215 protein-coding genes, 5 pseudogenes and 1 riboswitch (2 of these 221 running past the window's edge) are annotated in these 226266 nt (G+C 69.8%); of the genes and pseudogenes, 111 read left to right on the plus strand and 109 right to left on the minus strand.

Annotated elements, in window-relative coordinates:
- The 5 genes from AB0L53_RS14060 to AB0L53_RS14080 form a co-directional block, all read left to right on the plus strand.
- Positions 1–658, plus strand: partial view of an NAD(P)/FAD-dependent oxidoreductase gene (locus tag AB0L53_RS14060; RefSeq protein ID WP_363993249.1) — the 3' portion only. Its footprint begins 593 nt before the window's first position; the window shows 658 of its 1251 coding nt (coding positions 594–1251); the start codon falls outside the window, past its left edge; its stop codon occupies positions 656–658.
- 8 nt (positions 659–666) lie between these two features.
- Positions 667–6492, plus strand: a complete 5826-nt coding sequence (locus AB0L53_RS14065; RefSeq protein ID WP_363993250.1) for a type I polyketide synthase — start codon at positions 667–669, stop codon at positions 6490–6492.
- Positions 6489–6932 carry an acyl-CoA thioesterase gene (locus tag AB0L53_RS14070; RefSeq protein ID WP_357940874.1) on the plus strand — a complete coding sequence of 148 codons (444 nt, stop codon included), beginning with the start codon at positions 6489–6491 and terminating at the stop codon, positions 6930–6932. The genes AB0L53_RS14065 and AB0L53_RS14070 overlap by 4 nt, the downstream gene beginning before the upstream one ends.
- Positions 6933–6957: 25 nt before the next feature.
- Positions 6958–7767: an SAM-dependent methyltransferase gene (locus AB0L53_RS14075; RefSeq protein ID WP_363993251.1), complete on the plus strand. Its 810-nt coding sequence runs from the start codon at positions 6958–6960 to the stop codon at positions 7765–7767.
- Positions 7768–8031: 264 nt separating this feature from the next.
- The gene (locus AB0L53_RS14080) at positions 8032–8898 is read left to right on the plus strand and encodes a serine protease (RefSeq protein WP_363993252.1); all 867 of its coding nucleotides are present in this window, start codon (positions 8032–8034) and stop codon (positions 8896–8898) included.
- Here the strand turns inward: AB0L53_RS14080 and AB0L53_RS14085 are convergent.
- From AB0L53_RS14085 to AB0L53_RS14095, 3 genes and pseudogenes are all read right to left on the minus strand, one after another.
- Positions 8838–9314 carry a hypothetical protein gene (locus tag AB0L53_RS14085; RefSeq protein WP_363993253.1) on the minus strand — a complete coding sequence of 159 codons (477 nt, stop codon included), beginning with the start codon at positions 9312–9314 and terminating at the stop codon, positions 8838–8840. The genes AB0L53_RS14080 and AB0L53_RS14085 overlap by 61 nt on opposite strands.
- Positions 9315–9563: 249 nt before the next feature.
- Positions 9564–9707, minus strand: a pseudogene (locus tag AB0L53_RS14090) (MerR family transcriptional regulator); the annotation flags it as partial.
- A 119-nt stretch (positions 9708–9826) separates the two neighbouring features.
- A complete protein-coding gene (locus AB0L53_RS14095) occupies positions 9827–10045 on the minus strand; it encodes a hypothetical protein (RefSeq protein ID WP_363993254.1) in 219 nt (72 codons plus the stop codon).
- Between the two features lie 263 nt (positions 10046–10308).
- On the opposite strand from AB0L53_RS14095, the gene AB0L53_RS14100 reads away from it, so the two are divergent.
- On the plus strand, positions 10309–10725 hold the full coding sequence (locus tag AB0L53_RS14100) for a hypothetical protein (RefSeq protein ID WP_363993255.1): 417 nt from the start codon (positions 10309–10311) through the stop codon (positions 10723–10725).
- A gap of 66 nt (positions 10726–10791) precedes the next feature.
- Here AB0L53_RS14100 and AB0L53_RS14105 read toward each other — a convergent pair whose 3' ends face one another.
- Complete coding sequence (locus AB0L53_RS14105) at positions 10792–12135, minus strand: helix-turn-helix transcriptional regulator (protein WP_363993256.1); 1344 nt, start codon at positions 12133–12135, stop codon at positions 10792–10794.
- A gap of 222 nt (positions 12136–12357) precedes the next feature.
- Here AB0L53_RS14105 and AB0L53_RS14110 point away from each other — a divergent pair, with 222 nt between their 5' ends.
- Together AB0L53_RS14110 and AB0L53_RS14115 are read left to right on the plus strand one after the other, a co-directional pair.
- Positions 12358–12792: an ATP-binding protein gene (locus AB0L53_RS14110; RefSeq protein ID WP_363993257.1), complete on the plus strand. Its 435-nt coding sequence runs from the start codon at positions 12358–12360 to the stop codon at positions 12790–12792.
- Between the two features lie 520 nt (positions 12793–13312).
- A complete protein-coding gene (locus AB0L53_RS14115) occupies positions 13313–14365 on the plus strand; it encodes a LacI family DNA-binding transcriptional regulator (protein ID WP_363993258.1) in 1053 nt (350 codons plus the stop codon).
- A gap of 45 nt (positions 14366–14410) precedes the next feature.
- On the opposite strand, the gene AB0L53_RS14120 is transcribed toward AB0L53_RS14115, so the two are convergent.
- Complete coding sequence (locus AB0L53_RS14120; protein WP_363993259.1) at positions 14411–15673, minus strand: MFS transporter; 1263 nt, start codon at positions 15671–15673, stop codon at positions 14411–14413.
- Between the two features lie 128 nt (positions 15674–15801).
- Here AB0L53_RS14120 and AB0L53_RS14125 point away from each other — a divergent pair, with 128 nt between their 5' ends.
- The 4 genes from AB0L53_RS14125 to AB0L53_RS14140 are packed head-to-tail and all read left to right on the plus strand — an operon-like array spanning position 15802 to position 19155.
- The gene (locus AB0L53_RS14125; protein ID WP_363993260.1) at positions 15802–16836 is read left to right on the plus strand and encodes a Gfo/Idh/MocA family oxidoreductase; all 1035 of its coding nucleotides are present in this window, start codon (positions 15802–15804) and stop codon (positions 16834–16836) included.
- Positions 16837–16853: 17 nt separating this feature from the next.
- Entirely contained in the window at positions 16854–17324 is a 471-nt protein-coding gene (locus AB0L53_RS14130; protein WP_363993261.1) for a heme-degrading domain-containing protein, read from the plus strand.
- Positions 17321–18256, plus strand: coding sequence for a hypothetical protein (locus tag AB0L53_RS14135; protein WP_363993262.1), 936 nt, complete (start codon positions 17321–17323; stop codon positions 18254–18256). The genes AB0L53_RS14130 and AB0L53_RS14135 overlap by 4 nt, the downstream gene beginning before the upstream one ends.
- Positions 18253–19155 (plus strand): sugar phosphate isomerase/epimerase, encoded by a 903-nt coding sequence (locus tag AB0L53_RS14140; protein WP_363993263.1) that lies wholly within the window; start codon positions 18253–18255, stop codon positions 19153–19155. Before AB0L53_RS14135 ends, AB0L53_RS14140 begins: the two co-directional genes overlap by 4 nt.
- A 110-nt stretch (positions 19156–19265) precedes the next feature.
- On the opposite strand, the gene AB0L53_RS14145 is transcribed toward AB0L53_RS14140, so the two are convergent.
- From AB0L53_RS14145 to AB0L53_RS14165, 5 genes are all read right to left on the minus strand, one after another.
- Positions 19266–20396 (minus strand): hypothetical protein, encoded by a 1131-nt coding sequence (locus AB0L53_RS14145; protein ID WP_363993264.1) that lies wholly within the window; start codon positions 20394–20396, stop codon positions 19266–19268.
- Positions 20397–20460: 64 nt separating this feature from the next.
- On the minus strand, positions 20461–21753 hold the full coding sequence (locus tag AB0L53_RS14150) for an MFS transporter (protein WP_363993265.1): 1293 nt from the start codon (positions 21751–21753) through the stop codon (positions 20461–20463).
- Between the two features lie 56 nt (positions 21754–21809).
- On the minus strand, positions 21810–22694 hold the full coding sequence (locus AB0L53_RS14155) for an alpha/beta hydrolase (protein ID WP_363993266.1): 885 nt from the start codon (positions 22692–22694) through the stop codon (positions 21810–21812).
- An 81-nt stretch (positions 22695–22775) separates the two neighbouring features.
- On the minus strand, positions 22776–23309 hold the full coding sequence (locus AB0L53_RS14160) for a DUF1707 domain-containing protein (RefSeq protein ID WP_363993267.1): 534 nt from the start codon (positions 23307–23309) through the stop codon (positions 22776–22778).
- Between the two features lie 3 nt (positions 23310–23312).
- On the minus strand, positions 23313–24041 hold the full coding sequence (locus tag AB0L53_RS14165) for a PadR family transcriptional regulator (RefSeq protein WP_363993268.1): 729 nt from the start codon (positions 24039–24041) through the stop codon (positions 23313–23315).
- A 363-nt stretch (positions 24042–24404) separates the two neighbouring features.
- On the opposite strand from AB0L53_RS14165, the gene AB0L53_RS14170 reads away from it, so the two are divergent.
- A complete protein-coding gene (locus AB0L53_RS14170; RefSeq protein WP_363993269.1) occupies positions 24405–25133 on the plus strand; it encodes a metal-dependent hydrolase in 729 nt (242 codons plus the stop codon).
- Positions 25134–25279: 146 nt separating this feature from the next.
- Positions 25280–28024: an aconitate hydratase AcnA gene (gene acnA / locus AB0L53_RS14175; RefSeq protein WP_363993270.1), complete on the plus strand. Its 2745-nt coding sequence runs from the start codon at positions 25280–25282 to the stop codon at positions 28022–28024.
- Between the two features lie 491 nt (positions 28025–28515).
- On the opposite strand, the gene AB0L53_RS14180 is transcribed toward acnA, so the two are convergent.
- Both AB0L53_RS14180 and AB0L53_RS14185 read right to left on the minus strand, forming a co-directional pair.
- Positions 28516–29352, minus strand: coding sequence for an ABC transporter permease (locus tag AB0L53_RS14180; RefSeq protein WP_363993271.1), 837 nt, complete (start codon positions 29350–29352; stop codon positions 28516–28518).
- Between the two features lie 129 nt (positions 29353–29481).
- Positions 29482–30405: an ATP-binding cassette domain-containing protein gene (locus AB0L53_RS14185; RefSeq protein ID WP_363993272.1), complete on the minus strand. Its 924-nt coding sequence runs from the start codon at positions 30403–30405 to the stop codon at positions 29482–29484.
- A 70-nt stretch (positions 30406–30475) separates the two neighbouring features.
- Here AB0L53_RS14185 and AB0L53_RS14190 point away from each other — a divergent pair, with 70 nt between their 5' ends.
- A complete protein-coding gene (locus AB0L53_RS14190; protein ID WP_363993273.1) occupies positions 30476–31111 on the plus strand; it encodes a TetR/AcrR family transcriptional regulator C-terminal domain-containing protein in 636 nt (211 codons plus the stop codon).
- 122 nt (positions 31112–31233) lie between these two features.
- On the opposite strand, the gene AB0L53_RS14195 is transcribed toward AB0L53_RS14190, so the two are convergent.
- Both AB0L53_RS14195 and AB0L53_RS14200 read right to left on the minus strand, forming a co-directional pair.
- Positions 31234–31566, minus strand: a complete 333-nt coding sequence (locus tag AB0L53_RS14195) for a type II toxin-antitoxin system PemK/MazF family toxin (RefSeq protein ID WP_358175236.1) — start codon at positions 31564–31566, stop codon at positions 31234–31236.
- A complete protein-coding gene (locus tag AB0L53_RS14200) occupies positions 31547–31867 on the minus strand; it encodes a hypothetical protein (RefSeq protein WP_363993274.1) in 321 nt (106 codons plus the stop codon). The genes AB0L53_RS14195 and AB0L53_RS14200 overlap by 20 nt, the downstream gene beginning before the upstream one ends.
- A gap of 136 nt (positions 31868–32003) precedes the next feature.
- Here AB0L53_RS14200 and AB0L53_RS14205 point away from each other — a divergent pair, with 136 nt between their 5' ends.
- The 8 genes from AB0L53_RS14205 to AB0L53_RS14240 all read left to right on the plus strand — a co-directional run bounded on the left by AB0L53_RS14205 (position 32004) and on the right by AB0L53_RS14240 (position 40456).
- Positions 32004–32693, plus strand: a complete 690-nt coding sequence (locus tag AB0L53_RS14205) for a sulfite exporter TauE/SafE family protein (protein ID WP_363993275.1) — start codon at positions 32004–32006, stop codon at positions 32691–32693.
- Between the two features lie 147 nt (positions 32694–32840).
- Positions 32841–33359: a SigE family RNA polymerase sigma factor gene (locus AB0L53_RS14210; RefSeq protein WP_363993276.1), complete on the plus strand. Its 519-nt coding sequence runs from the start codon at positions 32841–32843 to the stop codon at positions 33357–33359.
- Positions 33356–34471, plus strand: a complete 1116-nt coding sequence (locus AB0L53_RS14215) for a hypothetical protein (RefSeq protein ID WP_363993277.1) — start codon at positions 33356–33358, stop codon at positions 34469–34471. Before AB0L53_RS14210 ends, AB0L53_RS14215 begins: the two co-directional genes overlap by 4 nt.
- Positions 34472–34679: 208 nt before the next feature.
- The gene (locus AB0L53_RS14220) at positions 34680–35381 is read left to right on the plus strand and encodes a DUF6333 family protein (RefSeq protein ID WP_363993278.1); all 702 of its coding nucleotides are present in this window, start codon (positions 34680–34682) and stop codon (positions 35379–35381) included.
- Positions 35382–36014: 633 nt separating this feature from the next.
- On the plus strand, positions 36015–37130 hold the full coding sequence (locus tag AB0L53_RS14225; RefSeq protein ID WP_357642521.1) for a substrate-binding domain-containing protein: 1116 nt from the start codon (positions 36015–36017) through the stop codon (positions 37128–37130).
- Between the two features lie 73 nt (positions 37131–37203).
- Complete coding sequence (locus AB0L53_RS14230) at positions 37204–37956, plus strand: ATP-binding cassette domain-containing protein (protein WP_363993279.1); 753 nt, start codon at positions 37204–37206, stop codon at positions 37954–37956.
- Positions 37953–39215 carry an ABC transporter permease gene (locus tag AB0L53_RS14235; protein WP_363993280.1) on the plus strand — a complete coding sequence of 421 codons (1263 nt, stop codon included), beginning with the start codon at positions 37953–37955 and terminating at the stop codon, positions 39213–39215. The genes AB0L53_RS14230 and AB0L53_RS14235 overlap by 4 nt, the downstream gene beginning before the upstream one ends.
- Positions 39216–39250: 35 nt before the next feature.
- Entirely contained in the window at positions 39251–40456 is a 1206-nt protein-coding gene (locus tag AB0L53_RS14240; protein WP_357940946.1) for an ROK family transcriptional regulator, read from the plus strand.
- Here AB0L53_RS14240 and AB0L53_RS14245 read toward each other — a convergent pair.
- Both AB0L53_RS14245 and AB0L53_RS14250 read right to left on the minus strand, forming a co-directional pair.
- A complete protein-coding gene (locus AB0L53_RS14245) occupies positions 40453–41232 on the minus strand; it encodes a neutral zinc metallopeptidase (RefSeq protein WP_363993281.1) in 780 nt (259 codons plus the stop codon). The genes AB0L53_RS14240 and AB0L53_RS14245 overlap by 4 nt on opposite strands.
- Before the next feature lie 142 nt (positions 41233–41374).
- Complete coding sequence (locus tag AB0L53_RS14250; RefSeq protein WP_363993282.1) at positions 41375–42226, minus strand: neutral zinc metallopeptidase; 852 nt, start codon at positions 42224–42226, stop codon at positions 41375–41377.
- A gap of 142 nt (positions 42227–42368) precedes the next feature.
- Here AB0L53_RS14250 and dxs point away from each other — a divergent pair, with 142 nt between their 5' ends.
- Positions 42369–44249 carry a 1-deoxy-D-xylulose-5-phosphate synthase gene (gene dxs, locus AB0L53_RS14255; protein WP_363993652.1) on the plus strand — a complete coding sequence of 627 codons (1881 nt, stop codon included), beginning with the start codon at positions 42369–42371 and terminating at the stop codon, positions 44247–44249.
- 89 nt (positions 44250–44338) lie between these two features.
- A complete protein-coding gene (locus AB0L53_RS14260) occupies positions 44339–45805 on the plus strand; it encodes an amino acid permease (RefSeq protein WP_363993283.1) in 1467 nt (488 codons plus the stop codon).
- Between the two features lie 27 nt (positions 45806–45832).
- On the opposite strand, the gene AB0L53_RS14265 is transcribed toward AB0L53_RS14260, so the two are convergent.
- The 4 genes from AB0L53_RS14265 to AB0L53_RS14280 form a co-directional block, all read right to left on the minus strand.
- Positions 45833–46225, minus strand: coding sequence for an SSI family serine proteinase inhibitor (locus AB0L53_RS14265; RefSeq protein WP_363993284.1), 393 nt, complete (start codon positions 46223–46225; stop codon positions 45833–45835).
- A gap of 105 nt (positions 46226–46330) precedes the next feature.
- On the minus strand, positions 46331–48439 hold the full coding sequence (locus AB0L53_RS14270) for a 3-hydroxyacyl-CoA dehydrogenase NAD-binding domain-containing protein (RefSeq protein ID WP_363993285.1): 2109 nt from the start codon (positions 48437–48439) through the stop codon (positions 46331–46333).
- Positions 48436–49620 carry a thiolase family protein gene (locus AB0L53_RS14275; protein ID WP_357940958.1) on the minus strand — a complete coding sequence of 395 codons (1185 nt, stop codon included), beginning with the start codon at positions 49618–49620 and terminating at the stop codon, positions 48436–48438. The genes AB0L53_RS14270 and AB0L53_RS14275 overlap by 4 nt, the downstream gene beginning before the upstream one ends.
- Positions 49621–49659: 39 nt before the next feature.
- Positions 49660–49791 carry a hypothetical protein gene (locus AB0L53_RS14280; RefSeq protein ID WP_363993286.1) on the minus strand — a complete coding sequence of 44 codons (132 nt, stop codon included), beginning with the start codon at positions 49789–49791 and terminating at the stop codon, positions 49660–49662.
- On the opposite strand from AB0L53_RS14280, the gene AB0L53_RS14285 reads away from it, so the two are divergent.
- The 6 genes from AB0L53_RS14285 (at position 49785) to AB0L53_RS14310 (ending at position 57724) form a co-directional block, all read left to right on the plus strand.
- The gene (locus AB0L53_RS14285) at positions 49785–50222 is read left to right on the plus strand and encodes a hypothetical protein (protein ID WP_363993287.1); all 438 of its coding nucleotides are present in this window, start codon (positions 49785–49787) and stop codon (positions 50220–50222) included. The genes AB0L53_RS14280 and AB0L53_RS14285 overlap by 7 nt on opposite strands.
- A 309-nt stretch (positions 50223–50531) precedes the next feature.
- The gene (locus AB0L53_RS14290; protein WP_363993288.1) at positions 50532–51734 is read left to right on the plus strand and encodes a hypothetical protein; all 1203 of its coding nucleotides are present in this window, start codon (positions 50532–50534) and stop codon (positions 51732–51734) included.
- Positions 51735–51838: 104 nt separating this feature from the next.
- On the plus strand, positions 51839–52831 hold the full coding sequence (locus AB0L53_RS14295; RefSeq protein ID WP_358549061.1) for a LacI family DNA-binding transcriptional regulator: 993 nt from the start codon (positions 51839–51841) through the stop codon (positions 52829–52831).
- A 137-nt stretch (positions 52832–52968) separates the two neighbouring features.
- Positions 52969–53745, plus strand: a complete 777-nt coding sequence (locus tag AB0L53_RS14300) for a sugar phosphate isomerase/epimerase family protein (RefSeq protein ID WP_363993289.1) — start codon at positions 52969–52971, stop codon at positions 53743–53745.
- Between the two features lie 89 nt (positions 53746–53834).
- A complete protein-coding gene (locus tag AB0L53_RS14305) occupies positions 53835–54962 on the plus strand; it encodes an alkaline phosphatase family protein (RefSeq protein ID WP_363993290.1) in 1128 nt (375 codons plus the stop codon).
- Between the two features lie 86 nt (positions 54963–55048).
- Positions 55049–57724: a PEP/pyruvate-binding domain-containing protein gene (locus tag AB0L53_RS14310; RefSeq protein WP_363993291.1), complete on the plus strand. Its 2676-nt coding sequence runs from the start codon at positions 55049–55051 to the stop codon at positions 57722–57724.
- Positions 57725–57778: 54 nt separating this feature from the next.
- Here the strand turns inward: AB0L53_RS14310 and AB0L53_RS14315 are convergent, their stop codons facing one another.
- The 5 genes from AB0L53_RS14315 to AB0L53_RS14335 form a co-directional block, all read right to left on the minus strand.
- Complete coding sequence (locus AB0L53_RS14315; RefSeq protein WP_363993292.1) at positions 57779–58708, minus strand: sugar phosphate isomerase/epimerase; 930 nt, start codon at positions 58706–58708, stop codon at positions 57779–57781.
- Entirely contained in the window at positions 58705–59865 is a 1161-nt protein-coding gene (locus AB0L53_RS14320; RefSeq protein WP_363993293.1) for a dihydrodipicolinate synthase family protein, read from the minus strand. The genes AB0L53_RS14315 and AB0L53_RS14320 overlap by 4 nt, the downstream gene beginning before the upstream one ends.
- Positions 59862–61007, minus strand: coding sequence for a Gfo/Idh/MocA family oxidoreductase (locus AB0L53_RS14325; protein ID WP_363993294.1), 1146 nt, complete (start codon positions 61005–61007; stop codon positions 59862–59864). The genes AB0L53_RS14320 and AB0L53_RS14325 overlap by 4 nt, the downstream gene beginning before the upstream one ends.
- A gap of 72 nt (positions 61008–61079) precedes the next feature.
- Complete coding sequence (locus tag AB0L53_RS14330) at positions 61080–62306, minus strand: ribonuclease D (RefSeq protein ID WP_363993295.1); 1227 nt, start codon at positions 62304–62306, stop codon at positions 61080–61082.
- A 45-nt stretch (positions 62307–62351) separates the two neighbouring features.
- Positions 62352–62948, minus strand: coding sequence for a DUF3000 domain-containing protein (locus AB0L53_RS14335; RefSeq protein WP_225289305.1), 597 nt, complete (start codon positions 62946–62948; stop codon positions 62352–62354).
- Positions 62949–63600: 652 nt separating this feature from the next.
- On the opposite strand from AB0L53_RS14335, the gene hemE reads away from it, so the two are divergent.
- Entirely contained in the window at positions 63601–64551 is a 951-nt protein-coding gene (hemE, locus tag AB0L53_RS14340; RefSeq protein ID WP_363993653.1) for a uroporphyrinogen decarboxylase, read from the plus strand.
- Here hemE and AB0L53_RS14345 read toward each other — a convergent pair.
- Entirely contained in the window at positions 64539–65483 is a 945-nt protein-coding gene (locus AB0L53_RS14345; protein WP_363993296.1) for a DUF4349 domain-containing protein, read from the minus strand. The genes hemE and AB0L53_RS14345 overlap by 13 nt on opposite strands.
- Before the next feature lie 135 nt (positions 65484–65618).
- Here AB0L53_RS14345 and hemG point away from each other — a divergent pair, with 135 nt between their 5' ends.
- The 4 genes from hemG (at position 65619) to AB0L53_RS14365 (ending at position 70233) form a co-directional block, all read left to right on the plus strand.
- Positions 65619–67034, plus strand: coding sequence for a protoporphyrinogen oxidase (gene hemG, locus AB0L53_RS14350; RefSeq protein ID WP_363993297.1), 1416 nt, complete (start codon positions 65619–65621; stop codon positions 67032–67034).
- Positions 67027–67728 carry a hydrogen peroxide-dependent heme synthase gene (gene hemQ / locus AB0L53_RS14355; protein ID WP_358549034.1) on the plus strand — a complete coding sequence of 234 codons (702 nt, stop codon included), beginning with the start codon at positions 67027–67029 and terminating at the stop codon, positions 67726–67728. The genes hemG and hemQ overlap by 8 nt, the downstream gene beginning before the upstream one ends.
- Positions 67729–68291: 563 nt before the next feature.
- On the plus strand, positions 68292–69062 hold the full coding sequence (locus AB0L53_RS14360) for a hypothetical protein (protein ID WP_363993298.1): 771 nt from the start codon (positions 68292–68294) through the stop codon (positions 69060–69062).
- A gap of 346 nt (positions 69063–69408) precedes the next feature.
- Positions 69409–70233 (plus strand): patatin-like phospholipase family protein, encoded by an 825-nt coding sequence (locus tag AB0L53_RS14365; RefSeq protein ID WP_363993299.1) that lies wholly within the window; start codon positions 69409–69411, stop codon positions 70231–70233.
- A 289-nt stretch (positions 70234–70522) separates the two neighbouring features.
- Here the strand turns inward: AB0L53_RS14365 and msrB are convergent, their stop codons facing one another.
- Positions 70523–70924: a peptide-methionine (R)-S-oxide reductase MsrB gene (gene msrB / locus AB0L53_RS14370; RefSeq protein ID WP_225289313.1), complete on the minus strand. Its 402-nt coding sequence runs from the start codon at positions 70922–70924 to the stop codon at positions 70523–70525.
- A 528-nt stretch (positions 70925–71452) separates the two neighbouring features.
- Positions 71453–72322: a dihydropteroate synthase gene (gene folP / locus AB0L53_RS14375; RefSeq protein ID WP_363993300.1), complete on the minus strand. Its 870-nt coding sequence runs from the start codon at positions 72320–72322 to the stop codon at positions 71453–71455.
- Positions 72323–72657: 335 nt separating this feature from the next.
- Here folP and AB0L53_RS14380 point away from each other — a divergent pair, with 335 nt between their 5' ends.
- The 3 genes from AB0L53_RS14380 (at position 72658) to ligD (ending at position 75332) form a co-directional block, all read left to right on the plus strand.
- Positions 72658–73161 carry a polymorphic toxin-type HINT domain-containing protein gene (locus AB0L53_RS14380; protein WP_363993301.1) on the plus strand — a complete coding sequence of 168 codons (504 nt, stop codon included), beginning with the start codon at positions 72658–72660 and terminating at the stop codon, positions 73159–73161.
- 325 nt (positions 73162–73486) lie between these two features.
- Entirely contained in the window at positions 73487–74092 is a 606-nt protein-coding gene (locus AB0L53_RS14385; RefSeq protein ID WP_363993302.1) for a DUF6193 family natural product biosynthesis protein, read from the plus strand.
- Positions 74093–74324: 232 nt separating this feature from the next.
- On the plus strand, positions 74325–75332 hold the full coding sequence (gene ligD, locus AB0L53_RS14390) for a non-homologous end-joining DNA ligase (RefSeq protein WP_363993303.1): 1008 nt from the start codon (positions 74325–74327) through the stop codon (positions 75330–75332).
- 31 nt (positions 75333–75363) lie between these two features.
- On the opposite strand, the gene AB0L53_RS14395 is transcribed toward ligD, so the two are convergent.
- The 3 genes from AB0L53_RS14395 to AB0L53_RS14405 all read right to left on the minus strand — a co-directional run bounded on the left by AB0L53_RS14395 (position 75364) and on the right by AB0L53_RS14405 (position 78136).
- The gene (locus tag AB0L53_RS14395; protein ID WP_363993304.1) at positions 75364–76203 is read right to left on the minus strand and encodes an alpha/beta hydrolase; all 840 of its coding nucleotides are present in this window, start codon (positions 76201–76203) and stop codon (positions 75364–75366) included.
- Positions 76190–76654 (minus strand): hypothetical protein, encoded by a 465-nt coding sequence (locus tag AB0L53_RS14400; RefSeq protein ID WP_363993305.1) that lies wholly within the window; start codon positions 76652–76654, stop codon positions 76190–76192. The genes AB0L53_RS14395 and AB0L53_RS14400 overlap by 14 nt, the downstream gene beginning before the upstream one ends.
- Before the next feature lie 252 nt (positions 76655–76906).
- Positions 76907–78136, minus strand: a complete 1230-nt coding sequence (locus AB0L53_RS14405; protein WP_363993306.1) for a transposase — start codon at positions 78134–78136, stop codon at positions 76907–76909.
- 138 nt (positions 78137–78274) lie between these two features.
- Here AB0L53_RS14405 and AB0L53_RS14410 point away from each other — a divergent pair, with 138 nt between their 5' ends.
- Both AB0L53_RS14410 and AB0L53_RS14415 read left to right on the plus strand, forming a co-directional pair.
- The gene (locus tag AB0L53_RS14410; protein WP_363993307.1) at positions 78275–78772 is read left to right on the plus strand and encodes a hypothetical protein; all 498 of its coding nucleotides are present in this window, start codon (positions 78275–78277) and stop codon (positions 78770–78772) included.
- 77 nt (positions 78773–78849) lie between these two features.
- Positions 78850–79524 carry a class F sortase gene (locus AB0L53_RS14415; RefSeq protein ID WP_363993308.1) on the plus strand — a complete coding sequence of 225 codons (675 nt, stop codon included), beginning with the start codon at positions 78850–78852 and terminating at the stop codon, positions 79522–79524.
- On the opposite strand, the gene AB0L53_RS14420 is transcribed toward AB0L53_RS14415, so the two are convergent.
- The 3 genes from AB0L53_RS14420 to AB0L53_RS14430 all read right to left on the minus strand — a co-directional run bounded on the left by AB0L53_RS14420 (position 79521) and on the right by AB0L53_RS14430 (position 82490).
- Entirely contained in the window at positions 79521–81626 is a 2106-nt protein-coding gene (locus AB0L53_RS14420) for an acyl-CoA dehydrogenase (protein ID WP_363993309.1), read from the minus strand. The two genes, AB0L53_RS14415 and AB0L53_RS14420, sit on opposite strands and share 4 nt — an antisense overlap.
- A 120-nt stretch (positions 81627–81746) precedes the next feature.
- A complete protein-coding gene (locus AB0L53_RS14425) occupies positions 81747–82121 on the minus strand; it encodes a hypothetical protein (protein ID WP_363993310.1) in 375 nt (124 codons plus the stop codon).
- Positions 82122–82220: 99 nt separating this feature from the next.
- Entirely contained in the window at positions 82221–82490 is a 270-nt protein-coding gene (locus tag AB0L53_RS14430) for a hypothetical protein (protein WP_363993311.1), read from the minus strand.
- Positions 82491–82621: 131 nt separating this feature from the next.
- Between AB0L53_RS14430 and AB0L53_RS14435 the strand changes: the two are divergent.
- The 3 genes and pseudogenes from AB0L53_RS14435 to AB0L53_RS14445 form a co-directional block, all read left to right on the plus strand.
- A pseudogene (locus AB0L53_RS14435) lies at positions 82622–82801 on the plus strand (hypothetical protein); the annotation flags it as partial.
- A 386-nt stretch (positions 82802–83187) separates the two neighbouring features.
- A complete protein-coding gene (locus AB0L53_RS14440; RefSeq protein WP_363993312.1) occupies positions 83188–83760 on the plus strand; it encodes a hypothetical protein in 573 nt (190 codons plus the stop codon).
- A 239-nt stretch (positions 83761–83999) separates the two neighbouring features.
- A complete protein-coding gene (locus AB0L53_RS14445; protein ID WP_363993313.1) occupies positions 84000–84407 on the plus strand; it encodes a hypothetical protein in 408 nt (135 codons plus the stop codon).
- A gap of 28 nt (positions 84408–84435) precedes the next feature.
- Here AB0L53_RS14445 and AB0L53_RS14450 read toward each other — a convergent pair whose 3' ends face one another.
- The 3 genes from AB0L53_RS14450 to AB0L53_RS14460 all read right to left on the minus strand — a co-directional run bounded on the left by AB0L53_RS14450 (position 84436) and on the right by AB0L53_RS14460 (position 87285).
- On the minus strand, positions 84436–84579 hold the full coding sequence (locus tag AB0L53_RS14450; protein WP_363993314.1) for a hypothetical protein: 144 nt from the start codon (positions 84577–84579) through the stop codon (positions 84436–84438).
- A 225-nt stretch (positions 84580–84804) separates the two neighbouring features.
- Positions 84805–85587, minus strand: a complete 783-nt coding sequence (locus AB0L53_RS14455; RefSeq protein WP_363993315.1) for a MerR family transcriptional regulator — start codon at positions 85585–85587, stop codon at positions 84805–84807.
- A gap of 132 nt (positions 85588–85719) precedes the next feature.
- Positions 85720–87285: a serine hydrolase domain-containing protein gene (locus AB0L53_RS14460; RefSeq protein ID WP_363993316.1), complete on the minus strand. Its 1566-nt coding sequence runs from the start codon at positions 87283–87285 to the stop codon at positions 85720–85722.
- A 392-nt stretch (positions 87286–87677) separates the two neighbouring features.
- On the opposite strand from AB0L53_RS14460, the gene AB0L53_RS14465 reads away from it, so the two are divergent.
- A complete protein-coding gene (locus tag AB0L53_RS14465) occupies positions 87678–88154 on the plus strand; it encodes a hypothetical protein (RefSeq protein ID WP_363993317.1) in 477 nt (158 codons plus the stop codon).
- A 91-nt stretch (positions 88155–88245) separates the two neighbouring features.
- On the opposite strand, the gene AB0L53_RS14470 is transcribed toward AB0L53_RS14465, so the two are convergent.
- A complete protein-coding gene (locus tag AB0L53_RS14470; RefSeq protein ID WP_363993318.1) occupies positions 88246–89034 on the minus strand; it encodes a type II CAAX endopeptidase family protein in 789 nt (262 codons plus the stop codon).
- Between the two features lie 126 nt (positions 89035–89160).
- Between AB0L53_RS14470 and AB0L53_RS14475 the strand changes: the two genes are divergently transcribed.
- Together AB0L53_RS14475 and AB0L53_RS14480 are read left to right on the plus strand one after the other, a co-directional pair.
- Complete coding sequence (locus tag AB0L53_RS14475) at positions 89161–90300, plus strand: sensor histidine kinase (protein ID WP_363993655.1); 1140 nt, start codon at positions 89161–89163, stop codon at positions 90298–90300.
- Positions 90297–90929, plus strand: coding sequence for a response regulator transcription factor (locus AB0L53_RS14480; protein ID WP_363993319.1), 633 nt, complete (start codon positions 90297–90299; stop codon positions 90927–90929). The genes AB0L53_RS14475 and AB0L53_RS14480 overlap by 4 nt, the downstream gene beginning before the upstream one ends.
- An 8-nt stretch (positions 90930–90937) precedes the next feature.
- On the opposite strand, the gene AB0L53_RS14485 is transcribed toward AB0L53_RS14480, so the two are convergent.
- The 6 genes from AB0L53_RS14485 to AB0L53_RS14510 all read right to left on the minus strand — a co-directional run bounded on the left by AB0L53_RS14485 (position 90938) and on the right by AB0L53_RS14510 (position 95877).
- Complete coding sequence (locus AB0L53_RS14485) at positions 90938–91816, minus strand: tetratricopeptide repeat protein (RefSeq protein WP_363993320.1); 879 nt, start codon at positions 91814–91816, stop codon at positions 90938–90940.
- A gap of 17 nt (positions 91817–91833) precedes the next feature.
- Positions 91834–93273: an aldehyde dehydrogenase family protein gene (locus tag AB0L53_RS14490; protein ID WP_363993321.1), complete on the minus strand. Its 1440-nt coding sequence runs from the start codon at positions 93271–93273 to the stop codon at positions 91834–91836.
- Between the two features lie 96 nt (positions 93274–93369).
- Entirely contained in the window at positions 93370–94305 is a 936-nt protein-coding gene (locus AB0L53_RS14495) for a hypothetical protein (protein ID WP_363993322.1), read from the minus strand.
- Positions 94302–94706, minus strand: a complete 405-nt coding sequence (locus tag AB0L53_RS14500; protein WP_363993323.1) for a MaoC/PaaZ C-terminal domain-containing protein — start codon at positions 94704–94706, stop codon at positions 94302–94304. The genes AB0L53_RS14495 and AB0L53_RS14500 overlap by 4 nt, the downstream gene beginning before the upstream one ends.
- Positions 94707–94715: 9 nt before the next feature.
- Complete coding sequence (locus tag AB0L53_RS14505) at positions 94716–95123, minus strand: MaoC family dehydratase N-terminal domain-containing protein (RefSeq protein ID WP_363993324.1); 408 nt, start codon at positions 95121–95123, stop codon at positions 94716–94718.
- The gene (locus AB0L53_RS14510; protein WP_363993325.1) at positions 95116–95877 is read right to left on the minus strand and encodes a GntR family transcriptional regulator; all 762 of its coding nucleotides are present in this window, start codon (positions 95875–95877) and stop codon (positions 95116–95118) included. The genes AB0L53_RS14505 and AB0L53_RS14510 overlap by 8 nt, the downstream gene beginning before the upstream one ends.
- A 118-nt stretch (positions 95878–95995) precedes the next feature.
- Between AB0L53_RS14510 and AB0L53_RS14515 the strand changes: the two genes are divergently transcribed.
- Genes AB0L53_RS14515 through pgeF form a run of 7 tightly spaced genes read left to right on the plus strand, consistent with a single transcriptional unit; the run spans position 95996 to position 102044 of the window.
- Positions 95996–97210, plus strand: a complete 1215-nt coding sequence (locus AB0L53_RS14515; protein ID WP_363993326.1) for a CaiB/BaiF CoA-transferase family protein — start codon at positions 95996–95998, stop codon at positions 97208–97210.
- Positions 97207–97593, plus strand: coding sequence for a thioesterase family protein (locus AB0L53_RS14520; protein ID WP_363993327.1), 387 nt, complete (start codon positions 97207–97209; stop codon positions 97591–97593). The genes AB0L53_RS14515 and AB0L53_RS14520 overlap by 4 nt, the downstream gene beginning before the upstream one ends.
- A complete protein-coding gene (locus AB0L53_RS14525; protein ID WP_363993328.1) occupies positions 97590–98564 on the plus strand; it encodes a tripartite tricarboxylate transporter substrate binding protein in 975 nt (324 codons plus the stop codon). Before AB0L53_RS14520 ends, AB0L53_RS14525 begins: the two co-directional genes overlap by 4 nt.
- Positions 98561–99040: a tripartite tricarboxylate transporter TctB family protein gene (locus AB0L53_RS14530; RefSeq protein ID WP_363993329.1), complete on the plus strand. Its 480-nt coding sequence runs from the start codon at positions 98561–98563 to the stop codon at positions 99038–99040. Before AB0L53_RS14525 ends, AB0L53_RS14530 begins: the two co-directional genes overlap by 4 nt.
- Positions 99041–100534 carry a tripartite tricarboxylate transporter permease gene (locus tag AB0L53_RS14535; protein ID WP_363993330.1) on the plus strand — a complete coding sequence of 498 codons (1494 nt, stop codon included), beginning with the start codon at positions 99041–99043 and terminating at the stop codon, positions 100532–100534.
- Positions 100531–101301 carry an enoyl-CoA hydratase/isomerase family protein gene (locus AB0L53_RS14540; RefSeq protein WP_363993331.1) on the plus strand — a complete coding sequence of 257 codons (771 nt, stop codon included), beginning with the start codon at positions 100531–100533 and terminating at the stop codon, positions 101299–101301. The genes AB0L53_RS14535 and AB0L53_RS14540 overlap by 4 nt, the downstream gene beginning before the upstream one ends.
- A 35-nt stretch (positions 101302–101336) precedes the next feature.
- Complete coding sequence (pgeF, locus tag AB0L53_RS14545; RefSeq protein ID WP_363993332.1) at positions 101337–102044, plus strand: peptidoglycan editing factor PgeF; 708 nt, start codon at positions 101337–101339, stop codon at positions 102042–102044.
- Between the two features lie 160 nt (positions 102045–102204).
- On the opposite strand, the gene AB0L53_RS14550 is transcribed toward pgeF, so the two are convergent.
- Genes AB0L53_RS14550 through AB0L53_RS14560 form a run of 3 tightly spaced genes read right to left on the minus strand, consistent with a single transcriptional unit; the run spans position 102205 to position 104506 of the window.
- Complete coding sequence (locus tag AB0L53_RS14550) at positions 102205–102552, minus strand: hypothetical protein (protein ID WP_357941060.1); 348 nt, start codon at positions 102550–102552, stop codon at positions 102205–102207.
- 26 nt (positions 102553–102578) lie between these two features.
- The gene (locus AB0L53_RS14555; RefSeq protein ID WP_363993333.1) at positions 102579–103787 is read right to left on the minus strand and encodes an ATP-dependent DNA ligase; all 1209 of its coding nucleotides are present in this window, start codon (positions 103785–103787) and stop codon (positions 102579–102581) included.
- Complete coding sequence (locus tag AB0L53_RS14560) at positions 103784–104506, minus strand: pyrimidine reductase family protein (protein ID WP_363993334.1); 723 nt, start codon at positions 104504–104506, stop codon at positions 103784–103786. Before AB0L53_RS14560 ends, AB0L53_RS14555 begins: the two co-directional genes overlap by 4 nt.
- Positions 104507–104697: 191 nt before the next feature.
- On the opposite strand from AB0L53_RS14560, the gene AB0L53_RS14565 reads away from it, so the two are divergent.
- On the plus strand, positions 104698–105102 hold the full coding sequence (locus AB0L53_RS14565) for a hypothetical protein (RefSeq protein WP_363993335.1): 405 nt from the start codon (positions 104698–104700) through the stop codon (positions 105100–105102).
- A gap of 104 nt (positions 105103–105206) precedes the next feature.
- Here AB0L53_RS14565 and glgX read toward each other — a convergent pair whose 3' ends face one another.
- The gene (gene glgX, locus AB0L53_RS14570; RefSeq protein ID WP_363993336.1) at positions 105207–107312 is read right to left on the minus strand and encodes a glycogen debranching protein GlgX; all 2106 of its coding nucleotides are present in this window, start codon (positions 107310–107312) and stop codon (positions 105207–105209) included.
- A gap of 33 nt (positions 107313–107345) precedes the next feature.
- On the minus strand, positions 107346–107771 hold the full coding sequence (locus AB0L53_RS14575; protein WP_357642571.1) for an OsmC family protein: 426 nt from the start codon (positions 107769–107771) through the stop codon (positions 107346–107348).
- A gap of 152 nt (positions 107772–107923) precedes the next feature.
- Here AB0L53_RS14575 and AB0L53_RS14580 point away from each other — a divergent pair, with 152 nt between their 5' ends.
- Positions 107924–108481, plus strand: coding sequence for a sigma-70 family RNA polymerase sigma factor (locus tag AB0L53_RS14580; protein WP_363993337.1), 558 nt, complete (start codon positions 107924–107926; stop codon positions 108479–108481).
- The gene (locus AB0L53_RS14585) at positions 108481–109377 is read left to right on the plus strand and encodes a maleylpyruvate isomerase family mycothiol-dependent enzyme (RefSeq protein ID WP_363993338.1); all 897 of its coding nucleotides are present in this window, start codon (positions 108481–108483) and stop codon (positions 109375–109377) included. Before AB0L53_RS14580 ends, AB0L53_RS14585 begins: the two co-directional genes overlap by 1 nt.
- Positions 109378–109465: 88 nt before the next feature.
- Here the strand turns inward: AB0L53_RS14585 and AB0L53_RS14590 are convergent, their stop codons facing one another.
- Complete coding sequence (locus AB0L53_RS14590; RefSeq protein WP_363993339.1) at positions 109466–110812, minus strand: ankyrin repeat domain-containing protein; 1347 nt, start codon at positions 110810–110812, stop codon at positions 109466–109468.
- Positions 110813–111005: 193 nt separating this feature from the next.
- On the opposite strand from AB0L53_RS14590, the gene AB0L53_RS14595 reads away from it, so the two are divergent.
- Both AB0L53_RS14595 and AB0L53_RS14600 read left to right on the plus strand, forming a co-directional pair.
- Positions 111006–111710, plus strand: a complete 705-nt coding sequence (locus AB0L53_RS14595) for a DUF1707 domain-containing protein (protein WP_363993340.1) — start codon at positions 111006–111008, stop codon at positions 111708–111710.
- Between the two features lie 85 nt (positions 111711–111795).
- Positions 111796–112032, plus strand: a complete 237-nt coding sequence (locus AB0L53_RS14600) for a hypothetical protein (RefSeq protein ID WP_363993341.1) — start codon at positions 111796–111798, stop codon at positions 112030–112032.
- Positions 112033–112035: 3 nt separating this feature from the next.
- On the opposite strand, the gene AB0L53_RS14605 is transcribed toward AB0L53_RS14600, so the two are convergent.
- The 5 genes from AB0L53_RS14605 to AB0L53_RS14625 form a co-directional block, all read right to left on the minus strand.
- The gene (locus tag AB0L53_RS14605; RefSeq protein ID WP_363993342.1) at positions 112036–112830 is read right to left on the minus strand and encodes a sirohydrochlorin chelatase; all 795 of its coding nucleotides are present in this window, start codon (positions 112828–112830) and stop codon (positions 112036–112038) included.
- A gap of 23 nt (positions 112831–112853) precedes the next feature.
- Positions 112854–113582 (minus strand): phosphoadenylyl-sulfate reductase, encoded by a 729-nt coding sequence (locus tag AB0L53_RS14610; RefSeq protein WP_225289346.1) that lies wholly within the window; start codon positions 113580–113582, stop codon positions 112854–112856.
- Positions 113579–113749 (minus strand): Insertion element protein, encoded by a 171-nt coding sequence (locus tag AB0L53_RS14615; RefSeq protein ID WP_357941086.1) that lies wholly within the window; start codon positions 113747–113749, stop codon positions 113579–113581. The genes AB0L53_RS14610 and AB0L53_RS14615 overlap by 4 nt, the downstream gene beginning before the upstream one ends.
- Positions 113746–115419, minus strand: coding sequence for a nitrite/sulfite reductase (locus AB0L53_RS14620; protein WP_363993343.1), 1674 nt, complete (start codon positions 115417–115419; stop codon positions 113746–113748). Before AB0L53_RS14620 ends, AB0L53_RS14615 begins: the two co-directional genes overlap by 4 nt.
- A gap of 108 nt (positions 115420–115527) precedes the next feature.
- Positions 115528–115611 (minus strand): putative leader peptide, encoded by an 84-nt coding sequence (locus AB0L53_RS14625; protein WP_311132608.1) that lies wholly within the window; start codon positions 115609–115611, stop codon positions 115528–115530.
- 241 nt (positions 115612–115852) lie between these two features.
- On the opposite strand from AB0L53_RS14625, the gene AB0L53_RS14630 reads away from it, so the two are divergent.
- The 5 genes from AB0L53_RS14630 (at position 115853) to glyA (ending at position 120016) form a co-directional block, all read left to right on the plus strand.
- Positions 115853–116629 (plus strand): TIGR03084 family metal-binding protein, encoded by a 777-nt coding sequence (locus AB0L53_RS14630; protein ID WP_363993657.1) that lies wholly within the window; start codon positions 115853–115855, stop codon positions 116627–116629.
- A gap of 33 nt (positions 116630–116662) precedes the next feature.
- A complete protein-coding gene (locus AB0L53_RS14635; RefSeq protein ID WP_358548915.1) occupies positions 116663–117037 on the plus strand; it encodes a YccF domain-containing protein in 375 nt (124 codons plus the stop codon).
- Positions 117038–117097: 60 nt separating this feature from the next.
- Entirely contained in the window at positions 117098–118033 is a 936-nt protein-coding gene (locus AB0L53_RS14640) for a YihY/virulence factor BrkB family protein (protein ID WP_357642581.1), read from the plus strand.
- Between the two features lie 229 nt (positions 118034–118262).
- Positions 118263–118610, plus strand: a complete 348-nt coding sequence (locus AB0L53_RS14645; protein ID WP_363993344.1) for a hypothetical protein — start codon at positions 118263–118265, stop codon at positions 118608–118610.
- Positions 118611–118655: 45 nt separating this feature from the next.
- A riboswitch (ZMP/ZTP riboswitch) is annotated at positions 118656–118737 on the plus strand.
- 25 nt (positions 118738–118762) lie between these two features.
- The gene (glyA, locus tag AB0L53_RS14650) at positions 118763–120016 is read left to right on the plus strand and encodes a serine hydroxymethyltransferase (protein WP_225289353.1); all 1254 of its coding nucleotides are present in this window, start codon (positions 118763–118765) and stop codon (positions 120014–120016) included.
- 95 nt (positions 120017–120111) lie between these two features.
- Here glyA and AB0L53_RS14655 read toward each other — a convergent pair whose 3' ends face one another.
- The 6 genes from AB0L53_RS14655 to AB0L53_RS14680 form a co-directional block, all read right to left on the minus strand.
- Entirely contained in the window at positions 120112–121314 is a 1203-nt protein-coding gene (locus AB0L53_RS14655; protein ID WP_363993345.1) for an amidohydrolase/deacetylase family metallohydrolase, read from the minus strand.
- Entirely contained in the window at positions 121311–122315 is a 1005-nt protein-coding gene (locus AB0L53_RS14660) for a serine hydrolase domain-containing protein (RefSeq protein ID WP_363993346.1), read from the minus strand. Before AB0L53_RS14660 ends, AB0L53_RS14655 begins: the two co-directional genes overlap by 4 nt.
- Positions 122312–122584 carry an IclR family transcriptional regulator C-terminal domain-containing protein gene (locus tag AB0L53_RS14665; protein ID WP_363993347.1) on the minus strand — a complete coding sequence of 91 codons (273 nt, stop codon included), beginning with the start codon at positions 122582–122584 and terminating at the stop codon, positions 122312–122314. Before AB0L53_RS14665 ends, AB0L53_RS14660 begins: the two co-directional genes overlap by 4 nt.
- A 189-nt stretch (positions 122585–122773) precedes the next feature.
- Entirely contained in the window at positions 122774–124075 is a 1302-nt protein-coding gene (locus AB0L53_RS14670) for a CHRD domain-containing protein (RefSeq protein ID WP_363993348.1), read from the minus strand.
- A 169-nt stretch (positions 124076–124244) separates the two neighbouring features.
- Positions 124245–124967, minus strand: coding sequence for a zf-HC2 domain-containing protein (locus AB0L53_RS14675; protein WP_357941096.1), 723 nt, complete (start codon positions 124965–124967; stop codon positions 124245–124247).
- On the minus strand, positions 124964–125512 hold the full coding sequence (locus tag AB0L53_RS14680) for a sigma-70 family RNA polymerase sigma factor (protein WP_357941099.1): 549 nt from the start codon (positions 125510–125512) through the stop codon (positions 124964–124966). The genes AB0L53_RS14675 and AB0L53_RS14680 overlap by 4 nt, the downstream gene beginning before the upstream one ends.
- A 294-nt stretch (positions 125513–125806) precedes the next feature.
- Between AB0L53_RS14680 and rsgA the strand changes: the two genes are divergently transcribed.
- Complete coding sequence (rsgA, locus tag AB0L53_RS14685; RefSeq protein WP_363993349.1) at positions 125807–126904, plus strand: ribosome small subunit-dependent GTPase A; 1098 nt, start codon at positions 125807–125809, stop codon at positions 126902–126904.
- 17 nt (positions 126905–126921) lie between these two features.
- Positions 126922–127551 (plus strand): phosphoribosyltransferase family protein, encoded by a 630-nt coding sequence (locus tag AB0L53_RS14690; RefSeq protein ID WP_363993350.1) that lies wholly within the window; start codon positions 126922–126924, stop codon positions 127549–127551.
- A 178-nt stretch (positions 127552–127729) separates the two neighbouring features.
- Here AB0L53_RS14690 and AB0L53_RS14695 read toward each other — a convergent pair whose 3' ends face one another.
- Positions 127730–128206 (minus strand): ATP-binding protein, encoded by a 477-nt coding sequence (locus AB0L53_RS14695; RefSeq protein ID WP_363993351.1) that lies wholly within the window; start codon positions 128204–128206, stop codon positions 127730–127732.
- Positions 128207–128337: 131 nt separating this feature from the next.
- Between AB0L53_RS14695 and AB0L53_RS14700 the strand changes: the two genes are divergently transcribed.
- Together AB0L53_RS14700 and AB0L53_RS14705 are read left to right on the plus strand one after the other, a co-directional pair.
- Positions 128338–129225, plus strand: a complete 888-nt coding sequence (locus AB0L53_RS14700; protein ID WP_363993352.1) for a helix-turn-helix transcriptional regulator — start codon at positions 128338–128340, stop codon at positions 129223–129225.
- Positions 129226–129341: 116 nt separating this feature from the next.
- Entirely contained in the window at positions 129342–129575 is a 234-nt protein-coding gene (locus AB0L53_RS14705; protein ID WP_225289364.1) for a DUF397 domain-containing protein, read from the plus strand.
- A 267-nt stretch (positions 129576–129842) separates the two neighbouring features.
- Here AB0L53_RS14705 and AB0L53_RS14710 read toward each other — a convergent pair whose 3' ends face one another.
- From AB0L53_RS14710 to AB0L53_RS14725, 4 genes are all read right to left on the minus strand, one after another.
- Positions 129843–130154, minus strand: a complete 312-nt coding sequence (locus AB0L53_RS14710; RefSeq protein ID WP_080036407.1) for a WhiB family transcriptional regulator — start codon at positions 130152–130154, stop codon at positions 129843–129845.
- 101 nt (positions 130155–130255) lie between these two features.
- A complete protein-coding gene (locus tag AB0L53_RS14715) occupies positions 130256–131125 on the minus strand; it encodes a sucrase ferredoxin (RefSeq protein ID WP_363993353.1) in 870 nt (289 codons plus the stop codon).
- 109 nt (positions 131126–131234) lie between these two features.
- Entirely contained in the window at positions 131235–132764 is a 1530-nt protein-coding gene (locus AB0L53_RS14720) for a glycerol-3-phosphate dehydrogenase/oxidase (protein ID WP_363993354.1), read from the minus strand.
- Between the two features lie 22 nt (positions 132765–132786).
- Entirely contained in the window at positions 132787–133296 is a 510-nt protein-coding gene (locus tag AB0L53_RS14725; RefSeq protein WP_357941113.1) for a helix-turn-helix domain-containing protein, read from the minus strand.
- Positions 133297–133327: 31 nt separating this feature from the next.
- Here AB0L53_RS14725 and AB0L53_RS14730 point away from each other — a divergent pair, with 31 nt between their 5' ends.
- Positions 133328–134968 (plus strand): FAD-binding oxidoreductase, encoded by a 1641-nt coding sequence (locus tag AB0L53_RS14730; RefSeq protein WP_363993659.1) that lies wholly within the window; start codon positions 133328–133330, stop codon positions 134966–134968.
- A gap of 105 nt (positions 134969–135073) precedes the next feature.
- Here the strand turns inward: AB0L53_RS14730 and AB0L53_RS14735 are convergent, their stop codons facing one another.
- Positions 135074–135484, minus strand: a complete 411-nt coding sequence (locus AB0L53_RS14735) for a hypothetical protein (protein WP_363993355.1) — start codon at positions 135482–135484, stop codon at positions 135074–135076.
- A gap of 147 nt (positions 135485–135631) precedes the next feature.
- On the opposite strand from AB0L53_RS14735, the gene AB0L53_RS14740 reads away from it, so the two are divergent.
- Both AB0L53_RS14740 and AB0L53_RS14745 read left to right on the plus strand, forming a co-directional pair.
- The gene (locus AB0L53_RS14740; RefSeq protein ID WP_363993356.1) at positions 135632–137119 is read left to right on the plus strand and encodes a metallophosphoesterase; all 1488 of its coding nucleotides are present in this window, start codon (positions 135632–135634) and stop codon (positions 137117–137119) included.
- Between the two features lie 21 nt (positions 137120–137140).
- Positions 137141–138706 (plus strand): bifunctional 3'-5' exonuclease/DNA polymerase, encoded by a 1566-nt coding sequence (locus tag AB0L53_RS14745; protein ID WP_363993357.1) that lies wholly within the window; start codon positions 137141–137143, stop codon positions 138704–138706.
- An 11-nt stretch (positions 138707–138717) separates the two neighbouring features.
- Here the strand turns inward: AB0L53_RS14745 and AB0L53_RS14750 are convergent, their stop codons facing one another.
- A complete protein-coding gene (locus AB0L53_RS14750) occupies positions 138718–140007 on the minus strand; it encodes an MFS transporter (RefSeq protein ID WP_363993358.1) in 1290 nt (429 codons plus the stop codon).
- A gap of 160 nt (positions 140008–140167) precedes the next feature.
- The gene (locus AB0L53_RS14755; protein WP_363993359.1) at positions 140168–140983 is read right to left on the minus strand and encodes an MOSC N-terminal beta barrel domain-containing protein; all 816 of its coding nucleotides are present in this window, start codon (positions 140981–140983) and stop codon (positions 140168–140170) included.
- A gap of 122 nt (positions 140984–141105) precedes the next feature.
- Here AB0L53_RS14755 and AB0L53_RS14760 point away from each other — a divergent pair, with 122 nt between their 5' ends.
- Positions 141106–141888, plus strand: a complete 783-nt coding sequence (locus tag AB0L53_RS14760) for an alpha/beta fold hydrolase (RefSeq protein ID WP_363993360.1) — start codon at positions 141106–141108, stop codon at positions 141886–141888.
- Positions 141889–141953: 65 nt separating this feature from the next.
- Here the strand turns inward: AB0L53_RS14760 and AB0L53_RS14765 are convergent, their stop codons facing one another.
- The 4 genes from AB0L53_RS14765 to AB0L53_RS14780 all read right to left on the minus strand — a co-directional run bounded on the left by AB0L53_RS14765 (position 141954) and on the right by AB0L53_RS14780 (position 148219).
- Positions 141954–144350 carry a protein kinase gene (locus AB0L53_RS14765; protein ID WP_363993361.1) on the minus strand — a complete coding sequence of 799 codons (2397 nt, stop codon included), beginning with the start codon at positions 144348–144350 and terminating at the stop codon, positions 141954–141956.
- A 226-nt stretch (positions 144351–144576) separates the two neighbouring features.
- Entirely contained in the window at positions 144577–145959 is a 1383-nt protein-coding gene (locus AB0L53_RS14770) for a DUF1116 domain-containing protein (protein WP_363993362.1), read from the minus strand.
- A complete protein-coding gene (locus AB0L53_RS14775) occupies positions 145956–147305 on the minus strand; it encodes an FdrA family protein (protein ID WP_363993363.1) in 1350 nt (449 codons plus the stop codon). Before AB0L53_RS14775 ends, AB0L53_RS14770 begins: the two co-directional genes overlap by 4 nt.
- The gene (locus AB0L53_RS14780) at positions 147302–148219 is read right to left on the minus strand and encodes a DUF2877 domain-containing protein (protein WP_363993364.1); all 918 of its coding nucleotides are present in this window, start codon (positions 148217–148219) and stop codon (positions 147302–147304) included. Before AB0L53_RS14780 ends, AB0L53_RS14775 begins: the two co-directional genes overlap by 4 nt.
- A 131-nt stretch (positions 148220–148350) precedes the next feature.
- Here AB0L53_RS14780 and AB0L53_RS14785 point away from each other — a divergent pair, with 131 nt between their 5' ends.
- The 8 genes from AB0L53_RS14785 to AB0L53_RS14820 all read left to right on the plus strand — a co-directional run bounded on the left by AB0L53_RS14785 (position 148351) and on the right by AB0L53_RS14820 (position 157314).
- Entirely contained in the window at positions 148351–149991 is a 1641-nt protein-coding gene (locus tag AB0L53_RS14785) for a PucR family transcriptional regulator ligand-binding domain-containing protein (RefSeq protein ID WP_363993365.1), read from the plus strand.
- 11 nt (positions 149992–150002) lie between these two features.
- Positions 150003–150206: an RNA-binding S4 domain-containing protein gene (locus tag AB0L53_RS14790; protein WP_357941136.1), complete on the plus strand. Its 204-nt coding sequence runs from the start codon at positions 150003–150005 to the stop codon at positions 150204–150206.
- 203 nt (positions 150207–150409) lie between these two features.
- Positions 150410–151792: a solute carrier family 23 protein gene (locus AB0L53_RS14795; protein WP_363993366.1), complete on the plus strand. Its 1383-nt coding sequence runs from the start codon at positions 150410–150412 to the stop codon at positions 151790–151792.
- The gene (locus AB0L53_RS14800; RefSeq protein ID WP_363993367.1) at positions 151789–152712 is read left to right on the plus strand and encodes an FAD binding domain-containing protein; all 924 of its coding nucleotides are present in this window, start codon (positions 151789–151791) and stop codon (positions 152710–152712) included. The genes AB0L53_RS14795 and AB0L53_RS14800 overlap by 4 nt, the downstream gene beginning before the upstream one ends.
- Positions 152713–152723: 11 nt before the next feature.
- Complete coding sequence (locus tag AB0L53_RS14805) at positions 152724–153206, plus strand: (2Fe-2S)-binding protein (RefSeq protein ID WP_357941142.1); 483 nt, start codon at positions 152724–152726, stop codon at positions 153204–153206.
- Between the two features lie 2 nt (positions 153207–153208).
- Positions 153209–155587: an aerobic carbon-monoxide dehydrogenase large subunit gene (cutA, locus tag AB0L53_RS14810; RefSeq protein ID WP_363993368.1), complete on the plus strand. Its 2379-nt coding sequence runs from the start codon at positions 153209–153211 to the stop codon at positions 155585–155587.
- 87 nt (positions 155588–155674) lie between these two features.
- Positions 155675–156727, plus strand: a complete 1053-nt coding sequence (locus tag AB0L53_RS14815; protein WP_363993369.1) for a hypothetical protein — start codon at positions 155675–155677, stop codon at positions 156725–156727.
- 131 nt (positions 156728–156858) lie between these two features.
- Entirely contained in the window at positions 156859–157314 is a 456-nt protein-coding gene (locus AB0L53_RS14820) for a hypothetical protein (protein ID WP_357941147.1), read from the plus strand.
- 44 nt (positions 157315–157358) lie between these two features.
- On the opposite strand, the gene AB0L53_RS14825 is transcribed toward AB0L53_RS14820, so the two are convergent.
- The 6 genes from AB0L53_RS14825 to AB0L53_RS14850 all read right to left on the minus strand — a co-directional run bounded on the left by AB0L53_RS14825 (position 157359) and on the right by AB0L53_RS14850 (position 163306).
- The gene (locus AB0L53_RS14825; RefSeq protein WP_363993370.1) at positions 157359–158297 is read right to left on the minus strand and encodes a hypothetical protein; all 939 of its coding nucleotides are present in this window, start codon (positions 158295–158297) and stop codon (positions 157359–157361) included.
- Complete coding sequence (locus AB0L53_RS14830) at positions 158294–159748, minus strand: PQQ-dependent sugar dehydrogenase (protein WP_363993371.1); 1455 nt, start codon at positions 159746–159748, stop codon at positions 158294–158296. The genes AB0L53_RS14825 and AB0L53_RS14830 overlap by 4 nt, the downstream gene beginning before the upstream one ends.
- Positions 159749–159868: 120 nt before the next feature.
- Entirely contained in the window at positions 159869–160603 is a 735-nt protein-coding gene (locus tag AB0L53_RS14835) for a hypothetical protein (RefSeq protein ID WP_363993372.1), read from the minus strand.
- 39 nt (positions 160604–160642) lie between these two features.
- Positions 160643–161425: an ABC transporter ATP-binding protein gene (locus AB0L53_RS14840; protein ID WP_357941155.1), complete on the minus strand. Its 783-nt coding sequence runs from the start codon at positions 161423–161425 to the stop codon at positions 160643–160645.
- A 2-nt stretch (positions 161426–161427) separates the two neighbouring features.
- The gene (locus tag AB0L53_RS14845; RefSeq protein WP_363993373.1) at positions 161428–162450 is read right to left on the minus strand and encodes an ABC transporter substrate-binding protein; all 1023 of its coding nucleotides are present in this window, start codon (positions 162448–162450) and stop codon (positions 161428–161430) included.
- A gap of 40 nt (positions 162451–162490) precedes the next feature.
- The gene (locus AB0L53_RS14850) at positions 162491–163306 is read right to left on the minus strand and encodes an ABC transporter permease (protein WP_358537631.1); all 816 of its coding nucleotides are present in this window, start codon (positions 163304–163306) and stop codon (positions 162491–162493) included.
- Between the two features lie 160 nt (positions 163307–163466).
- Here AB0L53_RS14850 and AB0L53_RS14855 point away from each other — a divergent pair, with 160 nt between their 5' ends.
- Positions 163467–164492, plus strand: coding sequence for a LacI family DNA-binding transcriptional regulator (locus AB0L53_RS14855; RefSeq protein ID WP_363993374.1), 1026 nt, complete (start codon positions 163467–163469; stop codon positions 164490–164492).
- A gap of 562 nt (positions 164493–165054) precedes the next feature.
- On the opposite strand, the gene AB0L53_RS14860 is transcribed toward AB0L53_RS14855, so the two are convergent.
- Positions 165055–165420, minus strand: coding sequence for an ACT domain-containing protein (locus AB0L53_RS14860; protein WP_363993375.1), 366 nt, complete (start codon positions 165418–165420; stop codon positions 165055–165057).
- Between the two features lie 402 nt (positions 165421–165822).
- Here AB0L53_RS14860 and AB0L53_RS14865 point away from each other — a divergent pair, with 402 nt between their 5' ends.
- On the plus strand, positions 165823–166428 hold the full coding sequence (locus tag AB0L53_RS14865; protein ID WP_363993376.1) for a hypothetical protein: 606 nt from the start codon (positions 165823–165825) through the stop codon (positions 166426–166428).
- Between the two features lie 573 nt (positions 166429–167001).
- On the opposite strand, the gene AB0L53_RS14870 is transcribed toward AB0L53_RS14865, so the two are convergent.
- The 6 genes from AB0L53_RS14870 to AB0L53_RS14895 all read right to left on the minus strand — a co-directional run bounded on the left by AB0L53_RS14870 (position 167002) and on the right by AB0L53_RS14895 (position 173414).
- Positions 167002–168036 (minus strand): Gfo/Idh/MocA family oxidoreductase, encoded by a 1035-nt coding sequence (locus AB0L53_RS14870; protein WP_363993377.1) that lies wholly within the window; start codon positions 168034–168036, stop codon positions 167002–167004.
- Between the two features lie 147 nt (positions 168037–168183).
- The gene (locus AB0L53_RS14875; RefSeq protein WP_363993378.1) at positions 168184–169149 is read right to left on the minus strand and encodes an aldo/keto reductase; all 966 of its coding nucleotides are present in this window, start codon (positions 169147–169149) and stop codon (positions 168184–168186) included.
- Positions 169150–169201: 52 nt separating this feature from the next.
- On the minus strand, positions 169202–170407 hold the full coding sequence (locus AB0L53_RS14880; RefSeq protein WP_363993379.1) for a mandelate racemase/muconate lactonizing enzyme family protein: 1206 nt from the start codon (positions 170405–170407) through the stop codon (positions 169202–169204).
- 42 nt (positions 170408–170449) lie between these two features.
- On the minus strand, positions 170450–171292 hold the full coding sequence (locus AB0L53_RS14885; protein WP_363993380.1) for a carbohydrate ABC transporter permease: 843 nt from the start codon (positions 171290–171292) through the stop codon (positions 170450–170452).
- On the minus strand, positions 171289–172170 hold the full coding sequence (locus tag AB0L53_RS14890) for a sugar ABC transporter permease (RefSeq protein WP_363993381.1): 882 nt from the start codon (positions 172168–172170) through the stop codon (positions 171289–171291). The genes AB0L53_RS14885 and AB0L53_RS14890 overlap by 4 nt, the downstream gene beginning before the upstream one ends.
- Positions 172170–173414 carry a sugar ABC transporter substrate-binding protein gene (locus tag AB0L53_RS14895; protein ID WP_363993382.1) on the minus strand — a complete coding sequence of 415 codons (1245 nt, stop codon included), beginning with the start codon at positions 173412–173414 and terminating at the stop codon, positions 172170–172172. Before AB0L53_RS14895 ends, AB0L53_RS14890 begins: the two co-directional genes overlap by 1 nt.
- A 279-nt stretch (positions 173415–173693) precedes the next feature.
- On the opposite strand from AB0L53_RS14895, the gene AB0L53_RS14900 reads away from it, so the two are divergent.
- Positions 173694–174455, plus strand: a complete 762-nt coding sequence (locus AB0L53_RS14900) for a GntR family transcriptional regulator (protein ID WP_358449628.1) — start codon at positions 173694–173696, stop codon at positions 174453–174455.
- Positions 174456–174541: 86 nt separating this feature from the next.
- Here AB0L53_RS14900 and AB0L53_RS14905 read toward each other — a convergent pair whose 3' ends face one another.
- The 6 genes from AB0L53_RS14905 to AB0L53_RS14930 form a co-directional block, all read right to left on the minus strand.
- A complete protein-coding gene (locus AB0L53_RS14905; RefSeq protein ID WP_363993383.1) occupies positions 174542–175111 on the minus strand; it encodes a hypothetical protein in 570 nt (189 codons plus the stop codon).
- Between the two features lie 347 nt (positions 175112–175458).
- On the minus strand, positions 175459–175812 hold the full coding sequence (locus AB0L53_RS14910; protein ID WP_363993384.1) for a hypothetical protein: 354 nt from the start codon (positions 175810–175812) through the stop codon (positions 175459–175461).
- Positions 175809–176282: a hypothetical protein gene (locus tag AB0L53_RS14915; RefSeq protein WP_363993385.1), complete on the minus strand. Its 474-nt coding sequence runs from the start codon at positions 176280–176282 to the stop codon at positions 175809–175811. Before AB0L53_RS14915 ends, AB0L53_RS14910 begins: the two co-directional genes overlap by 4 nt.
- Before the next feature lie 117 nt (positions 176283–176399).
- Entirely contained in the window at positions 176400–177287 is an 888-nt protein-coding gene (gene cydB / locus AB0L53_RS14920) for a cytochrome d ubiquinol oxidase subunit II (protein WP_363993386.1), read from the minus strand.
- 1 nt (position 177288) lies between these two features.
- Positions 177289–178632, minus strand: a complete 1344-nt coding sequence (locus tag AB0L53_RS14925) for a cytochrome ubiquinol oxidase subunit I (RefSeq protein ID WP_363993387.1) — start codon at positions 178630–178632, stop codon at positions 177289–177291.
- 134 nt (positions 178633–178766) lie between these two features.
- Positions 178767–179705: a polysaccharide deacetylase family protein gene (locus AB0L53_RS14930; RefSeq protein WP_363993388.1), complete on the minus strand. Its 939-nt coding sequence runs from the start codon at positions 179703–179705 to the stop codon at positions 178767–178769.
- A 172-nt stretch (positions 179706–179877) separates the two neighbouring features.
- On the opposite strand from AB0L53_RS14930, the pseudogene AB0L53_RS14935 reads away from it, so the two are divergent.
- The 5 genes and pseudogenes from AB0L53_RS14935 to AB0L53_RS14955 all read left to right on the plus strand — a co-directional run.
- Positions 179878–180015: pseudogene (locus AB0L53_RS14935) on the plus strand (transposase); the annotation flags it as partial.
- Positions 180010–180408 (plus strand): zinc ribbon domain-containing protein, encoded by a 399-nt coding sequence (locus AB0L53_RS14940; RefSeq protein WP_363993661.1) that lies wholly within the window; start codon positions 180010–180012, stop codon positions 180406–180408. The pseudogene AB0L53_RS14935 and the gene AB0L53_RS14940, both read left to right, overlap by 6 nt.
- 9 nt (positions 180409–180417) lie before the next feature.
- Positions 180418–181125, plus strand: a complete 708-nt coding sequence (locus tag AB0L53_RS14945; protein WP_363993389.1) for a carbon monoxide dehydrogenase subunit G — start codon at positions 180418–180420, stop codon at positions 181123–181125.
- A gap of 181 nt (positions 181126–181306) precedes the next feature.
- Complete coding sequence (locus AB0L53_RS14950) at positions 181307–182203, plus strand: hypothetical protein (protein ID WP_363993390.1); 897 nt, start codon at positions 181307–181309, stop codon at positions 182201–182203.
- A gap of 106 nt (positions 182204–182309) precedes the next feature.
- Positions 182310–182981 (plus strand): DsbA family oxidoreductase, encoded by a 672-nt coding sequence (locus AB0L53_RS14955; protein WP_363993391.1) that lies wholly within the window; start codon positions 182310–182312, stop codon positions 182979–182981.
- Positions 182982–183024: 43 nt separating this feature from the next.
- Here AB0L53_RS14955 and AB0L53_RS14960 read toward each other — a convergent pair whose 3' ends face one another.
- Positions 183025–183894: an LLM class flavin-dependent oxidoreductase gene (locus AB0L53_RS14960; protein WP_363993392.1), complete on the minus strand. Its 870-nt coding sequence runs from the start codon at positions 183892–183894 to the stop codon at positions 183025–183027.
- A 59-nt stretch (positions 183895–183953) separates the two neighbouring features.
- Here AB0L53_RS14960 and AB0L53_RS14965 point away from each other — a divergent pair, with 59 nt between their 5' ends.
- Positions 183954–184358: a MarR family transcriptional regulator gene (locus AB0L53_RS14965; RefSeq protein ID WP_363993393.1), complete on the plus strand. Its 405-nt coding sequence runs from the start codon at positions 183954–183956 to the stop codon at positions 184356–184358.
- A 13-nt stretch (positions 184359–184371) separates the two neighbouring features.
- Here AB0L53_RS14965 and AB0L53_RS14970 read toward each other — a convergent pair whose 3' ends face one another.
- Complete coding sequence (locus tag AB0L53_RS14970; protein ID WP_363993394.1) at positions 184372–185004, minus strand: thymidine kinase; 633 nt, start codon at positions 185002–185004, stop codon at positions 184372–184374.
- Between the two features lie 76 nt (positions 185005–185080).
- Here AB0L53_RS14970 and AB0L53_RS14975 point away from each other — a divergent pair, with 76 nt between their 5' ends.
- From AB0L53_RS14975 to AB0L53_RS15000, 6 genes are all read left to right on the plus strand, one after another.
- Positions 185081–185452, plus strand: coding sequence for a hypothetical protein (locus tag AB0L53_RS14975; RefSeq protein WP_357642639.1), 372 nt, complete (start codon positions 185081–185083; stop codon positions 185450–185452).
- 6 nt (positions 185453–185458) lie between these two features.
- Positions 185459–187465, plus strand: a complete 2007-nt coding sequence (locus tag AB0L53_RS14980; RefSeq protein WP_363993395.1) for a hydantoinase/oxoprolinase family protein — start codon at positions 185459–185461, stop codon at positions 187463–187465.
- The gene (locus AB0L53_RS14985; RefSeq protein WP_363993396.1) at positions 187458–189266 is read left to right on the plus strand and encodes a hydantoinase B/oxoprolinase family protein; all 1809 of its coding nucleotides are present in this window, start codon (positions 187458–187460) and stop codon (positions 189264–189266) included. The genes AB0L53_RS14980 and AB0L53_RS14985 overlap by 8 nt, the downstream gene beginning before the upstream one ends.
- 52 nt (positions 189267–189318) lie before the next feature.
- A complete protein-coding gene (locus AB0L53_RS14990) occupies positions 189319–190206 on the plus strand; it encodes a Gfo/Idh/MocA family oxidoreductase (RefSeq protein WP_363993397.1) in 888 nt (295 codons plus the stop codon).
- A 155-nt stretch (positions 190207–190361) separates the two neighbouring features.
- Entirely contained in the window at positions 190362–191366 is a 1005-nt protein-coding gene (locus tag AB0L53_RS14995) for an NAD(P)-dependent oxidoreductase (RefSeq protein WP_363993398.1), read from the plus strand.
- Between the two features lie 37 nt (positions 191367–191403).
- Positions 191404–192459 carry a dihydrodipicolinate synthase family protein gene (locus AB0L53_RS15000; RefSeq protein ID WP_363993399.1) on the plus strand — a complete coding sequence of 352 codons (1056 nt, stop codon included), beginning with the start codon at positions 191404–191406 and terminating at the stop codon, positions 192457–192459.
- 44 nt (positions 192460–192503) lie between these two features.
- Here the strand turns inward: AB0L53_RS15000 and AB0L53_RS15005 are convergent, their stop codons facing one another.
- Positions 192504–193739 (minus strand): hypothetical protein, encoded by a 1236-nt coding sequence (locus tag AB0L53_RS15005; protein ID WP_363993400.1) that lies wholly within the window; start codon positions 193737–193739, stop codon positions 192504–192506.
- A 30-nt stretch (positions 193740–193769) separates the two neighbouring features.
- Between AB0L53_RS15005 and AB0L53_RS15010 the strand changes: the two genes are divergently transcribed.
- The 7 genes and pseudogenes from AB0L53_RS15010 (at position 193770) to tnpB (ending at position 200911) form a co-directional block, all read left to right on the plus strand.
- The gene (locus AB0L53_RS15010; protein ID WP_363993401.1) at positions 193770–194918 is read left to right on the plus strand and encodes a DegT/DnrJ/EryC1/StrS family aminotransferase; all 1149 of its coding nucleotides are present in this window, start codon (positions 193770–193772) and stop codon (positions 194916–194918) included.
- Between the two features lie 102 nt (positions 194919–195020).
- Positions 195021–196262 (plus strand): sugar ABC transporter substrate-binding protein, encoded by a 1242-nt coding sequence (locus tag AB0L53_RS15015; RefSeq protein WP_363993402.1) that lies wholly within the window; start codon positions 195021–195023, stop codon positions 196260–196262.
- A gap of 2 nt (positions 196263–196264) precedes the next feature.
- Positions 196265–197131 carry a sugar ABC transporter permease gene (locus AB0L53_RS15020; protein ID WP_358537686.1) on the plus strand — a complete coding sequence of 289 codons (867 nt, stop codon included), beginning with the start codon at positions 196265–196267 and terminating at the stop codon, positions 197129–197131.
- A gap of 5 nt (positions 197132–197136) precedes the next feature.
- Positions 197137–197937 carry a carbohydrate ABC transporter permease gene (locus AB0L53_RS15025; protein ID WP_363993403.1) on the plus strand — a complete coding sequence of 267 codons (801 nt, stop codon included), beginning with the start codon at positions 197137–197139 and terminating at the stop codon, positions 197935–197937.
- A gap of 10 nt (positions 197938–197947) precedes the next feature.
- Complete coding sequence (locus tag AB0L53_RS15030; RefSeq protein ID WP_363993404.1) at positions 197948–198895, plus strand: dihydrodipicolinate synthase family protein; 948 nt, start codon at positions 197948–197950, stop codon at positions 198893–198895.
- A 48-nt stretch (positions 198896–198943) separates the two neighbouring features.
- Positions 198944–199463 (plus strand): annotated as a pseudogene (locus AB0L53_RS15035) (recombinase family protein).
- On the plus strand, positions 199460–200911 hold the full coding sequence (gene tnpB, locus AB0L53_RS15040) for an IS607 family element RNA-guided endonuclease TnpB (RefSeq protein WP_363993405.1): 1452 nt from the start codon (positions 199460–199462) through the stop codon (positions 200909–200911). Before AB0L53_RS15035 ends, tnpB begins: the two are co-directional and overlap by 4 nt.
- Before the next feature lie 67 nt (positions 200912–200978).
- On the opposite strand, the gene AB0L53_RS15045 is transcribed toward tnpB, so the two are convergent.
- Complete coding sequence (locus AB0L53_RS15045; RefSeq protein ID WP_363993663.1) at positions 200979–204968, minus strand: S8 family serine peptidase; 3990 nt, start codon at positions 204966–204968, stop codon at positions 200979–200981.
- Between the two features lie 137 nt (positions 204969–205105).
- On the opposite strand from AB0L53_RS15045, the gene AB0L53_RS15050 reads away from it, so the two are divergent.
- Complete coding sequence (locus AB0L53_RS15050) at positions 205106–206074, plus strand: helix-turn-helix domain-containing protein (protein WP_363993406.1); 969 nt, start codon at positions 205106–205108, stop codon at positions 206072–206074.
- Between the two features lie 15 nt (positions 206075–206089).
- Here the strand turns inward: AB0L53_RS15050 and AB0L53_RS15055 are convergent, their stop codons facing one another.
- From AB0L53_RS15055 to AB0L53_RS15065, 3 genes are all read right to left on the minus strand, one after another.
- Positions 206090–208060 (minus strand): hypothetical protein, encoded by a 1971-nt coding sequence (locus tag AB0L53_RS15055; RefSeq protein WP_363993407.1) that lies wholly within the window; start codon positions 208058–208060, stop codon positions 206090–206092.
- Positions 208061–208126: 66 nt separating this feature from the next.
- Complete coding sequence (locus tag AB0L53_RS15060; protein ID WP_363993408.1) at positions 208127–208936, minus strand: amidohydrolase family protein; 810 nt, start codon at positions 208934–208936, stop codon at positions 208127–208129.
- The gene (locus AB0L53_RS15065) at positions 208933–209748 is read right to left on the minus strand and encodes an amidohydrolase family protein (protein WP_363993409.1); all 816 of its coding nucleotides are present in this window, start codon (positions 209746–209748) and stop codon (positions 208933–208935) included. Before AB0L53_RS15065 ends, AB0L53_RS15060 begins: the two co-directional genes overlap by 4 nt.
- Before the next feature lie 83 nt (positions 209749–209831).
- On the opposite strand from AB0L53_RS15065, the gene AB0L53_RS15070 reads away from it, so the two are divergent.
- The 5 genes from AB0L53_RS15070 to AB0L53_RS15090 all read left to right on the plus strand — a co-directional run bounded on the left by AB0L53_RS15070 (position 209832) and on the right by AB0L53_RS15090 (position 215358).
- Positions 209832–211808: a hypothetical protein gene (locus AB0L53_RS15070; protein ID WP_363993410.1), complete on the plus strand. Its 1977-nt coding sequence runs from the start codon at positions 209832–209834 to the stop codon at positions 211806–211808.
- 10 nt (positions 211809–211818) lie between these two features.
- Complete coding sequence (locus AB0L53_RS15075) at positions 211819–212517, plus strand: amidohydrolase family protein (RefSeq protein WP_363993411.1); 699 nt, start codon at positions 211819–211821, stop codon at positions 212515–212517.
- Positions 212514–213257, plus strand: a complete 744-nt coding sequence (locus AB0L53_RS15080; RefSeq protein WP_363993412.1) for an amidohydrolase family protein — start codon at positions 212514–212516, stop codon at positions 213255–213257. The genes AB0L53_RS15075 and AB0L53_RS15080 overlap by 4 nt, the downstream gene beginning before the upstream one ends.
- A gap of 173 nt (positions 213258–213430) precedes the next feature.
- Positions 213431–214648 (plus strand): DegT/DnrJ/EryC1/StrS family aminotransferase, encoded by a 1218-nt coding sequence (locus tag AB0L53_RS15085; protein WP_363993413.1) that lies wholly within the window; start codon positions 213431–213433, stop codon positions 214646–214648.
- 35 nt (positions 214649–214683) lie between these two features.
- Positions 214684–215358: a histidine phosphatase family protein gene (locus AB0L53_RS15090; protein ID WP_363993414.1), complete on the plus strand. Its 675-nt coding sequence runs from the start codon at positions 214684–214686 to the stop codon at positions 215356–215358.
- 5 nt (positions 215359–215363) lie between these two features.
- On the opposite strand, the gene AB0L53_RS15095 is transcribed toward AB0L53_RS15090, so the two are convergent.
- A complete protein-coding gene (locus AB0L53_RS15095; protein ID WP_363993415.1) occupies positions 215364–215894 on the minus strand; it encodes an AAA family ATPase in 531 nt (176 codons plus the stop codon).
- Between the two features lie 78 nt (positions 215895–215972).
- On the opposite strand from AB0L53_RS15095, the gene AB0L53_RS15100 reads away from it, so the two are divergent.
- The gene (locus AB0L53_RS15100; RefSeq protein WP_363993416.1) at positions 215973–217145 is read left to right on the plus strand and encodes a CoA transferase; all 1173 of its coding nucleotides are present in this window, start codon (positions 215973–215975) and stop codon (positions 217143–217145) included.
- A gap of 70 nt (positions 217146–217215) precedes the next feature.
- The gene (locus AB0L53_RS15105; RefSeq protein WP_357941260.1) at positions 217216–218706 is read left to right on the plus strand and encodes a carboxyl transferase domain-containing protein; all 1491 of its coding nucleotides are present in this window, start codon (positions 217216–217218) and stop codon (positions 218704–218706) included.
- A 31-nt stretch (positions 218707–218737) separates the two neighbouring features.
- Here the strand turns inward: AB0L53_RS15105 and AB0L53_RS15110 are convergent, their stop codons facing one another.
- The 6 genes and pseudogenes from AB0L53_RS15110 to tnpA form a co-directional block, all read right to left on the minus strand.
- On the minus strand, positions 218738–220738 hold the full coding sequence (locus AB0L53_RS15110; protein WP_363993417.1) for a hypothetical protein: 2001 nt from the start codon (positions 220736–220738) through the stop codon (positions 218738–218740).
- A complete protein-coding gene (locus AB0L53_RS15115) occupies positions 220735–221214 on the minus strand; it encodes a SigE family RNA polymerase sigma factor (RefSeq protein WP_363993418.1) in 480 nt (159 codons plus the stop codon). Before AB0L53_RS15115 ends, AB0L53_RS15110 begins: the two co-directional genes overlap by 4 nt.
- Positions 221215–221265: 51 nt before the next feature.
- Positions 221266–221661 (minus strand): hypothetical protein, encoded by a 396-nt coding sequence (locus tag AB0L53_RS15120; protein WP_357642666.1) that lies wholly within the window; start codon positions 221659–221661, stop codon positions 221266–221268.
- Positions 221658–222104, minus strand: a complete 447-nt coding sequence (locus tag AB0L53_RS15125) for a hypothetical protein (RefSeq protein WP_363993419.1) — start codon at positions 222102–222104, stop codon at positions 221658–221660. Before AB0L53_RS15125 ends, AB0L53_RS15120 begins: the two co-directional genes overlap by 4 nt.
- Before the next feature lie 239 nt (positions 222105–222343).
- Positions 222344–222667, minus strand: a pseudogene (locus AB0L53_RS15130) (transposase); the annotation flags it as partial.
- A 198-nt stretch (positions 222668–222865) separates the two neighbouring features.
- Positions 222866–223282 carry an IS200/IS605 family transposase gene (gene tnpA, locus AB0L53_RS15135; protein WP_363993420.1) on the minus strand — a complete coding sequence of 139 codons (417 nt, stop codon included), beginning with the start codon at positions 223280–223282 and terminating at the stop codon, positions 222866–222868.
- 68 nt (positions 223283–223350) lie between these two features.
- Here tnpA and AB0L53_RS15140 point away from each other — a divergent pair, with 68 nt between their 5' ends.
- On the plus strand, positions 223351–224601 hold the full coding sequence (locus AB0L53_RS15140; protein ID WP_363993421.1) for a transposase: 1251 nt from the start codon (positions 223351–223353) through the stop codon (positions 224599–224601).
- On the opposite strand, the gene AB0L53_RS15145 is transcribed toward AB0L53_RS15140, so the two are convergent.
- The 3 genes in view from AB0L53_RS15145 to AB0L53_RS15155 are tightly spaced (each overlapping or abutting the next) and all read right to left on the minus strand, a layout consistent with a single transcriptional unit that may run on beyond the window.
- Positions 224508–225299 (minus strand): carbon-nitrogen hydrolase family protein, encoded by a 792-nt coding sequence (locus tag AB0L53_RS15145; RefSeq protein ID WP_363993422.1) that lies wholly within the window; start codon positions 225297–225299, stop codon positions 224508–224510. The two genes, AB0L53_RS15140 and AB0L53_RS15145, sit on opposite strands and share 94 nt — an antisense overlap.
- Positions 225259–226191: a DUF418 domain-containing protein gene (locus tag AB0L53_RS15150; RefSeq protein ID WP_363993423.1), complete on the minus strand. Its 933-nt coding sequence runs from the start codon at positions 226189–226191 to the stop codon at positions 225259–225261. Before AB0L53_RS15150 ends, AB0L53_RS15145 begins: the two co-directional genes overlap by 41 nt.
- Positions 226188–226266, minus strand: the 3' portion of a protein-coding gene (locus AB0L53_RS15155; protein ID WP_363993424.1) for an alpha/beta hydrolase. 1640 nt of this gene lie beyond the right edge of the window; 79 of the gene's 1719 nt are visible here — the last part of the coding sequence; the start codon falls outside the window, past its right edge; the stop codon is at positions 226188–226190. Before AB0L53_RS15155 ends, AB0L53_RS15150 begins: the two co-directional genes overlap by 4 nt.

Here is a 226266-nt window from a genome sequence, read left to right on the forward strand (position 1 = left end):
GCCGAGCCGGGTATGGTTCCTCGACCCGGACACCGCCTTCGCCTTCCCCAACGACGACGGCGTCACCGTGATCTCCTGCTCGCCCAGCAAGGAACAGCACAGCTCCGCCTTCCGCGCCGACCTCGAAGGCAGCTTCGAACGGTTCGTCCGCGCCCTGCCCGACGCGCCCCGCATCGACGAGGCCGAACGCGTCTCCAAGATCGTCGGGACGCTCGACCTGCCCAACATCTACCGCAAGCCGTACGGACCAGGGCTCGCCCTGGTCGGCGACGCGGCCCTGGCCACCGACCCGCTGTGGGGAGTCGGGTGCGGCTGGGCGTTCCAGTCCGCGCAGTGGCTGGTGGACGCGGTCGGGGGCGCCGTGGCGAGCCAGGGCGACGTGTTGCCGGGCCTGGCGGAATACGGCAAAACGCACCGCGCGGCGCTGGACAGCCATCACAAGCTGATGGAGGATTATTCGGCCGTACGGCCGTTCAACGTCTTCGAGCGGCTGCTGCTTTCCGCGGCGGCCCGCGACGCCGGAGCGGCCAGGCATTATTACGACTTCGCCTCCCGGCTCATCGACGTCAAACAGTTCGCGTCACCGGGCTCGCTGCTGCGCGCGGCGCGGGTCAACGCATTTCACCGCCTCCGCAACGGCAACACGAATTCGATTTGAGGATGCCCGTGACTTCTCGTATCGCCGTAGTAGGAATGGCATGCCGTTTTCCCGACGCCGCCACCGCCGGTGAGCTGTGGGACAACGCGCTGGCGGGTCGCAGGTCGTTCCGGCGGCTGCCCCCGGAACGCATCCGGCTGTCCGACTACTGGTCCGCGGACCGTACGGCGCCCGACCACTTCTACACGACCGAGGCGGCGCTGTTACGCGACTGGGAGTTCGACCGGCTGCGCTTCAAGGTGGCCGGTACGACCTTCCGCAACACCGACATGGTGCACTGGCTCGCCCTGGAGGTGGCCGCCGAGGCGCTCGCCGACGCCGGGTTCCCCGACGGCAAGGGCGCGCCGCACGAGACCACCGGAGTGGTCATCGGCAACTCGCTCACCGGCGAGGGCCAGCGCGCGGCCGGGATCAGGCTGCGCTGGCCGTACGTACGCCGCATCGTCGCCAACGCCCTGGAGGGCAAGCTGGACACCGAGCAGCTCACCGAGCTGCTCGGCCGGATGGAGCACGACTACAAGGCGCCCTTCCCGGTGCCCGACGGCGACTACCTGGCCGGCGGCCTGTCCAACACGATCGCCGGACGCATCTGCAACCACTTCGACCTCAACGGCGGCGGCTACGCCGTCGACGGAGCCTGCGCCTCGTCGCTGCTGGCGCTCACCACCTCCTGCAACGCGCTGGTCTCCGGCGACCTCGACGTCGCGGTGGCCGGCGGGGTGGACATCAGCATCGACCCGAACGAACTGATCGGCTTCTCCAGGGCCGGCGCGCTCGCCGTCGACGAGATGCGCGTCTACGACCAGCGCTCCGCCGGCTTCTGGCCCGGTGAGGGCTCCGGCATGGTCGTGCTGATGCGCGAGGAGGACGCCGTCGCGAGAGGCCACCGCGTCCACGCCCTCATCGCCGGCTGGGGCGTCTCCTCCGACGGCGCGGGCGGGATCACCCGGCCGGAGTCCGACGGCCAGCGGCTCTGCCTCGACCGCGCCTACGAGCGCGCCGGGTTCGGCATCGAGGAGGTGTCGTACTTCGAAGGGCACGGCACCGGCACCGCCGTCGGCGACGCCGCCGAGCTGGAGACGATCACCGAGGCTCGAAGGGCGGCCGCTCCGGCCGCGCGGCCCGCCGTCATCGGCTCGATCAAGGCGAACATCGGCCACACGAAGGCGGCCGCCGGGATGGCCGGCCTGATCAAGGCGGTCATGGCGGTCAACAGCGCGGTGCTCCCGCCGACCACCGGCTGCGAACGGCCCCACAAGATCCTCTCCGGCGACTCCCCGGCCCTGCGCACCCTCCGCAAGGCCGAACCGTGGCCGCAGGACGCGCCGCTGCGCGCGGGCGTCAGCGCCATGGGCTTCGGCGGCATCAACACGCACGTGGTGATCGAGTCTCCGCGCCGGCGCCGCCCCCGCCTGGACGGGCGGACCCGGACGCTCATGAACTCCCCTCAGGACGTGGAACTGTTCTGCCTGGACGCCGACTCGCCGGCCGACCTGCGGCAGGAGGCGGAGCGCCTCGCCGAGATCGCGGTCGGCCTGTCCCGGTCCGAGCTGCCCGACCTCGCCGCGTACCTGGCCAGGAAGATCGGCCGCCGGGCGCGCCGCGCCGCGGTGGTCGCCGGCACGCCCGCCGCGCTCGCCGAGCGGCTGCGGCAGGTCGCCGAGTTGGCCGGGCAGGCCACGGAACGCCACCTCGACAGCGCGGCCGGGATCTTCCTCGGCACGCTCGGCGAGCTGCCGCGCATCGTGCTGATGTTCCCCGGCCAGGGCTCCGGCACCCGCGCCGACGGGGGCGCGCTGCGCCGCCGCTTCGACTCGGTCGACGAGCTCTACGAGATGGCGGCCCTGCCCACCGGCGGCGACCAGGTCGAGACCGCCGTCGCTCAGCCGCGCATCGTGACCGCCTCGGTGGCCGGGCTGCGGGTGCTGTCCGAGCTGGGCGTCGAAGCCGGTACCGCCGTCGGGCACAGCCTCGGCGAGCTCGTCGCGCTGCACTGGGCCGGCTCGTTCGACGAGGCCGCGGCGCTGCGGATCGCCACCGCCCGGGGACGGGCGATGAGCGAGCTGTCGGAGAGCGGCGGCGCGATGGCCAGCGTCACCGCTGACCACGACACCGTGGCCGCGCTGCTCGGCGACGATCCCGTGGTCGTCGCCGGCCTGAACTCCCCGCGCCAGACCGTGGTGTCGGGCCCCGCCGAGGCGGTGACCCGGGTCGTCGAGCGGGCCACCCGCCAGGGCCTGTCGGCGGTCAGGCTCCCCGTCTCGCACGCCTTCCACTCGCGGCTGGTCGCCCCGGCCGCCGACGTCTTCGCGGGCCGGCTGGCCGAAGAGCGGCCGGAGCCCGTCGGCCGGCACGTCATCTCGACCGTGACCGGAGCACCGGTCGTGGGCGAGCCCCTCGAACTGCTGCGCGAGCAGATCACCGCCCCGGTCCGCTTCATCGAGGCGCTCACGGTGGCGGCCAAGGACGCGGACCTGCTCATCGAGGTAGGCCCCGGCCTCGTCCTGACCCAGCTGGCGCGCGACATCGTCGACGTCCCCGCCGTCGCCACGCGTACGGACGACGACTCCCTGGCCGGCATCCTGCAGACGCTGGGCGCGGCGTTCGCCGTCGGCGCCGGGGTGAAGGTCGGCGAGCTGTTCGAGGATCGCTTCACCCGCGCCTTCGACCCGGCCGCCACCCCGACCTTCATCACCAACCTGTGCGAGGTCGTCCCGGAGATCGACTCCGCCCTGCTGGTCAGCGCCGCCGCTCCCTCGTCGGCCTCCTCTTCCCTGGACGAGCCCACCGGAGATCCGCTCCTCCTGCTGCGCCGGCTGGTCGCCGAGCACGCCGAGTTCCCGCTGGAGGCGGTGCAGGCGGACAGCAAGTTCCTGGACGACCTGCACCTCAGCTCGATCGTGGTGGGCGAGCTCGTCGGCGAGGCCATGCGCCGGCTCGGGCTGTCCGAGCCCGCCGCGCCCACCGGGTACGCCACCGCGACCCTGGGCCAGGTCGCCGAGACGCTGGAACAGCTGGTCGCGACCGGCGAGGCCCCGGCCGAGGACGCCGAGACGGCGGCGGCCCGCATCGTGCCGCCCGGCATCGCGCCGTGGGTGCACAGCTTCGCCGTCGGGAGACGCGAGAGCACCCCGTCGGGGCGTACAACGCCGCGCACCCAGGGCACCTGGCAGGTCATCGGTGAGCATCCCGCCGCCGACGCCGTCCGAACCGCGCTCGAAGCGGCGGCCACCGGCACCGGCGTCCTGGTGGTCCTCCCCTCGGGCCCGCGTGCCGAGCGGCTGGCGGTGCTGCGCGCCGCCGCCGAGGCGGTGCTCGCGGGTAAGGAGGTGACCCGCTGCGCGATCGTCCAGGAGGAGCCCGGCGGGGCCGGTTTCGCCAAGAGCCTGCACCTGGAGGCGCCCTGGGTCGCCACCACCGTCGTGACCCTCCCGCTCGACGCGGCCGAGGCGCCCGCGTGGATCAGCGCGGAGGTCACCGCGACCGACCGCTTCAAGGAGGTCTTCTACGACGCCGACGGCATCGGTACGGAGCCTGTCCTGACGCCGGTGGAGCTCGGCGGCACCGAGCTGCCGCTCGGCCCCGACGACGTGCTGCTCGTCACCGGCGGCGGCAAGGGCATCACCGCTGAATGCGCGCTGAGCCTGGCCAAGGAGACGGGCACCCGGTTGGCCCTGCTCGGCCGATCCGATCCGGAAGAAGACAGCGAACTGGCCGCCAACCTGGAGCGGATGGCGGCCACCGGAGTGACCGCCCGCTACGTGCGCGCCGACGTCACCGACGGGGCGCAGGTGGCCGAAGCCGTCGCCGCGATCGAACGGCACCTCGGCAAGGTCACCGGCGTCCTGCACGGAGCCGGTGGCAACGTGCCCAAGCTGCTCGGGGAACTCACCGACGCCGACTACGCGGCCACCATCGACCCCAAGGTCGGCGGGCTCGAAGCGGTACTCGCGGCCGTCGGCACGGACGCGCTGAAGCTGCTGGTCACGTTCGGCAGCATCACCGGGCGGGCCGGGCTGCGGGGTGAGGCCCACTACGCCATAGCCAACGAGTGGCAGAGCGACCTCGTCGAACGGCTGGCGCGCGAGCTGCCGCACTGCCGGTGCCGGGCCGTGGAGTGGTCCCTGTGGTCGGGAGTCGGCATGGGGGAGCGACTCGGCTCGGTGGAGAACCTCGCCCGCGTGGGCGTCACCACCATCACGCCCGACCAGGGGGTGGCCATGCTGCGGGAGCTGATCGCCGACCCCGGCGCGCCCGTCGTCACCGTGGTCACCGGCCGGTTCGGCGAAATGCCGACCGTGACCTTCAGCGCCGGTTCGGACGGGAGCGAGGAGCTGCCGCTGCTCCGCTTCCTGGAGCAGCCGCGCGTCTACTACCCCGGCATCGAGCTGGTCGCCGACTCCGAGGTCAGCTGGGCCAGCGATCCCTACCTCGCCGAGCACGTCTTCGGCGGCGGGGAAGGGGCGGTCGTGCCGGGCACGGTGGGCATGGAGATCATGACTCAGGCCGCGGCCGGCCTGCTCGGCACGGACACCGTGCCGGTCCTGGAGGACGTCGAATTCCTCCGGGCCATCGTCGTGACCGAGGACGCTCCGGTGACGGTACGGGTGGCGGCGCTGCGTACCGGGCCGGGCCGGGTCGTCACGGCGGTTCGTACGAGTACGACCAAATTCCAGATCGACCACTTCCGAGCGGTCTGCGACTACTCCGGCGCCCAGCCGGAACCACTCGGGCGCACCGGCGACTACTCCGGCGTCAAGCCCGAGACCCTCGGGCTGACCCGGCCCGGCGACGTGGCGCTGCCGCCGCTGGCCTTCGACCCCGCGACGGACCTCTACGGGCCGATGCTCTTCCACGGCCCGCGCTTCAAGCTCGTCGAGAGCGTCCACCGCACCGGCGCCCAGCACGTCACGGGACGGCTCATGGCCGGCACCGGCTCCTCCTGGTTCGGGCGGTATCTCCCCGACCGGCTGCTGCTCGGCGACCCGGCCGCCCGGGACGCCTACATGCAGCCGATGCAGACCTGCGGGCCGACCGTACTGGCCATCCCCGCGGGAGTGGAGCGCATCGTGCCGGGCCCGTCGACCGGCGCGCAGCCGACCGACGTCTACATCCGGCACCGCTTCGACGACAAGTGCTGGGACATCGAGGTCACCGACCGCGACGGCGACGTCATCGAGACCTGGCAGGGCTTCCGGACACAGCTGGTCAGCAAGTACGAGGTACCTCGCGAGTGGGTCCCCATGCTGCTGGGCTCGTACCTGGAACACGTGCTCATCGAGCAGAACCTGGCCGGCCGCGTCCTGTTCGACACCGACGGCGACGGACTGGGGCGGCGGCAGGCCAGCCGGCTGGCCGTCCAGCGGCTGTTCGGAGCCGAGGCCGAGGTCGTCTGGCGCCCGGACGGCAAGCCGGAGGTACTGGGCGGACAGACCGTGTCGATCGCGCACTCGGCGGGCGTCACCATGGCGACGACCACTCCGGGGTGCGATCTGGAGACGGTCACGCCCCGGAGCAGGCAGACCTGGTCGACGCTGCTCGGCGCCGACCGGCTCGCGCTGGCCGAGGCCGTCGCGGACGAGACCGGGGAGGACTTCGACACCGCGGCCACGCGGATCTGGACGGCCGCCGAGTGCCTGGTGAAGGCGGGCCGGCCGGTCGACGCCGCGGTCACGTTCGACTCGGCGCGGGAAGGCGGCTGGGTGGGGCTCGTCGCCGGTGATGACCGGATCCTGACGATGTCCACCAGGCTGCGGGGTGTGGCCGCCCCCGTCATACTCGCGATCCTGGCCGCGACCGACCCGAACGCCGGCAAGGCGGGGGAGCTCCGATGACCGGGGACGCGTACGAGTACCGGCACGTCGTCGGCATCGAGGACACCGACCTGCTCGGCAACGTCAACTACGTCAACTACATCCGCTGGCAGGGCCGCGCCCGGGAGATGTTCCTGCGGGACTTCGTCCCCGACGTGGTGGCCGGGTTCGCCGACGGGGTGCGCCTGCTGACCGTGAGCTGCCACTGCGACTACCTGCGAGAGCTGGCGGTCTTCGACGAGGTGGTCATCAGAATGCGTCAGGGAGAGCTGGGCCAGACCCAGTCGGTGATGACCTACGAGTACTGGCGTCAGCTCCCGGACGGAGGAGAGGAACTGGTCGCCACCGGGGAGCAGCGGATCGCCTGCGTACGTCCCGACGAGAACGGCCACCTGGTTCCGGCCCGGATCCCGGAGCAGATGCGGCGCCTGCTCGAACAGGTACGCAGCCCTCGCCGTTGATCTTCGTCATGTCGAAGGAGTGCCGATGCACGCTGTTTCCGCCACCGCCCGCTGGACGGCGGCCGCCAGGGCGAAGGAGTCGCGGCGCGAAGACGCGATCTTCACCGACCGGCTGGCCGAGGAACTCGCAGGGGAGGAGGGCGCGACCCTCTTCGCCCGCTACGACAACCCGGGCGTCGGCGAGTTCATCGCCATCCGGACCCGCTACCTGGACGACGTGATCTCCGTACGCTCCGGCCTCGGACAGGTCGTGCTGCTGGCGGCCGGCCTGGACACGCGCTCCGTACGACTGCCGTGGCCTCCGGAGACCGTGCTGTACGAGATCGACCAGGCCGACCTGCTGGAGGAGAAGGACAAACGGCTCGCCGAACTCGGCGCCCAGCACCGCTGCGCTCGCCGGGCCGTCGGCGCCGACCTGACCGGCGACTGGCCGCAGGCGCTCAGGGAGGCCGGCTGGGATCCGGCGGCGCCGACCCTGTGGGTGGTCGAGGGGCTGCTGTTCTACATGCCGGAGCCCGACGCCCGCCGGCTGGTGGAGCGGGTCGCGGAGATCACGGCTTCCGGGAGCGTGCTCGCCGGGGATCTGCTCAGCCACCAGTCGATGATCAGCGAGTTCTCGCGAGAGGGACTGCGCAGGCTGACGGAGGACGGCTGCCCGTGGCTGTTCGGCACCGACGAGCCGGAGGAGTTCCTGTCCGGGTGCGGCTGGCGGGTCACGGAGCTGAAGACCCCCGGGGAGGAGGGCGCCTCGTACGGCCGGTGGCCGTGGGATCCGCCGCTGCCCCGGGACGTCATGGGTTTCCCCCGGAACTTCCTGTTCATCGCGGACCATTGACGTACGCGCTCATCGCGGACGCTGACGTAAATGCTCATCGCGGACCGCTGACCAGCATGGTCGCGCGGTGATCGTGGAGTGATCGTTTGATCACGTTCGGTACCGGCCATTTGCACCCGCAGGTAGCCTTGGCCTGTGGCAGGTGCCTCTGACCAGCCACGTAACACCCCTTCCCCCTCAGATCACGGGCCGGTGCGGCTGCCATCACGTTGAGTTCGCAGCGTTCAAAGTGTCTCCTCAGCCGCCCCAACTGATAGGAGACTTGTGTTCAAGGCAATCAGCAGGCGATCAATGGCGCTGGCCACCCTCATGGCTCTAGGGCTCGCACTGATCACCACCGCCACGGCCGCTGCGGGCGTGAACCACGCCGCCATCATCGGAGGTAGGGACGCGACGGAGACCTACTCGTTCATGGCGTCCTTCCGGCTGAGCGAAGTGCCCAACCACCACTGTGGCGGCGCCCTCATCGCCGCCGACTGGGTCGTCACCGCCGCCCACTGCAAGGGCCTCATGAAACCCGGCGAGACCCGCGTACGCATCGGCTCCCTCGACCGGGACAAGGGCGGAGTCGTCGCCCGCGTGAAGCGGATCGTCACCCATCCCGACTGGAGCGGCCGCGACTCGGACGGGGAACGCAAGGGCGACCTGGAGCTGATCCAGCTGGACCGCCGAGTGAACCTTGCGCCCATCCGCATCGCCGACGCCCCTGGCCGAGTGGGCGACCCGAGCCGGGTCATCGGCTGGGGCATGACCTGCGAGAGCATGGCGAGATGTGAGAACGGTTCCGAGAAGCTGCAGGAACTCGACACCGTACGCGTACCCGACAACCGTTGCGTCGACCTCAACAGCGGCACCGAACTGTGCACCAGCGACAGCGCCGGGCGCGCGGCCAGCGCCTGCCACGGTGACTCCGGCGGCCCGCAGATCCGCAAGGTCGCCGGCCGGTGGGAGCTGATCGGAGCCACCTCGCGCGACGGTGACGACGTGGACGAGCGGATGGGCGGCGGCGCCGGCTGCTCCACCAATCCTGATGGCGGGCCAGGGGTCGGCGTCTGGACGGACGTGACCCACTACCGCTCGTGGATCACTCGCACCATTGGGGAGCGCGCTCCCGCGGAGCCTCGCTCCTGAGTGTCGGTACGGTCACCCCGGAAATCGGCCACGCGCGTCCATAGGCTCACCACCGGGTTGGGCATCCCGCCGGCCCGTACGTCCAGGAGCACGCGGGAGCGCAGACCCAGCGTCTCGGTCTCCTCCGGGGTCCAGCGGTAGCCGACGGCGCGTTCGACGTGGCCGCCGGGCGCGGTGTCGGCGCCCAGGTAGGCGACTCGCGCGGCCGCCCGGGCGATGTCGTACGCCTCCCGTAGGGCGCAGGCCGTCTCCAGCAGGGGTATCAGGGCGAGGTGGCCCGGCGGCAGGCCGTGCTCGCGTTCGCACCGGCCGAGCAGCCGGTCCGCCGGCCGTGGCCTCGCTGGTGGCCGAGGTGCGGCCCAAGGGGCTGGCAGTACTGGGTATTTCGTGTTTCGTACGGCTTTCGCAGTACCCAAGGCGTCGATCGGACTGCAGGAGGCGAAGATCGGCGAGACGCCGGTGTGCTGGAGGGCCGACTGACGAGTATGACCGGGGCTGCGCAGCGCGCTTACCAGGCACGTGACCAGGCTCTGCGAGGGTGACGGGAGGCCGCCATTTGATCAGGCTCGTCGTGGTCGCCCGGCCGGTCCATTCGGTCACCCATGAGGTAAACCTGGGGAATCGCCACCAGGTCTTTCTCATCTATGAACGATCAGCGAAATACCGCGCAGGGCTTGCGCGTGCGGCGGCGTATAGGTGCTATAGCCGTGGACGGTGCTTTCGGCGGTGGGCAGGATGCCGGCATCCTCGTAGTTCCTGATCGCCTGCGTGGACAGACCGTGTGCGCACGCTAGGTCCACCGGCCTCATGGATGATCACCGATTGAAGGTGCGTCGAGATGAGAGCGGGCATTTTCCCGGCGCTGCCGGGCAGGCAATGCGAAACGCCGCCCCAGGTGTCTGAGGCGGCGTTCAGCCGTGCTGGGAACTTAGTGGGCCAGAGCGTAGCGCTTGGGGTTGCTGATTGTGGTGCAGTAGTACCCGCTCGGCGCCAGCTTGAGGTCGATCTCGCAATTCCGGTGGCCCGCTGTGGTGTAGGGATAAGTCTTGACGACCGTCTGTGCGGATGCCGTGCCCGCGCCAAGGGCGAGGCCAATGGCGGCCGTCGCGACGACAAGGGACAGCCCCTTGGACATGCTGCGGAACATGGAAACTCCTGACTTTAGGCTCAGAAAGACGCCCTCCACGATACACGATTATGGAGCACGTGCTCTGTTATCGCTCTAATGAGCGTCGCGCTCCTGCTGCGGCACTGTCTTCTGCCCCGTATGGCGTCTACTTCAAGAGCGTGACCGGACATGACCCACTACCGCGGCGTGATCCACTAGGGCGGTGATCCCCCTCTTTGGGGGGCGGTCTCCCCCGAGCAGGGGAGTCTCGGCGGCTCTCGTGGCTGGCAGAGTCGTCGCCCATGAGGATGATGGGTTACGCGGCCATGGGCTGGACCGGGCTCTATGTGGTGTCGAAGGTGTTCTTCGCCTTGGAGGGACGGCTGGGGGTCACGGGCGGCCCGCACGTCGCCCCCGAGAGCTACCAGGGTTACGAGCCAGGCGAGGTGGCATCGGCTCAGTGGGCCAACGCCGGGAGCGGGCTGTTGATCATCATGTTCCTGCTTGCCGCCCAGGTACGGTTCGACAGGCGCTGGCCGCGCGTGGTCCTGCTCGTACTGCTATGGCTGTGCACCGCCATGGCGGCGGTGGGGGCGGTCGGCATGCTGGGCGGCGCGCTGCTCACCGATCGCGGCGGTGCGGTCTTCGGCGGTTACTTCACCCTGTGTAGATGCGGTGACCAGTGCAAACTGACTCCCCTGATGCGACTCTTGGCGTAGGGCGGGGCTCGGCTGCGCAGCCGAGCAGTTTCTCGCTCTTAGCAGCCGTTCAATCGCAGGGAGCGGTCAAATGCTGAGCAAGGTGCGGGCGCGGTCCAGGAAGCTGCGAGCCGCTGGCTCCGTCCTGTAAGGGGCCAGCAGTTCAACGAAGCCGCGAATGTGGTCGGTACTGCGCGTGGAGCTGATGTGCTCCGTCAAGCTCAGGGCCTGACCGGCGGAGTCGCAGGCCCGGTCGAGGTCTTTCTGCTGCAGTTGGGCTGTGGCCATCCGGGTGAGGTAGAGAGAGTGGTCGCGTACGTAGCCTGGGCCGTATCCGGCGGCAGCTTCGGTGAATTTCTGCTGTGCTCTGACAGGGTCGCCCAGGTCGAGCATGCACGAGCCCGTCAGCATGTCCACTTCAGCGCGATCGACCCAGTATGCCCAAGGTGGGTCGTCGTCGCTGGTGCCTTCGTTCAGGCAGTCAGCGGCCTGGTTCAGAGCGTGGTAACAGCGGCGGGCATCGCCCGTCTTGGCTAGCGCTCTGGCTTGGCGGGCGTGCAGCATCGCATCGACGGTCGGGGTGCTGCGTCCACGTACTGCGGCTTGAGCCGTGCGGACCATGCTGTCGGCCTCGTGAGGGTTGCCCACGGAGTACTGCTGGATGGCGGCGAAGGCGAGGATGTTCGCGCCCAGCAGACGGTCACCGCTGGTGTGAGCGGAGCGCAGGGCGGCGTGGAAGTAGCGTTGCGCGGCGGCGTGCTGGCCGGCGTCGAAGCGCATCCAGCCGGCCATTCGTGCCAAGTCGGCTGCTTGGGTGTTGAGGCGGATGCCTTGGGCCTCGGTGTAGGAGCTCTCGCTCAGCAAGCGGGTGACCAGCGACAGGTGGGCCTCGGCTTCACCGATCAGGTCGCCGCCGCCCAGAGTGTCATCGGCGCGTTGCAGGTCGGCGATGCGTTCATCAATGCGGCCGATCATCGCGGTGCTGACGCGGCGGCCGGACCCGGTAACGGCGTGGACAATCTCGGGTTCGGTGATCAGCCAGTCGTGGAGAAGCGTGGTCAGGGTGACGCCGGACAAGATGACGAAGCCGCGACGGTCCATACGTCCGCTCCTCAGCGAATCAGCTAGGACCTCCACCGTACCTCTGGGGGTCCAGGGATAGTACAGCTCGGGAATGTCGGGAGCGGGTAGCCACAGCGGCCACGGAGCCAGCAGGTGTTCGCCTTCGGGGAGATTGAACACCTTGACGAGAAGTTCCTGGGTGACGACATCGGGGACTTGGCCGTGCTCCCAGCGCGAGACCGTCTTCTTGCTGGTCGCCACGTTCACGTGCTCGCGACCGCCTGCATCGAGCACCTGCTCGGCGAGGTCCTTTTGCGACCAGCCGCGTAGCTGCCGAGCCTGCGTCAGGCGGTGATGTGCGACGTCCACAGCGCCTCCTGGAAGACCTGGCCGGGCCCTGGCGCCATGATAACGCTCGGTTGGGCAATGGTCAGCAGAACGTCACCATGGCGGCGACCTTCAGGGAGCAGCAGGGGACCGGAGGGGACTTGACACGGCCGTGTGTCCACGCTGAGCGGTCTTCCACAGCAGGCTGGTCGGGAGTTTCCTATGGGAGGTGAACGCGCCCGATCGAATCGTGGAGGTTGCCCAATGAGTGGGCTGTTCCTGGCCGAGATCATATTGCCAGGGGTGACGCGTTCGGTGTCGGTGGCTCGCCGGTGTGTGGGGGAGGTGCTGATGGTCGCCGGGCATGAGGACGTGGACGATGTCCAACTGGTGGTGAGTGAGCTGCTCACGAACGCCGTGTCGCACACCGCATCCGGCGAGCCTGGCGGGTTCGTCACGGTGGAGGTTACCTCCCTGGATGCCGCGACGGCCTACATCGAGGTCATCGACGAAGGGGCGGCGGTGACCGTTCCCGAGGTACGTAACGCCGACGCCGGCGAGTGTGGCGGGCGGGGGTTGTGGCTGGTAGAGGCGGTTGCGGTCGGTTGGGGCGTGCGCGATGGGGGCTGCCGACGGCAGGTGGTGTGGGTGGAGATGTCCACCAAGAGCGGCATGTCCGCCGGTGCGGCGAGAACGTGAGGGCGTGAAATGAGGTGCACCGGAGTGTCCTGGACTATTGATCAAGCGTGGTTTCCTCCTCACTGCATCAGCCCGCACCCGTCCCCCGCCCAATCGCAGGCCGAGCGACTGACGTGGAACGCGCCGCGTGACCACGGCCGAGACGTGCGCGTCGTCGCGTGGACCTGCGAGTGCAGCAGCCCCTTCTACGAACTGTGCCAGGCGGGCGGCCAGCGATTTATCAGACGCACCCGAAACGAGCCGAACATGCGGATCGTCGACGAAAGCGACCGATGGAATGCCCGGCAGGCGAACGCGCGGTGGAACGCCTCACTCCTCGGCCTTCTCCTCTGAGGAGACGAGGCGGCCGGATTGGTCGCATCTCGAGGGACTGCGGATTCGTGGTGGCCCCGCATCACCACTATCGCTGACACCGATCATCACTCTGATCGACAGCGTTACGAAAGACAGGTGGGTCCGGCCGCACCGGCCGGTTCGCTTGCGACACGCGACCCGATTAGCACGTGCAAGACTGGTACGTATGACGACCGGCGTGGATGGTGCGCGGACGCCGCGGAAGCACAAAGGTTCCGGCCGGCTGCCGACGATGCAGGACATCGCTGACCATGTGGGTGTGTCGCGTCAGCTGGTCTCGCTGGTGATGCGGGATGTTCCCGGGCCGAGCGCGGAGTCGAAGGAGCGGATCCTCGCCGCGGCGAGTGAGCTCGGGTATCGGCCGAATGCCTCGGCGCGGCTGCTGCGCCAGAATCGTACGCGCCTGATCGGAGCGGTGTTCGAGATCCGCCATCCGTTTCAGGTGCGTTTCGTGGAGCGGCTGTTCGTCCGGGCGGCGGAAGAGGGCTTCGGGTTGGCGCTGGGGCCGAGGACGGTTGAGCGGTCGACGGATGTCGTTGTCGCCGAGCTGATGGAGCAACGGGTGGAGGCGCTGGTCGCGTTCAATCCGGATCCGGCGTCGAGTGCCCTGGCGGAGGCTTGTGATCTTGTGCCCGTGGTGTGGCTCGGGGAGTGGGTGCGGAGGCCCGACATCGACAACGTCCACGTGGACGAGGTCGAGGGTCTTCGTCTCGCGATCGAGCACCTCGTGGGGCTTGGGCATCGTGACATCGTCTACGTCGGCGGGCTCGGGGGGAACGTAGGCCGGGATCGGGCCGATGCCTACCGCGGGGCGATGGCCGCGTTCGGGCTGGAGGATCGGATCGAGGTGCTCTCCAGCGGCTTCTCCGAGGAGAACGGCGCGAGCGCGGCACGCGAGATCCTGGGGCGCGAGCGGCGTCCGACTGCTTTGGTGTGCTGCGGCGACCAGTGCGCGGTGGGTGTGCTGGCGGTGCTCGCGCAGGCGAATGTGCCGGTGCCCGGCGAGATCTCCGTGGTCGGGTTCGACGACAGCTACCTGGCGTCGCTGTCGTACCACCGGCTGACGTCGGTTCGGCAGGATGTCGAGGCCACCGTCGAGGCGACCTTGACGTCGGTGCTGGAGCGGCTCGAATGCGGTGACAAGCCGCGACGAGTGAGTGCGACGCGGACGGAATTGGTGGTTCGCGAGTCGACAGGCCCCGCCCGTACCGGGTCGTGACGTGTGGATGGCACGGCCACGGCCCGGCTGCGGCGACGGGCTGGGTCAGCGGACGCCGCGGATGGGGATGATGAGCGCGGCGCCGATGGCGGTGATGATGCCCGCGCCCCAGAGCAACGCCGGGTAGTTGTCGCCACCGCCGATACCCAGCAGCATGAGCCCGAGCGCGGGAGCGAGAGACTGGGGCAGGGAGTTGGCGATGTTCATGACGCCGAGGTCCTTGCCCGGCTTGTCGGGGTCCGGCAGGACATCGATGACCAGAGCCGTGTCGACGGCCGCGTAGATGCCGAAGGCGAGTCCCATGATGATCTCGGCGAGGTAGAACACGCTCACGCTGTCGGCGAAGGCGAGGATGACCAGCCCGATGCCGAACACGAGTGAAGAGCCGGCGACGAAGATCTTTCGGCGACGGAGCTTGTCGGACAGCCAGCCGGCGACGGCAGTGCCGATGAACAGGGTGATCGTGTACAAGAGCACGCCGTTGGCGACCACCGCGACCGCGTCGGTCGCGCTGAGGCTCAGGTGGCCCTGCATGTAGAGCAGCCGATAGGTGGTGAACATGAAGGCCCCGAGGACCATGCAGAACCGCGACCACCAGGCCAGGCCGAAGTCGGGGTACTTGATGGGGTTCGTCCAGAAGGTGCCGAGGATCCGGGCGAAGGAGAACGGCTGGACTGGTGTGTCCGGGAGGCGATCGGGAGTGACGAGGACGTAGACGACGATGCAGGCGACGCCGATGACGCCGGGCGCGACGAACAGGATGGGCAGGTTCTTCACGAGCAGGACGGCGCCGTAGCTGCCGGCGAGGATCGACACGTTCTGCGCGAGAGCGAGGACGCTGGACGCGCGGCCGCGCTGTGTTTCGGGGACGTTGTCGGCGAAGCTCGCGACCAGCGCCGCGGATGCCGCGTTCGACGCGAGCTGGCAGACCAGCCAGGCGATGGTCAGCGTGAGCACGTTCGTGCTCGCGGAGACCCAGACGAGGCCGGCCAGCAGCGCCACGACGCCGCCGAGGAGCCAGGGCCGGCGACGCCCCCACCGCGTCTTCGTCGCATCGCTCAATGCTCCGAAGAGTGGGTTCCCGACCAGGGCGCCGAGCGCGCCGATGGGCAGCACGGTGCCGATGATGGATGCGGGGTTGTCCGGGTTCAGCTCCTGCGCCTTGAGCTGCATGCTGACGATCACTGGCGACAGGATCGCCACGAAGATTCCGAACTGCGCTATCCCGAGGGCAGCGAGGTACCAGTTACGGACTGGCTGGAGGGGGAGGGGGGGTGTGTGCGAGCGCGCCGGCAGTTCTGTCGACATCGACGCCTCCTTTAGTTCGTATCCGAACGCCAGAAACTCGGCCAACACAATTTGGCTCGTGCTAACCTGCGCGTAACTTTAGCTCGTGCTAAGTGAGTTTTCTAGAACGTCGATGACATGGAGTGAACATGCTGCCTACTCATCTCCCCGACCCCGACCTCTACCTGCCAGGCACGGGGGAGCCGTCGCTCCGGTGGGGCCTCGTAGGACCGGGATGGATCGCGGGTGAGTTCGCCAAAGCGCTGCGCGCCCACACCGCGCAGCGCGTCGTCGCGGTCTCGTCCCGCTCGGCCGATCGGGCGGCCGCGTTCGCCGCTGAGCACGGCATCAAGGTCGCGCTCGGCTCCACGGAACAGCTGGTGACGCACCCAGAGGTGGATGTCGTCTACATCGCGACGCCGCAGAGCGAGCACCTGTCGATCGGGCTGGCGGCGATCGCCGCGGGCAAGCACGTACTGATCGAGAAGCCGATCACGGTGAGCGCGGCCGAGGCGCGAACGCTGGCCGATGCGGCACGTGCCGCGGGGGTGCTGGTGATGGAGGCGATGTGGAGCCGCTACCTGCCCCAGACGTCGGTCATCCGCAAGCTGCTCGCCGATGGCGTACTCGGGGAGGTTCGTGTCGTACTCGCCGATCACGGGCAGGCGATCACGGCGGATCCGCAGCATCGCCTCTACCGGCCTGAGCTCGGCGGCGGCGCGCTGCTGGATCTGGGCATCTATCCGGTGCAGTTCTCCTCGATGGTGCTCGGCGCCCCGACCCGGGTCGTCGCTGTGGGCGGCATGACGAAGACGGGCGTGGACGCCTACTCGACGCTCGTGCTCACCCATGAGGGCGACGCGCAGTCCACGCTGTACTCGTCGATCCTGGCTCGAACGTCGATGACCGCCGTGATCGCCGGATCGGCGGCGACGATCAGCGTCGACGGCAGCTTCTACACCCCCACGTCCTTCACGCTCGCGGACAGCAACCCGTTCGCCCCCGTGCTCACCTGGAGCGACCCGACAGACCTGAAGCTCTTCGCCGGGCTCTCGTGGGAGGCCACGGCGCTGGCCCGGTTCGTCGGCGAAGGCCGTACCGAGTCGCCCGTGCACACGCTGGACGAGACCGTCTCGATCCTCGACACCATCGACCAGGCGCGAGCCCAGCTCGCCGCCTGCTGACTCGAAGGAGAGCCATCATGACCGATCTCGTCACCACGCTGGAACGTCAGGAGCAGGAACTGGTCTTCGACGCGTTCGACCACGCGGACGCCTGGCGACTGGGCACCCGGATCACCGCGATCGCGCAGGAAGCCGGCCACAAGGTGGGTATCGACATCCGCCGGCCCGGTCTGATCCTCTTCCGCGCCGCCCTGCCGGGGATCACCCCCGACCAGGACACCTGGATCGCCCGCAAGGCCGCCGTCGTCCTGCGCATGGAGGCCAGCAGCGCGCTGGTGGACGCCCGCCTGTCCGCCATGGGAGTGAATCCGGTCGCGGCCGGATGGCTGGGCGCCGAGTACGCGGTGACCGGCGGATCGTTCCCCATCCGGGTACGAGGAGCCGGGGTCGTCGCGGCGGCGACCGCCTCCGGGCTGTCCTCGCAGGAGGACCATGACCTCATCGTCGAAGGCATTCGCGCCTACCTGGCCGAAGGAGCCGGTAAGTGAGCGACCAGCGAGAGAGCGGCCAGCAGAAGGTGCCGCAACGGCGGTTGCGGCCCGGGCAGCGCGCCCGGATCCGTGTCTGGGATCGCCGCAGCGGATCCGTGCGTACGGTGTCCGAGTCGCGTGATCGCCTCTACGAGGCGCCGAACTGGACGCCCGACGGCCGGCTGCTGATCAACGGCGACGGGAAACTCTGGCTCCTGCCCGTCGACGGTTCCGAGCCGCCCCGGGAGGTCCCCGCGGAAGGGCTGCCGGACGTCAACAATGACCACGTCCTCGCCCCCGACGGGGAGACCGTGTTCGCCTCGGCGAACGACTGGCACATCTGGCAGGTCCCCCTCACCGGAGGCCCGGCGCGTCGCGTCACCACCGATGACGGCGGGATGCACTTCCTGCACGGCGTCAGCCCCGACGGGCAGCGGCTCGGCTACGTCCGCTTGACCCCGGAAGGGGACAACTGGTGGGCGTCGGCGACCATCCACACTGTCGGCGTCGACGGGCGGGGAGATGTCGCCGTCACGACCGACCCGGGCCCCGCGGACGGATGCGAGTGGACGCCGGACGGCGAGTGGATCGTGTTCAACACCGAACAGTTCTCCACCACGCCCGGACACGCCCAACTCGCCCGCGTACGGCCGGACGGGACCGAGCTGGCGCAGCTGACCTTCGACGAGCGCGTGAACTGGTTCCCGCATGTCGCTCCGACCGGCGACGTCGCGGTCTACCTCAGCTACCCGCCGGGCACCACCGGGCACCCCGCCGACCTGCCGGTCGAGCTGCGGCTGGTGTCGGTCGGCGCCTGGCAGGAGCCGACCACGCTGGTCGCGCTCGACGGCGGGCAGGGCACGATCAACGTGCCCAACTGGGCGCCGGACGGATCGGCGTTCGCCTTCGTGGACTACCCCTTCGACCAGCCTGCGAGGAGACTCCCATGACCCTGGTGCGCCGCACCGCGATCAACCCGCTGCCGTGGATCCTCGGCGAGGGCGGCTACCGGCTCGACCGGGCCGTCCTGAAGGAGGCGATGACCGCGCTGTCGGAGGTGGGGTTCACACATCTGACGATCGAGCTGCCTCCGGAGATGACCCCGAAGGAGTACGGTGCGCTGCTGGCGGAGCATTCGTTCGCGGCCGCGCCTGGCTACTTCTCCGCGCCGTTCCATGACCGGGATCGCCACGGCGAGGCCGTCGAGGCGATCAAGCGGCACGCGCGGGCGCACCTGGAGCTCGGCGTGGACAGCGCCTTCATCGCCACCGACCTGCTGATGGACCGTATCGCGCACCCTGCCGTCGGCACCGGATACGACGCGGACCGGACGCTCGTGGTGGCCGACGGGCTCGCGGCAACTGCCGAAGCGGCCGCCGCCGAGGGAGTGCGGTACGGGCTGCACCCCCACGTCGGCTCCGCCGTGGAGGTCGAGCCGGAGGTACGCGCCGTACTGGATGCCACCGCGGGCAGCGCACTGTGGTTCGGCCCCGACACCGGCCACCTGCGCTGGGCCGGCGCCGTGCCGGAGAAGGTCATCGCCGACTACGCCGACCGGGTGCTCAACGTTCACCTGAAGGACGTCGACGCCGCGGCCGCGGACGCCGCACGGGAACGTGACGAGGACTACATGGCGGCCACGGGCGGCTCGAAGGTCTGGATCGAGCCGGGACGCGGGGCGATCGACTTCGATGCCGTCCTCGCCGCTCTCCCCGGGGGGTTCGACGGCTGGTTCGTCATCGAGGTGGACGTGCCCAACCTGCCCACTCCGACGGAGAGCAGCGCCGCGTCGCTGGCGTTCCTGCGGCAGCACCCGTACTTCACCACGCCAGTCGGAGGCGATGCCTGATCGCCACCCGCGCATGTCGTGCGTCCCCGAACATGGCGTCGTTGCCGTGGGCCAGGTCGGGCTGGACCACTGTCAGGACACGGCCCAGCTGTGCGAGCGCGTACGACCCGCTACTGGACCCGCTCGAAGGGCGCCGGGGCCTTGCCGGTCCAGCGGTGGAGCTGGGCGAGTCCGGTCTGCTTGGTCACCCCGTCTTCCACGACCGTGCCCTGCTGGGCGACGTAGTAGCGGCCGTCGTCCAGCGAGGCCAGGCCGTACTGGCCGCCGAATTCCCAGCCCCAGATGCCTGTCGTCTGGTCATGGAGACCCCGCTCGACCAAAGACAGCGTCTTGCCGCGCTCGGGCTGCGGCTGGCCTTCGATGGGCTTGATCACGGCGGGCTTGGCGCCGTCGATCATGAAGAAGGAGTAGTTCGGGAACTGCGGCTTGATGCCCTTGTACGCCGCCATGAACCAGTTGCCGGTGTGGCCGTCGTACTCCAGGTTCTGCACGCCGTAGGTGGTGTTGCCGGTGCGGACGAAGTACTTGCCGTCGGACTTGTCGGGGCCCGAGGTGTGCGGGGCGGTCTGGGTGAGGGGGCGTTCGTACTGGCGCCACTGCTTGATGTCGTACTGCAGGATGACCTGGTAGTCGTTGTCCTGGCGGTCGGCGTTGGCGTAGATGCCGTACGCGACCGTCAGCTTGTCGCCGCCGCCGCGCTTGCCGAACGCGGGGCCGAAGGCGACGCCGTCGATGCCGCTGCAGCCGTAGCGGTGGTCCGGCGTCTTGGCCGTGTCGCCGTCGAAGACGCCGTCGTCGTTCATGTCGGCGCTGTAGTCGTCCACCACGTCCTTGAGGTAGACGGCCGTGACCACATCGGAGGTCTCGGCGTTCATGTCGAGGCTGGTGATGCGGTCCACGTCGAAGATGGCGATGTAGAAGGACTTGGCGGCCTTGTACTCCAGGGAGCCGTAGACACGGCCGTCACGGCTGTTGAAGTCCAGGTCGCCCAGGTGGCCGGTGAAGCCGGTGACGGAGCCGACCGGCTTGCCGGCGAGGTCGGTCTTGACCAGGAGGTTGGTGAAGGAGAAGTACATAAACCCCTTCTTCTGGTCGATCGCGATCCCCTGTACGTGGCCCGACGGCCAGGCCCCGCCGTTCACCTCCGCCGGCAGTCGCGACGGCCGGTCGGCCGCCTGGGCTGGGAGGGCGAGCAGGGCCGACGCTGTCAGCGTCGCGAGCAGTAGTTGAGCGACCCGCATGTTCTTCCGCGTACCTTTCCGTGGATCAATGCTGATCCACACCATAAAGGGACACACGGGGACTTTACTGACTGTTGTTTGACTCTTTTGTGGCCTCTTGTTGAACGCCAGAAACCGGAGTCGATGTCATCGCCGCTCGGATGCCGCGCTGGAGCAGGGCGGGCAGGCACAGTACGGTGCCCAGCGCGCCGATCCACACCGCGGCGGCGAGCCCACCCAGAGCGGTCGCCGCGGCGGCCAGCAGACTGCCCAGCGCGATGGCACCCCATAGGAGGAATCGCTGCACCGAACCGACCCGGCCCAACAGGGCCGCCGGGGTGAGGACCTGGCGCATCGTGATCGATGTGGGGCTGAAGGCGCCCTCGCCGACACAGTGCACGATGCTCCCCGCGACCAGCCCGATCGCGCCGGGTGTCCCGCCCAGGGAGCCGAGCGCGGGCATGGCGACGATGCCCAGGACGGACACCGACGCGGCCAGGACGAGGGTGCGGGGCGAGCCGAGACGGCGGATCAGCCGGGTCGACAGGAGGTTCCCAATCGGGTACCCCGCCGCGGCGGCGCCGATCACCACGCCGATCCAGCCGGGGGACAGGCCCAGGACGTTGCGGCAGTACAGCACCAGGCTCGTCTCGACCATGGACAGTGCCAGGACATAGACCGTGCCGCACGCCAGGACGGGCCGGAGGACCGGGTGCCGGAGCGCGAACCGCAGCCCCTCGGCGATGTCGCGCCGCATCCAGCCGGGCTCACGTCCGGAGCCCAGCTCGGCGGTGCCCTTCTCGCGGTGGCGGATCAGCGCCAGCGAGGTGAGTGACGCCGCGAAGCTGACCATGTTGGCGGCGATCGCCCCGACCAGGCCGAGCACCGCGATGACCGGCCCGGCCGCCATCGGCCCCAGCGCCTTGGCCGCCGACTCCGACAGGGCCAGCCGCGTGTTGCCGCGATGCAGCGCGTCCGCCTCGTCGTACAGGCTGGGCAGGTAGGAGGTGTACGCGACCTGGAAGAACACCACCGCGCATCCGCTCACCAGGATCAGCGCGAACAGCAGCGGAAACGTCAGCCCGCCCAGGGCGGCCAGCACCCAGATCGCGCCGAACGCCAGCACCTGCACCCCGTCGCAGACCAGCATGACGGTACGGCGGGGCAGCCGATCGACGATGGCCCCGGCCGGCAGGCCGAGCGGGAGGAAGGGGACGAACAGCGCGAACGGCAGCAACGCCGCCTGAGCTGGGGAAGCGCCCAGGATGGTCACGGCCAGCAGTGGCAGCGTCAGCGTCATGAACTGGTCGCCGAACAGCGACAACGACTGCCCGGCCCAGAGCAGACCGAAGTCACGGTCTGCCGTCCGGCGTGTCACCTGTGCCACCGGAGAGCGCGGCGGTTCATCAGTGGTCGCGGAGCTTGGAGGATTCGTCATGAGGCCCGCCAGAACTCACGCAGCAGGCCCAGCACGGTCCCAGGCTCTTCGACATGGCCGAAGGAGCCGCTGCGTTCCAGCATCTCGAAGCGCGCCTGCGGGGCGAACCGCTGGAAGTCGAGCTGCAACGCCGGATACAACGCCCGGTCGTACCGCCCCGCCACCACCATCAGCGGGACGGCGAGTTCCTTGAGCCGCGGCCGGAAGTCCGGAATCGCCGCCACCTGACCACCGATCACGAAATCGACGTCGTCACCGCAGAAGAGCGGATAAAGCTCCTCGTTGCGGGCGCCCGGCTCGGTGGCCAGGAGGGCGGCGTTGGCGGGATCGTAGAACCTGATCAGCGGCGCCGCCGCGGCGAACTCCGCGCGCATGGGCGCGGACGTGGACCGCAGGCCGGAGCGCCGCAGTGCCTGGATGCGCTCCCAGGTCTCCGGGAGCTGGGCGGCCAGTTCGCGGTTGATGTTGGCGTGGTTGAGCTGCCACATCTCCGGGCTGTGCAGGGAATTGGCCAGAGTGAGGGTCGTGACGAGGTGCGGGTGGTCCAGGGCGACGGCCTGGGCGATCAGGCCGCCGTAGGAGAAGCCGTACAGGTGCGCGGGGCCGAGTTCGCCGAGCAGGGCCGTGACGTCGGCCACGTCGCCGGCGAAGGTGATCTCGCCCAGGTCGGCCGGGCGGTCGGAGCGGCCGCGGCCGTGGAGGTCGACGTAGATCACCCGATGGTCGGCGGCCAGCGCGTCGAAGTGCGGGTGGAAGACCACGTGCGAACCGGCCGGGCCGAGCCCGGCCAGCAGGACGACCGGGGGGCCCGCGCCGTCCTGCTCCACCCAGAGGCGGTGGCCGCGGATCTCGTGGTGGCGGCCGTTCGGATGTTGGAACATGCCGCGAATTGTGCCGATCGCCGCCCGTCGAGTGACGGCGGCGATCGGACCTATATATGCCTTTAAAAGGGGATAAGGGGGTCAGCGGCGGTGGGAGTGCCGGTGGATCATCTTGAAGACCATGGCTCCGATGAACACGAAGAACAGCACCTTCGCGATGCCGAACCCCCCGAACACGAGCCCCACCATCAGCAACACGAACAGGATCGGCAGGAACGGCCCCGGCCCATGGTGCGGCCGTCCCCAGCCAGGTCGCATGTCGCGCCGCTCGTGACGCATCGACTGCATCTGGTGCCGGTGCGCCTTCATCGCCGCCCGCCAGGCGTCCTTGTCGAACGCCTGGGGAGGCAGGCCCTGCGGGTCGCGGTAGTCGTACTGCCGCCGCTGTCCCGGAAGGTCAGCGGTGATCTGCGCGAGGTCTCGCGCGGTGCGTGCGCCGAGCGTCCGGTCGAGGCGCTGGTCCAGCTCCTCGCGGTCGAGGCGGCCCTGCGCGAAGTGCTCGCGCAGGTCGGCCATCGTCTGTTCGCGCTCGGCGTCGCCGATGCGGAGATCGTTGGGGTCCATGGCTGGTTCCTCGCTCTCCCCGTACCGGCCTTCCAGGGTGGCGCCGGTCATGCGTTACTCCTCGCCCGGGTCGCCGTCGGCCAGAATCTGGTAGAGCTTGCGCCGGGTCTCTACAAGAGTCTTACGCGCTTCGCGGATTTGTGCGTCGCTCCCGGTCTGCAAAACCTGCATCATCGCGAATGCCGACTGGCGCGCGATGTCCCACAGGTCCGCGGTGTTGTCGTCGATGTCGGGGCGCATCTCGTCCCACGGGGCGCGGATCTCGTCCGCGTGCGCCTCGATGTAGGCGAGCCCGGTCTCGGTGAGGCGGAAGGTCTTGCGGCCCTCGTTCTCCTCGGCGACGACCAGCCCCTCGTCGGTGAGCTGCTGGAGTGCCGGGTAGACGGCGCCGGGGCTGGGCTTCCAGCCGCCTTCGCTGCGCTCGGCGATCTCCTGGATGATCTGGTAGCCGTTGCGCGGCTCCTCGGACAGGAGCGCCAGGATCGCGGCGCGTACGTCGCCCCGCTTGGCCTTCCGGCCACCCCGGCCTCCCCAGCCGCCCCGGTGCCCGAACGGGCCCGGTCCGCCTGGACCCCATCCCCAGGGGCCGCGCCCGAACTCGGGCGGGAATCCACGCCGGCCGCGTTGCCGCTCCTCGTGCGGACCGCCGCCGCCGCGGTGGTGGTGATGGTGGTGCCCGCCCTGTTCCCACGCCTCGGCCACGGCCTTGAGCGCTTCACGGGCGGCACGCTTGAACTCGCGGGGCTCGGGCCACGGACGCCCTGCTGCTTGTGCGGAAGTCATGTCAAACTCTCCTTCTTGTGAATGCTTGTGAATGTTCTCGATGCTTCAAAGATATATCGCCAATATGTCGTTCGCAAGCGGATGGGCAGAGTGAGACAGATCACGAAAAAGTTGCGGAATCCGGGAACAGGAGACGGGGGGGTGTCGTTGTTCAGAGCAGACGAGGTCGTTCCGCGTCGGCAGGGCTGGGGGGTGCTGTCGCCGCGGAGACGACCTCGTCTGCGTTTCCGGACATTTCCCGGATGGGCCTCGATGGCCGGCGATGGTCTGCGGCCGGCAAAGTCCGTAGCGCCGAGGTGAGGGTGATGGCGCCCCAGGCGGGTCTCCGCGCGTAAAGAACGGCTTTGCCGTACAGTTTCGATCATGATGGGGCATTCGCATGCGATGACCGGGGCCATCGCTTGGCTAGGACTCGCACCCGGGCTCGCCGCGCTCCCGATGCTGAGCGAGTCCTCCAGGTTCATCGAGACCGGGATCATGGCGAACGCCCTCACCCCGGCCGAGTTCATCGCCGGCGCCATCATCTGCGCTGGGGCGGCCATGCTGCCCGACCTCGACCATCCGAGCGCGACGATCGCGCAGACGTTCGGGCCGGTCACCTGGGTGCTGAGCAAGGCCGTCAACTGGCTGAGCGGCGGACATCGGGGGGCGACGCATTCGCTGGTGTTCGCGGTGGTGCTCGGGTTCGCGGCGCACTGGCTGGCCAACACCTATCCGATCGGCCGCGACATCATGGTCGTGCTGCTCATCGGGCTGGCGCTGCGCGCGATCGGCATCGGCATCCCGGGCAACAAGCTCGGCTCAGCGATGATCAACGTCGGCCTGACCGCCGGGCTCTACGCCGTCTTCCTGTCACAGGGGGTCGGCTACGCCTGGCTGGGCCTGGCCGTGGCGATCGGCTGCCTCGTGCACGTCGTCGGCGACTGCATGACCGAGCGGGGCTGTCCGGTGCTGTGGCCGGTGTCGGTCCGGTTCGTGCTGCCGTGGAAGATCGGGATCAAGACCGGGAAGACGTTCGAGCAGAAGATCCTGGCTCCCGTGCTGTCCATCGCCATCATCGGCCTGCTGTTCTGGCGGCTGGCGCCAGTTTAACTTGATGTCGAGATACTTTTAGAGATATCTTGACATCAAGACATCCGCCGCGCGGCCCTGCGGGTTAGGTTCACCTAACGTTCTTACTGCTCCCGGGGTGCGGCAGGATTCAACTGAGCAAATGTCTATGGAGGAGGCGAATCATCGTGTCCGCGAACAGCTTCGGCAGCCGTGACACGCTACGCGTAGGCGACGCGTCTTACGAGATTTTCCGGCTGGACGCCGTCGAAGGCGCAGCCCGCCTCCCGTTCAGCCTGAAGATCCTGCTGGAGAACCTCCTCCGCACCGAGGACGGCGCGAACATCACCGCCGACCACATCCGCGCGCTGGGCGGCTGGGATCCCAAGGCGGCGCCGAGCGTGGAGATCCAGTTCACCCCGGCCCGCGTCATCATGCAGGACTTCACCGGCGTGCCGTGCGTGGTCGACCTGGCCACCATGCGTGAGGCCGTACGCGACCTGGGCGGCGACCCGGCCCGCATCAACCCGCTGGCCCCCGCCGAGATGGTCATCGACCACTCGGTCATCGTCGACTACTTCGGTCACCCCGACGCCTTCCAGCGCAACGTCGAGCGCGAATACGAGCGCAACCACGAGCGCTACCAGTTCCTGCGCTGGGGCCAGACGGCGTTCGACGAGTTCAAGGTCGTCCCGCCCGGCACCGGCATCGTCCACCAGGTCAACATCGAGCACCTCGCCCGCGTGGTCATGATCCGCGACGGCAAGGCCTACCCCGACACCTGCGTGGGCACCGACTCGCACACCACGATGGAGAACGGCATCGGCGTCCTCGGCTGGGGCGTCGGCGGCATCGAGGCCGAGGCCGCGATGCTCGGCCAGCCGATCTCCATGCTGATCCCGCGCGTGGTCGGCTTCAAGCTCAACGGCAAGCTGCCCGCCGGCGCCACGGCCACCGACCTGGTGCTGACGGTGACCGAGATCCTGCGCAAGCACGGCGTGGTCGGCAAGTTCGTCGAGTTCTACGGCGACGGCGTCTCGTCCGTGCCGCTGGCCGACCGGGCCACGATCGGCAACATGAGCCCCGAGTTCGGCTCCACCTGCGCGATCTTCCCGATCGACGGCCAGACGGTCGACTACCTGCGCCTGACCGGCCGCTCCGAGGAGCAGATCGCGCTCGTCGAGGCGTACGCCAAGGCTCAGGGCCTCTGGCTCGACCCGTCGGCGCCCGAGCCGGTCTTCTCCGAGTACATCGAGCTCGACCTCGGCACGGTCGTCCCGTCCATCGCCGGCCCGAAGCGCCCGCAGGACCGCATCGCCCTGTCGGCCGCCAAGGACACCTGGCGCCGCGACGTACGCAACTACGTCACCGACTTCGACGGCGACGGCGTCGACGAGGCCGTGGAAGAGAGCTTCCCCGCCTCCGACGCGCCCGCCTCCAACTCCCGCGCCAACGGCTCCCGCCCGCACAAGACGGTCGCGGTGACGCTGGAGGACGGCACCTCGTTCGAGATCGACCACGGCATCGTCTCCATCGCCGCGATCACCTCGTGCACCAACACCTCCAACCCGTACGTCATGCTCGGCGCGGCCCTGCTGGCCCGCAACGCCGTGGAGAAGGGCCTGACCCGCAAGCCGTGGGTCAAGACCTCCCTGGCTCCCGGCTCGCAGGTCGTCACCGGCTACTTCGAGCGTTCGGGGCTCCAGCCGTACCTCGACAAGATCGGCTTCAACCTCGTCGGCTACGGCTGCACCACCTGCATCGGCAACTCCGGGCCGCTGCTCCCGGAGATCTCCGACGCGATCCAGGCCAACGACCTCGCCGTCACGGCCGTGCTGTCGGGCAACCGCAACTTCGAGGGCCGGATCAACCCCGACGTCAAGATGAACTACCTGGCCTCGCCGCCGCTCGTGGTGGCGTACGCGCTGGCCGGGACCATGGACCTCGACCTCGACACCGAGCCGCTGGGCATCGGCGCCGACGGCACGGCGGTCTTCCTGCGCGACATCTGGCCCTCGCCCGAGGAGATCACGGCCGTGGTCAACTCCTCGATCGGGCGCGACATGTTCGAGCGGGACTACGCCGACGTGTTCAAGGGCGACGAGCACTGGACGTCGCTGCCGATCCCGACGGGCAACACCTTCGAGTGGGACCCTTCCTCCACGTACGTGCGCAAGGCTCCCTACTTCGAGGGCATGCCCTCGACTCCTGACCCCGTTACCGACATTTCCGGCGCTCGCGTGCTGGTGAAGGTCGGCGACTCGGTCACCACCGACCACATCTCGCCCGCCGGCTCCATCAAGGTCGGCACGCCCGCCGCCCAATACCTGCAGGCGCACGAGGTCGCGGTCAAGGACTTCAACTCCTACGGCTCGCGGCGCGGCAACCACGAGGTCATGATCAGGGGTACGTTCGCCAACATCCGCCTGCGCAACCAGATCGCGCCCGGCACCGAGGGCGGCTACACCCGCGACTTCACCCAGGACGAGGGGCCGGTGTCGTTCATCTACGACGCCTCGGTCAACTACGCCTCGGCCGGGACTCCGCTGGTGGTGCTCGCGGGCAAGGAGTACGGCTCGGGCTCGTCGCGCGACTGGGCGGCCAAGGGCACGGCGCTCCTGGGCGTCCGCGCCGTCGTCGCGGAGTCGTACGAGCGCATCCACCGCTCCAACCTGATCGGGATGGGCGTGCTGCCGCTGCAGTACCCGGAGGGCGTCTCGGCCGCCTCGCTGGGGCTGACCGGCGAGGAGACGTTCGACATCACCGGGGTGGAGGAGCTCAACAAGGGCGGCATCCCGGCGACCGTGCACGTCAAGGCGGGCGAGGTGGAGTTCGACGCGGTGGTCCGCATCGACACGCCCGGCGAGGCCGACTACTACCGGCACGGGGGCATCATGCAGTACGTCCTGCGCTCCCTCCTCGCCAAGTCCTGATCCGGCGTCAGATCTGATCTGACGCCGGTCGTAACCCCTCGCGAGGGTTCGAGTCCTCAGCTTCACTGAGGGTCCTTCGCGAGGGTGCTGAGACCTCCCGCGCCGCCGCCTCGGCCACCAGCTGAGCGGAGGCCGCCGGGATCCCGCGCCGCACTTCCCGCGGCCGGGCGGGCGCGACCTCACGCGCCCACATCGGGGGTGAACCACCCGACCACGAAGCGCCGCCCGGCACCACACCGCCGGGCGGCGCTTTGCCGCCTTCCTGCAGACATCTGCTTTCGAGCCGCCCGCCGTCCGTGGCCGGGCCCCGTTCAGAGGCGCGCTCCTCCCTACCTGCTTTACGGGCACTTTCCTTTACGGCAGGCACGGTGGGCCCCACCCGCCGTCCATGGCCGGGCCCTGTCCAGGGGAACGCTCCTGCGGTTCACGGGGCTGGGCGCCGTGACGTGCGCGTTCTTGGCCGCCTGCTTCGGCTCGCGTCACCCGGTGGATCAGCGGGATATGCGGCGATAGGCGCGGACTGCCAACGGGAAGAAGACGACGATGATCGCCCCGGACCACAGCAGGCTCGCCGCGATCGGGTGCTGGAGCGGCCAGGCGGGGGAGTGCGACGTCGGGTTGCCGAAGAGCAGGCGGGCGGCGGCGACCACGGCGCTCATCGGGTTCCAGTCGGCGATCGGCTTGATCCAGGCGGGAAGCCCCTCCGTCGGGACGAACGTGTTGGCCAGGAACGTCATCGGGAACAGCCACCCGAACGTCGCCGCGTCCGCCTGGGCGCCACTCTTGACGAACAGCCCGATGTACGTGCCCACCCAGATCATCGCGAAGCCGAACAGGGCCAGCAGGCCGAACGCCGCCGCCGTCTGCCCGAAGGTGCCGTGCGCCCGCCACCCCGCCAGCAGCATCGCCGCCACCACCATCGAGGCCAGCGACAGCAGGTGCATGGACAGGTCGGCGACGCTGCGGCCGATGAGCACGGCGCCGCGGGCGATCGGCTGGGCGCGAAACCGGTCGATGACGCCGCGTTCCATATCCTCACCGACCGCCGTGGCCGCGGCGGCCGCGGTCATCGCCATGACCTGCATGAAGATGCCGGGCATCAGGTAACTGCGGTAGTCGCCCCCACCGGGGAGGGTGATCGCGCTGCCGAAGACATAGCCAAACAGGATGGTCATGACAACGGGGAACACCAGGTATCCCGCTATTTCCCCTGGCTGCGCCATCAGCCTGAAGTAGGTGCGGCGCGCGATGGTCAGGGAGTCGGAGATCGTCCAGCGGAGGCGCTCACCGAGCGTCTTCGGTGGAGCGGGTACGTGGACAAGAGCCATGCGGCATCACCTCGTGGGAATCGGCCGGAACATGCCGGAAGGCGGGTCGAGTAGCGATCAGGGCGGCCTGCTCGGGCGGCCTGCTCGGGCGGCCTGGTCGGGTCGCGGTCAGCGGCTGTGGTCGGGTGGTCAGGTGGTGGTCAGGTGGAGGAAGACCTCGTCCAGGGTCGGGCGGCGGAGGGACAGGTCTTCGACCGGGATCATGGCCGTGTCCAGCGCGCCGGCGATGCGGATGAGCGACTGCGCCCCCTGCTCGACCGCCACTGTCACCCGCCGCTCGTCCACGACCTCCACCTGCCGTTCATCGGCCGCGCGCCGTACCAGGTCGAGGGCTTGGGGGACGTCGGCGGCCGCGCGGAGGACGACCTGCACCCGGTCGCCGCCGATCCGCTGCTTCAGCTCCGCGGGTGAGCCGGAGGCGGCGACCCGCCCCTGGTCGAGCAGGACGATCTGGTCGGCGAGACGGTCTGCCTCGTCCAGGTACTGGGTGGTGAGCAGCAGCGTGGTCCCTTCGGCGACCAGGTCGCGCAGCAGCTCCCACAGCCCGAGGCGGCTGCGCGGGTCGAGACCGGTCGTGGGCTCGTCCATGAACAGCACGGGCGGCGCGACGATCAGGCTGGCGGCCACGTCGAGGCGGCGGCGCATGCCCCCCGAGTACGTCTTGACCCGCCGGTTCGCGGCGTCGGTAAGGTCGAACCGCTCAAGCAGTTCGTCGGCCCGTCGCCGGGCCGCCGCCTTGGGCAGGTGGTACAGGCGGCCGAACATCTCCAGGTTGCGCCGCCCGGTGAGCAACTCGTCGACCGCCGCGTGCTGCCCGGCGAGCCCGAACATGAAGCGCAGCCGCGCCGCGTCCCGCACCACGTCCAGCCCGGCCACCTCCGCGTGACCGGAGTCGGGGCGGAGGAGCGTGGTGAGGATGCGTACGGCGGTGGTCTTGCCCGCCCCGTTGGGCCCAAGGAGCCCGCAGACCGTGCCCGCAGGCACGGACAGGTCGATGCCCGCCAGCGCGTCCTTGGACCGGTAACTCTTCCGGAGCCCTTCCGCATGGATCACGACGAACCTCCTTAACACCGTTAAATCTAACGCTGTTAAGGATGCATTGAACGTTGTTAAACTGTCAACCGTGGCACTCGAAAAAGGCACCATCGTGGCGACGGGGCTGCGCTTGCTCGACGAGGTGGGCCTCGACGGCCTCACCTTGCGGCGGCTGGCGGCGGAGCTCGGCGTGCAGGCGCCGGCGCTCTACTGGCACTTCAAGAACAAGCAGCAGTTGCTCGACGCGATGGCGGTGGCCATGGAGGCGCCGCATGTGACGCGGCCGGTGTTCACGGACCCGTCGCAGTGGCGGGAGTGGGTGGCCGACTACGCCCGCGGCAGCCGGTCGATACTCAACTCCCACCGCGACGGGGCTCGGCTGGCGGCCGGGACGCGGTCGTCGCCCGAGATGTTCGCGATGGTGGAGCGGGCGGTGGAGGCGCTGGAACTGGCGGGCTTCACGGTGGCGGACGCGGCGCGGGGGCTGTTCGCGGTGAGCAACTACGTGGCCGGGTTCGTGCTGGAGGAGCAGGCCGACCGGACGCGGCCGGACACGGACGAGTCAGGGCCCGACATGGCGGAGTTTCAGGCACGCTACCCCCGGATCATGGCGGCCCTGCTGGAGGAGGGCGACCCGCAGGGCGACAGCTCGTTCGAGGCGGGGCTGGCCCTCATCCTGGACGGCATGCGGCTGCGACTGTCCAGCGGGGGTGCTGCCGATTGAGGTGCTTGGCGGACTGCGGATCGTGGTATCTGGCACCATGTGAGTGGCGACCGCCCGGCGAAACTCCACTTCGCCGGGCGGCGCCGATCATGGCATCCGGATGAGCGTCCTGAGGGTGTCGATCACAGCATCCGTTTGAGCACGTTGACCGTGTTGGCGAGCACCTCGTCCGAGACGGCGCCGACGTAGAAGTCGAAGCGCTCCGGGGAGATGGCACGAAGCTGCTCGACCATCGCCCAACTGGTCTTGGCCAGGCCCGTTCCCTTCGGGGTGATTTGGACGTGCGTGAGATAGCCGCGATTTCGCGTCGTCAGCGGGACGGCGAAGACCAGTCCCAATCTCGACTGGTTGAGACTGTCGTTGCTGATGATCAGAGCGGGCCGGGGGAAGCCCTGCTCGCGGCCGGCTGGGTCACCGAAGTTGGTGAACCAGATCTCACCTTGGGTTATCTTCATCGGTCTCCTCGGGGAATGTGATCAGCCCCTCCCACTCGGGTGCGATCCGGCGAGAGCGCGAGGGCGGACCCAAGATGAGCTCTCGTTCGGCGAGGTAGTCGGCCCAGGCGGCGGGATCCTCCTTCTGGGTCCGCTTGATCTGGTCGTTGACCCTTTCCCAGAACACCTTCTGCTCGTAGTCGTGGATGGCGTCGATCAGCACTTCGGTCATGCTCCGGCCCTCCTGTCGGGCGATTCGGGCGATGCGATCTCTGGTCTCGACGCTGACGCGCATCGTCGTGGCCTTCTGCTTCATGCGCACACTCCGGAGGCTACGTCGGCGTCTGAGAGGAATCTACATGTCCTTGGTTACGCAAAGGGCTGGAACGGCAACTTAGAGTAAAGATGATTGACTCTCCTTCGTGGCTCAGATGGCATTAGTGCTGATTGTTGGCGGTTTGGCGGTCTTCGTTGGGGCGGTTGTCCAGGGCAGCGTGGGGTTCGGGCTGGGGTTGGTGGCCGCGCCGGTGCTCACCATGCTCGACCACTCCCTGATGCCCACCGCAATCCAGGTGGTCAACGTCACGTTGCCGCTGTTCACGCTGGCCGCGGAGTGGCGGAAGGTGGACTGGCGCGGGGTGGTTTTCGCGGTGCTGGGGCGGCTGCCCGGTGCGGCCATCGGTGGAGTCGTCCTGGTCTACATATCCGTCTACACGCGAGGCGTCTTCGTGGGGGTCATGGTGCTCATCGCAGTGGGGCTCACGGCGTGGGCGGTCAGCGTGCCGCGCAACGATGCGACCATCGCGGGGGCCGGGTTCTTCTCGGGCATCACCGGCACCGCGACCGGCGTCGGGGGGCCGCCGATCGCGCTGGTCTACCAGCACGCCAAGGGGCCGCAGATCCGGGCGACGCTGGCGATGGTCTTCTTCCTGGGCGCCGCGCAGTCGCTGGCCATCCTGGGCATCGTGGGGGAGTTCTCCGGCCGGGCGGCCATCACGGGGGCGGTGCTGATCGTGCCGATGGTGCTCGGGTTCCTGGTGTCGGGGCCGCTGCGGCGCTACCTGGACGGCGGGAAGGTGCGGACCGCGGTGCTGGTGGTCGCCGCCGTCTCGGCCGCCGCCCTCATCGCCCAGAGCCTGGCCACCTGACCCAGGCCCCCTGATCGCCTTAGCCCCCTGACCGCTCAACCTCTCCGAGCGCCCGAGCCCCTGAACGTGCTCCTGTGATTGGGGATGCGAGCGGTACAACCTTTCGTCACACAGGTCGCGTTGGCAACGGGGGAGAGGAGATCAACATTGGACCATCACGACGGCTTCCGTGAGTTCGTGCTCGCCCGCCAGCAAGCCCTGATGCGGACCGCGTACCTGCTCACGGGAGACCCGCACCTGGCCGAGGACCTGCTGCAGAGCGTCCTGATCAATGTCGTGGGCCACTGGTCCAAGCTGGTCAAGGGCGGCAACCCGGAGGCGTACACCCGCAAGGCCATGGTCAACCAGTACATCTCCTGGAAACGCAGATTACGTCCCGAGGTGCCGAGCGGTGATCCGCCCGAGCGGGGCGCGTACTCCGACGGAGCCGTGCTCGACCGGATCGTGTTGCGTCAGGCGCTGGCCAAGCTGGGGCGCAGGCAGCGGGCCGTGATCGTGCTGCGTTTCTGGGAGGACCTGACCGAGGCGCAGACGGCCGAGGTGCTGGGCTGTGCGGTCGGCACCGTCAAGAGCCAGACCCATCACGCGCTGGCCCGCCTGCGCGAGGTCGCGCCGGAGCTGGTGCATCTGCTGGATGATCCCGAGATCGTGGAGGTGGCACGATGACGAGACTGCGCGAGGCGTTGGGCGACATCGCCGAGGAGGCTCCGCTGGTGAACCTCGCCGACGTGGCCATCGCGGGCCACCGGCACAGGCGGCGGACCGTGCTGACGGCATCCGCCGTCGCGATGCTGTGCGTGACGGCGGCGGTGGCAGTGGTGGTGGCCGTGCCGTGGCCGCGTGGCGCCCAGACGGCCACGCGGCAGGGCCAAGAGGCCGTGCCCGACCTGCCCCAGGGCAAGGTGGGGGCGATCAGTCGCGCGTACAAGACATCCTGCAAGTTCGTCGAGCGTGAGGCTGACTGCTCCGCGGTCGAGTGGCGGGTGGTCACCCGCGCCGGCAAGACCTACCGCGTGCCGCAGGCGCTCGCCGAGACCGCCAAGGGCGAGTGGGTGCCCGTCGCGATCAGCCGGGACGGCCGCATGCTCGCCTACTACAGTCGCGAGGCTCAGGCACACGTGGTGCGCGACCTGGTGGGCGGCTCCGAGGCGACGTCGCCGGTCACCGTCAAGGAGGAGCAGATCGGCGTGGGTTCCATGCTCGTGCTCTCCGACGACGGCCGGTACATCGCCTTCGACCCGCGCGAGGGCAGCAAGTATCCCGGCATGCTGGTCGACGTGCGCACCGGCAGGACGACACCCATCAACGGCAAGTACGAGCCGGTCAGCATCAAGGGCGGCGTCGCCGAGCTGGTCCGGTACCGCAAGACCGACCTGTGGCTCATGCCCGTCGCGGGAGGCGGCAAGCCGGTGCGCTTCAAGGGCGTGTTCATCATGTTCAGCGAAGTAGCGCCCGACGGCCGTACGGTGGTCGCCTTCGAGTTCCCGAAGGTCGGCAAGCGCGAGCCCCTGATGCTCGAAAAGAGCATGCTGACCCTGCTCGACGCCAAGACCGGCAAGACCCTGCGCAAGGTGCCCATCAACGGCCTGCCGGACGACCGCGGCGGCGTCGACGGCACCACGATCTGGCAGAGCGCATCCGAGGTCACGCTGCTGTACGGGGGCAAGGAAGGCGAGCGCTCGTACGCGGTCGACGTCAACACCGGGCGGGCTCGGCTCCTGGACCGTCAATCGGGCAGGGCCATGGACCGGGCCTATCCCGGAGCCGCGGGCGGCTGACCGCCGTCCAAGAGGCGCCGCCCAAGAGGCGCCCAAGAGACGCCGCACCGGCCGGTGCGGCGTCTCGGCTGTCCGTGTCAGGTGACATCCAATCTGGCCATTGATCATGGCATGACACCGCGTTGGCGAGTTCGCCTGTCACGGACCGCGAGTTGGTTGTGTCATTTAAGTGGCCATTTTCCGGCAGATGCCCGGCTAGGGTCGAATCATGATCCATTCCCCCCTCGACCATGACGAGTACGACCAATTGTCGGACTCCGACGGCGTGATCCGAGTCCGCGACAGCCGGACCGAACTCACGATCGTCGCCCCGGGTGCCGATCTCGCGGCAGTGATCGCAGGGACCGCAGCCCACGACCCCGCACAAGCCCTGCGGATCGTCACGACGCTGGACTCGGTCGCGGAGGTCGCCGAGGTCTTGGAGCCGCTGCCGCTGAGCGACTGCACGCTGATGCCGTACGAGCCCGCCGACCTCGACCTGGTCGTGGTGGGCTGCTGGGGCGGGGTGATCTATGTGAGCGAGCCGGGCCTGGCCGGCGATCTCACAGACTTCGCCGAGCTCGAGGTTTTGAACCAGCGGCGACTCCACCCGGAGGCTCGCATCGTGAGCAGCGTGTTCCTCGACATGGTCGCCGACCTCGCGGAGGTGATCATCGCGCTGCCCGGGGTGGAACCCGTGCGAGAGTTCAACGATTCGGAAGAGATCCGCGTCGAGGGCGATCTGTCTGCGCTGCTGCACGCGCTCGGCTGCGGCGAAGCGTCCGACCTGGACTTCGAGGATTTCAGACGGCGCGCGCTCGGGTTCGCCTCCCATGACGCCGGGCCGGAAAGGCTCCTGGCGTCCACCTTTCGCGTGCGCCGCCCCGAGGACATCGTCTGGGGGATGGAGGACGTCTGGATCCGCCAGTGACGCGTCCTCATTGCGAGAGGCCAGTGCCCTGTGCTTGGACGTCCTGTTCAGCTCGTGTTACCGCGACGACCTTCGCTCCGCGCGAGCCCCAGAGATCAGCGCACGGCGGTCGAGGCGGGCGACGAATCCAGGAAGTGCCGTCGTGTCGTGGGCGACGCCGTGGCTCACGGAGATGGCATCTCCCCACCTCTCGGCGAACAGTTCCTCCACCCATGGGAGATCATCAGCGATGAGCGGCCGACTGGCAGGTGGCGCATCGTTTCGTGATCAAGAGGTGCCATAACCTGCCAAGCCAATCTTGCAGCGAGCTTCTCCGCGCCCTCGGCGGCGGCGTTGGTCACCTGGAACTCGCTGATCACATTCTGTGACCCAGTGCTCACGAATGACATCGTGACCACTTCGGCTGACGCTGGCCAACTCGTTGGCCAGATTGCCTGTCACGCGGCCGGTTCCCGTGTCACCTGACAGTCCGGCGGCATGCGTACGGTGAACCTCCGATGTCAGGCGCGTTTCTAGATTGTTATCCGGAACAACAAACTCCCCCCTCCGCAGGTCTTCCAAAGCAGGCCGTCCCGGAATACGTTGCCGCAAACAACATTCATCCGGGCCCTCCGGAAGAAAGGACCCTGCACTATGCGCAAGGGGATCCTCAGCCTGACCGCCGCGGCCGCCGTTCTAGCCCTCGGTCTCACCGCCTGCGGGGGCAACAGCGGTCCGACCTCGTCCACGTCTTCCGCGCAGAGCACGCAGAGCTCGCAGAAGGCCGGCAAGATCGGCGTCATCCTGCCCGACAGCAAGTCCTCGGCCCGCTGGGAGACGGCGGATCGCAAGTACCTGGAAGAGGCGTTCAAGGCCGCCGGGGTGGCCTACGACATCCAGAACGCCCAGAACGACAAGACAGCCTTCCAGACCATCGCCGACCAGATGATCACCAACGGTGCCACCGTGCTGATGATCGTCAACCTCGACAGCGGCACCGGCAAGACGGTCATCGACAAGGCCAAGTCCCAGGGCGTGGCGACCATCGACTACGACCGGCTGACGCTGGGTGGCGGCGCCGCCTACTACGTGAGTTTCGACAACACCAAGGTCGGCACCCTGCAGGGCGAGGGCCTGGTCAAGTGCCTGACCGACAAGAAGGCCAGCAAGCCGATCATCGCCGAGCTCAACGGCTCGCCGACCGACAACAACGCCACCCTCTTCAAGGCCGGGTACGACGGCGTCCTCAAGCCCAAGTACGACTCGGGCGACTACGTCAAGGGCCCCGACCAGTCCGTGCCCGACTGGGACAACGCCCAGGCCGGCACCATCTTCGAGCAGATGCTGACCAGCGCGCCGAAGATCGCCGGCGTGCTGGCCGCCAACGACGGTCTCGGCAACGCCGCCATCACGGTGCTGAAGAAGAACAACCTCAACGGCAAGGTCCCGGTGACCGGCCAGGACGCCACGGTCCAGGGTCTGCAGAACATCCTGGTCGGCGACCAGTGCATGACCGTCTACAAGGCCGTCAAGAAGGAGGCCGACGCGGCGGCCAAGCTCGCGGTCGCGCTGGCCAAGGGAGAGAAGCCCACGGCGAGCGGCAGCGTCAAGGACCCGCAGAGCAACCAGGACGTGCCGTCCGAGCTGCTCGACCCGCAGCCGATCTACCTCGACAACGTCAAGGACGTCGTGGCGGACGGTTACGTGACCAAGGAGGAGCTGTGCACCGGCGACTTCGCCGCCAAGTGCACCTCGGCCGGCATTCAGTAGGAAAGTAAGAAAGCAGAACCGGGTACGGCCGCGACCTACAGAGGGCGGCCGTACCCCTCCCCAAGGGAGCCTCATGACCCCCCTGCTCGAAGTGCGCGGGATAGACAAGAGCTTCGGCCCGGTACAGGTCCTGCATGACGTCACCTTCGCCGCCAACCCCGGCGAGGTGACGGCCCTGGTCGGCGACAACGGCGCGGGCAAGTCGACGCTGGTCAAGTGCATCGGCGGCATCTACCCGATCGACGGGGGCGACATCCTCTTCGACGGCCGCCCCGTCCAGGTGCACGGCCCGCGTGACGCCGGTGAGCTGGGCATCGAGATCGTCTACCAGGATCTCGCCCTCTGCGACAACCTCGACATCGTCCAGAACATGTTCCTCGGCAGGGAACGCCGCAGCGGGCTCGTGCTCGACGAGGCGTCGATGGAGGAACTGGCCACACAGACGCTCGACGGACTGTCCGTCCGTACGGTGAAGTCCATCAGGCAGCAGGTGTCCAGCCTGTCCGGCGGTCAGCGCCAGACGGTGGCCATCGCCAAGGCCGTCCTGTGGAACAGCAAAGTCGTCATCCTCGACGAGCCGACGGCCGCCCTCGGCGTCGCCCAGACCGCGCAGGTGCTGGAGCTGGTCCGCCGGCTCGCCGACACCGGCCTGGCCGTCGTCCTCATCTCGCACAACCTGAACGACGTCTTCGCCGTCTCCGACCAGATCGCGGCGCTCTACCTCGGCAGAATGGCCGCGCAGGTCAGGACCGCCGACGTGACGCACGCGCAGGTTGTTGAACTGATCACATCCGGCCGGAGCGGAGACCTGGGGATCGCGCCATGAACAAGGTCAAGGAACTCCCCGGCGACGCGATCGTCACCGCGAAGCAGTCGCCGTCGATCGGGCACAGCGTCACCGCCTACATTGAGCGGGTACGCGGCGGCGACATGGGCGCGCTGCCGGCCGTACTCGGCCTGCTGGTGCTCTGCACCGTCTTCGCCATCGCACGTCCCGCCTTCCTCACGGCGATCAACGTCGCGAACCTGTTCACCCAGGGCGCCGCGGTCACGGTGATCGCGATGGGCCTGGTGTTCGTGCTGCTGCTCGGCGAGATCGACCTGTCGGCCGGCTTCGCCAGCGGCGTGTGCGCGGCGGTGCTCGCGGTGACGCTGACCAACATGGGCCTGCCCTGGTACGTCTGCGTGGGGGCGGCGATACTTACCGGCGTCGTCATCGGCACCGTGCTCGGCACGCTGGTTGCCAAGGTGGGCATACCATCCTTCGTGGTGACGCTGGCCGCCTTCCTCGCCTTCCAGGGGCTGGTCCTGGTGCTGGTCGACGAGGGGACGAACATCTCGATCCGGGATTCCGTCATCGTCGCCATCGCCAACAAGAACCTGCCGGTCTGGCTCGGCTGGGCGCTCTTCGCAGCCTGCGTGGCGAGCTACGCCGCCCTCCAGCTCGTCAGGGCCGGCAGGCGGTCCAAGCGCGGGCTGGTGGCCGACCCGATCTCGCTGATCGCCGCCCGCGTGGGCGCGCTGACGATCATCGGGGGCGTCGTCGTCTACGTGCTCAACCTCGAGCGCTCCCGCAACCCGGCCATCAGCTCGCTCATGGGCGTGCCGATCGTGGTGCCGGTGATCCTCGTGCTGCTGGTCGTGTGGACGTTCGTGCTCCGCCGTACCGCGTTCGGCCGGCACATCTACGCGGTCGGCGGGAACGCGGAGGCGTCCCGCAGAGCCGGTATCAGCGTCGACCGGATCAGGATCAGCGCGTTCGTGATCTGCTCCGCGATGGCCGCCGTCGGCGGCATAGTCGCCGCCTCCCGGGCCAGCTCGGTCGACCCGAACACCGGCGGCAGCTCCGTGCTGCTGTACGCGGTCGGCGCCGCGGTGATCGGCGGCACCAGTCTGTTCGGTGGGAAGGGGCGGGTCCTCGACGCGGTGCTCGGCGGCGCCGTGGTCGCGGTGATCGAGAACGGCATGGGCCTGATGGGGTACGGTGCGAGTGTGAAATACCTGGTCACGGGGTTCGTTCTGCTCCTGGCCGCGGGTGTCGACGCTCTGGCGCGCAAGCGGGCGGCAGCCGCTGGTCTAAGGTGATCAGCGACTCTCACCCCTTTAAGGAAGCCCAGACGATGCGTGCCGGTCCCTCGCAGGAGGACATCAGGCGTCACAACCTCGGCGCCCTGTTGCGGCACGTCCATCTGGGCGGGCCGACCTCCCGCGCCGAGCTGACGTCGAAGATGGGCCTCAACCGCAGCACGATCATGGCGCTCACCTCCGACCTCACCGCGGCCGGGCTGGTGCGCGAGGAGCTGCCGCGCGAGACCGGCCGCGCGGGCCGCCCCTCGCTCGTGGTGCGTCCCGAGTCGGCGCGGGTCTACGTGTTCGCCTTCGACGTGGGCCCGGACCGGCTGGCCGTCGCGCGGGTCGGGCTGGGCGGGGTGATCCTCGACCGCAGGGAGGCCGTACGCCTGCGCGGCCCGTTCGAGCTGGAGGAGCTGGCCGGGATCCTGGCCGGCTTCGCCCGGCAGATGCGGCGCAAGACCAGGGCCGACACGGTCTGCGTCGGCGCGGCCGCGGCGGTCGCCGGCGGGGTGCGCAAGGGCGACGGCATGATCAGGTTCGGCCCGAACCTCGGCACCGAGGAGGTGCCGTTCGGTGAGGAGCTGGGCCGCAGGCTGGGCCTGGGCCTGCCCGTGAGCGTGGGCAACGACGCCAACCTGGCCGCGCTGGCCGAGCACAGCCGCGGCGTCGGGGCCGCCGTCCGGGACCTGATCTACCTGCACGGAGACGTCGGCATCGGCGGCGGGATCATCGCGGGCGGTCACCTGCTGGGCGGTCACGACGGCTACGGCGGCGAGGTCGGCCACATGGTCGTCAACCCCGGCGGGCGGGCCTGCGGCTGCGGTTCGCACGGTTGCCTGGAGGCCGAGGTGGGGGAGCGGGCCCTGCTGGAGACGGCCGGCCGGCTGGCCGGCGAGCAGCACGGCAGGGACGCGGTGCGCGCCGTGGTCGACGCCGCCGACCGGGGCGACATCGTGGCCCAGGAGGCGCTCAAGAAGGTCGGCGACTGGCTCGGCCTGGGCGTCGCCAACCTGGTCAACATCTTCAACCCGGAGATGGTCATCTTCGGCGGTATGCTGCGGGAGATCTATCTCGGCGCGGCCGCTCAGGTACGCACCAGGCTGACGCTGCACGCGATGGCGCCGCAGCGAGAGAAGCTGCGGCTGCGCACCTCGGCCCTGGCCGACGACGCGACGCTCGTGGGCGCGGCCGAGCTGGCCTTCGCCCACGTGCTCGCGGACCCGCTGGAAGTGCTGGCCAGGGCCAACGCTTAGGAGACCCGGCTCTTGGGCGCGGTCCAGGTGTTGCAGTATCGGGCCGATCCGCCGCTGTAGCCGCGGTCCTGCCAGTAGGCGAGGTTGGCCGGCTTGCCGTGGACCTTGCTCTCGCCTGCCCTGCTCACGGCGTCGGTCCACTCGTCCCAGGTGATGCCCGGGTCGATGGAGTCGAGCGTGGAGCTGTAGAAGACGCCGGCGAAGCACTCGGCCTGCATCTCCAGACGGTGGCTGAGTATCGTGCGCGCGCTTCCTCCGGCTCTCCAGTAGAGCCTGTTCTGCTCGTCCAGCATGCCGCTGAGCTGCTGCACGTGGTGGCCCCACTCGTGGGCGACGGAGTGCGCGATGTTCATCCGGAACGGGTCCTGCAGGTCCCGCTTCATGATCCGGATGGCGATCGTCCGCTGCGCCGGGCAGTACTGGGCGCCGTTGCTGGTGATCTTGCCGCAGACCGACCCGCTGCCGGTCGTGATGGCGATCTTCGGAGGGCTGTAACGCAGCCCGGCGGCCTTGAACCTGGTGGCCCAGAAGGTGTTGGCGCACCTGGCCATGGCCCGGTGGAAGGTCTTGAGTGAGGCGGCGCTGCCCTTGCGGATCCCGGGGATCGCGCACGACTGCGGCGACGGGGTGCCGGACCGATAGATCTTGTTCTTGGCCAGTACGGCGGGCGGCGCGATCTGCGCGACCTGCGGGGCCGTGGTCTCCGCGCTGGCCGTGCCAGATAGGGCCAAACCCACGACCATGCCGACAGATGCGGCGATAAGGGGTATACGCACGATCGCGGATACTAGACCACTAGGTGCGGCCCTGTTCGCGAGACCTGTGCTTTGTCCGGAAAGCGCAATGCGGCCGCGCCGTAGGGCGCGGCCGCATCACAGCGGGAGAACGTTCAGAGTGGAGAACGTTCAGAGTGGAGAACTAGGCGACGGTACGCGACGACGCGGCCCAGGTGTTGCAGGAGCCGGGGGACGCCGAGCCGTAGCCGCGGTTCATCCAGTACGCCTGCGACGGGCCCCGGCCGTGGTCGTTCTGCGGCCAGCCCTTGGCGCCGTTCTTGCGGAACCAGTTGACGGTGTAGTCCCACTCACCCGAGTCGACGGGCAGCGTGCCCTCGACCGTGCGCATGAAGACCGAGGAGAAGCACTCCGCCTGCAACTCCGAGCGGCGCGAGAGCGCGAGCTGGCCGGACCTGCCGCTGGAGTTCCTGGCGGCCCAGTAGTAGTTCCAGATGCCCGACATGTTCTGCACGTGGTGGCCGTACTCGTGGGCCATCAGCCGGGTGATGCCCAGCGCGAACGGCTGGCGCAGCTGAGTCTTGGTGATCAGCATGTACATCGTGCGGTCGGTCGAGCAGTAGATGCCGTCGGCACCCGCGCTCCACGGGCCGCAAGGCGTGCGGACCTTCTTAGTGATGATGCGCAGCCGCGGCTTGCTGAAGGAGAGGCCGGCCTTGCGGAACTGGGAGGCCCAGGAGCGGTTCAGGCAGTTCGTCACGGTCGAGAGGAAGCGCTTGTAAGCCGTCGTGCTGCCCTTGGGCAGGTTGCCGGGCGAACAGTTGGAGCTGGCGAGCCGTCCCGTCCGGTACAGCGGGCTGGCCGTCGCGGCGGCCTTGCCGCGAGGGGGAGCCGCCTGCTGGGCGGCTGGCGGAACGACCTGCTGACCTGCGGAGACTGGCTTGACATCGGCTGTCGCCGTTCCCGCGCCGGCCAGCGCGATAACCGCGCCTGTGGCCACAAGGGACGACAGCTTCTTCATGGGGAGAGTGTTCATAGTGAAGGAAAGACTAGGTCAAGATCGGACATATGTGGGTGGATTTGACTCTATGGAGCTCGATGGAGTCAGCAAGGCAGGCACGAACTAGACTCGATCGGGTTAGCGCACAGGAGCAGAGGGGATCGCATCCGTGAGCGGGTTGCTGGGCTCGGTAAAGGGACCACACGACGTCAAACGCCTGGATGCAGAGGAGCTGCCGCAGCTAGCGGCGGAGATCCGTGACCTGCTCGTCGACTGCTGCGCCCGCTTCGGCGGCCATCTCGGCCCCAACCTCGGTGTGGTGGAGCTCACCATCGCGCTGCACCGCGTCTTCGACTCGCCGAACGACCCGATCGTCTGGGACACCGGGCATCAGTCGTATGTTCATAAATTGCTCACCGGCCGGGCCGCGGGCTTCGGCGCGCTGAAGCAGGAGGGCGGCCTGTCCGGCTACCCGAGCCAGGCCGAGTCCGAGCACGACTTCGTCGAGAACTCCCATGCCTCCACCGCGCTTTCCTACGCCGACGGCCTGGCCAAGGCGTTCAAGCTGCGCGGCGAGCACGACCGCACGGCCATCGCGGTGATCGGCGACGGCGCGCTGACCGGCGGCATGGCCTGGGAGGCGCTCAACAACATCGCGGCGGGCAAGGACCTGAGGCTGGTCATCGTCGTCAACGACAACGGCCGCTCCTACTCGCCGACGATCGGCGGCCTGGCCTCCCACCTGTCCTCGCTGCGGGTCAACCGCCGCTATGAGGACATGCTCGAATACGTCAAAGACAAGATCGGGAACGTTCCCGTGCTCTACGACGCGCTCCACGGCATCAAGAAGGGCGTCAAGGACGTCCTGGCCCCGCAGGTCATGTTCGAGGACCTCGGCCTGAAATACGTCGGGCCGATCGACGGCCACGACGAGCAGGCCATGGAGGCGGCGCTGCGCAAGGCCCGCGACTTCCGCGGCCCGGTCATCGTGCACGCCCTGACCCAGAAGGGCCGCGGCTACTCACCGGCCGAGAACCACGACGAGGACCAGTTCCACTCGCCCGGCGCCTTCGACCGGGCCACCGGCGCGGAGAAGCCCAAGGGCCGCATCTGGACCAACGTGTTCAGCGAGGAGCTGGTCAGGCTCGGCAAGGACCGCGAGGACCTGGTCGCCATCACCGCCGCGATGCTCCACCCGACCGGCCTGGCCGCCTTCGCCGAGGCCTACCCCGAGCGCATCTACGACGTCGGCATCGCCGAGCAGCACGCCCTGACCAGCGCGGCCGGGCTGGCGCTGGGCGGCATGCACCCGGTCGTGGCCGTCTACGCGACCTTCCTCAACCGGGCCTTCGACCAGCTGCTCATGGACGTGGCCCTGCACCGGCTGCCCGTCACCGTGGTGCTCGACCGGGCGGGCGTCACCGGCGACGACGGCGCCAGTCACAACGGCATGTGGGACCTGTCGATCCTCCAGGTCGTCCCCGGCCTGAAGATCGCCGTGCCGCGCGACGGCGAGCGGCTGACCGAGCTGCTCGGCGAGGCCGTGGAGGTCTCCGACGGCCCGACCATGCTGCGCTTCCCCAAGGGCCCGGTCGCCGAGCCGATCGAGGCCGTCGGCAAGCTGGGCACGATGGACGTGCTGCGCGCGGGCGAGCCCGACGTGCTGCTGGTGGGCGTCGGCCCGATGGCGCGGATCTGCATGGACGCCGCCCTCCTGCTCGACGCGCAGGGCATCTCGGCGACCGTGGTCGACCCGCGCTGGGTCAAGCCGCTCGACGAGGCGCTCGTGGCCGCCGCGAGCGCCCACAAGCTGGTCGCGGTCGTCGAGGACAACGGCCGCGTGGGCGGCGTCGGCGACGCGGTGTCCCGCCTGCTGCGCGACGCCGACGTGGATGTGCCCGTACGCGGCTACGGCATCCCGCAGCGCTTCCTCGACCACGCCAAGCGGGCCGCGATCCTCGGCCAGATCGGGCTGACCGGCCAGGACCTGGCGCGCGAGATCACCGAGGCGATCGCCAAGCGGAGCAGCCCGCTCGAAAGCCAGTCCGCGCCGCGCTGATCGCGTGGGTCAGACCCCCGCCGCGCTGATCGCCCTGGTCACCCCCCCGGACAGGAATGATCACCCGGGGCGGGGGAACACCGCTGGGTGTGGACATCTTTCGCACCAAGAGCGTCGAGCAGTCGATCCTCGACACCGAAGCCCCCGAGCATCGGCTGCGAAAGCGACTGACCGCAGTCGACCTCACGGTCTTCGGCATCGGCGTCATCGTCGGCACCGGCATCTTCGTTCTCACCGGCCGCGTGGCCAAGGAGACGGCCGGTCCGGCGGTGGCGCTCTCCTTCATCGTGGCCGCCGTCGTCTGCGGTCTGGCGGCACTGTGCTACGCGGAGTTCGCCTCGTCGATCCCCGTGGCCGGGTCCGCCTACACCTTCTCGCTGGCCACGCTGGGCGAGTTCCCGGCCTGGGTCATCGGCTGGGACCTGATGCTGGAGATGGCGCTGGCCGGGGCGGTGGTGGCGGTCGGCTGGTCGGGCTACTTCGCGTCGCTGATGTCCTCGGTGGGCCTCGAGCTGCCCGCGTGGATGGCGGGGGAGAGCCCCGTGGTCAACCTGCCCGCGATGGTCATCGTGCTGATCCTCACCTGCGTCCTGACCGCCGGGATCAAGCTGTCGTCGCGGGTCAACCTGGTCATCGTCACCATCAAGGTGGCGGTGATCCTGCTCGTCATCGTGGCCGGGCTGTTCTTCATCAACTCGGCCAACTACTCGCCGTTCATCCCGCCGCCGGTGTCCACGCCGGGGGTCGAGGGGTTGAAGGCGCCGCTGATCCAGGTGCTGTTCGGCATCACGCCCGTCGCCTTCGGCGTGATCGGCATCTTCTCGGCCGCCGCGATCGTGTTCTTCGCCTTCATCGGCTTCGACATCGTCGCCACCGCAGCTGAGGAGACCATCAGGCCGCAGCGCGACCTGCCGCGCGGCATCATCGGCTCCCTGGCCATCTGCACCGTCCTGTACGTCGCGGTGTCGCTGGTCGTGGTCGGCATGCAGCGCTACGACAAGCTGAGCGAGAAGGCGCCGCTCGCCGACGCCTTCACCGCGGTCGGGCAGTCCTGGGCGGCCACGCTGATCAGCATCGGCGCGATCGCCGGCCTGACCACCGTGGTGATGATCCTCATGCTGGGTCAGAGCCGGGTGCTGTTCGCCATGTGCCGCGACGGGCTGCTGCCGCGCGCGCTGGCGAAGGTCCACCCCAGGTTCGGCACGCCGGCCCGGCTGACGATCATCATCGGGCTGGTCACCACGGCGCTGTCCGGGTTCATCTCGCTCGGCGCGCTGGCCGAGCTGGTGAACATCGGGACGCTCTTCGCGTTCGTGGTGGTCTCGGCCGGTGTGATCGTGCTCCGTCGTACACAGCCGGACCTGCACCGGGCCTTCCGTACGCCGATGGTGCCGCTGCTGCCGATCCTGTCGGTGCTGGCCTGCCTCTACCTGATGCTCAACCTGCCGGTCGAGACGTGGCTGCGATTCCTGGTGTGGCTGATCATCGGTGCCGTGCTCTACTTCGCCTACGGCTACCGCCACAGCCGGGTCCAGGTGACCGGCCCGAAGGGGTAGGCGCCCGGGGCGCCCACCCCTCGGCGGTCAGGCGGCCGGCGGTCTGACGGTGAAGACCGCTCCGCCGGCCGCCTTCATCCGGCAGGAGTTGGAGAAGACGTAAGTCCATCGCAGCGATGTTCCGCGCCACTTGCCCACCACCACGACGGTGTGCGGCTGGTACTCGTCGGTGCACGCTGGATTGGGCACCACGTTCAGCTTGCTCGGGTCGCCCTTGACCTTCCGCAGCAGGTCGCAGGCCGCGGCGGGGGTGGGGTGGCTGCCGCCGTCGGGGTCACAGGTGAGGGTGGCCCCCTTCGGCAGGTCGTCCACCACGACAACGATCTTCAGCGTCGACTTGGGGGCCGTTTCGGCGAGTGCGGGGGTCGCCGTCGCCAGGGCGACTCCGCACAACGCGATCGTGCCGACTGCTCTCATCATGGATCTTCTCCGTTCGTAGCGCGGCGAACACACTACGTGACGGATGGTCAGACCTTGGGAGGCCCGCCGGACGGGCCTCCCAAGATTCGGTCAAGCCGGCCCGTCTCAGGCGGGCACGGAGGCGGTGCCGGGCGGGAGGAAGCGCGGCTGGGCCAGACCCGACCTGTCCAGGTACGGGGTGATCCCGCCCAGATGGAACGGCCAGCCCGCGCCGAGGATCATGCACAGGTCGATGTCCTGCGCCGCCGCGACCACGCCTTCGTCCAGCATGATCTGGATCTCCTCGGCCAATGCCCGCAGCACGCGCAGCCGTACCTCGGCGGCGGTGGACGGTGCCGAGCCGCCCGCGAACAGCGCCACCGCCTCGGGGTCGAGCGAGAAGTCGGGCAGATAGACGCCCGGCTTGCCGGAGGCGACCAGCTTGGCCATGTTCGCCGAGACGCCGAAGCGCTCGGGGAAGGCCGCGTGCAGCGTCTCGGCCACGTGCAGGCCGACGGCCGGCCCCACGAGCTGGAGCAGCGCGAACGGCGTCATCGGCAGCCCGAGGTCGTCGAGCGAGTGCTCGGCGACCTCCAGCGCCGTGCCCTCGTCGACCGCGGCGATCACCTCGCCCATGAACCGGGTGAGCAGCCGGTTCACCACGAACGCCGGAGCGTCCTTCACCAGCACCGACGACTTCTTCAGCGTCCGGCCCACGGCGAAGGCGGTGGCCAGCGTCGCGTCGTCGGTCGCGGGCGCCTTGACGATCTCCAGCAGCGGCATCACCGCGACCGGGTTGAAGAAGTGGAAGCCGACCAGCCGCTCCGGACGCTCCAGCGCGGCGCCCATCTCGGCCAGCGAGAGCGAGGAGGTGTTGGTCGCGAGCACGCAGTCGGCCGAGACCACCGCCTCCACCTCCGCGAACACCTGCCGCTTGACCGACATCTCCTCGAAGACCGCCTCGATGACGAAGTCGGCGTCGGCGAAGGCGTCCTTGGTCAGCGAGCCGGTCACCAGCCCCTTGAGCCGGTTGGCCTGGTCGGCCGAGACGCGGCCCTTGGCGAGCAGCTTGTCGACCTCGGCGTGCACGTGCCCCACGCCCTTGCCGAGCCTGTTCTCATCGAGGTCGGTCAGCACGACCGGCACCTCCAGACGGCGGGCGAACAGCAGCGCCATCTGCGAGGCCATCAGCCCCGCGCCCACTACGCCGACCTTGGTCACCTTGCGGGCCAGCGCGGCGTCGGGGGCGCCCGCCGGGCGCTTGGCCCGCCGCTGCACCAGGTCGAAGGCGTAGAGCCCGGCCCGCAGCTCGTCACCCATCAGCAAGTCGGTCAGCGCCTCGTCCTCGGCGGCGAAGCCCTCGTCGCGCGCGGCCGTACGGGCCAGGGCGACCAGGTCGAGCGCCCGGTAGGGCGCGGGGGAGGCGCCGCGCAGCTTCATGTCGACCAGGAAGCGCGCGTCGGCGACCGCCTTGTCCCAGTCATCCTTGTCCCAGACGTCGTCGGCGTACGAGTCGCGCGCCACGACGGTGTCGCCAGTGAGCACTCGGGCGGCCCAGCGCAGCGACTCCTCCAGGAAGTCGGCCGGCTCGAACATCGCGTCGGCGACGCCCAGTTCGAACGCCTGGGCGCCCTTGAGCATCCGGTTCTGCGACAGGGGGTTCTCGATGATCAGCTTGATCGCGCGGGCCGGGCCGATCAGGTGCGGCAGCAGCTGCGTACCGCCCCAGCCCGGCACCAGCCCGAGGAAGCACTCGGGCAGCGCGATGGCCGGGACGCCCGAGGAGATCGTCCGGTAGGTGCAGTGGAGGGCCACCTCCAGGCCGCCGCCCATTGCCGCGCCGTTGACGAACGCGAACGACGGGATCGGCAGCTCGCCCAGGCGGCGGAACACGTGGTGCCCCAGCGCGCCGATGGCCCGCGCCTCCTCGCGCGAGGTCATGGTCGCCGCGCCCTTGAGGTCGGCGCCGACCGCGAAGACGAACGGCTTGCCCGTCACGCCCACGGCGGCCAGGTCGGTGCGGGCGGCGATCTCGGACAGCGCGCCGTTCAGCGCGAACAGCCCGTGCGGGCCGAAGGTGTTGGGCTTGGTGTGGTCGAAGCCGTTGTCGAGGGTGATGAGCGCCATCGTGCCGGCCCCGCCGGGCAGCTCGACGTCGCGGACCAGGGCCTTGGTGACGACTTCGCCGGTGTCGCGCTCGGTCAGCAGCGAGCGCCAGGTCTCGAGGTTGCTCATGCCAGGTTCTCCCAGATCACGGTGCCGCCCATGCCCATGCCGACGCACATGGTGGTGATGCCGTAGCGAACATCGGGACGTTCGCCGAACTGCCGCGCGAGCTGCGTCATCAGCCGCACGCCCGAGGAGGCCAGCGGGTGGCCGAAGGCGATGGCGCCGCCGTAGGGGTTCACCCGCGGGTCGTCGTCGGCGATGCCGAAGTGCTCCAGGAAGGCCAGCACCTGTACGGCGAAAGCCTCGTTGATCTCGAACAGCCCGATATCGGAAATATCGAGATTTGCCAGGCGGAGCGCCCGCTCGGTGGACGGGATCGGGCCCACACCCATCACCTCGGGATCCACTCCGGCGAAGGCGTAGGAGACCAGCCGCATCTTCGGCGCCAGGCCCAGCTCGGCGGCCGTCTCGGCGGCGGCCACGACGCAGCCGGTGGCGCCGTCGTTGATGCCCGAGGAGTTGCCCGCCGTGACGTTGCCGTGGGCGCGGAACGGCGTCTTGAGCGCGCCCAGCCCGTCCAGCGTGGTGCCGGGGCGCGGCGCCTCGTCCTCGACCGCCAGGCCCCAGCCCCGCTCGGCCGTCCTGATCGCCGTGGGCACCAGGTCGGGCTGGATCCGGCCGTCGGCGTACGCCTTGGCCACCTTCTCCTGCGACAACACCGCGTAGGCGTCGGCGCGGTCCTTGGTGATCGTGGGGAAGCGGTCGTGCAGGTTCTCGGCCGTCATGCCCATCACCAGGGCGCTCGGGTCGACGAGGCGCTCGGACAGGAACCTCGGGTTCGGGTCGACGCCCTCGCCCATCGGGTGACGGCCCATATGCTCGACACCACCCGCGATGGCCACGTCGTACGCGCCGAACGCGATGCCGCCCGCGACCGTGGTCACCGCGGTCATCGCGCCCGCGCACATGCGGTCGATCGCGTAGCCGGGCACGGTCTTGGGCAGCCCGGCCAGCACCGCCGCCGAGCGGCCGATGGTCAGGCCCTGGTCGCCGATCTGGGTGGTCGCGGCGATCGCGACCTCGTCCACGCGCTCCGGCGGCAGCCCCGGGTTGCGCCGGATCAGCTCGCGGATGACACGGACGACCAGGTCGTCCGCGCGGGTCTCCGCGTACATGCCCTTGGGCCCCGACCGGCCGAAAGGTGTGCGTACGCCGTCGACGAACACGACGTCACGAGAGGAAGGCACGGATTCGCTCCTCGTTGCTCGGCAGTTACCGCGCCTATGCTACTCGTCAGTAACCACGCCGCGGACGAGGTCCGTGCCCGCCGCCGAACCCGCCAACGCCGGCGCCTCGGTGACCCGGCTCATCGCGTCGGCGAAGCCGTACAGGCCCGACTCGCGGAACGGGTGTGGCACCGTACAGCGTCGCCGCCCGCCCGCGGCCGACGGAGAGACTGCTGAGCGCCCGCAGCGGCGTCCTGGGCGGCTCGCGTACAACTCAGCGTTCGCGTCTGCGTACGGCCCGCACGCGCGCGCCCCAGACGGTCTGGGTGAGCGCCAGCGCGGCGAGGGAAGAGCGTGAGCGCGAGTACGGCCGGCGGCAGGCTCTGTCCGCGCGCCGGGACCCGTTCGGCGAGCGATGGGGAGGAGGCGATCGGCGCGAGCGATCCGGGGGGCGTGACGATTGGGGGGCGATCGGCGCGAGCGAGTCGGAGAGCGTGACGATCGCCGGCCGGCGCGCGGCGCGCGCCCGCGCGCGCAAAACGGTCAGCGCCAGGGCGCCGGGAGGGGGTGTGGCCTCGATCGTAGGGGTCATGATCTCGTTACTGCGCGTGACCGCGTCCTGAATTCCGGTCTTTTAGGTGGAGCCCTCGATTGGACCGAAACTCCGGTCCTGGCCGAGATCAGCGCCGCCATGCGCGGCCTTTGCTGGCTTTAGGTGGGCCGTGTCCCGTTACCGTGCGTATAGGGCTGGAGCAGGTGCGTGGTCATGTGCAGGCAACCTTCAGACATACCCCTCGGGGGGTCCGCCGAAACGGGAGATAAGAGTTGTGACACCAGGTTATTTATGAGCATCCTGTGAAATTTCCGGACAAGTGGTGGAGAAGTCTGTTAGGAAGGGTCGCGGTCCAGATTCGTATTAGAGAGGTTCCATCGTGGCGCGCGACGAGAACGACAGGCCATATGAGGATGGGCAGGGCAGGTCGGCGAACCCGGAGCTGACCGGCGACGTTCTGTCTCCGCGCTGGAGCACGGACGACACCGACGAGCAGCCGGCCATTGTGGTCTCGGGCAATGAGACCTACATTCTCCCGCCGGACAAGGGCGCGCCCGAGTTGTACATCCCGCCGTCCGAAGGGCAGCACCGCGCGACGGGTGCCGAGGGTGAGCTGTACACGGGTGACCCGGCCAGCGGCCCCCTCTACGGGGACTCGCTTTACACGGGTGGTGACCAGCTGTATGCCGGTGACGCGCCCAGCGGGCCGCTTTACACGGGCGATGCGCAGAGTGGGCCGCTCTACTCCGGTGACACCGGCGAGCCGCTCTACTCCGGTGACACCGGTGTGCCGCTCTACTCCGGTGACACCGGTGAGCCGCTCTACACGGGCGACGCCCAGAGTGGGCCGCTTTACACGGGCGACGCGCCGAGCGGACCGCTTTACACCGGTGACCAGCCGAGTGACGCCTATCTCCCGCTCGACAAGAGCTACGGGTCCTCCTATGACGATGACGAGCCCGCGGAGCCCAAGCGCGGTTTCCTCGGCTCCGGCTGGACCGACGGCTCCCAGGGGGGCGGTCACCAGGCCGAGGGCGACAAGGAGGTGCGCCGCCGTACCAAGGTGCTGCTCATGGCGGCCGTCGCGGTCGTCGTGCTCGGCGCGGGGGCCGGCTGGATGCTGACCGGTACGTCCTCCGACGACCCGTGCCAGAGCGGGAAGTGCGCCAGCGCCGAGCAGGTGAGCGCGCCGGCCGCCTCTCCCACGGACCCGGAACCGACTGACACCGAGGAGGAGGCCACCGACCCCACGGAATCGGACTCCCCGGAGCCGACCGCGTCGGCCACCGCCGCCCCGTCGCCGACCGCCGCCCGGGTGCGCGCCACCCGTACCCCCTCGCCGCGGGCCACCCGCACGCGCATCGGCGAGCCGACCGCCAAGCCGAGCACCCGGGCCACCAGGGCGACGCAGGACACGATCAAGGACACGGACACCGGCACCACCCAGAAGCAGGCGACGCAGGAGCCGGCCAAGCAGCAGGAGACCAGCCAGCCGACGCAGGCGGTCCAGACGCAGGCTCCGGCCCCGGCTCCGACGGAGACCAAGAAGGGCCTGTTCGACATCCTGTTCCCGTGGGGATGAAGTCCTTCGGCGGTGACTTCCTGTCGCGCCGGCCCCGAGACGTGTAAGGATGCGGACCCAGGTGCCGGTCTGGCACACTGGGAAACCGCTTTCCGGGAGGTCTCGTGGTCACGCTGGAAGACGTCGCCAAGCAGGCGGGCGTCTCACTCGCCACCGCCTCGCGGGTGCTCAACGGCAGCACCCGCCAGGTGGGCGCCGACCTGCGGGCCCGCGTCGAGCGAGCCGCGTACGAGCTGGGCTACCGCGCCAACATCGCGGCGCAGACACTGGCCCGCGGGGCGAGCAACGTCATCGGCATCGTGGTCCACGACCTGACCGACCCCTACTTCGCGGCTCTGGCCGACGGCGCGATGCGGGCCGCGGCCGGCGAGGGCCTGCTGGTCATGGTGGGCACCACGCACCGCGACCCCGAGCAGGAGATCGCCTACGTGGCGACGCTCAACGCCCAGCGCGTACGCGCCGTGCTGCTGGTCGGCTCCCGCGTCGCCGACCCTGAGGTCACCGAACGACTCCGCGTCGAGCTGGACCGCTACCGGGCCAGTGGCGGGCGGGCCGCGTGCGTGGGCCAGGACCTGCTCGGTGTCGACACGGTCGCGCCCGCCAACCACGAGGGCGCCGCCGCCCTGGCCCGCTCGCTGGCCGGGCTGGGCCACACCCGCTTCGCCGTACTGGCCGGGCCGCCGCGCTTGATGACCGCCCGCGACCGTTGCGCCGGGTTCGTGTCGGCGCTGGCCGAGCTCGGCCTGCCGGAGCCGCGCGTCATCGAGGGGCCCTTCGACCGCGACGGCGGCTACCGGGCGGCCCAGGAGACGGGGGACGCGACGTGCGTGTTCGCCGTCAACGACGTGATGGCCGTGGGGGCGCTCGCCGCCTACCGTGAGCGGGGGATCCGGGTGCCGGACGAGGTGTCGGTGGCCGGCTTCGACGACATCGCGACGCTGCGCGACCAGGTGCCCGCGCTGACCACGGTACGGCTGCCGCTGCAGGACATGGGCGCCCGCGCCCTTGAGCTGGCGCTGGCGGCGGAGGAGGAGCCGACGGTGGAGCAGGTGCCGGGTGAGGTGGTTTTGCGCGAGAGCGTACGGGCGCTGCGCTGAGCTCGCCGTACAGGACGTGGACAGGGGACGCGCCGTACGGGGCGCGTCCGAAGGGGCGCCGTTCAGGGCGTGGACAGGGGGCGCTTCCGAAAGGGGAGGCGCCGCACAGGCGGGACGGTCGCTCGGGAGGGCACGCGATGAAACTGGCGGTCAGCACGCTCGGGATGCCGGGCGACGGGCTCGACAGGGCGATCGAGGTGGCGACCGCGCAGGGTTGCCAGGGCCTGGAGCTGCGGTTGCACCCCGACACCGGCGTACACCGGGGTCTGTCGGCGGACGAGCGGTCGTCGGTGCGGCAGCGGGTCGAAGCCGCAGATCTGGAAATATCGGCGCTCGCCGGATATGTCGGCGTATGCGAGCCGGGCCCTGACGAGCCCGTTGTCCAGGCGCTCGTCGCGGACCTGACGCTCGCGGCCGACCTCGGCGCCCCGGGCGTCCGGGTGTTCCCGCGTGGCGAGGACCCTTCTATCGGAGCGCGCAGGCTCAAGGCGGTCTCCGCCACGGCCGCCGGACTCGGTCTGCGGGTGCTCGTCGAGACGCACGACCAGATGGCCACCGGCGCGGCAGTCGCGCGACTGCTCGACGAGGCGGCCTGCCCGGAGACCACGGGCGCGCTCTGGGACCTGCTCCATCCTTGGCGCCACGGCGAGTCCCCGGCCGACACCCTGGCCCTTCTCGGCCCACACCTCGCCTACGTCCAGGTCAAGGACGCGGTCTCCGCCCAGGACACCACGCCGGTGCCGATGTGGAGCGGCACGGTACCGCTGGACGAGTCCGGTGAGCTGCTGCGCTCGTGGGGCTACTCCGGGTGGGTGTCGCTGGAGTGGGAGCGCACCTGGTATCCCCAGGTCGCGCCGGTGGAGGAGATACTGCCTGGGGCCGCCGAGTGGGTGCGGCGTTTCAGGAGGGAGTAGCAGTGACGAGCGACCCGGTGTGGGACCCAGCGAGCAACCTGGCGAGGGGCTCAGCGGACGGCCCGGTGAGGGATCCAGCCAGGGGCTCAGTGAGGGACAAGGTGCTGGTGGTCGGCATGGACGGCCTGCGCTTCGACCGCTTGGTCGCGCTGGAGCCGCCGGTGCTGAGCGGGCTGATGTCGGCGGGGGCGTATGGGACGAGCCTGCTCCCGTACGGCGAGGCCGCCGCCCCCCGCACCGAGTCCCCCGGCGAGATCGTCCCAGAGGGCACCGCCGCTTGGGGCGGGGGAGCTGGCACCTCGGGCGAGGATGCCGCCACTTCGGGCGAGATCTCCTCCAGCAGTGCCGCTTCGGATCAGGGCTCCTCCAGTCGGGTCATCAGGTCCCGGACCGATTCCGGGCCGGGATGGTCGTCCATCGCCACCGGGGTGTGGCCCGACAAGCACGGCGTTGTGGACAACGCATTCACCAGCCATCAATTCGCGAAATATCCGGACTTCTTGACGCGCGCCAACACGGTCCGTCCCGACCTGACCACCGCGGCGTTCTTCTCCTGGGCGGCGCTGGCGGACCACGGCGCGTTCGGCCCGGCCATCGGCACCCGCTTCGCCCTGGACGGCTACGCGATCACCTGGCCGACCGCCGACAAGCAGGTAACCGAGGCCGCCGAGAACCACCTCGCGAACACCGGCGCCGACCTCACCTTCGTCTACCTGGGCGAGACCGACGAGGTGGCCCATGACCTCGGCCCGCACGGTCCCGAATACACCGAGGCGCTGCACACCCAGGACGCCTACCTCGGCCGCTTCCTCGACGTGATCCGGGACAGGCCGACGTTCGCCGGCGAGCGCTGGACCGTGCTGGTCACCACCGACCACGGCCACGTCGACGAGGGCGGCCACGGCGGCACTTCTGTCGAGGAGCGAACGGTCTTCGTCATCGCCGCCCGCCTGGACATGGACCTGGGCGGCACGGATCTCAGCGGCACAGACCCCAGCGGCCCGGAGGTGGACGGCACGGAGTTGGGCGGCCCGGACCTCAGGGGCATGGACCTCAGGGGTGCGAACCCCAGGGGCGCGAATCTGGGTGACACGGACCTGGGCGGTCCCGGCCTCGGCGGCCCGAGGCTGGTGGACGTCGGCCCGACCGCGCTGGCCCTGCTCGGCATCGAGCCCGACCCCGCCTGGGGCCTCGACGGCGTGCCGCTGGAGGTGTGAGCGACGCCACTGTTCATCAAGTGTTGAATTCTTTGCCGTAAAGCGTGAAACTCATAACGAGACGCTGAACGGTGGGAGTACACCCGATGACGACGGCACTGGACTTTTCCGACATCCACGGCGGCATGCTGGCCGAAGTCGGTGGCAAGGCGGCCAACCTCGGTGAGCTGACCCGGGCCGGGCTCCCTGTTCCGCCCGGCTGGGCGCTCACCACCGAGGCGTACCACGAGGTGGCACAGGCGGCGGGCCTGGACGACGTCATCGCGACCGGCGGCCCTGAGCTCGCGGAGGCCGCCAGGACCCGGCTCCTGGGGGCCCCGATCCCCGAAGCCGTCGCGCGGTCGATCCGCGAGGCGTACACCACTCTGAGTCAGACCGTGCACCAGGACGCGGCGCCGGTCGCGGTGCGGTCCTCGGCCACGGCGGAGGACCTGCCGTTCGCCAGTTTCGCCGGTCAGCAGGACACCTACCTCAACGTCGTCGGCGCCGACGACGTGCTCGAGGCCGTACGCCGCTGCTGGGCCTCGCTCTGGACCGACCGCGCCGTCGCCTACCGCGACGCCAACGGCATCGACCACGCCTCCGTACGGCTGGCGGTGGTCGTCCAGGTCATGGTCGACGCGCGGACGGCCGGCGTACTGTTCACCGCGAACCCGCTCACCGGACGCAGGCACGAGGCCGTCATCGACGCGAACCCCGGGCTCGGCGAGGCCGTGGTCTCCGGCGCCGTCAACCCCGACCGGTTCGTCGTCGACGCCGCGAGCGGCGAGATCCTCGACCGGCACGCGGGCGACAAGCGGCTGACGATCCGCGCCCTGCCCGGCGGCGGCACGGAACGCGTCGAGTCCGCCCATGACGGCTTCTGCCTGACCGACGAGCAGGTACGCGACCTGGCCGCGCTCGGCACCCGCGTCGAGGACCACTACGGCGCGCCGCAGGACACCGAGTGGGCCATCGACGCCGACGGCGCGCTCTGGCTCACCCAGGCCAGGCCGATCACCACGCTCTATCCGCTGCCCGAGACCACCAGGCAGGGTCTGCGGGTCTACTTCTCCATCAACGTCGCCCAGGGCGTCATGGGGCCGCTGACCCCGATGGGTCTGTCCGCGTTCCAGCTGCTCAGCTCGGGTGCCGCCGGGGTGTTCGGCTATGGCCCGGCCAGGGCGCGTGATGGGGCGGCGTTCATGTTCGAGGCGGGTGAGCGCGTCTGGCTGGACGTCACCACGGCCGTGCGCAGCCGGATGGGCCGGGCGATCATGCCGCGCGCTCTGCTGATGGGCGAGGCCAGGGCCGGGGCGGTGCTGACGGACCTGTTCGAGGATCCCCGGTTCTCGGTGATCCACACCTCGCGCCGCCCGTTCTTCCGCGCGGTGGCGAACTTCGCCCGCCGCGTACACGCCCCGAAGCGGCTGTTCCAGGCGCTGACCCGGCCCGATCGGGCGATCGCCTACACCAGGCGGATGGGCGACGAGCTGGACCGGCGGCTGCGGGTGCCCGGCTCCGCCACGCCCGTCCAGCGGCTCGACCACGCGGAGCGGATGCTCAGCACCACGTTCCCGGCGATCGTCTCGCTCATGCCGATCGCGGTCGCCGGCTATGGGCTGTTCGCGCTGGCCTCGAAGCTCTCCGGCCTGTCGATGAGCGACATGCAGGACGTACTCCGCAGCGTCCCCAACAACCCGACCACCGAGATGGACCTCGAACTCTGGGCGCTGGCGACGCGCATCGAGCCGGAACCGTTCAGGAACGAGCCGGTGAGCGAGCTCGTACGCCGCTTCAAGGCCGGCGAACTGCCCCCGAAAGCCCAGCAGGGGATCACTGCTTTTCTGGATAAGTACGGGCATCGCGGCATCGCCGAGATCGACCTGGGCGTCGCGCGCTGGTCGGAGGACCCGACGCACATCCTGGGCGTCCTGGCCAACTACCTGCGCATGGAGGGCGGCGCCGACCTCGCGCCCGACGCGCTGTTCGCCAGGGGAGCGGCCGAGGCCGAGGCGGCCGTCGCGCGGATCGTCGCGACTGCTCGCCGCAAGGGCGCGCTCCGTGGGGCCGTCGCCCGGTTCGGGCTGCGGCGGACGCGGATGTTCGCCGGGGTACGCGAGATGCCGAAGTTCTACCTGGTGAAGACCTTGGCCGCGATTCGGCGGAGCCTGCTGGTCGTCGGCGAGCACCTGGTGACCACCGGCGTGCTGGACGCGGCGGACGACGTGTTCTACCTGCGGATCGAGGAGGCGCGGTCGGCGCTGGACGGGGGCGACCTGCGTACGACGGTGATCGAGCGGCGGGCGGCCTACGAGCGGGAGTCACGCCGCAGGCACGTGCCGAGGATCATGCTGTCGGACGGCACCGAGCCCGAGGCCCTGGCGGCCCCCGCGGCGGAGGGTGCGCTGATCGGCAGCGCCGCCTCCGCGGGCACGGTCACCGGCCGCGCCAGGGTGGTGCTCGACCCGGTCGGGGCGCACCTGGAACCGGGGGAGATCCTGGTCTGCCCGTCGACCGACCCCGGCTGGACGCCGCTGTTCCTCACGGCGGGCGGGCTGGTGATGGAGATGGGCGGCGCCATGTCGCACGGCGCGGTGGTGGCCCGCGAGTACGGCATCCCGGCGGTGGCCGGCGTCCCGGACGCCACCCACCGCATCGTCACCGGCCAGGAGATCACCGTGAACGGAGCCGCGGGCACGGTGACGATCTCCGAGGCCGACGAGCCGGACCCGGCTGACGAAGCCGCGGCACGGGACGAACCGGCCGCCAGCCCGGCCTGACCCGGTCGGGGTCAGGAGAGGCGGCGCGGGACGACCCGGCTTGACCCAGCCGGGTCAGGCGGACACCACCTGGGCGTAGCGGTGCTTCATGGTGGCCACGATCTCGTCCGGGTCGGCGGCCCAGACGTCGGCGTTGAAGATCTCCACTTCGACGTCCCCGGTGTAACCGGCCGCGGCCACGGCGCGGGTGATCGGCGGGAAGTCGATCACCCCGTCGCCCATCATTCCCCGCCCCAGCAGCACGTCCGCCGGAAGCGGCTGCAGGTAGTCGCACACCTGGTATGACGCGATCCGGCTGCCGGCCCTGGCGATCTCCTCGAACAGCCGCGGGTCCCACCACACGTGGAAGGTGTCGACCACCACCCCCACCTGCTCCTCCGGATACGGCAGGCACAGGTCGACCGCCTGGGCCAGCGTCGACAGGACGGCCCGGTCGGCGCAGTACATCGGATGCAGCGGCTCCAGCGCCAGCTTGACGCCCCGCTCACCGGCGTACGGGGCCAGCACCTCCAGCGCCTCGGCCACCTGCTCACGGGCCCCGGCCAGATCACGCGAGAACGGCCGCGCCGCACCGTCGGGGTCGGCCGGCAGCGGTTCACCCGGTCGCACGACCGGCAGCGGTTCGCCGGGCCGCACGCCCGGCAGACCGCCGACGACCATGACCAGACAGGCCGCCCCCAGCTCGGCGGCCTCGTCGATGGCCCGCCGGTTGTCGTCGAGCGCCGCCTGACGGGCCGTCCCGCCTAGTGCCTGGCCGCTCGTGCCGGGGGCTGGGTCGGCGGGGGCGGTCAGGAAGCCGCCACGGCAGAGCGACGACACGCGCAGCCCGGCGTCGCGGACCAGCTTGACGCTCTCGGCCAGCCCCTGCTCGCCCACCTCCTCGCGCCACAGCCCCACGGCCTCCAGACCGTGCCGTACGCAGCCCTCGACGGCCTCCGCCACCGACCACCGTTTGGTCGTCCGCTGGTTCAGGGAGAGGCTCACAGCCCGTTCACCTCCAGCAGCGCCTTCATCTTCCGTACGGCCAGCTCCTGGTCGGCCAGCAGCCCGGCTTGGTCGGCCAGGCGGAAGACCTCCGACAGGTGGACCAGCGAGCGTGTCGACTGGGCGCCGTTCACCATGGCGAACGCGTCCTGGTGGCCGTTCAGCCAGGCCAGGAAGACGATGCCGGTCTTGTAGTTGTACGTCGGCGTCTCGAAGATTTTCCGAGACAGCGGCACGGTCGGCGCCAAGATCTCATCGTAAAGTGCGAGATTTCGGGCGGCCTCCGCGCCGGTGCTCTGTTCGGCGGCGTCCAGCGCCCGCAGGGCCGCGGCCGCCGCCGGCGCGATCGCGTCGAAGATGCCCAGCAGCGCGTGCGACCCCGATTTGATCAACGACGGATAGTTGAAGTCGTCGCCGGTGTACAGCCTGACCCCCGCGGGCAGCGCGGCCCGCAGTCCCACCTCGTGCTCCTCGTCGAGCAGCGACACCTTCACGCCGTCCACCTTCGAGGCGTGCGCGTGGATCAGCTCCAGGAACGACTCCGTGGCCGCCGCCACATCGGCGGAGCCCCAGTAACCGGCCAGCTGCGGATCGAACATCTCGCCCAGCCAGTGCAGGATCACCGGCCGCTCGGCCCGCCCGAGCAGTTCCCCGTACACCTGGTGGTAATCCTTGGGCCCGCTCGCCACCCGCGCGAGCTGCCGCGAGGCCATGATGATCACCCCGGCGCCCGCGGCCTGCACGGTCTCCAGTTGCTCGGTATAGGCGGCGGTGATCGCGCCCAGGTCGGCGGCGTCGGGGGCGTGGTCGGTGCCCGCGCCGCAGGCCACCAGCGCGGCGGGGTCGCCGAACGAGCGGGCCTCGGCGGCGCTGCGCCGGATGAGCTCCTTGGTGGCGGCCCAGTCCAGGCCCATGTTGCGCTGGGCGGTGTCCATGGCGTCGGCGACGCGCAGGCCGTACGACCACAGGTGCCTGCGGAACCGGAGCGTGGCGTCCCAGTCGACGGCGGCGGGGGAGCCGGGCGTGTTGTCGCCGAGCGGGTCGGCCACCACGTGCGCGGCCGCGTACACGACCCGGCTCGACGCCGGGGCGTCGACGACGGGCCAGGTCACGGGCTCGCGCAGCGTGTACGCGCCGCCGGGCAGGTCGATGATCACAGGTGCGGCACCTCGATCCGGCGGCCCTCGGCCGAGGAACGCAGGCCCAGCTCGGCCAGCTGCACGCCGCGCGCGCCCGAGGCGAAGTCGTTCGGGAACGGCGCGTCCTCGCACACGTGGCGGATGAACCCCTCCCACTGGATCTTGAAGCCGTTGTCGAAGTCGGCGTTGTCCGGCACGTCCTGCCAGCCCTCGCGGAAGCGGGCCGTGGCGGGCAGGTCGGGGTTCCAGACCGGCTTGGGCGTGGCGGCGCGGTGCTGGAAGCGGCAGTTGCGCAGGCCCGCGACCGCGCTGCCGTGCGTGCCGTCCACCTGGAACTCCACCAGCTCGTCGCGGTTGACGCGGACGGTCCAGGAGGAGTTGATCTGGGCGATCACGCCGCCGGCCAGCTCGAAGATGCCGTACGCGGCGTCGTCGGCGGTGGCCGCGTAGGTCTTGCCCTGCTCGTCGACCCGCTGGGGAACGTGCGTCACGGCCTTGGCGTAGACGGACTCGACGCGGCCGAACAGGTTCTCCATCACGTAGTGCCAGTGCGGGAACATGTCGAGCACGATGCCGCCGCCGTCCTCGGCCCGGTAGTTCCACGACGGCCGCTGGGCCTCCTGCCAGTCGCCCTCGAACACCCAGTAGCCGAACTCGCCCCGGACCGAGAGGATCTGGCCGAAGAAGCCGCTGTCGATGAGCCGCTTCAGCTTGAGCAGGCCCGGCAGGAACAGCTTGTCCTGCACCACGCCGTTCTTGACGCCCTTGGCCTTGGCCGCCTCCGCCAGCGCGACCGCCTCCTGGACGGACTCGGCCGTGGGCTTCTCGGCGTAGATGTGCTTGCCGGCCTCGATGGCCTTGAGCACCGCCTTCACCCTGGCGCTGGTGACCTGGGCGTCGAAGTAGATGAGGTTGTCGTCGTCGGACAGAGCCGAGTCGAGGTCCGTGGTGTAGCGGGAGATGTGGTGCTCGGCGGCGATCCGGGAAAGCTTGTCCGCGCTCCTGCCCACCAGGACCGGCCTGAGCTTGACCCGGCTGCCGTCGGAGAGGACGACCCCGCCCTGCTCGTTGATGGCCAGGACCGATCGGACCAGATGCTGGCGGTAACCCATCCGGCCGGTGACGCCGTTCATCACGACGCCGATGGTGCGCACGCTCATGAGGATCCTTTCGCGGAAAGCGCTTTCCCGAACGGTAAGGCCGCCCCCGTGGGGGCGTCAAGTGGGCCGTACCTAGAGCTCGCCCTTGCTTTCCAGCCGGGCCAGCGCCTTGGCGAGCGGATGGGCGGTGAGAGAGAGCTGCCATTCGCGGGCGCCGAGCCCGCGCAGCCGGTCGGTCACGGTCTCGTCGGTGATCTCCACCGGCGGCTCCCAGGTGAGTCTGCGGACCGCGTCGGGCTGCAGGAGATTCTCCGTCGGCATCCGATGCTCGTCGGCGAGCGCGGCCACGACGGCGCGCGCCGCGGCCAGCCGCTTGGCCGCCGCCGGATCGCGGTCGGCCCAGCGGTTGGCCGGGGGCGGCCCGTCGCCGGGCGTGCTCGGCTGCGGCAGTTGGGACTCGGGCAGCCCGCGCGCCCTGCTGACCGCGGCCAGCCAGTCGGTCATGTGCCGGCGCGCGCTGCGTCCGGTGAACGCCGAGATCTCGGTCAGCGCCTTCTTGGTGCGCGGCACCTCCAGCGCGGCCGTGACGATCGCCGAGTCGGGCAGCACCCGGCCGGGGGCCAGGTCGCTCTCCTGGGCGATGCGGTCGCGCATGGTCCACAGCTCCCGCACGATCGCCAGCGCCCGCATGTTGCGCACCTTGTGGATGCCCGACGTACGCCGCCACGGATCGGAGCGGGGGACCGGCGGCGGGGTGTTGAGCACGGCGGCGAACTCCTCGCGCGCCCACTCCAGCTTGCCGCTCTCCACCAGCTCGCCGTGGAGCACGTCGCGGAGCTCGACCAGCACCTCGACGTCGAGCGCCGCGTAGCGCAGCCAGTCGTCGGGCAGCGGCCTGGTCGACCAGTCGGCCGCCGAGTGACCCTTCTCCAGCCGCAGCCCCAGCACGGTCTCGACCATCGTGCCGAGCCCCACCCGCTCGTAGCCGAGCAACCGGCCCGCCAGCTCGGTGTCGAACATGTCACGCGGCCTGAACCCGACCTCCAGCAGGCACGCCAGGTCCTGCGACGCGGCGTGCAGCACGATCTCCGCGCCCGAGACGGCCTCGTCCAGCTCCGACAGGTCGGGGCAGGCGATCGGGTCGATCAGCGCGCTGCCCGCGCCCGCCCGGCGCAGCTGCACCAGGTACGCGCGGTTGCCGTAGCGGTAGCCGGAGGCCCGCTCGGCGTCGACGGCCACGGGACCGGTGCCCGCCCGGAAGGCCGCGACGACGCGCGCCAAAGAGGCGCCATCTTCGACGACCGCCGGGATGCCCTCGCGTGGCTCCAGCAGTGGGACGACGGTTCGTTCTTCTGTCATGAGATCACCGTTCTCATGACGCTTGTGCGGTATTGACTGGTGCCCTCACTTCGTACGGTCACTCTCCGGATCTTCACGTCGGCGTGGCATGGCGGCCACGTCGGGAGGGAGCGGCGGGATCCCCGCCGCCAGGCACATGAGATCACACCAGGCTGCGACATGGCCGGAGAGATCCTCATGCGCGGGCGACCAGGACGCCCTCAGCTCCAGCTCGGTGGTGACCGGGTCTTCGGCCTTGTTGCCGAACCCCTCGGACACGGCTCTAGTCACGGTACCGCCAGCGGCGGAGTAGTCGGCCTGATGAGCCTCGAGCGCTTCGGTGAGCCAGCTCCACGCGACGGGGCCGAGCAGGGGATCGGAGGTGATCTCCGGCTCCATGTCGGCCCTGACATAGGCGACCAGCCGGAACGGACCCTCCCAGCCGCGCTGGCCGTCGGGGTCGAAGAGCAGGATCAGCCTGCCGACCGCGAGTTCGTCGTCCTCGCGGTAGACCGAGGCGCCGATCGCGGCCGAGAAGGGGGCCAGCCGCTGGGGCGCGGGCAGGTCTTCGAGCTCGATCTCCGGCCTGACCTCGGCCTGGCGCAGGCTGTCGACCGCACGCCTGAAGGAGGCGGGGGCCGGCGGCTGCTCACCGAGGGTCATAGCCGAAGCGTAGGTCGAAGACGGGCGGAAGGGGACCACGGGGGTGCTCATAGTTCGCGATCAAACCGATGCCATAGCTAGCTGACGGACCGGCAGGGTGATCCCGCCTAGGACGATCGCGTGGCCGCAGTCGACACAGGCCCACTCCGGACACTCGCCCGGCTCGTGCCCATCGAGACACGGAGGCTGCTCGAACAGCCGCATGCCGGCGCAGGGAGCGCAGTGCTCACTGCGGTGTTCTGGGGAACCCCACAACGCGGTCATCGCACCGGAGCCTTTCTTCGGGTCGTCGCTCCGACGTTGGCACGGCACGCTGACAATTCGCCGCAACGCGCTCGGCGTGTCCCGAAAGTGGATGCTGAATCGATGCCGCGCGGTGGCTTGGCCAACTTTTGGTCCAGACGAGACCGGCTTTCTGGTCGCCCATGGGGTGTGTTCGACCCGTGTGGGGCGCCGATGCCGAGCCGACCGGTAAACATCCATCTGGCTATCTGATCATGATTTTGGTCGTTCAATGCATACTTTTCCGACACGTCGCGCCGGTGAACGGACCGGCCCGAGGTCATGGGACCCTTGAGGGGTGAATCTCGCCGACTCAGCGTTCCTTCGTGCCTGCCGCCGTCAGCCCGCACCGCACACCCCGGTCTGGTACATGCGGCAGGCCGGGCGATCGCTGCCCGAATACCTGAAGGTTCGCGAGGGCGTGCCCATGCTGACCGCGTGCGCGACGCCCGACCTCATCGTCGAGATCACCCTGCAACCCGTCCGCCGCTACGGCGTCGACGCGGCCATCTTCTTCAGCGACATCGTCGTGCCGCTCAAGGCCATCGGCATCGACCTCGACATCAAGCCGGGAGTCGGCCCCGTCGTGGCCGACCCCATCCGCGACGCCGCCGGGATCGACGCGCTGCGCCCGCTGGAGCCCGGCGACGTCCCCTACGTGAGCGAGGCGATCCAGGCGCTGACCGGCGAGCTGGGCGCCACGCCGCTGATCGGCTTCGCGGGCGCGCCGTTCACGCTCGGCTCCTACCTCATCGAGGGCGGGCCGTCCAAGAACCACGACCGCACCAAGGCCATGATGTACGGCGAGCCCGCGCTGTGGCACGCGTTGATGGACCGGCTCAGCGCCATTGTCCTGGAGCACCTGCGCATCCAGGTCCGGGCCGGGGCGTCGGCCGTCCAGCTGTTCGACTCGTGGGTGGGGGCGGTGGCCCCCGAGGACTACCGCGAGTTCGTCCTGCCCCACACCCGCCGCATCTTCGACGGCCTGGCCGACCTCGACGTGCCGCGCATCCACTTCGGCGTGGGCACCGGCGAGCTGCTGGGCCTGCTCGGCGAGGCCGGGGCCGACGTGGTGGGCGTCGACTGGCGGGTGCCGCTCGACGAGGCCGCCCGCCGGGTGGGGCCGGGCAAGGCGCTGCAGGGCAACCTCGACCCCGCCATCCTGCTGGCCCCGTGGGAGGTCGTCGAGCGCAAGGCGCGCGAGGTGCTGCGCCGGGGCGAGGCGGCCGAGGGCCACGTGTTCAACCTCGGCCACGGCGTACTGCCCTCGACCGACCCCGACCAGCTCATGCGCCTGACCGACCTGGTTCACGAAGACTGAGTCTCCACCGGGGTCGTCGCCGGGGGTGCCGGGCGGCGCCGCCGTGCCAGGACGACCGTCAGAACGATCACCGGCACGACCACGATCATCCAGGGCAGCAGCACCCCGACGACCGTCAGCGCGACCTTCACGGCCCCGACCAGGCCCCTCCAGCCCGACTTCAGCCCGCCGAGGAAGCCCGCGGGCTCCTCGGACGGCTCGTTCACGACCGCGACGGGGCCGACCAGCCGGAGCGTGAGGGTCGCCATACCGACCTGGGTGGCCAGCTCCTTCTGCTGTGACTGCAGCGACTCCAGGTCGGCCTCGCGGTCGGAGATCTCCCGCTCGACCTGCAGCACCTGGCCGATCGTGTCGGCCTTCTTCAGCAGCGTACGCAGCGAGTCGAGCGCCTGCTGCGCCGACTTCAACCGGCTGTTGACGTCGGCCACCTGCAGCGTGACGTCCTGGGTGCCCTGCTGGACCGACAGCTGCTTGCCCAGGTTCTTGCCGAGCGCGGCGAGCACCTCGCCGTAGCGGGCGGGCGGGATCTTGAACTCCAGCAGGGCGCTGGCCTCGCTGCCCTCGGCCGAGTTCGACTCCTCCTTCGACAGGTAGCCGCCGGCCGTGGTGACGATCTGCTTGGCCTGGAGCGCCGCCCCCGTGACCTCCTTGGCCCGTACGGTCATGCTCGCCGTGTAGATGACCTGGCGGTCCTGCTGGGTGACCTTGACCTTCGAGGCGATGTTCTCGACGGACTTGGGGGCTCTTCGTTGCGGGGTGGAGGCGCTGTCCTGGGCGGCCTTCGACTCTGTCTGGCCGGACGCCGCTTCGGGCGCCACCGCCGGGGCCCCGGCCTGGTCGGACTGGATGTTCGACTGGCTACCGCCACAGCCGGACAGGACCAGGATCGCGCAGGCGGCTGATAACGCGACGCCGTACCGGAATCTCTCCATGCACCTAAGACGGGTGGTGGCTCCCGCGGGTTTGACCACCGGCGTCACGGTCAGGTCACATGCCTCCAGCATGATCACAAAGGGGGGCTCCCCCGAGGGGCTGGTCGGGTCCCTAAGGCGGTAGCGTCGGGAGGCGTGGCAGGGAAACAAGCGCACGTGGTCGTCATCGGGGGCGGGATCTCCGGTCTGGCCGCGGCGTGGCACCTCAGACAGGGCGCGGGCGAGCGCGTGAAGGTGACCGTGCTGGAGGGCAGCCCGCGCATCGGCGGCAAGCTGCTCGTCTCCGAGGTCGCGGGCATCGACGTCGACGCCGGCGCGGAGTCCATGCTGGCCAGGCGGCCCGAGGGCAAGGAGCTGGCCAAGGCCGTCGGGCTCGGCGACGACCTGGTGGACCCCGGCACCACCCGCGCCGCCGTCTACAGCAGGGGCGCGCTGCGGCCGATGCCCAAGGGGCAGGTCATGGGTGTGCCCGCCGACCTGATGGAGCTGGTCAGATCCGGCATCGTGTCGCCCGGCGGGCTGGCGCGCGTGCCGCTGGACCAGATCCTGCCCCCCACGCTGGTACGCACCGACGTCTCCGTCGCCTCCTACATCAGGGCCAGGATGGGCGGCGAGGTGCTCGAGCGGCTGGTCGAACCGCTGCTCGGCGGCGTCTACGCGGGCCGGGCCGAACGGCTGTCGCTGGAGGCCACGATGCCGGCGATCGCCGCCGCCGCGCGCTCCGAGCGTTCGCTGCTCGCGGCGGCCAGGCAGATCGTGGAGGAGGCGCCCCGCGACGCGGGACCCGTCTTCACCTCGCTCAGGACCGGGATCGGCAGCCTGCCGGAAGCGGTCGCCAAGGCGTCGGGCGCCGACATCAGGACCGGTGTGACCGTACGCGAGCTGCACCGGACCGAGCACGGCTGGCGGCTCGTGACCGGCCCCGTGCCGCGCCCCGAGGTCATCGAGGCCGACGCGGTGATCGTCGCCACGCCGGGACCCGCCGCCGCCAGGCTGCTGCGCGCCGAGGCGCCCAAGGCGGCGACCGAGCTGGACCGCATCGACTACGCCAGCATGGCCATCGTCACCCTCGCCTACGCCGTCGACGCCTTCCCCACACCGCCGACGGGCAGCGGCTACCTCGTCCCGCCGGTCGAGCGGCGGCCGGTCAAGGCGGTGACGTTCAGCTCGGTCAAGTGGCCGCACCTGGCCGGCGACCTGGTGGTGGTGCGCTGCTCCATCGGCCGGATCGGTGAGGAACAGCTGCTCCAGCGCGACGACTCCGAACTCGTCTCCCTGGCCACGGCCGAGATGGGTGACGTCATGAGCGTACGCGGGCTGCCGGTCGACACCCGGGTCTCGCGCTGGGGCGGGGCGCTGCCGCAATACGACGTCGGCCACCTCGACCGGGTGGCCCGCATCCGCGCGGCGGTCGCCGTACAGCCCGGACTGGCGGTGTGCGGCGCGGCCTACGACGGGCTCGGCATCCCCGCGTGCGTCTCCACCGCCCGCACGGCGGCGGCCCGGATTCTGGACCACCTCTCGCCGGAAGGACAATGGACCCATGACTGAGGGCGCACCGCGGCCGAAGGCCCGCGATCTGAACCAGGTGATCCGCTACACGATGTGGTCGGTCTTCAAGGCCACCGACCCCTGTCCCGCCAACCGTGACAGCATGACCGGCGAGGTCACTGAGCTGCTCGAACAGGCGGCGCTGAAAGACGTTGTGACCCGTGGCCTCTATGACGTGGCGGGGTTCCGGGCTGACGCCGACTACATGTTCTGGTGGCACGCGCCGACGGCCGAGGACCTCCAGGACGTCTACTCCCGTTTCCGCCGCACCGCGCTCGGCCGCCACAGCGCGCCGGTCTGGTCGGCGATGGCGCTGCACCGGCCGGCCGAGTTCAACAAGTCCCACATCCCGGCCTTCCTGGCCGAGGAGGAGCCGCGCGCGTACGTCAGCGTCTACCCGTTCGTCCGCTCGCTGGAGTGGTACCTCCTCGACGACGCCGAGCGGCGCTCGATGCTGGCCGAGCACGGTCACATGGCGCGTGACTACCCGGACGTCCGTGCCAACACGGTGTCCTGCTTCGCTCTGAACGACTACGAGTGGATGCTCGCCTTCGAGGCCGACGAACTGCACCGGATCGTCGACCTGATGCGTCACCTGCGGGGCGCCAAGGCCCGCGAGCACACGCGCATCGAGGTCCCCTTCTACACAGGCGTGCGCAAGCCCGTTCAGGAGCTCATCGCGGCGCTTCCGTAACACCAACCTCCCTGTTCACAGGCGCCCCAACTTGGGGATCCAACTGAATTGATCTACCGCTTCTTGTCACAATCGTGGGAATCCCTTGCCTGTGCGGTGCGAGGGTGTCACGTTCCAAGGGGGCGGGCCGGGTGCGGCGGTCGGAAGGGCACACCTCTGGGCGACACGCGGCGGATCGTGATGATCTACGGATCAAGCCGGGACGGCAGCGGTCGGACGCGCCTGCGCTGGGATGGGGGCGGCCGGACACGTCTGCGCTGGGGCGACCGCGGTCCGACGCGCCTCCGTCGGGTCAGTCGCGGTCGGACATGCCCCCGCTGGGACGGGGGAGGTCGGACACGCCTCTGCCGGGACGGGAGCGGTCCGACACACCTTCGCCGGGTCGGGAGTGGTTCGACGCGCCTTCACCGGGTCGCCCGGAGCGTCGCGAGGGAACCCGGGAGGCGTCCGGTCACGGGTCGCCGCGCAGGTCACGGCATGTCGGGCGGCGGCGTCGTACGAAGGCTCGGCGGCCGTGGGTCTTGGGGTTGTCGGCGGGGGCGTTGGTGCTGGCAGGAGCGACCTTGGGGCTGCTGGGCACGGACGACCTGTTCGCCGGTCCACTCGCTGGCCCGCTCGCCGGTGGGCTGACAGCCCGATCGGACACGAGCGGAGGCGCGGACACCCGCGCGACCGCGGACCCGAGCCTGCGTGAGGGTACGAGCTCAGGTGCGCACAGGGGAACGGGAAAGCATGGCCAGGCCCTCGCGGAGGGCGGCGCGACCCGCATCCCGATGAGCGTCACCCCCACCCCACTGGGCGGAGGCGCGCAGCGCTCAGGCGGTTCGACGCATGACACCCCGGCCTCGAAGAAGGCCCCTCCGGCCGGCGCCACGCCGGGCTCCGTGACAGGGAGCGACCCTCAGGCCGAAGCGCCCGCGGACAGCGGCACCGTGGATCCGTCGGCCGTCGATTCGTGGCTCGGAGATTCGTCGACCGGGGACGACGGGTCCGACTACAAGGCGGACGGCCCCTCGATGCACACCGACCAGAAGGCAGCCGAATACTTCCGCACCCACTGGCCCGCGGACGACAAGGCATCCAAACGCCTCAAGGACATCCGCACCATAGGCGGATATCTCCGCCTATACACCGACCTTCCAGAGTCGGCCGGAAATTCCAGCCAAGCCATCACCCTGTGCGAACGCGGCCTGCAGTACCTGAGGGAGAGCGGCGAGACGAACCCGATCATCTTCGTCCAGGCGAAGTTCGGTGAGAACGGCAACCCGGTCCTGGCCAACATCCTCGGCCCCACCGACAAGACCTGCCGCGTCACCCACCCCGAACCCGACTGATGCGGCGCCCACGAACGCTCGCCGGGTATCCGTTTTCCGCTCTCGGAGTGGGCGGCCCTCCTTGGGACCTCTGCCGTGACGGGCGTCTTCTTCCGTTCTCTGGGAGGGGGCGTCCCTCCCTTGGGACCTCTGCCACGACGGGCGTCTTCTATCTCACCCCCGGAGGGGGTATGTCTCCCCAGAGACCCCAGCCACGACGGGCCGTCGCAAGGGATTGAAACGGTCGCGTGACGAAACCCCGCCCAGGGAACCATGGTGGTGGCCCGGCCATCCCCGTCAGGAAGACGATCGGCTCACGGCCGGTTGGGGATTACATCGTCTTCGGTAGCGAGCGAGGGGCCTTCATATGAGCGAGATCAAGCGGGCACTGGTGATGGGCGGCGGCGGGGTCGCCGGGATCGCGTGGACCACCGGCGTGCTGGCCGGCCTGGCCGCGGGGGGAGTGGACGTGGCCGCCTCCGCCGACAAGGTCATCGGCACCTCGGCGGGATCCGTCGTCGCCGCGCAGGTCACCAGCGGCCTGACGCTGCCCGACCTTCTCGAACGCCAGACCAACCCCGCCCTCCAGGCCCCCGAGCTCCCGAGCGGCGTCCCCATGGAGCAGCTGTGGGCGACCATGCAGGAGGTCTACGAGAGCACGGAGGACCCGGCCGAGCAGCGGCGCAGGTTCGGCGGGCTGGCCCTGGCCGCCGACACCGTCGGCGAGCCCGAACGCCGCCGGGTGATCGAGGCGCGCCTGCCCGTCCACACCTGGCCGGAGCGCGACCTCGTCATCGTGGCCGTGGACGCGGTCACGGGCGAGCCCGCCCTTTTCGGGCCCGGCTCGGGCGTGGCGCTGGTCGACGCGGTCGCGGCGAGCTGCGCGATCCCGGTCGTCTGGCCGCCGGTGACGATCGACGGCGTGCGTTACATCGACGGCGGCATGCGCTCGATGACGAACGCCGACCTCGCCTCCGGGTACGACCGGATCCTCATCCTCGCCCCGATGCCCGAGCTCGGCTCCGAGCCCGCGGTGACGGGCGGGAAGGTCGAGGTGATCGAGCCCGACGAGGCGTCACTGGCGGCGGTCGGCGCCGACCCTCTCGACCCCGCCGTGCGGGGCGCCAGCGCCGAGGCCGGCTACGCCCAGGGCGCCGCCCTCGTCGCCCGCGTCAGCGCGCTATGGACGTGACCGTCCGCCTCGCCGCCCTGTGGGCACGACCGCCTGTGTCGCCGCGTCGCGGACATGACCGCCTTCGTCGGCCGCGTCGCCGCGCTGTGGACATGACCGAACTCGTGCTCGTCCCTGGCCGCCGGGAGAGCTAGCGCACGCGTGTGCGGGTCTTGAAGCACACTTCGCACCGCTGGGTCACGACGCGGCCGATGGCCTCGATCGTGTGCCAGCGGTGACGAAGATGAACAAGATTCACAGCGGAGTACTTACCCGCTCCACGCGCTCGATACGCGGTGTCGCCGGTCGTTCACGCGCTGGGTTCGAGCCGCAAGGACACGGAGTTGATGCAATAACGGTCATCCGTGGGCGTGGCGTACCCCTCGCCGTGGAAGACATGCCCCAGATGAGAGTCGCACCGCGCGCAGCGCACCTCGGTACGCACCATGCCGTGGCTGGCATCCTCGATCAGCCGCACCGCGTCCGAATCCGACGGCTGGAAGAAGCTCGGCCACCCGCAGTGCGACTCGAACTTCGTGTCCGACCGGAACAACTCGGCCCCGCACGCCCGGCAGGAGTAGACGCCCTCGGTCTTGGTGTCGACGTACTCGCCGGTAAACGGACGCTCGGTGCCCGCCTCCCTGAGCACGTGGAACTCGTCGGGAGAGAGCTGGATCCGCCACTCGGCATCGCTCTTGACCACCTTTTCCATACTTCCAGCGTACGAGATCCGGCAAAAAGAGATCTCCGTTGGGTGAAGCATCCCTTCTGGGGCCAATTTGCGTCTTTGACGACAAGGGGGTGTCATCACCTCCTGCCCAGAGGTGAGATCACTCGCCGGATCGCCTGCGCGGCACAGCCCACGCCCGTGCTGGCGCCGCCGGCGATCCGAAGACCGGCCGGGTGGCGCGCCAGCGCCCGGAACGGTGGCGAGTGATCTTTTGGTCCGTCCCGTCGAGCGCCGGTCCCGCCACCGCGCCCGCTCCGGGCCGGACCACCTCATATCAACCTCTTTTTTACGGCAAGCACCGTCAACCCAGGCGCCGCAAGGGGCCGGGCGGAGGCCGGCCGGTTCCCTGGGGCACGTACGGCGCGTGCCGTTGGCCCGCTGGACTCGCCGAGCCCGCGCACCGGCCGCGCACCTCAGCAAACGTCCGCCAAGCCACCGGCCCAACTCGCTTGACGCTCGCCCTTCGGGTGCTACGCATTGGGCGGACGGCTTGGCTCCCGTCGCACAGATTTACGCCAAACCGAGCAGTGATTCCGCCGCTCTCATCGCAGTGACATTCCCGGCGACATCATGGACTCGCACGACCCGCGCGCCCTGATGAACGCACATCGTGTTCGCCGCGATCGTTCCCGCCTTCAGCGCTTCGCTGTCTCGTGCTACCCCGAGGCTTTCCCGAATGAAATGCTTGTTGCTGCACGCCACGAGTACGGGATATCCGATCGCCGCGATCTCTCCCAGACGGCGGGTTATCGTGTTCGAGTGCTCGGTGTTCTTGTTCAGGTCGTGCCCCGGATCGATGAAGATCTTCTCCGGTTTGATGCCATGTCCAACCGCGGTGTCCGCCCGGTGGCGAAGGAATTCCGTCACCTCGCTGACGATATCCCCATATTGGGGGCTCGCTACCACCTCCCCCGGCCCGCCGATGCTGTGGGTAATGACCACGCTCATCCCCGTCTCGGCGATAAGGCTCGCCATCCCCGGCGAACGGAGCCCGTTCGTGTCATTGATCACATCGGCACCCGCTTTGTAGGCCGCCTCCGCGACCTCCGGCAGGTGAGTGTCCACGCTGATCACGGCGTCGCTCTTCTCCCGAATGCCCTTGATCACCGGCACCACTCGGTCTATCTCTTCCGCCCCCGACAACGGTGGCTGATCAGAGCGGAACGCCCGGCCCCCTACGTCAAGCCATTCCGCGCCATCCCGTAGCGCCCGCTCCGCCGTCGCGATCGTCTCACCAAGCTCCATCGACCGATTAGGATCCAGGCCCGAGTTGGGCGTGCGATTCACAATGCCCATCACGACTATGTGGCGCGCTAGATTAAATTCTCGCCGTCCCACTCTCCGTATCGGCGCGATGAGCTTGGGGTGGTACATCTGCATTACGTTCAACTCCGTCTGAAATCAATGGTCCAGCGCAGCGCTATGAAGAGGCCGATGGATCCCAGTTCAATCAAAACTACGTTACTGCCGGCCCCTTCTTCATTGCTCGCCTCAGTCGCTACGTCACTCGCGGTCGTACTCCAGCGCAGCCGAGTCCGTCGTGGATCTCCACCACCATAACTTCAACATCGACCTTGAGCGACAGCCGAACTACGTGCACACCTCATCGCCGAATTTCCCTTATGGGGGTCTGAGAGGAGCTCGCGCGCCACGCCCCGCGCGGACATGCGGCCTGGGGCCGGGCTCACACCTTCTGCCGCACCGTCGCCGGCACCATGGTCAAGCTCGCCGACGGCACGTCCAAGGCGATAGAGAAGATCAAGCCCGGTGACAAGGTCCTCGCCACCGACCCGATCGCCGGCAAGACCGCACCGAAGGCGGTCGTCGCCGCCTTCTCCGGCGTCGCCTACCTCAACCTCGTCCAGATCACGGTCGACATCGACGGCAAGAAGGGCGACGCCACCGGCGTCATCCTCGCCACCGAACACCACCTGTTCTGGGACACCAAGGACGGCGCCTGGGTCCGCGCCGACCAACTCGCCAGCGGCGGCCGCCTTCGTGCCCCTGACAGCGTCGCCATCGATGTCGTCAGCGTCGCCACGAAGCAGGGCCACCCCACTGTCCACGATCTGACCGTCACCGACTTCCACTCCTTCTATGTAGCCGCTGGGGACACACCCGTCCTTGTTCACAACTGCGGTGTAGCTCTGGGATACAGGAAGGCAGGTACGCGTAAGTTCGCGGAAGACAGAGAACTCAAGCAACCGAGGAAGAGATGAGCTGGATCGCCAGAGCCGTTCATCATGGGCAAAGAGAGTGGAGTTCCGTAAAATTCTATGATGATGCCGGCGATTCGGTGAACGTCCCGGAGCCGGATTGGAGCTCTTTCGGGAGGCTGCCCGAGCTGCCCTGAGATGCGGGGGGTCCCTCTGCGTGGAGAAAGCCTGACCCCTCTTTCGGTTAGAATCAATAAGACCTGTCCCTCGATCCTGAAGGCGTCCATAAATGGCAGGCGGAAGTGGCAGTTCGGGCCTTGACCCTTCGAGCGTCCTGGACGGTGACCTTTACCCAGACCTCGTTCGGTTGGGCGGTCTTGCGCCCGCGGTGCGCGAGCTCGCGGAGCGCAGTGATATCGATCTCGGGATACTCGATACGCAGCCTGGGACCGGCCGGTTCAGCACCGTGGACATGAGTTCGGATCGTGGCGTCATCTCGGTTCTGCTTGGTGTCCAGAGGCGCCTGTTCTCCATCGCGATTCGAGATGATGTTCATCCCTGGGCGAGTGGCGGGACTGATGATCTTTCTGCCGTGGTCGGAGTGGCCGACGCTTGGCGTCGAGGGGCGTCGTTGAGGGCACTGGTTGACCGGTTCCCGTTCATGAGCATCAGCCATCTGGCTGAGGCCTATGAAAGCGGCGATCCAGTTTCGGCTCAATGGGACTCTCTTCTCGGCGACGCCGAATTTCGGCACGTCGCTCCCGTGCTGCTGGCGATTCATCAGGTGGATCGCCTGCGGACGCTGTTTCCGTACGTGTCTCACGGCACGATTCGCCTTGCCTTGGATGTCATGGACAGGTCGCGGGGAGAGATTTGGATCGCCAGGCTTCGTAATGGAAGATTTCGGGTTGAGTCCACGACTCGCGGTGAGTCGGGGAAGGAAACCGGCTCCATGGAAGATGCGATAGAGGCCGCACTTTCTTATCTTCCCTGAGTCCCACAAATTCGATGGCCCGTGCGCGTAGGCGCTCGGCTCGGTCGTTCCACGCGGATGGTCGTGGCGTCACGACACGGCGCTCAGTCGTCTACGCCGGAGGAGTGTTTCCCTGGACAGGCGCCGGTCCCGCGCGGTGGGTGGGGCTCACCGTGCCTGCCGTACAAGATCGTCAAGAGAATGAGGTACGGCGTGCAGGCGATCTCCACCCGAGGCGCGTTAGGTTGGGGGCATGGCGTCACCGTTTGTTGAGATTGAGGTGGGGGAGCGGACCGTTAAGGTCACAAATCCCGACAAGGTGTACTTCCCGGAGATCGGGGCGACCAAGCGCGAGCTGGTCGAGTACTACGTGAGTGTCGGCGACGGCGCCCTGCGGTCGCTCAAGGATCGGCCGACCAACCTGAAACGCCACCCCGACGGCGTGAACAGCCCGGCGATCTACCAGAAGCGGATGCCGCCCAAGCATCCCGACTGGCTCGAGACCGTGACCGTCACGTTCCCCAGCGGGCGCAAGGCCGACTCCCTGCGTGTCACCGAGGTTGCCGCCATCGCCTACTGCGCCAACCTCGGCACCATCGACTTCCACCCCTGGCAGGTGCGCGCCGCCGACACCGAGCACCCCGACGAGCTGCGCATCGACCTCGATCCGCAGCCCGGCCTGGAGTTCGACGCCGCGCGGAAGGCCGCGTTCCTGACCCGTGAGGTGCTGGACGAGCTGGGGATGACCGGGTTCGTGAAGACCTCGGGCAACCGCGGTGTGCACATCGCCGTGCGGATCGAGCCGCGCTGGGACTTCGTCCAGGTACGGTACGCGGGCATCGCCCTGGCCAGAGCCATCGAGGCGCGGGACCCCAGCCTGGTCACGACCGCCTGGTGGAAGGAGGAACGCGGCGAACGGGTCTTCATCGACTTCAACCAGAACGCCCGCGACCGCACCATAGCCAGCGCCTACTCCGTCAGGGCCAGGCCCGACGCCACCGTCTCCACCCCGCTCACCTGGGACGAGCTGGCGGACGCCGACCCGCGCGACTTCGACATCCGCACGGTCCCGGCCCGCTTCGCCAAGCTGGGCGACGTCCACACCGCCATCGACGACCAGGCGTACTCGATCGAGGCCCTGCTCGACCGCTACGAAAGCGACGAACGCGGCGACATGCCCTATCCCCCCAACTACCCGAAGATGCCCGGCGAGCCCAAGCGCGTGCAGCCCAGCAAGGCCAGGGACAGAGACCAAGACTGATCTGCCGGCGCCGAGCGCGGGGCATTCGGATTCACGCTGATGAGGCGCTGCCCGAGCTGTTCGCGGTGAGGAAGTCTGTTACGAGCGCGGCGACCATCTTCGGCTGCTCGGCGAGCATATTGTGGCTGGCGTCCAGCTCTTTAACCTGAATATTGGGCGGTACATCGGCGAGGTCCCGGCGCACTCCCCTTCTGAACGCCTCCATCAATTCCCCGCCCGACATCCCTGGCGGGTCCTGTGTCGGGATCACCACCAGCGCGGCACAGGTGACCTGACGCAGCAGCGGAATCGTGTCGCGGAACTCCGGCGCGTATCGCACCGCTTCGAGGAGCTCCGCGCCAGGCCGGGCGTATGTGTTCCCGCCCTTCTCAGTGAGAGCTCTCTTGGGGAACATCCCTTGGAACTCGGCGGGTAGCGGCTGACTCATGTTCGCGGCCTGCGCGTCGAACATGGCCTTGAGTTTCGCCAGCTCTTGGTCCCTCTCAGCCGGATCCATCCCCGGATAGTTGTCCGGGTCGTTCTCAGCTGACCGCAATCCGTCCAGGTTGACGATGCCGGGGCATTCGGGGTGGCGCCGGGCCCACAGCACGGCGAGCATTCCGCCCAGCGAGTGCCCGGCGATTGCCGGGTTGCCGAGGTCGAAATGCCGCACCACGGCCTCGATGTCGTCCAGGACTCTTTCCCACTCCCACGGCCCGTCTCCGGACAGGCCGTGGCCCCGCAAGTCCATGGCCACGGCCCGGTGGTCGCCGAGTTCCAGCCCGTCCCAGGCTTCCAAGGTGCCGCCGAGTCCGTGGAGAAGAAGCACGGGCTCGCCGTCCCCGCCCAAGTCCCGCGCGGCGAGGGGGATTTCGTGGTCAGTAATGGTCACGTCGTGTGGCATAACGCTCCTGAGGTTGGTTCAGTCGTTCGTGTATGGATTCTGTGGTCACCCCGCCGTCGGGATGGCGGTCGAGCTTCGCGCGTTTGACGAGGTCGTGAACGCCCTGCCGGGTGATGCCGAGCATCGCCCCCGCCGTGGCGAACGGCACCGCGACCTTGCCCGGGTGGCCCACACGTCTGGCCACCGTCCGGCCAAAGGCGGTGCGCCACCACTCGTCGGGTGGATCGAACGGGCTGTCTCCGGGAAAGACCGCCGCTATCAGCCGCGCTGCCGTATGAACCGCGAGCCGGTCGTCGGGTCCCAGCAACTGCGCGGCCCACACCTCGGCCTCGATCCGCAATCGATCCCTGACCGGACTCACCTGTTCGTCCGAGCCGAACAGGATCTCCAACGGATCGACGATCCGCCGCTCGATCAGTCCGATCAGCTCACCGGCCAACGCGACGTGCTCGCTCGTACTCACTTGACAGACGATAGCAAGTACTTGCCGTCTGGCGTCAAGTAGTCATCGGGCTGCGGTCACTGCCTGTAGGCCATTTGCCGTTCATTCCGCAGTTCGCGGGATGGGTGAAAGCGGAAAGTAAGCGACTGATTTCACTTCGGTCACATTACTTGACTCTTGGTCTAATAATTCGCGAGGCTTTCTTTCTATCTCGGGGCGTGACAGCCGATTCGGGAGCCTTGTTATCAACTACCACTGGTTGATTGAGGCTGGTGGTTTGCTCTCGCGGTCCCGTCTGGCTGAGGGGAGGCCGGTAGCGTGTGGCTGGTTGATGGCAGCCCAGCCCGCTATGCCGCGTGTGGCGATGTTGCGGGCTGCGATGTGGTCGGCGTGCCCAGCGAGGCCACACCTGGTGCAGACGAACCGGCCCCGTGCCGGTCGGTTCGCCCGGCTGACGTACCCGCATTCCGGACAGGCCTGCGAGGTGTAGGCGGGGTCGACCAGCAGGAAGGCGATCCCGGCCCGGGCGGCCTTGTAGCGGGTGAAGGTGATCTGCTGGGCGAAGGCCCAGGTGTGCAGGGTGCGCCGCTGGAACCGATGAGCCCTTACCCGGCCGCGGATGCCCTGAAGATCCTCCAGGGCGATCCCGCGGCCGGTGCGTTCGGCTTCACGCACCACGAACTTCGAGATTTGGTGGTTGAGGTCGGTCATCATCCGGTGCTCCCGCCCGGACAGACGACGCAGCACCCGCCGCGCCGCAGACGTCCCCTTCCTCTGCAGGCGCCGGCGTTGCCGGTGCCGCCGCTCCCGCAGCGTGCGGACGTGGCCGTTACCGCCGACCGGCCCCGGCAGGGCGGGGCCGGGCAGCACCGCACCATCGGAGGTGACCGCCAAATTGGCCACCCCCTGATCCACCCCCACAAAGCCGCCGACCGGCTCACGCACCACCGGTCGGGGCAGAGTGACGGTAACCTGCAGCAACCACACGCCGCGCCGGCAGATCAGGTCCGCCTCCCCCAGCGGCAACGCGTCCACGGCTTTGAGGTCTTCCGACCGGCCGGTGTAGGGGATGGTGACGCGGCCGGTGGGGGTCCACAGCGACACCGTGCGGGCGTCACGGTTGAAGCTCATCAGCCGGGCGTCATAGGGGACAGCGCCGTACGGGCGGAAGATGTGAGCGCGTTTCTTGGAAGCGCGCCGGTTGGCGTACGCGCCGGCGACCCGGGCGATCGCCCGCACGGCCGCCTGCGCGCCCAGCCCGGCCACCTGCGCCCGCACCTCGTAATAGGCCAGCCGATGCAACTCCACCACGGCGAAGACGCGATGCTGGAAGGCCAGGCGGGAGACGACGGTGGCCGCCTGATTGCACACCTGCACCGCCGCCGTCAGAGCGTCGGCCTGGGCCGGGGCGGGCGTGAACCGCAGTTGCATGATCGTGGGCAGGCCGTGACGTTTGGTCGCGGAGCGGCGGATCGCCATCGCGCACCTCCTGTCACAGGATCCTCACCCACCGCACACATTACCGAAACGTGACCGAGACTTTCCATACTCTTTTCGAAAGGAGGGGTGGCGCTTCCTCCCGGCCCTGAAGGACCGGGTCTCCGCGCCACAATTCAGATGACAAGAGCGCGACGTCTCGCAGCCGCCGGAGCATTGGCGGCTTTCGTGGCCGGTGGCGTGTGCATGGCGGCGGGCATCGGAACCGCTTCGGCCTCCACACGGGACGAGCCGAACGCGGGTGCCACTTGCCTGCTGCCCATCCTGCCGTGCGAGGTCCAGCCGTCGCTCGCGGTGCCTGACCTGCCCATCCCCAACCCGCTCGACAGCTGGTCCAGCGCGCCCGCGACGGACGACTCGTGGTCACCGCCGCCCAGTGAGCCGGCGCCCTCGAAGGAGCCCGACCGGCCGTGGAAGCCGGCCGACGAAGAAGAGCACCGGATGCCGCAGGGCCATCCCGAGACGGGCGGCGGCGGGCTGGTGCCTGAGCCGCCGGTGTGGCCGTTCGCGGCGGGCGGCGTCGCGCTGCTGGCCGGGGCGGGGCTGACCGGGTTCGCCGTGCGGCGCGGCAAGGGCGACGCGGATGCGGAGAGGATGGCGCGGGCGGCCCAACGCTGAAGCGACCGGTGCAGAGGATGGCGCGGGCGGCCCAACGCTGAAGCGGCCGATGGCATGGGAGACGGGGCGGTGAGACGGTGGCTGGCTCGAAGCTGATCTGGGCCGGGGCGGGTGTGGTGTCGCTGGCCGGGGTGCTGCTGATCGGGTTCGGGATCAACGGCATGCTCGGCGACGGCGCATCCGAATCCGTGGCGGCCGCCGGACCCCAGGTGCCCCATGCGCTCAAGGCCACCAGCCTGCCGTCCCTGAACGTGCCGCTCGACAAGGTCGCCAAGCCGATGAAGGCCGCGCGGCCCACGGCCGTCTACATCCCCTCGATCGGCGTGTCGGCGCCGCTGATGGAGCTCGGCCTCGACGCCGCCGGGGCGATCCAGAACCCGCCCTTCGACCCGCCGAACCTCGCCGGCTGGTACCGCTACGGCGCCGTCCCCGGCGGGCGGGGCGCCGCCGTGATCACCGGCCATCTCGACACGAAGAGCGGCCCGGCCGTGTTCGCGAGACTCAAGAACGTCAAGCGCGGCGAGCAGGTGCAGGTGCTGCGGGCCGACCGGTCCGTGGCCGTGTTCGTGGTGGACCGGGTCGAGCACACGCCGAAGAAGAGCTTCCCCACCAAGAAGGTGTACGGGAAGATCGACTATCCGGGGCTGCGGCTGGTGACCTGCGGGGGGAGCTTTGACCGGCAGGCGCACAGCTACCGGGACAACACCATCGTGTTCGCCCACCTCGCGGCGCCGTACCATCTCAAAAGCTAAGGGTCGCGGGGCAGGCCGAGGGCGCGTTCGGCGATGATGTTCAGCTGGACCTCGGCGGTGCCGCCGCCGATGGTGAACGCCCTGGTGGTCAGGATCGTCCGTGACCAGCGGGCGTTCGACGGGTCGAGTGACCAGCAGTACTCGGAGACGGCCTGGGCGTGGCGCATGCCGAGGAGCTTGCGCACGCTGGGGGCCGTACCCGGGTCGGTGCCCGAGAGCTGGGAGAGCGTCACGCGCAGGCCGAGCGCCGAGATGGCCTGGCCCTCCGCCCACAGACGGCCCGCCTGTTCGCGCTGGGACTGGCGGAGGTCGGGCAGCTTGCCGACGAGTTCGATCATGTCGGTGTGCTGGGAGCCGGGGCCCCAGGAGTCGCCGAGCGCGACCCGTTCGTGCGAGAGCGTGTCGCGGGCCACCCGCCAGCCGCCGTCGACCTCGCCGACCACCAGGTCATCGGGTACGAACACGTCGTCCAGGAACACCTCGTTGAAGATCTCCTCGCCGTTGATCTCCTTGAGCGGCCTGATGGTGATGCCCGGCGTGGCCATCTCCACCAGGAAGTAGGTGATGCCCTGATGCTTGGGTTTCGAGGGGGAAGTCCTCGCCAGACATATCCCGAAATTTGCATACTGGGCGAGAGATGTCCAGATCTTCTGGCCCGTCAGGGACCAGCCGCCCTCCACCCGGGTCGCCCTCGTCGACAGGCCCGCCAGGTCGGAGCCCGCGCCCGGCTCGCTGAAGAGCTGGCACCAGACGATCTCGCCGGTGAACGTCCTGGGCAGGAAGCGTTCGGCCTGCTCGCGGGTGCCGTACTTGACGATGGAGGGCACGGCCCACGCCGCTATGCCAAGGTTCGGGCGACCGAGATCGCGGAACTCCTGGTGGATGATCACCTGCTCCAGCGGTGACGCCGCCCGGCCCCACGGCTTCGGGAGATAGGGCATGATCCACCCTTCCCGGGCGAACCTCCCCAGCCTCGCTTCTGGCTCCAACGCCCGCAGGGACGCCGCCTCGGCCCAGATCGTGTCGCGTACCTTCGCCGCCTCCTCGGGCAGATCGGGCTCCATGCGCCGCCGCACCCCCGCGGCGGCCAACTCGGCCACCTTCTCGGCCCACACCCCCGGATCGTTGGCCAGCATCCTGTCGGACAGGGCCCGGCGATAGTAGCGATGCGCGTCGTGCTCGTAGGTGTAGCCGATGCCGCCGAGGACCTGGATCGCGTCGGCGGTACACCGTACGGCCGCATCGGGCCCCAGCACCGCCGCCACCCCGACCGTCAGCCGCGCCTCATCGCCGACCATCCACGGTCCGGTACGACTCGCGGCCGACCCGCTCGTGACCCGCGTACGGCCGAGGGTCGGTGCGGCGGGAATCGCCTCGTCCAGGGCCCTGGCCGCGTCCCAGACGGCGGCGCGTGCCTGCTCCAGCGCCACCAGCGCCGCCGCCACCCGGTGCTTGACCCCTTGGAACTGCCCGATCGGCCGCCCGAACTGCTCGCGCGCCTTGGCATACTCGGCGGCCGTCGCCACGGCCCAGGCCGCCACCCCGCACGAGTCCGCGCCCAGCAGCACGGCGGCCACCTCGCGAACCGGCACGACACCGAGCGGCCGCTTCCGCGTCCCGGTGAACCCCACGATCGAGCACACGGCGCGGTCGAGGTCCACGCTCTCGAACGGCTCGGCGGTGACGTCCTGCCACTCGAACAGCGACCACTCCCCGTCCCCGATCGGCAGCAGGAAGACGTCGGCCTTGGGGGAGCCCAGGGCGAGCAGCGCGTCGCCGCCGGCCGTACCGTGCAGGGCGACCGCCGCGCTGAGCGACCCGTCGGCGAGGCCGCCGAGCAGGTCCTTCGGTCCCCGGGACCGCGCCAGCACCGCAGAGGCGAGCACGGTCGGCAGGTAGGCGCCGGGCAGGCGCCGCTCACCGAGCACCTCCAGCGCCACGGCCAGCTCCAGCAGCCCGTAGCCCTGACCGCCGTACTCCTCGGGCAGGTGCAGCCCGAGCACCCCCTGCTCGGCCAGCGCCCGGTGGCTGGTGTCCCGCTCGGCCTGCCCGCGTACGGAGGCGGCCAGCGCCCGGTGTTCCTCGGTCAGCCCGATCCCCATGCGACCGAATCTAGAAGCCCGGTGGGTCGATCTCCAGAGGTCAGAGGCAACGGATCACGTACGGTTGGCGACGGGTGGCTGGGCGTGGCGGGTTGCAGTCGATCGCGTACCAAGGCTCTCTCATCGCGCGCCGTCGACTGCTGCGGCCCCGGCACCGGATGTGACGTCGGCGATCACCTCGGACAGCGGATGATTCGCGCGTAGATCGGCATACCGGAGAGCCACCCGGCGAGCAGCGCGGGCAGGTTCGACAGCGGAATGCCAGGCGTAAAGCACGCGCCTACGCTGGGCGTCCCATCCCGTACGCCACCAGTAGCGTTCACCGTCGCACCAGACGACCAGGCCGACCCACACCGACACGAGAGCCATCCCGTAACCCTCGTGAACGTCGGCGTGGATACCCAGCGTTTCAAGCTCATCTCTGAGCTGCTCTGCGGCAGCGGGAGCATGGGGGCCGGAGCCGGGGTTCAAGGCTTCCGGGGGAGTGGCGGACATGCCACCAAGCATCACGGAGAGTTACATGCCACTCCAGGGACGTGATGTGGCACATGGAGATTCTCCGCGCGGCACCTGCCACAGGTGGTGGCAGTTCGATCAGGATTCGACACCCAGGAACGTCGCGATCTCGGCTTGGTCGGCACGAAGCGCCCGCGATCTGTTCTCAATGAGCTGATCCACCACACGTCGGGCGAACGACTGGTACTTGAGCCAGTGCGGTACCCGAGTCCGTAGGTCATGAAGTATCGCCCACGACTCCGCCGCATTCCGTGCGGAGGCGTTGGCGCTGGCGACGTCGAGCATGTACCGGTGCTTCGTGCTGCTGGACAGCCGGTTCGACAGCCGTACGGTGTTGTGGATCTCCAACGCCCGTGAATGGTCGCATCGGCTTCGTCGCCCTGGTTGTTTCGTACGGCTGCCGCGGAGGCCCACAGCAGTAGCCATCCCCATGTGGCGAACTCGGCCGGATTCCTGGTCGAGAAGCGAGGTCGCAGGTGCGGGACGTGTTCGCCGCCCCGTCGCTGCGGTGGGCCGATCCGCGCGCCCATCTGCTGGACGGCCCGGCGTGGGAGGCGATCAGCGAGGACGTGCTCGCCTCGCTGTCGCTGACCGACCCGGTCCAGGCGCACCTGGATGCCAAGCTGCTGGCGCTGGATGCGGCGTGGGAGCAGATGGCCGGCCGTCTCGAGGAAGCCGGCTATCTTGGGTTCTCGGCCTCTTCTCACAGGTCAGAGCGAGATGATCTTTTCTTTCACGTGTGGCACGTTGGCTGATCTTCACACCATGTTGCCTCGAACGTGTGTCCCATTGCTATCTAGCGTTCTTGAGCGAAGTAGCTGGTCAGCAGCTTGAAGGTCGTTAAGCCATGTAAGGCAAGTAGGCCGGCTGCGGCGGCTGTCGCGCCGGTGGATCGTCGAACGGTCCATCCAGTCTGGCTGATGCGCTTGACCGCTGGATGGACAGATCGTTTCTAGGTTGCTTGGGTGAAGGTGGAGCATCCTGCGAGAGCGAAACCCGGAGCCGCGCGCTGGCGGCGGCTCGACACCCAGCCAAAGGAGACAGCATGTCCTCGGCCCTCAGCGGTGCGGAGTTTGAGAATCTGGTCCGCTCTATCCACGAACACGGCAAGCTCCACATCGCCGAAGTCGCTGCGGGGCGCACGCCGCCAGCGAAGCACGTCCTCCCCAGCCACATCTCGACAGCCAAGGTGCCCGATCTTCCCGCCGAGGTCCGGGAAGCCTTCGACGTCTTCGTGACCGGCACCCAGGAGCTAGTCGCCGAGAACATGGACCTCGCGGCTGCCGCGCAGCAGTTCCTCAACGGCGATAAGGCCAGGAGTGACTTCCAAGATCTAATCCGCAAACAGGCGGACAAGTTCAAGCGCGGGTTCAATGACTTGTTCGATGTGCTAAGGGACAAGATTATCGAGAGCGGGGAAGCCCACCCCGGCCAGGTAGACGAAATAATCGCGGCTTTCGACGGGGTCAGCGACTTCTTCACTGACAGGTTCGATGATGTGGCCGACTTCTACTCCAAGCTGGTCAAGAACGTCTCCGAACAGGCGAACCAGGTGAGCAGCTTCTTCCAAAATCTGCAAAACCAGATCCAGGACTGGCGGGCCAACCACCCCGGTTGATCAACACTGCGATCGTTATCTAGGGTTGGAGGTCCCTTCCAGCAGGTCAGAGGACGATGACCTCTTCTTTCACGTAAGCCAAGTTGACCGAACGCAGCCCGGGCCCAAGAAGAACCGAGCGTGCGGAGAGCGCCTCGGGGTCGTCAAGGGCGCGGCGCGGCACTCCTCTAATACGCGGGTCTCGTTGTCAAGGCCTGAGCGGTTGACGGACCAATATGGGACCGTGATGATCACATGGCATGAGTCATCCCTCCGCCGAAGAGACCAACTATCGAGTGCAGATGGAGACCAGCCGGTGGCTGATCATCGATGCCACGATGGACAACGAGGTGAGCGTTGAAGTTGTCGAGGGCGACCCGGGGAACGTAGTCGATCTCGGCGACAGCATTCGTCAGGCCGGCTGGGACCAGATCCCGGACTGGCCGCGTGACTTGGCCGGGTTCAAGCACTGGCCAGCGCCCGGCCAGACCTCAACGCTGACTTTGAGCCGACCGCAATGGGACCTGGTCATCTCCGCGCTGGAAGGCTGGTCGGCCGTGACCGCCAGCCTCGGGGATCCCGAGAACGCGGACCAAGCCGAAGCAGATCGCGCCCTCGTCGAGCTGGTCCGGACGCAACTGCTGGAGCAAGGATGGACGTCCCGTTGACGCGCTGAGAGAGGTTCATCCAGCTTGTTCAGCCTGTGGTTTCAGTGAGACGGGCTTCCAGGGCGGCGATCATCTGAGCGAGCAGACCGGTGTTCTCCTGTCGGACCACCTGGGGGCCGACCTTGTCGATGCCGGAGACCTTGGTGATGCACTCGTCGACGGCCGTGGCCATCGTGCCGAACTCATCGCCCAGTCCTTGTCCTGAGGCTTTCCTTGAGCTGGAGGGCGAATCGCCCGTCGTGCCCGGCCTGGCAGCGCGATCCTGTCCTTTGGCCGCTCCGTCGAAGGACGCGTGGATGGCTGAGGAGATGCACCCAGCGTGGGACGAGCCGCTCCAGCGGCGTCTGCCGGCAGACCCCGGCCGGTCCCCGGGCCGAAGGACCGGGGACCGGCGCGATCAGTGGGTGTCTGGTCTGGGGATATGGATGCCCGCGGCGCGGAGCTTGGCCTCGACGAGCGCGACCCCCCGGGCCGCGGCCGATCCCTGCTCTTCGCCGTAGTGGGCGATCAGGTGGTACCGGGCCGCGGCGTCGGTGCGGGCTTGCAGGCCGGTCACGATCTTCAGGTGTGCGGGGTTGGCGAGGAAGTGCTCGGCAACGGCAGCGGCGAGCTCGGCCAGGCGCGGGTCGTCCGGCTCCCATGCCGTGGCTTGGATTGCGTGCTTGCTCAACGCGACGAAGCGGGGGTCGTCGAGGGCGTGCTCGACATGGGTGAGGAAGTCGCCGAATCCCTCGGGGACCAGGGCCCTGGCCAGCACCCAGCCCTCCCTGGTGGCCGCCACCTCCTCCGCGGGGACGCCGAGGCCGGACAGCCGCTCCAGCAGCGCCACGGCGCGGTCGGGCAGCAGGGCCCGGTCTCCGTCTGCGAGCCGGTGCAGCATGTCACGGCGCGCGATCAGCTCCTCGATCCGTTCGGTGAGCTGCCGCTCGACGTCGGCGAGCGCGGCGGCGAACTGGGCGGCGTCGGCGTCGATCATTGGCCCGATCTCGGCCAGCGGCACCCCGGCGGCGGCCAGCGTCCGGACCTGCACCAGCCGCAACAGCTCGGCCGATCCGTACCTGCGGTAGCCGGAGCCGTCGCGTTCTGGCTCCTTCACCAGGCCGAGCTTGTGGTAGTGCCGCACCGTCTTGACGGTGACGCCGACGAATGCCGCCGCCTGCCCGATCGTGACTCCGTTCATCGGCTAAATCCTGCCTTGTGCTCGAGCTCGGCGACAAGGCAGACCCCAGCCGAGCAGGTGGCCCCCAATTCACGTTCTCCCTGATGCACGACCGGAAGGGGTCGCCTCTGAAGGCGTACGGGTCACAGGTGTTCAGTCCGCCGGCTGAGCCGGATCGGCCTGCTCGCCGCAGAACACCTCGTTGACGAGCCTTTGCTGGGCGTTCTGGACCGTTGTCGCTATGGACATGTCGGCGTCGTCCACCCAGTTCAGTACGGCGGTCATGGTTTTGCTGCCGTCGGGTGTGCTGTACATCAGCGTCGTGGAGCCGACCGTGCCGCCGTTGTGGGTGATGACGGTGCCGCCGCAATCCGTTTTCTGGACGATCACTCCCAGCCCGTACTCGAAGTTCGGGATGCCCGTGGCGCGCGGGGTGCACATCTCGGCCAGCAGTGCGGTCGGCAGGAGCTTGCCGCCTATCAGCGCAGTGATGAACGTGTGCAGGTCCTGGCTGGTCGAGATCATGTCACCGCCGGTGGAGACCCAGGAGGGGTTGTGGCGGGTGATGTCGATCGTCTTCTGCCGGCCGGCATCCTCGTAGCGGTAGTAGATGTGGGTGTGTGGCTCAGGGATCTCCGGCGAGGCGTCCGGCACCACCGTGCCCGACAGCCCGAGCGGCCCCAGGATCCGTTGCTGCATCTCCTCGGCGAGCGAGCGGCCGGTGACCTTTTCGATCAGCAGCCTGGCCAGCACGTAGTTGGTATTGGAATAGCTCCAGCCCGTCCCCGGCTCGAACCGGGCCGGCTTGGACAGCGCCAGTCGTACCAGCTCCTCGGGCCGGTAGGTGTGGAACCGGTTGTCCACCCACTCCTTGCCCGTGGTGCCGTAGGGCACGGGGATCCCGTGCACGATCGACCCGTCGTCGTAGACCTCGCCGGTGAAGTTGAACAGCCCGCTGGTGTGCTGCAACAGCATCCGCACCGTGATCCGCTCGTCCAGCCCGAACTCGGGCAGGTAGTCGGCCGCCGGGGTGTCCAGCTCGATCTTGCCCTCGGCCACCAGCTGCAGCACCAGGGTCGCGGTGAAGGTCTTGGTGTTGCTGCCGATCCGGGCATGCCCGTTGACCGGCGGCTTGGCGGTCCCGCCCAGCTCGGCCACCCCGGCGCTGCCGGCCCACGCGCCCCGCTCATCGTTCACCCGCAGCGACACCCCGACGAAACCGGACTTTACGATCTCCTCGATCGCCTTCTGCAGCTCCGGGCGATCCTGCCCGGCCGCAGCTTCCGGCACGACCCCGCTGTCCGCAGCGGCTGCCCTGGCGGCGTCGAGGGCTTCGGTGATCTTGCGGGCCATCTCGGCCGTGGCGGGGCTCGGCCGGCCCTGGTGCATCTGGGCGGTTTCGACAGCGACGAGGACGGTGCGGCGGAAGTTGCCGGCCTCGGCCGGATCCTGCTGCTTCAGCAGGTTCATGGCTGCGGTCAGGGCCGGCAGCACGCGGTCGGCGATCTCGGCCACGGACTTGCCGGTCAGGTCCTTGCTCTTGGGGTAGTCGGCGAGCACGTGCCCGATCAGGCCGGTGGCCGAGCCCAGCGCGATGCCACCGTTGGTGGCGATCTTGTGAGGCTTGCCGGCGGCACCGGCCGCGGCCATCAGCGACACGGCGCCGTACGCGGCAATCCGCAGGGTGCTCTTGTCCTGGTCGGAAAGGGTGATGGACATGGTGGTTTGCTCCTACAAATCTGTTATGTCCGGTCGGCGTCGCGCCGCTGCGCCGAGCTTCCACCCTGACCCAAGGTCAACCTCAACCGTGATCTAACTCACAGCTGCATTGAGGTTCGAGACAGTCCCCCCGCCGGGCGGCAGTCGCATCTCGCGCGGGAGGTCCGGTGGTGTTCCGTAAGGCGATCCCCCACCGGAACACCAGCCGCCCGGGCAACCGCCCCAGGTCGGGGTGTTCCGTATAGGTGTTCCGCGAACCGTTCCGGTCAAGGCCCCCGCGTGGGAACCTTTGGGATGTCCTTCGCGTCCTATGCATCATGCATAAGATCGTGACCGCAGCCATCACCGGAGTCGGCATCCTCATCTTTTCGTCCGCCTGTACCACGACAGCCGTGACTGCTTCCCAGGAGTCATGCACGTTCACCTGGTCCAACATCGACGACCGTGACGTCCTCACCGCGGTCTCCGAAGCGAGAACGTTGGCAAAAGGCGAGAAGTGGGTCCCGTCCATGCAGGTGCTGCGGTCGGGCGTCGCGCAGGTGACCGGGGTGAAGCTCGACAACCCGCAGACGGCGATCACGTCGTTGGGCAAGCGGGTCAGCCAGTCGTTGGCACCGATCGGCCAGATGTATCCGTCCAAGGGCCGTCACGGTGAAAACTCTTTCGGTGCCGCGGGACGGTATGTCGTCTACCAGGTGGCGCGTCACCTGGTAGACGCTGACTTCGTCGTGGAGTGCGGCGGGAAGCGGCTCGGCTCGGGACACGCCACCTCCTGGCAGTCCGGCGACTCCGGCGGGACAGCGGAGTGTGACGTCAAGACGGGGGACGAGAACCGCATTGCCCGCATGGCGCTCGAGCTGGCCTGCTAGGAGTCCCGGTCCTACTTTGCGGCTCGCCGGGGCTACAGGAGTTCCAGGCCAACCCGACGCGAACCGTCGCCATCCCCGCACAAGATCATTCTCATCGATAACGGCTGTTCCCCGGTTCCTCAACCCCGGTACCGGACACCCGGCCGCGGCCGCCCGGGAATCTGAGCACCAGGACGGAGGCCAGGACGAGAGCGGCGGTCTGAAGGGTGAGCTGCACCGCGTAGTTGATCTCCTGAGTGGGGAACGCGCCGCTGCTCAGGTAGATCGAGGTATGTACGCCCACAGCCATCCACACCGCTCCCGTTCGCGCCCGAGCCGCCCCGCACAGCAGCCCGAGCGCGGTGGCCTGTACGACATAGAGGATCTTCTCCGCGATCCCCGAGGCGGGGCTGCTCGACAGGATGTGGATCGCGCCGAAGGACAGCGTGGTGATCGCCAGAACGGCGCGGGGGCTGAGCCGGTCGGACAGCGTGTCGTACAGATGGCCGCGGAACAGCAGCTCCTCCGGGAACGAGGCCCTCAGCATGATCAGGACGATGGCGAGCGGGAGCATGAGGGGCGACTCGATCGCCGCTGGTTGCCAGGTCGCCGCGCCCGCCCAGACGGACACGGCGTTGCCCGCGAGGAGGGCGGCCAGGCCCACCGCCATGCCAAGCAGCGCCTGGGGCAGGGCCCGCCAGGTCAAGGTCATCCCGAGGCCGGACCACGGGCGGTGGCTCACGAAGCGCCGATAGACGTAAAGGAGGAGGAGCACCAGCACCGTGATCAACGGGGCCACTGCCTGAGAGCCGTCGAACAGGACGTTGCTGATCGCGGCGACTCCGAATATGGCGGCGAACAGCATCGCGATCGTGACGAGGGCAGCACCGAGAATTCGCATGGCGGCACGCTAGAACCCGCTCGTCGCCCCGCACATCGAGCATGGGGTAGATCCGGACATGACCGAAGTACCGTGTCGCTGGGGGGATGCCCGGGGGTGGGCGGCCGCGTAGGGTCCCCAGATGTGATGTTTCGCGACCCCGGTCGGCCTGCCCTGCTGTCGGTGGTGTTCTGGTCGGTCTTCGCGACGGTCCTGGTCGGCGGCGTCGGGTCCGCCGTGGAATCCACCACCGGATCTGCCGCCGGATGGCCGCGCCTCGGGCTCTTCGCCGCTCTGATGGCGCTGGTGGCGGTGCTCTGGCTGGTCATGCCGTGGAGCCCCGGCGCGAGCCCCGTGCGCAAGCTGGCCGCCCCGGGACTGCTGGTGACGATCTTGTTCGTCGGTCAGTTCCTGAGCGGGTGGCACATCGCGCTGGTGTTCGTCGCGATGGTGAACCTCGCCTTCGTGTACGACATGCGCCGCGCCATCGTGATCACGGCGATCTACCTGCTCTCCGTGGGCGCGTCCATCCTGGTGCTGTTCGGCGCCACCTGGCGCGAAGTGCTCGACCAGGTCATGCCGATGACGCTGCTCGCCGTCTTCTCCCTGGCCATGACCTCCGCCCTGCTCGAGGCCGGGCGGCAGCGCGCGGCGGCGCAGCGGCTGATCGAGCGGATCAGGGAGCTGGCCGTGGCCGAGGAACGCGCCCGGATGGCCAGGGACATGCACGACTCGATCGGGCACCAGCTCACCGTGATCAAGATCAACCTGGAGAACGCCGAACGCTATCGGGAGCGGCGTCCGGAACTGATCTGGGAGGAGGTGCGCCAGGCCAAGGAGATGACCGTGCGGGCGCTGGCCGAGGCGCGGCGCTGGGTGCGCGCGCTGCGCCCCCTCGCCCTGGACGGCCAGCTCGGCAGCACCGCGCTCGGCCAGCTGGCCCGGTCCTTCGAGGGCACCGGCATCGAGGTCGGCTTCACGGTCGACGGGCTCGAACGCCGCATCGACCCCGACTCCGAGCTGGTCCTCTACCGCGTACTCCAGGAAGGTCTCACCAACGCGCTGCGGCACGCCGAGGCCCGCCGGGTGCGTGCCCGCCTGAACTTCGGCGAGGATCGGGTGGTGCTGACGATCGACGATGACGGCAAGGGCGCGGCGCGCGCGGCCGGGTTCGGCCTGTCCTCGCTGGCCGAGCGGGTGCGGGCCGTCGGCGGTAGCTTCCTGGCGGCCAACGCCCGCGACGGCGGGTTCGAGCTGCGGGCCGAGGTGCCGGTGGCCCGGCCATGATCCGCGTACTGCTCGTGGACGACCAGGAGCTCATGCGCCGCGGACTGCGCAAACTGCTGGAGATCGAGGACGGGATCGAGGTGGTGGGCGAGGCCGCCGACGGCCGGGAGGCACTGGCCGCCGTGCCGGCCTGCGCCCCCGACGTGGTGCTCGTGGACGCCAGGATGCCGCGGATGGACGGGGTCGAGCTGACCGCCCGGCTCGCCGCCGAGCACCCGAGCGTCGCCGCGCTGGTGCTCAGCACCTTCGAGGAGGACGCGTACATCTTCGGCGCGCTGCGCGCCGGAGCGTGCGGTTACCTGCTGAAGGACTGCTCGCCCGAGGAACTGGTCGACGGCATCCGCAAGGCGTACGAGGGCGAGACCGTGCTCGACGGACCCGTGGCCGCCCGGCTCGTGGCCGAGCTGCGCGGGCAGCCGCGCGAGCCGAGCCGCTTTCACGGCCAGGAGCTCCTGTCGAGCCGGGAACTCGAGGTGGCCAGGATGATCGCGGTGGGTGCGACCAACCGGGAGATCGCCGCCCGGCTGTTCATCACCGAGGGGACGGTGAAGAACCACGTGTCGAGCATGCTGCGCAAACTGGGCCTACGCGACCGCACCCAACTCGCCCTGCACCTGTCCAGAGCGTAAGAGACCTTTCAGGAGTCGCCGAACTCCAGGTCCAGTGCCCGGGTGAAGTCGGCCACCGCCTCCTCGTGCCGCTCCATCTCCTGCAGGACCTCGCCCCGCACCCGGTACGCCCAGATGTAGTCCTCGTCCAGTTCGATCGCCCGGTCCAGGTCCTTCACCGCTCCCTCGTTGTCGCCCATCTCGCTGAGCACCGCCCCACGGCTGCCCAGTGCCCGGTCGTTGTCCGGGTCGAGGTCGATGGCCCGGTTCAGGTCGGCCAGGGCCTCGTCGTAGCGGTCGACCATGCGCAGGGCCTCGCCGCGCCTGCTGAACGCCCGTACGTACTCGGGCTCCACCTCCAGCGCCCGCGTGTAGTCGTCGATGGCCTCGGTGTACAGGTGCATGCGCTGGTAGAGCTCGCCTCTGGCCAGCCACGAGTACGCCAGTTCCTCGTTCAGGGCGATGATCTTCGCGTGCTCCTCCAGCGCCTCGTCCAGGCGGCCGAGATCGGCGAGGGTGTCCGCCTTCGCCTCTAGGATCCACAGCGATTCGGGCGAGAGGGTGAGCGCGTGCTCGAAGTCGGCCATGGCCTCCTCGAAGCGGCCGAGCGAGGCGTACGCCTGGCCGCGCGAGCCCAGGGCGTACCCGCTGTCCGGCTCCAGCCGCAGCGCCTCGTCGAAGTCGGACAGCGCGGCCTCATAGCGCTCGATGATCCGGTGGCTCTCACCCCGCAGCCGCCAGGCTCGGGCATTGTCCGGCACGAGCGCGATCGACTCCGTAAGATCGGCGATGGCGGCGTCGTGTCTCGACAGCGCGATGTACGACTCGGCCCGGCTGCGCAGCACCGAGGCCCGAGACTGTGCGGCAGCCTCGGAAAGCTCCGGCTTTTCGTTGATCCCCTCGCTCATGATGGGAATCTATCTAACTAAATCTGGATGATGGCCGCCTTTTCCCGGGTGTATTCGAGGACCGAGTCGTGCCCGTAGCCGCTGTCCTTCACGCCGCCGAACGGCAGCCCCGGCGGCATCTGCCGGAAGGTGTTCACCCACACCGTCCCGCTCCGCAGATCGCGGATGAACCGGTGGGCGCGGCGCAGGTCACGCGTCCACAGACCGGCCGCCAGCCCGTACGGCGAGTCGTTGGCGATCGTCAGCGCCTCCTCGTCCGTATCGAACGGGATCGCCACCGCCACGGGTCCGAAGATCTCCTCCTGGCAGATGCGCAGCGCGTTGTCACCGGTCGTGTAGAGGGTGGGCGCCACCCAGTAGCCGCCGGGCAGATGCGGCACCACCTCGGTGCCCGCCCGGCCCCCGAACACCAGCTCCGCGCCCTCCTTCTCGGCCAACTCCAGGTAGGAGACGACGCGCTCGTACTGGCCGGCCGACACGATCGGGCCCATCGTGGTCGCCAGGTCGAGCGGGTCGTCCAGGATGAGGCTCTCCGCGATCTGCCGGGTACGCTCCAGCACCTCGTCCCAGACGGACCGGTGGACCAGGATCCGCGAACCGGCCACGCAGACCTGCCCGGCGTTGCCGGTGAAGATGGAGTTCACGGTGATGCCCTGGGCGGCCGCCTCCAGATCAGCATCAGGGAAGACGATGTTTGGCGACTTGCCGCCCAGCTCGAAGGTCATCGGCTTGAGCGAGTCGGCGGAGGCCCGGGTGATGGCCTGGCCGGTGGCCGTCGAACCGGTGAGGCTGATCTTGCCGACGCCCCGGTGCCGTACCAGGGCGTCGCCCACCTCCTCGCCCAGGCCGCTGACGATGTTCAGCACCCCGGGCGGGAACACCTCCGCCAGCAGCTCGCCCAGCCGCAACACCGACACGCTCGCCTGCTCGGCGGGCTTGACGATGACGGTGTTGCCGGCCGCGAGGGCGAAGGCGGCCTTCGCGGAGAACGTCGAGATGGGGGAGTTCCACGGGATGATGCAGACGGCCACGCCGTACGGCTCGCGCCGCGTCAGACCCAGGGCGTCGGGCCCCAGGATGACGGTGTCGCCCTTGACCGCGTCCAGGCACTGGCCCGCGGCGAGCTGCCACAGGTGCGCCATGCCCGGCAGGTCCTTCTTGAGCGTGTCGCGCAGGATCCTGCCGTTGTCGCGCGTCTCCAGCCTGGCCAGTTCCTCGGCGTGCTGGGCGAAGAGCTCGGACACCTTGCGCAGGAAGTGCGCCCTGCCCAGCGCCGGCATGGCCGACCAGCGGGGGAACGCCTCCTGGGCGGCCGCCACGGCCGCCTCGGCGTCCTTGGGGCCGCTCGCCGGGATCCTGGTCCACACCTCGCCGGTGGCCGGGTTGACGGAGTCCATGGTCTTACCGTCGGCGGCCGGGACGAGCTTGCCGCCGATCAAGTTGCGATAGTCAGCCACGTGGCCAAGCATATGCTTGCTTGCCTTGAACGGGCTAGCGGGCACGGGCTAGCGGGTTGGGGTCCCATGGGCGGACTGCCTTCGGCGGGAGGCTCGCTACGGCTGTGGGATGCCGAGGTCCGAGGGGCGTTGGGCTGGGGTGGGGTGCTTGGCGAGGTCGGGGTCGAGTTGTTCCAGCAGTCGCTGGACCAGGGCCGCCCGGCGTACGCGCTCCCGGCCCAGCTCGCGGGGCACCGCGCCGAGGTGGGCGCCGGACGGGTAGATGTTCGGCGCGTTCCGCAGGCCCATCTTCAGGTAGACCGGTGCCGTCGCCCGGACGATCTCCACCGCTTCGTAGAAGCGGACGAACCCGCCCTGGTCATCGGGTACCTCCAGATACAGGTCGATCGGCAGGCCGGTGGCGGCGCGGATCTCGGCCAGGTGCGGGACGGTCAGGTCGGTGCCGACGTTGAGCGTGCTCGCCCCGAGCCGTTCCAGGATCGTGGCGGTGGGGCCGTTGGTGAGCGGCAGGAGTACGGAGGTCTTCAGCACCAGGGAGGACGGGAGCGCGCCGTCGGCCTTCATCGTGGTGAGCACCTCCAGCGTGCCGAGATCGCCGACGAGCAGGCTGCGGATGCCCAGCTCGCAGGCCCGCAGCGCGTCGGCCACGCAGGCGGCGACCATCGCGTTGCCCCGGGCCGCGGCGCCGACCGCCTGGGTCACCTTGGCCTGGCCGCCGGTGTCCCAGGCGGCGCGCGGGCCGAGGAACAGGTTGATCTCGATGCCGCGCTCGGCGCCGATGCGCGCCATGCGGGTGATCTCCGCGTCCGACAGCATCATCACGCCGCTGCCCTGCGAGGTCCGGTGCACGGGTACGTTCAGCAGATCCGCCTCCGCGACGACGGCCTCCAGGACCTCCGGCCCCTCCACGCTGGGAATCTCGAACCGGTACGGAGCGCCGTCCGCGAACCGGGCCACGGAGGGGGCGGGGGCGGTCACCACCGGGTGCCCCAGGCGAGCCATCAGGGCGTGCAGGTCGGCAAGGGTGGTCATCGGTCAGCTCTCCTCGTAGATGCTCTCGACTCGTAGACGATCTCGGCGCGACCGAGAGTGGTGCGGCGGCCCTGGTCGTCCTCGCCCCACAGTTCGAGCTCCGCCCGCTCGCCGTCGGTCGAGACCACCCGGCCGCGGCACGTGTGCGGGCGGTCGCGGAAGTCCATGCCCCGGTAGCTGACCTCCAGTACGGCCAGGCGTCCGCGCCCGTCCAGCCATCGGGTGACCAGCCGGCCCAGGTAGGCGGCCTTGAGCAGGCCGTGGACCGCCAGGTCCGGGTGGCCGAGCGCGTGGGCGAAGTCGAGATCGTAGTGCATGTCGTAGAAGTCGCCCGAGGCTCCGGCATACTCCACCAGCCTGCGCAGCGTGGTGGTCTCCGTCAGGGGTGGGAGATCGGTCATGAAAGGCCCTTATTTCCGGATGCGGGTGCCGACGTGTCTGACCACCAGCTCGCCGTCCGGCCGGATGAACTCGGTCTCGAACGTGAGCAGCGCCATCGGCCCCGCAGAGCCGTACTTCTCGACGACGCCGGTGAAGCGCGGCCGGGACCTGATCGCGTCACCCGGCCGGAGCGGTGCGTGGTACTCGAACCGGTCCCCGCCGTTGAGCCATCCGTCGCCGTAGGAGGCGGCGGTGGGCAGCGAGGGCGGCTCGTCGAGGAAACAGGCGGTGAACGTCGCAGGCACCTCATCATCGGGCCCGGTGTCGAGACCGATGGCGTGCTGATACGCCGCCAGGTGGCGATGCTCCACCACGTCCTCCCGCGACGGCCCCGTCCACCCGATCGCGGCCCTGAGCTCCGCTAGACGATCACTCATTCCGTTCCTTCCTGAAGATCCTTCCCGAAGATTCCTTCCTGAGGCGGTGCAGCCAGGCCAGCGACTCGGGCGAGTGCCCGCCGACCTGGTCCTCGATGCCGTCCAGGAACGCCATGTCCCCGTGCGCGGCCAGCTCCCGGTGTACCTCCTCCGGATCCCCGGCCTCGATCACGCCCAGCAGGCGGCGGTGCCGGTGCCAGTCCTCGACCAGTGACTCGTCCGACGCCCGCGCCTGCCGGTTCATGCCCATGCACAGCAGCATCTGGAACTGGATCGACCGGTACGCCTCCTCCAGCCGCCGATGCCCGGACAGCCCGATCACCGAGCTGTGAAAGTCGACCGCCCGCTCCAGCACGCCCAGCCAGTCGCCCGCCTGCGCAGCCTCGCCGTGCTTGTGCAGCGCGGCGTGGCAGCGTTCGAGCCGAGCGGCGGAGCGGACCGGAACGCCCAGGTCCACGGCCATCCGCTCGAGTTCGCGGCGGAGTGTGACGATCTCGTAGATGTCGTGCAGCGTGAGCTGGGTGACGAAGGCGCCGCGTCGCGGCAGCTGGGTGATCAGCCCCTGCTGTTCCAGCACCCGCATGGCCTCGCGCAGCGGCGGCCGGCTGACGCCGAGTTCCTGGGTGAGCTGGTTCTCCACCACCCGATCTCCGGGGCGGAGTGTGCCGCCGAGAAGCATGCGCATCAACGCCTCGGTGGCGAGCTGGACCATACTGGGGGGTGCCTCGATGCGCATCGTGGTCTCTCTTGTCATAGGCGATCAGTGTCTGACGCCATAGTGCCGAAGAAGTTCCGGCCGAACCCTTGTCTAGCGGAGTTGTCTTCTGTAGACAATAGTCCATCCCCGGCCGAAGTGAGGTTTTTGTAACACTATGACTGCTCCGCTGTCAGGCATCCGTGTCGTCGAGGTGGGCGCCTTCATGGCCGCCCCGTTCGCCGCCATGCAGCTCGCCGACCTGGGCGCCGACGTCGTCAAGGTCGAGAACCCAGCCGGGGGCGACCAGGTACGGGCGATCGGCCCGTTCGTGGCCGGGCACAGCTCGCCGTTCGCCCGGATCAACAGGAACAAGCGCTCCGTCGCGCTCGACCTGAAGTCGCCGGGCGGCGTGGCGGCGCTGCGTCGCCTGGTGGAGACGGCCGACGTTCTCGTGGAGAACCTCCGGCCGGGCGCCATGCGCAGGCTCGGCCTCGGGTACGACGACCTCAAGAAGGTCAACCCCAAGCTCGTCTACGTCTCCGCCTCCGGCTGGGGACAGGACGGGCCGCTGGCCGGCCTGCCGGGGCTGGACATCATGGCCCAGGCCCGTGGCGGCCTGATGAGCGTGACCGGGCCGCCCGGCGGAGACCCCGTCAAGGTCGGCGTGCCCATCGCCGATCTGGTCTGCGGCCTGTACGGGGCGCTCGGCGCGGTCTCCGCGCTGCACGCCCGCGAGCTGACCGGTGAAGGCCAGCATGTGGACGTGTCGCTGCTGGAGTCGGCCGTGTCGTTCGCGATCTGGGAGGCGGGCAAGTTCTTCGCCACCGGCGAGGTCAGCGGCCCCCTCGGCTCCGCGCACCAGAGCACCGCCCCCTACCAGGCCGTCCGCACCTCCGACGGCTGGTGCACGGTCGGCGCCGTCACCCCCAAGACCTGGCACGGCTTCTGCGCCGCGCTCGGACTGACCGCCCTGCTCGACGACGACAGGTACGGCGACGCCCACGACCGGCACGGGTTACGGCACGAGCTGATCCCCGCCATCGAGGCCGTCACCACCACGCGGACCACGGCCGAGGTCGTGGCCGCCCTCGACGCGCACGGCGTACCGTGTGCCCCCATTTCCGACTACTCCCAGGTGTTCAACGACGAGCATCTGGACCGGCGGCGGTTCTTCTGGGACGCGGAACACCCCGGTATGGGCCCCGTACGCCAGCTCGGCTCGGCCATGCGCTTCTCGGCCACCCCCACGGAGCGCGGGGCCGCCGGGCCGCTGCTCGGCGCGGACACCGTCGCGGTGCTGCGCGAGTGCGGCCTGCCCGAGCAGGAGATCGACCGGCTGCTCGCCGAAGGCGTCGCGGCTCAATCCCCCACCCCCTTGGAGAGTTCATGAGTGACCAGCCGGCCCCTGGCGCGAGCGCCGTCCTCACCTGGGTCGTCGAGGAACGGCACTGCACCCGCCGCGGCGACTACGACATCTTCTCCACGCCGAACCTGGTCCACCTGCTGGAGGACGCCGCGATCGAGGCGCTGGCCCCGTACCTGAACGACGGCCAGGGCAGCGTCGGCAGCAAAGTGGACATCGCGCACGTGGCGCCCACGCTCAAGGGCGACTCGGTGACCGCGACGGCCACGGTCACCGAAGTGGACCGGCGGCGGGTCACGTTCGCCGTGACCGCCGAGGACGGCAACGGCACGATCGGCGCGGGCACTCACGAGCGCTTCGTCATCGACGTCGCCAAGTTCACCGCCAAGCTCGCGGAGCTCCGGTCATGAGGGGCGTACTTCCCAAAAAGGCCGTGGCGCTGCTGGCCGTACTGCTGGCGACAGCGTGCAACGGCAGCGGCGCCGCCGACGCCGGAGGGGCGTGGAAGCCGCGCGGGGACGTACGGATGATCGTGCCCTTCAGCGCCGGAGGCGGCAGCGACCTGGCGGGCCGGGCCATCGCGGGCGCGCTGGAGAAGGCCGAGCCGGGCCTGAAGGTCACGGTGGAGAACCGCGAGGGCGGCTCCGGCGCGGTCGGCTACTCGGCGTTGCTCGGCAAGAAGGGCAACGGCAGCTACCTGCTCGCCACCGAGAACGCCATCCTCTCGCTCCCGCTCAGCGGCCAGGTGACCTTCAGCCGCAAGGACTTCACCCCCATCGCCAAGCTGGCCGAGGACGGCGGCATCCTCGTGGTCAAGAAGGACGCGCCCTACAAGACCTGCGCGGACGTGGTCGCCGCGGCCAAGAGCGGGCGCGTCAGTGTGGGCATGTCCGGCGCGTACGGCGTGGACAACGTGATCTTCACGATGATCGAGCAGAAGACCGGGGTGAAGTTCCAGCGGGTGCCGTTCGAGTCGGGCGGCGAGCTCGTACCGGCCGTGCTCGGCGGGCAGATCCAGGTCGCGCTGCTGAACCCGGGCGAGGTGATCGGCCAGCTCAAGTCCGGCGACCTCCGGGGCCTGTGCGTGACCACCGACAAGCGCTACACCTACCCCGAGTTCGCCGAGCTGGGCACCGCCAAGGAGCAGGGCATAGATGTCTCGTACGTTCAGTTCCGCGGCTTCCTCGCGCCCGGCGGGCTGGACGAGCGGGAGGCCGCCTACTGGCAGGAGGCGGCGAAGGGCGTCGCCAAGACCGCCGAGTTCCAGAGGTGGCTCAAGGACAACTACCTGCAGCAGGCGGAGCTGTACGGGCCCGCGTTCGGCACCTACCTGGAGCAGCTCGACACCGCGCTCGCCCCGGTGCTGAAGAAGTCGTCATGAGACGCCTGGTCCAGGGGGAGGCGGCCGTGTGGGCGCTGCTGACCTGCCTGGCGCTGGGGATGGCGGCGGCCTCCTTCGGCTTCGGGATCACCAGGGAGGGCGGGCAGGTCGGGCCCGGGTTCCTGCCGCTGGTGAGCGGGGTGCTGCTCGCCGGGCTCTCCGCCGCCGCCCTGGTCGGGACGCTGCGCCGGACCGCTGCCGAGCAGCCGGTGGAGCAGGCGGCGCGGCGGCGGGTGCGGACGTTGTGGATCGTGTTCGCGATGCTGCTCGCGGCGCTGCTCCTGGTGCCGGTGACGGGGTTCCTGGTGGCGTTCGGGCTGCTGGTGTTCGCGGTGTCGGCCTTCGTCGAGCGGCGGCGGCCGGTGCCCGCCCTCGTGGTCGCCGTCGTCGCGACGCTGGTCATCTACGCGGTGTTCGTCCTGTTCCTGAACGTGCCGCTGCCCGGCGGCCCGCTCGGGATCGGAGGCGAGGGCTGAATGCTGGACAACCTGCTCATGGGGTTCGGCGCGGCGCTGACCCCGGCCAACCTGCTCTGGTGCTTCGTCGGCGTCCTCGCGGGCACGATCATCGGGCTGCTGCCCGGTCTGGGCTCGACGACGGGTGTGGCCGTACTGCTGCCGCTGACTCTCTCGTTCGAACCGCTGACCGCGCTCATCATGCTCGCGGGCATCTACTACGGCGCGCAGTACGGCGGGACGATCACCTCCGTGCTGATCTCCACGCCCGGCGAGGCGGCCAGCGTGGTGACGGCGATCGACGGCTACCAGATGGCCAGGAAGGGCCGGGCAGGCGCGGCGCTGTCGATCGCGGCCATCGGGTCGTTCGTGGCGGCCATCATCTCGCTGATCCTGCTGGTCGCGATGGCCCCGCCGTTCGCGAAGCTGGCTCTGGACTTCGGCCCGCCGGAGAACCTGGCCGTCATGGTGCTCGGCCTGGCGACCATCGTCAGCTTCTCCGGCGGCGCGCGGACACGCGGGCTGGCCATGGCGGTGCTCGGCGTGCTGCTGGCCACCGTGGGCGTCGACGCGGCGACCGGACTGCCCCGCTACACCTTCGGTGACGTGGACCTGCTGTCCGGCCTGCCGTTCGTCCAGGTCATGATCGGGCTGTTCGCCGTGGGGGAGGTGCTCTTCCAGATCAGGCAGGGCGCGGCCGAGCCCATCCGCGCGCGGTTCAGGGATCTGATGATCACCAGGGCGGAGCTGTCGCGGTCCAAGGGCGCCATCCTCCGTGGGAGCGTGATCGGCTACCTGCTCGGCTGCCTGCCGGGCGCGGGCTCCACGCTGGCCTCCTTCCTGGCGTACGGCGTGGAGAAGCGCGTCTCACGGCACAAGGACGAGTTCGGGCACGGCGCGATCGAGGGTGTGGCCTCGCCCGAGAGCGCCAACAACGCAGCCGCCAACGCGAACTTCGTGCCCACCCTCGCCCTCGGCATCCCGGGCGGCGCGACCACGGCGGTGCTGCTCGGGGCGTTCACGATGTACGGGATCCAGCCGGGGCCGCTGCTCTTCGAGGAGCAGCCGGAACTGGTGTGGGGACTGCTGGCGTCGTTCTTCATCGGGAACGTGCTGCTGCTGATCCTGAATCTGCCGCTGGCGCCGCTGTTCGCGCAGATGCTGCGCATCCCGTACGCGTACCTGTATCCGCTGATCCTGGTGACCAGTTTTGTCGGGGCGTACTCGATCGACAACAACATGTTCAGCGTTTGGGTGGTGTTCGCATTCGGTCTGGTCGGATATTTCATGAAGAAGTTTGATCTGCCGATGGCGCCGCTCGTGCTGGGGCTGGTGATCGGGTCGCTGTTCGAGAAGGCGCTGGTGCAGACGTCCGCGATGGGCGACGGCGACCTGACGATCATCTTCACCCGGCCGATCGCGCTCGTAGTGCTGGCACTCGCCGTCCTGCTGGCGGCCGGACCCGCGCTATCGAGGCTGGTCCGCCGCAAGGTTTCCGATAAGGAGAAGGTATGAGCGAGCTCCTGGTCTCGACCGACGGGCCCGTGCTGCGGGTCGTCTTCAACCGGCCGGACCAGCACAACGCGCTGACCTGGGGCATGTGGGAAGGGCTGCACGACGCCTGCGAACAGGCCGACTCCGACCCGGACATCAGGCTCCTGGTGCTCTCGGGCGCGGGCGGGCGGGCCTTCGTCGCGGGCACCGACATCTCCCAGTTCGCCACGTTCACCAGCGGCGAGGACGGGATCGCGTACGAGCGCAAGGTACAGCGCGTCATCGACCGGCTGGAGCGCGTCAAGGTGCCGACCGTGGCCGTGGTGCAGGGCTACTGCGTGGGTGGCGGGCTGGTCGTGGCCGCCGCCTGCGATCTGCGCCTGGCCGTACACGGGGCGCGGTTCGGCGCCCCGATCGCCAAGACGCTCGGCAACTGCCTGTCGATGAACACCTACTCGCTGCTGCTCCACCACCTCGGCCCCGCGCGCACGCTCGACATGCTGCTGCGGGCGCGCATGTACACCGCCGAGGAGGCACACGCGGCCGGCTTCACCGCCGAGCTCTGCGCGCTGGACGACCTTCCGGCACGGCAGGCCGAGGTGGAGGAGCGGTTGCTGGGGCACGCGCCGCTGTCGATGTGGGCCGCCAAGGAGGCGGTCAGGCGGCTACGCGTGGCGAACCTGCCCGAGGGGGACGACATCGTGGCGACGGTCTTCGGCAGCGACGACTTCCACGCGGCCGTCCCTGCCTTCCTGGCCAAACAGAAACCCCACTGGCAGGGACACTGACGGGGTTACCGGCGGGTGAGGCCTAAGATCGGGGCATGGAGCTGGCCCCCGGAGTGCATGTCGCCATCACCGATCGCCACGGGGGCGTGAGCGCCGCGCCATACGCGTCGCGCAATCTCGGCGGGCTGGTCGGTGACGACCCCGAGGCGGTGCGCGCCAACCGGGCGGGTGTCGCGGCCGAGCTGGGTGTGCGGGCCGTCGTGTTCATGCGGCAGGTCCACAGCGCCGACGTCGCCTACGTCAGCGAGCCGTTCGGCGCCGACGCGCCGCCGCTCGACGGCGTCTTCACCACCGAGCCGCGGCTGGCGCTCGCCTCGCTGGGCGCCGACTGCCCGGCCGTGCTCGTCGCCGACCCGGTCGCGGGCATGGTGGCCGCCGCCCACTCCGGCCGTCCGGGCACTGAAGCGGGCATCGCGACCGCCCTGGTCGAGGCGATGACGGCCAAGGGCGCGGCACCCGGTCGGATGGTGGCGCTGATCGGGCCCGGCGCGTGCGGCCGCTGCTACGAAGTGCCCGCCGACCTGCGCGAACGGGTCGCGTCCCGGGTGCCGGAAACCTGGTCGACCACCTCGTGGGACACGCCCGCGCTGGACCTGCGGGCGGGCATCGAGGCTCAGCTGCGTACGGCGGGCGTCGCCGACGTACGACACGACGCCCGGTGCACGATCGAGTCGCAGGAGCTCTACTCCCACCGGCGCGAGCAGCCAGGCGGCCGCTTCGCCGGCCTCATCTGGCTCACCTGACCACCGACCCCCCAAGCCTCGCACCTCCCCGGGACCAGCACCCCACCTCTGGACCAGCACCCCCGAGACCTGCGCCCCCTGGAAGCCGCACCCCCGAGACCTGCGCCCCCGGGGACCCGCGCCCCCGGGACCTGCGGCCAGGATCGGCCGGGCGGCTGGGTCAGCCCTTGCCGTTGCCGGAGAAGATCCCGTTGACGACGATGATCGCGAACCAGATCGGCGCTATCACCCACATCTCCTTCTGGCCCATGATCACGGCCAATGTCAGGAGCGTGCCGAGAGCCATCGAGACGATCGCCAGAGCCAGCCGTTGGCCGTCGGCCGGCCGCTGCAGTTGCTGCTTGGCCTTCTTGCCCTTGGGATCTGCGGCGGCGAGCCGCTCGTCGACCCGCCGGTCGACCTCCTGCCCCATTTTGTCGAGGAACGACTCGACTATCGCATCCTCGAAATCGGGACCGAGGTCCCGTCGGGCGCCCACCGCCGCCCGCAGCTCATCACCGGTACTCATATGTCGAGATATAACGGGATAAAGGGCTATCGGGCAAGGATATCGTCAAGGTTGTACAAAACCGGCCTCTCTAGCTGCTCGTACGTACACGATTCCGGCGTGCGGTCCGGCCGCCACCGCCGCCACTGCGCGGTGTGTCGAAACCTGTCGCCTTCCATCTGGTCATAAGCCACCTCGATCACCAGCTCCGGCCGGAGCGGGATGAACGACAGGTCCTTCTTGGCGTTCCAGCGCGACACCGCGCCGGGCACCCGCTGCCCGCCGGTGGCGGGCCCGGCCGCCGGCTGCCCGACGGTGGCCGCCGCCTGCTCGGCCCAGTGGCCCCAGGGATGCTCGCCCAGCTCGGCGATGTACGGCTTGAGCTCCTCGACCAGCTCGGCACGGCGCGCCATCGGGAACGACGCCGCCACGCCCACGTGATGCAGCCTGCCGTCGTCGCCGTAGAGGCCGAGCAGGATCGAGCCCACGATCGGCCCGGTCTTGTGCTCGCGGTAACCGGCCACCACCACGTCGGCGGTGCGCTCGTGCTTGACCTTGAACATCGTGCGCTTGTCGGGGATGTACGGCTGGTCGCCGGGCTTGACGATGATGCCGTCGAGCCCCGCCCCCTCGAACATCTCGAACCACTCGCCCGCCTGCTCGGTGTTGGTCGTGACCGGGGTCAGCCGGATGGACCTGCCTTTCTCCGGGAAGATCTGCTCCAGTCGCGCCCGCCGCTCACTGAACGGCGCCTCCATCAGCGACTCGTCGCCCAGCGCCAGCAGGTCGAAGGCCACGAACGACGCGGGCGTCCGCTCCGACAGCATCGTGACCCGCGACTTCGCCGGATGGATGCGCTGCTGCAGCGCGTCGAAGTCGAGCTGCGACCCCTGCGGCAGCACGATCTCGCCGTCGACCACGCACCTGTCCGGCAATTCCGCCCTGACCGCCTCGACCAGCTCGGGAAAGTATCGGGTGAACGGCCGCTCGTTGCGGCTGCCCAGATAGACCTCGTCACCGTCGCGGAACACGATGCACCGGAACCCGTCCCACTTCGGCTCGTAGAACAGCGTGCCGTCCTGCTGGGGCATCTTCTTGACCGGCTTGGCCAGCATCGGCGCCACCGGCGGCCGCACCGGCAGATTGGGCACCGGCTCCGGCTCCTCTGCGACCGGCGCCTTGACCGGCGCTTCGACCGGCTCCCCGGCTGTCGCCTCGACCGGTGCCTCGGCGGGTGGTTGGGTGGGTTCGGTCATGTCGTCGACTCCCTCGTGTACTTGCAGAAGAGGACCCCCTCCTCCTCCAGCACCTGGCTGAGCCGCAGCTCGACCTGTGCCGCCTCGCCGTTGAGAACGCGCGCCGCCCCGCCCCCGACCAGCAGCGGGCTGATCGACAGGCAGAGCTCGTCGATCAGGTCGGCCGCCGCGAGCTGCCCGTTGAGCCGGGGGCCGCCCTCGCACAGGATCCGCGTCAGACCGCGCTCGTGCAGCTCGCGTACGGCCACCGACATGTCGACCCGGTCGCCGCCCGCCACCACGACGTCGGCCACCCGGGCGGCCTCGGCGCGGAGCTCGGCGGGCGCGGCCTCGCACGTGATGACGATCGTCCGGCTCACGGCCTCGGTGAACAGCGGACTGCCCAGATCGAGGTCGAGCCGGCGGGTGACCACCGCCAGGGGCGGAGCCGGCGGCCGGTCCCCCCGCAACTCCTTCCAGGAGTCACGTGGCTTGACCGCGCCGTACCCCTCGGTGCGCACGGTCGCGGCGCCCGCCATGACCACGTCGGCCAGCCCGCGCAGGATCCGGAAGATCCGCCGGTCGCCCTGGCTGGACAGCCCACCTGACAGGCCCTTCAGCCAGGCGGCCCCGTCGGCGCTGGCGACCATGTTGAGGCGCAGCCACGGCCGGTCCGCCGGGTAGGCGTAGGCCTGCTGAATATCTGGATCGTCCTGAATGTCGGGATGGATACGACGCACTCCTCTACCTTGGCACACGCCTCCGACAACCAGCCGGCGAAGGACCCGCGACGACGGCGCTGCGGCCCCAGACAGGGGACTGGCCGCCCGGCCTGCGCCCAGGGATAGCACTTTGGCGTATCTAGGGACGTACGCAGCGTGACGCGCATAACGTGGCGGCAGGGGAATCGGGCACTTGAGGGGAGAGCCCAGTGGGGTTGGTCGCCGCTGTTACATGGCTGTTCACCGCGCTCGTGGGGATCTACCTGCTCTACCTGTGGCTGTCGGGGGGTGGGCTGCGGCAACAGGCGGCGAAAGTAACGCGCTTCCCGGTGACGCTGATCTTCTCCCATCCGGTGCTGGGGGTGTCGGCGCTGGCCTGCTGGGTGGCCTTCCTGCTCACGGGCAACCGCGTGCTGGCATGGACGGCGTTCGGGGTCCTGGCGGCGGCGGCCCTGCTGGGCTTCGTGATGTTCACCCGCTGGCTGGGCGCGGGCCGCCACGCGCGGGGCGCGGAACGGCGCTTCCCGCTCCTCGCGGTGCTGCTGCACGGTTTGGCGGGCGTGGCGACCTTCGTCCTGGTCATCCTCACGGCAAGCGTCGCGGGCCTGCTCTGAGGCCCCGGCTGGCGCCCGGCCGCCTCCACCGGAGGAGCGTCCCCTGGACGGACGCCGACCCTGTACGGCGGGTGGGGCCCACCGTGCCTGCCGTAAAAGAAATGCTATGAAAGCGGACGCTGGAGCACCTGCATGCTGCGGGAAGTCACCGTGACCTGGGAGGAGTGGGCGTATTCGCCGTCACAAACCCCCTTGTCATCGGTGTCCAGGATCGGCAGCCAGTGGTCGCCGAATTCCCCGCCCGGCAGTGTGAACGTCATGTCCTCATGGTGGGCGTTGATCAGCAACAGGAACGAGTCGTCCACGATCCGCTCACCCCGCGTCCCGGGCTCGGTGATCGCCTCGCCGTTGAGGTAGACCATCAGCGACTTGGCGTAGCCGATGTGCCAGTCTCCGGCCGTCATCTCCGTGCCGCCCGGCGTGAGCCACACCAGGTCGCGCTTGCCGTCGTCCGGGTGGCGGCCGTGGAAGAAGCGGCGGCGCTGGAAGACCGGGTGCTCGCGCCGGAGCCGCGACAGTTTGCAGACGAACTCCAGCAGATCGGACTCGGTGTGGATCTGCGACCAGTCGATCCAGGCGAGCTCGTTGTCCTGGCAGTAGGCGTTGTTGTTGCCCCGCTGCGTGCGGCCGAGTTCGTCGCCGTGGGAGAGCATCGGCACCCCCTGCGACAGGAACAGCGTCGTCAGGAGGTTGCGGCGCTGGCGGTGGCGGAGCCGGACGATCTCGGGGTCCTCGACGGGCCCCTCCGCGCCGCTGTTCCAGGAGCGGTTGTCGTCGGTGCCGTCGCGGTTGTCCTCGCTGTTGGCCTCGTTGTGCTTGCGGTCGTACGACACCAGGTCCGTGAGGGTGAAGCCATCGTGGCAGGTCACGAAGTTGATGGAGGCGACGGGCCGGCGGCCCGAGGAGGCGTAGAGGTCGGCGGAACCGGTCAGGCGGGAGGCGAACTCGGGGAGCGCCGAGTGGGTGCCGCGCCAGAAATCTCGCACTATGTCGCGGTATTTCCCGTTCCACTCCGTCCACAATGGCGGGAAATTTCCGACCTGGTAGCCGCCGGGGCCGACATCCCACGGCTCCGCGATCAGCTTGACCTGCGAGATGATCGGATCCTGCTGGATCAGATCGAAGAAGGCGCTCAGCCGGTCGACGTCGTGCAGTTCCCGCGCCAGCGCCGCCGCCAGGTCGAACCGGAACCCGTCGACGTGCATCTCCAGCACCCAGTAACGCAGGGAGTCCATGATGAGCTGGAGCGCGTGTGGCGACCGGACGTTCAGTGAGTTGCCGCAGCCGGTGTAGTCGAGGTAGTAGCGCCGGTCACCGTCGTGCAGCCGGTAGTAGGCCGAGTTGTCGATCCCCCTGAACCCCAGCGTGGGCCCCATGTGGTCGCCCTCGGCCGTGTGGTTGTAGACCACGTCGAGGATGACCTCGATGCCCGCCTCGTGCAGCGCCCGCACCATGGCCTTGAACTCCAGCACCTGCTCGCCCCGCGTGCCCGAACTGCTGTATCGGCCGTGGGGGGCCAGGTAGGCCATCGTGTTGTAGCCCCAGTAGTTGGTCAGCCCCCGCGCCACCAGGAAGTGCTCGGGCATGTACTGGTGCACCGGCATCAGCTCGACCGCCGTCACCCCGAGCGAGAGCAGGTGGTCGATGATCGCCGGGTGCCCCACGCCCGCGTACGTGCCGCGCTGCTCCTCGGGCACCGCCGGGTGGCGCATAGTGAGCCCCCGCACGTGCGCCTCGTAGATCACGGTCTCGTGGTACGGAGTGCGCGGCGGCCGGTCGTTGCCCCATTCGAAGAATGGGTTGATGACCACATTTTTCGGCATGAAGGGCGCGCTGTCGGCCGAGTTGAGCCGCGTCGGGTCGGTGAAGTGGTACGGGAACAGCGATTCGTTCCACGTCAGATCACCGTCGATCGCCTTGGCGTAGGGATCGAGGAGGAGCTTCGCCGGGTTGCACCGGTGCCCGTGCGACGGCTCGTACGGGCCGTGCACGCGGTAGCCGTAGCGCTGTCCCGGCGCGATGCCCGGCAGGTAACCGTGCCAGACGAATCCATCGACTTCCGGCAGATCCACGCGTTCTTCGGAGCCGTCATCGTGAAAGAGGCATAGCTCAACTCGCTCGGCCACCTCGGAGAACAGCGAGAAGCTGGTGCCCACGCCGTCCCAGGTGCCGCCAAGTGGATAGGGCTCGCCCGGCCAGACCTCGCGCATGTGACCCAATTGTCGCACGCGATCGCGGTCCCGCTAGAGGAGTTCGGCGTTGAGGCTGATCGTCGTGCCCGTCAACGCCTTACTCACCGGGCAATTCGCCTTCGCGGTTTCCGCCGCCTCCTGGAACTGCTCGGCCGTGATCCCGGGCACCTGCCCCTTCACGGTCAGGACGATCCCGGTGATGCCCTCACCAGGCTGGAACGTCACGTCCGCGCTGGTCTGCAGCGACTCCGGGGGAGTGCCGGCGCCGGCCAGGCCGTGCGAGAGCGCCATGGAGAAGCAGGAGGAATGAGCGGCCGCGATGAGCTCCTCGGGCGAGGTCTTGCCGTTGGCGGCCTCGGCCCTGGACGCCCAGGAAACCTCGAACGTGCCGACACCCGAGGTGTCCAGCGACACCGTGCCCGACCCGTCGAGCAGCGCGCCCTTCCACTGAGTGGTGGCGGTGCGAGTGGTGGCCATAGTGGTTGCTCCCTCTGGTCGTAGGAATTCCGACCCTATCGCGCGCCCGAGAAAGTTCTGCGGCTCGGTCATCCGTGTGCACATCTCCGGCGAATAATGACATGCTCGGGTCGCGGCGCACCCGCCGCCTTGGTCCGGATCACGGGAGTGTGGTGCCAGTGGAGGCACCGTACGACGACCGCCTGCTGCATCAGCGGGTGGTCGGCGGCGACGAGGCCGCGCTCGGGGAGGTCTACGATCGGCTCTCCTCGCTGATCTTCGGTCTCGCCCTGCGTGTCACCAGGGACCGGGTGATCGCCGAGGACATCACGCAGGAGGTGTTCCTGGTCTTCTGGGAACGGCCGCTGGCCTACGACCCAGATCGTGGCACCCTGCGCGCGTGGCTCGCCACGATCGCCCACCGCCGCGCGGTCGACCACGTACGGGCCGAGGAGCGCAGGCGCGTCTCCGCGCTGGGCCCCCGCCTGTACGAGCCCGAGCCCGCCAGGCTGGAGGACAACGTGCTCGCGGCCGACGAGGCCAAGCGGGTACGGCAGGCGGTGCTGGCGTTACCCGACGGCCTGCGGGAAGCGGTCGAACTGGCCTACTACGGTGGGCGGACATACCGCCAGGTGGGCGAGGAGCTGGGCGTGCCCGAGGGCACGGCCAAGTCGCGGATCCGGCTGGCGCTACGCCGCCTGGCAGACGCGCTGGCAGAGGAAGAGGTGTGATGGAGCCCGTCGAGCGTCTCTACCTGGACGCGCTGATGGAGGACCCGGCCGTACCGGAACGCTCCCTGCGGCCCCAGCTCCTGGCGGGGGCCAGGGCCCGGCGCCGGCCCGCCGCGCCCACCGCCCCCTGGGCGCAGCCGTACGCCGGGCGCGTCGCCGCCATGGATGCGCTGCTCGCCTCCGCCGTGGAGGACGACTGGTCACGGGTCATCGTCGAGGGCTGGACGCTTCAGGAGCTCGTCGCCCACCTCGCCGCCAAGGACGGCCTGCTGGCGGCCTCGGTCGGCGCCCCCGTACTGGGCCCGGCCATCGGCGCGAACGACTCGCTCAGCCGTACCGCCGACGTCCAGAACTACGAGCGGGCCCGCAGCCCCGAACAGACCAGGCGCGACTGGCGTGCCCAGGCCGACGCCCTCTGCCGCCACCTGGCCGACCTCGCCCCCGGCACCGCCGCGCACCTCGACGGCCTCGACGCGCCGGTGTCCGACCACATCCTGGCCCGGTGCCTGGAGACGTGGGTGCACGCCGACGACGCCGCACGTACCGGCGGCCTCCGGCTCCCCGACCCGATCCCCGAGCACATCCACCCGACGGCCGACCTGTGCGCGCGGCTGCTGCCGTGGACGATGCTCCTGTCCGGCCTGGACGGCAGCGGGCGCACGCTCTCGCTCACGCTGACCGGGCCGGGGGGAGGGGAGTGGCACGTTCCCCTCGGCGTGACGGACGCCGCCGACGGTGGCGGCGTCCCGGACGCGCACATCACGGCGGACGTGGTGGGGTTCTGCTTCCTGCTGGGCGGGCGGGGCGACCCGGGGTCCTTCCCCGCCGACCTCGAAGGCGACCTCGCCCTGGCTCACGACGTCCTCAACACCGCCCCGGCCCTTTCGGGCCCCTGACGCCCGCTTCTCCGCAGGCGGTCAGGGCCGGGTTGGTGTCACCACATCCCAAGGATCCGCGGCGTCAGGCCGGGTCCGTGCCACGTCCCTACTGCGCCTGGGTCTGGGTGACCAGGTCCCTGGCGTACTCGTCGTCGCTCTCCGCCAGCACCCGCTTGGCGCCCTGCTCGGCCCGCGGGTCGCCCCGCTCGGCGAGCCCGCGCGTGGCCTCCGCCACCGTACGGAAGTCGGCGTCGTCGAGACGGTCGGCGAGTGCCTCGCGGATCTGCGGTGTGTCGGCCTTGAGCGAGGCCAGCCCGGCCGTGGCCCAGTCGCGGACCTCCGCCTCGTCGTCCCGCGTCATGCTGATCAGCAGCTCCAGCCCCTCCTCATGGTCCGGCGGCAGCACGTCGGCCAGCGCGATCGCGTCGGTCATGGTGCGCCGGTGATCAGGACGGCCGATGATGTCGAGCACCTGCGGCAGCGCCCGGGGGTCGCCCTGGTGGCCGAGCGCTGCCAGTACCGAGCGGAGGACCTGCGCGTTGCCCTCCGTGGTGGCCATCTTCTGCAGCAGCGGCAGCGTCTGCTCAAGGTAGGGCTTGTCGTCGTCGGCGAACCCGAACTGGGCGATCGCGTCGACGCCGAACTCCCGCTCCCTGGCGTCCTCGCTCACGCACAGCCCGGCCAGCACCTCGTACGTCTCGTCGTCGGCCCGCTTGCCCAGCGAGTCGGCGACGATCCACCACGTCTCGGCGTCCTCGTCGGTGTCGCGGTGCGCCAGGGCCCGCGCCACGAGCTGGTCGGCCGGGGCGTGGACGCCGGTGACGTCCTCCAGCAGCGTCGCGATGGCGGCGTGGCCGCGCTGCGCCTGCACCTGCTCGGTCTGCTCGCCGTCGGGGGAGCGCCCGGCCACGGTGACGAGCTCGGTGCCGTCCTTGGCGAACTGGCGCGCCACGACGTACTCCCAGTCGTCCTGGCCGATCTGGTCGAGCAGCGCGCTCTCCAGATGCACGCCCACCCAGTCGACGGCGATCTCGTGCGGGGTGTCGCCGTCCCCGTCGTACTTGGCGGCGTCGGCCCCGCTGTCCAGCAGCAGGCGTACGACGCCCAGGGCGCCACGCCTGGCCGCCAGCGTGAGCGGCGTGTCGCCGACGTCGTTGGCGGCGTCGATCTCGGCCCCCGCCTCGACGAGCAACTCGGCCGTCTCGGCGTGCCCCTTGGCCGCGGCCCAGAGCAGCGCGGTCCAGCCGCCGCTCTCCCGGCCGTTTACGTCGGCCCCGGCGGCCAGCAGCAGGCCCGCTACCTCGGCCCGGTCCCAGGCGGCCGCCGCGCAGAGCGGCAACCCGTCTTCGTCGCCGGCGCTGGCCTGGTTGGGGTCGGTGCCACCGGCGAGCAGCTCGCTCACCTTCTCCGACTCGCCGTTCAACGCGGCCCGGTAGAGCTGTTCCTCATGCATGACTGGACCCTAGCTTGGATCGGGCTCCGGCCGTGTCAGCCCCTCGCAAGCGCGATGAGCAGTTCGCGAGGTGAGCGGTTCGCGAGGTGAGCGGTTCGCGAGGTGAGCAGTTCGGCGAGGTGAGCGGTTCGGAGTATGACTGTTCCTTCTCCGGGAGGATCCCGATCGTCCAGAAACGCGATATGTTGCGAGTATGACTGACCCTGGCGAGGTTAGGGCCTCGGACGCCGAACGTGAAGCAGTCGTGGAGCAGCTCCGCGTCGCCTCGGTCGACGGGCGGCTGACGCTCGTCGAGCTGACCGACCGCACGGAGGCCGCCTACACCGCCTCCACGCACGCCGAGCTGGCCATGCTCGTCCAGGACCTGCCCGCTTCGGGCGCCGCACCCGTGCCACCGGTTCATCAGGAGGGGCCTGCGCGCAAGCGGCGCTGGTTCGTCGGCGTCATGGGCGACTCCAAGCGGCGCGGCACCTGGCGGATCGACCAGGAGCTGGGGGCGGTCGCCGTGATGGGCGATGTGCTGCTCGACCTGCGTGAGGCCGAGGTCCGCACGAACATGGTCGACATCATGGCCGTCTCGGTGATGGGCGACGTGAAGATCATCGTTCCCGACGGCGTCAACGTGGACCTCGACGGCATGGCCATCATGGGTGACAAGCGGGTCGACGTCCTGGAAGCGGCGCCGGGCACCAACGCACCGGTCATCCGGGTGCACGCGTACGCGGTCATGGGCGACGTGAAGGTGATCGGCGACTCCCAGGCGCAACCACTGCGGCGCGGCCTGGCGGCATGGCGCGAGCAGTGGCGCATGCTGCACGGCGACGAGTGGCGCAGCATGCGCAGGCAGCTCCGCGACGACCACCGCAGCATGCGCCGCGATCTACGCCGGGGCTACTGACGAACCCATCGCCGCCATCAACGGCAGCGGGTTGATGTAGTCGCGATAGCGCACGACAAGTCCGTCACGCACCCGGATCACGGCGATGACCCGCTGGGTGAACGGCGCGCCGGTGGCGGCGGCGACCTGGCTCGACCGGATGAGCGCGGCCATCCCGGCCACTGACGCCGGGCTGCGGGCGGCGCTGATCAGCGCGATTATCCACGGGGTGGTGATCGATCGTTACCTGCTCAAGCTGAGCTCCCTGGCGGACGCTCCCGCCGACGACATCATCGCCCTCCTGCGGCCGTGCTTCGAAAGCTTGGCGGGCGAGACGCGCTGACGTCTACGAGGCCGCCGCACCGGCCGGGGCGCGGGCCGCGGTGTCATAGCGCTCCAGGAGCACCTCGGCCAGTTCAGGAGCCGGGCCGAGCACGTCGGCGACCACGTCGGCGCCCGCCTCAAGGGTGCTCCGCCGCACCTTGTCGGCGAAGTAACCGGGCGCCAGCAGGTACGGCGCGACGGCCACCTGGGGCGCGCCCGCCTCGCGGAGGAGCGTCACCGCCTGCGCGGGCGTCGGCTCGGCCGCCGACGCGTACGCCGCCGTCACCGCCCACCACCCTCCAGTGGTACGCGGGCCCGCGGACAGCCCGCGCGGGAAGCCCGTCGCCCGTGACCAGGAGCGGGCCATCCCGGTGACCACCGCGTTGGCCCGCGGATCACTCGAACCCGCTGACACGAGCACGACCGCGGTGTCCGGATCGCCCGGCGACACCCCGGCCTCCGCCAGCCTCCGTTCGAGCGTCGCCAGGAGCAGCGGGTGCGGCCCCAGCGTCGCGCCGTAGCGCACGCGCAGCCGCGGGTCACGCGCCCTGGCCTCGTTGAGCGCCGCGGGAAGGTCGACCCGGCTGTGGTAGGCCTCGGTGAGCAGCAGCGGCAGCACCACGGCCGCGTCCAGCCCGCTCAGCGCCTGCCCCAGGGACGGGGTCGCGTGGTCGAGGTACGCCGTGCGCACCGGCAGTCCGGGCCGCGCCAGCCGTACCTCGTCGAGCAGGGCTTCCACGGTCGCGGCGGCGCGCGGATCGCGAGACCCGTGCGCCACCGCGACCAGTGGGATGTCCTGGCCCGTCCCGTCTGCCAACGGGACGGGCCACATGCTGGGGGTTACAGGTGAATGCCGCATTCGACCTTCCCCAGCCCCGCCCAGCGGCCGCTGCGCGGGTCCTCGCCCTCCGCGACCTGGCGGGTGCAGGGGGCGCAGCCGATCGAGGGGTAGTTGTCATAGTGCAACGGGTTGATCAGCACCCCGTTGTCGGCCATGTAGTTGTCGACCTCGTCCTGGGTCCACCTGGCGATCGGGTTGACCTTGACCATCTGCCGCTTGGCGTCCCACTCCACGACCTTGGTGTCGGCGCGGGTGCTCGCCTCGTCGCGGCGGATGCCCGAGATCCACGCCAGGTACGGTTCGAGCGCCCGGTTGAGCGGCTCCACCTTGCGCAGGTAGCAGCACAGGTCGGGATTGCGGCCGAACAGGCGCGGCCCGAGCTCGCGTTCCTGCTCCTCCACCGTGCGTGACGGCTGCACATTGATCACATTGACGTCATAGACCTGCTGGACCGCGTCACGGGTGCCGATCGTCTCGGCGAAATGGAAGCCGGTGTCGATGAACAGCACGTCCACCCCGGGCTTGACCCGGCTGACCAGGTCGATGAGCAGCGCGTCGCTCATCGAGGAGGTCAGGCACAGCCGGTCGCCGAACGTCGCCGCCGCCCACCGGATGATCTCGCGGGCGGAGGCGTCCTCCAGGAAGACCGCGGCGGACTCGACGATGTCCTGCAGGTCGAGCGCGCCGCGTTGCTCTCTTAAACCGACCTCGATGTCGACGAGTGTCATATCTTCACTCCGATTCCAAGAAACTTCAGCTTGAAGGCGCGGGCGCAGGACCGGCAGTACCAGCCGCCGTGCGCCGCGGAGTCGGGGGCTTCGGGATCGCCCTCGTAGGGCTCGAGGTCCTCGTCGCCGCAATAGGGGCAGTGGAAGGGGACGGCTCGCGTGGTCATCGCAGATCCGCCTCGTCCGCTCGCTGCACCCAGTCGGCGAAGGCCTCGCCTTCCTTCTTCTGGGCGTCGTAGTGCGTCACGACCCGCTCGACGTAGTCGGGCAGGGCCTCGGCGGTGGTCTTGAGTCCGCGTACCTTCCTGCCGAAGCCGGGGTTGACGCCCATCGAGCCGCCCAGGTGGATCTGGTAGCCCTCGACCTGCTCCCCGTGCTCGTCCACGACCAGCTGGCCCTTGAGGCCGATGTCGGCGACCTGGATGCGCGCGCAGGAGTTGGGGCAGCCGTTGACGTTGATGGTGAGCGGCTCGGCGAAGTCGGGCAGGCGCCGCTCCAGCTCGTCGATGAGGTTGGCGGCGGTGGCCTTGGTCTCGACGATGGCCAGCTTGCAGTACTCGATGCCGGTGCAGGCCATCGTCTGGCGGCGGAACGTCGACGGGTTGACCTGGAGGTCGTTCGCCTCCAGCTCGGCGACCAGGGAGTCGACCTGGTCCGGCGCGACGTCGAGGATGACCATCTTCTGCTCGACCGTGGTGCGGACGCGGCCGGAGCCGTGCCGCTCGGCGACGTCGGCGATCACGTGCAGCTTGTCGCCGTCGAGGCGGCCGACCTTGGGCGCGAAGCCCACGTAGAAGTTGCCGTCCTTCTGCGGGTAGACCCCGACGTGGTCGCGGCGGGAGCCACGGGGCGCCTGGGGCGCGGGCCCGTCGGGCAGCGCCTCCTTGAGGTATTCGGTCTCCAGGACTTCCCGGAACTTCTCCACGCCCCAGTCGTTGACCAGGAACTTGATCCGCGCGCGGTGCCGCAGCCGCCGATACCCGTAATCACGAAATATCCCGATCACACCGGCCCAGACGTCCGCCACCTGCTCCGGCCGGACGAACACCCCGAGCCGCTTGGCGAACATCGGATTGGTGGACAGCCCCCCGCCGACCCACAGGTCGTAGCCCTTCTCCCCACTGGGCAGCTCGACACCCACGAACGCCACGTCGTTGATCTCGTGCACCGTGCAGTGCGACGGGCACCCGCTCAGCGCCGACTTGAACTTGCGCGGCAGGTTGGAGTAGGCCGGGTCGCCGATGAACCGCTCGTTGAGCACGTGGATCTCGTCGGTCGCGTCCAGCACCTCGTCGGTGTCGATCCCGGCCAGCGGGCAGCCCAGGATGACGCGCGGGGTGTCGCCACACGCCTCGGTGGTCGACAGCCCGACCGCTTCGAGCCGCGCCCAGATGTCGGGCACCGACTCGATCTCGATCCAGTGCAGCTGGACGTTCTGCCGGTCCGTCAGGTCGGCGGTGCCCCGGCCGTACTCGTTGGAGATCTCGGCGATGACCCGCAACTGCGGGATGCTCAGCTGACCGCCGTCGATCCGCACCCGCAGCATGAAGTAGCGGTCGTCCAGCTCCTCGGGCTCCAGGATCGCGGTCTTGCCGCCGTCGATCCCGGGCTTGCGCTGGGTGTAGAGGCCGTACCAACGCATCCGGCCCCGCAGGTCGGCGGGGTCGATCGAGTCGAAACCACGCTTGGAGTAGATGTCGATGATGCGCTGGCGGACGTTGAGGCCGTCGTCGTTCTTCTTGTTCTCTTCATTCTTGTTCAGCGGCTCCCGGTAACCGAGAGCCCACTGGCCTTCGCCGCGCGGGCGTTTGTGATGCCGGCTGGCAGGGGTGCTCATTGCGCGTCCTTCGGTTCATGGGCGCGCGCAGGCTTCCTCCCGCCTCATCATTGAGGGCAGGGGTGAAGGAGGAGATTTGCGACGCGCGCAACGGAGAAAACGGGTGGGTTAACGGGCGTCGCAACAGATGGCACTGCGGACACGCTGAAGATCGACGTGTCGTCGACCGACAAGCATGGGGTCCGCTGGCATAGTTCGAAGATACGCTAGGTATCCGGTATGTCCAAGACTGGGTCCAGACTGTGGACGCTCTTCACCCCTGACGGGGCCAGTCCAGGTCCGACTCGGCCGGCTCCTCCGCCTGCTGGTGCTGGCAATCGCACCAGGAACCGCCGCGACACTCCTCGTGGCGCTTTTCCTTGCACTTCTCGCAGATCACCCTTGCATTATTCCTCGTAGAACCTTGTTCGGTAGGCTGACGCGTGTGGACCTCATGGGCGAGTTGCTGAGCGACCTGCGTGCGGAGACCGCGTCACTCGATGAGCTGTTACGGCCCCTGGAGGCCGGAGACTGGGAGCTCGGCACACCCGCCGAGGGATGGGCGGTGCGTGACCAGGTGAGCCATCTGGCCTGGTTCGACGAGGCCGCGCGCACCGCCGTGACCGATCCCGACGTCTTCCGGGCGGCGGCGGCGCACTTCACCTCCACCGACGACCTGGCCGCGGAGTTCCGCGGGCTCGCCCCCGACGAACTGCTCGAATGGTTCCGTACGGCGCGCGCCCGCAGCATCAAGGCGTTCACCGGGCTGTCGGCCCGTGACCGGCTGCCCTGGTACGGGCCCGACATGTCGGCCGCCTCCTTCGTCACCGCCCGGCTGATGGAGACCTGGGCGCACGGCCAGGACGTGGCGGACGCGCTCGGCGTCACCAGGGAGCCCACCCCGAGGCTGCGGCACGTGGCGATGATCGGGTTCAGGGCCATGCCCTTCGGTTTCGCCGTACGGAATCTGCCCCTTCCGTCGCGGGCGGTGCGCGTGGATCTGACCATGCCCGACGGGACGCCGTGGACGGCGGGGCCCGAGGAGGCCGCCGACACCGTCCGCGGGCCGATGCTGGACTTCTGCCTGCTCGTCACCCAGCGCGTCCACCGCGACGACACCGACCTGGAGATCACCGGCGAGACGGCGCGCGCCTGGATGGAGATAGCGCAGGCGTTCGCCGGACCACCCGGTAAGGGTCGATCAGGGAAAGGCCAGGGGTATTCCCGATGATGTGAGAGGCAGCCCCGGTGACATGCTGTAAGCATGCGGACAATCCTGAACGTCATCTGGCTGATCTTCGCCGGTGTCTGGCTGGCCATCGGCTACGCGATCGCCGGCGTCATCTGCTGCATCCTGATCGTCACGATCCCGTTCGGCATCGCCTCGTTCAGGATCGCGGCCTACGCGCTCTGGCCGTTCGGCCGGACCGTCGTGCGCGACCCCGACGCGGGGGCGCTCTCCACGATCGGCAACGTCATCTGGCTCGTCTTCGCGGGCATCTGGCTGGCGGTCGGACACGTGGTCACCTCGATCCCCTTGTTCCTCTCGGTCATCGGCATTCCGCTGGGCATCGCGAACCTGAAGCTCATCCCGGTTTCGCTGCTCCCGCTGGGTGCGCGCATCGTCGACGTCGACTAGGGCAGTGCCCAGGGGACGTAAGCTGTCCCGAAGAGTCACTGCTAATAACCGTTGGGTGCCATGACGTCCACCGATGCGCCTAGCCGGTCGATGAGGAGGCGGCTCGCCTCCAACGCCCGTGCCAGGCTGAACTGGGTGCTCGACACGAATTCGTGGGCGACCGTCCGCGCGACCACGAACGCGGGAGTCACTTACCGCGTCACGGGCCTCGCGGGAGAGGCGGCCTTCTTCGCGCTGTTGTCCCTCCCGCCGTTCGTGCTGGGACTGATCGGGGTACTGGCCAAGCTCGGCACCTGGCTGGGACCCCAGGTTGTCGTGCAGGTGAAGACCTGGGTGATCGACCAGGCCGGGCTGCTGTTCACCGACGACGCGGTGCACAAGGTGGTCAACCCGCTCATCACCGACGTCCTCAGTGACGACGCGAGCAAGGTGTCGATCATCTCGGTGGGCTTCCTGCTGTCGCTCTGGTCGGGCTCGCGGGCGCTGTACGTCTACGTGGACCTCATCTCCGTCTCCTACGGGCTCGGCGAGGAACGCGGCATCATCAGGACCAGGCTGATGTCGTTCGGGCTCTACGTGATCGGGCTGGTCATCGGGATCATCGTGATGCCGGTGCTGGTCATCGGGCCGACACTGCTCAAGGACGCGCTGCCGGGGGAGTACGGCGTCCTCGTCGACCTGCTGTACTGGCCGGTGGTGGTCATCGGCTCGGTGCTCTTCCTGACCGTGCTCTACCACGTGAGCGTGCCGGTCCGGACGAAGTGGTACCGGGAGCTGCCGGGGGCGATCCTGGCGCTGTTCCTGTGGATCGTGTGCGCCGCGGTGCTGCGGGCCGTGCTCGCGGCGTGGTTCTCGCCCGTGTCCGTCTACGGCTCGCTGGCCGCGCCCATCGCGCTGCTGCTCTGGCTCTACATCACCGCGCTCGCCGTGCTGATCGGAGCCATCCTGAACGCCGAGGTCGATCGGCTCTGGCCCGGCGCCAGTCGTACCAAATAGGGAATAATCCCCCAGTGGACGCACAGCGGAGAGTCGGTCCCTACACGCTCCTCAGGAAGCTGGGCGAGGGTGGCATGGGGTTCGTCTACCTCGCGGAGGACCCCACCGACAGGCGCGTCGCGCTGAAGATGATGCGGCCCGAGCTGGCCGCCCGTGAGGAGTTCAGGCGCAGGTTCGGCAAGGAAGCCGAGGCCGCCAGGCGGGTCGCCAGATTCTGCACACCTTCCAGGTGCGCATCGACTCCCTCGTGCGGCAGGGCGCCACGGCCCGCCTGCAGTGGACGGTCAAGAACGTCGGCACCAAGAACGCGCCCCTGTACGACAGGTTCGGCGCGAGCACCCTCGACAACACCGTGTCGAGGATCAGCATCGTCCCACCCGGCGTGGGCAAGCCGTTGTACCCGGCCAGGAAGGACAACGCCTGTCAGTGCGCCGAGGTCCCCACGGCCTCGTTCGGGGGCGGTATGCAGCTTCAGCTCTGGGCCGTCTTCGAGGGCCTGCCCCAGGACGCGGAGCACGTGGACGTCAACCTCGGGCCGCTCGGAACGATCAAGAACGTGGCCCTCTCATCTGCCTGATCACCTGATCCGTGCCCGGTCCCCCCTGCCCGATCCGCTATCGTCTAGAACGTCGCGACTGGCGCGTTAGGTGGGGCGAACCACCAGGGAGCGGAAGGGCAGAAGGCCGTGCGCCTGGGTCTTCGCACATTGTCATCGATGACAGGAGAGTCATGAGTTCTCTCACAAGCGTAGACCCGCAGATCGCCGAGCTCATCAAGGCGGAGGAGCGCCGTCAGGCCGACACCGTCAAGCTCATCGCGTCGGAGAACTACGTGTCCAAGGCCGTTCTGGAGGCCACGGGCACCGTCCTGACCAACAAATACTCCGAGGGCTACCCCGGTAAGCGTTACTACGAGGGCCAGCAGGTCATCGACCAGGTCGAGACTCTGGCCAACGAGCGTGCCAAGGCGCTGTTCGGCGTCAATCACGCCAACGTCCAGCCCTACTCGGGCTCGCCCGCCAACCTGGCCATCTACATGGCCTTCCTGCAGCCGGGCGACACCGTGATGGGCATGGGCCTGCCGTTCGGCGGTCACCTCACGCACGGCTGGTCGGTCTCGGCCACCGGCAAGTGGTTCAACCCGGTCCGCTACGGCGTGCGCCAGGACACCGGCCGCATCGACCTCGACGAGGTCAGGGCGCTGGCGCTGGAGCACCGGCCGAAGCTGATCTTCTGCGGTGGCACGGCCATCCCGCGCACGATCGACTTCGAGGGCTTCGCGTCCATCGCCCGTGAGGTGGGCGCCGTACTCGCCGCCGACATCGCGCACATCGCCGGCCTCGTCGCGGGCGGCGCGCACCCGTCGCCGGTGGGCCACGCCGATGTGATCTCCACGACCACGCACAAGACGCTGCGCGGCCCGCGCGGCGCCATGCTCATGGCCACCACCGACGAGCACGCGACCGCGCTCAACAAGGCCGTCTTCCCCGGCCTGCAGGGTGGCCCGCACAACCACACCACCGCCGCCATCGCCGTGGCCCTGCACGAGGCGTCCACCGACGACTTCAAGGCCTACGCGCACCAGGTGGTGACCAACGCGAAGGCGCTGGCCGAGGAGCTGTCGAGCCGCGGCTTCGACCTGGTCTCGGGCGGCACCGACAATCACCTCATCCTGCTCGACCTCACGCCCAAGGGCATCGGCGGCAAGCCGGCCGCCCAGGCGCTCGACCGCGCGGGCCTGGAGACCAACTACAACACGGTCCCGTTCGACACCCGCAAGCCGTTCGACCCGAGCGGCATCCGCATCGGCACCCCCTCGGTCACCTCCCGGGGGATGGGGCCGGGCGAGATGCGGCAGATCGGCGCGTGGATGGACGAGGTCGTCACCGCCCTGGCCAAGGGCGACGCCGAGCACGTCATCAGCCGGGTGCATCACGAGGTCAGCGAGCTGACCGCGCAGTTCCCCGCGCCTGGTCTCTCCTGATTTCGTTACGGCACAGCCGCCCCACCGCCACCCGCCATACGTGGCTGAGGGCCTCCAGGAAAACGGCCGCTGAGCCCGCACAGGGCTCGGCGCCGTTACGTGCGTGTCGTTGACCGGTGGCGCGGTTCGGTGGGCCGGAGGCGTCCCTCTCGGATGGTGGCCACCGGGAGGACGTGGTGAGTGGGCTCGCGGTGGGTTCCGCGAGAATCCACATAGACCCGCTCCGTCTCCCCGGCAAGCCCAAACTCCGTTGCCCCTCCGGCTGGTCGGGACTCCGTGGCATCCCCAGTCAGCCGGAATACCGTGGCGTGCCGTATCGCGCCGTTGTCCGCCAGCCATTCCGAGTCCGGCGAGTCCATGCGCAGGACGCGGCGGGGTGCGTCCGTGACCGCCGTGATCGCGTTCTCCAGTGGCAGGCCGCAGGCCAGCAGCTTGGTGATCGTGGTGGCCAGATCGTGCACCGGGCCGCCGATGTTCCGTACATGGATGTCGGTGCTGATCGAGTGCGGAGGAAAACCGGCGGCGATCGCGCGTTCGGCGACCTCGAAGCTGAAGCTGGCCGCGCCATGCCCCACGTCCAGCAGCACGCCCCGGTCGAGCGCGCGGGCCAGCGCCGGGGTAGGGGTGCCGTCAGGCCGCCACGGATGGCCGGTCTTGCCGTGGTAGCAGTGGGTGATCACGTCGCCCTCGTCCAGCAGGTCGAGCACGTCCTCGATCAGCGGCGGTGCCTCGCCGACGTGCACCAGCAGGGGCAGACCCGCCTGCCGGGCGACGAGCCGGCCGAGCTGGAGCGGTTGCAGCCCCATCGCGCCCACGACCGCGCCGCTGGAGCGGACCTTCACGCCGCAGACCAGGCCCCGGTACCGTTCGATGGCGGTCAGCGTGGCGTCCACGTCGATGAAACTCGGGTCGGCCGTTTCGCGCAGGTGAACGAGGCCGTATGAGCCGATGTTCACCCAGGCGCGTATTTCGGTCTCGGCGGCCGGGATGACATAGCGGGCCAGCCCGTCGATCGTGGCCTGGCCCGCGCTGCCCGCGTCGGCGACCACGTGCACGCCCTGGTCCAGGCCGACCCGGTCCGGGGGCACGCTGATCACCGTCATCCCGTCGTAGACGTGGGCGTGCAGGTCCACCCAGCCGGGCCCGATCCAGAGATCCCCGGGCCGCTCCCGGGTCGGCTCCAGCACCAGCCCGCCGTCTCCCGGAACCAGCCGCACCGCCGACGCCGAACCGACCACCCGAAGCACGCCGCCGACCCCGAAACCGCCGACCCCGGAGCCGCCCGCGCCCCCGGTCATGCCAGGGCCTCCGCCACGGCCATGTTGTGGAAGGCGCGGCGGATCCGGTTGATCGCGTCCGACCCCCGCCTCGGGTGCACCCGATTGGTCAGCAGCACCACGAACACGTCCAGCTCCGGATCCACCCACAGGCTCGTCCCCGTGAACCCGGTGTGCCCATACGCCGCCGGGCTCAGCAGATCGCCTCCGCTGCATCCGGGCCGTTCCCACCCCTCCCAGGCCAGCGCCCTGCCTCCGGTCCGCGTCCGGGTCATCACCTCGAGCGTCCGGGCAGCCAGAAAGCCGCCGCCCCGGCACAGCGCCCGGCCCAGCCGCGCCAGGTCGTCCAGCGTGCCGAACAGCCCAGCGTGCCCGGCCACCCCGCCCAGCACCTCGGCGTTCTCGTCGTGCACGGTCCCCTGGACTATCCGGCCGCGCCACGGGCAGTCCTCGGTGGCGGCCGCACGCCGATGGTCGGCCTCGGGCAGCAGGAAGCGGGTCTCGTCCATGCCGACGGGCTCGGTCACCCGCTCCCGTACAAGCTGGTCGAGCGGTGTCCGGGCGGCCCGTTCGGCGATCAAGCCGAGGATCATGAACCCCTGGGAGCTGTACTCGACCCCGGGCGAGGGGCGCAACGGCAGCCGGGCCACCGCGGCGAGCAGTTCGTCGCGGGTCGGGTGGTCGCGGTAGAGCGGCTGCTGTCCGGGGATGCGTGAGGTGTGCGTCAGCAGCTCGAAGACGGTGATGCCGGACTTGTCGGTCGAGGCGTACTCCGGCAGGTGCAGCGCGATGGGATCGTCCAGGGTCAGCTCGCCCGACTCGACCAGCGCCATGACGGCCAGCCCGACGATCGGCTTGGTGAGCGAGGCCAGGTCCCACAGGGTGTCGTCACTGACCGGGTCGCCGTTCCACGCCAGCGTGCCGAGGCGGCCACGCGAAACCGGGCCGTTCGACCTGCCGTAGGCCCAGGCCGCGCCGGAGAACTCCCTTAGGGCGCGGGCCCGCGCGAGCACGTCCGTCATACGTTCCTCCCGATCGCCGCCGACTCGCGGGCGGCGGCGGCCACCACCAGCGGTCCCAGCAGCGGTATGTCGTCCTGACTCTGGCTGAGCGTGAGACCCGCGACGCTCACCGCGCCCACCGCCGTCCCACTCGCGTCGCGGACCACCGCCCCGACGCGGCGCACGTTCGCCTCATTCTGCTCCTTGTCGATCGCGTAGCCGCGTGAGCCTACCGCCTCCAGTTCCTGAAGCGGCAATGCCGCCGCCGACCGGGGCTGAGGTCCGGGCATGAGGACGCCCCGCCGTACGGAGGGTTACGGCGGGGCGTCGGGTGCCTTCGGGGACGGGCCGGAGGTCCCCGGAGGCGGTGGCCGGTGGCGGGTGGCGCCGCTACAGGCCGGGGGCGGTCCTCGCGGGCGGGACCGAATCGCCCGCTCGGACCTGCTCTTCAGTTGGTCTCACAGACTTCCCTGCGGTGATCAGCCGAGGAAGAGGTAGTCGGCCTTGTAGTCGACCTGGGTCTGGGCGCCGACCGTGCAGGTGCCCGCGGGGGCCACACCGCCCTCGGTGTTGAGGCGCAGGATCGTGGTGGCGTGGGCCAGCAGGCCGGTGTTCTTGCCGGACTGGGTGGCGTCCAGGACCAGCTCGGGGATGTTGCCGTCACCGTTGGGGGTCTTGGTGACGACCGCTCCGCGTACCGCGCTGCCGTCTGGAGCGACCCACTGCGGCGGTCCCGCGGCGGGGGTCACGAAGGAGTGGTCGATGCCGCGCCGCAGCTTGGCCGCCACGCCGTACTGGGTGAAGGCCGGGGCCGCACCGGGCTGCTGGGTGCAGGCGTAGATCTGGGCGCCCTTCAGCACCTCGGCGGTGACCGCGCGGGGGTGGTCGAACGGGTCGCCGGACAGCTGGCCGCGTACCGCGCCGCCGTTGAACTCCGTGGTGTGCAGGTTGGTGTAGTACCGGCCGGGGTTGGCGGCGATGCGCTTGACGACCGGCGCGGCGACCTTGGCCTCACCCGCGACGCCCGTCAGGTTCGACGGCAGGCCCGCGGCGTCGGCGAACAGGTCGGTGACCACGTCGCCGTTCTTGCCGCTCGCGCCTTTGTGGATGTGGCCGTTGGTCACCGGGGCGAGCCCGGTCCAGAAGGCGGTGTAGCCGATGACCGAGCCGGTCGGGCGCAGCCACCAGGTGGCCTGGCCGTCCTGGTCGCCGCGCTTCTTGCCGTCGTTCGCGGGCACTTCCTTGGTGCCGTCGGCGCGGGCGGAGAGCGTGGCCTGGTTGCTGCCCTGCAGGACGCCGTTGAGGTCGATCGGCTTGTTCAGCCGGTGGAACTGGCCGCGGACCGCGCCCTTGGGGTGGGCGGCGTCGTGCAGGTTGGCGTAGAAGCCGCCCGGGTCGTCGATCAGCGCCTTGACCAGCGCCGGGTCGGCGGTGACCGTGCCGGTCACGCCGAGCACGGACTTGGGCAGCGGCTTGGTGAAGAACTCGAGCTTGACGTCGCCGTTGGCGCCCTTGGCGGCCTGGTGGATGTGCCCGGCGGTAGGTGAGTCGATCTTGTTCCAGCGAGCCGCGAAGGTGACCTCGTTACCGCTGATCTTGATGACGACGGTCGACCGGCCATCGGCGTCACCCTTGACGCCCACCTCGTTGGCACCGCGCAGGCCGGCGGCCAGGTACACGTCGTCACCGGAGGCCGAGACAGTCGCCTGAGCAGCGGTGGCGGGAGCGAGAAGGCCGGTGGCGAGCAGCGCCCCGGACAGGGCGAGCGTACGAATCGACATGATGAAACCTCTTCAAGGATTGTCATTGGGGTTGGTACGGCAAGCAGTACGCGACCAGGTCCGAAGAGGTTCAACCGCTGAATCCGTAAAATTACACATAGGGAAGCACGCATAAAAAAGCCCTCCCACCTGCGGTGGAAGGGCTTCTGGGAGGTGGCTCCCGGGGAATTCAGGCTCTGACGGTAAGTAAAGTCTTACCAGTCGTGGTGACCACCTCGAAATGATCGATGTCCTCGAGCTTCCACGGGCTGCCGCCGTGCATGTAGAGCGGATCGGGCGACCCGGGCACGCCGTATCCGGCGGGCGGCACCGACCAGCCCGTCATGATCCGCTGCTTGCCCGTCTTGGACACCGAGATCAGCTCGCATTCGAGCGGGCCCTTGATGCCCGAGAGCTTGAGCGCGGCATGCGTGCCCCAGCCCTTGGACTCCAGCACCAGCCCGCCGGTCACGCCGTCGGCGCCGACGCCCTCGATGGGCTTGCCGTCGGCGTAGAACTGCTCGGCCGGACCCAGATGCTGCGTGGGATGGCCCGCCGCCACGGGCGGCGCCGCGTCACCGCCCCCGAGCTGGGTGCCGACCGCGAGCCCGCCGGCCACCAGCGTGACCGAGGCCGCCAGCCCGATCACGAATGTGCCCCGCCTCGACCGCCGGTCCTCCGCCTTCTTACGCCGGAGCAGGTCGATGACATCGGCCTGTCCGTAATCGGGAGGAGGGGGCTCTTCTCGCACCGGCCCGATCCCCGTCAGCACACTGGCCACTCCGGCCAGCTCTGACAGCTCCGCCCGGCATGACGGGCAGAGGGAGAGGTGCGCTTCGAAGGCCAGTCTGTCGTCGTCGTCCAGCAGACCGAGGGAGTAGGCGCCCACGTCCGTATGCTCGACTCTGTTCACGCCGTCACCCCTCTCTCCTGCAGTGCGACGCGCAACGCGCGGACCGCGTAGTAAACCCGGGACTTCACTGTGCCAACGGGGATGCCGAGCGCTATGGCAGCATCGTTGACCGACCGGTCTCGCAAGATCGTCTCGTTGAGGATCTCGCGGTGGGCCGGGGATAACGCCATCAGCGCCTCGGATACGACCACCTGGTGCAGCAGTCCCTCCATCTCGTCCGGCACGGGCATGCTCTCCAGCGGGCCGTCGCCTGATTCCGGCGGGCGGGCTTCCTTGCGCCGCCGGTCATCGATCACGATACGGCGTGCGACGGTGGCTAGCCAGGGCATGAGCGAAGCCGAGTCCGGATCGAGCTGCTCGGAACTACGCCAGGCGCGGATCATGGTCTCCTGCACGACGTCCTCGGCCCATTGCCGATCGCCCGCCGTCAGCCGGATCACGAAGGCCAGCAGCGGCCGGTGGTACTCCCGGTAGAGCGTGGAGACGACCACTTCGTCATCCGGACGTACTCGTCTCATCCGGTGGCGTGAGCGTGGCTTGCCCATGGGGGCGGCTCCCTCGGCCGAGGGCGGGGGACACGTGCTGACTCGCATCATTCCCCTTTCAAAGTGCAGTCGGCAGGAAGTACGGACAGATTCCCTGGCGCGGTTCAACAGATCGAGAAGAAAGTCGTTGCGAACTCGCAGGAGGGATGCGTAGAGTCACTTCCCAGCTGCACCGAGAACTCGAGTGAGGAGGTGACGACCATGCGGGCTGTTCTGTTCGGCTTGCCGTCTGTCATCCTCCGGGTGCTCGCTTAGAGGTCACCCGGGTCCTTCTCGACCAAAGGTGTCACTCCGTTGTTCTCCACGCTTTTCCCGCTCGGCTGGACCGAATCCCGCGCCGCCGAGCTACCACTACACACCGTGCCCGCCCGGGTGTCCCGGGTCGATCGCGGCGCGGCCGAAGTGATCGCCGCCGATGGGCAGCATCACGTCAAGTACGGCGCGCGCGTCCGCAGGGCGTCCGCTGACGACCCGGTGGCGCTGCCCTGCGTCGGAGACTGGGTCGCGCTCAAGGAGCTCCCAGAGGGCCGATACGAGCTCGACGCGGTCCTGCCGAGAAGCAGCGCCTTCGTCAGGGGCGGCGTCAGCCGCGACTCGCGCGGCGGCCTGTCGGGCGACGGCCAGGGCCAGGTGCTCGCGGCCAACATCGACATCGTCTTCGTCGCGGAGCCGTCCATGCACGCCACGGACTTCGCCGACCTGGGCCGCATCGAACGGCTCGTCGCGCTGGCCTGGGAGTCGGGCGGCACGCCGGTCGTGCTCGTCACCAAGTCCGACCTGTTCGAACGCGGCCTCGACGACCTGCTCGCCGACGTACGCGTCGCCGCGCCGGGCGTCGACGTGCACGCCGTCTCCTCGGTGCTCGGCGACGGCGTCGAGCTCGTACGCGGCTACCTCGAAGGCTCGCGTACGGCCGTCGTGCTCGGCCCGTCGGGCGCCGGAAAGTCCACGCTCGTCAACGCCATGGCGGACGGCGAGGCGATGGACACCCAGCAGGTGCGCGCCGCCGACGGCCGGGGCCGCCACACCACCGTGCACCGGGAGCTGATCCCGCTGCCCGGCGGCGGCCTCGTCATCGACACGCCGGGCATCCGCCGCGTCGGCCTCTACGAGATGAGCGAGGGCGTCGACCTCGTCTTCTCCGACATCGAGGAGCTGGCGGCCGGCTGCCGGTTCGACGACTGCGGCCACGAGAGCGAGCCTGGCTGCGCGGTGCTCGCCGCGCTGGAGAGCGGCGAACTCCCCGAGCGGCGGCTGATCAGCTGGCGCAAGCTCCAGCGCGAAGCCGCCTGGATGGCCTCGCGCACCGACGCGCGGCTCCGCAAGGAGCAGCAGAACAAGTGGAAGGTCATCCACAAGGAAATGCGGCGCACGGGCAGAAACCGGCCCTGACCGGGTAACACCACTGCATGGAACTGCTGTTCGCGGACCGCGCGCAAGCGGGGGCCATGCTGGCGGGGCGCCTGCTCGACGCGCAGGACCCGGTGGTGCTGGCGCTCCCGCGCGGCGGCGTGGCGGTGGCCGTGCCGATCCACCGCAGCATCGGTGGCCGGCTCGACGTGCTGGTGACCCGGAAGATCGGCTATCCGCCGACGCCCGAACTGGGCGTCGGCGCGATTGCCGAGGGCGGCGAGCCGGTGTTCGACCTGCAGCTGCTGCGCCGGCTCGGGATGACGCCCGAGTCGGTGGCGGACGTGGTCGCGGAGGAGCGGCGCGAGCTGGCCCGCCGGGTCAAGGTCTATCGGGGCGACCGCCCGCTGCCCGATCTCGCTGGACGCGAGGTGATCGTGGTCGACGACGGCCTGGCCACCGGCGCCACCGCGCGGGCCGCGCTCAGGGCGGTCGGCGCGGCCAAGCCGGGCCGGGTGACGCTGGCCGTGCCGGTGGGCGCCCGCGACACCGTCGCGGCCATGCGCGAGGAGGCCGACGAGGTGGTGGTGTTGCGGGTCCCGGCGGATTTCCGGGCGGTGGGGCAGTGGTACGAGCACTTCGACCAGCTCAGCGACGCCGACGTGCTGGATCTGCTGGCGGGTGTCTAAGTGAGGGGTGTTTCGTCACGCGACCGTCTCGGGCCCTGTGACGGTCCGTCAGGGCTGGTGCCCCTTGGGGGATACCCCCTGCGGGGGTGAGGAAGAGGCCGGTCCGTGGAAGGCGAGGTCCCTTCGGGGGAGCGGACGAAGGTGGTCCGTTGTGGCCGGGGTCCCCATGGGCGAGGGGTCAGCTGGAGAGTACGGCCCAGACGAGCTTGCCCTGGGTGCCGGGGGTGAGCCAGCCCCAGGTGGTGGTGAGGGCCTCTACCAGGCGCAGGCCGCGGCCGTATTCGGCGAAGACGTCGGTGGTGGGCGGGGTGGTCGGCGCGTGCCGGCTGTAGTCGCTCACCACGCACGCCACCTCGGGCCGCCGGCTCAGCAGCCGGAGCTGGATGGCGCCGCCGCCGTGCCGCATCGCGTTGGTGACAAGCTCGGAGACCACCAGCTGGGCGTCGAAGACCATGCCGTCGGAGCCCCACGAGGTGAGCGTCCGGTCGACGAACCGCCTGGCGGAGGCCACACAGACGGGTTCGAACGTGCTCAGCTCATGAAAGCGGAAGACCTCGTCACACGGACCGCGCCGCCCTTCGAGCAGAATGGGCAGCAGCCATTCGGGTGCCTGGGCACACGTGGCGGCTTGCGGCCGAGCGTCGAAAGTCGTCATCCTGGCCCCCGAAGCGCGGTCTAGGTGATCCAATGCCCATCTTTACGGCGTGTGCTTACCGATGCAAGACTTTTCGTGTTTTACAGATGCAAATAGCATCTGCACGTGCAGATGATCTGGGAGCGATGGGTGTGAGCGCACTGAGTGCGGAAGGGAATGTGGTCGGCTACTCGCCGGGAAGCCCGACGGTGCTGCGGATCCTGCTGGGTACGCAACTGCGCAGGCTCCGCACGGAGAAGCGTATCTCGCGGGAGGACGCTGGGTATGCGATTCGCGCTTCTCACGCCAAGATCAGCCGCCTGGAGCTCGGGCAGGTCAGCTTCAAGGAACGCGACGTCGCCGATCTGCTCACCCTCTACGGCGTCACCGACGAGGCCGAGCGGTCGCCGTTGCTGGAGCTGGCCCGGCAGGCCAACGCCCCGGGCTGGTGGCACAAGTACAGTGACCTGCTGCCCGGCTGGTTCGAGGTCTACATCGGGCTGGAGGGTGCGGCCTCGGTCATCCGTACGTATGAGAACCAGTTCATCCCCGGCCTGCTCCAGACGCCCGAGTACGCCAGGGCGGTGATCAAGCTGGCGCACGAGACGACTCCCGAGGCCGAGCTCGACCGACGCGTGGCGCTGCGCACCAGGCGGCAGGAGCGCCTGGCCGGTGGCCGGGTGCTCAAGCTGTGGGCGGTCATCGACGAGGCCGTGGTGCGGCGCGCGCTCGGCGGCCGTGAGGTGATGCGCCGGCAGATCGAGCACCTGCTGGAGATGACGAAACGGTCCAACGTCACCGTTCAGGTCATCCCGTTCGAGCGCGGCGGGCACGCGGCCGCCGGCGGGCCGTTCAGCATCCTGCGCTTCCCCGAGCGTGAGCTGCCCGACGTCGTGTACCTGGAGCAGCTCACGAGTGCCCTCTATCTGGACAAGCCGGCTGAGTCCGAGCATTACATGCAGGTCATGGACCGATTGAGCGTCCAGGCCGACTCCCCTGAGCAGACCAAACGCTTCCTGGAGCGCCTGCTTTCAGTGTGATCCACCCCATATCAGGGTTTTGGTCGTCCCCTATATGGCGATCTTGGCGATGCCGTAACGTGATCTCGCAACCACGGCTGCACGTGCATCCGTAAGCGCGCGAGGGAGCTTCCCCAATGCATGAGTTCCGCAACGGAACGCCCGCCGGTCGCCTTCCCGCCGTCTGGCGCAAGAGCAGGCGGAGCAACCCCAACGGCAACTGCGTCGAGGTGGCCGATCTGCCCACGGGGGAGGTGGCGATGCGTAACTCACGCTTCCCCGAGGGGCCCGCCCTGGTCTACACGCGGGATGAGATCACCGCGTTCGTGCTCGGCGCCAAGGACGGCGAGTTCGACGATCTGATCGTCTGAGTCTCTGATCGTCTGAGCCAAGAGCCCCGAGCCAGGCGTAGCGCCGACCCAGAGCGGTCCAGCCCGAAGCTCGGGAGACACTGATCCGGAAATTACTTCAGCCCGGCGTCACGGATGACGCCGGGCTGAAGCGCGTGCTGGGGGCTGAGGTCTTTGCCTGATCAAGCAGTTGCCCCGACCGGGTTCGCCGGAGCCTGGACTTGGCTGGCCAGGCCCCGGTTCATCGGGGCAACTGCATGATCACGCGGTGATCGCTGCCGGGTGGAGTCAGGCGGCGGAGATGCCGGCGCTGGCGGCGCGGCGCATGCGACGGCGACGCTCGGAAGCGCGCTCGTCCTCGTTCAGGCCACCCCACGTGCCGTACTTCTCCGGACGGGACAGCGCGTAGTCCAGGCACTCGTTGCGGACAGGGCACTGGGCGCAGATCGCCTTGGCCTTCCGCTCGCGCACGTCACGCTCGGGCTGCCGCTCCCCATCGGGGCCGAAGAAGAGCACGAGGTCCTCACCCCGGCACGCGGCATCATCCTGCCAACCCCAGCTGGGGCGCGGGCGGGCGAGCTGCCGACGTACCTGAGACATGAGAAAACCACCTTCGTGAGAGGTATTTCAGTAATTGAGCCGCATTGGACGTTTTCGGCGTCACTGTTCCAACGCAAAGGTGGGCCGTAGTGTTCCCGTGATCAGGTAAGGGCGGGCGTGGCGTACCGCACAGGCGTGAGCCTGTCCAGCGAAACCAGCCGGTAGGTGGTGATCTTCTCGGCGCAAGCCGTACCACACGGCGCTTGGAACACCGATGGCTCAACCACAACCTCAAACCGGACGTCGCCGCAGCGCACGATGGCTTCGGTGACGTCGCCGTCCGACCTGGAGGATTCCACGGCCACTGCGCCGACAGAACACTCTCCCGTATGGGTTCGGGCGAAGTGCTCGACGGCTTGCAATGGCTCAGGGATGCCTGCGCGTCCCCGGTAACGGTCGAGAATGATCTCGCCCGACCGGTACGCGTTAGCCGCTGCGATCGCAGCAGCCTGAGACATGCTGCCGTAGAAAATTCCGTGTGGCAAGCACACGAGGTTGGCGGCGTAGCGATCGCCGCCAACGTGTGACGTTTCCCATACTCTGTCCGGCCAGTTTTCGGCCAGGCTTCGAGCGATGGGTAGTCCAATGCGGGCGCAACACGCATTGCGCTTGGCGTGCGTGCAGACCAGAAATACCGGCTCGTCTTCAAGTATGCAGGACTCCGGGACCACTCCGGCCACCAGCGCGTCCAGGTCAAGATCCTCGGTACCTGCGATGACTCCGCTGGCCAGCCAGGGGTTGGGGCCCGTGGCGTAGCCCACTAGCACACGCAAGTCCTGCTCCTGTGGGCGGACCCGTCGGCCGGGGCGGCGGATGAGCTGGGGTCTGATGCCACGTTCTTGGGCTCGGCGCACGAGGTTCGAGATTTTTTCAGGAAGCTCGAAGGTTTCCAGATGTGACGGCCACGGCCCGTCGTACTCGACGAGTAGCCACAGCCGGGCCCCCACAGTGGCGCTGGCCAGATTCGGCACTCCGCCCGTGTGGCAACCATCCGGATGCTCGCAGCCCCTGGTCAACGCCCTCTCCCTTACTTGTGAATTAGGTAAGACTAACCTAACGGCCAGAGGGATGTACGGGTTATCAGCTGAAAGCCGCCCGGGCGGCCGGCAGCGCCGCCGCCCGGTCCTCGGGGACGAGGCCGATCCTGGTCCTGCGGTCGAGGAGGTCGTCCGCGTCGAGCGCGCCCTCGTGGGCGACGCACCACAGCAGCTCGCCCATCGTGATGCCGAGGCCGACCTCCTCGGGATGCGCCCGGACGAGTTCGTGCACGGCCGCCGCCTCGACGCCGTGGCGGGCGACCAGCCGCTCGGGCGGGCGGCCCGCGCCCGCCCCGGTTCGCGGGGTCACGGTGCCGTGATCCCGGACGGCTCCGACGAGCGGGATCGAGGCGGTACGACTCCGGCCCGCCGGGAGGTTCCCCACCGAGATCGCTCGATTCACCGCGTCCGCGGCCATCCGCCGGTATGTCGTGAGCTTGCCGCCCACGACCGTGACGACCCCTCCGTCCGCCTTCTCTTCATCTGCGAACACGGCGTGCCTGCGTGAGACGTCCGCCGTCCGCCCGTCCGCCGCCAGGAGCGGCCTGAGTCCCGCGTAGGCGCCCGCGACGGCCTCGCGGGCCACCGGTGCCGCCAGAACCGTGTTGAGCACGCTCAGGAGCGTCCTGATGTCCTCCTCCGGGGCCTCGGGCACGTCGGGGACGGGGCCGTCGAGGGGTTCGTCAGTCAGGCCCACGTGCACGCGGCCGTCGGCTTGGGGGAGTACGAGCGCGAATCGGTTGCTCTCTCCGGGAATCGGAATGTGCAGCCCGGACAGGAGACCCGGCAGGGTCCCGGGGCGGAGCACGAGGTGCGTGCCGCGTGACGGGCGCAGGCTCACCCGCGGGTCCAGCAGGCCCGCCCACACGCCCGCGGCGTTGATCACCGTCCTGGCCCGGACGCCGAACTCCGCGCCGGTCAGTTCGTCACGCACCTTGGCGCCCGCGCCGGTCAGCTCCAGGGCGCGGCACCGGGTCAGGATCCGGGCCCCGTACGCCGCCGCCGTCCTGGCTATGGCCACCACCAGCCGGGCGTCGTCGTACACGCGGCCGTCCCACGACAGCAGGCCGCCCCGCAGGCCGTCCTCGCTCAGCATGGGTGCGAGCGTGTGCGCCCGGGCGGCCGTCAGCCGGGACGGGCCGGGCAGCAGGCGGCGCGGCGTGCCGGCGGCGGCGCGCAGCCCGTCGCCGAGCCGGTAGCCGGTCATCAGCAGCTCCGCCCGTGACCTGGAGACCTCCGGCGTCAGCGGCAGCACGTACGGATGCGCCTTGACCAGGTGCGGAGCCGTCCGCCGCAGCAGGACGCCGCGCTCGACGGCGCTCTCGCGGGCCACGCCCACCTGACCCCTGGCGAGGTAGCGGAGGCCGCCGTGGATGAGCTTGGAACTGAACCTCGACGTGCCGAAGGCCAGGTCGTGCGCGTCGATCGCCGCTACGCTGAGACCGCGCGAAGCGGCGTCGAGCGCCGCGCCCGCCCCTGTCGCGCCCAGGCCCACGACCAGCACGTCTACCGTCTCCTCCGCGACCACGGCCAGCTCGCGGGCCCGTCGCGCGGCGTTCAGCGAGCTGTCCATGGGTCGCGTGGCGTTCGGCGGGCTATCCAAGGTAGGCCTCCAGCAGGGTGGCGAGTTCGGCGTCGAGTTCGTCGAGCGTCACGGGGTCGAGCATGGTGGGCGCCGACAGCAGGAACGACTGCGCCACGAGCAGCACCGCCCTGGCCTTGCGGCGGTCGCCGACGGCGGCTTCGAGCACGCCGAGCACCGCCTCGTGGGTGGCGCCGCGCCGATCCAGCAGGTACGGCAGCAGCAGCTCCGGGTCCGCTTCCACGATCTTGCGCCAGAGCGGATGGCCGCGCAGCCGCCGTACCCCTTCGACCACGGCGGCGACCGGGTCCGACAGGTCGAGCTCGGTGACGGCCAGCACCCACTCCCGCGTCATCAGGTCGGCGACCAGGCTCCGCACGTCGGGCCAGCGGCGATAGAGCGTCATCCGGGACACCCCCGCCCGCCGCGCCACGTCGGTGAGCGTGGTGCGCCGCACCCCGTAGGCGAGCACGCAGTCGCGGGCCGCGTCCAGCACGCCGTCATTGTGACGAATCGACGTCATATGTCACAGTGTAGACGTGCTGAACGAACCGATGCTGTGGTCGGGCTGGGGCGACCCCGCCAAGGCCCGCGAACTGCCCCCGCAGATCCGCGAGCTGCTCCACGACCTGCTGGGCGTACGCGAGCCGGCCGCTCCCGCCGCCTCGTTCGAGTCCGTACGGCTGGCCCCCGTCGCGCTCTCGCCCGCGCACCTGGCCGCTCTGGCCGATGTCGTGGGTCACGAACAGGTGCTGACCTCGCGCGCGGCCCGGATCCGGCACACGCGCGGCAAGTCGACCCCCGACCTGCTGCGGATGCGTGCGGGAGACGGCTCGGCCGCGCCCGACGCCGTGCTGCTGCCCGGCTCGCACGACGAGGTCGCCGCGCTGCTGCGGCTGTGCGCGGCCGAGCGGATCGCGGTGGTGCCCTTCGGCGGAGGCACCTCCGTGGTGGGCGGGCTGGCGGCCTCCCGGTCCGGCTTCGCCGGGGTGGTGGCGCTGGACCTGGCCCGGCTCGACCGGCTCGTCGCGGTCGACACCGAGTCGATGGTCGTCACCGCCGAGCCGGGACTGCGGGCGCCCGAGGCCGAACGGCTGCTCGAACGGCACGGGCTGACGCTGGGGCATTTCCCGCAGTCGTACGAGTACGCCACGCTCGGCGGATTCGCGGCGGCCCGGTCCAGCGGGCAGGCTTCGGCCGGTTACGGGCGCTTCGACGACATGGTGGTGGGTCTGACCGTCGCCACTCCCTCCGGCGACCTGGACCTGGGGCGCGCGCCCAAGTCGGCGGCGGGGCCCGATCTGCGGCAGCTCCTGCTGGGGTCCGAGGGGGTGTTCGGGGTGATCACGGCGCTGCGGCTGCGGGTGCGGCGGGTGCCTGGGCGGCGGGTGTACGAAGGGTGGCGGTTCGGGTCGTTCCGGGAGGGGACGGCCGCGCTGCGGGTGCTGGCGCAGGACGGGCCGCTGCCTACGGTGCTGCGGCTTTCGGACGAGACGGAGACCATGATCGGGCTGGCCCGGCCGGATGACATCGGGGGCGGCTCCAGCGGCTGCCTGGTGATCGCGGGTTACGAAGGCCCGGCCGAGGGCCCGGCAGACGGGCCGACTGACCGGCCGACCCACGGGCAGGAGGCGGGTTCCCCGGCGACGTCTTCCCCAGCGACATCGGTCGAGGGGCGCAGGACCGGAGCCGGGGCGGTGCTGGCGCGGATGGGCGGGGTGCCGCTCGGGACCGAGCCCGGACAGGCGTGGGAACACGGCCGGTTCTCAGCGCCGTACCTGCGCGACTCGCTGCTGGCCGCCGGCGCGACGGTGGAGACCATCGAGACGGCCGGGTTCTGGTCCGCGCTGCCGCGCCTGTACGACGCGGTACGGCTGGCCCTGCTCGGGGCGCTGGAGTCGCCGCTGGTCATGTGCCACATCTCGCACGTGTACGAGACCGGGGCCTCGCTGTACTTCACCGTCGTCACCGCGCAGAAGGGCGACCCGGTGGCGCAGTGGGAGGGGGCCAAGGAGGCGGTCAACGCGGCCATCGTGGCGGCGGGCGGCACGATCTCGCACCACCACGGCGTGGGCCGCGACCACCGCGAGGCGTACGCGGCCGAGCTGGGGCCCGTGGGCGTCGACATCCTGCGCGCCATCAAGGCCCGGCTCGACCCCTCGGGCATCCTGAACCCGGGCATCCTGATCCCCTGAGACCGACCTGGAGCCGCGGGCCTCGCGCCTGTTTTGGGGGCGCGGGCCTGGGCCTGGGCCGGGGGCGCAGGCCGGGGTCTGGGCCTGAGGTCTGGGGCCTGGTGGTCAGTCCGGTGGGTCGACCGACGCGGCCTCCGTCATGGCCGCCGCCGCTTCCCCATAGCGTTGCTGGGCCTCGTACACGTCCGCCAGGCAGGCCAGCGCGAACACCAGCGGCGCGCCACCCGCCGGACGGCAGAGCTCTACGGCCTCCTCGGCGTGCGGCAGCGCCTCCGCGGCCCGGCCGCGCTTGAGCAGCAGCTTGGCTGCGGCCAGCAGGCAACGGGCGAGCAGCAGCGCGTGCCCGTCGGGGTCCGCGGCGGCCAGCTCCCGGCTGAGCCCGATCGCCTGGTGGACCCTGTTGAGCGCCCCACCACCCCAGCGCGACCGTCTGCCGGCGTACGCCAGCAGCCCCTCTACGGCGGCCACCCCCGCGGTGCCCCTCCGGGTGGCGTCGTCCGAACCGTTCCGGGCCATGGCAGCCCCCCATCGCGGCGACGAACCGCTTGCTTGGGGCGTGAGGCTACACCATCGCGAACCGATTGTGTTCCCAACGGCACGCTGCGTTCGGACGCGCTTCGGGAAGTGGGTGCGGCTTGGGGAAGATCGCGTAAAGATGGAGTCATGGTGGAAGTCGCGGCTGAGCGTGGAAAGCAGCTCTCCTCCCGGGTGTCGGAGGAAGGCGCGGGGTGGGCCTGTCAGCGGATCGGCACGTTCGACGACCTGAGACCCGACAACAAGGGGTTCACCTGGTTCAGCCCGCGCACGCTGTGGCACTCGCGCAACCAGATCGTCGCCGGGCTCTTCGGTGACCCGTCCGGGAAGGTGCGCCGCAGGTGGGTCGCCGAGCAGGAGGCCCGTGGCGCCGACCCGGACTTCCGCGTCAAGCCGGAGGTGGGGGAGAGCTTCAGCTTCCTGCTGCTCGGCGACACGGGCGAGGGCGACGCCTCCCAGTACGCGGTCGTGCCCGGCCTGCTCAAGGTGGGCGAAGGCACCTCCTTCGCGGTCATCGCCAGCGACGTGCTCTATCCGGCCGGGTCCGGCAACGAGTACGAGAACAAGTTCTTCCGCCCGTACAAGGACTATGACGCGCCGATCTACGCGATCCCCGGCAACCACGACTGGTACGACGGGCTCGGCGGTTTCATGCGCGTGTTCTGCGACGCCCCGGCGCTCCCGCCCAAGCGGGATTCCGGGTTACGCGGCCTGCTCTGGCGCCGGTCGGAGACGATCGACGAGCGGCTGCTGGCCGAGGCTCGCACGTTCAGGGACCGTCCGGCGCAGCGGGCCGCGCAGCCGGGGCCGTACTGGGCGATCGAGACCCCGAGCCTGCTCATCGTGGGCGTCGACACCGGCATCCAGGGGGAGATCGACGCCCAGCAGACCGAATGGCTGCGGCGCACCTCTTTGGACCCGCGCCCGAAGATCCTCGTCACCGGCAAGCCGATCTACACACGCAACGACTACAAGCCGTCCCCGCTGGAGGGCGGCGGCACGATCGACGACATCATCCGCGCCCCCGAACACCGCTACGTGGCCGCCATCGGCGGCGACGTGCACAACTACCAGCGCTATCCCGTCAGGGTGGGCGACCGGGTGATCCAGTACATCGTCTCCGGGGGCGGGGGGGCGTTCATGCACGCCACCCACACCACCCGCCGGGTGGACGTGGCGGGCGTGCACGAGGACGACTTCAAGTGCTACCCCCTGCGCGGCGACTCGCTGTCCTTCTACAGTCAGCTGTACGCCAAGCGGCTCCGGATGAAGTGGATCTACCTCACCCCTGCCGAGGCCGCCTGCATCATGGCGGAGCAGATCAACAACACCCCGGTCCGGCCCGTCGCCGGACCCATCAAGATCACCCGCAGGATGAGGTGGGCGGCCCGGCTGCTCGGGGCCTGGCCGATGCCGCTCCGGCTGCCCGTGGGCACGGTCTTCCACCGCTACCTCTCCGAGCTGTCCGACTGGGACACACCGCCGTTCTTCAAGCAGTTCCTGCACCTTTCGGTCACGCCCGAGCTGCTCTCGGTGCGCTGCTTCGCCGCCACCGGCTGCCTGCCGCAAGAGGTGGATCCGCCGATGGAGGACGAGGTGCACATCAGTTTGTCGTAGTCACCTGGCACTCTGGACGGCGTGCACGTAGTGGTGACAGACGGGACGATCCTGCCGGTCGGTGGTCCGGCTCGCCGGGTCGACGACCTGGCGCGGGCCGTGCGCGAGCTCGAAGCCGAGCGGCCGCGCTGGGTCTGGGCGGACGCCCGCGAGATCTATCCGTCCCTGCTGTCCAAGGGTGTGCGGGTGTCACGCTGCCACGACCTGACGCTCACCGAGGGGCTGCTGCTCGCGTACGAGGGGCGATACGGCCAGCCGCGCTCGGCCAAGGCCGCCCACGCCAGGCTGCACGGCCTGCCGGTGCCCGACGATCGGCCCAGCGTGCCCGACACGCTGTTCGCGCCAGAGCCGCTCGGCGCGGAGGCGGTGGCGGAGGTGCTGGCCGACCAGCTGCGCCGGATCGAGGCGCTGCCCGAGCCGGGCCGGTTCCGGCTGCTGGTGGCGGCCGAGTCGGCGGGCGCGCTGATCGCCGCCGAGATGGGCCACGACGGCATGCCGTGGCGCCGGGACGTACACGACGCCCTGCTCACCGAGCTGCTCGGCCCGCGCCCGGTGCACGGCATGCGGCCGGCCAAGCTCCAGGCGCTGGCCGACGAGGTGTCGGCGGCGTTCGGGCATCCGGTCAATCCCGACTCGGTGCAGCAGCTGGTCAAGGCGTTCAAGGGGGCGGGCGTCGCGCTCAAGACCACCCGGTCGTGGGAGCTCAAGCAGCTCGACCACCCGGCGGTCGCGCCGCTGCTCGCCTACAAGGAGCTGGCCAGGCTGTACAGCTTCCACGGGTGGGTCTGGGCCGACCAGTGGGTGCGCGACGGGCGCTTCCGTGCCGAATACGTGGTGGCCGGTGTGGTGTCGGGGCGATGGGCCACCGACGGCGGCGGCGCGCTGCAGATCCCCAAGGTGATGCGCCGCGTGGTGGTCGCCGACGACGGCTGGACCCTGATCGTGGCCGACGCCGCCCAGCTGGAGCCGCGGGTGCTGGCCGCGATGGCCGCCGACGGGGGGCTGGCGCGGGCGGCGGGGGAGATCGACCTCTACTCGGCGCTGGCCAAGTCGTTCGGGGGCGAGCGCGCCAACGCCAAGATCGCGATGCTGTCCGCCATGTACGGCGGCACCAGCGGTGACGCCTCCAAGCTGCTGGCGGTGATGCGGCAGCGCTTCCCCAAGGCCTACCAGTTCGTCGAGGACGCGGCCAAGGCGGGAGAGGAGGGTCGGCTGGTGCGCTCCTGGCTCGGCCGCACCAGCCCGCCGCCGTCGGAGGGGTGGAAGTCCCTGGTGTCGGGGCCCGAGGGGAGCCGGGCGATCCGGGATCGTGGGCGCTTCACCCGCAACTTCGTCGTGCAGGCCACCGCCGCCGAGTGGGCGCTGGTGCTGATGGCGGTGCTGCGGGGGCGGTTGTCCGGCCCGGCCAGACTGGTGTTCTTCCAGCACGACGAGATCATGGTGCACTGCCCACTCGACCAGGCCGAAGAGGTGATGGCCGCGGTGTCGGAGTCGGCCGCCGAGGCCAGCCGCCTGCTGTTCGGGGGGACGCCGGTGCGCTTCCCGATGGAGGCGGTCGCGGTCTCCTGCTACGCCGACGCGAAATGACTCCGCGGGCGTCACATGGCGGGTGTCAGCGGGCCGCTGTTCACGTGGCGCCAGGTGATCGCCAGCCAGCCTCCGGCCAGGGTCACCATCACCCCCACCACCAGTCCGAGCACCCCGTACGACAGCCCGCCCACGATCGCGCCCGCGATGATCGTGCCGGTGGCGCCGCACACGTTCATCAGCAGGTCGGACAGGCCCTGCACGGCGGGCCGGCTGCCGACCGGAACTGACTCGCTGACCAGCGCCGACCCCGCCACCAGGCCGCACGACCAGCCGAGGCCGAGCAGCACCAGCGCGGTGGTCACCTGCCAGACGCGGTGCCCGGCCGTACCCGCCAGGACGGCGGCGCTGAGCAGCAGCGCCATGCCGAGCAGCAGCACCGGCACCTTGCCCGCCTTGTCGGCCAGCCAGCCCACCACCGGCGACATGACGTACATCCCGGCGATGTGCAGGCTGATCACCAGGCCGATGACGTCGAGGTTCGAGCCGTCGTGGTGGAGTTTGACCGGGGTCATCGACATGACCGACACCATCGCGGTGTGGCTGACCGCGATCATGACCAGGGCCTTGCGGGCCATGGGGGTGGTGCGCAGGGTCGTCCAGGCGTTCCTGATCGTCCGGTTCTGACCGGCGGCGGGGGGTTGCGTGTCGTTCAGCCGGCGGGCCAGTTTGAGCGGGTCCGGGCGCAGGCCGACCAGGATGATGAGCATCGCCAGCGCGAACGCCAGCGCCGCGAACGCGAACGGCCCGGCCTTCTCCACGAGGCCCGCGCTCATGCCGATCTGGTCCGCGGGCTTGGCCAGGTTCGGGCCGGCGACGGAGCCGATGGTGGCCGCCCAGACGACCAGGGACAGGTGCCTGGCGGCGTGTCCCGGCGGTGACAGATCGGTCGCCGAGTAGCGGGCCGCCAGGTTGCCCGCGCTGCCGCCGCCCACCAGGACCAGTCCGACCAGCAGCAGCGGCCAGTTACCGAGGCTGATGGCGCCGACGGACAGCGCGCAGCCCGCCAGCGCGGCCACGTACGCCAGCGTCAGGCCCGTCCGCCGGCCGCCACTGCCGGACGCCTTGGCGGTCGGCAGGGCCAGGAGGGCCGCGCCGAGTACGGTCGCGGTGCCCGCGAAGCCGCTGATCACGGTGGATCCGGAGAGCTCGTCGACGACGACGGAGCTCAGTGCCAGGCCGACTGCGACGCCTACGCCGCCCACTATTTGCGCGGCGGACAGGATCACCAGAGTGCGCCGCTGGACGGCCCGGATCCGGTCAGGGGATGAAATATCGGGCTTTATAGGGGCGCTGGTCACTTGTGAAGTCTCGCATAGCCCATGAGATCCCCCAAAAGGCCCAAATCACCCCACGCGGCGTTATTCAACTACTTATGGGTGCTTTCGGATGTTTGGCAGGGTGGGATGGGGTTTCGCCGCCCGGCTCGGAGGTTCGCCCGCCTGGCTCCGAGGAACCGGCTCAGAGGATCGTCACCGGATCCCCCTGCGCGATCCGGCCAGGGGCGTCCGGGATGAGGTTCACGCCGAACCAGACCTTGCCGTCCCACCTGCGGTGCCTGGCCAGGGTGCGGATGGGCTCCTTGCCCTTGGTGTAGGTGGCGGCGTCCACGGTGGTCAGTACGCATCGGTCACAGCCCTTGACCACCCGGAACTCCGTGTCGCCGACGCGGACGCGCCTCCATCCGTCCTCGGCGAAGGCGTCCGGCACGCCGTCCACGACCACGTTCGGCCGGAACCTGCTCATGGGCAGCGGCGCGGGCAGTTCCTCGCCGCTCTCGACCGCCGTCTCCGCGATCCAGTCGTTGAGCCGGGCCAGGGAAGCGGTGGAGGTGAGCAGCAGCGGATACGCGTCGGCCAGGCTGACCCGGTCGTCCGGCCGGCCGTACTCGGGATCGACGGGACGGCAGGTGGGGTCGTCCTGCCAGGCCAGCCGGACGGGGCGGTCGATCAGCGCGCTCAGCCACGCGGCCGCGTCGTCGCCGCAGTCGGTCAGCTCAATCGACGTCTTCCGCATCTTGATCACCGAACGGCCGGCAGTGGGACTGACCCGCAGCGGCGCGGCGTGCGGGCCGGTGAGCTTGAGCGTCTCGCCGCCCGGCTCCGGCACGCACATCAGCAGCCGGGGGAGCTCGCGGGCGGTCAGCATCTCGCCGTGCTCGTCGACGATGAGGTAGCGCCGGTCACCGGCCAGGCCCCAGGGCTGCACCTCGGCCTCAGGTACCTCGTGTCCGGTCGTCGATTTGACGGGATAGATGTGGATGCTCGCCAGCTTCATCTGGCCGACGGTACATGACGCCCACCTGCGGGGGATTCGGCGACCGGCCAAGGGCTGAGGCGCTGGGGAGCGGCCGCCGGGCGGCTGTTAGCGTACCGATCATTCCGAGCGAGGAGAGCCTTGTGAGAGCTGCCACACCTGCGGTGACCTTCGACAGTGACGGGGTCCCGTTGCTGGGAGTGCTGCACCTGCCGGCGGGCGAGGGGCCGCATCCGACCGTGGTGGTGCTGCACGGGTTTCCCGGCAATGAGCGCAACTTCGATCTGGCCCAGGCGCTGCGCCAGGCGGGGTACGCCAGCCTGGTCTTCCACTACCGGGGCTCTTGGGGGGTCGGTGGGGACTGGTCGTGGGGGAACGGCCTGGCGGACGCGGCGCGGGTGGTGGCTGCCGTGCGGGAGAAGCCGTTCGCGGCCGAGCACCGGCTCGACCCGGAGCGGGTCGCCGTTGTCGGACACAGCTTCGGCGGGTTCGTCGCGCTGATGACGGCCGCCGCGGATCCGGGCATCGCGGCAACCGTGTCGGTGTCCGCCTTCGACATGGGTACGGCCTCCCGCGGGCTCGACGCCGAAGGGCGGCGGGAGTACGTCGAGGCGTTCGACGGTGAGTTGCTCCCGCTCACCGGCACCAGTGGTGAAGCGCTGGTGGCCGAGATGGAGGCCGCGGGGGAGGGGTGGAGCCTGGCCTCGCTGGCACCCGCGTTCGCCGGGCGCCCGGTGATGCTGATCGGGACCGGACTCGACCCCGTGACGCCCGCCGCGGTGCACCACCGGCCGCTGCTGCCCGCGTACGCGGGGGCGGCGCTCGAACACCACGAATGGGCCACCGACCACGCCCTGTCCGACCACCGCGCCGAATTGGCCACGACGGTCCGCGACTTCCTCGACCGCGCTCTCGGCGTGCGGTAACCGTTCAGATCCCGGCCGCGCTCCACCCATCCGCGCTCATGACGCGGTGGCTGGGTCTCACGTGGTCACGTCTGGCGGAAGGTGTCGAAGAAGACCTTGCGGGTTTCGGCCTGGTCGTCCCACTTGAGTTCGGGCATGTTGAAGGTGATCTTGTACGCGTTGGTGTCGTCGATCGTGACGAACCGGGTCAGCGCGTGCATGGGGACGCCGTTGGCCAGGGTGTAGGTGTACTCCCAGTCGGCGGCCTTCCAGTCGCGATACCGCGTCGCCTGGAGCTGGACCTGGATGTAGCCGTCGACGCGACCGGCCGCCTCCTCGCGGGTCAGTTCCGACAGGCCCCCGTCCTGCTGCGGGGTCGTCTGCTCGATGCGGGTCGTCATGCCGGAGTCCTTGGGCCCGGTGAAGGTGGCGTCGCCACCTGACGCGGTCAGCTTCCAGCCGTCGGGGACGGCGGCGGAGAAGCCGGGCGGGGTCTGCTCGCTGAAGCCCTTGGGCACGGTCGCCGTCAGGGGATCGGCGGCGGGTGGCGACGACACCTCCTGGGTGATCGCCACGCTCGGCACCGGCGCGGGTGCGCTGCCCGTGCGGACGTACAGGACGACGGCCACGATCACGCCGATGGTGGCGATGCCCGTGACGATCAGGCGCGGGGTGGGGCGGCCGTCGCGGAGCCAGCCGCCCTCATCGTCGTCCTCGTGCCTGCGCCTGCTCTTGGTCAGGCGCTCCGAGGTGGCGCTGGGCAGCTTGGTGAGACGGTCGTGGGTCAGGTCGCGTGACAGGTCGATGGCCTGGTCGCGCAGGTGGTCCGGCGAGGCCAGCGGCCAGGGGGCGGCGCGGCTGTCGCTGGTCAGGGGCAGGATCGGCTGCGGGCCCGACGGGCTCGGGGCGTCCGCACGCGATTCCGGGATCCGGCGCGGCCCCGAAGGGCTCCCGAACGCCCCGCTGTCAGAGGCCCGATGGGATCCCGACGACCCGCCGAACGACGGCGGCGCACCGAGCGGCCCGCCCGACGGGAAGCCCGGCGACGACGGAGGCCCGCTGGACGGGAAACTTGGCGACGACGGTGGCCCGCCTGCTGGGAAGCCCGGTGACGACGGCGGTCCACTCGCTGGAAAGCCCGGCGACGACGGCGGCCCGTCCAGCGGGGAGCCCGGCGAGGACACGGGCCCGGACGGGAAGCTGCCCGACGGGAAGCTGCCCGACGGGAAGCTGCCCGACGGGTAGCTGCCTGACGGGTAGCTGCCTGACGGGTAGCTGCCTGACGGGTAGCTGCCCGGAAGGGGACGCACCAAGGACGGTCCGGCCGGATCGCTCAGCGACGGGTGCGGCCCCGTCGGCGGGCGCTCCCCGGCCTCCGGTATCCGGTGCGACCCCGACTGGCTGGTGAACGCCTCGAACCCGTCCGCCCGGGGCAGCGACGGCAGCGCGTCCGTGCGGTGGCTGCCCGACGGGCTCGACATCCCCTCGTAGGGCATGGAGTAGCCGCCCGAAGGGCTGTTCAGTGGGTCGTACGGGACGCGTACCGGCCCTGAGGGCGTCTCCACGATCCGCGACGGCATCGGCCCGGACAGCGAGTCGAACGGCGGCAGCAACCCGGCGGGCGTCGAGTCCGCCTGCGTGGGCAGTGACCGCGAGGTCTCGGCGGGTCGCGGGCGGGTCGAGCCGTGGGCGTGCAGGATCCGCTCCAGCAGCTCGCCGACCTGCTCGGCGGTGAGACGTTCGGCCGGGTTCTTGCGCAGCAGGCCCTCGATCACCGGTGCCAGCGCGCCCGCCCGCTGCGGCGTGACGGGGTCCTGCGTGAGGACCGCGCCCAGCACCGCGATGGGGTCCGGCCCCTCGTACGGCGGGCGCCCCTCCACGGCCGCGTACATCGTCGCCCCGAACGACCACAGGTCGGCCGCCTGGGTGATCGACTGCCCGGACAGCCGCTCCGGCGGGATGTAGGCGGGCGAGCCCATGAGCAGCCCGGTCTGCGTGATCGTGACGTCGCCCTCGATCGCGGCGATGCCGAAGTCGGTCAGCACCACGCGGTCGGAGGTGAGCAGGACGTTGCCCGGCTTGATGTCACGGTGCAGGATGCCGGCCGCGTGCGCGTGCCGGACCGCGTCGAGCACCCGGATGCCGATCTCGGCGGCCTGGATCACCGGGAGGGGTCCGCTCTGCCGGACCGCCTGCTCCAGGGACCACGCCCGGACCAGCTCCATGACGATCCACGGCCGGCCGTCCTCCTCGACGACGTCGTGCACGGTCACGATGCCGGGGTGCGTCAGTCGCGCGGCGGACCTGGCCTCGCGCAGCATGCGCCGGTGGGCCACCTGCTTGCCCGCCTGGTCGAGCCCGTACGGCAGGATCAGCTCCTTGACCGCCACGTCACGGGCGAGCAGCACATCATGCGCGTGCCACACCATCCCCATGCCGCCCCGGCCGACCGGTGACATCAACCGGTAGCGCCTGCCGATCAAACGACCCTGGCTCTGTGAAGCGTTTCCCTCCGCACCGGGTCCGCTGAGCAAGCGGTCGGCTGCCATGTTCCCGCCCCAATCTCCAGCCTCATCGGTCACAAGCGTCGCGCCGCCATACGTCAAGATTATGAGCGTTGGCCACGATATAGGCAGGTCATTCCCAAGGGAACCACAACTCGGCTCTTACAAATGCCTTGACGTGTCGCAATATCGCCCATCAATTGGATCAATTACGGTCGGCGGCCAGGGCGTGCAACGCGGCGGTAAATGCCTCTACCGGGGGCTTCACCAGGCCCGCGCCGACCTGGCCGGTGCCCGCCACGCGGCCCGCGATGCCGGTGTTGACGACGGGCAACACGCCGGTCCTGGCCACCAGGGTGATGTCGATGCCGACCGGTGTGCCGCGGAAGCCGAGCCCCGGGATCTGGTAGGCGGGATGCTCGGCCAGCGTGATCTCGTACATGGACCGGGTCGCCGCCACCGCGTCCGCCACCTCGCCGCCGACGAACCGCACGATGGCCGGGGACGCCGCCATCGCGAAGCCGCCCAGGCCCGACGTCTCGGTGATCGTGGAGTCGCCGATGTCCGGGTTGGCGTCCGCCGGGCCGTACGCGCCGAGGTAGAGCCCGTCCGGCACGCCCGCAGGACCGGTGAACCACCGATCGCCCAGCCCCGAGACCTGTACCCCGAAGTCGGTGCCGTTGCGGGCCATGGCGACGACCATCGAGGAGCCGGGTACGTTCCTGGCCGCGTCGGTGCTCACCTTGCCCGCGGCCATGGCGGCGTTCAGGAAGAAGTGGTCGTTGCCGTTGACGAAGCGCAGCACCTCGGCGGCGCTGCCGGCCGCGGCCTCGACCACCCAGGGGGCCAGCTCGCGCAGGAACAGCGAGGTGGCGGCGCGGTTGCGGTTGTGCAGTTCGTCGCCCATCTGCAGCGCCTGCGCGATCATCGCGCGCAGGTCGATCGGGCCGCCCAGCTCGATCGCGGCCGACAGGACGGGCCCGAGCACCCGGTCCATCCACTGCAGCCGCTCCAGCACCTCGGGCCCGTACGCGCCGTAGCGCAGCACCTTGCCCAGGCCTTCGTTGAGCGAGCAGTACGCCGTGCCGCCGTGTTCGGTGTCGCGTACCTCCAGCATCCACATCGACGGGCTCACCACGCCCGCCATCGGGCCGACCGTGGCGTGCCGATGGCAGGGCTCCAGGCGTACCCGGCCGGCGGCCAGCAGCTCCTCGGCCGCCGGCACGTCGTGGGCGTACTCCTCGAGCAGCATCGCGCCGATCAGCGCCCCGCGCATCGGGCCCGACGCGCGCTCCCAGTCGATAGGCGGCCCCGCGTGCAGGAACATCCGCTCCGGCAGGTCGAGCACCTCCGAGGCCCGCCGTACCCCGACGAGCTGGGGGCGGGCCGAGGTCAGGCGGCCGACGGCTCGTTCGTTGGCCGCGGGCAGGCGCGGGTCGGCGAGCACCCGCGCGAGCGCGTCCGCGGTGCCGGGCAGGGGCGGGCGCCACGCGACGGCGGTCGTGGGCACGGCCTGCGCGTCGAGCGACTCCTGGAGGAGGGCGGCGCCGACGGTGATCACGTGGGGCGGACCGGAGAGCAGAGTCAAAGGAGGTTCCTGGCGTGCCGGGCGGCTTGGGCGTTGGAGGTGTAGACGGTGGCGCCCGCCTCGCGGAACGCCGCGGCCTGCCGGTGCAGGCCCTGGGGGTCGCCCTCGGTGCCGATGAGCGCGACGACGACGGTGGCTCCGTGGTGGGTGGCGTGGGCGACGGCCGAGGCGAGGGAGGCGGCCGGGTCGGGGTCGGCGCCGTGGCCGAGCACGACGTCCATGAGGATCACGTCGCCCGGCTCCACCTGGGCGAGGGCCTCCAGGCGGAGCGTCGGGTCGATCATCGGATGGGCGCGGCCCCTGGTGTAGGCGTCGTCGCCGTAGTCGGTGAACTCGCCCGCCCCGGCGATCAGGCTCGCCTCGGCGCACAGCGTGCCGCCCGAGTAGACGCCCTTGAGCTTCGTGTACGCCGACGTGGGCGACCAGCCGGGCCACGACTCCCAGGCGGGGACGGGCCGGCCGAGGGCGCGCAGCGCCTCCTCCGTGGCCGCCGTCAGATCGCGCTCCCCGAGCAGCGCCGAGACGACCGGCGTGCCCAGCGTCTCCACCACCTCCTGTACGGCCCGCGCCACCGCCGGGTCGGGCCGCTTGGAGACCAGCACGATCAGCTCCGTGGCCGGGTCCTCGTCCAGCATGCGCAGCGCCCGCATCGCCGACAGCCCGCCCACCTCGGCCGACAGGTCCCTGCCGCCCACGCCGAGCACGTGGGTGACCCCGGCGCCCGCCTGGTCGAGCAGGGACGTCACCTGCTGGGCGCCGGTGCCGGAGGCCGCGACGACGCCGATCGGACCCGGCCTGAGCACGTTGGCGAACCCCAGCCCCACCCCGGCGATCACGGAGGTGCCGCAGTCGGGGCCCATGACCAGCACGTCCCGCTCCTCGGCCAGCAGCTTGAGCCGCCGCTCCTGGGCGACCGGCACGCCGTCGCTGAAGATCATCACGGGCAGTCCCGCGTGGACCGCGTCGAGCGCCTCGGCGAACGCGTGCTCTCCCGGAACCGACACGAGCACCAGGTCGGCCGGGCTTCTGGCCGCCGAGAGGGTGGTGAGCGGGGGTTGGTCGGCGGCCGCCTGGGTCCGGGAGGCGGACAGCCGGGCCAGGGCGTGGTCGAGCTCGCCGGTGGCGGTGTCCACGCTGTCGCCGCGCAGGGCGACGAGCAGGTCGCCCGGGTCGGCGGAGGGCAGGTCGAAGCCCAGGTCGCGGGCCAAGGCGAGGTTCAGTTCCGTGGCCATGGCGACGATGGCCACCCGCATGCCGGGCAGATCCGACAGCGAGCGGCTCACGCGCATGAGGGTGACCGAGTCGTGGTAGACGCCCTTGCGCAGCAGCACCGCGTCGCGGGTCATCCGGTCACGCTCAAGGCGCGGGCCGGATCCGGGGCGTCCGTCATGGCCTCCGTCATGGCCTCCGTCATGGCCGCTGTCATGGCCAGGACGGTGTCGAGACCGATGGAGATGCCCTGGAGCAGGTCGGACCCGGAGGTGTGGCCGAGCCGCCGCAGCTGCCGCCGCGCCGGTTCGAGCTCCTGCCGCCCGGCGATGCCGCGCAGCACGGCGATCACCTCGGGGCTGGCCTCGCCTCTGGCCGCGCAGTGCAGGAGGGTCGCCGAGATCGGTGTCGTACGGGTGCGGGCGTCGTACGTTACGGCCGCGGCCAGCCAGTCCGCCAGCCACACCGCCCGCTGCGCCCCGGCCGCCGCGCCGAGGTGCCTGAGCGTCACCAGCAGCCCGGCCAGCACGTCGTCCCCGCTCGGCGTCAGTCCCGGACCGAGGCCGACCAGCCGCTCGGCCGCCGTCACCGCGCCCAGCAACCGGCCGCTCGCGCAGCCGGCCGCCAGGAGTTCGATGGCCTCGTTGCCCGCCAGTCCCGGCTCGCCGGGGGTCAGGCGAGGGGCGGCCTGCCTGAGCCGTACGGGATCGACCCGGCCGAGCGGCGGCGCGGGATCCCACCAGCGGCGCGCCCGCACGCTCAGCCGCCCCAGCTCGATGGCGCCGTCGCCCACGGCGGCCTCGTCACCCACAGTGACGCGCGGCAGCTCGGCGGCCAACAGCACGGAGTTGGGCAGCCGCGTCGCCGCGCCCGTGATGACGGCCAGCACGGACGGCTCCAGCTCCGTCCTGACCTCCAGGTACACCCCGGCGGGGAAGACGGCCAGCACCCGCGCGGGACTGCGCGGCGCCGCCAGCACAGGGCGTACCGCCGCGCTGGCCGCTCCTGTCACATGGGTACGCGGGTGCCTCGCATGAATACCGACGGTCACCGAACCTCCCTACCGGCTCTGGACCTGACCGTAGAACGTGCCGCACAACCGTCCGTACGGAGAAATTTGCCAAGAGTCAGCGTGAAGGTTGGCTCTTCCTGACAGACCGCTTCTGGGGTCACAATCTCCACATGGAGCCCCCAGTCCGTCTCGCGAGCACGGGCACGATCACCCACGGCGTCTCGGTGGGGGAGGTGCTCGGCGTATCGACCCTCGCGGACGCCCGCCTCATCGCCGGGGAGAGCGGGCTGGGCCGCATCGTGCAGCGCCTCAACGTCATGGAGGTGCCGGACATCCTGGCCTGGGTCAAGCCGCACGAGTTGCTGCTGACCACCGGCTACCCGCTGCGCAACACCCCCCAGTCGCTCGGCCGCCTGGTGGCCGACCTCGACGAGCGCAAGCTGGCGGCCCTGGCGATCAAGCTCGGCAGGTATGTGGACAAGCTGCCCGACGAGATGGTCGAGCAGGCGGACCGGCTCGGGTTCCCGCTCATCCTGCTGCCGAACGACGTCGGCTTCGACGACATCCTGAACCAGGTGCTGACCGACATCCTCAACCGCCAGGCCGCCGTGCTCGCCCGCGCCGAGGAGGCGCACCGGGCGCTGGTCCAGGTGGTGCTGGCCGGCGGCGGGCTGGACGAGGTGACCGCCGAGGTGGCCGCGCTGCTCGACGTGGCGGTGGCGGCGGTGGACGGCGGCGGGCGGGTGCTCGCCACGGCCGGGCCGCCCGACCACGTGACCCTCCTGTGGGAGTCGATCGCGCACGAGGGACCGCCGCTCGTCCCCGCCTCGGGCCGCACCCCTTCCGGCAGGCCCGCTTCCGGTACGGCGGGCCGCACACGCGCGTTCGCCTCCGTTCCCGTCCTCGCGGGCGGCCACCACCACGGCCGCATCGTCGCCTACAGCCCGGCCGGGACGCTCCGTGACAGCGACGTCGGCATATTGGAGCGCGCCGCGACCGTCGCCGCGCTCGTCGTCACCAGGCAGGAGGCGGTCAACGCCGTCGAGAGCAAGTACCGGGCCGACTTCCTGCGCGACGTGCTCACCGGCCGGGCGGGCACGGCCGAGCGCGTCACGGCGCGGGCCAGGGCGTTCGGCTGGGATCTGGAACGGCCCGTCACCGTGCTGGTCGCCGAACTCGACCCGGACGGCGACGAACGCGCCACCCAGGACCGCCTGGTCTCGTGCTGGGTCGCGGCGATGCGCCGCCACGACCCCCAGGGCGCGGTCGCGGGCTTCTCGCACGAGGTGGTGGCCGTACTGGACGCCACGGTGGACGCCGCCAGGGTGGCCAAGGACGCCGCCTCCGCCTTCGCCGACGTGCCGCCCGCCACGTTCTCGACCGGCACCTCCCGTCCGTCGCCCGGCGCCGACCTGCTGCCCGAGGCGTACTCGCAGGCCCTGAAGGCGGCCCGCGTCGGCCGCCAGCTCCACGGCCCCGGCGCGGTGGCCCACTTCGACCAGCTGGGCGTGTATCGGCTGCTGTCGCTGGTGAACGACACGGAGGAACTGCACGCGTTCGTCCGCGAGACGCTGGGCCCGCTGGCCCTGGACGACGACGCCGAGAACTCCGACCTGCGCAGGACCCTGCAGGTGCTCCTGGAGACGAACCTCAACGTGGCGGAGACGGCCAGGCGGCTGCACTTCCACTACAACACGCTGCGCTACCGCATCGGCAAGCTGGAGCGCCTGCTCGGCAACTTCACCGACGACCCCCACCTGCGCCTCAACCTGACCCTGGCCCTGCACGTGCTGCGCATGCGGGGCATCTAGGCTGAGTGGTCGTGGACTTCGAACTGCGCTCCGACTTCATCCCGCTGTGTGACCTGCTGAAGTACTGCGGGGTCACGGAGACGGGCGGCATGGCCAAACACCTGATCGCCGAGGGGATGGTGTCGGTGGACGGGGAGGTGGAGCTCCGGAAGACGTGCAAGATCCGGACGGGGCAGGTGGTGACCGGGGAGGGGTTCTCGATCCGGGTGCACTGAGAGCTGACCGCTCACCGAACCCCCTCGAAGGTAGTGCGCGACCACTCCTCTGGTCAGGAAAGCGAATTTGGCAGATCATGCCCGTGTACGAGCGCGCCCACGGGCCTAATGTGCCCGCATCGGCAGCACGAATCTGGAGCGGGATGCGGAAGGAGCCTGCGGGGCGGCACTGGAAGCGGCAGCCCGGGTGAAGAGGGGCTCACATGGTTTTCGGTTGGACCAAACTTTTCAGTTGGACCAAACACGGCGACGGCAAGCATCTGGCTCCCGGAGAGGTCGTCAAGCCCGACGAGCGGCTGACCTGGCCGCGCATGATCGGGTTCGGCGCGCAGCATGTGATCGCGATGTTCGGCGCGACGTTCGTGTTCCCGCTGGTGATGGGGTTGAGCCCCAATGTCGCGATCATGATGTCCGGCGTGGCCACGATCATGTTCCTGCTGATCGTGAAGGGCAAGATCCCCAGCTACCTGGGCACCAGCGCGTCCTTCGTGGGCGGTGTGCTGGCCATCAGGGCGGTGTTCGGCGGTGACACCCCTGGCGCCGATGCCATCGTAACCGGGGCGATCCTCATCGTCGGGTTCGTGCTCGCGCTGGCCGGGCTCGCCGTGCACTTCCTCGGTGTGCAGATCATCCACCGGATCTTCCCGCCGATCGTCACCGGCGCGGTGGTCATGCTGATCGGGTTCGGGCTGGCCTACGTGGTGGCGGACGTCTACTGGCCCAAGGACCAGTGGATGGCGCTGATCACGATGCTGGTGACGTTCGTGATCGTGGTGGCGTTCAAGGGCTTCATCGGGCGCATCGGCATCCTGCTCGGCCTGATCGTCGGCTACGCGCTGTCCTGGGTGGCCGACCAGCTCTTCGGCCAGGTCCCGGCCTACACCGACGGCGCGCTCAAGATCGCCCCGCATCTGCGCGTCGACTTCTCCAAGCTGGAGGCGGCGCCATGGTTCGGCCTGCCGCCGTTTCATCTGCCAGACTTCAAGTTCTCGGCCGTGCTGCTCGTGCTGCCCGCGGTGATCGCGCTGATCGCGGAGAACATCGGTCATGTCAAGGCCGTGGGAGAGATGACGCGCACCGACGTCGACCCGTACATCGGCCGCGCCATCGCCGCCGACGGCCTGGCCACCGTGGTGACCAGCGCCGTCGGCGGCTCGCCCACCACCACCTACGCCGAGAACATCGGCGTCATGGCCGCCACCAAGGTCTACTCCACCGCCGCCTACTACATCGCCGCCCTCATCGCCATCCTGTTCGGGCTCAGCCCGAAGTTCGGCGCGCTGGTCTCCGCGACACCGGAAGGCGTTCTGGGCGGCGTGACGGTCATCCTGTACGGCATGATCGGCCTGCTCGGCGCCAAGATCTGGATCGAGAACCGGGTGAACTTCGCCGACCCGGTCAACATGGTCCCCATCGGCGCGGGCATCATCCTGGCGATCGGACCGGTGAAGCAGTTGATCAGCGGCGACTTCCGGCTGGAGGGCATCGCGTTCGGCACGATCGTCGTGGTGGGCGGCTACCACCTGCTGCGCGTCATCGCCGGGCGGCCCGCCGACACAGCTGCCGCGGGGAGAGAGGCCGGGTGAAGCCGCCGCCCTTCGAACACCACGCGCCACGCGACCTGGGCGAGGCCCTGGACGTCCTCGCCCAGGTGGGCCCGCGCGGCAAGGTGCTCGCGGGCGGCCAGAGCCTGATCCCCATGCTCAACATGCGGCTGGCGGCGCCCGAGCATCTGGTCGACATCAACCGCGTCGAGTCGCTGGCCACCCTCGACCTCGCCCCCGAAGGCGTCACCGTGGGCGCGCTGGCCAGGCACGCCCAGGTGGAGCGGCTGGCCGGGCATCCGCTGCTGCGGCAGGCGCTCCGGCTGGTCGCCCACCCGGTGATCCGCAACAGGGGCACGGTGGTGGGCAGCCTGGTGCACGCCGACCCGGCCGCCGAGCTGCCCGCCGTGCTGGCCCTGCTCGGCGGGTCGGTACGGCTGTCCCGGCTGGACGCCGCCGAGGGCGTGGTGAGCCGGGAGGTGACGGCCGCCGACTTCTTCGTCGGGCCGATGGAGTCGGCCGTCCAGCCGGGCGAACTCGCCGTTTCCGCATATTTCCCGGCACTGCCGGAACGGTCGGGTACGGCGTTCCGCGAGGTGGCCAGGAGGCACGGCGACTACGCCCTGGCCGGGGTGTGCGCGCTGGTCACGCTGGACGACGACCTGCGCGTCACCGCCGCCCGGGTGGCCTGCGTCAGCGTCGGCCCCGTGCCGGTGGTCGTGGACGTGGGCGCGCTGTGCGAACGCCGTCCCGCCTCCAGCGTCGACTGGGCGGGCGTGGCGCGGGCCGTACGGGAAGGGACCGAGCCGGACGACGACATCCACGCGAGCGCCGCCTACCGGCTGCATCTGGTCGGCGTCCTCGCCGAGCAGGCGCTGAAGGACGCCGCCCGTGAGGCGGCGCTCAAGGACACGGCTCGTGAGGCGGCGGGACCGTGGGGTAGCAGCCCAGCAAGTACGTGAGGGAGGCCGGATTGGAGCGCGAGCGCGAGATCACGCTGGTGGTGAACGGGGCCGCGCGGCGGGTGCGGGTGCCCGGCCGGCGGCTGCTGTCCGACTGCCTGCGCCACGACCTCGGGCTGACCGGTACGCACGTGGGGTGCGAGCACGGCGTGTGCGGCTGCTGCACGGTGCTGCTGGACGGCGAGCCGGTGCGCTCATGCCTGACGTTCGCCGTGACCGTCGACGGGAGCGAGATCACCACGGTGGAGGGGCTGGCCGGGCCGGAGGGGATGTCGGCGGTGCAGCGGGCGTTCGCGGAGTGCCACGGGCTGCAGTGCGGCTTCTGCACGCCGGGCTTCCTGTGCACGGTGACCGCGCTGCTGCGCGACAACCCGGCGCCCACCGACGAGGAGGTGGTCGACGGCATCTCCGGCAACCTGTGCCGCTGCACCGGCTACCAGAACATCGTAAAGGCCGTCCACCGGGCGGCGGAGCTGATCGCCGAGGAGACCTAGGGATGACCACCAGGCTGTTCGGGGAGCCGGTCCAGCGCCGGGAGGACCCCAGGCTGCTCACCGGCGGGGGCCGCTACCTCGACGACCTGGGCTCCGGCGCGCTGGCCGCGGCGTTCGTGCGCTCGCCGCACGCCCACGCCCGCGTCCGCGACGTCGACGTGAGCGCCGCGCTCGACGTGGACGGCCTGGTCGCCATCTACACCTGGGAGGACCTGCCCGAGCGCGTGGGCCGGCCCCTGCCCCTGCTGATCCCGCATCCCGCGCTCACCCACGGCCGCACCGCCTACCCCTTGGCCAGAGACGTCGTCCGGCATGTGGGCGAGCCCGTGGTGATGGTCGTGGCCAGGGACCGTTACCTCGCCGAGGACGCCTGTGCGCTGATCGAGGTCGACTACGAGCCGCTCAAGCCGGTCGTGGGCATCGAGGAGGCGGTTCAGGGCGCGCAGCTTGTCCATGAGGACGTACCGGGCAACGTGGGCGCCCATCTGGTGCAGGAGGTGCCGAACCAGGCGGGCCGGGGCGCCCGCGAGGCCATCGAGGCGTCGCCGCACACGCTGAGCTTCCGGCTCGACATCGAGCGCAGCGCCAGCATGCCGCTGGAGGGCCGCGGCGTGTACGCCCGCTGGGACGGCTCCGACCTGCGCGTCTACACCAGTACCCAGACCTCGACCAGTGTCCGCATGGCCGTCGCCGCGGCCCTGGGCCTGCCCCTGCCGCACGTCGAGGTGATCGCGCCCGACGTGGGCGGCGGGTTCGGGGTGAAGATCGTGCACCCGTGGCCGGAGGAGATCCTGGTGCCGTGGGCGGCGATGCGGCTCGGCCAGGAGGTCAAGTGGACCGAGGACCGGCGCGAGCACTTCATCTCCTCCGCCCACGAGCGGGGCCAGGTGCAGCACGTCAGGGTCGGGTTCGACGACGACGGGGTGGTTCAGGGGCTGGACGTGACGATCCTGCACGATCACGGGGCCTACACGCCGTACGGGATCATCGTCCCGATCATCACCTCGACGCAGCTGCTCGGGCCGTACCGGATCGGGGCCTACCGGGTCGAGTTCTCCGCCGTCTACACCAACACCGTGCAGGTCACCCCGTACCGGGGCGCGGGGCGGCCGCAGGCGGTGTTCTGCATGGAGCGGACGATGGACAAGATAGCCCGCTACCTGGGCAAGGACCGCACCGAGGTGCGCGCGGTGAACTTCATCCGCCCCGACGAGTTCCCCTACGACCAGGGCCTGATCTTCCAGGACGGACGCCCGCTGATCTACGACAGCGGCGACTACCCGGAGATGCTCCGCATGCTCAAGGAGCTCATCGGTTGGGACGACTTCGAACCCGGCCGGCACCGGGGCATCGGCATCGGCTGCTACGTCGAGGGCACCGGCGTCGGCCCCTACGAGGGCGGCCACGTCCAGATCACCTCCGACGGCCGCGTACACGTCTCCACCGGGCTCACCTCACAGGGGCAGGGCCACGAGACCGTGTTCGCCCAGATCGCCGCCAGCGAGCTGGGCGTGCCCATCGAGCGGATCTCGGTCGTCACCGGCGACACGCGCAGGTTCGGGTACGCGGTCGGCACGTTCGCCTCCCGCGCGGCGGTGATGAGCGGCAACGCCATCGCGCTGGCCTGCCGCAAGGTGCGGGAGAAGGCGCTGCGCATCGCCGCCGACGCGCTGGAGGCCGACCCGGCCGACCTGGAGATCGCCGACGGCCTGGTGCACGTCGTGGGTGCCCCGACCGCCTCGATCCCGCTGTCCACGGTCGCGGTCCTGGCCAACCCGCTGCGGTACGCCTTCGACGAGGAGACGGCCAAGGCCACCCAGTTCTCCGGCATCTCCTCGCCCGACAAACCGCCGGTGGCCGAGGGCGAGGAGCCGGGGCTGGAGGGTCGTGACTACTACTCGCCGATCAGGTCCACGTTCGCGGCCGGGATGCACGCCGCCATCGTCGAGACCGACCCGCTGACCGCCGAGATCAAGGTCCTGCGGTACGCGGTCGTGCACGACTGCGGCCGGCTGATCAACCCGATGATCGTGGAGGGGCAGATCCACGGCGGAGTGGCCCAGGGCATCGGCGGCGCCCTGTACGAGCGGATGGTGTACGACGGGCACGGGCAGCTGCTCAACGCCTCGTTCATGGACTTCCTCATGCCGTACGTGACGGAGATCCCGCACATCGAGACCGCCCACCTGGAGACGCCGTCGCCGCTCAACCCGCTCGGCATCAAGGGGGCGGGGGAGGCCGGGGTGATCCCGGTCTCGGCGGTGATCGCGGGGGCGATAGAGGACGCGGAGGGCATCGAGATCGACCGCATGCCGATCTCGCCGTCCGAGCTGTTCGACCTCAGGAACCTCGCCGGGCCGGACGCCCAGCCGGGCACTTAACCGGGCTTCCGGTGGCGGCGTGCTTCCGGTGGCGGCGTGCTTCCGGCGGCGGCGTGCTTCCGGTGGCGGCGTGCGAGGATCGGCGCCGTGACGATCCATGATGAACTGCGCGCACCCGGCGCGGGCCTGACCACGTTCCCCGGCTCGGACCCCGCCGAGCTCAGCGATGTCCGGCTGATCGACCTGGCCTGGAACGAGCTCACCGAGCTCCCCGCGTGGCTGGGCGGCCTGACGTCGCTGGCCGAACTCCGGCTCGACGGCAACCGCCTGCGCTCGCTGCCGGACCTGACGGGACTCACCGCGCTGCGGGCGCTGCACCTCGACGGCAACCGGCTGCCCGAGGTGCCCGGCTGCCCGCCGTACCTGGAGACGCTGTACCTGTACGGCAACGCCATCGAGACGCTGCCCGAGCGGCTCGGCGGCGGGCTGCGGCACCTGGCGGCGGGCGGCAACCGGCTGACCGCCGTGCCCGACGCGCTGTGGAAGCTGACCCGGCTCGAATCGCTCAACCTGGCCGAGAACGCACTCACCGAGGTGCCCGCGGCGATCGGCGGGCTGACCGGGCTGCGCATGCTCGATCTCGGGCACAACGACCTCGCCACGATCCCGCCGGAGATCGGCGACCTGGGCCTGACCGACTACCTCTACCTGAGCGACAACCGGTTCACCGAGGTGCCCGCCGCGATCGGCCGGCTCGACCGGCTCGCCTACCTCAACGTGACCGACAACCGGCTGACCGGCCTGCCCGAGGCGCTCGGCCGCATGGCGTCGCTGGTCGAGCTGCGGCTCTACAACAACCGGCTGGAGACGCTGCCTGACTCGATCGGCGGGCTGGGCCGGCTGCGCGAGCTGCATCTGCAGGGCAACCGGCTGGCCGCGGTGCCTGACTCGATCGGCGGGCTCGGCGAACTGCGCGTGCTCGACCTGCGGAACAACCAGCTGCGCGCGCTGCCCGGCGCGGTCGCGGGCCTGGCTCGGCTCACGCACCTGGATCTGCGTAACAACCGGCTCAGGACGCTGCCCGAGAGCCTTGGCGAGCTGCCCGCGCTGGAGAAGCTCGACCTGCGCTGGAACAAGCTCGACGGCGAGCCTGACGCGCTGCGCCGCCTGGTGGAGCGCGGCTGCGTCGTCCTGCGCTGAGACCTCGGCTCTTGGGCTGATAGCGCGGTTCTCCGGCTGAGAGCGCGGTTCTCGGGCTGAGGTCTCGGGTGAATCTCGGTTTAATCTCGGCCGGAGTGAACCCCACCTACGGGGGTTGCGTATCTCGGCACATGACGACATTTCCACGTCTGGCCGCTACTGCGCTGCTGGTCGGGCTCGTGGCCGGTTGTACGAACGCCAGCGGTTCCGTAGGAGCCGGCCAGAGTGCCGCGATGGCCGGGGGCGAGCCCATCGTGCAGAAGCCCGCCACGGTCGACAACAACGTCTACACCGTCGAGCAACTGGCCGAGAAGGTCGGGTGCAAGCCGAAGATCCAGGTCAACGCCAAGGACATTCGTACGGGCTTCTGCCAGACCGACGAGGGTCAGTTCTTCGTGTCGACGTTCGCCACCCAGGCCGGCAAGGACGCCTGGATGGACACCGCGCCCGAATACAACCCGCACCTGGTCGGCAACCGATGGACCGTGCTGTCCAGCCGCAAGGTGCTTGACGCTTTGAAGGAGCGTCTCCACGGTGAGCTCCATCTCAAGGACCACAGGACCAAACAGATGCAGACTAACGGCTGACGGAGGGCTGGGAAGGCGGTGGGAGTCCTCCCAGCCCCAGTCGTTCAGCCTCGGGTCGCCAGCTTGTACTGGGCCCAGATCTCCAGGGGGGCCGCGACCCTGTCGAGGAACATCAGATCGTCCATCCGGCAGTTACAGGGGTTGTTCTCTCTGGTGTTCTGCGGATAGCTACCGCCGATCTTGATGCCTCTGGGGTCGGTGGCCGAGGTGAGATCGGGCTCCGGCGCCCCCTCCACGCCCCACGGATCGCCCGTGAGCGTGTAGAAGCCGTCGAGCGGGCGGCCGTTCTTGTAGAGCTTCATCGCGGCGTTGTCGTAGTCGAACGTGGCCGCCAGGAAGACCCATTCATCCTGAGGAAGCACGCTCTGCCACGGTTCGCTCGCGGCGAAGGTCTGGGAACTGCTGCCGTCGACGCGCCTGCCCAGCGCGACCACGCGCAGCTCCCCGTTGACCGTGATGAGTTCGAGCAGCGCTCTGACGTCATGGCCCTGGGAGTTGCCGGTGAGCACCCCGGCCAGCCCGATCGCTCCGTAGCGGTCGGCCGGGTCCGCGGTGTTGGAGTTGAGGCTGGGGTTCTCGCCGGTCATCTTGAACCAGCCCATGACGGTGGCGCCCTTGACGGCGTTGAAGGCGTGGAGGGTGGGCACTCCGGTCTCGGAGTAGATCCCGGCCTTCCAGTCGTCGTTGCCCATCGTGGTGGGGTTCACCTGCTGGAGCTGGATCGAGTGGCGGCTGCCCCGATGCGCGCCGTCGTCGTTGCGCATGGCGGCACCGCCGTTGATCAGCGTGATGTCCGTGCCCGACCTGCCCTGGTCGCGCTCCTGCGCGGGGTTTTCGGGGACCGGGTGTTCGAAGTCGTAGGCGGCGATGAGGTTGTGGCGCAGCGTGGGCAGTACGCCGGGCCGGTCGTGGGCGGCGGCCGGGGTGGCGAGCGTCGTCGTCAGGACGAGAGCCACCACCGGGGCCAGATAGCGGTGCCTCATGGCGTCGCCGTCATGCAGGCGCCGGTGACCTTCCAGATCTTGCCGTTGGCCTTGGACAGCAGGTAGAGCTCGCCCGCGCCGTCGCGGCTCAGGCGCAGGTCCACCCGGGCGTCGCCGGCCAGATCCTTCATGGTGACCGTGGCGCCGCTCGCGTTCACGAGCTTGGGCTGGTAGATCGTGGCCCGCGGGCCGCCCTGCCGCATCTGGCTGGCGATGGTGAAGAAGACGCGGCCGTCGACGATGTCGCCGAACAGGTATTTGCCGTACAGCAGCGGCAGCCGCGTGCCGCGATAGACGAACCCACCGGCCACCGCGTGACCGCTGTCGGCCGTGCAGGAGTGGCCGGGCGGCGGGTCGTGGTCGTAGGCCGCGACCGGGTAGGTGTAGCCGAACGAGGCGTCATTGTCGGGCAGCGTGTACAGGTGGCAGCGGTCGGCCTTGTTGAACACGAAGGAGCCTTCGCGCTCGCTCCAGCCCAGGTTGTCGCCGGCCTTGACCTCGTAGATGGCCTCGATGGCGTGCTCGCCGATATGGCCGAGGAACAGGCGGTTGCCCTGCGGGTCCCAGCTGAAGCGGTGCGGGTCGCGCATGCCGTACGCGTAGATCTCGCCGATCGCGCCGGCCTTGGTGACGAACGGGTTCTTGGCCGGGATGCCGTACTTGCCGTTGGCGGCGTTCGTGCCCAGGGGGTCGATGCGCAGCACCTTGCCCTGCGGGATGGCCAGGTTCTGCGGGTCGTCGCTCGACACGCCCCGGCCGCCGTCGCCCGAGGCGACGTAGAGCAGGCCGTAGTCGGCGTCCCGGCGCCGCGCGTACGGGTTGAAGTCGATCTGCTGGATGCCGTGCACCTGGCCGTTGAAGCCGAGCCTGAGCACCTCTCGGCGGGTGCCGCTGAAGGTGTCGGCCTTCGGGTTCGTGGCCGTCCACTCGGTGATCACGCCGTGGAACTTGGTGTCGGGCTGCGGCGTCAGGTCCGGCGTCTTGGTGGTGAGGGCCGCGCCCCACTCGGTGTGTACGGTGTAGAACTTGCCGTTACGGGCGAAGTCCGGATGGAAGGCGACGTACCCGAACCCGGAGCCCAGACCGCGGCCGGAGAGGAAGTCCGGCGCGAACGTGGCACCGACGTCGAGGTACTCCTGCGGCTGGCCGTTCTTCAACAGGTACAGCTTGCCGTTGAGGTCGTTGACGAACTGGCGCCGCGACCCGTCGGGGATCTCGCCGATGTTGTTGATCCTGGCCCAGCGCATCAGCCGCTGGTCGGTGGGCGTGGGGACCGGTTCGGTCTTGGGGAAGGTCGCGTATTCGGTCAGCGTCAGCGTGAGACCGGACGCGGTGGGATTCTCCGGAATGGGATCGTCGATCGGGGTCGAGTCCATCGCGGCTGCCGGCGGCGCCCAGAGCGCGGTCGCCAGCAGTGCGGCTAAGAGGTAGCGGAGGGGGGATTTCGGCATTCCTGTGCACCACCTGAGGGGTTGTTGGAAAGCGCTTACCGGGGACGGTAAAGGGAGAAGGGAGGGGAGTCAAGAAGGGTGACGTCAGGGTTGTGAGTGTTCGGGTTGTGCCCGTGACGGTCAGGGTTGGGAGCGCTCGGCGCAGGCCGGTGTGCCGGTGACGGTCAGGTTGCGCACCCGCCCGATGTTGTCGAACGAGCCGAAGCCGACGCGGCCCGAGGGGAACGTCCGGTCCGTGGCCGTGATCAGCGGTGTCGTGGAGCCGTCCATGAAGACCTCGATGCGGCCGGTGTCCGCGCAGTAGCGGACGTGGACCTTGTGCCACGCCTCATCGGTGACCGCGGGCGGCGCGCCGACCTGGCCGTTCCACTGGTCGTCGATACGCAGGCGGTCGGCGTTGTTCACCACGAAGATCCCGTTGTGGGGATAGATGGTGTTGTCCTGCGACAGGTGGGCGTAGTTGAACTGCAGGTCGGAGCGGTAGCCGAACACGATGATCACGTCGCGGTTGCTGATGCTCGTCGGGGTGTCCAGCCGTACCTCGGCGTCGATCTGCACCGAGCCGAAGACGGGGCCCTTGGTCAGCACGGCGTACTCGAAGGGGCGGCGCGGGCCGGGGCGCGCTTCCCCGGCTTCGGCGAGGATCACCTGGTCGCCGGGGAACTGCCACTTGGCGGGGGTCACCGGGGCCCAGCTGGTGGCGGCGTTGGTCTTGCGGACGACCGTGCGGCCCAACGTGCAGTCGGGAGCTTTCGCGGCGGCTTCCACCTGGTCGGCGGCGTGGGCGGTGGGCGCGATGAACTGGGCCAGGACCAGCACCAGTGCGAGCGCGCACAAGCGGACGAATGTGGGCATCGGAATCCTCTCAGTGGGGGAGGGGGCGGATCCGAGCGGTCAATCGTTGTGCGTGGCGGCCCCCAGCAGGTCGCGGATGTGGCTTGTCGCGGCGGCGAAGGCGGGCTGGGACATGGTCGCCGCGTAGTCACGTACCCGCGGCAGCGCCACGTCGATGACCTCGGCGATCGTGCCGGGTCGCGGTGTCATGACGATCACCCGGTTGCCCAGGTAGACCGCCTCGGCGATGGAGTGCGTGACGAGCAGGACCGTGGTCTCGGTCTCGTGCCAGATGCGGTGCAGCTCGATGTTCATCTGCTCCCGGGTCAGGGCGTCCAGCGCGCCGAACGGCTCGTCCATGAGCAGCACCGGCGGCCGGTGCAGCAGCGCGCGGCACAGCGCCACCCGCTGCTGCATCCCGCCGGACAGCTCATGCGGCAACGCGTCCTCGAAGCCCGTCAGCCCGGTCATCTCGATCAGCTCGTCGGCCCTGGCGGCGGCCTCCTTCTGCGGCATGTCGCGCATCTCGGCCTGCAGCAGGATGTTCTTGCGCGCCGAACGCCACTCCAGCAGGGCGGCGCGCTGGAAGACGTACCCGACGTCGTGGCGCGGGCCGCCGACCGTGCCGCCGAGCAGCCGCACCGCGCCCGCCGACGGCTTGAGCAGCCCGGAGACCAGCTTGAGCAGCGTCGACTTGCCGCATCCCGACGGGCCCACGATGGACACGAACTCGCCGGGGCGGACGTCCATCGACACGTTCTCCAGCGCGACCACGTCGCGCTTCTTCGATCGGAACCGCACCGCCACCTTGTCGATCTCGACGGCGGGTGCCTGTTGCGTCACGGTCATCCCTTCGGCGCCACGCTGGCGTCCCAGTAGGCGCTGGGCGCCTGCGGGTTGGAGACCATCCCGGCCTTGGCGAAGGTGTCGATCGTCTTCTGCCAGTCGGCCTCGGTGTTGACGCCCGGCGGCTGTCCCTGGGTGGCGTCGGTGTGCAGCAGCGTGGTCGTGGTCTTGAACTGGTCGAGCAGTACCTGAGCCGGCGGCAGCTGCTCCGAGGCGCCCTTCATGGCGTCCACCGCGGCCTGCTGGTCCTTCTCCGCCGCCGCCCACGCCTCGCTGGTGGCCGCGACCATCCGCTTGACCAGGTCGGCCTTGCTCTGCAGGAAGGAGGAGGAGGTGAGCAGGCCGTTGCTGTAGTAGTTCAGGCCGAACTCGGAGAAGCGCAGGTACGCGACCGGCTTGCCGGCCTTGTTCTGCATGGTCGGGCCCTGGTCGGAGGCGTAGCCGAGCAGCGCGTCCGTCTGCCCCGACATGACCGCCGCGATCTTGCCCGCCGGGTCGGTGTTCTGCAGCTTGACGTCGGCGTCGCTCATCCCGTTGGCCTTGAGGAACACCGGGAAGGTCTTGGTGAGCGCGTCACCGGCCGTCGAGGCGATCGTCTTGCCCTTCAGGTCCGCCGGCTTGGTGATGTTCTTCTCCTGGAAGAACTGCACCGAGGCCGGGGTCGTCTGCAGGAAGACGCCCAGGCTCTTCACCGGCACGCCCGAGCTCACACCGCCGAGCAGCGCGGGGGTGTCGGCCCAGCCGAAGTCCGTCTGGCCGGCGCCGGTGGCCTGGACGGTCTTCTGCGAGCCCTGCCCGGCCTGGATGGTCAGGTCGATGCCGTGCTTTTCGAAGATGCCCTTCGTCTTGCCGTAGTAGAAGGGCGCGTGCTCGCCGTACGGATACCAGTTGAGGGTGAGCGTGGCCTTGTCGAGCTGCTTGCCCGACGAGCTGGTGGTCTTCTCGCCGCCGCCGGAGCCGCACGCGGTGGCGAACAGGAGCAGAGCCGGGGCTATGGCGGCGATCAGCGTGCGTGTCTTCATGGCGTCCTCAGTGGGTGACGTCCTCGATGGAATGACTTCCTCAGTACGTGACGGTGACGGCGTCGCCGCGGCGGCTGGCGTGCCAGGGCAGCAACAGCCGCTCGGCGAACTCGACGGCGACGAAGAGCACGACGCCGAGCAGGGACATGACGAGGAGTCCCGCGAAGAGCATGGGCGTGTCGATGTTGCCGTTGGCCTGCAGGATGACCGAGCCGAGCCCGTCGTTGCCGCCGACGAACTCGCCCACGACCGCCCCGGTGACGGCGAGCGTCACGGCGACTTTCAACCCGGAGAACAGGAACGGCAGGGAGGCGGGAAACCTGATCTTGGCGAAGGTCTTCGCCGGGCTCGCGCCCATGGTCGAAGCCAGCTGGAGCATCTCCGGATCCACCGACTTCAGGCCGGTGACCATGGAGATGACGACGGGGAAGAACGCGATCAGCACGGCGACCACGATCCTGGGCGTCAGCCCGAACCCGAGCCAGACCACGAACAGCGGGGCGATCGCGATCTTCGGGACGACCTGCGCGAACAGCAGCAGCGGATAGAGGGTCTTCTCGACCTCCGCCGAGGCCACCATCAGCACGGCCGCGGCGACGCCGACGACGACGGCGATGGCGAAGCCGAGCACCGTCTCGTAGCCGGTCACCAAGGTGTGGTGGGCGAGGTAGCCGGCCTTGTCGGCCATCACCTGGAGGGTGACTCCGGGCGAGGGTACGAGGAACCTGGGCACGATCTCGAACTCGGTGATCGCCCACCAGATCGCGTAGCAGGCGGCGAGCAGGGCGAACGGCCGCCAGGACCGGTCCGCCAGTTCTAAAACGCGGTCGCGCGAGCTCGGACTCTCGCGCCGCACGATTCCATCAGCGGTCTGTACCACGATCGAAGGTATCCCTCCATCGCGTGCCATCAGGCCAAATGCGAGAAAGCGCTATCTGAAAGCGCTTTCCTGCGGTACGCTAACCCGGCATGGTCCAGGGGTCAATGGTCGTTAACTTCCTGTTACAGGAGGGCGAGTGGCCGATCGCGTTCACGTCACTCTCCGGGATGTGGCCATGGCCGCCGGAGTCTCCCTAGCCACCGCCTCACGTGTCCTCAACGGCACCGCCAAGGTCCGCGAAGACCTGCGCGACCGGGTCGAGGCCGCCGCCTCCGAGCTCGCGTACACACCGAACGCCCACGCCCAAGCCCTCGTCCGGGCCTCCAACGAGACCGTCGGCGTCATCTGCCACGACGTCAGCGACCCCTACTTCTCCGGCATCGCCAGAGGCGTCATGCGCGCCGCCGCGCAGCGCGACCTGCTGGTGATGCTGGCCAGCACGTTCCGCGACAGCACGCGCGAGGTGGCCTACGTCTCCATGCTGCGCGCCCAGCGGGCCCGCGCGATCCTGCTGATCGGCTCCGGCTTCGAGGATCGCGGCTGGGAACGGGCCATGGACGTCGAACTGCGCCCCTACCTGAACGCCGGCGGCCGGGTCGCCGTGGTCAGCCGGCACCGCAGCCTGCCCGTCGACACCGTACTTCCGGAGAACCGCGAGGGCGCCGCCGCCCTGGCCCGCGCCCTGCTCGCCCTCGGCCACCGCCGCTTCGCCATCCTGTCGGGCCCGCCCGGCCTCAGCACCGTCGTGGACCGGGTCGCCGGCTTCCGCGACGCCCTGGCGGCGGCCGGGGTGACGGTCGACCAGATCGAGGAGGGCCCGTTCAACCGCGAGGGCGGCTACGCCGGCGCGTCCGCCCTCCTGGACCGGGGGCTCGACGCCACCTGCCTGTTCGCCGCCACCGACGTGATGGCGGTGGGAGCGCTGGCCGCCTTGCGGGAACGCGGGCTGCGAGTGCCGGAGGACGTGTCGCTGGCGGGCTTCGACGACATCCCGGTGGTACGGGACCTGACACCACCGCTGACGACGGTGTCGCTACCGTTGGAGGAGATGGGGGAGCGGGTGATCGCTCTGGCCCTGCGGGACGGGAGCCGGGGACGACGGCGAATCGAACGGGTACCGGGTACGGTGATCTTGCGCGCCAGCACCATCGGGCCGCCGTAAAGGACCTCCGCGTCGGGCGTTCTTCCAGCCGACCCGCCCTCAAAGGGCCTCCGCTTCGCTCCGGACGTCCCCCAGGCGGGCTCACGCCCGCCCCCTGGCGGGCCTCGCTTCGCTCGGACTGCCTTCCCAGCGCTTCGCCAGAAGAGTAAGGCGGCATGCCAGGGATCATTCGCAGTTCAGCAAGGCACGATGCCGAGTTCTGCGAGAAGCTTCCATGCCTCTGTGGAGGCGACCCGATCGACCACCTTGCACTCTTGCGCGTGCCCCTTCTTCGTTGTGCGTTCCAAATGTAAGAGTAGAGCTTACGGAAGGCTTTTTCGCCGATCTCGATCGCCTTGCCACCAAGATCTTTGATGAATTCGACGGCAGCCCCTACTCCGTTCTGCATGCTGTTGAATACGCCCTCGAGCCATTCGGGGGCTCCTCGCCCGACCGACAGCAATGGCCTCCTGGCTGTCCAGAGCTCGTTGATGTTCGGTTTCAAGGTTCTTGCCGAAATCGCGGAAGGCCGGATGGACCAAGCGTCGGGATTTTCCGGCAAACGACCAAGGACGCCATGCGTCTAATGCTGTGACCAGAAAGGTTCACCGTCCTCGCCGTTCGCACTTTCCACCTGATGTCCCGCTTCCTCCAGGGCGACGACGGCCTGCTGCCTTCTCTGCTGAGGAACCAGAACCAAGTCGGCGTGGGAAGTCGATGCGACGAACACCGGGATCGCTGCCTCTGCCAGCGGCTTGACGATCGCCGACAACATCCCAGGAACGTCCAGGCCGTGGGCTGTGGCGTCACCGTAAAAACCGATCCACCGTTCCGCTGAGTCCAGAGGCTGGGCCGCACGAACAACGGTCAACCCTTCGGGCGCGCGGACAAGCACGATCCAGTCGTCCGCGGGCGAGGCCGCATGCGGGAGCTGCTCGATGGCGAACACTGGAGATACGATTCGCAGGTGTTGGGTCGTCAGTGGGTTCATGGACGGGTGTCTACTAGAGATTCCGTAACCCCACACGCTCGTTTTGCCGTGGGCACCCCGCAAACGCCTCCGGTCACAGCACTAAGGACCGTGAGAAAGGCCATCGCTATGATGGCGAGCGCACTAGTGTTACTCGCCGCATCAGCATGCGCCGCACCTGTCCTGCCGCCAGCATCGGCCCTGGCAGAATGCCCGAATAGGTGGGCAGGGAAGACGCCAGGGGACTGGGTGCCATTCGTAGGATCGGGAACCCGTGAACACCTGGTGCCGGGCACCCCGCTAGAAGCGGATATCTGCGCCTACGATGCGAGGGGGTCTCGAGCGGCCGCACCACAACGGCTGGCCGATGGACTCGCCGCGATGGTGACGGATTTCAACCATCTTCCCGTTGCTGCTCTACCGTCCTGGCGAGCCTGCTCTCTGATCGGTTCCATACCGCACAGCTACCTCATCCGACTGCGCTACAGCCATGGCAGCGTGTCATGGATCGGAACCGCCTATGACGACAACCAGTGCGTGGTGACCACGAACGGCGTATTCCGTACGATTTCCTATGTCGGAGACGCAGTGAGCACGGCCTACACCACGAGGCGCTGGCCATCCCTCAGTCCGGCAGACCAGTGTGAACCAGGGCGCGGAAGGATCGGGCAGGAAAGGCGCATGGTTCCCAAGGGTTCGATCGGGTTTACCGTTTGCAAGCTCAGCGACACGGCGCCACAAAAGACGGCATACGGCGAAGACGTTGCGAAAGATATATCGGCCAAGATTGCCTCTCAGCCGGCGCAAAGAGATGACGGTGCTTGCCCTACTGGAGCGACGCCGGCCATCCGTCTTGTCTTCCGATATGCCCAAGGGCCTCCCGCCGGCGTAACCGTCTGGAGCAAGTGGTGCGGCATGGACAACCGCTTTCTCAGAAGTGAGGTGCCATCCGCCCTTATGGCCGAATTGTCGGGCCTTCTTGATTGACGGCTGCATCGGCTGAATGCGTAGAGTCATGGGTCGTGACGGTCTGGTGCTCCAGCGACACATCGCGATCTTCAATGCTGGTGCCCATGGCCGTAGTGTGCGCCCCGAGGTTGGAGTCACTCAAAATGCAAGGCCAGGGACACTATGAATCCGCCCAAGGCCAGGAGCAGAGCGAATGTTCCGATACCAATCAGAAGGACGATCGACTTCACCACGCCAGGCCTGATCCGGACAAGGAGGGCTCCTGCGATGAGAGCCACACCGAAGACGTACCCGCCCAGCAGACGAGGGACGGGGGTTGTTGGGCGGATCATGCCATAGCCCCGACTTACGAAGATTCCCAGCATCAGTCCAGCCAGCCCAAAGCCGAGCAACCCCAGCAGTATCGTCAATCCTCGCGCCATGAACGCACGCCCTCTCGAAACCTGCGCAGTTGATTAGACGGGCCAGGCTACCTCGCAGATCATGTTCGTGATCTCGAAGTGTCACTGGAGTACCAGCCGAGTGAACATCGCCGGTGTGCTCTGCTACCAGTCCGGGCAGCCTCCGCACCTGCTCTACAAGCTGCTCTGATCAGCTGAGAGCCGCCTCGATGATCCGCATTACCGCGATGCTGTCACGCGGATCAACCGGTGGCCGTGTCCCCGTGCGCAGCGCCACGGCGAGCTCGGGATAGTACGACTCGTACGAACCGTGCCGGCTCGGCACCTCGCGCAGATCGGCACCGGCACCGATCCGTCCCCAGCTTTCGCGGGGCTTGGCGCCGAAGCCGGCGTCGTCGGGGCGTTTGCCCGACTGGAGCTGGGACTCCTGCGGGTCGAGGCCGAACGTCATGTAGGCGCCGCGCGTACCGCGCAGGACGAAGCGTGGGCGTTCTTGGGCCGCGAGGCTGCTCATCCAGAGTCGGCTCTGGACGCCGTTCTCATGCTCCAGGCTGATGAGGACGTCGTCGTCGTTCACCGCGTGCGGGCGTCGCGTGTCCACCTCGGCATGCACCTCGCGGACCGGGCCGAAGAGGATGAGTGCCTGGTCGATGAGGTGGGGCGCGAGGTCGTAGAGGATGCCCCCGCCGTCCGCCACGGTCGTTTGGTCCTTGCGGCCGGTGGTGACCGAGGGCTGCCACCACTCGAAGGCTGATTCGAACCCGTAGACGTCGCCGAGCTCGCCCGACGCGAGTACGTCGCGCACGGTGAGGAAGTCTCCGTCCCAACGCCGGTTCTGGAAGACCGTGAGCGTGCGGCCGGCGGCGTCCGCCGCCTCGATGAGTCCTTCCGCCTCTTTCACTGTCAGGGCGAGGGGCTTGTCGACGACGACGTGCAGCCCCGCGTCGAGGGCGCGGCGGGCCAGTTCGCCGTGGGTGTCGTTCGGCGTGCACACCACGGCGAGGTCGCAGTCTCCGGCGAGCGCGAACGCCGCGTCGGCGTCGGCCACGACTTGGGCGCCGGGATGGGCGGCGCGGGCCGCCGCGGAACGGGCAGGGTCGGACGTCACGATGACGTCGATCGTGTAGTCGCCGCCGGCGGTGAGCAGCGGGGCGTGGAACACCTGGCCCGCCAGGCCGTAGCCGAAGAGCAGGACGCGCAGTGGCTGCGCGGGGGCATGGGACATGGGAGTTTCCTCGTCGTCGGTGCTGATCGTCGGAGAACGAACGTCAGGGGGCAGGTGGCCGGGGCTGGAAGTTCGCTAGGCGGGCAGAATGACCCGATCCGGGAGATCGTCAGGAGGGCGGGGAGTGATCGGGTCTCAAGGAGGTCGTCAGGCGGGCAGGGTGGCCGGGTCGATTTGGGCCGTGATGACGTCCAGGTCGGCCCAGAGCGCCTCCGGTATGGCCGTAGACGCGAGCCCGACCGCCTGCTCGACGCGTTCCGGACGCGACGCGCCGATGATGGTGCTGGCGATCCGCCGATCGCGGGTCGAGAACTGGATCGCGGCCGCGGCCAGCGGCACCTGGTGGTCGCGGCAGGCCTCTTCCATCCCCTTGATCGCCTGGAGGAGTTCGGCCGGCGCCTCCCGGTAGGCGTAGCGGTGTGAGGCGGTGGCGCCCGCCGCGAGGATTCCGCCGCCGAACACGGCGGCGTTGACGACTCCGAGTCCCATCGACGTGGCGAGGTCGATGAGCGGCTCGGCGGACCGGTTGACCAGGGTCCAGCGGTTGTGCGTGAGGACGACGTCGAAGAAGCCGGTGCGGACGTACCGCTCGATCGTCGCGAGCTCGCCGCCGGCGACGCCGATCGAGCGGGCGATGCCGCGCTCGCGCAGGTCCCTCAGCACGTCCACGGGTCCGCCGGGCTCCATGATCTGGTCGAAGTCGTTCTTCTCCGGATCGTGCAGGTACAGCAGCGGCACATGGTCGAGTCCGAGGCGGGTCAGGCTCTCCTTGATCGACCGCCGGGCCTGCGCTCCGTCGAACGTGCCGGAGTCGAGGTCACGGGCGATCTTCGTCGACAGGACGTACCCCTCGGGCAGGCCACCGGCCTGCCGGATCGCCGCGCCGATGCGGCGCTCCGATTCTCCCGCGCTGTACGCGGCCGAGGTGTCCAGGGCGCGGACCGATCCCCGAAGGGCGGCCAGTGCCGTGGCGATGCCCGTCTCCGGGGGTACGTCGCGGCCGAAGTTGCCCGGCATCGAGCCGAGAGGTGCGCCACCGATCGTCAGCGGCGTGATGTGCAGCCCGGTCGCACCCAGCGGACGGGTGGGGGCCTGGTGGTCGGATTCGCGCATAAGTCTCAGCTCCGTGGGATCCGGTCGAAGTGGTTTGATTCGCGCATAGGGCTCAGCTCCGGGGGATCCAGTCGAAGAAGTGGTGGTCTGCCGGGTCCATGTGGGCCAGCGCCGCGTCACGGTCGATGTCGATGCCGAGACCCGGTGCGGAGCCGACCGTGATGAACCCGTCCACGACGATCGGGTCCGGCAGGCCGTGGACGATCGAGTACCACCAGTCCTGGGTCGGGACCGGGTACTCGAAGGCGATGAAGTTGTCCGGGAGCGTCGCGCACACCTGTACCAGGGCCGCCAGCCCGAACAGCCCGCTGCTGACGCCGTGCGGAGCGATCTCGATCCCGTGGAGGTCGGCGTACTCCGCGACCCATTTCAGCTCCGCGATCCCGCCGACGTCACCGGGGTCCGGCCCGATGACCCGTACGGCCTGGGTCGAGATCAGCTCTTTGTAGTTGTTGCGCAGGTAGATCTGCTCGCCGGTGTGTGTCCGTACGTTCGTGGCCCGGGTGATCTCGCGATACTGGGCGGCGTCGACCCATGGCACGCCGTCGCCGCTGAGCAGGTCCTCGGCCCACATGATGTGGAGCGGTTCGAGCGCCCGCAACACCGTGATGGCGTCCGGGACGGTGAATCCCGGCCCCATGTCGAGCGCCAGGCCGCGGCCCTCGCCGAGCACGTCCTTCATCGCCTGGACGCAGGCGACGATGTGGGCGATGCCCTTCTCGGTCAGCATGCCGCGGTTCGGGTGCTTGGGGCCCTCGCGCAGATCGCCGTAGAAGAAGTCCGACACGTTCGGCGCCATGAAGCCGTGGAAGCCGACGCCCTCCTTGAACAGGGTGAAGCCCTCCGGCGCGGCGGCCATGACGGCCATCGACGCGGCGTAGTCCTCGGGTTCGTGGCCCAGCAGGGGCGGTCGCACGCCTCCGTTGTAGACGCGGACGCGGTCGCGTACCTTACCGCCCAGCAGCTTGTGCACGGGCAGGCCGGCCGCCTTGCCGGCCACGTCCCACAGGGCGATCTCGATCGCGGAGACGATGCTGCCCCAGGGCTTGAAGCCGCCGAGCCGGCGGATCCGCAGCATGCACCGCTCGACGTCGGTGGGGTCCTGTCCGAGCAGGAGATCGGCATATACGCCGATGAGGTGCTGGATGGGCGGCTTCGAATGCTCGATCTCGCCGAAACCCTCGATGCCCTCGTCGGTGACCACGCGGACGATCGGACTGTCCCCGATGACTGCGCAGCGGACGTCAAGGATCTTCATAAGTGTCAGTGCTCTCTCTTCGAAGCGCGGTTCGGCCGACCGTCAGCCCTTGACCGCGCCGCTGGTCAGTCCGCCGACGAGGTAGCGCTGCAGCGCGATGAAGACGATGACCACGGGGACGGTCAGCACGACGGAGGCCGCCATCGTCGAACCCCAGTCGACGTGGTACTCGGTCGCGAACTCCGTCAACGCCACGGGCGCGGTCCGCGCGGAGTCCGACGCGGCGAACACCGAGGCGAACAGGAACTCGTGCCAGGACTGCAGAAAGGCGAACATGCCCGCGGCGGCCAGCCCCGGCGCGGCGATCGGCAGCGTCACGTAGCTCACGGCGTCCAGCCGCGAGCAGCCGTCGATCTCCGCCGCCTCCTCGATCTCGATCGGGATCGCCGTGATCTGGTTGCGGATCATCCACGTGACCAGGGGTACGGTGATCGTGAGGTGGACCAGCGCGAGCCCGATCGTCGTGTCCAGCAGCTGCATCCCGTTGACCATCTTGTACAGCGGCAGCAGCAGCACCGTCAGCGGCACCAGCTGCCCGATGAGGATGAACAGCGCGACGGGACGGGCGGCCTTGAACTTGAAGCGGGCGAGCGCGTACCCGGCGCTGAAACACAGGATGAGCGTGGCGCCCGCGACGAGCAGACCCACGACAACCGAGTTCACCAAGGCGTGGGGCATGGACGAGTCCGTGAAGACCTTCACGTAGTTGTCGAGCGTCCAGTGCTGCGGTGTGAGCGTCGGCGGGATCGCGAAGATCTCGTTGCCGGGCTTGAACGAGGTGAAGGCCATCAGGACGATCGGCCAGAGCGTCCAGCCGAGCAGGACGGCGAGCGTGACCCAGGTGAGCACCGCGAGCAGCGGGTGCCGGGCGAAGGACCGGGTCATGACAGCTCCTCCAGGTCGGATCGCATGGCTCGGGCGTAGATGGCGACGAAGACGGCGCAGATCGCCAGCTGCAATACGGCGATCGCGGAGACCATCGACTGGTCGCCACGCTGGAAGGCCTCGTACAGCAGGATCGGCAGGATCGTCGAGGCGCCGGCCGGTCCGCCGCTCGTCGTGACCCAGATGATGGTGAAGGAGTTGAGCGCCCACGTGACGAGGGTCAGCACCGCGATCCAGGTCGTCGAGCGGATCGCCGGCAGGACGATGTAGGCCAGGATCTGCCGGCCTGAGGCGCCGTCCAGCTTGGCGGCCTCGTACCGTTCCGCCGGGATGCCGGTCAGCGCCGCTGAGACCATGAGCATCACGAAGGGTGCCGTCGTCCAGATCTGGATCAGCGCGACGGCATAGAGCACGACGTCGGGGTTGGACAGCCAGGCGATCGGCTGCTGGATGACCCCGGCCTGCATGAGCCAGTGGTTGACCAGGCCGTAGTCGCTGGACAGGCTCCAGCTCCAGACGGTCGCGCCGACGACGCCCGGGATGATCCACGGGATCATGAACAGGCCCCGCCACGCCCCGCGCAGCCGCAGGAACGGTGAGCGCAGCAGCAGCGCCGCCGCGTACCCGATCAGCAGCGCCCCGGCGACGGAGACCAGCGTCCACACGAGGGTGTTGAGCATCGTACGCCCGAAATTGGGCGCGTCGAACAGCTGGCCGAACGCCTCCGTGCTGGTCAGGGCGCGCTCCAGGACCGCGATGACCGGGACGACGGTCAGGACCGCCATCAGCCCCGCGGCCGGGAGCATGAGCCCGATCCCACGACGGGTCGCGCTCATGTTCAGCCGGCCGGTTCGGCTTATCGTCTCGGCTGTGCTCATCAGGCCGGGCCGAGATTCTTCTCGGCTTCTGTCATGATCGCGGCAGCTCCCTGCTGCGGGGTCTTGGACCCGAGTGCGACCTCCTGGATCGTGTCGTGCACGAACGGGATCATCGCGGTCCAGCGCGGATTGTTGGGGGCGGGGATGGAGTGCTTGGCGAGCTGCTCGCCGTAGGCCTTGCGGACGTCCGTCTTGAACTTGGCGTCACTCGCCGCGCTCACCCGGGCCGGGAAGGTCAGGGTCAGGCTCGCCATGTTCTCGGGGCGACCGAGGAAGGACGCGAGCTTCTTGGCGCCGTCGATGTTCTTTGCGGCCTTCGGGACGATGTAGGCCCAGCCGACGCCCTCCTGGATGCCGGGGCCACTCGGGCCAGGGGCCAGCGCGGTTCCGACCGGGAACTTCTGGCGCGCCGCCGTGTCGGCGTCGAAGACGCCGCCCAGGTACATCCCGATGCGTCCCTGCAGGAACAGGTCGCGGATACCCGTGTTGTCCAGCTCGAACGAGCTCTTCGTGGCGTACCCCTTGGTGACGGAGGTACCCATGAGCTCCAGAGCGCGCTCGACGGAGTCCTGCGTCAGCTTCGGCGTGCCGTTCTCGATCGTCGTCCCGCCTTGCAGGGCGAAGTCGAGGAAGCGCAACGACAGGTCGCTCGGGTCACCCTGCATCGGCCACGCCGTGCCGGCGACCGTCGACGTGGGGAGCTTCTTGGCGTCGGCGACGAACTCCGCCCAGGTCGTGGGCGGGGCCGAAATACCGGCCTTGGCGAACAGCTCGGTGTTGTAGATGAGGGCGTTGGTCGCCCAGCGGTAGGGCACCGCGTAGGTCTTACCGTCGACGGACACCACGTCGGTCAGGCCGGGCGCGAAGTCCGACTTCGGCATCGCGCTGCCGTACAGGCTGGTCAGATCCGCCAACCGGCCCTTGTCGATGTAGGTCTTGGTACGCGCGATCGACTCGGTGATCAGGTCGGGTGTGTTGCCCGCGTCCAGCGCGACGGACACCTTGTTCGCGACCGTGTCGCCCGTGGTCTTCACCACTTCGACGCGCAACGACGGGTTCTCGCTCTCGAAGCGCCGCACGAGCGTCGCGGCGACCTCCGAGTCCCAGTCGGGTACCCACCACGTCACTGTGTCGGACGAGCTGGTCGAACTCCGGGTCGCGTTGTGCACGATGACACCCACCACCCCGAGCACCACCACGAGCACCACCGCGAACAGCGCGGCAGTACGCGGACGAATGGCCATTTTTTGCTCCATTTGCTCAAGAGTCGAAGCCCCCGGAGCGGGCCGGTATCCACCGGTCCCGCAGCCAGCAGTGTTATCCTGTCCGTACAGGATGTCAACATGCTCGAAACAACTCTCGAGACAAATGAGCCAGCAGTAGTCCGAGGTCAGGCCGGTCGTTGGGGTGCCAGAGGTGCTCCATCGGCCGGGCGTTCGAGGCTGGGATGGCTGTGAGTGCGACGGAAGACGTCGCGAAAGGGCGAGTGCCTTGCGGGTAGATCAGGGACTATCGTCGTGACCGTGCTGCCTCCTCCTAGCATCGATCGCGGCTCAGCGTTGCCGTTCTATCATCAGCTCAAGCAGCTGATGATCCAGGACATCGCGGCGCGTGGGCTCGAACCGGGTGATCGGCTGCCCGGCGACTTCGAGCTGTGTGAGCGATACGGCGTCTCACGCAGTGTCGTCCGCCAGGCGCTGCAAGGACTCGAGGTCGAGGGCGTCATCTCGCGGGTGAAGGGCCGGGGCACGTTCGTCGCCGACCGCAAGACGTCCGAGGGCTTCGGGCACGCGATGATCGGCCACTTCGAGGAGGACGTGCGGGGCCGCAGCGGCGAGCAGACCATCGCGGTACGGCGGCTGGAGACGGTGCCGGCCAGCACGGCGGCCGCCGCCGAGCTAGGGGTGACGCCAGGCACGACCATCGTGGAGATCGAGCGCCTGCGGATGGTGAACACGGAGCCATGGGCGCTGACCATCACGCAGTTGCCGTTGTCCGTCGGCAAGCTCATCCTCGACGAGGACCTGTCGAACATCTCGCTGTACGGCCTGCTGGAACGCAAGTACGGCGTCCAGTTCGCGACCGGGCAGCGGTCGATAGAGGCCGGCATCGCGAGCGAGGCGATGGCCGAGGCGTTGCAGGTCCTGCCAGGGGCTCCCTTGCTGATCCTGCGTAGCGTGGCGTTCGATGACGCGGGCAATCCGCTGGAGAGGTTCACCGGGTTCCACCGCGGCGACCTCAGCCGATTCCTCGTCAACGTCTACCGCCATCCCCCCACCGAATAATCGCCACCGCCTGAAGACTGCGACCTGCTCGTCCTGGCCGGCTGAGATCGCACAGCAGCCGGCGCGCTTTACGGCGGGTTAGGGCATCAGCTGCAACCCTCTTCCATCCTGATCATGCACAGCCAATCCACCACCCAAAGGCCGTGGTCGCGCGTGGCCTGCCCGGGGCCAAGCTCTCCGACCTCGCCAGGCTCGTCTACGCGTTCCCCATCCTTCGTGGTCTCGTCGCGCTTCACGAGCGCCTTGCACGAGTAAGCCGACCATTTCTGCGCTGCGACTCCCTCCTCGCCCCGCTTGACGCACTCGTCCTCGCTGAACGTGCCGTAGTAGACCTCCCCTCCCGCTCTGCCGGTCCAGGTCGGGCTGGGACGAGGTGAAGCTGCGGCGCTCGATTCCGGCGAGTCAGAGACGGAGGGAGAGGGAGACGTGGCAGGCTCCTGCGATGTCTCTGGAGTGGACGACGGGACAGGCTCGGCCGCTTCCGCGAGTCGAATCCGCTCACCAGAAGAGGCACCCGACGGTTCGCGGGCCGTCCCTGTCGCGGTGGTGGTCACGATGGCCACGCTGACCACCGCGCTCACCATGAGGACGAGCATGGCCACGGCGCCGAACGCGACGACGCCGGCACGCTGCCTGTTCTTCCACGGGTGTGCCACATGAGCTCCTGGTGCGACTGACGACGACAACCACGAGAGCCGTGCGCCTCCATTCTTGGCAAGCTATGACCACTGAGCAAGGCTGTACGACCGGACATATTCCGGACATAAGTGGACGGCGCCCTCTTCCGGTGCGGCTGCCTGCCGCCGGGTCAAGCCGCCGCCGGGCTGAGGCGAGAACGTGTACCTGGCAGAGGCCGGGCTTCCCACGTACGGGGGGTGACTCGCGCATGTTATTGGTAGTGGGCCCGCCTCGGATGATCGGCCCGGAACCGGCAGCCTGGGCTAGGAGCCGGTGCGCGGTGGCAGGGAGAATGGTGGTAGGCCGTTGGGCGGTGCGTGCGGGGTCAGTCGGTGGCTTTTGGGTGTCCGGTGCCCGCGTAGGTGATCCAGGCGGTGCGGTTGGCGTCGTCCAGCAGGTACCAGATGCGTCCGCTGCCGGTGACTTCGTACTGCCAGCGTTCCAGGGTGTGGCCTTTGAAGGTGCTGGTCCCGAGTTTGCCTTTGAGGTGGTGCTGCCCGTCGGGGTTGTCCAGGGCGCATGGGGTGGCGCGGATTTTCTCGAAGGCGCGGCGCAGGCTGCCCGCCGCGTGGCGGGAGAGGTGTTCCCAGCCGTCGGCGGCTTCGGTGTTGGCGAAGCGGATGTCGTACTCGTCGCCCATCGGAGGTGGCGCGGCCCGGTCTCCGCGCTTGGGGCTCACTCGCTCGCCTGGGGCATGGGGACGGGGCCGAAGTCGCCTTCCGGCTCGCGGGTGAGGATGGCCAGCAGGGCGGGGTCCGCGTAGATCTCCGCGCTGCGCCGCCACTGGGTCAGCAGGAGCGCGATCGGAGCGAGGTTGTCCAGGGCCACCGCTCCGCGTGCCGTGTCCACCAGCTCGGTGAGGAGCGTGTCCACATCCTCGGCGGGCAGAAAGGTGCTCCACGGCAGGGCCTCGGGCAGGGCCTGGCGCAGCGCCTCGATGTTCTCGGTGCGGACCAGTCCGGCGAGCAGGCGTGAGGTGAAGTCCATGACGGTGGCGTCTCGCTCCATCTGGTCGACCCGCATCAGAGCGAGGTCCCCAGCGTCGCGCCGCCGCAGCCGCAACGCGCGGACGGCGTCCAGTCTTCGTGTGGTCGCGGCCGGGTGGTGGAGTAGTTCGCTGAAGGGCACGTCCTCGTAAGCCTCAGGCATAACATCCACAGTAGCTCGGATGTCGGCCGCGCGATAGAGGAGATGCAAGGCATGCCTGCCACAAGCAGAGTGAGGACCGTGCCCCACCTGTGGTGAGGCGCTACGAGCGGATGGGCGTCAGGGCGTCAGGGCCACCCGCTTGCGGAACACCCAGTAGGTCCAGCCCTGGTACACCAGTACGAACGGCAGCGTGATCAGCCCGATCCAGCTGAGCATCGTCAGCGTGTAGGGTCCCGAGGCCGCGTCCGTCAGCGTGATGCCCGGGAGCGGGGCCCATCGGAGCTCGGCGAAGACCGCCACCGAGGCCAGGGCGATGGCGCCGGCGGTGGCGGTGAAGGCCCAGCCTTCTCTGCGGCGGTACGTCAGCGCCGCCCCGGCGGCCAGCGCCGCCATGGCCATCAGGGCGGGGATCGAGCCCAGGCTGGACAGGGCCGCCACGGCCAGCGGCAGGACCACGGCGCTCGCGGCCAGGGCAACCGCGCGGGCGCGACGTCGTACGGGGCCTTCGGTCTTGAGGGACAGGAAGACGGCGCCGTGGAGTACGCAGGTCGCCAGGGTGAACAGGCCGCCCACGAGCGCCGCGAGAGCGCTGTCGAAGAGCACGTCGGCGAAGATCGCGCCCCACAGGAACGCCGGGAGGGCGCTGCCCGCCACGATGCCCAGGTCGCACAAGAACGGATTGGTCACCTTGCCGCGCCACTCCAGGCCGACGCCGCGCACGATCAGGCCGACCAGGATGAGCACGACCGGGAGGTAGAAGGCGCTGAACATCCCGGCGTACCAGGCGGGGAAGGCGGCGAACATGGCGCCGACCGCGGTGATCAGCCACACCTCGTTGCCGTCCCAGACCGGGCCGATCGTCTCCAGGCTCTGCCGGTGCTGCTCCGGGCCCCTGCTCACGAACGGTGCCAGCAGGCCCACGCCGAAGTCGAAGCCCTCCAGCACGAAGTAGCCGGTCCAGAGGAAGGCGATGATGACGAACCACAGATTGACCACTGTCTCCACCTCAGTACATCAGCGACGGCTGGAGTCGCTCGGTCGCGGGGACGGGCTCCGTCTGCTCGGGGCCCTTGCGTACGTGCCTGGTCAGGAGTACGGCCTCGGCCACCGCGAGCCCGCCGTACAGGAGTGTGAAGATCGTGAGCGAGGTGGCCACCTCGGCGAGGCTCACGCCGGGTGACACGCTCGCGGCCGTGAGCAGCTCGCCCGTCACCGTCCACGGCTGGCGGCCTATCTCGCTCAGCAGCCAGCCGGAGATCATCGCGAGGAACGGCAGCGGCAGGGCCAGCACCATGATCCGAGCCAGCCAGGGGGGCAGGTCGCGCCTGCGGCGGGTGAGCCAGAGGCCGAGCACCGACAGCGCCACCGTGGTCAAGCCGAAGACGATCATCACCCGGAACGACCAGAACACCACAGTCTGGTTGGGCCGGTAGTCGCCGGGGCCGAACTGCTGCTCGAGCCGGGCCTGCAGGTCCTCGGTGCCCTGCACGGTGGCGGTGGGGTCGTGGCTGGCGAGGAGGCTGAGGAGGCCGGGGATCTCGACGCCGGGAACGATGGAGAACGGGGCTCCGGCGGTGTCGTGCTGGAGGCCCTCGGCGGCGGCGAGCTTCATCGGCTGCTGCTCGTACAGCAGCCGGGCCGAGGTGTCGCCGGTGCCCGCGACGACGGCGCCGGCCAGTGCGGTCATGACCAGCGCGGCCCGGGCGGCGCTGCGCCACATGGGGGCCTTCGTCCTCAGCAGCCAGTAGCCGCAGACCGCCAGTACGAACCCGCCCGCCACGATGAAGGCGGCGCCGACGACGTGCGGCACCTGGGCGATCGCGGTGGGGTTGGTGAGCACCGCCCACAGGTCGGTCATCCTGGCCCGGCCGTCGACCACCTCGTAGCCGACCGGGTGCTTCATCCAGGCGTTGGCCGCGAGGATGAAATACGCGGACAGGTTAGAGCCGATGGCGGCGGCCCAGATGCACGCCAGGTGGACCTTCTTCGGCAGCCGCTCCCAGCCGAAGATCCACAGCCCCAGGAACGTGGACTCCATGAAGAAGGCCAGCAATGCCTCCATGGCCAGGGGCGCCCCGAACACGTCGCCGACGAAGGTCGAGTATTCGCTCCAGTTCATGCCGAACTGGAACTCCTGCACGATGCCGGTGACCACGCCCATGGCGAAGTTGATCAGGAACAGCTTGCCGAAGAACTTCGTCAGCCGGAGGTACTGCTCCTTCCCCGTCCGGTGCCAGGCGGTCTGGAGACCGGCCACGAAGACGCCCAGGCCGATCGTCAACGGCACGAACAGAAAGTGGTAAACGGTGGTCACCCCGAACTGCCACCGCGCGAGATCGAGCGCGTCCATCTTCCCCCCACCGGGTGCTTAGCTCTACAAGCTGTAGTGCATCTACTTAAAGTAGTACTACAGCCTGTAGAGCGCTGCTATGCGATCTTTGTCACAAGGCTGCGGATCGGTGGTCCCACGACGGCGTGCGGGGGTCAGCGGGCGGTGGCGGCGTCCAGGTACGCCTGGAGGTTGCCCAGCTCGAAGCCCCGGCGCTTGATCTTGTCGACCAGGATGCGGAAGTCCCTGGCCAGGTTCGGGCGGAAGTGCAGCAGCAGGATGTCGCCGGGGCGCAGGCGCTTGTCGGGCACCTGGTAGGCGATCTTGCCGCCCGGCTGCACCGTGGCCGTCCAGAGAAGGACCGACTTCAGGCCGCAGTTCTTGGCGGCCCTGAGCGTGTCGGTGTTGTAGTTGCCGAACGGCGGCCTGAACAGCGTCGGCCTGGTCCCCAGCTGCCTTCTGATAATGGTGGAGGAGCCGCAGATCTCCTGTCGCTGGGCGTCGTAGCCGAGGAGGCGGAGATTGGGGTGGGTGAGGGTGTGGTTCTCGACGGGTACGCGGGCGTCACGCAGCGAGCGGAAATATCCCCATTTCCCGGCTCCTACGAACTGGCCGGGCCCACCGGCGGGGTCGGGTGTGCCCTTGGCCTCCACCGCGTCCCGCATGGCGAACACCGTGATCGGGATGCGCTGGTCACGTACCTGGGCCAGGAAGCCGGGGTCCTGCTCCCACCCGTCGTCGATGGTCAGGAAGACGACCTTGCGGTTGGTGGGGATGGAGCTGATCACCGGAGGTAAGGAGCCCGTGGCCTGGATCCCCCTTACCTCGCCACGTCGGGGCACCGCGCCGGGCGGGCCGTCGAGCGGCCGCGTGGTCGCGTCGGACCTGGGGGCGGCGGTGGTGGCCGTGCTGCCTGGGGCGGCGCCGGTGGTGTCGCCTCCTGGGCGGTCCGCCGTACCGCCTGACCTGCCGTTGGTCGCGCAGCCAGCCAGCAGGACCGCGACCGCCGCCACGGCGGCAACGCGGACGGACCGGAACACAGGGGTCACATCGCCCATCAGGGCCGTTCGGGCCGCATCGGCCACGATCGTCATGTCTTGTCCCCCGGCTCGCCCCTCGCACACCGGTCCCATCCTGCCAGTCTTGATCGCCAGGCGGGCGCATCCGATCGGTGATCTAGGGCGCGGACCCCTGGCTTTAGCCATGGGGGTGAGCCCTTCTGTCGAATCTTTGAGCGGTAGATAGATCAACGCCGTATCTTGATCCATGGCCGTGACGTTGCGGACGAACAGCGACATCGCCTTCTAGTGCGTCTTCCACGTGGTGTGGTGTCCCAAGTACCGCAGGCGGGTGCTGGGTGGAGGGATCGAGGAACGACTCAAGCAGCTCCTCGGCGAGGTGGTCGCCACCCGCAGCAAGGCCCGGTATACGGGCACCAACGTGATCACTGTCCATCCGGCGTATACGAGTCAGACGTGCAACGTGTGCACGGTGGTGGATCGCAAGTCCCGCGAGAGCCAAGCGGTCTTCCGGTGCACCTCGTGCGGACACACCGAGCACGCCGACGTGAGCGCCGCCAAGAACATCCTCACCGCCGGGAGGGCGGAGCACGCACAACCCGGATCGGGTGTGCGGGTTGGGGCGCGCAAACCACGCAACCGCGTGGGCCGGAAGGCCAACCGCCAAGCAACAGCAGCCCAGGCCACCGCGCAGACGGAGCCCGAGCCGGCTGGAATCCCCCGACTTCAGTCGTGGGGAGCGCTTCAAAAGGGCAACACTCGCCAGACGGATCCCTAGAGTGGCGGTGTGAAGGTCGCAGGTAGCGCCATGATCGGCGTCGAGAGGCATCGCGTGTGGGACGCGCTTCAGGATCCGGCGGTGCTGGTACGCACCATCCCCGGCTGTGAGCGCCTGGAGGAGACAGGGCCGGACACGTACCGGATGACGGTGACGGCGGGGGTCGCCTCCATCAAGGGCGTCTACCAGGGCGAGGTGTCACTGACCGAACCGTCGGCGCCGGAGAGCTTCGTCCTGCGGGCGCGCGGCCAGGGCGCGCCGGGGACGGTGGAGGCCACCGTGCTCGTACGGCTCAGCGAGGTCGATGAGGGGACCCGCGTCGACTACGACGCCGACGCGGTCGTCGGTGGGATGATCGGCGGGGTGGGGCAGCGCATGCTCGGCTCGGTGGCCAAGAGGACGGCGGGGGAGTTCTTCGCGGCCGTCGAGGACCACCTGCGCGCCCCGGAGGGCGGGGCTGAGCGTGGGGCCGGGGTGGACGAGTTGGCCGCCCGGCGAGCCGCGCTGGCGCGTACGGCCGATGAGGCCGCGGAGGGGCGTTGGACGCCCGCTGTGTACGAACGGCCGTCCGGCGTGTACGAACGCCCGCCCAAGAGCCACACCGAGACGAGGCCTTGGGTGATGCTGGCGTCGTTCGGCATGGGGGCGGGCATCGCGCTGACCGGCGTCGCCGTGGGCTGGCTGTTCGGCCGGGCCGGCCGCCGCCCACGTCACTGACCGTTGCCTTACCGACCCGGCGCGTCGGGCGGCTGGTGTCCGGGAGTGGGCTCAGCGATCTTGGGCGGTCGCGCCGTCGGATTGGCCGATGTCCGAGGGCGGTCGAGGTCGTCAAACGGGCTGCTCATGAGCGCGAGACTGGGCTCTCGCGGAAAAGGATCTCCAGGCGTAGCGTGGCTATATGCGGCAGGCACACGCTGAAGACGCACGAACCGAGGCCCGGCGAGTCATACGCAACCTACTTGGAGAAGAACGCCCGACCGCCGAGGCGTTGATCGGCGACGCGCGCTCCGTGCTCGGTGACGAGCGGGTCGGCCGCTGCCTGAGCCTGGCGCTCGGCGCGTCTCTTACCAGGCGGTCCGCCGAGCTGGCCGCCATCGCCGCGTTGCTGGTCGGTGCGCGGGAGCTGGGTGAGGAGTGGTGGACGCGGCCCAGGGGCGGCAAGCTGCCCGCGCCCGACGAGGTGCTGCGTACGGCCGTCGCGATCGAGCCGTGGACCGACCTGACCGCCCTGGAGATGCTCGCCGCCTGGATCTCCGACGACGCGGCCGACCAGCTGTGGGGCCGGCCCGTCGCCCAGGTGGACCTCAACTCGTGGCAGGCCGAGGACCGCTTCGATCTGCCGGACGGCGCGAAGCCGGGGCAGCGGCTCGTCGTACACTTCGACGCCGGAGGGCGGCTCGACGCGGTGGTCACCCGGCGGCCCGACGAGGACCTGGGGTCGAACCTCGACTTCCACTCGCTGCGCTACTCGCGTCCCGCCGAGGCCCAGTGGAGCTGGGGAGTGGCGGCCGGGCTCGGACCGCACCGGCTGCCGGACGAGGACCCTGACCCGTACGCCCGTGAGGTGTCCGGCACCGCCGCCGGCATCCTGCGCGCCTGGGCGCTACGGCACGGCGCCACCCGCGAGCAACTGGGCGAGCGGTGGCAGACGGTCGGCGACGTGGTGGCGGCCATCGAGCGGGTCGACTGGATGTGGCGCAGCGGGGAGTGGTTCGGCTGGTGGCGCGGCGCCTCCGCCCTGGTGGACGACTCGGCCTACCTCCCCTATCGGCTGGAGGAACTGGCGGCCGGGTGACCGGCCCGGCGGGGAGCGGGCCAGCGGGCGCGCATCCGGCCAAGGCCGCGCGTATCCGGCCAAGGCCGGTGGAATGGGGCCGGGGTTGTAGAGGTTGTGGTCGAGCGTGAAAGTCGAGATATTTTCGGACATCGTCTGCCCCTGGTGCTACATCGGCCACACCCGCTTCGGCCGAGCGGCCGACCGCTTCCGCGCCAAGGGCGGCATCGTGGACATCACCATGCGCCCGTTCCAGCTGAACCCGGACGCCCCCGCAGAAGGCGAACCGCTGCTCCCGTCGCTGGAGCGGAAGTTCGGCGGGAACGCCGCGCAGATGACCTCCCATGTCACCACCGTCGCCGCGGAAGAGGGGCTGGACCTGCGCTTCTCGCAGGCGATCAGCGCGAACACCTTCGAGGCGCACCGGCTGGTCGAACTCGCCACCCGGCAGGGGCGCGGGCTGGAGGCGGTCGATCGGCTGTTCCACGCGCACTTCACCGACGGGCTCAACGTCGGTGACCAGGACGTGCTCACGAAGCTGGCCGCCGAAGTGGGCGTGGATCACTCGCCGGGTGAGGGCGCGCAGGAGGTACGCGAGCAGCTCGACCGGGCGCGGGCGCTGGGGATAACGGGTGTGCCGCTGTTCCTGTTCGAGGGGCAGTTCGCGGTGTCGGGAGCGCAGCCGGCGGAGACGTTCGACGCCGCCCTCGACGAGGTGGCGGCCCGCACCGGCCAGACTCCGGTGACCGTCCTCGCGCCCCCGGCCGACGGCTGTGACGACGGCTATTGCGCCGTTTGAGGGAAGGTGGCGGCTGCTGCGCCGCCTTTGGTGGTGACGACGGCTACAGCGCCGTGTGAGCGATGATCTCCTCGGCCAGCCATTCGGCCACGTTCGCGGGGCCGGGCAGGCGGACGCCGAGGACGAAGTGGGTCAGGCCGGCGTCCGCGAGCTCCCGGATCGCTGATCGGGCGACGGCGGGGTCTTCGGTGGAGACGACGAGTTGCGTCGAGCGGGTGATCTCCGCCGGATCGCGGCCGATGGCGGCGCACTTCTCGTCGAGCACCTTGTTCCGTTCCCGGATGAACTCGATCGTGTTGTGCGGCGGCCCCGGCACGTTCCAGATGTCGGCGTGCTCGGCCACCACCTCGAGCGTCCTGTCGCCCCATCCGCCGATCAGCAGCGGCGGCGGGACGGCCGGTTTCGGCGCGCACACCACCTCGCGCAGCTGGTAGTAGCGGCCGTCGAAGTCGAACCGGTCCTCGGTCCACATCCGCTTGATGATCGCGCACGACTCGGCCAGCCGGGCCACGCCCTCACCGGGTGAGGCGATGTGCAGGCCGTACGCGTTGTACTCCCTGGGCACGAGCGTGTCGCCCGGCTGGTGCGTGCCGCCGACGCCGAGACCGAGCACCAGCCGACCGGGTGCGATGGCGTCCACGGTCGCCGCGATCTTGGCGAGTACGGCCGGCGGCCGGGTGAGGTTGCTCGTCACCATGAGCCCCAGCCGGAGCCGGGAGGTACGCGCGGCCAGGGCGGCGAGCATCGTCCAGCCCTCGTGGATCGGCGCGTCCACCGGCCCGAACAGCGGCAGCATGTGGTCCCAGAGCCACGCGTGCTCGATGGCGGGGACCGCGTCGGCCTGCTGCCAGGTCCGCAGCAGCGTGTCGTACGTGACGCCGACGGGGACGGTCTTCATTCCGAAGCTCAGCATATGACAGCTCCACTGATTGTCAGCATTACTGACGATTAGGCTAGTGCGAGAATCGGGAGGTGTCGAGACGCCGCCTTGGATACCTGCTGAAGCACGCCGGCCTGCGCCTGGCCGAGCTGTCCGGGCCCGCGCTGGAGCCCTACGGCATCGACGGCCGCGAGCTGGCGGTGCTGTCCGTGCTCGACGGACTTGAGGCGCTGTCGCAGCAAGAGGCGGCCCAGCGCCTCAAGGTGGACAGGACGACGATGGTCGCCCTGGTCGACGCGCTGGAGGTCAAGGGGTTGGTGAGCCGCCGCCCGCACCCCGCCGACCGGCGCAAGAACATGGTGGAGCTCACCCAGAAGGGCCGCGACACGCTGCGGGACGGGGTTCGGGCAGCTGAGGAGGCCGAGCGCAGATTCCTGGCCCGGCTGCCGGACGACGACGCCCGCCTGCTCAGGGAGCTCCTCGACAGGCTGGTCTAAAGGACCTGAAGGATCAGGTGCCCTCGCCGAGCAGGCCGGAGCGGTGGTGGCGGCGGCAGAGGACCTGGTAGCGGACCGGGGACGCGTCCGTGTCGCCGATCACGACCTGCTCGCCCGTACGGACCAGCTCCCCGCCCACGATCCGCCCGTTGAGCCGGCCGGGGCGCCCGCACCAGCACAGCACCTCGACCTGCAACCGGCACACCTCGTCCGCCAGCTCGAACAGTCGCTGCGCCGCCGGGAACATCACGGATCTGAAGTCCGAGGCCAGCCCGAAGGCGTAGACGTCGATGCCGTGCTCGTCCACCAGGTCGGCGAGCTGCTCGATCTGGTCGACGGTGTAGAAGCAGACCTCGTCGCAGATCAGGTAGTCGATCCTGTCGTGGCCGGTCACGAGCGTCACCAGATCGAGGGAGTCCACGACCTCGATCGCGTCCAGGCCGAGCCCTATCCTGCTGGTGACCTGGGGTCCGCCCGAGCGGTCGTGCTTGGTCAGGACCAGCCCGCGCCGGCCCTGGCGGCCGTGGTTGTAGTTCATCTGGAGCGCGAGCGTGGACTTCCCGCAGTCCATGGGACCGAAGTAGAACTTCAGTACGGCATCACGGGCGCCGGACGGGACGGCGGACAGGGCAAACGTGTCGGTCACAGGGGGCCACCTTAGCGGCTTGGCTTGTTACCTGACCTCGTGGGAGATTTCTCCCCTGGAGTTATCAGGAGGAACCGTGGTCACAGAGAAGCCCCCCTCGCTCGACGCGATGATGACGACCGACGACCTCACGGCGGCGCAGGCCGACGCCACGAGGTGGCGGTACGGCTTCCTTGTGGTCGTGGCGGGAATCGTCGCGGTGCTGGTGGCCTTCGGGGCCGCCGTGTTCGCCACGAAGGAGTTCGCGGCGTTGTTCGCGGGCGTGGCCGGAGTGGTGGGCACGATCATCGGCGCCTACTTCGGCGTGCAGGCGGGGCAGTCGGGTAAGGCCAGGGTTGAGGCCGAACTTGCCAGGTCACAGGAGCTAGTGGTGCGCTTGGCCGCCTATGTTGGCACTGAGAACGCGCCCCGGGTCATCGATGAAGTGCTCGGCCGGCGCCGAAGCTGAGGAGCCATGCGTAGCGTCCGTATTGGAGTCGACACCGGGGGCACGTTCACCGACGTGGTGGCCGTGGACGACCAGACCGGTGAGATCGTCACCACCAAAACCCCCTCGACCCCCGCGAACCCGGCCGACGGGTTCGTCAGGGGCATCGAGAAGCTGGGGCCGCTCGACGCGAGTTCCGTCGTGCACGGCACCACTGTGGCCACCAATCAACTGCTCGAGGACCGGATCGCGAACCTGGGGTTCATCACGACCGAGGGCTTCGAGTTCATCCTGGAGATAGCCCGGCAGAGCGTGCCTGACGGCTATGGCAACTCCTACTTCTGGGTCAAACCGCCGCGGATCGTCCCGATCCACCTGGTCAAGACCGTCGGGGGGCGGCTGGACCACACCGGTGCCGAGGTACGCCCGTTCGCCGAGGAGCAGGCCGCCGAGGTGGCCCGCTGGCTCAAGGCCAAGGGCGTCACCGCGATCGGCGTGTGCTTCCTGCACTCCTACGCCAATCCGGACCACGAGCGGCGCATGCGGGAGGTATTGGCCCGTGAGCACCCCGAGGCGGTCGTCTCGCTGTCGAGCGACGTGCTGCGCGAATACCGCGAGTACGAGCGGTCGATCACCACGCTCGTGGACGCGGCGGTCAAGCCGACGATGCGCCGCTACCTGGCCAACCTGTCGGCCCGGCTCGGTATGCCGTTCTCGGTGATGAAGTCCAACGGCGGCGTGCTGTCGGCCCGCGAGGTCGTCAACCAGCCGATCACCACGGTGCTGTCGGGGCCCGCTGCCGGGGCGCTGGGCGCGGCCCTCATCGCCTCCACGGCGGGGCACCCGTCGGTGATCACCCTGGACGGCGGCGGCACGTCCACCGACGTCTCGGTGGTGATCGACGGCGAGCCGTCCATCACCACCGAGGGCGTCATCGGCCGCTACCCGTGCAAGATCCCGATGATCGACATCGTCACCGTCGGCGCGGGCGGCGGCTCGATCGCCTGGATCTCGCCCGAGGGCACGCTGAAGGTCGGCCCCAAGTCGGCCGGGGCCGACCCTGGACCGCTCTGCTACGGCAGGGGCGGCACCGAGGTGACGGTCACCGACGCGCACGTCTTCCTCGGCCGCATCCCGCCGCACCTGCTCGGCGGGGAGATCCCGCTCGACGTGGCGGCCGCGCGCACCGGCATCCAGGCGCTGGCCGACAAGCTCGGGCTCAGCGCCGAACGGACCGCGACGGGGATCCTGGAGATCAGCGCGTTCAACCAGAGCAACGCCATCCGCCAGCTCACCGTCAAGCGCGGGCTCGACGTGCGGGACTTCCCGCTGGTGACGTTCGGCGGCTCGGGGCCGCTGCTGGCCTGCCGGCTGATCGACATCCTGGGCCTGCCCGCGGTGGTCGTCCCGCCCGATCCGGGCAACGTCTCGGCGTTCGGCCTGCTCACGGTGGACGTCAAGAACGACTACGTCCGTACGCACGTCACCCGCGACCTGTCACCGGCGACGGCCGGGGAGATCTTCCGCGAGCTGGAGGGCGAGGCGGCGCAGGCGCTCGACCGGGAGGGCTTCGACGAGCCGGTCTACGCCCGCAGCGCCGACCTGCGTTACTACGGCCAGGCGTACGAGGTGCGCGTGGCCGCCCCGGCGGGCGAGGTGGACGAGGAGTGGCGCCGGGAGGTGCTGGACCGCTTCCACCAAGCGCACGAGAAGCTCTACGGCTATGGCTACCGCGACGACGAGCGGCACGGCGTCGAATGGGTCAACCTGCGCGTCTCCGGCATCGGTCCCATCACCCGCCCGGCCATCCGCCGCAGGGAGCCCCGCGACGGCGAGGCGCCCGCGGCGGTGACCAGGAGCGTGCACTTCGACGCGGCCGCCGACACGCCGATCCACCAGCGGTCCGACCTGGACCCGGGCACCGTGGTCGAGGGTCCGGCGGTCATCGAGGAGTACGGCTCGACGATCCCCATCCATCCCGGCTTCACCGCCCAGGTGGACGACTACGGCAACGTGGAGGTGCGGCGTGGCTGACCCGATTCTCGTCGAGATCGTCGAGGGCACCCTGGCCTCCGTGGAGAAGGAGGTCGAGACCGCGATCGCGCGTACGGCCCGCTCACCGATGATCCGCGACGCGCACGACTTCCGCGCGGGCATCCACGACGCCCGGCTGCGCAAGCTGACCGGCCGCTCCTACAGCGCGCTCGTCCAGCCGATCGTCCGCGACTTCCCGATCGAGGAGATGAACCCCGGCGACGTCTTCTTCCACAACGACGTCTACCTGTCGGAAGGCGGGATCGGTCACCTGCCCGACCTGTGCGTCACCGTCCCGGTCTTCCACGAGGGCTCTGTGGTGGCCTTCGTGCAGGCGTTCGGGCACCACGACGACATCGGCGGCTCCGTGCCCGGCTCGATGCCCTCGCACGCGCGCAGCGTGTACGAGGAGGGGCTGATGGTCCCGCCGATCAAGCTGTGGGACGCGGGTGTGCCCAACGAGGCGGCGCTGCGCATCATGACCCGCAACTCGCGCATGCCCGACTCGCTGGCGGGCGACCTCGACGCCGAGTGCTCGGCCTGCCTCATGGGGGCCCGCCGCCTGGGCGAGCTGTTCGACAGGTACGGCCGGACCGAGGTCGAGGAGTGCTTCGACGCGATCATCGGCAAGACGACGGAGACGTTCCGGCGCGAGCTGCTGGCCAAGATCCCCGAGGGCACCTACACCTGGGAGGACTACGCCGAGCACGACGGCGTGGACGAGCCGCGGCTGCACGCCCAGCGGATCACGCTCACCGTCGACCACGCGGCGGACGCTCCGCTGAAGATCGACTTCACCGGCACGTCACCGCAGGCCAAGGGGCCGATCAACCACGCGGGCGACTACGCCGACGGCGTGTTCCTGAAGAAGTGGCTGGCGCCCATCCTGCGCAACCTCGCCGACACCCCGGAGCGCATGGCCGAGCTGGACGTCAACGAGGGTGTCGTCCCCCTGATCGAGATGGTCTTCCCGGAGAAGGGGACGCTGCTCACCCCGATCTTCCCCGCGCCCACCAACGCGCGGACGTTCGTGATCCTGCGTCTGCTCGGCGTGCTGGCGGGCGTGCTGGCCAAGGCCACCGGCGGCCGCATGCCGGCCGACCAGGAGACGATCCGCTACACCGGCGTCCACGGCGCCGACGCCGACGGTGTGCCGTACCTGATGAGGGAGGTCCTCGGCGGCGGCTCCGGCGGACGCTGGTACGCCGACGGCGAGGACACCATCCACGTGGTGCCCGACTCGCGCAACATCCCGGTGGAGTTCGCCGAGGCACGCTGGCCGTTCCGGGTCGAGCGGCTGGCGCTGGCCTGCGACTCGGGCGGGCCGGGCATGTTCAGAGGCGGGCTCGGCTACGACAAGCACATCAGGATGCTCAGGGACGCCTCGTACATGTCGATCGCCGACCGGTCGATCCTGTCGTGCTGGGGCGTCAACGGCGGGCTGGCCGGGCGGCCGTTCCGGGTCGAGATCGCGGGCAAGGAGATGGAGGGCCTGGTGGACGACCACCAGGTGCAGGCGGGCGAGACCATCCGCATCCGCACCACCGGGGGCGGCGGCTGGGGCTCACCGTACGACCGGGACCCGCGCGCCGTGGCGGCGGACGTCCGCGACGGCAAGGTGTCGATCGCCGGTGCCCTGGGCGACTACGGCGTGGTGCTGGACGGCGACCGCATCGACGAGCAGGGCACCGCCGAGCTCCGCGCCAACCTGCGCCCACCGGCGGGCCGCTTCTTCGACCGCGGCCCCGGCTACCCGAAGCTGTCGGGCGGCCGCTCTCACGCGGAGGTGGACGAGCTCTAGCGGATGCCATGATTGGCTCCATTTCCTGACATATCGTGAAATGGAGCCAGCCATGCGTGTCGCCCTCGCCGGTCTCGCCACCAGCCACCCCTTCACCGACGCCCGTACCCTGGCCCGCCACGCGGACCTGCTGGTGTGGGAGGAGGACCCCGAGCGGCTGAGCCGCTTCACCGAAGAAAATCCCGGCGCCAAGGTGCTGCCGAGCCTGGCCGCGCTGCTGGCCGCCGAGCCCGACGGCGTGGTGCTGACCGTGCCGAGCCCGCGCGTGCCCGGGGCGCTGGCGGCCGTGCTCGACACCGGCGCGGCCTGCTTCGTGAACAAGCCCGCCGTCGCCACTCGCGTCCAGCTGCGCGAGCTGGACCGGCTGCGGATCCACGACCGCGTGCTGTCCAGCTCGGTGCTCCGCTTCGCCCCGGCCTTCGCGGGGCTGCGGGTGGACCCCGTCGACGTGCTCGCGGTCCGGGCCACCGTACGGCATGACGTCGGCCTCTGGGCCAATGGCTACAACGCCTGGCAGGACACCCCCGGCGAGGGCGGCGGGACGCTGGTGACCATGGGGATCCACGGCGTGGAGTTGCTGGTCGCGCTGTTCGGCGCGGACGTACGGCTGGCCGGCGCGGCCTCGGCCACCAGGCACTACGCGGGCCTGCGCTCGGAGGACACCGGCGTCATGGCCCTGCGCTGGGACAGCGGCGTCACGGGCACGGTCGAGATCCTCGGCGTCTCGGATGAGGAGTCCTACTCCGTCACCGTCCATCGGCGCGGCGGCACCGACACCGTCGTGATCGAGGGCGGCGACGACCACGTCAAAGGCCTGGGCTACGAGGGGACGATCGAGGCGTTCCTGGCCATGATCGGGGGCGCGCCGAGCCCCGTCCCGTGGGCGCAGACCCGGGCCATTCTGGAGGTACTGGTCGCGGCCCGCGAAAGCACCCAATGACCGGCGCGTGAGAGCGCCCTACGACCAGCGCGCGAACCACCCGTTGACCGGCGCCCGAGGACGCCCGCCAACAGGCGTCAGAGGGCGCCCATTGACAGCCGAACTCCGCCGCAGTTACGGTCTGGACCGTAAATGACGTAACGGAGGTAGACCGCGTGCGGACGACAGCGGAACTCGAGGAACGGCTGGCGCGGCCGAACGCCGCCCTCGTCGACGACCTGAGCAGGCTCGACGGCGACATCCTGATCCTCGGCGCGGGCGGCAAGCTCGGCCCGAGCCTGGTCCGGCTGGCGCTCAACGCCACGCGTGGCGACCGGCGGATCATCGCGGTGTCCCGGTTCTCCGAACCCGGGCTGGCCCGGGCGCTCCAGGACGACGGCGCGACCGTGGTGGCCGCCGACGTGGCCGACGAGGGGGCGCTGCGCGACCTGCCCGACGCCCCGAACGTGGTGTTCCTGGTCGGCGCCAAGTTCGGCACCGAGGGGCGTGAGCACGCCACCTGGTTCACCAACGCGTACCTGCCGGGCAGGGTCGCCGACAGGTTCAGGGACGCCAGGATCGCCGCCCTGTCCACCGGCAACGTCTACCCGCTGGTCCCCGTGGGCGGCGGCAGCACCGAGGGCTCGCCGACCGGGCCCGTCGGCGACTACGCGATGAGCTGCCTCGGCCGGGAGCGGGTGCTGTCGCACTTCGCGGAGGCGTACGGCACGCGCATGTCGCTGCTGCGGCTCAACTACGCCGTCGAGCTGCGCTACGGCGTGCTCGTCGACCTGGCCGGGAAGATCCTGGCCAGGGAGCCGATCGATCTGGCCACCGGCCAGGTCAACGTGGTCTGGCAGGGCTACGCCAACGAGGTCGTGCTCCGCTCGCTGCTGCTCGCCGAGTCGCCGCCGTACGTGCTCAACGTGACCGGACCCGAGCTGGTCTCGGTCCGGCAGGCGGCGCTGGACCTCGGCGCGGCGCTGGGCAAGGAGCCGGTGTTCTGCGGCGAGGAGGCGCCCACGGCGCTGCTGTCGAACGCCGGCAAATGCCACCGCCTGTTCGGCTACCCCGAGCTCACGCCCGCCGAGCTGATCGAGCATACGGCGCGTTGGGTGGCCGACGGCGGCCCGCTGCTCGGCAAGCCCACCAAGTTCGAACGCCGTGACGGCCGCTTCTAACCGCGTGCCCGGCCCATTGACCCGAGGGGGATCCGACGTGCTCAGCACGATTCCAGAGGCGCAGACGTCCGTGCGCGAGCTGTTCCGGCGCGGCCTGGTGATTCCGGCGCATCCGCTGGCGTTGACCGAGGACCGGAAGCTGGACGAGCGGCGGCAGCGGGCGCTGACCCGCTATTACGTCGAGGCGGGCGCGGGCGGGCTGGCGGTGGGCGTGCACACCACGCAGTTCGCCATCCACGGCACCGACCTGTTGCCGCCGGTGCTGGAGCTGGCCGCGCGGACCGCGGGGGAGTACGAGCGCGAGGTCGTCCTCGTTGCGGGCGCGACCGGGACCACGCGGCAGGCCGTGGCGGAGGCCGAGCTGGCCAGGTCGCTCGGCTACCACATGGTGCTGCTGAGCCCGTGCCGGGAGCTGGACGAGGACGGGCTGATCGAGCGGGCGCGGGCGGTGGGCGAGGTGCTGCCGGTCATCGGCTTCTATCTGCAGACCGCGGTCGGCGGACGCCCTTTGTCACGGAATTTCTGGACCCGGTTGGCGGCGATCGAGTCCGTGGTGGGCATCAAGGTCGCCCCCTTCGACCGCTATCGCACGCTCGACGTGCTCCACGGCGTGGTCCGGGCCGGTCGCGCGGCCGAGGTCGCCCTCTACACCGGCAATGACGACCACATCCTGGCCGATCTCGTCACCACCCACCGGGTGGTCGTGGACGGGCACGAGGTGGAGATCGAGTTCGTCGGCGGGCTGCTCGGTCAGTGGGCGGTCTGGGTACGGCGGGCGGTCGAACTGCTGGAGGAGGCCAAGCTGGCCCGCGCGGGCGACGACACGGCCATGCGGCGGCTGCTCACCCTCGACGGTCACCTCACCGACGCCAACGCCGCCATCTTCGACTCGGCCAACGCCTTCCACGGCTGCATCCCCGGCATCCACGAGGTGCTGCGCCGCCAGGGGCTGCTGGCGGGGCGCTGGTGCCTGGACCCGGCGGAGGAGCTCTCACCGGGCCAGCTCGCCGAGCTCGACCGGATCTGGGCCGCCTACCCGTGGCTTCGGGACGACGACTTCGTCAGCGCCGGCCTGTCCCGCTGGCTCGCCTGACCCTCATGCGAGCCAGTGAGAAGGCAGCCCCCGAGTCCGCCGCCTCAGAGCGTGAGGCGGTACAGGGTCAGGGGGCGGCCGCTGGAGCCGCTGGTGAGGTTGCCCGTGCGCTCGGCCAGCCCGGCCAGCTCCAGCCGGTGCAGCATGCGCCGGGCCGTGCGCTGCTGGACGTCGAGGCGGTCGGCGATCTCCCTGGTGGTGAGCGGCTCGTCGCCCGCCGCCGACCGCGCCTCCAGCAGCCGCTCGATCGTCGCCACCGACAGGCCCACGCGGCGGGCGATCACCGAGAGGTTGCGCTCCGACTCCGGGACGCCGGATACCGACTCCAGGACGATGTCGGTGTCGGCGCGCAGCGACAGCACCGCCGCGACCTCGCCGATGCGCCGGGCGCGGGCCAGGGCCCGGCGGGCCAGGCTCTCAGCCTCCGCCGCGCTGCGGCCCAGCCCGAAACCCACGCGTACCACCTGATTCTGCGCCGCGAGGCGGCCCAGCATGGGCAGGCCGGTGAAGCCGCCCGTGGCGTCGTGCAGCGGGCCCCGGGTGGTGACCAGGAGATGGGTGCCGCCCCGGAAGGCGGCCAGCGTGCCGCCCAGCGCGGTGGCCTCGCGCAGCAGCCCCTCCTCGTTCTCGACCTCGATCAGCCCGAGCGCGATCTGCGCGTCCTCCTGCGCCTGCCCCTCGGCGGTCAGCAGCAGCTGGCGCAGCGCCACCCGGACCGAGTGGACGGACGGCGCCAGGCGCAGCACGTGCATCTCGCCGCGCAGCGCCTCGTGCACCGAGCTCAGGCAGGTGATCACCGGATGGGCGGGGCCGCGCCGGTGGAAGGCGATCGCCTTCTTGGAGGTCATCTCCGGCCGGTAGGGCAGCGTCCTGAGCGTGTCGGCGGGCAGCCCGGCCTCGGCGAAGGTGGCCACCACGTCGGCCGCGGGCAGCGTGTCGATCGACAGCCCGGTGACGTCCTGGCCCTCGTGCTGCAGGCGTACCAGGGCGCTGAGCAGCGTCGCGCCCGAGTAGTCGACGAACGCGGCGGCCCGGCTCAGCACCTCGGCGTCGCGGGAGAGCATGTACGGGACGATGCCGGTGAACAGCCACCCCTCCACGGCGGCGGCGTGCGCCTCGACGATCGCGGGCGCCTGCGACTCGTGGTCGTAGTCGAGGCGCAGCGCGGTGACGCCGGGCTGCTCCTCGCAGGTGGCCGCGACGTCGTCGACCAGGTCATGCGGGCCGACGACCCCGATGACGATTCCCACCCACGCCTCCCTCTCGCTGTTTTCGGTCAAGACCGCAATTATAACTTGTGAGGTGCCCCTGTGAAGTTCCCGTCCATGGCCGAGGCCGCCGGCCGTACGCTCGGCGACGAAGAGGTGGCCGCCGCGACGCGGGCGATCCGCTCGGGCATGCTCAGCTCCGTCTGGGGGACCGAGACCAGAGCGCTCGAACGCGAGGTCGCCGCCTTGTACGGCGTGCGCCACGCGGTCGCGTGCGGCTCCGGCACCGCGGCCCTCCATCTGTCGGTCGTGGCGGCTGCGCCGGACCCCGGAGACGAGATCATCACGACGCCGATCACCGACTTCGGGACCGTGGCCCCCATCCTGGCGCAGAACGCGGTCCCTGTCTTCGCGGATGTGGATCCCTCGGACGGCAATCTCGACCCCGGCGCGGTGGCCAAGCTGATCGGCCCGCGAACGCGGGCGATCATGGCCGTGCACCTGTTCGGCGCGCCCGCCCGCGTGGCCGAGCTGCGGGCGCTGGCCGACGAGCACGGCCTGGCGCTGATCGAGGACTGCGCCCAGGCGTGGCTCGCCGAGCTGCCGGACGGCCGCCGAGCGGGGACGCTGGGCGACGTCGCCACCCTCAGCCTGCAGCAGTGGAAGCACATCACCTGCGGCGACGGCGGCCTGGCGCTCACCGAGGACGACGAGCTGGCGCGCCGGATGCGGCTGTTCGCCGACAAGGGCTGGGACCGGGCGGCCGGGCGCTCGCACGCCGGTTTCGGCCTGAACTACCGCATGACCGAGCTGCAGGCCGCCGTGGCGCGGGCCCAGCTCGCCAAGCTGCCCGGCGTCGTCGCGGCCCGCCGCCGCACGGCCGTACGGCTGCTCGACGCCCTTCAGGGCCTGCCAGGGGTACGGCTGCCGCGCCCGGAGGGGCACGCCTGGTGGCTGTTCCCCCTCGTGCGGCCCGAGGGTGACGCCCGGGAGCTGGCCGCGCACCTGGCCGCGGCCGGGATCCCCGCGCGGGCCGGCTACCTGGAGGAGCCGCTGAACCGCGCCCCGCTGTGGGATCGGCCCATCTACGGCTCCTCGCGCTACCCGCTCGACGGCTACGTCCCGAACCCGTGCCCCGAGGCCGAGCGGCTGGTCGCCGAGACGCTGCTGATCATCGACTGGAACGAGAACTACACGGCCGAGCACGCCGACGCCGTCGCCCGCGAGATCACCCGATTCATCGCGCGTTAACGGTGGAGGCCGTAGTTACGTTCAGGTATCGCCCATTGACCGCACGAGGTCCTCGTTACTAGGTTTCGGTCAGGACCGGTATTACGTGAAAGGAATCCGCCGATGAGGAAGACAGCGGCACTCGGCCTGACGGCCGCCCTGGCCCTCGCCGCCGCCGGGTGCGGATCCAGCGGCTCGGACAAGAGCACCGTGACCCTCTGGATGTACCCCGTCATCGGGGACCAGGCCAAGAGCCAGGCGTTCTGGGCCAAGGTCGAGAAGGACTTCGAGGCCAAGAACGCGACGATCGACATCAAGATCGACCAGCAGCCGTGGGAGGGCCGCCAGGAGAAGGTCACGACGGCACTGGTCTCGAAGAAGGGCTTCGACCTCGTCGTCCTGGGTCCCGACCAGATCCCGCAGTACGCCCAGCAGGGCACCATCGACGCCGTCGACGACGTGGTGGGCAAGGACAAGGCGGCCTACCTGCCCAGCGCGCTCACCGCGCTGACCGTGAACGGCAAGCTGTACGGCGTGCCGATCTACCAGACGATCACCGCGCCCATCTACAACAAGAAGCTGTTCGCCGAGGCGGGCGTCGACAAGGTGCCCGAGACGCTGGCCGAGCTCAAGGCGGCGGCGCCCAAGCTGGCCGCCAAGAAGGTCGCCGTGCTCGACTACCCCGGCAAGCCCGAGGTCAGCCTCAACCAGAGCTTCTATCCCATCCTTTGGGCCAACGGCGGCAGCGTCTTCGCCCCCGACGGCAAGAAGGTGGCCTTCAACAGCCAGCAGGGCGTCGACAGCCTGCAACTGCTGCTCGACCTGAAGGCCGCGGGCGGCCTGCCCGAGGACACCGCCAGCAAGGGCAACGAGGTCGAGGGCGGCGCCCTGGCCAAGGGCAAGAGCGCGATGTACCACGCGGCCACCGCTCTGCAGGCCACCCAGCTCGGTGCCGCGATCGGCGCCGAGAACGTCGGCATCGGCCTGCCGCTGGAGGGCGTCAAGCGGGTCGCGTTCGGCATCCCGGGTGCCCTGGTGCTGGCCAAGCACGCCGATAACAAGGACGCGGCGAAGAAGTTCGCCACCTACCTGTCCTCGCCCGAGGTCGCCGCGAGCCTGGCCGCGGAGTCGGGCTTCTTCCCCGCCCGTACCGACGTGACCGTGCCGGGGCAGTCGGCCGCGGCCACGGAGTTCGCCAAGTCGCTGCAGTACGCCTTCCCCGGTGACACCCACCCGAAGGCCCGCCAGGTGATGGGCGTCATCGCCCCGCACATCCAGGCGGCCCTGCTCGGCAAGGAGGACGCGAAGACGGCGCTCGACGCGGCGGCCAAGGAGGCCGACGCGCTGCTGGGCAACGGCGGATAGGGATGCGCCAACGCCTGCGTGACCCGGTCACGGGCCTGCTGTTCGTGCTGCCCGTGCTGGTGCTCTTCCTGATCTTCCGGATCTTCCCCGCCCTCGGCGCGGCGGGGATGAGCCTGACCAACTGGAACATCGGCGGGGAGTGGAGCTTCGTCGGCGCGGACAACTACGCCCGGCTGCTCGACGACACGATCTTCTGGACGAGCCTGCGCGTGACGCTCGTGTACGTGGCCGTCTACGTGCCGCTCACCCTGCTCGTCTCGCTCGGCACGGCGTTGCTGCTGAACCAGGTCGTGTTCCTGCGCGGCCTGTTCCGCGGCATGCTGTTCCTGCCGTACGTCACCAGCTTCGTGCTGGCCGGCGTCATCTGGCGGTGGATCTACGAGTTCGACGGCCTGATCAACGGCATCCTGGGCAAGGCGGGGCTCGGCCCGGTGGCCTTCCTGGAGCAGTCGTCGCTGGTGCTGCCGGCCCTGGCCGTGGTGTCGGCGTGGAAGGGCTTCGGCTACTCCATGCTGATCCTGCTGGCCGGGCTGAAGGCGATCCCCGGCTCCTACCTGGAGGCGGCCCGGGTCGACGGGGCCTCGGCGTGGCAGCGCTTCCGCCGGATCACGCTGCCGCTGCTGAAGCCCGCGCTCTTCTTCGTCCTGGTGATCGAGACGATCAGTGCCTTCCAGACCTTCGACACCGTCTACGTGATGACCGGTGGCGGTCCGGCCAGGGCCACCTACACCCTCATCTACGGCATCTACGACCACGGCTTCAGATCCTTCGACTTCGGCTACGCCGCCACGTGGGGGATGGTCCTGTTCGCCCTGGTGCTCATCGTGTCGCTGATTCAGCGCCGCTTCCTGGACCGGGGGAACACATGACGCGCATGCGGCAGAGATGGCCGCTCGTCGCGCTGCTCGGTGTGCTGTCGGTGCTGACCGTCAGCCCGTTCGCCGCCATGCTGATCGTCGCGCTGTCGCCCGCGGGCGCTCCGACCCTGCCCGCGCAGTGGCCGGACTCGCTCACGCTCGACAACCTCACGCGGGTGCTGTCCGCCTCCGGCTTCGTGGAGTGGACGGTCAACTCGCTGGTGTACTCCGTGGTCTCGGTGGTGATCATCCTGCTGACCGCCTCGATGGCCGGGTACGCCTTCGCCAAGAAGCGCTTCCCCGGCCGCCAGGCGATGTTCTGGACGTTCCTCGCGACCATGATGGTGCCCTTCCAGGCCACCCTGATCCCGACGTTCGTGCTGGTCAACAGCCTGGACGGGGTGGACACCTTCTGGGGGCTGATCGTGCCGACGCTGGCCAACTCGCAGGCCGTGTTCCTGATGCGGCAGTTCATCATGGGGCTGCCCGACGAGCTGTTCGACGCGGCCAAGGTCGACGGCGCCTCCGAGCTGCGGGTCTACTGGACGATCGTGGTGCCGCTGACCCGGCCCGTCCTGGCCACGCTGGGCGTGTTCGTGTTCCTGTGGCACTGGAACGACTTCCTGTGGCCGCTGGTGGTGGGGCAGAGCGACGCCACGCGTACGCTCACCGTCGGCCTGACCACGCTGCGGACCGAGGAGATGCAGCTGTCGGTGCTGATGGCGTCGGCGGCGATCTCCGTGGTGCCGTGCCTGCTGGTCTTCTTCCTGTTGCAGCGGTACCTGGTCAACAGCATCGCGATGACTGGGCTGAAATAAGCTCTCTCAGGTGGATATTTCGGCACAAGTCCTCCGTGATCGTCTTCGCGGCGCGCTGCTCGCCGCCGCGGCCACCCCCATGACGGAGTCGGGCGAGGTGGATCTCGGCGTGGTGTCGCGCTACCTCGCCGGGCTGGTCGAGGACGGTGCCGACGGGCTGGCGGTGCTCGCGCACACCGGCCGCGGGCCGTACCTGAGTCCGGACGTACGCGCCGCCGTGATCGAGCGCGCGGTCGCGCTCGGCGTGCCGGTCATCGTCGGCGTCGGCGGCTCGCCCGAACCTACCGGCGTGCCGAACGGGGCCGGACCGCCGGAACCGCCCGGCGCGGCTGAGCCTTTCGCCAAGGCCGCGGAGGAGGCGCGGGTGGCCGCGAGCCTCGGAGCGCACGGGGTTCTGGTCTTCCCCGCCGAGGGCGACCGTCTGGCCGGGCACGACGCGATCTGGCGGGCGGCCCGGCTCCCCATGATCGCCTTCGACCTCTACACCCGGCCCTGCCCACCGGACACCATGCGGGACCTCCTCCGGCACCCAGGCGTGGCGGGGCTCAAGACCGCGCTGTTGTCCGACGCCATGGGCTGCCAGCGGGCCATCACCCTCGCCAGGCAGCTGGGCAGGCTGGCCCTCACCGGCGAGGACCGCATGTTCGGCCCGTCGCTCCTGTGGGGCGCCGAGGCCGCCCTGGTGGGCCTCGCGGCCGCGTCGGTGGAGGTGACGGCCGCGGTCATGGACGCCTACCAGGGCTCGGACCTACGGGCCTTCGACGCGGCGTCGGCCCGCCTGGACCGTCTGGCCACGGCCACCTTCACCGAGCCCATGGAGGGCTACGTGCAGCGCATGCTGTGGCTGGCGGCGGCCGAGGGCCGAATCCCGGAGTCCCACGCCCACGACCCATACGGCCCGTCCCTGCCGGAGCAGGAACGGGCAACGGTGGCGAGGACGGCAGGTTCCGACTGCTGATTTTACAATCAGTGAATCTCAGTTTCTCTGAGGTTCTATCGTGGTCGTGTGAAGCTTGCCGAGTGGGCGGCGCGCAATGCCATGCACTATCAGACGGCGTGGACGTGGGCGAAAGAAGGCCGTATGCCGGTCTCTGTCACCCAGATTCGGTCCGGTACATGGCTGGTGGCCGATCCCGCTCCGGAAGCGTCGGGCGCGGTCGTCGCGTACTGCCGGGTGTCCTCGGTCGGCCAGAAGGCGGACCTTGACCGGCAGGTCTCCCGCGTCGTTCGCGGGGCGACAGGGCTCAAGCGCAGGAAGCTGCATCGCCTGCTCGCCGACCCCGCCGTTACTGTCATCGTCGTGGAACACCGTGACCGGCTGGCCCGCTTCGGCGTCGAACATCTCCAAGCGTGCCCCCCCGGCCTCCGGCCGCCGCCTGGTGGTCCTTGATCCCGAGGAGAACACCAGCGATCTCGTAAGGGACGTCACCGAGGCTGCGACCTGGATATGCGCCCGCCTGTACGGGCAGCGGGCGGCGAAGAACCGTGCGGCCCGTGCGGTGGCGACTGGCGAGGTCGCGCGGTGAAGAGGTTCGAGCCGCGGCCCGGTTTCGTGGTGCAGGCATATCGGTTCGCGCTGGACCCGAACGCCGCCCAGGAGCGGGCTCTTCGCTCGCACTGCGGCGCGGCCCGAGCCGCTTACAACTGGGCGGTGTCCTGGGTGAGCGCCTCATGGTGGCAGCGCAAGGCTGAGCAGAGCTACGGTGTGCCCGAAGACGGGCTTACGCCGTGGCGGCCGTGGTCGCTGCCCGCGCTGCGCAAGGCGTTCAACGAGGCCAAGCGCACCGATGCGAGGTTCGCAACCTGGTGGGAGGAGAACTCCAAGGAGGCATACAACACCGGCCTGGCCGGCGCTGCCGCCGCGTTCGACAACTACGCCAAGTCGAAGAACGGCAAGCGCAAGGGCAAGCGTTTGGGCATGCCCCGGCACAAGGCGAAGCGCAAGGCCCGGCTTGCCTGCCGGTTCACCACCGGCGCCATCCGCATCGAGGCGAATGGCAGGCATATCACGCTGCCCCGGCTGGGCACGATCCGCACCCATGAGCCCACCGGCAAGCTCCTGGGCCGCGTCCTGGCCGGGACGGCGCGCATCCTGTCGGCAACCGTCAGGTTCGAGCGCGGCCGGTGGTTCGCCTCCTTCCAAGTAGAGGCCGAGCGGGAGGTCGGCGGCGTGGCCCGGCCTGACGTGGTGGTGGGTGTGGATCTGGGTGTGAAGGCGCTGGCGGTCACGGCAGACAGCCTCGGGCAGGTCCGGCACATCCCGAACCCGGCGCACTACGACACCGCCCTCAAGACCCTCAAGCGGCTCTCCCGTCGTGTTTCCCGCCGCCGGGGACCCGACCGGCGCTCCGGCCACAAGCAGTCCCGAAGGTGGCTCCAAGCCGATCAAGAGCGCAACCGCGTCCACCACCGCGTCGCCAATCTGCGCGCCGACGCCCTGCACAAGCTCACCACCGCCATCACCGCCGAGTACGGCACGGTGGCGGTGGAAGACCTCAACGTCGCCGGGATGCTCAAGAACCGGCGTCTGGCCCGGAAGATCTCCGACGCCGGGTTCGGGGAGATCCGGCGTCAGATCACCTACAAGAGCACGTGGAACGGTTCCCGGACCGTGACCGTGAACCGCTGGTATCCCTCCTCGAAAACCTGCTCGGGCTGCGGCGCGGTGAAAGCCAAGCTGCCGCTGCACGTCCGCGTCTTCACCTGCGGCGAGTGTTCTTTGGTCATCGACCGGGACGAGAACGCCGCACGGAACCTGGCCGCCCTTGCGGCGGCCTGCACCACTGGTACCGGAGTGGCCGGAGACCAGGACGCCGCCACGGCGTCGAAGCCTCGTGGAGCCGACCAGAAGACCCGCGCCACCCGACCCAGCCGCAAGGCCGGGCCGGGGCGGGCAGGTGGCGCAATCCCGCACCAGCGGGCGGAAACGAGAGACCGTACTCAGGACGCCGAAGCGCAACTCGCGCTCTGGTGACACCGTGACGGACAATCCGGGCCGTAATGCCCGGATTGCCGAGAGTCACTGAGATTCTTGGTAACGGTTACCTCGCCATGTAGGCGTCGGCGACGGTCTGCGTGACGGCGCTGCCGTCCTTGCCCTTCGCCTCGGCCTTGATCGTGATGCTGCCGGCCGGGTTGACCACCAGGACCTTGTAGGAGCCGCCCGGCGCCGGGAGGACCACGGCCGGCGTCCAGTGGGCGCCCTTGTCGGCGGAGGTCCAGACCCGCAGCGCGGACGCGCCGCCCTCGGCCTTGACGGTGAACGCGAACGGCCGGCCGGCCGCCACGGTGTCGTTGCCCGGCAGGTTGAGCTCGTACCGGAGCTGGATCAGCGGCAGCCGCGCGCACGGCTGCTTGTCACCGAAGAGCAGGCCGTCCAGGCACTGGTACGGGGCGCTGTCCTTGGCCGGGCGGGCGGATCGGAACGTCCAGGTGGACTCGACGCTGGTGCCCGCGTGCTTGCCGGTGAACCCGTCCTTCCACACATTGGTCAGCCGGTACGTGCCCGACCCGGCCGGCACGCCGTAGTAGGGCAGGCCGATCTCGTCGTACTGGGGCTGCACCTCCGTCTCGCCGCTGAACAGGTGGGTCTGCTCGTCGCCCGGCGCGCCCACGTAGGTGTGGCTGGGGTTGGAGGCGTCCGCGTAGTAGCCGAGGCCGAACGGCACGAGCGCGCGCACCCGCAGCCGGTCGCCCTGGCGGCAACCGTCGCAGAAGATCCCCGGGTCGACCCAGTCCGGCCGGTCCGGCCCGGTGGTGATCTGGGTGGGCATGAGGGCTTCGTTCCACTCCTCCCGCTCCTGGGTGGCGCGGGTGAACCCCCGTTCGGACATGGCCAGGCGAGTGGTGTCCGTGGCGGGGTCGCGGAACTGGTAGCCGCGCTGCCACAGCACCTCGCCGCCGGTCGTGTTGTAGTACTCGGTCCGGGTCACGGGCGCGTTGAAGAGGTGCGAGCCGCGGACGCTGAGCGGCTGGACGGGGATGTAGGTGTGGTCGACCTCGTTGAAGTTCGGGTACGGCCCCCACCTTCCCGCCTGCATGGGGAACTGGGCGTGGTAGGTGGTGTCGATCGCGGTCAGGTCGCGGGCCTTCGGGGCGAAGGTCAGGCGGCCGGCGGTGGTGCCCTTCACGTAGTAGGCGAGCTTGTACTCGAACGGGCTGGTCGGCTGGACGGTCAGCTTCCCGGCCGGGTACGGCTTGCGGGCCATGGCCTTGCCGAGGGCGTCGGCTTCGGCGCTGTCGAGCCACAGGAGGGGCAGCTTGTTCTGGGCGAGGTAGGCGTCGGCGCTGAGGATCCAGGCGAAGCGGTCGCTGGTGATCACACCCGCGGCCCCGCCCTTGATCGCCGTCTCCATGTCGGTCAGGAGGAGCTGCAGTGAGTCCCTGGCGGGGAGATAGACCAGCTTGCCGCGTATGTCCGCGCCGATGGTGGTCAGGCTCAGCGGCTGGTCGGCGGCGAACTTGGGCACCAGGGCGTCGTGCTCACTGACGTAGCGCGGATGCAGCGACAGGCCCGGCACGCTCAGCGAGACCTCCGGCGCCCGGCGGATCTGGTCGAACAGGAACGTGAAGGTGCCCACGGTCGGCTTGGACGTGACCGGCGTGACCCAGTAGTTTCCGGTGATGGCCGGTTCGTAGCTCAGCAGCGAGGCGCCGGCGTACATCCGCCCCGAGGCCGTCGTGCGGACGTTCATCGTGTTCAGGAACACCGGCTCCGACTCGCGCGGCGTGCTGATCCGCAACTGCTCGGTCTTCGTCGCGTCCAGGGTGATCGTGGTCTCGCCGGTGAGCTTGGTCTCGGGGGCGATCAGCAGGCCGTACTGGAGCTGGCGGGCCGGCATGGTGTACCACCACGGCTGGGTGCTGATGGAGTAGACGCCGCCGTGGGCGAGCTTCACGTCCACCTGCACCGTGCCGGGCACGTCGGTGGTCCGCCAGTTCTCGGTGACCACGGTGAGCGGCTCGCCGGCCAGGAGCGGATCGGTGTCGCTGACCCTGATCACGGACAGCGGTCCGGGGTTCAGCCTCGCCCACTCGGGCTTGCCGACGAGCTTGACGTGCACCGTGTCCATCTGGGCCTGCTTGCGGAAGGCGATGGGCGCCGTCAGCCGGTCGGTCCCGGCCGTCGCCGTCAGCCGGCCCTCGTACCAGCCGGGTTCGCCGAGCTTGGGCTCGATGGTGAGGTCCGCCGAGGCGGTGCCGCCCGCGGGCACGGTCAGCGACGACGGCGTGATCGAGGCCATCCCGGCGGGCGCCTGCGCCTCGCCGCGCGCCAGTGCCAGCGACAGGGACAGCGTGACGGGGTCCTTGCCGGTGTTGCGGTAGGTCACCTTCTTGGTGAGCGTCTGGCCGGTGTACGGGTCGGTGAACCCGGCCGACACCGCCGACAGGTCGTCGAAGACCTGCTGGGTGACGGCCCGGCCGATGTCCAGCCGACCGGCGCCCTGGTCGTACGGCGAGGTGGCGTCAAGGGGCTGCGCGGTGCCCACCAGGGCGGTCTTGAGCTGGTCGGGCGTCCAGTCGGGATGCTGGGCGGCCAGGATGCCCGCCGCGGCGGCCACGTGCGGCGTGGCCATCGAGGTGCCGGACGCCGCCGTGTAGTTGTCGTCGATCGGGCCGCCGCCCGGGACGCTGCTGCCCTCGCCGAGCGAGGTCCCGGCCGCGCGGGCCGCGATGATGTTCACGCCGGGCGCGGTGATCTCCGGCTTGATCGCGAAGTCGTCGCTCAGGCGCGGGCCGCGGCTGGAGAACGACGCGATCTTGTCGGCGGAGTCGACCGCCCCGACCGTGAGGGCGGAGGTCGCCGCGCCGGGCGCGGCCACGGTGAACCGGTCAGGGCCCGAGTTGCCCGCCGCGACCACGAACAGCGTGCCGTACTCGGCGGTCAGGTCGTTGGCCGCCTGGCTCAGCGGGTCGGTGCCGTCGGTCGCGCCGTTGCTGCCCAGGCTCATGTTGACCACCCGGGCGTGCTCGGTGGCCGCCTGCCACTCCATCGCCGCGATGATCTCGGAGTTGTTGCCGCTGCCGGTGTCGTCCAGCGCCTTGGCGATGGTCAGCCGGGCACCGGGCGCGACGCCCTTGTAGCGGCCGTTGGACGCGGCGCCGCTGCCCGCGATGATGCCCGCCACGTGGGTGCCGTGGCCGAACTTGTCGGAGACGTTGGCCGGGTCGCCGCCGCCGGGCCTGCCCGGCGGGACGAAGCTGCGCGCCTCGGCGATCCTGCCCTGAAGGTCGGGGTGCTGGGCGTCGATGCCGGTGTCGATGATGCCGACCGTGGCGCCGGTGCCGTCGAACCCGGCGGCCCACGCCTTCGGCGCGCCGATCTGCGGGTTGCTGACGTCGTCGAGCGCCTTGGCCTTGCCGTCGAGCCACACCTTGCGCAGGCCGTTCTCGAGGGCGGGGGCCGCCTTCGCCTTGGCCTCCGACGGGGTCGTCTCCCCGGTCACGGACTGCCAGAACGTTCGGGCCTGCTTCTTGTCGACCTTCAGCGCGGCGCCGTCGATGCTCTTCAGGACCAGCGCTTCCGCGCCGCCCTTCAGCGCCCGGGCCTTGCCCGCGACGTCGCCGGACTTCACCTGCGGCTGGTACTGGACGATGAGGGGCAGCCGATCGGCCTTGGCGTCGCCGTACCCGTTGACGGCCAGGTAGTCGACGTTGAACAGCTCCTTGTCCAGCAGGCCGCTGCTGACGTAAGGCCCGGCGTCAGCGGGGATCACGTAGTAGCCGTGATCGTCCTGCTGGGCCTGGTAGTTCGTCGCCTCATGGCCGTCGCGGGGGTCCACGACGACCGCCGCGCGGCCCGCGGCGTCCTTGGAGTAGGTGACGGTGTCCCCGGTGACCAGGGTGATCTTGACGGGCGCCGTACCCCGCGCCTTGACGGCGGCGGGCGCGTTGGCGGACCCGTTGGCGGGCGCCTCAGCGGGTGCGGCGGCGGGCGCGGCGGTGGCCGGTTCGGCTACGGCGACCAGCGGCACCGCCAGCGCGAACGCGAGTAAGGCCCCGAGACCGCGGCGCCGGGGGGTGGACAGCATGCGCACGGCACTCTCCTGTGCGGTGGAGATCGTTTCCTCGCTGACCTAATCTGGGAATCAGTCAGGGCACAAGTACGCCGGAGGGGCCAAAACCCGCCAGGTGGCGGTATCCCGCCATCGGTCAGAAGGGTGCCGCCATGCTCGAAGCGATCGGCCTGTCACCGGCCGAGAGCCGCCTGTACACGATGCTCGTCGAGAATCCGCGGTCATCGGCCGCCGAACTCGCCACGCACTGCGGGGTCTCGACGCCGCTGGCCGCGCGCACGCTCGCCGGATTCGCCCGGCGCGGGCTGGCCAGCCGCCTGCCCGGCCGCCGCGCCCGATACGTGGCGGTCGCGCCGGACATCGCCATCCGGCCGATGCTCAGCCGCCAGGAGGAGGAGCTGCACCAGGTGCGGACGGCCATCCACGAGCTCACCACGTCGTTCCAGCGGGCCTCACGCTACGCGGCGCATCCGGCCGAGCAGGTGGAAGTGGTCATGGGCACCGACAACATCATCAGCCGGGCGTACGCGCTCCAGGAGAGCGCGCAGAGCATGTTCCGCAACATCGACAAGCCCCCGTACGTCATGCCGGACCTGTCGGGCAATACGGAGCGCGAGCTGCGGATGCTCCAGGCGGGGGTCGACTACCGCAGCGTCTACGACCTGGAGGCGCTGGCGATGCCGGGCCGGCTGGAGTTGATCCAGGCCGCGGCGGCGCGTGGTGAGAAGGTGCGCGTGGTGGCGGACGCGCCGGTGAAGATCTGGATCGCCGACGACGCGCTCGCGCTGATCCCCATCCGCAGCGGGGCGTACGCGATCGACGCGGCGTTCATCCTGCACCACTCGGCGCTGCTGGACGCGCTGATCGCGCTGTTCGAGCGGGAGTGGCGGCGCGGCTTCCCGTTACGCGCGATGCCCCGGCCGCCCGCCGACGGTCCGGACGAGCTGGCCAGGGACCTGCTGGCGCTGATGGCCGGGGGACTGACCGACGAGGGCATCGCGCGGGCGCTCGGGCTCGGGCTGCGTACCGTGCAGCGCCGCATCCACGACCTCATGCAGGACCTCAACGCCATCACCCGCTTCCAGGCGGGGATGGCGGCGAGGGAACGTGGGTGGATCTGACGGTTTTCTGACGGCTCAGCGGCGGCCTGAGATGGCGATGCGGACCAGGTCGCGGCCGCGCACGCCGTACAGGGCCTTGCCGGAGGGGTCCAGGGCCAGCTTGGGCTCGCCGCCGAACCACTGACCGGCCAAGCCCTCGACGATCGTCTTCGCCGTGAACGTGACCAGGTCCAGCTTGTACACCTTGTCGCCGTCGGTGCAGTAGGCGACGCGGCCGGTGACGAACAGCTCGCCGCCCTTGGCGCCCACCTTCAGCGTCCTGGTGACCTTCTTGCGGATCAGGTCGAACTCGAACACCTCACCCGTGCTCGCCATGCCGTACAGGGTGATCGGGCCCAGCGCGAGGGAGGAGATGTACCGGGCGCCCGCGATCGGCTCGATCTGCCACAGCAGCTTCCGCTTGACCAGGTCGAACGCGGCCAGCCTGGCGCTCGTGGTGACGGGCGGCAGCCCGAGGCCCTCCTGGGTGGTGGTGCCGAGGTAGGCGGTGCCAAGGCGCGTGGCGACGGAGTAGACGGTCTGCCGCTCGACGGCGGGACGATAGGTCTCGTACGTGCCGGTGCGCGGTGAGTAGAGCGACAGCGCGCCGTTCATGTGGCCGGGCTCCGGCTGCGTGGGCATCACGACCAGGCCCGTCCGCGCGTCGTAGGCCAGGTCGCGCGGCCGGTCCTGCTGGTTGCCCGTACGGGCCAGCAGCTTCGGCTCCGCCTCGCCCGGCCGGTAGGAGTAGAGCGCGGCCTGGGTGTAGACACCGAGGTAGGTGGTGCCGCCGACGGTCAGCAGCGTCTTCGGCTCGCCCGAGATGCCCAGCCTGCTCACCTTGCCCGTGGCCAGGTCGTGGACATCGGCGCCGCCCTTGCCGCCCACGTAGACGCGGCGGCCGTCGGAGTGGACCGACATCGGCTCCTCCGGTGCCGCCTTGAGCCCGCGCTGCACCAGGTTGAGGTAGTCGAGGGTGCCCGTCGCCGGGTCGTACACGAAGACCGCGCTGTCCTGGATGCCGTAGACGCGCCCCTCGTGGGCCAGCAGCCGGTGCGTGAGCGCCTCGAAGTACGGCACGCCGAGCACTTCCAGCTTGCCCGTGGCCAGCTCGTAGCGGTAGAAGGTGCCCGAGGGGCGGCCGGAGAAGTAGACGTAGCCGTCGTGGATCAGCACCGCGACGACGTACTTCTCGCCCGGAGCCGTGGCCTTGACCAGCTTGTAGTCGCCCGGCGCGGCCTTGTCGAGGACGACCAGCTCGGCGAGGGAGTTCATGCCGCCGGCGATGTGCGTGTCGGAGATGTTCATGCTCGACACCCAGTCGCGGTCGGCCAGGGCGGCCGGGAGCAGCTCCCGCTTCTCGCCGGTCGCCCGGTCGATCGCGACGAGGTGGGCGTGAGAGCCGACGCCCGCGTAGACGTACTTGTCGTCGGCCTGGATGCTGCGCACGTACGCCTCGCCCGGGGCGGGCTGGCCCAGGTCGCGGCTGGTGCCCGTGGCCGGGTCGTACTCCCAGACGCGGCCCGGCTCCGACGTGCCCATGTAGACCTTGCCGTCGGGGGAGGAGGCCATGGTCCAGATGTAGTGGTCGGGGTATTCGGCGACCTTCGTCACCTGTCCCGCGACGGTGTCGACGCGGTAGAGGTCGGAACGGGCGTGCGTGCCCACATAGACGTCGGTGCCCACCCGGCACATCGCCCAGACACCCACGCCGGTGGGGATGTCGAAATGGGTGGTGACCGCATCCTTGGCCAGGTCGTAGGCGCCCACCACGTTGGGAGACAGGCCGCGGGAGCCCACGTACAGGACGCCGCCGACGAACTCGCCGTTGCCCAGCGGGCTGGCGACGCTCGCGGGTCCGAGACCCGTGACGGTGCCCTCGGGCTCGCGGCCGCTCCTGGCCTCCTCGCTCGACTGGGCTTCGGCGGTCCGGGCCTGCATGACCGGTACAGCGGTGAGGGAGGCGGCCGCGGCGGCCGCTCGCAGGAAACGACGACGGGGGATCATGTGCGGCTCCCTTGGTGAAGTTGCGCCGCACGCTATAACGGACCGGGCCGTAATGTCCAGATCGCGTTATGCGGTCTCCAGCCCGAACAGTTCCGCCGCGTTGCGCCACGCGATCCGCTCGGCCGTCTCGCCCGTGAGGTTCGCCGCGGCGACCGAGCCGAAGGCCGACGACGGGTCGATCAGCGTCGCGTCGGTGCCGAACAGCAGTTGCCGCGCGTCCACGTTCGCCGCCACCTCGGCGATGCGGCCCGCCGGGGCGTGGGACCAGCAGGGCTCCAGGTAGAGGCGGTCGCAGGCGCGGGCCGCCTCGATCGCGTACCTGAACCCGTCGGCGCCCATGTGCCCGGCGATCACCCGGAGCTCCGGCGTGTCGAGGCAGACCTGGGCCAGGTCGAGCACCGAGGGTCCCCAGGTGTGGACCAGCGCCGGGCAGCCCGCTGAGGCGACCAGTTCGAGAGCGTCGCGCAACTGGGGCGAGGTGGCGGACGAGCCCGTGTAGTCGGTGTGGATCTTGACACCGACGAACCGGCCGGTAGGCAGGTACTCGGCCAGATCCCGGACCGCCTCCTGAAGCCTGCGCGGGTTGATGGTGACATAGCCGTACAACCGACCCCGGCCGCCTCCACGTCCGCCATCCGGGTTGTCTTCGCGCCCGCTGTCCGGGTCGCCTTCGCGCGCGCCGATCCCGCCGCTTCCCTGGTCGTTGAGGGCGGCGGCCAGGGCGCGGTTGCCCGCCGGGGCGTCGTAGATGACCGCCTCGGTGGACGACACGATGGCCTGGTCGATGCCGTAGCGGTCCATGGTGGCGAGGGTCGCCCCGGCCACGTCCATGGTGAAGAACCAGGGGCCCCAATGGGCGTGGACATCGATGATCATCCGAGTAGCCTCCTGGCATTGCCGCCCGCCACGGCGGCCACCTCGTCGGGCTTCAGGCCGCTGGTCGCCAGCCTGAGCAGCGGGACAAGGGGTTCGTAGTGGGGGGTCCGCGAGCCGTACAGCAGCCGGTCGGCGCCGATCTCCGCGGCGACCGTCTCCAGCGCGTCGGGGGAGTTGAGCAGGCGGGTGGAGGTGTGGAAGCCGGGCTCGTCGGCGGCGGCCACCAGGAAGTCGCCCAGATGGTAGAAGTGCGTGTCGAGGAAGACCACCCTGGCCTCCAGCCCGGCGAACGGCTGCCAGAACCTGCGTACGTCGCCACCGGTCAGGACCGTCATATCCAGCCGCGCCGCCCGCCGGGCGACATGCCGGACCGACGGAAAACCGGCCTCCACACCCTGCTCGTCCGGAAACAGCCGGACCGCCCGCACACCCGCGGCCGCGAGACGGTCCATCTCCCGTCCCGCACCCACGGGATCCCGCAGGTCCACCACCCCGACCGGCACGAACACCGCAGACGAACCTCCGCCGGACGCCGCCACCGTGCCGGGCGCCGTCAGGTCATCGGCCGCGGCCAGCGTGAGGGTCGCGTCGTTGCCCGAGCGTACGTCGAAGAGCGCCGCCCGCAGGCTCGCCACCGCCCCCGCCCTGATCCGGTGCGCCGCCAGCATCGCCCGTACGGTGGCCGGAGTCCCGGGCGGCCCGTCGCGGTCCGGGTAGGCGCCCACGAGCACGTCGACGTCCAGGGCCACCTCCAGCCCACCGATCAGCCCCCAAGCGTCGAACGCCATACCGGTCTTGTCCCTAATCGCCATGAAGCCAATCATGCCATTGACGAAAGGCGCGCATAATATTACGGTCAGGGCCAAAATTGCTCAGAAATGAACGCGAGGCCCACATGCTCCGCTCACTCATGGTCGTCGTGGCCGGCCTGTTACCCGCCCTCCTCACAGCCCCCACCGCCGAAGCCGCTGCCGTCGCCGATTGTGCGAGCCCGGCGGTGGAGACGTTCGGGCCGGCGTCGGTCACCGGCGCGATCGTCGGCGCCGTCGTCCACGAAGGACACGCCTACGTCGTCGAACGCGGACCCAAGCCGCCCGTGCTGGCGGAGATCGACCTGGCCACCCGCAAGGTCGTCAGGAGCGTCACGCTCCCCGACGGCCCGGCGGCGGGTGAGGCGGAGGGTGGCTGGGCCACCGCCGTGTCCGGCGGCAAGATCTATGTCGGTACGTACCCGGTCCCCGACCTCTACAGCTTCGACCCGGCGACGGGTGAGGTGAAGCGCCTGTACTCGTTCGGGAAGAACGGCGGTTTCGTCTGGAGCCTGACCTCGGCGCCCGACGGCACCCTCTACGCGGGGACGTACCCGGACGGCAAGGTCTGGGAGTACGTGCCCAGCACCGGCGCGGTCCGGAACTTCGGCGTACTGGCGCCCGGTGAGCGTTACGTCAGGGCCATCGCCGCGGACGCCGACCACGTCTACGCCGGCCTGCTCGACAAGGCCCAGCTCATGTCGATCGACCGGGCCACCGGCACGGCCACGCGGCTCGCCACCGGCCCCACGGGATTCGGCGCCGTCGCGGAGCACGGCGACCGCGTGTACGCGGCCAGCGGCGGGACCCTCATCGACGTGCGCAAGGACGGCACCGACCTCCGGCAGCCCGCCCTGGCGGAGGGCAGCCTCGACATGCTCACGGTGGTCGCCGACGGCACGGTCTACGCCACCACCCGCCCGGACGGCGCCGTCTACCGCTACCGGACGGGCGACGCCGCGTTCACGAAGATCGCCGACCCGCCGTCCCCCGGTGACGAGACCAGACGGCTGCAACTGCTCGACGACAACACCCTGTTCGGCGTCTCGGGCAGCGGCGGCATGTGGTGGCTCGACCTGCGTACGGGCAAGTCGGAGTTCGTGGACCTGGTCGAGGCCGGAATACCCGCCGGCGCCGAACGGCCGCAGAGCATGCTGCTCGTGCCCAACCGCGCCCTCTACATCGGCGGCCACTTCTCGATGGAGGTCCGCGACCTGCGTACGGGCGCCAAGCGCAGGTTCCGCCTGCCCGGCGAGCCCAAGGACCTGGTGCGGCGCGGCAACAAGATCTACGCGGCGATGTACCCCAGCGGGCAGATCCTCTCCATCGACATCCGCACCGACCAGGTGCGCGGGCTCGGCTACCTGGGCCACGACCAGCAGCGGCCATGGGACATCGAGTACGACCCGCTGACCGACAAGCTCCTGGTCGCCTCCGCGCCGCTCGGCGCCAAGCTGTCGGGCGCCCTGTCCGTGGTCGACCCGGACACCGGCAAGATGGACGTGTACGTGGACGTCATCCCCGGCCAGAGCCTGATGAGCCTGTCGCTGGGCGCCGGCGTCGTCTACCTGGGCGGCGACGTGCTCGGCGGCGGGGGCACTCCGCCGGTCAAGACCTCGGCGTCCGTGGCGGCCTTCGACCTGAGGAAGCGCAAGGTGATCTGGCAGGTCGATCCGGTCGCCAATTTCCGTACGTTCCAGGACATCAAGGTGCACCGCGGGCTGCTGTACGGCGTGTACAAGCGCGACTCGGGAGCCTGGATCGCGCTGGACCTGGCCACCAAGAAGGTGGTCAGCCAGGGCAAGCTCGCCGGCTACGGAGAGCTGACCGTGCATCGGGGCAAGGTGTTCGTGTCCACCTTCTTCGGCGGCGGCAACGCCTACGAACTGGGCACCGACGCCAAGCTGCTGGCCACCGGCCTGGGCGACGAGTGGTACACCAACCCCCAGCTCCACTTCGAGCCCGGCAGCTGGCGTGCCTGGGCCCTGGTGGGCCGGAACCTGGCCCGGATCAGGCTCGACCCCGGCTGCCCGCCCTTGACCATCCCGGCGACCGCTGGCTAGATTTCGGTCTGTGCCGAAATATGTGATCGATGCCCACCGGCTGATCGGTCCCGTACCGTTCGACGACCTGCCGTCGGACCCCGGGCCCGAGATGGACCGGCTGGGCATCGACCGGGCCTGTGTGACCCACACGCTCAGCCTCTACTCGGACGCGCAGGCGGGCAACGAGGCCCTCCTGCGGCTGGACGACCCCCGGCTCATCCCGGTGCCCGTCGTGGTACCCGGCGTGACGGGGGCGTCCGCGCCGACCGAACTGCACGAGGTGCTGGGGTGGAACGTCCGCATGATCAGGCTCTGTCCCGAACGCCACCGCTTCGACCTCACCGGCCCGATCGCCCTGCGCTGGCTGGCCGCGCTCGGCCTGCCTGTCGCGATCGACCTTGAGGAGACGTCGCCCGCCCAGCTCCGCACGCTGATGGAGCGACTGCCAGAGCAGCGCGTCCTCCTGCTCAACCCGGGCTACCGCCGCCTGCGCGCGGTGGCCGAACTGATGGCGGAGACCCGCCGCCTCTGGCTGGAGATCGGCACCGTCAACACCCAGGGCGGCGTCGAATGGCTCGCCCACCGATTCGGGGCGGACCGGCTGATCTTCGGCACGGGCGCGCCGATCGCCGACGACTGCGGCCCCCGCTTCCTCCTCGACCACCTCGACCTGGAGCCTTCCGCCGTCGACCTGATCGCCGCCGGCTCCCTGAGCGAGCTGATGTGACCCTTCCTCCTGAGCGGGCTGATGTGGTCCTCGACGCGCACGGTCATGTCGGCGGCTGGCCCGACTTCCTCATCCCCGATCCGTCCGCGGCGGGCCTGGTGGCCACGATGGACCGGATCGGCGTCACCGCGATGGGCATCAGCCACCTGCTCGCCGTCGGCCCGGACGCCGTACGCGGCAACCGGCTGGCCGCCGAGATCGCCGAACGCTTCCCGGGCCGGTTCGGCGTCTGGCAGGTCTACAACCCGCACCACCGCACACCCCTGACCCTGGAAGGCGTGTGGGGCGTGAAGCTGCATCCCGACGTACACCAGTGCCGTCTGGACGACCCGCTCTACGAGCCGGTGTGGGAGCTCGGCCTGCCCGTTCTCGCCCACGCCCAGACCGATTCGCCGTGGAGCGATCCCGCCCAGTTCGCCGCCATCGCCGCCCGCCATCCGGCGATGCCGCTGCTCATGGGGCACACCGGGCTCTGGGCGTACGGCTTCGCCCGCGCCGCCCGGCTGGCGGCCGACCACCCGAACCTCTACCTGGAGATCTGCGGCTCCAAGATGACCGGCCGCTGGATCGCCCGGCTCGTCGACATGATCGGGGCGGACCGGGTGGTGTTCGGGTCGGACGCCTGTTTCCTGGACCTGCGCACCGGTTTCGGCCGCATCGCCCGCGCCCCGCTCACTGACAGGGACCGCGCCCTCGTACAGGGCGGCAACCTCGCCCGCCTCCTCGCTCTCCCCCTCTGACTTGAACCGACCTCAACCCGCCAGCCCACCTTGACACACCCAAACTGCCCCGAGTCACCCCAACTCGCCAGCTCGCCCTAGTCAGCCCCAACTCACCCCGATCAGCCCGAACCGGCTGGTCAGCCCCGAAACGCCCCAATTCGCTCCAAGTCACTTCGAAAGGGACGCTCCCCGTGACACTCGCCCTCCACGGTGGTACGCCGGTCCGCTCGGCGCCCTGGCCCGCGTGGCCGCCGCCGCTCGACCCGGCCCAGCGCGCTCTCGTCACCGAGGTCCTGGAGAGCGGCCAGTGGGGCGCCACCCAGGGCGGCTCCACGGTCGCGGACCTGACCGCCGCGTTCGCCCACAGGTCCGGCGTGCCGTACGGCGTGGCGGTCGGGAACGCGACACTGGGCCTGTTCGCCGCGCTGAGAGGTCTGGGCGTGGGACGGGGCGACGAGGTGATCGTTCCGGCCTACACCTTCGTCGCCTCGGCCACGGCGGTGCTCCTGGCCGGTGCCACGCCCGTGATCGTCGACGTGAACCCGGTGGACCTGCACCTGTCACCAGAGGCCGTCGAAGCGGCGCTGACGGACAAAACGGCCGCCATCATGCCCGTCCACCTGGCCGGCAGCCCCGCCGACATGGACCCGCACAACGCGCTGGCGGCCCGCCACGGCCTGGTCGTGGTCGAGGACACCGCCCAGGCGCACGGCGCGACCTACAAGGACCGCCCGGTCGGCGGCCTGGGCGACGCCGGGGTGTACAGCTTCCAGGCGAGCAAGGCCCTGACGGCGGGCGAGGGTGGCCTGATCGTCTGCCGCGACGAGTCCGCGTACGAGGCGATCTGGTCGGTCTGCAACCTCGGCCGCAGACTCGGCGGTCAGTGGTACGGCCACCCGTCGGTCGGCTGGAACCTCCGGCTCACCGAGATCCAGGCCGCCCTCCTGCTGCCCTGGCTCGACCGCCTCGACGCCGAGATCGACCGCCGCGAGGCCTTCTGCGCCGCCGTCGAACGCGAACTGACCGCCGGGCGAGGTGCGGCGCACAGCGGTGAATCGGTGGTTGCGGGTTCGGTGAGTGTGGTTCCGCGGCCGCCTGGTACCACCCGGGACTCTCGGCACCTGCTCATGCTCCGCTTCCACGAGCCGGTGGACCGGGAGTTCCTGCTGGCCGCGATGGCCGCCGAGGGGGTGCCGCTCGAAGGCGGGTACCCGCCGCTCGGGACGATGGCGGCGCTCACCCGGGAGGGTGCTCGGGCGGAGCCGTGCCCGGCCGCCGAGGCGGCGGCTCGGGAGGTGGTCTGGGTCCGGCAGTCGATGCTCATGGACGATCCCCGCCACGCCACCCACCTGACCGAGGCCCTGGCCAAGGTACTGGCCGCCATGCCGCGACACGGATCTACTTTGTAAAGGCGCGCCGCCGCGACTATGGCACCATGCACTGCATGGGACCGTCACGGATCCTCGCCGTACGACACGGCGAAAGCGAGGCGAACGCCGCCTACCGGGAGGCGGGCGACACGCCGCTCGTCTACGAGCGCGGCGATGACGAGGTGACCCTGACGGCCCTGGGGCGGCGGCAGGCCGGGGCGCTCGGGCAGTTGCTGGGGGCGCTGCCGGAGGAGGAGGCGCCCGAGGTCGTGTGGTGCTCGCCCTACACGCGTGCGCTCGACACCTGGGCGAGCGCCTCCGAGGTGTGGCGGACGTTGCCGGTCACGACGGACGAGCGGCTCAGGGATCGGGAGCGGGGGATGCTCGCTCTGTACAACGAGGCGGAGATCGGGCGGCGCCATCCCGAGGAGCTGGCGCGCCAGCGGGCGGCGGGGGACTACGACTATCGGCCGCCGGGCGGTGAGTCGGTGGGTGATGTGGCGGTCCGGGTACGGGCGGCGGTCGGTGACCTGGGCGCCGGGGCCGAGGGGCGGCGGGTGCTGATCGTCGCGCACGACACGGTGGTGCTGGCCCTGCGGCATGTGATCGCCGAGACGCCCGACGCCGACCTGGCCGCCATGGATGAGTTCGCGCCGGTGCTCAACGCGTCCGTCTCGACGTGGCGGGCGCTGGACGGCCGTCTTGAGCTGCTGTCCTTCAATGACGTCGACCACCTGCGGTCCTTATAGCGACCTCAACCACTTTTGATGAGATCGGCCCGACCTCGCGTGTCGTCGGCGTCGAACCAGGCCTGCTCCGTGGCGAACCACACGCGCCACCGCGGTTCCAGCTCCGGCCCGTCGCGCTTGATCACCCGGCGCAGCCGCACCTCTTCGGGGGCCTCCACCCAGATGGTGAACGCCAGCAGATGGGCCGCCGATCGGCGGGCCGTGCCCACGCCTTCGATGATCAGGACCGGTGCGGCAGGGACCGTGATCAGGTCCGTGTATTCGCCGCGTACCCAGTCATAACGGCGGAACGCGCCCGGGAGTCCGCGCTGGAGCGGGCGGAGTACCTGTGTGTCGAGGGCGTCGAACCAGCCGCCGGGGCCCTCGTCCCACGGGACCGGGAAGTCGTCGCTGTGCACCACCTGGCAGCCGAGTTCGGCGGCCAGTTCGCCGGCGAACGTGGTCTTGCCCGACCCGGCGGGGCCGTCGACGGCGACCAGCCGGACCGGCCCGCACGACGGATCGAGCGCCTGGATGCGGCGGGCGGGCGATTCCACGGCTCCCAGGGTAGGTGAAGGAGACACGAAGCCTGAAAGACTACTCTTTCGCCACGAACGCAATTCTGGAGGCTGACCTTGCCCGGACCCCTTGGTGACATCGTGGTGCTGGATCTGTCCAGGGCCTTGGCGGGCCCGCACGCCGCTCAGATGCTCGGCGATCTCGGCGCCCGGGTGATCAAGGTGGAGCATCCGGACGGAGGAGACGAGTCCCGGGGCTGGGGGCCGCCCTTCGTCGGGCCGGATCACGATATTTCCACTTATTTTCTGGCGGCGAACCGCAACAAGCAGTCCATCGCCATCGACCTGAAGTCCGCCGACGGCAAACAGCTCGTCGAGCGCCTGGTACGCCAGAGCGACGTGCTCATCGAGAACTTCCGTACCGGCGTGCTCGACCGCCTCGGCTTCTCCGTCGAGCGGCTGCACGAGCTCAACCCGCGCCTGGTCATCCTGTCGATCACCGGCTTCGGCCACGACGGGCCCGAGGGCGGCCGGCCGGGCTACGACCAGATCGCCCAGGGCGAGGCCGGCCTGATGTCGCTGACGGGCCCCTCGCGCGACGAGCCGTACCGTGTGGGCGCGTCCATCGCCGACCTGCTCGCGGGCATCCACGGCGCGTACGGCGTGACCGGGGCCCTGTACGAGCGCGAGCGGACCGGCCGGGGTCGGGTGGTGCGTACCTCGCTGCTGGCCGCCGTCACCGGTGTGCACTCCTACCACGGCACGGCGTGGACCGTGGGCGGCCAGGTGCCCGGCGCCAACGGCAACCACCACGCCTCGATCGCCCCCTACGGTGCCTTCCATTGCGCCGATGGGATGCTGCAGATCGCGGCGGCCAACGACGGCCAGTGGAAGAAGGTGGCCGCCCTACTGGGCATAGACCCAGATGTGGCTAAATATGCGACGAACAGGGAGCGATTCGCGCACCGGGATGAGCTGATCGCCGACATGGAGAAGGCTCTGGCCGCGCACGACCGCGGCCACTGGCTGGCCAGGCTCGGCGAGGCGGGAGTGCCCGCGGGCGCGATCCGCTCGATCGACGAGGTCTACACCTGGGACCAGACCCGCTCGCAGGGCCTGGTGATCGAGGTGGACCATCCCGTACTCGGCCGAATCGAACTGCCAGGCCCGCCGCTGCGCTTCGAAGACGGCCCCGAAGAGAGTGCCACCGAGGTGACGCACATCGCGCCGCCCGCCCTGGGCCAGGACGGCGACGCCGTGCTCAGCTGGCTGGAAGAGCGCGAGGGGTGATGCGAATCCGATGGCACCGGCGGGCGCTCTGGTGCGTCAACATTCCAACATCGCCGGTTAGTAGGGAGCCATGGTGAGCCGTCCGGACGCGCGCACACTGATCGAAACGGTCCTCGACGCGGGATCGTGGAAGTCGTGGGACGCGCCGCCCGCCGATCCGGTGGCGCCGGGCTCCTCCTATGCCGACGAGCTGGCCGCGGCCCGCGCCAAGTCCGGCTACGACGAGTCCGTCGTCACCGGTGAGGGCCTGCTGGACGGGCGCCGGGTGGCCGTGGTGGTCTCCGAGTTCTCGTTCATGGCCGGGTCGATCGGGGTGGCGGCGGCCGAGCGGGTCGTCGCCGCGGCAGAGCGGGCCACCCGTGAGCGGCTGCCGTTGCTGGCCGCGCCCGCCTCGGGCGGCACCCGGATGCAGGAGGGCGCGCTCGCGTTCGTGCAGATGGTGAAGATCACCGCCGCGGTGCAGGCGCATCGCGGGGCGGGCCTGCCGTTCGTGGTGTATTTGCGGCATCCGACGACCGGTGGGGTGTTCGCGTCGTGGGGCTCGCTCGGGCATGTCACGGCCGCGGAGCCGGGAGCGTTGATCGGGTTCCTGGGGCCGCGGGTGTTCGAGTCGTTGCACGGTTATCCGTTCCCCGAAGGCGTACAGGTGGCGGAGAACCTGCACGAGCACGGGCTGGTCGACGCCGTGGTGTCGGCCGACGACGCGCGGGAGGTGGCGATCAGGGCGCTGTCGGTGCTGTGCGCCGAACGTACCGGGCTGGTCGCCGGCGAGCCGCCCGAGGAGGACCTGCGGCCGGTGGAGGCGTGGGAGGCGATCACCCGCTCGCGCCGCGACGACCGTCCCGGCGCGCGCACGCTGCTCAAGCTGGCCGCCACCGACGTCACCCCGCTCACCGGCAACGGCGCGGGCGAGAACGAGCCGGGCCTGCTGCTGGCGCTGGCGCGGTTCGGCAGCGCGCCGGCCGTCGTGCTCGGCCAGGACCGGCGCCGGGCGCGGCCCAGTTCGCCGCTCGGCCCCGGCGGGCTGCGGATGGCCAGGCGCGGTATGCGGCTGGCCGCCGAGCTGGGGTTGCCCCTGGTCACCGTGATCGACACGGCGGGCGCGGCGCTGTCGAAGGCGGCCGAGGAGGGCGGGCTGGCCGCGGAGATCGCCCGCTGCCTGGCCGACCTGGTCATGCTCGACGCGCCGACGGTGTGCCTGCTGCTCGGCGAGGGCGCGGGCGGCGCGGCGCTGGCCCTGCTGCCCGCCGACCGGGTGCTGTGCGCGCAGCACGCGTGGCTGTCGCCGCTGCCACCGGAGGGCGCCTCGGCGATCCTCTACCGCAGTGTGGACTTCGCGCCGGAGATCGCCCAGCAGCAGCGGGTGCGGGCCACCGACCTGCGGCGTGACGGGATCGTCGACCGGGTGATCCCGGAGGTGCCCGACGCCGCGTACGAGCCGCGCGCGTTCTGCGAGCGGGTGGGACGGGCGCTGGAGTACGAGATCGCCGGGCTGCTGGCACGGAGCCCGGCGGACCGTCGAGCGGCCCGCCAGGCCCGCTACCGCAACCTGGGCGGCTAGCCTGGCGGACCGTTACCGGCGACCTGGGCGCTTAACGCGGCTCCTTCGGCTCGTACGTCCAGAGCACGCCCCCGTCGGCGCCGTAGCCGGTGAACCGCATGCCCGGCCAGGACAGCCCCTGGTTGCCGACCGCCTTCGGCACCGGCCCGGCGAACAACAGCACGCCCTGGTCCCAGGGATCGGGCACCGTGCTCGCGGTGAGGCGCCCGCCGCCCTTGAGCGTGACGTCGACCTTGGCCGTGCCAGGCACGGTGAAGCCGTACCACTCCTCCCGGCCTCCTGCCCATTGCAGCGGAAGCTCCGGGACGGCGATCATGTCACTCAGCTTGCCGCCTGGGGCGGGCTGGAAGGAGCCGGGCTGTTCCTTGCCGTCCTTCCACCACTTGACGCACGTGCCGTCGTGCAGGTTGGCGGTGAGCCCCCCGGGGAAGACGTGGCCGGCGTCGAGGGGCTTCTTGTCCTCCCAGCACCAGCCGCGCCGCGTCAGGTCGACCTGTTCGATTTGCTTGCCTCGCACCTTGTACGCGAAGGCGCGCACTTTCGCGTCGCGCGGGTACCTGACCCACCACACGGGCGCGGGCAGGTCCTTGCCGCGCGTCAGGGTGGCGGGCAGGCGGCGTCCGTCCTCCAGCACCGCGTCGATGGACAGCCAGTCGTCCTGGGCCGCGCCGAAGGCGACGACGCTGCCCGGCAGCGGCAGGTAGGTCTCCACCCGGCTGCTGGAGAAGCCATCGGACGGCGATTCGGGCCGCACCCTGGCGCAACCACGCTGATCCCCGCCGTTGGAGCCGGTGCCACCGGTGGCGCACAGCTGCAGGTTGTCCTCGTAGGGGTATTTGCCGAACGAGAGCCGTACCGGTCCCTTGCTGAAGTCGTCGGTTCCGGGGACGGTGATGGGCTCGCCGGTCCGCTTGAAGTTCGACTCCGGCGACGAGGTGCGGCGTGGCTGGTCTTCGCGCCAGAGCTGCTTGCCCGCGGCGTCGTAGCCCGCCCACCAGCCGCCGAGGGTCCAGTCGTCCGGGTGCAGGCGCTCGGCGGTGAACAGGTTGAGGTCGAGGTTCCACGGATCGGGGATGCCCTGCATGGTGATCGGGGCGTCGGAGCCGACCGCCATCTGGATCTTGACGGTGTCCCTCTTCGTGGCGGTGTAGATGAGTCCGTCCTCGTAATGGATCATGGGCGCCTTGGCCGTCATCGGATCCTTCAGGTCGAGGTTGACCCAGCCGAGCTCCTTGGTCCCGCGGAACCAGAACACACTGCGGCCCTGGACCTTGTCGTCGTAGGGGCGCACCGTGACCTCGCCGGGCAGTCGCATCGGCTGGCCGATCGGTGTGTGCCTGCTGCTCTCGCCTGCGAGGCGCTTGGGCGACGTGTCCGACCCTCGCCTGCCGCGCGCGTCGACGAACTCCACCCTGGACACCTTGTCGCCGGCTGACAGCGCCAGCGTCCAGATGATCATCGGGGCGCCCTCGGACCGGTGCACGGTCGCGTCGACGCGCCGGCCGTCCGCCAGCACGGCGGTGACCTTCGCCACGTCGTTGTCGGCCACGCCGTAGTCCACGTAGGCGGACGGGGTGTCGGCGCGGGTGGAGCCCTCGTACATGCCGCTGCGTTCAAAGATCTCGGCCGTGCGCAGGTCGTGGCAGGAGCCGTACGGATCGCCGTCCGCCGGGACGGCGACGAAGCACACTTCGGGGACGCCGAGTGGGTCCCGGGCGAACCACAGGCGCAGCGGCTTGCCCCGAGCCGGGTCGTCCACCACGACCTGCTCCCCGGCCGCCGTCTTGCCCTCCATGAGCTGCTTGTAGACCGTGTCGGGGTCGCCCGCGCTGTTCCGGCCCAGACCCCCGTTGAGCAGGATGGGGACGAAGACGGCGAGCAGCGCGATGGGCAGGGCGGCGAGCAGCCACCGCCCGCGCGGCGCCGGCGAGGGAGTGCGGCGCTGGACCTTGAGCCAGGCGTTCGGATCGGCCTCGTAGGTCTGGGCGCGGGCTTCGAGTGCCGCCCGCAGGCGTGCTTCCAGGTCGCTCACTGGTCCTCCTCCTTCAGCGCCTTGCCCAGCGCGGCCAGGGCCCTGCTGGCGTGGGTCTTGACCGAACCCGTCGAGACGCCCATGACGTCGGCGATCTCGCGTTCGGACAGGTCGAGCCAGTAGCGCAGGACGAGGGCCTCGCGCTGCCTGCGCGGGAGGCGGTCGAGCGCCGCGAGCAGTTCGCGGTGCTCCTCGGCGACGATCACCGCGTGCTCGCTGCTGCGTTCATGCTCGGGAGGATCGGGGCGGCGCAGCCGGACCAGCCTGAGGTGGCGCAGGCGGTTGCGGGTGAGGTTGCAGACGATCGTACGCAGGTACGACACGGTCGCCCCGTCGTCGCGCAGCCGTCTGATGTGCAGCCGGGAGAACGCCTCCTGGGCGATGTCCTCCGGGTCGTCGGCGCCGAGCAGGCCCGCCAGCCGTACCAGGGGGTGGTAGTGGGCGGCGAACAGCTCGGCGAATGACGGCTGCGCCATGGTGGAGGAGTCGATCACAGTACAGAGACACCCAAGACGGGCGTCGGTTGACTAGGGGACGGGAATCCGTTCGACGCGGATCGAGAAGACCTCCTCACGGGGCACCACGACCTCGTAGGCGCCGTGGTCGACCATCCAGTAACCGAGCGCCTCCGCCTTCATGCCGCTGTGGCCGGTGTAGGCGATGTGCAGGCCGTCGTCGTCCTCGTCGAGCACGATGCACGGCTCGCCGCCGAACGCACCGACCGTGCGGATCAGCACCAGCCAGTCGAGCTCGGCGCGGCCGACCGTGCGCCGCCAGTAGCCGGAGCCCGGCTCGAACCCGTCGAGCTCCTCCTCGCTGAACAGCACCACTTGGTCGCTGTCGGGGCCGAGCGCGGCGGGCAGCGTGCGCTCGGCGAACCGCGCGACAAAGCCGGCGGCCACGGGGGTGATGTCGTCACTCATGCGGCGGGCCGCCAGGTGAGCCCGTCGTAGGCGGCGAACGGCCGCTCCTGTTCGGGGGTGATGTGCACGATCTCCGCCCCCGCGGGGATGGGGATCGGCGTGGTGTGGAACTGCGGGACCACGTGCTCGCGCGAGGTGGTGAACCCGTTTCCGGCGAACGGCGGCGCGTCGCTCCAGTCACCGCCCATATGCGGTCCGTACGGAACGGCGTAGGTGTCGGCGTCGCGGGCGTACCAGCGCATGACATAGAGCTCGGGCACGTCGGCCGTCAGCTCCGATCCCTCGAACGAAAGGTCGAGTCCGTAGTAGAGCTGTCTGGGGGTCGTCAGCCGGACGCAGTCCTGAAGCCGGTAGACGTAGCCGGAGATGACCGTGCGTTTACCCGATAGGTATGGCACGAGCAGACGCGGCGGGACGACCTTCTGCATCTGCGTTCTGCTCACTGTTCTACTTTACCGAAGGTCCGCAGAAAGCCTCGGCCTGAAGGACTCCGTTGCCTTATTCGGTGGTGGGTCATGTTGCGAGCTCCAGGTCTGTGAAGTGGGAAGTTCGTGTGGTCCCCAGCGGGGGTTGGCTGAGCCGGGCGTTCAGGCGGATGAGATTGATCGCGGATGCGGTAACGAACTCGACCCGGTTCAGCGACCGCCCTTCTGGCCATGCTCGACCAGGCGGGCGCGGAACCGCTGAGCACCGAAAAGTCGAACCCGGGATCCTCGAGCTCCAGCCCGAGGGCGCACTTCCACTCGATCCGACCGCGGACCGCATCGGCGGCCTGCCGATCGGGCAGGTCCTCCGCGTATTGCAGGAGCGACACCAGCGCCAACTGGCCCGGCGACAGACCGGGACGTCCCCGCACCCCGAACATGCCCGCGAACTCCTCATCGGCGAACAACGGGCCCAGCGCATCCCGGATCCGCATCGCCATCGTGCCCTTGGGAAACGCCGCCCGGGCCACCCGTGCGGTCATCTCGGGGATCTTCGGCCAGGCACGCGGCTGCATCGACATCACAGACTCCTTCCGCTGCCCGGCGAAGGGAACCCGAGCGTAGCAACGACATCGTTGACCACACGACGACCAATGTGACGAAGGCGCCCCGAATTGGGCGACGGAGTCCTTCGGGTCGGGGCTGAATGCGGCCTCGTCAGGGATGGCCCGCTGGAGGTGGGACGGCCCCGGGGGTGTGTGGCGCGGGCCCGGAAGTGGTCAGGTGGGGCGGCGTTGCTGTTCGATGTAGGCGTTGATGAGGGTGAGTGGGGCTTCGCCGCAGGAGGCGGCGAGGTAGGAGGGTGACCAGAAGGGGCCGTGCGTGATGGCCGGGTTGAGCTGGCCGGGGAACTCCTTGCGCAGGTAGAGGGATGAGACGCCTTTCAGCGAGTTGACGAGTTTGGAGACCGTCATCTTCGGGGGGTAGTGGACGAGGAGGTGGACGTGGTCGTGTTCGCCGTGGAACTCGCGTAGTTCGGCCTCGAAGCTGTCGCACACCTCGATCATGATGTCCTCGCAGCGTCGCAGCATCTCGTCGTTGAACACGTTTCTGCGATATTTGGTGACAAAGACCAGATGGACGTGCATCGCGGAAACCACATGCCTGCCTCGCCGGTATTCCACTTCCTGACTCATAGACCAGATGATAATCTGTTCGAGTCGATCACAGGTGTGGGTGTCGCACGAAGGAGGGGGGTTCCCTCGTGCTGGCGGGTCGCAGGTACCGGCTGGAGTTCGACTTCGGGCAGCAGGTGTTCGCCGAGAGGCTGGGCGGGATCTGCCGCAGCGTGTGGAACACCGGCCTCGAACAGCGCCGTGAATACCGGCGGCGAGGCGCGTACCTCAGCTACGAGGAGCAGTGCGCGCAGCTCGCCGAAGCGAAGAAGGACCCGTACTGCGGGTGGCTCGCCGACGCCCCTGCCCAGGTCATCCAGCAGACACTGAAGGACCTGGACCAGGCGTGCCGCCGGCACGGCACCTGGAAGGTGCGCTGGAAGTCGCGGACGAGGTGGAAGCCGTCGTTTCGGTTCCCCACCGCGAAACACATCCCCATCGAGCGGGCCAACCGCAAGTGGGCCCGGGTGTTCCTGCCCAAATTCGGGTGGGTGAAGTTCCGGATGTCACGCCCACTGGGCGGGGTGGTGAAGTCCGCGACCGTCTCCCGCGACGGCAAGCACTGGTTCATCTCCTTCCTGGTCGAGGACGGCATCAAGGAGGCCGCCGCGCACGCGTGCCCCGAGCGGGGGTGCGGCGTGGACCGGGGCGTCGTCACCGCCGCCGTCACCAGCGATGGAGAGTTCTTCGACCGCCGCCACGCAGGAACCGACGCCGTCTCCTCGGCGGAACCCCCGCCGGCCAGGAAAGACGACCGGCAGGAGGAGCGCGGCTACCTCAACCCCGGGGAGAAGGAGCGCTACCTGCGACTGCAGCGTCAACTCGCCCGCACCCGCAAGGGCTCCAAGCGGCGTCAGCAGGTCGTGGCCGCGCTGAGGGACATCATGGTCCGAGTCCGATCCCGGCGGGCCGACTTCAACGCCCAAGCCGCCCACCGGCTCACCCGCCGGTACGGGGTCGTGGTCCTGGAGAACCTCAATATCGACGGCATGACCGCAGCGGTGAAGCCGAAACCCGATCCGGAGCTGCCCAGCCGCTACCTCCGCAATGGAGCCGCCGCGAAGTCCGGCCTGAACAAGGCGATCCTGGACAAGGGCTGGTACGGCCTGGAGCGCGCCCTGCGGAGCAAGGCCCGCTACACCGGGACCAGCGTCAAGCACCCCGTTCCACAGCACGCGCCACGCAAACGGCACGAGCTGCCGCATAAGCGGCACGGGAATCTCCGTCCTTTAGAGCGGAGAGCAGGTCAAGATCGCTTGATACCTAGTACGCGATGTTCGAGGCACGGCAGGGCGGTCCTGGCCGCGGCGGTCACCTCCGGGTCCACCTCCACGACCTGAATGCCCGGATTGGTCCCCAGATCGGCGCGGACTACACCGAGCGGGTCGACGAGCATGCTGCGGCCCACCCCGAAACCGTCGCTCGACTCGGCTGGATTGGGCGCCTGCCCGACGGCGGCGGTCCATGTCGTGTTCTCCAGCGCCCGCGCCCGGACCAGCGTGGTCCAGTGGTCCTCCTTGAGCGGGCCCGATCCCCACGCGGCGATGACCGCGAACAGCTCGGCGCCCTGGTCGACCAGCGCTCTGGCCAGCTCGGGGAAGCGGACGTCGTAGCAGGTGATCAGCCCGACGCGGAGCCCCGCGAGCTCCACCACCGTGGGCTCGGCGCCGGGGGCGACCAGCTCGGATTCCTTCGCGCCGAAGGAGTCGAACAGGTGGATCTTCCGGTAGGCGGCCTTGACGGAGCCGTGCGCGTCGATGGCCACGGCGGTGTTGTGCACCCGGCCGGAGCCCGGCTCGAACACGCCGGCGATCACCGCGAGGCCGTGCTCGCGGGCCGCCTGCGCCACACCGGACACGAACGGCCCGTCGAGCGGTTCGGCCAGGTCGGTGATGCGGCTGCCGTAGCGGGTCAGCGTCGCCTCGGGGAAGATCGCCAGGTCGGCGCCTTCGGCCTTGGCGAGCGCTTCGCGGACCCTCTTGAGGTTGGCAGACGGGTCAGGAGACACCGGGATCTGGCAGAGGGCGATTCTGGTCACGGCCCGACTCTAACCGGTTGGGCACCCGTCGAAACCAGGTCAGGCATCGCCAGATCCACTCGAGCGGGCCGTACCTGAATCTCGACAGCCACCACGCGCTGAACGGAATCTGTACGGCCAGCGTCGCCACGGTGATCACGACCACCCACCAGCGCGTGGGATCGGTCTTGAGCAGGTGGCCCGCCAGGGCGATCACCAGCGTGCTGGAGATGTAGTTGGTCAGCGCCATCCGCCCGAGCGGCTCCAGCGCCGCCGACAGCGGCGCCGACCACCGGGTCCGCAGGGCCAGCAGCAGGCCGGTGGAGTAGGCGGTGGCCCCGGCGAGCGCGGCCACGCTGTAGACGGTCCAGTTGTGGTTGGTGGTCCAGGCGGCGGTGAGCAGGGCGGAGGCCAGCGCGCTGACCGCGAAGACCGGCAGCAGCAGCCGCCCGGACGGGCGCGACTCCATCAGCGCCATGCCGAGCAGAAACAGCGCCGGGATGAGATATGGCCCGGCTCCGACCGACACCGTCCACACGACCGCGGCCACCCCGAGGATCACCATGGGCAGGCCGCCGGCCAGGAACGAGGCGGGCAGCAGCACCAGCGCCCCGAACGCCGCGTAGGCCGTCAGCACCTCGCCGCTGTAGAACACGCGCTGGAGCAGCCCGAAGCACAGCAGCCAGAACAGCCGGCGCACCAGCACCCACCGCCCGGCCCGCTCCAGGACCAGGACGAAGCTGATGCCGAACAGCAGCGAGAAGATCGGGTAGAACCGGCTCTGGAACAGCGCGTCGATGGTCCAGTCGATGCCGTTCTTGGGCTCATGCACGGCGTGCTGCCAGGTGTTGACCAGCATGATGCCGCCCACCGCGAAGCCGCGGAGCGCGTCGAGCTCTCGGATGCGCCTCACAGGATCCAGGCGAACCACCATGCGAGGAATCCGGCCGCCGTGACGGCGGCCACCGCCTGCGGCCATCCCCGCCGC

Source organism: Nonomuraea sp. NPDC052129, assembly GCF_040680095.1.
Taxonomy (GTDB): Bacteria; Actinomycetota; Actinomycetes; order Streptosporangiales; family Streptosporangiaceae; genus Nonomuraea.

Bases quoted from the DNA above. Each gene is read 5' to 3' on its own strand.
- AB0L53_RS14070 (WP_357940874.1), top strand. From the start codon at position 6,489: ATGACCGGGGACGCGTACGAGTACCGGCACGTCGTCGGCATCGAGGAC.
- AB0L53_RS14075 (WP_363993251.1), top strand. From the start codon at position 6,958: ATGCACGCTGTTTCCGCCACCGCCCGCTGGACGGCGGCCGCCAGGGCG.
- AB0L53_RS14095 (WP_363993254.1), bottom strand. From the start codon at position 10,045: ATGTTCCGCAGCATGTCCAAGGGGCTGTCCCTTGTCGTCGCGACGGCC.
- AB0L53_RS14100 (WP_363993255.1), top strand. From the start codon at position 10,309: ATGAGGATGATGGGTTACGCGGCCATGGGCTGGACCGGGCTCTATGTG.
- AB0L53_RS14110 (WP_363993257.1), top strand. From the start codon at position 12,358: ATGAGTGGGCTGTTCCTGGCCGAGATCATATTGCCAGGGGTGACGCGT.
- AB0L53_RS14115 (WP_363993258.1), top strand. From the start codon at position 13,313: ATGACGACCGGCGTGGATGGTGCGCGGACGCCGCGGAAGCACAAAGGT.
- AB0L53_RS14120 (WP_363993259.1), bottom strand. From the start codon at position 15,673: ATGTCGACAGAACTGCCGGCGCGCTCGCACACACCCCCCCTCCCCCTC.
- AB0L53_RS14125 (WP_363993260.1), top strand. From the start codon at position 15,802: ATGCTGCCTACTCATCTCCCCGACCCCGACCTCTACCTGCCAGGCACG.
- AB0L53_RS14130 (WP_363993261.1), top strand. From the start codon at position 16,854: ATGACCGATCTCGTCACCACGCTGGAACGTCAGGAGCAGGAACTGGTC.
- AB0L53_RS14140 (WP_363993263.1), top strand. From the start codon at position 18,253: ATGACCCTGGTGCGCCGCACCGCGATCAACCCGCTGCCGTGGATCCTC.
- AB0L53_RS14145 (WP_363993264.1), bottom strand. From the start codon at position 20,396: ATGCGGGTCGCTCAACTACTGCTCGCGACGCTGACAGCGTCGGCCCTG.
- AB0L53_RS14155 (WP_363993266.1), bottom strand. From the start codon at position 22,694: ATGTTCCAACATCCGAACGGCCGCCACCACGAGATCCGCGGCCACCGC.
- AB0L53_RS14160 (WP_363993267.1), bottom strand. From the start codon at position 23,309: ATGACCGGCGCCACCCTGGAAGGCCGGTACGGGGAGAGCGAGGAACCA.
- AB0L53_RS14165 (WP_363993268.1), bottom strand. From the start codon at position 24,041: ATGACTTCCGCACAAGCAGCAGGGCGTCCGTGGCCCGAGCCCCGCGAG.
- AB0L53_RS14170 (WP_363993269.1), top strand. From the start codon at position 24,405: ATGATGGGGCATTCGCATGCGATGACCGGGGCCATCGCTTGGCTAGGA.
- AB0L53_RS14180 (WP_363993271.1), bottom strand. From the start codon at position 29,352: ATGGCTCTTGTCCACGTACCCGCTCCACCGAAGACGCTCGGTGAGCGC.
- AB0L53_RS14195 (WP_358175236.1), bottom strand. From the start codon at position 31,566: ATGAAGATAACCCAAGGTGAGATCTGGTTCACCAACTTCGGTGACCCA.
- AB0L53_RS14215 (WP_363993277.1), top strand. From the start codon at position 33,356: ATGACGAGACTGCGCGAGGCGTTGGGCGACATCGCCGAGGAGGCTCCG.
- AB0L53_RS14220 (WP_363993278.1), top strand. From the start codon at position 34,680: ATGATCCATTCCCCCCTCGACCATGACGAGTACGACCAATTGTCGGAC.
- AB0L53_RS14225 (WP_357642521.1), top strand. From the start codon at position 36,015: ATGCGCAAGGGGATCCTCAGCCTGACCGCCGCGGCCGCCGTTCTAGCC.
- AB0L53_RS14230 (WP_363993279.1), top strand. From the start codon at position 37,204: ATGACCCCCCTGCTCGAAGTGCGCGGGATAGACAAGAGCTTCGGCCCG.
- AB0L53_RS14235 (WP_363993280.1), top strand. From the start codon at position 37,953: ATGAACAAGGTCAAGGAACTCCCCGGCGACGCGATCGTCACCGCGAAG.
- AB0L53_RS14240 (WP_357940946.1), top strand. From the start codon at position 39,251: ATGCGTGCCGGTCCCTCGCAGGAGGACATCAGGCGTCACAACCTCGGC.
- AB0L53_RS14250 (WP_363993282.1), bottom strand. From the start codon at position 42,226: ATGAACACTCTCCCCATGAAGAAGCTGTCGTCCCTTGTGGCCACAGGC.
- AB0L53_RS14265 (WP_363993284.1), bottom strand. From the start codon at position 46,225: ATGATGAGAGCAGTCGGCACGATCGCGTTGTGCGGAGTCGCCCTGGCG.
- AB0L53_RS14270 (WP_363993285.1), bottom strand. From the start codon at position 48,439: ATGAGCAACCTCGAGACCTGGCGCTCGCTGCTGACCGAGCGCGACACC.
- AB0L53_RS14300 (WP_363993289.1), top strand. From the start codon at position 52,969: ATGAAACTGGCGGTCAGCACGCTCGGGATGCCGGGCGACGGGCTCGAC.
- AB0L53_RS14310 (WP_363993291.1), top strand. From the start codon at position 55,049: ATGACGACGGCACTGGACTTTTCCGACATCCACGGCGGCATGCTGGCC.
- AB0L53_RS14325 (WP_363993294.1), bottom strand. From the start codon at position 61,007: ATGAGCGTGCGCACCATCGGCGTCGTGATGAACGGCGTCACCGGCCGG.
- AB0L53_RS14330 (WP_363993295.1), bottom strand. From the start codon at position 62,306: ATGACAGAAGAACGAACCGTCGTCCCACTGCTGGAGCCACGCGAGGGC.
- AB0L53_RS14335 (WP_225289305.1), bottom strand. From the start codon at position 62,948: ATGACCCTCGGTGAGCAGCCGCCGGCCCCCGCCTCCTTCAGGCGTGCG.
- hemE (WP_363993653.1), top strand. From the start codon at position 63,601: ATGCGGCAGGCCGGGCGATCGCTGCCCGAATACCTGAAGGTTCGCGAG.
- AB0L53_RS14345 (WP_363993296.1), bottom strand. From the start codon at position 65,483: ATGGAGAGATTCCGGTACGGCGTCGCGTTATCAGCCGCCTGCGCGATC.
- hemQ (WP_358549034.1), top strand. From the start codon at position 67,027: ATGACTGAGGGCGCACCGCGGCCGAAGGCCCGCGATCTGAACCAGGTG.
- AB0L53_RS14365 (WP_363993299.1), top strand. From the start codon at position 69,409: ATGAGCGAGATCAAGCGGGCACTGGTGATGGGCGGCGGCGGGGTCGCC.
- msrB (WP_225289313.1), bottom strand. From the start codon at position 70,924: ATGGAAAAGGTGGTCAAGAGCGATGCCGAGTGGCGGATCCAGCTCTCT.
- folP (WP_363993300.1), bottom strand. From the start codon at position 72,322: ATGCAGATGTACCACCCCAAGCTCATCGCGCCGATACGGAGAGTGGGA.
- AB0L53_RS14380 (WP_363993301.1), top strand. From the start codon at position 72,658: ATGGTCAAGCTCGCCGACGGCACGTCCAAGGCGATAGAGAAGATCAAG.
- ligD (WP_363993303.1), top strand. From the start codon at position 74,325: ATGGCGTCACCGTTTGTTGAGATTGAGGTGGGGGAGCGGACCGTTAAG.
- AB0L53_RS14405 (WP_363993306.1), bottom strand. From the start codon at position 78,136: ATGGCGATCCGCCGCTCCGCGACCAAACGTCACGGCCTGCCCACGATC.
- AB0L53_RS14410 (WP_363993307.1), top strand. From the start codon at position 78,275: ATGACAAGAGCGCGACGTCTCGCAGCCGCCGGAGCATTGGCGGCTTTC.
- AB0L53_RS14420 (WP_363993309.1), bottom strand. From the start codon at position 81,626: ATGGGGATCGGGCTGACCGAGGAACACCGGGCGCTGGCCGCCTCCGTA.
- AB0L53_RS14425 (WP_363993310.1), bottom strand. From the start codon at position 82,121: ATGTCCGCCACTCCCCCGGAAGCCTTGAACCCCGGCTCCGGCCCCCAT.
- AB0L53_RS14440 (WP_363993312.1), top strand. From the start codon at position 83,188: ATGTCCTCGGCCCTCAGCGGTGCGGAGTTTGAGAATCTGGTCCGCTCT.
- AB0L53_RS14445 (WP_363993313.1), top strand. From the start codon at position 84,000: ATGAGTCATCCCTCCGCCGAAGAGACCAACTATCGAGTGCAGATGGAG.
- AB0L53_RS14450 (WP_363993314.1), bottom strand. From the start codon at position 84,579: ATGGCCACGGCCGTCGACGAGTGCATCACCAAGGTCTCCGGCATCGAC.
- AB0L53_RS14455 (WP_363993315.1), bottom strand. From the start codon at position 85,587: ATGAACGGAGTCACGATCGGGCAGGCGGCGGCATTCGTCGGCGTCACC.
- AB0L53_RS14460 (WP_363993316.1), bottom strand. From the start codon at position 87,285: ATGTCCATCACCCTTTCCGACCAGGACAAGAGCACCCTGCGGATTGCC.
- AB0L53_RS14470 (WP_363993318.1), bottom strand. From the start codon at position 89,034: ATGCGAATTCTCGGTGCTGCCCTCGTCACGATCGCGATGCTGTTCGCC.
- AB0L53_RS14475 (WP_363993655.1), top strand. From the start codon at position 89,161: ATGTTTCGCGACCCCGGTCGGCCTGCCCTGCTGTCGGTGGTGTTCTGG.
- AB0L53_RS14480 (WP_363993319.1), top strand. From the start codon at position 90,297: ATGATCCGCGTACTGCTCGTGGACGACCAGGAGCTCATGCGCCGCGGA.
- AB0L53_RS14485 (WP_363993320.1), bottom strand. From the start codon at position 91,816: ATGAGCGAGGGGATCAACGAAAAGCCGGAGCTTTCCGAGGCTGCCGCA.
- AB0L53_RS14495 (WP_363993322.1), bottom strand. From the start codon at position 94,305: ATGACCACCCTTGCCGACCTGCACGCCCTGATGGCTCGCCTGGGGCAC.
- AB0L53_RS14500 (WP_363993323.1), bottom strand. From the start codon at position 94,706: ATGACCGATCTCCCACCCCTGACGGAGACCACCACGCTGCGCAGGCTG.
- AB0L53_RS14505 (WP_363993324.1), bottom strand. From the start codon at position 95,123: ATGAGTGATCGTCTAGCGGAGCTCAGGGCCGCGATCGGGTGGACGGGG.
- AB0L53_RS14510 (WP_363993325.1), bottom strand. From the start codon at position 95,877: ATGACAAGAGAGACCACGATGCGCATCGAGGCACCCCCCAGTATGGTC.
- AB0L53_RS14515 (WP_363993326.1), top strand. From the start codon at position 95,996: ATGACTGCTCCGCTGTCAGGCATCCGTGTCGTCGAGGTGGGCGCCTTC.
- AB0L53_RS14520 (WP_363993327.1), top strand. From the start codon at position 97,207: ATGAGTGACCAGCCGGCCCCTGGCGCGAGCGCCGTCCTCACCTGGGTC.
- AB0L53_RS14525 (WP_363993328.1), top strand. From the start codon at position 97,590: ATGAGGGGCGTACTTCCCAAAAAGGCCGTGGCGCTGCTGGCCGTACTG.
- AB0L53_RS14530 (WP_363993329.1), top strand. From the start codon at position 98,561: ATGAGACGCCTGGTCCAGGGGGAGGCGGCCGTGTGGGCGCTGCTGACC.
- AB0L53_RS14535 (WP_363993330.1), top strand. From the start codon at position 99,041: ATGCTGGACAACCTGCTCATGGGGTTCGGCGCGGCGCTGACCCCGGCC.
- AB0L53_RS14540 (WP_363993331.1), top strand. From the start codon at position 100,531: ATGAGCGAGCTCCTGGTCTCGACCGACGGGCCCGTGCTGCGGGTCGTC.
- pgeF (WP_363993332.1), top strand. From the start codon at position 101,337: ATGGAGCTGGCCCCCGGAGTGCATGTCGCCATCACCGATCGCCACGGG.
- AB0L53_RS14550 (WP_357941060.1), bottom strand. From the start codon at position 102,552: ATGAGTACCGGTGATGAGCTGCGGGCGGCGGTGGGCGCCCGACGGGAC.
- AB0L53_RS14555 (WP_363993333.1), bottom strand. From the start codon at position 103,787: ATGACCGAACCCACCCAACCACCCGCCGAGGCACCGGTCGAGGCGACA.
- glgX (WP_363993336.1), bottom strand. From the start codon at position 107,312: ATGCGCGAGGTCTGGCCGGGCGAGCCCTATCCACTTGGCGGCACCTGG.
- AB0L53_RS14575 (WP_357642571.1), bottom strand. From the start codon at position 107,771: ATGGCCACCACTCGCACCGCCACCACTCAGTGGAAGGGCGCGCTGCTC.
- AB0L53_RS14585 (WP_363993338.1), top strand. From the start codon at position 108,481: ATGGAGCCCGTCGAGCGTCTCTACCTGGACGCGCTGATGGAGGACCCG.
- AB0L53_RS14590 (WP_363993339.1), bottom strand. From the start codon at position 110,812: ATGCATGAGGAACAGCTCTACCGGGCCGCGTTGAACGGCGAGTCGGAG.
- AB0L53_RS14595 (WP_363993340.1), top strand. From the start codon at position 111,006: ATGACTGACCCTGGCGAGGTTAGGGCCTCGGACGCCGAACGTGAAGCA.
- AB0L53_RS14600 (WP_363993341.1), top strand. From the start codon at position 111,796: ATGACCCGCTGGGTGAACGGCGCGCCGGTGGCGGCGGCGACCTGGCTC.
- AB0L53_RS14610 (WP_225289346.1), bottom strand. From the start codon at position 113,582: ATGACACTCGTCGACATCGAGGTCGGTTTAAGAGAGCAACGCGGCGCG.
- AB0L53_RS14615 (WP_357941086.1), bottom strand. From the start codon at position 113,749: ATGACCACGCGAGCCGTCCCCTTCCACTGCCCCTATTGCGGCGACGAG.
- AB0L53_RS14620 (WP_363993343.1), bottom strand. From the start codon at position 115,419: ATGAGCACCCCTGCCAGCCGGCATCACAAACGCCCGCGCGGCGAAGGC.
- AB0L53_RS14625 (WP_311132608.1), bottom strand. From the start codon at position 115,611: ATGCCAGCGGACCCCATGCTTGTCGGTCGACGACACGTCGATCTTCAG.
- AB0L53_RS14630 (WP_363993657.1), top strand. From the start codon at position 115,853: ATGGGCGAGTTGCTGAGCGACCTGCGTGCGGAGACCGCGTCACTCGAT.
- AB0L53_RS14635 (WP_358548915.1), top strand. From the start codon at position 116,663: ATGCGGACAATCCTGAACGTCATCTGGCTGATCTTCGCCGGTGTCTGG.
- AB0L53_RS14640 (WP_357642581.1), top strand. From the start codon at position 117,098: ATGACGTCCACCGATGCGCCTAGCCGGTCGATGAGGAGGCGGCTCGCC.
- glyA (WP_225289353.1), top strand. From the start codon at position 118,763: ATGAGTTCTCTCACAAGCGTAGACCCGCAGATCGCCGAGCTCATCAAG.
- AB0L53_RS14655 (WP_363993345.1), bottom strand. From the start codon at position 121,314: ATGACCGGGGGCGCGGGCGGCTCCGGGGTCGGCGGTTTCGGGGTCGGC.
- AB0L53_RS14660 (WP_363993346.1), bottom strand. From the start codon at position 122,315: ATGACGGACGTGCTCGCGCGGGCCCGCGCCCTAAGGGAGTTCTCCGGC.
- AB0L53_RS14665 (WP_363993347.1), bottom strand. From the start codon at position 122,584: ATGCCCGGACCTCAGCCCCGGTCGGCGGCGGCATTGCCGCTTCAGGAA.
- AB0L53_RS14670 (WP_363993348.1), bottom strand. From the start codon at position 124,075: ATGTCGATTCGTACGCTCGCCCTGTCCGGGGCGCTGCTCGCCACCGGC.
- AB0L53_RS14680 (WP_357941099.1), bottom strand. From the start codon at position 125,512: ATGGGCAAGCCACGCTCACGCCACCGGATGAGACGAGTACGTCCGGAT.
- AB0L53_RS14690 (WP_363993350.1), top strand. From the start codon at position 126,922: ATGGAACTGCTGTTCGCGGACCGCGCGCAAGCGGGGGCCATGCTGGCG.
- AB0L53_RS14695 (WP_363993351.1), bottom strand. From the start codon at position 128,206: ATGACGACTTTCGACGCTCGGCCGCAAGCCGCCACGTGTGCCCAGGCA.
- AB0L53_RS14705 (WP_225289364.1), top strand. From the start codon at position 129,342: ATGCATGAGTTCCGCAACGGAACGCCCGCCGGTCGCCTTCCCGCCGTC.
- AB0L53_RS14710 (WP_080036407.1), bottom strand. From the start codon at position 130,154: ATGTCTCAGGTACGTCGGCAGCTCGCCCGCCCGCGCCCCAGCTGGGGT.
- AB0L53_RS14720 (WP_363993354.1), bottom strand. From the start codon at position 132,764: ATGGACAGCTCGCTGAACGCCGCGCGACGGGCCCGCGAGCTGGCCGTG.
- AB0L53_RS14725 (WP_357941113.1), bottom strand. From the start codon at position 133,296: ATGACGTCGATTCGTCACAATGACGGCGTGCTGGACGCGGCCCGCGAC.
- AB0L53_RS14730 (WP_363993659.1), top strand. From the start codon at position 133,328: ATGCTGTGGTCGGGCTGGGGCGACCCCGCCAAGGCCCGCGAACTGCCC.
- AB0L53_RS14735 (WP_363993355.1), bottom strand. From the start codon at position 135,484: ATGGCCCGGAACGGTTCGGACGACGCCACCCGGAGGGGCACCGCGGGG.
- AB0L53_RS14740 (WP_363993356.1), top strand. From the start codon at position 135,632: ATGGTGGAAGTCGCGGCTGAGCGTGGAAAGCAGCTCTCCTCCCGGGTG.
- AB0L53_RS14755 (WP_363993359.1), bottom strand. From the start codon at position 140,983: ATGAAGCTGGCGAGCATCCACATCTATCCCGTCAAATCGACGACCGGA.
- AB0L53_RS14775 (WP_363993363.1), bottom strand. From the start codon at position 147,305: ATGACCCGCGACGCGGTGCTGCTGCGCAAGGGCGTCTACCACGACTCG.
- AB0L53_RS14785 (WP_363993365.1), top strand. From the start codon at position 148,351: ATGGAGCCCCCAGTCCGTCTCGCGAGCACGGGCACGATCACCCACGGC.
- AB0L53_RS14795 (WP_363993366.1), top strand. From the start codon at position 150,410: ATGGTTTTCGGTTGGACCAAACTTTTCAGTTGGACCAAACACGGCGAC.
- cutA (WP_363993368.1), top strand. From the start codon at position 153,209: ATGACCACCAGGCTGTTCGGGGAGCCGGTCCAGCGCCGGGAGGACCCC.
- AB0L53_RS14820 (WP_357941147.1), top strand. From the start codon at position 156,859: ATGACGACATTTCCACGTCTGGCCGCTACTGCGCTGCTGGTCGGGCTC.
- AB0L53_RS14825 (WP_363993370.1), bottom strand. From the start codon at position 158,297: ATGAGGCACCGCTATCTGGCCCCGGTGGTGGCTCTCGTCCTGACGACG.
- AB0L53_RS14830 (WP_363993371.1), bottom strand. From the start codon at position 159,748: ATGCCGAAATCCCCCCTCCGCTACCTCTTAGCCGCACTGCTGGCGACC.
- AB0L53_RS14835 (WP_363993372.1), bottom strand. From the start codon at position 160,603: ATGCCCACATTCGTCCGCTTGTGCGCGCTCGCACTGGTGCTGGTCCTG.
- AB0L53_RS14845 (WP_363993373.1), bottom strand. From the start codon at position 162,450: ATGAAGACACGCACGCTGATCGCCGCCATAGCCCCGGCTCTGCTCCTG.
- AB0L53_RS14865 (WP_363993376.1), top strand. From the start codon at position 165,823: ATGGTGACGGATTTCAACCATCTTCCCGTTGCTGCTCTACCGTCCTGG.
- AB0L53_RS14870 (WP_363993377.1), bottom strand. From the start codon at position 168,036: ATGTCCCATGCCCCCGCGCAGCCACTGCGCGTCCTGCTCTTCGGCTAC.
- AB0L53_RS14875 (WP_363993378.1), bottom strand. From the start codon at position 169,149: ATGCGCGAATCCGACCACCAGGCCCCCACCCGTCCGCTGGGTGCGACC.
- AB0L53_RS14880 (WP_363993379.1), bottom strand. From the start codon at position 170,407: ATGAAGATCCTTGACGTCCGCTGCGCAGTCATCGGGGACAGTCCGATC.
- AB0L53_RS14885 (WP_363993380.1), bottom strand. From the start codon at position 171,292: ATGACCCGGTCCTTCGCCCGGCACCCGCTGCTCGCGGTGCTCACCTGG.
- AB0L53_RS14890 (WP_363993381.1), bottom strand. From the start codon at position 172,170: ATGAGCACAGCCGAGACGATAAGCCGAACCGGCCGGCTGAACATGAGC.
- AB0L53_RS14895 (WP_363993382.1), bottom strand. From the start codon at position 173,414: ATGGCCATTCGTCCGCGTACTGCCGCGCTGTTCGCGGTGGTGCTCGTG.
- AB0L53_RS14915 (WP_363993385.1), bottom strand. From the start codon at position 176,282: ATGCCTGAGGCTTACGAGGACGTGCCCTTCAGCGAACTACTCCACCAC.
- AB0L53_RS14925 (WP_363993387.1), bottom strand. From the start codon at position 178,632: ATGGACGCGCTCGATCTCGCGCGGTGGCAGTTCGGGGTGACCACCGTT.
- AB0L53_RS14930 (WP_363993388.1), bottom strand. From the start codon at position 179,705: ATGACGATCGTGGCCGATGCGGCCCGAACGGCCCTGATGGGCGATGTG.
- AB0L53_RS14950 (WP_363993390.1), top strand. From the start codon at position 181,307: ATGCGGCAGGCACACGCTGAAGACGCACGAACCGAGGCCCGGCGAGTC.
- AB0L53_RS14960 (WP_363993392.1), bottom strand. From the start codon at position 183,894: ATGCTGAGCTTCGGAATGAAGACCGTCCCCGTCGGCGTCACGTACGAC.
- AB0L53_RS14980 (WP_363993395.1), top strand. From the start codon at position 185,459: ATGCGTAGCGTCCGTATTGGAGTCGACACCGGGGGCACGTTCACCGAC.
- AB0L53_RS14990 (WP_363993397.1), top strand. From the start codon at position 189,319: ATGCGTGTCGCCCTCGCCGGTCTCGCCACCAGCCACCCCTTCACCGAC.
- AB0L53_RS15015 (WP_363993402.1), top strand. From the start codon at position 195,021: ATGAGGAAGACAGCGGCACTCGGCCTGACGGCCGCCCTGGCCCTCGCC.
- AB0L53_RS15020 (WP_358537686.1), top strand. From the start codon at position 196,265: ATGCGCCAACGCCTGCGTGACCCGGTCACGGGCCTGCTGTTCGTGCTG.
- AB0L53_RS15025 (WP_363993403.1), top strand. From the start codon at position 197,137: ATGCGGCAGAGATGGCCGCTCGTCGCGCTGCTCGGTGTGCTGTCGGTG.
- AB0L53_RS15045 (WP_363993663.1), bottom strand. From the start codon at position 204,968: ATGCTGTCCACCCCCCGGCGCCGCGGTCTCGGGGCCTTACTCGCGTTC.
- AB0L53_RS15050 (WP_363993406.1), top strand. From the start codon at position 205,106: ATGCTCGAAGCGATCGGCCTGTCACCGGCCGAGAGCCGCCTGTACACG.
- AB0L53_RS15055 (WP_363993407.1), bottom strand. From the start codon at position 208,060: ATGATCCCCCGTCGTCGTTTCCTGCGAGCGGCCGCCGCGGCCGCCTCC.
- AB0L53_RS15060 (WP_363993408.1), bottom strand. From the start codon at position 208,936: ATGATCATCGATGTCCACGCCCATTGGGGCCCCTGGTTCTTCACCATG.
- AB0L53_RS15065 (WP_363993409.1), bottom strand. From the start codon at position 209,748: ATGGCGATTAGGGACAAGACCGGTATGGCGTTCGACGCTTGGGGGCTG.
- AB0L53_RS15070 (WP_363993410.1), top strand. From the start codon at position 209,832: ATGCTCCGCTCACTCATGGTCGTCGTGGCCGGCCTGTTACCCGCCCTC.
- AB0L53_RS15090 (WP_363993414.1), top strand. From the start codon at position 214,684: ATGGGACCGTCACGGATCCTCGCCGTACGACACGGCGAAAGCGAGGCG.
- AB0L53_RS15105 (WP_357941260.1), top strand. From the start codon at position 217,216: ATGGTGAGCCGTCCGGACGCGCGCACACTGATCGAAACGGTCCTCGAC.
- AB0L53_RS15115 (WP_363993418.1), bottom strand. From the start codon at position 221,214: ATGGCGCAGCCGTCATTCGCCGAGCTGTTCGCCGCCCACTACCACCCC.
- AB0L53_RS15120 (WP_357642666.1), bottom strand. From the start codon at position 221,661: ATGAGTGACGACATCACCCCCGTGGCCGCCGGCTTTGTCGCGCGGTTC.
- tnpA (WP_363993420.1), bottom strand. From the start codon at position 223,282: ATGAGTCAGGAAGTGGAATACCGGCGAGGCAGGCATGTGGTTTCCGCG.